Below are 169,424 nucleotides of genomic sequence, written 5' to 3'. Positions count from 1 at the left end.
GCAATTAATTGATCCAATCCCCTCAGCACTCGTTCAGCTGGCAAAGAAAAATCAATCAATATATCCAGTGACTCACGGTTATAATCATCAATAACATTGTGAATTCGGTAACTGCGACCATCACTCAGTTGGTCATGCATAAAGTCCATTGACCACGATGCATTTGGTGTTGATGGTACTGTAAGCGGTTCAGGCTTTATTCGCTGAATGCGTTTGTTGGGTTTAATTCGTAGGTTAAGCTCAAGCTCCTTATAAATTCGATAAACACGTTTGTGGTTCCATGAGTAGCCTTTGACATTACGTAGGTACAAGAAGCAAAGCTGAAAGACCCAAGTCTTATTCTCGTTGGTGAGCTTCAGTAGCCAGTCTGCAATCATCTTATTTTGCTCATTTAATTGAGCTTTATAACGATAACAGGTTTGATTAAGTTGAAAGATGAAGCAAGATTTACTCACTGAAATCTTAAATTGTTCAACGGCTCGCTGAGCAAGAGATTTACGTTGTACAGGCTTTATAACTTCTTTGACAGTGCATCCTGAAGAATATCTGCTTTAAGACGTTCGTCAGCATACATACGTTTCAGACGAGCATTTTCAGCTTCTAATTCTTTAAGTCGTGTCATCATTGAAATATCCATACCTCCATATTTCGCTTTCCATTTATAAAATGTAGCGGAACTCATACCATGTTCACGGCATAAGTTAGGCACAGGTGTTCCTGATTCAGCTTGTTTTAAAATACTCATGATTAAGCTATCTGAATATTTAGATGTTTTCATAAAAAATCTCCTTGAACAGGATTATTCGATTTTCTACTTTTGAGTTCAATTATTTTGAGGGGGGATTACCAATCAATTAGATACGAGTTTAAATGTCATCACATGAACTTATAAACTTCACTTAAAAGGTTGAACATTTGGATGATACTGGTAGATAATCAATAAAATGACTAAACTACCAGTCATAAAATAATAATCTTATAAATTTTATCGAGTATTCAATAGTTTGTATTAAATGGATAGTTTTTTACTCTATTAAGACGATTTTTTAAAAAGTTTGGAAGGTGTGAATAGATGTGTCTTAATTTGATCTGCTTGAATTTTTCTAAAAATTGTTTGATAAGTATTAAATCTTGAAACACGTTTATCATCTGTATTTGAATAATCCATAACATTGTCTGTAAAACCTTGATGAAATCTCATTTCATTATCGTGAAATGTATGCAATAAGCCTAAGGTATGACTTAATTCATGTGCTATCACATCCATGTAGGGTGGGGCATCGGCAAATATAACGACAGATTTCCCCCATTCTGCATCTTTATTTTTATATACAGGATATAAGTCTGGTTCTCGTTTAAAAAGTCGAGTATCAGCCTCAAAACTCGCAGAACCTTCAATGACTGATCCTAGTTTAACTATTCTCATAACATTTTTCTTTAGAACAGGATCATAAACCATCTGATAAATAGGCTCATATCTCATTGCGATCGGTGCAAAAAAGACATATCTATGAGATTCATACAATGAATCTATGGGGAATAATTTAAAGTTTTTTCTCTCATATAATTTCAATAATTCTGCTTTAAATTTCTCACTATTATCCTCAACTAAATAAGTGACTTCTCCCTCTGCTGTATCTGTTTTATGATATTCATTCACTGGAACGTATAGCTGGTTTGGATCTCCAATTTTAGTTTCATCTTCAATTTTGATTTTATCTGACCACCATTTTTGTACAAATGCTTGAACTTCTGAATCATTTTCAGCAAGGAGATCTAAATCAAATACTTCTTTTCTATCCACATCTGAGATCATTAAACACTGGTTAAATATTCTATTTTTTAATTCCCACTCATAATTTTTCGGCTTTTCTAAAATTTTTCCATTTACTTTGACATCGACCATAACTAATTTAATCACATAGATTTCTTTATTCTTAGCGACTAAAAGCATCCCCACATTTTGTATTTTTCCAGACTTTTTTGCTTGTACCAGAATATATTCATTTTGGCTCAATGTGTCTCCTGAACAAATAATATTAATGGCTTTTTTCTTTTTATAAGAAAAACGTCTTTGTGTTGCTAACTGTTCTGCAATTCGACCAGAGTTGATAAAATTTGCCAGTGGTTCTTCAACCATTTGAGCTTGTTGATTTCTTCCAAAGGTTGAAATTTTTAGACATGGATTTGAAGATTTAAAAATTAGGATAGTGCCATCATCGGTTAAAGGACTTTTATCATCATCTGGACTTTGATGAATCTCTAAATCAAGATTGGCGCCTTGACTATTGATTTGATCGCTGCCTAATGTTCCAGGACAGTTTGTTGCAAAAATGGATAGCCAAGCGGGTAGATAAAGACCTTTATTAATAAATACGCCCCTACCACCATCAAATTGATGGTTAAGCATACGTCGTACAACATTATCATAATCTTTAATTACGGTATCTTTTTTATTTTCATCAGTATCGATAATTGTTAATGGATATATGTATTCATCACGAACCCAATCAAAACCAAATTCACCATTATAATCTGCTGCAACAGGCTCCCCAATTTTATAAGGACGTCTAAAGTGTACAAAGAAATTTCTTAAGCACGTTTGGCATACACTACCTTTTTCTGGACTTGATTCGATGCGCATCATTTTTATTATGACTCCGATGATGTAAGGCTTTTTATATTCATGTTAAACAAGATAGTAATTTAAAAAAAATTAAGTGAATAAGGTGTAAAAATTGTTTGTCATTTTGTTTTTAAGACAAACTTTAATGACCGCATTGATTCATATTTTATTCTGATATTCTCAATGGCATGGGCATTTGCTATTCTTCCAGTTTTTTATTCTATTATGGATGTTCTCATACATACATTGAACTTTAAGCTAGGTGATAAAAGGTGAGAGAATGTTCATTAAACATCTGACTTAGGAGAATCGGCGGTTGAGAATAACGATCTACAAAAAGAATCGAATAAACTTAATTTGCCAAAACCTTATCATGCTAAGATATTGAAAATACATAGCAATCTAAGCTTATGCGCGCTTTTCCTATCCAATACAGACTGAGTGGATTTTATTTTTGGTATTATTCAATTGTCGGAACTTTTTTACCGTATTGGAGTTTATATCTTCAAGATCAAGGATTTAACTATAAAGAAATAGGCTTGTTATCTTCCATTGCGATATTAACACGAATATTTGCGCCTTTTATCTGGGGATTTATTGCAGATAAAACAGGGAAGCGAATGCTTCTAGTCCGCATTGCAACATGGATGGAAGCGACAATTTGGTTTCTGATTTTTATTATTCCCAATAATATGCAATCAATTGCGTTGCTTATGCTGATCTTTAGCTTTTTTCAAAATGCAATTCTCGCACAATTCGAAGGAGTGACTTTATTTTGGCTTGGAAATAAACATACAACAGAATATGGGAAAATAAGAAAGTGGGGGTCTATTGGATTTATTGTAGGTGTATTTAGTATAGGGGCTATACTTGACGTTATTGATGTTAAATATTTACCTATCATGCTGTTATGTATCGCATTTAGTGCTTTTATTTGGTCATTTTCAATTAAAGAACCGAGTTCTGCTCCAAGTGCCCAAAAAATACTAGAACCTTTATTGCCGATCATTAAAAGACCTGTTGTGCTCGCATTCTTTACAATTGAATTTATTATGCTTTTTGCACAAGCACCATTTTACAGCTTTTATAGTAATTACTTAAAACTCGCTGGATTTAATACCACACAAATTGGCTTTTTGTGGGCTGTTGGCGTCATTGCTGAAATTATGATGTTTAATTATGCCAATTTTTTTCTTAGTCGCTTTTCATGGCGAAGTTTAGTGGCTTTATGTTTGGTCATGACCAGTATTCGTTTTATATTAGCTGGTCTATTCTCCGAAAGTTTCTTGCTTCAATTCATTTCGCAGAGCTTTCATGCCTTCAGCTTTGGGCTATTTCATATCATAGCAATGCGAGTCATTCTACAAAACTTTGCTGCACAGCAACAAGGCAGAGGGCAAGCTTTATATAGCACAATGTGGGGACTTGGTGTTGCTTCAGGAAGTATTCTGGCTGGGCATTATTGGGAACAATTAACAGGAGCATATATTTTTATTATTGCAGGGCTGTCAGCCTTGTTTGGATTATTGTTGATTCAATTCTTACCTAAAACTTTGCAAGCGACATCAAAGTGAATGAATCTCTTTTATAATAAAGAGAACCATTCACTTAAAATGTTAGCCAAGTAAATGTACAATGATGTTAGCCATAAAAGGTCCAACCAATACCATAAAAATACCTGCTAAAACCATAGTTAAACTTGCGATAACACCTTCATCTTTGTGACGCATATATGCTTTACTGGCACCAAATCCATGCGCTGCATTGCCTAAAGAAGCGCCTTGAGCGAAACTTGATTTAAGCTTTAAGCAACCTAAAACCAAATCTCCAATCAGCATACCTGTAACCCCAGTGATCATGGTAAATAAAATCACCAGTTCAACTGAACCTCCGATATGAGTACTCAGTTCCATGGCAAATGGTGTGGAAATTGACCGCGCCATTAAACTATAGGTGGTCGTTTGATCGAAGTTAAATAACTTGGCTAGATAAAAAGCACTGATCATTCCTGCAAGCATTCCTATGACAACACCCATCGAAATCGAAATAAGATGTGCCTTGATAATCTGGCGATATTCAAAAATTGGAATCGCAAAAGCCACAGTTGCAGGTCCAAGCATCCAGATAATCCATTGACTATCCAGCATATAGGCATCATAAGAAATATGAGTAGTCAGTAAAATCGTAATTAAAACAATGGGAACAAGTATTGCGGGTGATAAAACAAGATATGGAAACTTTTGATAAAGTCTTTTAACCAATATATAAGCAACCAATGTTAGTACAACACAAAAAATTGAAATAATGGACATTATTTATCTCCATGAACCAGTTGTGTTGTTTTAACTGTGGCTCGCTGGCTTAGTTTTTTCTCTAACTTAAAGCCAAGATGAACACTATATGCAGTGAAGATCATCACGCAAATTGTGCCTAATACAACGACGACAATAAGTTGCCATCCTTCAGTCATAAATAAGTCTTTGTATCGCATCAAACCGATAAAACATGGGATAAAAAATAGGACCAATTCACCTAATATAAAATCTGAACCTGATTTGATCCAATTCAATTTAAATATACCTGTCATTAATCCAAATAAAACCATAAACAAACCAATAACAGCCGCAGAGATTGGCAAATTAAATTGTTTTTGAATTATTGAACCCATCCACCAAATCAAGATTAAAAGCCCAATTTGTAAGATGACTTTGTAAATTGATGAGAATGAATGGTGTTGAGTATGTGTAGACATTTACAGGCAGATATTTTCAAGAGATGTGTTATTTTAGTTGCAAATATTGCAGCATATTATGAATAATTAAACCATAATTATGCGTATTTGGAATAATTAATGGATATCAAAAACCTTAAAATTTTTGTGGAAATCGTTCATTGTGAAAGCTTTACGCTTGCTGCTGACCGACTGTTTATGACTCAACCAACAATTAGTAAATCAATCAAACATTTAGAAGAAGAACTTGGCACGGCATTATTTAAAAAGGGAGAAGCTGGCAGAAAAAGGGAAGTCGTACTTACCTATATTGGTGAATTAATTTATCAACATGCTTTAAATATTTTAAGTGAACAAAAACTAATTTTTGATAATATTGATCAGGTTCAAGATTTAAAAAAAGGTAAATTAACCATAGGCTTGCCACCATTAGGTTCAGTTTTACTCAGCCCATTGATTGCCTTATTTCATCAAAATTATCCAGATATTCAACTGAAATTTCTTGAGGTTGGAGCCAATGCAATTGAAGAAGCAATTGCAGCAAAAAGCATTGATGTAGGCATTTTATTGGGAAATTTAAGACCAAGTTTTGCTGCAATTCCTGTTATAGATTCGCCAATGTGTCTATTGGCTAAGAAAAGTTCACACTGGAGTCAAAAAAATACTGTGAATCTAAATGAACTTAAAGAAGAAAAATTTTTACTTTATGCTGATTCATTTACTTTAAACAAAATGATTATTCAGGCTGCGAACTCCGTAGGTTTTGAACCCAAAGTTGTTTGTAAAAGCAGTCAATGGGACTTTATTACCAAAATGGTAGAATTCAATATGGGGATTGCAATTTTACCTAAAATTTACTGTGACCAGTTAGATCCGCAAAAGTTTTGCTCAGCCATACTCAATGAACCTAAATTACATTGGACACTGAGTATGGCTTGGAATATTACAGTAGCGATGAGTCCTGCAACCAAAGCATGGTTGAATATCGTTGAAATGAACCGGGAGAAAATTCATTTTTAATGGGGCATATTTTACGTTAGGTTATACGACGTATTGATTTTCAATGGTTCAAACAAATTTTAGGTGTGGTATGCAATTTACATTAAAAGAATTAAATCAAATTTATTTATTTTTACTTAATCGTCCTGAAGATTCGGCTGTTAAGTTGATGAAGAAGATCGAGTCCAAATATAAGTTTTGTTGGATGTGTAAGGAGTTGGTGTTGCCAGAAAAATTTGAAGCTCATGAACAAGCACATTTAAAGCGTTTTAGTAAATAAATAAGAACCATGTATATCAAATCTTTAATACATGTAATTTCGCATAATGTATATTATGTTAAATAAAATATCTAAGACTGTAGCCTACACAACACTGTTGTTGCCGAATATCCTAGCAAATCTGCTTAGCTGGTTTTAATGAAATAGAATATTGTTAAACTTTTAAGATGAATAATTCAGTAAAAATCTCTCTATATCATCAATCATTCGCTCTACATCTTCTTTCGTGAATTGATCATAATCTCCATGGGCTGCATTATTTCTTATATCAGCTAAGGCTGTAATTTGTTTTTGTTGGAGTTTGTTATAAACTCCTGCTTTGGCTAGATCATCGTTTAACTGAGTCAATTTTCTTCTTTGAATATCTATATTATTGTTCAAACACAGCTCTTTTACAGCTGTTTCCAAAACCACACCTGCAATTACAGCAGCAGCATTCTTATATCCGCTATCTAAAAGCGATTTAGCTTGCTCAAGCTCACTATCAAAAACTTCAGCTTGAATTATCTGTTTAAAGGAAACTAAAAAACCATTTTTAAAATCATCATAAGTAGCTACCAAAATAGGAAGTAACCGTTTAATTACTCTAGGGTTTGTATCAAAATTTTGAACCTCTTCTGCTAAAGAAAACTCTTTGCAATAGACAGAATTTTCACCGCAAGATAAAGTGAGTAGGCTTTTTACTTTTACTTTCCATTGTAGGTATTGTGCATTCCCATCTTCCCCAAGATCTTCATAATCTCCTGAATATTCAGAATATTTTTTTCTTATTAAAGATTTTATTGACTCAGCTTCTTCAATCAATTGCTCATAACGGTTTAATATCTTTTGACTCATATTTACTCAAGTATTAGTATTTTAAATAAAATTAATAGTTATTATACTATTTACTAACATTTTTTATAGAGATAAGATTTGATCATTTCATTTGCTTGTATGTCTAATAATTCATCAGCTACCCAAAATACAAAAGACTGATCTTGGACAAACACTTTTTTCTTTATATATGTTGTCACCAAGTTAGATGAAGCATTCTTCACTTTAAAAGATTTTTTATAATTTACTTTTCCAAGCAGCTTACTGCCATTCCAAGGTCCACCGATACAAAAGTTCATAGTATTTTTTATCAATTATTCACGTAATAAATGTAAGGTATTTTGTTTAATTTTCAACTAATACTTTGGTCTAAGTATCCAATAAACCTCTGAAAAGAGGTTTATTTATTTCATATTTTAAGGAATAGAAAATTTAAGCGGCTGTTCCTTTTGCTGTAAAGGTATATTATTTTGCTTTAAAATTTGCTTTTGGTAGTCTTGCTCTGAAATCACTCCCCTATTTCTTGCCTGTTGAATAGATTTTAATTGTTGCTCATAAGTATGTGCGTTCAAAGCCTGAGTATCATTGTTTTTAAGTAGATATTGAGATCTTTCAAATGGACTCATATTTGAAGTATTGGCACGATTTTCATTTATTCGGAGTACATTTACATCACGTTGATTGATCTGATCTTTTTCTTGCTGTCTTGAAAGCTCAAAAAAATCAACTTGGTTATGATTGTTATTTTCATGTTGCGTTTCATTTTGCAGAAACACATAAGACTGAGGCTTCTTAAAGATATCTTCAGCACTATACACTGAACATGCAATTATTGATGTTATTAAGGTAGTTAAGAGTTTGTTCATCATAAATGTAAAATTTCAAATAAAAAAAGCAATTTTTATATTTTATAATGGCGTTATCATATTTTCAAAGCTTAAAAAAATTAATTTGAATAACAATTATTTGTCTAAATTTATCACAGATTTAGACTGCATAAAAACTCACACTGAGTGAGTTTTTATTTGTTGAATTTTCATTAATCATAGAAAATTATCATGGATACTGATTAAAAATAATCTAAAGCTAACACCAAAAATAATAGAATAATGGATAAAATTAAATATGTATTGATGTTATGAAAGCTCTTAAGATAGTCTAACATTCGTTATCTCCCATAAGAATTTAATAAAATGCTACACGGGTGATCATTTTTTAAAAGTTCAGGAAAACAAAACTAGACAAAAAAATACTCAATGAAATTCACTAATCGACTGATGAAACATTCATATAGATGTGATTGATAACTATGCTAACTTACAGCACTTTATTTTTACTGAAAAAACAACAACTTGATCAAATGTTTATTCTAGAGTGCATTAACTAATCACCATTAAACGATAAATTTAAATTCAAATTTTCCTTGATAATCAATTTGATCCAAATAATCTTTAATTTCATGAGCGATATTTCTAAATACTTCTAAAACATCGCTGGGTGGATCTATTAGTACTTCAATCTTAAAATTTTCATCATCTTTTTTTGTATGGTGTATATAAGTACCATCACAACTCATTTTTAACGTCAGATAATTTTCAATTGTGTCAGTAAACTGTTGTGTGACTAACTCAATTTTTGAAAACTTGTGCATTTGTGTTCTTTCCTCAATCTTATTTCGCGATCTGATAAAGAATCTCGTCTAGAGTCCTTTTGGGTTATAAGATCGATCTGTTATAGAGACGATGGCGCTTAAGCTACGAGTCTCTATATCGTATTTTTTAGATATATTAATTTAAAATTAGCTAAATAATCAAATTAAAATTTTAAAAGAATTATACTAATTTGAGATTTTGTATGACTTAATCAGCATTTTGTTCGTTTTTTTCTATTTAATTCTTATTTTTAATCTATATTGATGAAACCAAATTAACTGATTGAAAGCTGTAATTATTATTAAATTTAACCATCTGAGTAACAATCAAGTATTCGATGATTTAAAAATTTTTTCAACAATATGCTCATGCGTAGGGATGAGCCCAGCTTTTAATCCAAGGGGTTTAAACACTTTATCAACAACAGATTGAGTAAGTTTTCCTTTATCTTGCTCGATATCGCTCAGTGTACGTCGACTAATACCGACCAGTGTTGCATATTGTTCTTGTGACATACTTAATAGATTTTTCCGAAGATAAGCCAACAATTGCCCCATGCTTATTTCATTCATTAAGTACTTTGTATACAAATCAATCAGAACTTGCTGGCGATCTTGTGGTTGTTTTTTAATATTCATAAAAGTTCCCATCGCTTTAATTTAGCTTCAATGTAGTCGAATGAGAGTACAGGCATTTCAATGATCTGTTTGGGTATGCCCTTGTCTATTAATCTTTGTTTGAGTCCAAGCAATTTATTCGCCAATGATTTCAGCGTCTCTAAAGATATATTAGGATCACACCACGGCGCCAATTTCTGTGAAATTTGAATCCATTGGTATTCACCACCTTCTTCATAAGGACTTCCCCATGTTGTTGATCTAATCACATGCTCTGGGTCTGCTTTCATAGGAGCAAAATCATAAATCGGAGAAAGAAAAACATTTCCAGTCTTTTTTAAAAATGAAGTATTACGCCCATGATTATCTGAATTACCAAAAATGATATTAAGTAAATCTCGTTGTAGCCATTCGCAAACAAATTGAGTCGAATTAAACTTAGTATCTATGGTTTTAAGTAAAATACAAAGACTGTCAATCACTTCAAAATGATTAAGATGACTCCCTGCTGACTTATTTAAAATTGAATACACTGATTCGAGTCCATATCGATGCCATCGTTGATCACACCATTCAGTATCAAATCTTGGCAACCACAATGAAGGATACCTTTCACCTTCAATAAGCCGCATATTGGCAGTATCAATTGTACTAAAACCCAGTTCATTCAATTCACGGTAATAATAATATTCAGCTCTTAGAATGTTACAGTCAATTTCACTGCGATTATTTCTCGGAAATTTAACCAAGTAATGCTGATCAGGAGTATCAAAGCTTTGTTGATAAGTATCAATCCAGACTTTTTGATCCGCTGTGTAACGCACAAGCAGTTTTGGTGCTTCACCACCTGCACCGGTTGCTCCCCCGCTGATAGCTCCCATTTGCTGTGCATACTCTAAAAAATCTGCATTACGATCAGCAACATCTGCCGTACTAAATTTGCGTAAATGTAAAGTAGACTCAGGATTTATGGGAGGAATTGATTCTTTAATTCGTAGATTTCCAACAGGTGCAATCACTCCTTTTTCTAATAAAATACTGTCTTGTTCTGCATGTGAGAATTTTTGTAAGTTGAGATAGTTAATCCAATAACGTCGTGCAGCACCTGAAGGAATAATATCATCTAAAAAGCCAAACCATGTTTTGGCTTCATGTTTAATAATCAGTTGCACTGGAAGCGATAAACTACAAGCATGTTCATCCCTTTTGTCTAAATATGAAATGGCGTATTCAATTTGGTACTCTAGTTCACAGGGACTCGCCGATCCCTTTTCAGGATCTAATATTTTAAGTTCTGCTATATCTAACCAGTGCGTATCAAATAATGCCTGTATTGTAAATTTCTTCATAAATAGAAATGAGCAGTTATTTGCTCAAAATTAGCATGAAAAATAATAAATGTGAATATATTTGCTCATTTCTGCGAATTTAAAATATTTTTGTGCAAATTTTTGCTCAAAGCTACGCTTAAATACCACTATTATTTTTTGAACTTAGCCCCATAATTTCAAACTAATCTTGTGGGTGAAGTACATCCAAAGACACTTTAATTCGATCTAATACCACAGTTGTTTTAAACCATTCAACATTCGAGTTGCAATGAAATAGCTCATCACACAGTGCTTGAAATCGACTCATACTAGGAACAAGAAGGATTAAGATAAAATCAGCGTCACCTGTCACATAGTAGCATTGTTGTACTTCTGGTCTAGAAAAGCTTTGTTTTAATAGATCAAGATCAGCTATATGGGTTTTATTGACACGAACCTCGACCATAATCGTGATCACTTGATTGAGCTTATCGGGATCTAAAATTGCGGTATGTCCAGTAATATAGCCATGCTCTCGTAATTTCTGAATACGGCGCTGTACAGATGCAGTGGATAAATGTACAGCATCTGCCAACTCACGTAAGGGCGTTAAGCAGTCCTTTTGCAAGTGCATGAGTAATGCATAATCAAACTTGTCTAAGATCATATCAATTGATTGAATATCGTGAGAAATTTTCTCATTTATAATAAAAATTTTCAGCAAATTTATCAATCAAGCTGCAATAAAATATCGTTTTCCTTTCAAATCGCTCACTCAGATGTCACATCAATCCAATACCGCTTTAGGTATCATCCTCAATGTCATCGCTTCAATACTGTTTGCAATTATGTTTGCCTACACCGCATTATTGGGTGCATTAGAGGGAAATGAAATATATGGTTGGCGAATTTTACTTACCTTACCCTGTTTGACACTTTTCATCATTGCTCAGGGAAATTGGTCACAGGTCAGACAGATTTATGAGCGCTTATATAAAGAACGTTTTTTTATATTCACTCGTCTGATTTCTTCATTTCTAATTGGATTACAACTTTGGTTATTTATGTGGGCACCACGTAATGGTTACGGATTAGATGTTTCCCTCGGTTACTTTATGATGCCCATCATAATGGTTATTTTGGGAAGAGTTGCGTTTAAAGATAAAATATCAGCTTGGCAAAAATTATCCTGTCTTTTTGCAATATTCGGCGTGATTCATATGTTGTTTGTATCAACAACCCTTACATGGCCAACACTACTGATTTGTTTGGGCTACCCAATTTATTTTTGGCTAAGGCAGAAAACCAATACCAATAATATTGGCGGCGTTTGGTTCGATATGATACTCAGTCTGCCTTTGAGTATTTTCTTTATTCTCAAAGGTGGTGTTTTAACAGGTACTTTAGGCTCGCCTTCTTATACACTGTCATTAATTTTAGGGCTAGGTTTAATCAGCGCACTCGCATTAGGATTTCAGTCTCTTTCAGCACCACACTTGAATTTGAGTTTATTTGGACTTTTGGTCTATGTTGAACCTGTTTTGCTATTTATTGTTGCAATCATATTCGGTGAGACAATTCATGCAACTGAATTGCCAACCTATATCGCGGTTTGGATGGCAGTCTGTGTATTGGTTATTGAAGGTCTCATAAGTCTAAAGAAAAAAAGCAGTACTCAAGTATAATTTATATATTCGTCATTTTGCTATTGAGATTGTTAAGTTCGTTCAGGCTCATTTTTTATAGTAGAACCCATCTGCTGAATCTACAGGATTCAGCAAATGCTTAGCTGTATAAGTCTATCTTTACAAGTTGTTGATTACAGCATCCAATCAATTAAATTGGGGCTTTCTTTTTTCCATAAAAGCAGCCACACCTTCTTTATAATTGTCTGAATGTCCGGCAATACGCTGAAATTGACGTTCTAGTTGCAATTGATCCGCTAAAGTATTCTGTGGTGCATGATTCAATGCTTGTTTAATCAGTGAAATTGAACTGCTGGGTTGGTTTGCTAATCTTTCGGCAAGTTCAATGACATTCTGCTCGAAAGCTTCATCCTCATAAACCTCCCAAATCAAGCCCCAATTTAAAGCCTGCTGTGCAGATAATTGATCGCCTAACATCGCCAAACCTTTGGCTCTGGCTAATCCGACTAGATGGGGTAAATGCCAAGTTCCCCCTGCATCAGGAACCAACCCAACTTTGCAAAATGACTGTATGAACTTCGCTGACTGCTTGGCCACCACCATATCGCAGGACAAAGCCAGATTTGCGCCTGCTCCAGCAGCTACCCCATTTACCGCAGCAATGACAGGTTTGGACATCTGAGTAATTTTTAAGATCAGAGGATTATAAAATTTTTCCAAGGCTGCGCCTGCATCATAGTCTGGGGCACTAATCACCTCATTATTTCTTGTTGTTAAATCCTGTCCTGCACAAAATCCTTTACCTGCTCCTGAAATCACGATGGTGTGGATATCTTGACTAAAGGACCATTGGTCTAACATTAAAATAATTTCTTGATGCATCTGTTCGTTAAAACTATTTAGTACTTCTGGTCGGTTTAAAGTTAAGTAACCTACTTTATTGTGCTGACGAACTAAAATATGTTGGAAATTCATTGATCTCTACCCATTCAAATATATATGACGTAATTTTGCTTAAAATGCAAAATCATCAGGATCGAGTTGCATAACGGCTTTCGCACCTGATTGGATCGAAGCAGCATGGCTTTTGGTACGATGAAGTAGTTTTTCAAAGAAAAATTGAGCAGTGGCTAATTTGGCACGATAAAATTTTTCTTCTTGTGTTCCATCATTTAACTTTTGCTCTGCAACTTGCGCCATACGAGCCCAAAGGTAAGCAAATACGACATAGCTTGAAAAGTACAGATAATCGACTGAGGCAGCACCAATTTCTTCTGGATTTTGCTGGGCTTGAATCGAGATATGCTGGGTGATGGACAACCATTGTTGTTTCAATTCAGTCAAAGTTGTTATATAGGTTACAAGTGCAGGATTTGATTGATGGGTTGCAATAAAATGATCAATCAGATCAATCATATTGTTTAACAGTTTTCCTTCAGACTTTAATACTTTGCGTGCCAATAAGTCTAAAGATTGAATCTCTGTTGTACCTTCATACAAAGTAGAAATACGTGCATCACGAGCAATTTGTTCCATGCCATGTTCGACAATAAATCCATGTCCACCAAAGATCTGTACACCATGTTTAGCAGACTCATTACCAGACTCGGTTAAAAAAGCTTTGGCAATAGGCGTCAATAAAGCCAGTAATTCATCTGAGTGTATCTTTTGCTCTGGATTGTGAGTGTTTTCAACAATATCGACATGTTGCGCTAAGAAATATGCCAGTGCACGCCCTCCTTCAGAAAATGCTTTTTGAGTCATTAACATTGAACGTACTGCAGGATGTACGATGATCGGATCCGCATTTTTTTCTGGGTATCTTGCACCAGTCAAAGCACGCATGGCTAAACGTTCCTGGGCGTAGTTCAAGGCACCTTGAAATGAAATTTCAGAGGCTGCAAGTCCTTGTACTGCCGTACCAATACGTGCGGTATTCATAAAGGTGAACATGCAATTTAAACCTCGGTTTTCAGGTCCAATTAAAAAACCTTTTGCACCATCAAAATTCAACACACAGGTTGCATTACCATGAATTCCCATTTTATGTTCAATCGCACTACAAACGACTTTATTTCGATCTTGAAGATTGCCAGAATCATCTATATTAAATTTGGGTACGATAAATAGTGAAATTCCCTTCGTTCCAGCGGGTGCTTGAGGAAGGCGAGCGAGGACGATATGGACAATGTTTTCTGCCAAATCATGTTCCCCAGCAGATATAAAGATTTTCTCGCCAGTAATGGCATAACTTCCATCCGCATTCTGTTCAGCTTTTGTGCGAATCAATCCCAAATCTGAGCCAGCATGTGACTCGGTTAGGCACATGGTTCCAGTCCAAATTCCACTGATCAATTTGGATAAGTAGATTTGCTTCTGTTGTTCTGTTCCATGATGCTCAATCGTACGCATTGCGCCATGCGATAAGCCTGGATACATTGCCCAAGCCCAATTCGCACCACATAACATTTCTGAAATTGCAATCCTTAATAACGTAGGTAAACCTTGTCCACCGTATTCAGGATCAGCTGTAAGTGAGGTAAATCCTAACGCTGTATATTTTTGATAAGCCTCTTTAAAGCCTTTCGGTGTTGTTACTTTGCCATGATCAAATTGGCAACCTTGCTGATCGCCATTTTGATTGATAGGTGCAAGTTCATTTTCACAAAAGTCTGCACCAGCCTGTAAATATTGGTTGATCAATTCACGACTCAGTTCATTCTGATCATTCAAAAATTGCTGATAAGTTTCTTCTGTATTCAACATTTCATGAAGTACAAACTGCATATCACGTAATGGTGCTTTATATAAAGGCATACGTTATTCCTTTTTCAATTGCGCTTCCTATGCTATAGGGAAAAGCGGTTTCCTTTGAATGAACTTTATTCTCGAATGAATTAAAAATATCAAATAAATTCCATATTGAAAAATTTATTTTCATTATTTTGGTGTTAAATCAACTTTTTAACTAGCTGTATATTTTTAGACATCCATTAATTCATTGTATATAAATAGTTTATTTAAATTTTAAATTAAAATTGCTTTAATAATATTATAAATTTAATTTTGTATTGCAAAATAATATTCCGTAAATTTGAAATTTATAGTATGTTAATGCTATCGCTTAACATTGCAAGGAAGATTTATGGATAGCCCTCAATACACTGGTCTTGAGTTCCTAACTGCTTTAAAGAATGGAGAAATTTCAGCATCTCCGATGGCACATATCATTCCGATGCAGTTAGTTGAAGTTGCCAAAGGAAAAGCAACGTATAAGGTTACGCCAAGTCAAGCTCATCGAAATATACAAGGGACAATCCATGGTGGCTTTTGTGCAACCGCATTAGATACAGCAACAGGAAGTGCCGCCCATACCTTACTTGAACATGGCGTTGGTTATGGCACGATAGACCTGAACGTAAAAATGATTCGCCCCATGCAAATAGATACAACCTATTATGCACAAGCAGAATTGATTAATGCAGGACGTAATATCATCACCACTGAAGGAAAAATTATCGATGACCATGGCAAAATTTATGCATTTGCAACAGCAACATTGATGGTCATACGTAAGTAAGGCTTTAAATAAATAACTTAAGTAGCATTTGCTTTAAGCTCCTGGTGGAGCTTAATTTTTGATCTGTTGTTTTTTCATCGTGTAAAAGTCAATCCGGTCTATCGTCAAGCTCACTAATGCCATAGTAAAGCCCAATATCACACATGCCACCCATCCCCAATGTTTCCAAGCATAAACCGCGACAAAAGAACCTAATGCAGCACCGCCAAAATACAAGGTCATATAGATAGAATTAATCCGAGAACGTGCCTGTGCCGAAATGCGATAGACCAAATTCTGATTGAGAACATGAAATGCAGATAAGCCAAAATAAGCTAAAACGACGCCAAATGCATAAGCAAATAAAGAGCGTTGTGCAAAAAATAGAGGAATCCATGCAATCAACAGCAACGACATACAAATGATAGCAACTTTATTCTCTAAGCCTTTGGCGATTTGTTTTCCAGCCCAAGGTGTCGCGAAAACTCCTGCTAAACCCACTATGCCAAATAAACCAATTTGAAAATCGTTAAAATGATAAGGTGCATTGGCAAGAATAAACGTCATGGTGGTAAAGATCAGCGCTAAAATACCAAAACCAATCCCACCCGCTATGCCACGGCGAATTAAATGCGGTTGGTCAACAGCCAAAGTAAATAATGAGCGATAAATCTGTGAAACAGTGAGTTGATGTGACTTTCGAGCAACAGGTAACTTGATCCACATTACCATAGCAAAAGCTAAAATGACGATGCCACTTAGTAAATATACGGCATGCCAAGACCACATAGTGGATAGTAGACCTGCGATTGATCGTGCCAATAGAATACCGAGAAACAATCCACTCATTAGTGTTCCAACCACCTGAGGGCTTTTTTTCGGACTAGCTAGACCTGCTGCAAAGGGAACCAACACTTGTGTGGTGATTGAGAAAAAGGTCGCCAAAAAGGTAAAGCTATACAATGTGTGTAAGGATTGACTGAAAGAGAGTCCAATTTGTGCAAAACCTGTGCAACACATTAGCAAACAAATGTAGCTCCGTTTTTCAAAGAAATCACCAAGTGGTACTAAAACGAATAGACCAACTGCATAAGAGAGTTGACCGATAACAATAGTGAATGCGACTTGTTCAACATGAACCTGCAAGGCATTGGCAATGGAATAAATCAAAGGCTGATTATAATAGTTTGAACCTGCACAAATTCCACAAGCAATAGCCATGATGAAAATAAAGCTTTTTGACAAGATTTGTGTTGTTTCAGGTCGAACTACACTTTGCATTGCCTTAACCTCACCTGTAGTTAAAATTTATACATCGACACAAAATTAATGCGAGACACATCCGCTGTTCTTCCATCAAACACTTCCCGTTTGCCTTGGTGATATTCCATGCCAATATCAATTTGTTCCGCAGGCGAATAGAACAGGTTTGCTGCATAATCTGTCAGACGTTTGTTTGCATCAGGGTTAAGTTTTGCATAGGCTGAATCATCATCAAAAGCAAAAATAGAGGCTGACAAATTGGCACGCCATTGTGGATTAAATTTATAGGAATAGCCGACATTTAAACTATTGAGCTTATTCATCAGTAATTCATTTTTTTCTGTATTTAACGAAAAATCACCTGCTGCACTCAAGTTAGTCGCATTTGTCAAACCACTCTGGGTGGTGTAAGGCATGAATTTTTGATCACCTACAATATATTGATAATTGGCTTGGAGGGATTGTTGTGGTGTCAGTTGGTATTTTAATCCAGCACCGAGTCCCCAACTTAGTTTCTTGACCGTATCTTTTGCGACATCGACAGACTTTTCATTGATAAAACCTTGAGCTAAAGCAGTCAAAGCTCCTTGTTTAACCGTATAGCGACTGGTCAATGTCGGGAATGCTGAAACTCGAGATCCTGTATATTCCAATGCAACTTTTAAATCACTATTTCCATTTACTTTCCAATCGTAACGCACTTGAGGCGTACGGGTATAGGATGTTCCCATAAACTGAGTATAGTCCACGGATTCTGTTCGAGTTTCCATATTTGACATCAATGACCAAGTTTGACCAAAGGTCCAGTCTTTATACGTAAAGAAGGCATGACGAATACGGAACTTACCATCACCTGTCCCCATATTTGAACTGTCAAAAAAATCTGCTTCAATATTTCCTGTAACAGCTTTATCTGGACTATTGAAGTACACGCCTATTCGACTGGCATTGATCATGGCATCCGAACGAGCATGATCAGAACGTTTGTCACTTTCAAATGGGGTGCGGTTCAAACTATTTGTGGTTCTTCCCCCAGTGTCGGGTGAAGACTTGAAATCAACTGCTGCATCCAGTCGAGCAATCCCATAGACTTTGACATTATCTGTCCATGTCACCCACGAAGGTGCGATGGGTTTTGAGCTTTCACTGGTCTTATTTTTTTCTACATTTTCTTCAATTTTTGCTTGTTGGACCTGCAAATTATTTTGCGCACTTTTTTGGACTTCCAGTTCTGCTTTCAGTTTTTGCAACTCAGCTTCTAATACATTAATTCGTTGTTCTGCTGTGTTCGGAGAATTTGCAAAAATAGTCCCTGAAGCCACAGCACAAGCTGTAGCCAAAATTAATTTTTTCATCTTTTAATCCTTAAAGAAGCGTTTTTCCATATGGGTCAATTAATTGACACGGGCATCTATCAGTGGGCAACCCGTTAGTGCTTGTAATTCATCAAAACTCAGCCCTTGAACAACTTCTGTGACATAAGCCTTGTGATCTTTCAGTTCGATAATGCATAAATCGGTGTATATACGATTGACACATTGTTCTCCAGTCATTGGATAGCTGAGTGTATTGACGATTTTTGCTTCGCCATGTTTGGTCACATGTTCCATATAGACATAAATTGATTTTGCACCCACCGCCAAATCCATCGCACCACCGACTGCTGGTACATCATCAACTTTTCCTGTATGCCAATTGGCAAGATCGCCATTCACCGCAACCTGAAATGCACCAATCACACAAATATCAAGATGACCACCACGCATAATGTCAAAGGAATCACCATGATGCATGAAACAGCCACCATCCAATAATGTGACTAACTCCTTTCCTGCATTGACTAAGTCTTGATCTTCTTCGCCTGCTTTTGGCGGAGACCCAAAAGCCAAAACCCCATTTTCTGAATGTAGGAAGATTTCTTTATCTTGAGGTAAATACTTGGCCACGTTGGTCGGTAAGCCAATACCTAAATTGACATAAGAACCTTCGGGAATATCCAAAGCAATCAATTGAGCGATATCTTCACGTGAACGTTTTTGAATTGACATTAGATATCTCCTACTTTAACGACATGCTGTACAAAAATTCCGGGGGTAATAATGCATTCAGGATCAAGACTACCTAACTCAACAGTATGATTGACTTGAACAATTGTCGTTTTTGCAGCCTTTGCCATGATCGGACCAAAGTTTCGTGCAGCTTTACGATAAGTTAAATTGCCCCAACGATCTGCTTGGTCTGCATAAATCAAAGCAAAATCAGCTTCTAGTGGATACTCAAGTACATAGTTTCGACCACGAATCGTTCTGGTTTCTTTACCTTCAGCGACTTTTGTGCCATAGCCTGTAGGCGTGAATATTGCACCAAGACCTGCACCTGCCGCCTGTATCCGACATGCTAAATTACCTTGAGGCACCAGTTCCAATTCAATTTTTCCTGCACGATATAAATCTTGAAAAACGCTAGAACCGGCTGACTTTGGAAAAGAGCAGATCATTTTTCTGACACAACCTGCAATGATAAGTTGGGTTAAACCACGATCACCAGAAGCAGCATTGTTATTCACGATGGTTAGCTCTTTTTTACCTAAATCAATCAAGGCTTCAATGAGTTCTGCTGGCTGACCTGTGACACCAAAACCACTGGTCATGATGGTTGCACCATCGGGAATTGCCTTTAAAATGGGTTCAATATCACTGGTGATTTTATTGATCATTTCCCTTGTCCCTGTATATGCTTGAATTCAACTGGCAGCTTAAACATCACTCTGCCTTCTGTGGATTAAATAGTCTGTCTTTGATAAATAACAATGGAATTACCCCACAGATAAAGTAAGCGCCTGCCATGACTAACAGTCCTAAGCCAATCGAACCATTTTGTGACAGAAAACCAATCGTGAGTGGTGAAAAAATCGAAAGCACTTTACCAATGTTATATGCACCGCCAACAGCAGAACCGCGGATGGAGGTAGGAAAGCTTTCCGTCATATAAGTGGCATTAATGGCATACGGTATGCCGTATAAGAAACCAAAGAACAACATGAGCCATAGAATATTTGCTGGCGTATTCAGATAAACAATCACGGGAATAAACAGCGCAGTACCAATTGTCCCAAAGGCAAATACAGCACGGCGACCCAATTTATCGGCAATAATTCCTGCAATGATCTTAGCGAACATCATGATCAAGAAAGTACCTACCATATACATGGCCATTTCTTTGAACTTGATTCCTAGATCCGACTCTAAATAGGCAGGCAACCAATTACTTACGCCGTAGTAGCCAAATTGCAAAGCACCTGTACTGAGAATCCACAATACAAACATAGTGCCATGTTTTTTATCACGCAAGATTTCCCAATATGGATTTTGACGTTTAACCGTTTGTGTACTTTGAGGCGTAGCCAGCATTTTTAATTGGCGTGCTTTTTTCCATGACTCTGGCTCAGGAACAATAAAATGCATCAGTACAGATAATATAATCGGTGTAATAGCGAGCCAGTAAAGAAAGCGCCAACCATGTTCTGGAATAATATGACCTGCCAATAATGTGGCAAGTAAAGAACCGAGGGTATAACCCGTCATCAGGGTTGCTAAAACAGTTGAACGGTGTTTAGTTGGCACCATCTCAGACATTAAAATATTGCAGGCAATATAGAGTGCCCCCAAGCCCATTGCTCCAACTGTTCTCAAGATGGCAAATTGCATATAAGAATGGGTAAAACCCAATGCACAGGTGAGTACTGAAGAAAAAGCGATAAAAAATACAATAATTCTGACTCGACCAAACCGATCACAAGCCCAACCGCCAATTAAACCGCCTACGGCTGAACCGAGTAGTGTTAAACTCCCTAATGTACCAGCTTGTACACCGGTCAGATGAAATTCAGTTTTTAAACTGGTCAAACTCAAGGCTAAAAAGCCTAAATCTGCGCCGTCGCATAACAATGTAAAAAATGCAAATATAAATGCAGTAATCCAAATCTTCTTAGGCGTTTGAATGGCTTCCCCAGCATCCAATTGACCACCATTATTTTGTGTAACAGTTTCCGTTGTCATGTCCATATCCTCAGAAAGAATATGAGGCATCCCCTGCCTCAAGCGATGTATGCTTTATTAAGTTGTTGCTTCCCGAATCATATTTTTTGCAATAATCAGTTGTTGAACCTGCGTAGTTCCTTCATATAAACGGAATAAACGTACATCACGATAAAAACGTTCAATTGCGTATTCACTGATATAGCCCGCACCACCATGAATTTGTACACAGCGGTCTGCAACTCGACCACACATTTCAGTGGCAAACATTTTGCTACAAGAGGCTTCTGTACTAATATTTTCACCACGATCACGGCGACGTGCAGCATCAAGGACCATGCATTTCGCTGCATAAATTTCTGCTTTTGAATCTGCAAGCATGGCTTGAATCAATTGAAAGTTGGCAATGGGTTGACCAAATTGTTTACGCTCAATGGCATAGTGCAATGCATCATTTAACATCCGTTCAGCGATGCCCACACTATAAGCACCAATATGTAAGCGCCCTTTGTCTAGGACTTTCATTGCAGTTTTAAAGCCTATACCTTCCACTCCACCGATTAAAGCAGATGCAGGAACCCGACAATTTTCAAAAATCACATCACAAGTATGAGAACCTTTTTGTCCCATCTTTTGATCAATTTTTCCTAAACTTATCCCCGGGGTATTGGCTTCGACTAAAAAAGCAGAAATACCATTTGCACCTTTGATTTCGGGGTTTGTCCGCGCCATAACTGTAAAAGTTGAAGCATGAGGAGCATTGGTAATAAAGCGTTTTGTGCCATTGAGAATATAAAAATCCCCTTCTTTAACTGCACTGGTTTTTAAAGAGGCTGCATCTGAACCTGCTTCAGGTTCGGTCAAACAAAACGAACCAATAATTTCTCCACTGGCGTAGCGAGGAAGATATTTTTGTTTTTGCTCTTCTGTACCATCGATTAAAATAGCACTTGAACCGATGCCATTATTGGTACCAATGAGTGAGCGAAAAGCTGGAGAGGTTTGTCCAAGTGCAAATGCAACATTAACTTCTTCTTCCATGGTAATCCCTAAACCACCATATTGCTCTGGAATGGTGAGTCCAAATAAACCAAGCTCACGCATTTGTTGCACAATATCTTCTGGTATTTTGTCTTGCTCAGCCACTTCATGTTCACGTGGAATCAATTCATTTTTTACAAAATCACCAATTGTCGTCAGTAATTGCTGCAACATCCCTTCATCACGAATCATCTATGATCTCCCTTCTTGTATCTATTTTCTGTGTACTGCCCAACAACGATGTCCTGCATTGGGGGCTAGATTTTTAATCTTATTGACTATGAATGTGTTTCATAATAAGAGATTAAAAATGAAAAATTCAAGCTTTTTTGAAAATTAATTTCGTTTAACGAAATTTTAAAAATAGCCATCATTAATTATCAATTACTTAGATAAATACTTAGCCACTTAAATATTCATAGAGACAAAAAATGCTTGAAATAAATTTCAAAATAAGCATTATTAAAGAAATATAGTTTTGATATGCGAAACAAGGAATTCATAAATGAGTGAAATCACAGGGAACAATTTCATCGAAGTTGATTATGCTTTTCAAAATATAGCAATCGTTAAGATCAATCGTCCAGAAGCCAAAAATGCGCTGAATACTGAAGTACGTAAACAACTGGCTCAAGTATTTACTGAATTAAGTTTTGACGAGCAAATCCATGCCATTGTATTAACAGGCGGTGATGAGGTATTTGCAGCGGGCGCTGACTTAAAAGAAATGGCAACGGCAACATCGACAGAAATGCTTTTGCGGCATACAGAGCGCTATTGGAACGCCATTGCCCAATGCCCTAAACCTGTGATTGCTGCAGTAAATGGCTATGCATTAGGTGGTGGTTGTGAACTGGCAATGCATAGCGACATCATTATTGCCGGCAAAGGTGCAATTTTCGGGCAACCCGAAATTAAGGTGGGTTTGATGCCAGGCGCTGGTGGTACACAACGCTTATTCCGTGCTGTAGGTAAGTTTCATGCCATGCGAATGATTATGACAGGTGCAATGGTAAAGGCGGAAGAAGCTTATATTATTGGATTGGTTTCTCAAGTGACTGAAGATGATCAAACCATTCCCACTGCGATTCAAATGGCTCAAAGTCTCGCAAAAATGCCACCAATTGCCCTGCAGCAAATTAAAGAAGTTGCATTGATGAGCGAAGATGTTCCTTTAAATGCGGGGCTAAGCTTAGAGCGCAAGTCATTCCAATTACTGTTTTCGACTGAAGATAAAAATGAAGGTATTCAAGCTTTTATTGAAAAGCGTAAACCATCATACCAAGGAAAATAACCTTCACCGATCAACAACGTGGAATAAAAATGGCAAGAAAAGTATTGATTAGTGCTGGCGGTGCTGGAATTGGACGTCATATTGCAGAAGCTTTTTTAAATCAACAAGATGATGTCTATGTTTGTGATATGAATGTAGACAGCTTAACTCAATTTCAGCAAGCGTATCCTAGCCTTCATATTTATCAGTGTGATCTATCGAAACATGATCAAATCAAAAACATGTTCAATGATGCGACAGAAAAACTGGGACATATCGACATATTGGTTAACAATACTGGGATTTCAGGTCCAACTGTAGCAGCAGAAGAACTGAGTTTTCATGATTGGAATACTGTATTGAACCTAAATTTAACCAGTACTTTTCTGCTTACCCAATTTGCTATCCCACTTTTAAAATGTTCTGAATCTGGTGTCATTATTAATATGTCTTCCATCGCTGGACGTTTAGGCTATCCCTATCGGTTAGCCTATTCAACATCAAAATGGGGACTGATTGGTTTTACCAAGACATTGTCAATGGAACTTGGTCCAGACAATATTCGGGTAAATGCCATACTTCCTGGTGCCGTAGATGGTGAGCGTGTACAACGCGTGCTGCAAGCACGTGCGGATCTGACCAATAGCACCTTAGATGCTGTCACTCAAAACGCACTCAAAAACCAATCACTCAAATATTTTGTCAATCCTAAACACATTGCTGATTTATGCCTATTTTTAGCTTCAGAGAGTGGTCGTTCGATTTCAGGACAAATTTTACCCATAGATGGTGACAAGCAATGTCTGAGTTAAAAACTCAAATTTTACGCGTTTTATTTTTGAATATAGATCAGTTATCAGGATGATCACATGACTTATGATATTAAAAGTTTGGCTGTAATCGGTGTGGGCATTATGGGCAGTGGTATTGCTCAGATCGCGGTACAATCAGGTCATATAACATATTTATATGACACAAAAGATGGCGCTGCGCTACAGGCTAAAGAAAAGCTTGCAGCAACATTTCAAAAATTAGTCGAAAAAAATAAAATCACTGTTGAACAAGCTGAAAGTGCCAACCAACATTTAATTGTTGCGCAACAACTTGAAGACTTAAAATCTTGCGATCTTGTTATAGAAGCGATCGTTGAACGTCTAGACATTAAACAAGGTTTAATGCAGCAACTTGAACAAATCGTTTCAGATACCACCATATTAGCTTCAAATACCTCATCGCTGTCTATCACGGCAATTGCTGCAAACTGTAAACTGCCTGAACGTGTTGTCGGCTTTCATTTCTTTAATCCTGTTCCACTGATGAAAGTTGTCGAAGTTATCCAAGGGTTAAAAACAGATCCACAGATCATTGAAGCACTTTGTCAGTTGTCTCATGCATTTGGTCATCGCCCTGTAATTGCCAAAGATACTCCAGGATTTATCATTAACCATGCTGGGCGAGCATATGGAACAGAAGCATTAAAAATTTTAAATGAAAATGTCTCAGATATTAGTGAAATTGACCGCATTTTACGAGATGGTGTAGGTTTCAGAATGGGTCCCTTCGAGCTCATGGATTTAACTGGGCTTGATGTATCACATCCAGTAATGGAATCGATTTACCATCAATATTATGAAGAAGCACGCTATAAACCCAATCCTTTAACCAAACAAATGCTCGAAGCTAAACAACTTGGGCGAAAAGTCAAACAAGGTTTTTATGGGTATGCAACAGGTAGCAAAAGCGGTGAAAAACCAGCACAGTATGTCGAAGCTTTAACAAAGTATCCGAGCGTATGGATTGCAGCAGACTTTGCTGAGGATAAACAGCGCATCGAGGATTATCTCATCCAGCACAATATTTCTTTGGATATGGGCGAACATCCACAGACGGAAAGTTTATGTCTAGTGGCTTGTTATGGTGAAGATACCACACAAACAATCAAACGGCTTCACTTAAACCCTGAGCATACCGTGGCAATCGACCTGCTATATGGTATCGAAAAACATCGAACACTGATGCCATCGCTACGAACAACATCTGAGTACCGTCAGGCTGCCCATTCCATCTTTAACTTAGATGGCGCAATGGTCAGTATGATCAATGAAAGTATTGGTTTTGTTGCACAACGTGTTTTAGCCATGGTGATCAATCTGGGTTGTGATATTGCCCAGCAAAATATCGCATCAGTTGATGATATTAATGCTGCTGTTCGTTTAGGGCTCGGGTATCCATTTGGTCCAATTGAATGGGGTGATCAGATCGGAAGCGATAAAATCTTACTGATCCTCAACCGTATATCTGCCTTGACCTATGACCCACGTTATCGTCCTAGCCCATGGCTACAACGTCGTGTCGCATTAAACTTACCACTAACTTTTAATTCTGAATATTGAAAAGGAAATTCTCTATGTTAAATGCTTATATTTATGACGGTCTACGTAGTCCAATTGGTCGACATGCAGGCGAACTTGCATCGGTGCGCCCCGATGATCTTGTTGCGATGGTTATGCAAAAACTTCTAGAAAAAACAGGTGTGCCTGGTGCAGACATAGAAGATGTCATTTTAGGAGATACCAATCAAGGTGGTGAAGACAGCCGCAATGTTGCCCGGAATGCTCTATTGCTTGCAGGTTTACCTGTAACGGTTGCTGGACAAACAGTCAACCGCTTATGTGCCAGTGGTTTAGGTGCTGTGATTGATTCAGCACGTGCGATTACCTGTGGTGAAGGTGATTTATATATTGCTGGAGGCGTAGAAAGTATGTCTCGTGCGCCTTTTGTGATGGCAAAAGCTGAAAGTGCTTATAGTCGTGATGTAAATATCTACGACACTACTATTGGTTCACGGTTCCCCAATAAAAAGCTGATTGCACAATATGGCGGACATTCTATGCCTGAAACGGGCGATAATGTTGCAGTTGAATTTGGCATTACTCGAGAACAGGCAGATCTATTTGCTGCTCAATCACAGGCAAAATATCAACAAGCCAAGCAAGATGGCTTTTTCAATGACGAAATTACTCCCATCGAAGTTTTTCAAGGAAAAAAATTACCTCCAAAATTGGTCACAGAGGATGAACACCCACGCCCGAGTTCTACAGTAGAAGCTTTAAGCAAGTTAAAACCGCTATTTGAAGGTGGTGTAGTCACAGCGGGTAATGCCTCGGGCATCAATGATGGTGCAGCAGCACTTCTTATAGGTTCAGAACTCGCTGGTCAAAAATATGGCTTAAAACCAATGGCTAAAATTTTATCCGCGGCAGCGGCAGGCATTGAGCCACGTATTATGGGCGCTGGTCCAATTGAAGCCATCAAAAAAGCTGTAGCACGTGCAGGTCTTCGTTTAGATGATATGGATATTATTGAAATCAATGAAGCTTTTGCTTCTCAAGTCTTATCTTGCTTAAAAGGTTTAGATATTGATTTTAATGACCCACGTGTGAACCCAAATGGCGGTGCAATTGCGATTGGTCATCCTTTGGGTGCTTCTGGTGCACGTCTCGCACTGACAGTGTCACGAGAACTGATTCGCCGTAATAAAAAATATGCGGTGGTGAGTCTATGTATTGGAGTGGGACAAGGCTTAGCAATGGTTATTGAAAACGTTGCTTAAGCATTAACGATTATCCATTCATCACAACAGCGCAGTGATGAATGGATTTATTTTGCATAGCGAAATATAATGGATAAACTGTTGTTTATTATATTTGAGTATCGAATGTCTCAGAATTCAGAACCTGAACAAACTATAAATTTTGATGAGATACGTCTAGATCCTATTTCTCATATTCATCGTGAAAATAACCCACAATTTATTGCATCTTTGGCACGCGGTTTAGAGTTGTTACGTTGTTTTTCGGCTAACCATCAAGTGTTAGGTAACCAAGAGTTGGCAAAAATGACCGGTTTACCCAAACCGACGATTGCACGGATTACCAATACGCTTGTGTCTCTAGGTTATTTAAAACAACTGCCCAACTCAACTAAATACACTTTAGACATTGGTGTCTTGTCTTTGGGTTATGCTGCCTTGTCCAATATTTCGATTCGTAATATTGCGCATCGTTATATGGAAGAGTTGAGTCAATACGTTCAAGCACCTGTTGCAATGGCGACACGTGATCGTTTAAACATGGTTTATATTGATGTGGTACAAATTGAAACAGCGTTAAATATGCGCCGTCCGATTGGTTCAACCTTGCCCCTCCACAGCAGTTCTATGGGAAGAGCCTGTTTAGCGGCAACACCTGAACGTGAACGTAATTTCTTACTCGATGCGCTGAAACAAAAAAATCCTGAAAACTGGCCTGCAATTAAACGCTCTCTTGAACGTGCTTTTCGAGATTACCAAGATTATGGATATTGTCTTTCTTTAGGTGAATGGCATAAAGAAGTCAATTCTGTTGCTGTGCCTTTAGTGAGTTCTCAACATGGTCTTTATGTCTTTAACTGTGGCGCACCTAGTTTTCATTTAAATCCGGAAAAACTTGAAGGTGAAATTGGACCTCATTTAATTCATATGGTGCATAACATTCAAGATGCATTGAATGAAACACACTGATCAGCTGATTTGAAAGAAGTTCAGAGATCATATGAATAAATGATTCAATTTCATGCTAGCAAACAAAAGGCATGATGAAAAACACACTCTATACCCCGACCATTATTTTAATGGCAATTGCAGCAGGCATCTGTACGGGCGGGAATTACTTTAGCCAACCACTGATTCACTCAATGAGTTTGAGTTTAAATATATCGGATACCACAACAGCGTGGGTGCCAACTTTGGCGCAAATTACTTATGCTTGTGGCTTGCTGTTTTTGATGCCTTTAGGTGATATTCTTGAAAAGCGTAAGCTGCTTTTTATCTTTATGTTACTGGCTGCATTCGGACTGATTATCAGTGGCTTTTCTCACAATATTTATCTGTTGATGTTTGGCACAATCATTACAGGGCTATTCTCGAGTTCAGCTCAACTACTGTTACCGCTTGCAGCGAGTCTAGTTCCTGTTCAACAAAGCGGGCGTGTTGTGGGATTTTTACTCAGTGGTTTGATGATGGGCGTGTTATTGGCACGTTCAATTTCTGGACTGATCTCAACACTCTTTGCATGGCATGTGATCTATTTGATCAGTGGATTTTTACTCTTAATTATTGCGATTATTTTATATCGCAATATTGGTCGATTCCCTCCAACCCAATCTGAAAACTATTTAAAAACCATTCATTCCTTGCCAAAGATCTTTTTTCAGAATCGTCGACTAAGAATAAGAACCTATATTGGTGGATTAACTTTTGCCTGTGTCAGTTTGACCTTTACCACAATGTCACTATTGCTGGCTCCAGCACCATATTTTTTGAGTGATTTCACGATTGGATTATTTGGTTTTGTTGGTATTTTAGGCACATTTGTGGCGAATTTCTCAGGTAAATTCATTGATCAAGGCTACATTCATAAAATATCAATCACTTGTGGTTTCGGGCTAATCCTCAGTTGGTTATTATTTTTATTATTGGATTATCATTTCATCTTTTATATTTTTGCCCTACTCATCCTTTATGCATCACTTTCTGCTGTTCATGTCACCAATCAAAGCATTGTGTTTAAGCTTAACCAAGAGTTACGATCACGTTTTAATGCAATCTATATGACGGGATATTTTGCAGGTGGTGCATTAGGCACGACGACAGGCAGTTATGCTTGGAAACATTTTGGATGGATAGGTGTGTGTAGCTTAGGCTTGGTATTCGCCATATTATGTTTGTATTGTTGTATTTCAGATGCAAAAAAACCAGCATAATTTATGCTGGTTTTTTTAAATTTGTCTCAATCAAGAAATCAACTATACACGCTGTATTTAACTAATCTCAGTACGAATATTATTCACCATATGTAATAAACGTGGCGCAATATCTTCTTCCAGTTTTTCACGATTCATTATAAAGCTTGGACCACCACAGTTAAATACCAATAAGCCATGTTGTTCATGAATCAATGGAACAGCTACAGAGTTGACATCTTTATGCCACTCCCCAATGGAAAAGCAATAACCAAAATCTTGATAATCTTTAAATGCTTTGTCTAAATCACGATTGATTTTAATCCAGTCTTCTTTATGTTTACGACGGATTGCATCCAGCAAAAATTCTCTTTCATCTTCAGGCATTGCTGCAAGACACGCACGCCCCATCGAGCTTAAATGAATCGGCAAATAGGTTCCAACCTGACGTCGCATGGTCATATTACCTTTACCTTGAACCACATCCAAATAAATCATATTCAAACGATCACGTGTCGCCATTGCAACAGCAGCACCTGCGTAATCTGCTAAATTCTTCATATAAGGATGTGCAATATTACGGATGGACACATTGGAAAGCATTGAATATCCGAATGCCAAAACACCAACAGAGAGTTGGAATTTACTCGAATTTGGCACTTGTTTGATATAGCCCAAGCGTGACAAGGTATGGGTTAAGCGAGTAATTGTCGGTTTAGGTAAACCTGTCATTTGTGAGAGTTCTTGATTACCTAAATGTTGATGTTTTGGCGTAAAACAACGCAATAACTCTAAACCACGTCCTAAGGCAGTGATAAATTGACGATCATTTTCATCCTGCATATCTTCTATAGGATGCAATAGCTCATGGCGCAAAGGCGCTAATAATTTTTCTGTATGTTCTGCATCAAAGGCATCAGTCATGGTTATAACACTTCATCTATTTGTTTCGCACTGCGAAAATTATAATCTATTTTTTCTATAAATACACTTTAAAATAAATAATGCATAAAGGTGGATGTGAAAAGTCTAATTTTTCTGATGATTGCGAAACTTAATCATCATAGCCCTTTCACATCAATGGATTAAAATCCTTAGCCAATCACACCTTGAGCTTTTAATTCTGCAAATTTCTCATCAGAAATAATACGACCTAAGATTGTTTGTGTATGCTCTCCCAATAAAGGTGGTGCATTTCGATACTCTACAGGTGTCCGAGAAAGTTTGATGGGAGAACCAACGACTGTCATTTTTTCACGAAGTGGATGTGGCATTTCTACCAACATTTCTCGTGCAATCACTTGAGGTTCATTAAAAGCTTGTTCGAGATTGTTAATCACCCCCACAGGCACTTTGGCTGCATAAATTGCATTTACCCATTCATCAGCAGTCTTGGTTAAAAAATGCTTGGATAAAATATCAATCACTTCCTCACGATGTTTGATTCGATCCGCATTACGGCTAAAGCGAGGATCGTTGGGTAAATCAGCTAAACCAATACTGTTACATAGTTGAATAAATTGGCTGTCATTACCACAAGCAATAATGAATTCTCGATCTGAAGCTTTAAATAACTGGTAAGGCACAATATTGGCATGTGCATTGCCATAACGCACAGGAATTTTTCCTGAGGAAAAATAGTTCATTCCTTGGTTTGCCATCGTAGCGATTTGCACATCAAGTAAAGCCATATCTATATATTGACCTAAACCTGTTATATGACGGTTGAGTAAGGCTGCTTGTATGGCAATGGTTGAATATAATCCAGTGGATAAATCAGAAAAAGCTACCCCCACTTTTTGCGGACCACCACCGGGTAAATCATCCTTTTCACCTGTGATGGACATCAGACCGCCCATACCTTGGATGATAAAATCATAACCCGGTTCTTCTGCTCTTGGTCCATTTTGTCCAAAACCAGTGATTGAGCAATAGACCAGTCTTGGGTTGATTTCAGATAAAGTGGCATAATCTAAGCCATACTTTTTTAAAGAGCCTGTTTTATAGTTTTCAATGACCACATCCGTATCTTGGATGAGTGTTTTGATAAGTGCTTGCCCTTCTGGATTTGCAATATCAATCGCAACAGAAAGCTTATTTCGATTGGTCGACTGATAATAAGCAGCTTCACGTGTGTCGTGCCCTGCATCATCTTTCATCCAAGGTGGTCCCCAAGAACGGGTATCATCACCTAACTTTGGTCTTTCAACCTTAATAACCTCTGCACCTAGATCAGCAAGAATCTGTCCACACCACGGTCCAGCCAGTACTCGACTTAAATCAAGTACACGAATTCCATTTAAAGCGCCCATGTCCATTCCACGTTCGATTTGTTTAATTTCCTACAGGAAAACTTGTTTAGCATAAGTTTCGCATAGCGATATGTATTTTTAATATACATGCAAGTATGCAAAAATCAATCAAAATATTTTCCACAGTTGATAATAATCTATTTTTTAAATGAACTTAGACAATAAAATCAAATAATTATGATCACTTAGATAAAATACATTATATCGCATTGCGAAATTAATTTTCAAAATATATTGTTTTATGCAATTCCATTGATTAATATCGAAACGAAATGCAGGGTTTAACCCGCATTAGATTGATGTTTTAAGTAAGTTGTATAAAGGACAAGACTATGATTCGAGATCAGGAAACACTTAACCAACTGGTAGATATGATTCGACAGTTTGTAGATGGTGTATTGATTCCTCATGAGAATGAAGTCGCAGAAACAGATCAGATTCCTCAAAAAATTATTGAGCAAATGCAAACTTTAGGTTTATTTGGACTCACAATTCCTGAGCAATATGATGGTCTTGGACTGACTATGGAAGAGGAAGTGACGATTGCATTTGAACTTGGTCGTACTTCCCCTGCTTTCCGTTCATTGATCGGTACCAATAACGGCATCGGTTCAAGCGGTTTAATCATTGACGGAACCGACACACAAAAATCATTTTTCTTACCTCGTCTAGCACGTGGAGAGCTAATCAGCTCATTTTGTCTCACAGAACCAGATGCAGGTTCAGATGCAGCTTCGCTCAAGACGACTGCCATTAAGGATGGTGATTTCTATATTTTAAATGGTACTAAACGCTTTATTACCAACGCACCACATGCAGGTGTATTCACAGTCATGGCGCGTACTAACCCTGAGATAAAAGGTTCTGGTGGAATCTCAGCGTTTATTGTGGATAGCACAACAGCAGGAATCTCTTTGGGTAAACAGGATCAAAAAATGGGACAAAAAGGTGCGCACACTTGTGATGTCATTTTTGAAAACTGTCGGATTCCTGCCTCTACACTGATCGGTGGTGTCGAAGGCGTCGGCTTTAAAACAGCAATGAAAGTTCTAGATAAAGGGCGCTTACATATTGCTGCAATTAGTGTAGGTGCCGCTATCCGTATGTTGGATGATGCGCTCAAGTTTGCGATTGAACGTAAACAGTTTGGTCAAGCGATTGCAGAATTTCAATTGATTCAAGCCATGCTTGCTGACTCTAAAGCTGAAATTTATGCCGCCAAATGTATGGTCATAGATGCAGCTAGACAACGTGATGCTGGACAAAATGTCAGTACAGAAGCTTCATGCGCCAAAATGTTTGCGACTGAAATGTGTGGTCGTGTCGCAGATCGATGTGTACAGATTCACGGGGGTTCAGGTTATATCAGCGAATATGCGATTGAACGTTTTTATCGAGATGTGCGTTTATTCCGTCTCTATGAAGGAACAACTCAGATTCAGCAAATGATTATTGCCCGAAACATGATTCGTGCTGTGTCTTAATTAATTCTTCGGCACTTTAAAACGAATTAAAGTGCCATAAATCAAATGTAGGTAATGGATTATGGCTACAAACTACACCACCTCTATCTCCCCAATACAACCCCACACTTGGAAAATTGCATTTATTTTTGCATTCTTGGCTTTGTTGGTCGATGGCGCTGATCTCATGCTGCTGTCTTATAGCCTAAACAGTATTAAGGCAGATTTTGGCTTAAGCTCAGTTCTAGCAGGTATGCTCGGTAGTTTTACGTTGGCGGGTATGGCTGTAGGGGGAATATTTGGAGGATGGGCATGTGATAAATATGGTCGAGTGCGTATTGTAGTACTTTCGATCCTAACTTTTTCACTCCTGACATGCGGATTAGGCTTTACCCAAAGTTTCCTAGAGTTTGGCTTACTGCGCTTTTTTGCTTCACTGGGTTTGGGTTCACTTTATATTGCCTGTAATACTTTAATGGCTGAATATGTACCGACGCGTTACCGTACAACCGTCTTAGGTACATTACAGGCAGGTTGGACAGTCGGTTATATCGTTGCAACCTTGCTTGCTGGTTGGATTATCCCAGATCATGGTTGGCGCATGTTGTTTTACGTTGCCATTGTCCCTGTATTGATTGCAATTTTGATGCCCCTACTTGTGCCAGAACCTTTAGCTTGGCAAGAATCTCGCCTTAAACAGCCAGTCGTGACTCAAGATGTTGAAAAAACTTCTGCTTTCCAATTGATTTTTAAAGATAAGCGTAATCGTAATATGTTTATTTTATGGGCATTAACAGCAGGTTTCTTGCAGTTTGGTTATTATGGGGTCAATAACTGGATGCCTTCCTATTTAGAAACTGAATTAGGAATGAAGTTCAAGGAAATGACCGCATATATGGTCGGTACTTATACTGCCATGATTCTTGGTAAAGTCCTTGCAGGGATGATGGCTGACAAATTGGGGCGCCGTTTTACCTATGCATTTGGTGCAATTGGTACTGCAATTTTTCTTCCTTTGATTGTTTTTTACAATTCACCAAGCAATATTTTGTATCTTTTGATCGCTTTTGGATTCTTATATGGTATTCCATATGGTGTAAATGCCACATATATGACTGAAAGTTTCCCTACAGCGATTCGTGGTACAGCAATTGGTGGCGCTTATAATGTGGGTCGACTTGGTGCTGCACTTGCGCCTGCAACGATCGGATTCTTGGCATCTGGTGGTTCTATTGGTTTAGGTTTTGTGGTTATGGGAGCTGCGTATTTAATTTGTGGTGTTATTCCTGCGCTGTTTATCAAAGAAAAATTATATGATCCACAAAAATCCTAAATTTTAAAATTTAACGACCGTGAAGCCAGCTTAATTTTGCTGGCTTTTTGTTGCTATCTTTTTGGATTTATTTATAAAATTGAGTTTTTTGTCGAGCTCTTTCATTTGATATTTTTATTAAAATAATTTAAAATACCGCCAAGCGAAATGGAATTTCTTTTATGAATAATATACAACGCGAATCAATGGAGTTTGACGTCGTGATCGTAGGCGCAGGTCCTGCGGGTCTTTCTGCTGCGATTAAAATTCGTCAATTGGCTATTGAAAACAACCTTTCAGACCTTTCTGTCTGTGTGGTTGAAAAAGGCTCTGAAGTTGGTGCGCATATCCTTTCTGGTGCTGTACTTGAACCTCGTGCAATCAATGAACTTTTCCCTGACTGGAAAGAACAAGGCGCACCTTTAAATGTGCCTGTGACTGAGGACAAGACTTATTTCCTCATGTCTGCTGAAAAGTCTCAAGAAGCACCGCATTGGATGGTTCCTAAAACCATGCACAACGATGGCAACTATGTCATTTCATTGGGTAATGTTGTTCGTTGGTTGGGTCAAAAGGCTGAGGAATTAGAAGTTTCTATTTTCCCAGGCTTTGCTGCTTCAGAAATTCTTTATCATGAAGATGGTTCTGTAAAAGGGATTCAAACCGGTGATATGGGCGTTGGTAAAGATGGCGAACCGACGCATAACTTCACGCCTGGTTATGAACTTCATGCCAAATATACGATTTTTGCAGAAGGTTGCCGTGGACATCTCGGTAAACGTTTAATTGCAAAATACAACTTAGATCAAGATGCCGATCCACAACATTACGGTATCGGGATTAAAGAACTTTGGGAAATCGACCCTGCAAAACATAAACCAGGTTTGGTGATGCATGGTTCAGGTTGGCCTCTTGCTGAAACAGGTTCTTCAGGTGGATGGTGGTTATATCACGCTGAAAACAACCAAGTGACTTTGGGTATGATTGTCGATTTATCTTATGAAAATCCACATATGTATCCATTTGCTGAAATGCAACGTTGGAAAACACATCCACTGATCAAGCAATATCTTGAAGGTGGTAAGCGTATTTCTTATGGCGCACGTGCAGTTGTAAAAGGTGGTCTAAACTCACTGCCAAAATTGACTTTCCCGGGTGGATGCCTGATTGGTGATGATGCGGGTTTCTTAAACTTTGCTAAAATCAAAGGCTCTCATACCGCAATGAAATCAGGTATGTTGTGTGGTGAGGCTGTATTTGAAGCAATCCAAGCAGGTCATGCAAAAGGTGGTGATTTAGCAATTGCTCGTGTGACTGAGGGTGAAGATTTCTTTGCGAAAGAGTTGACGGCATATACAGAAAAATTCAACAACAGTTGGTTAAAAGAAGAGTTGCATCGTTCACGCAACTTTGGTCCTGCAATGCATAAATTCGGTTTATGGATGGGTGGCGCATTTAACTTTATCGACCAAAATATCTTTAAAGTTCCATTTACTTTACACGATCTTGTGCCTGACTTTAGTGCATTGAAAACTGTAGATGCGTCTACTTTTAAACCGAACTATCCAAAACCAGATGGTAAATTGACTTTTGACCGTTTGTCTTCTGTATTCTTTTCTAACACGGTACATGAAGAGAATCAGCCAGCGCATTTAAAACTGACTGACCCAACGATTCCTGTGAATGTCAACTTACCAAAATGGGATGAACCTTCTCAGCGTTACTGCCCTGCTGGCGTCTATGAAATCATGGAAAATGATGATGGTTCTAAGCGCTTCCAGATTAATGCAGCAAACTGCGTTCACTGTAAGACGTGTGATATTAAAGACCCTTCTCAGAACATCACATGGGTAACACCGGAAGGTGGTGGTGGACCAAACTATCCAAATATGTAATTGGGATGGCTGGTCTAGAGCTTTAGGGTTCTTTTACCCCAATTTGTTGAGTGCATAAGCGCTTCATTTTTAATTATTTAGGTAAGCTTAGTTCCCAAGGGAGCTAAGCTTGAAATGAATCTAATTCGAATTGAGTCCTCGTTTTTTAAAAATTATAGAACAATAAAATATTTAACAAACCTCTCCATCCGAGATCATCTCCTTGAGCAAAAGAATTTGCATTGCCACCAATAAATGGATCATTTTTACTTAATAAATATTCAGCTGCTACAGAAAAATGACCTTTATCTGCTTGGATACCAAAGATATTTCTGTACGATCTTTCAAATTCACGAGGTTGTTTTTGCAGTGCACTATAAGTGAGATAAGGTGTGAGTGACCAACCATAAAGCACATCTTTCATCAGATAATTTACATCAAAAGTATAGAAACTTGCTTCATTGGCTAAATTGTAGGAACTATCAAAAGACCCGACCACTGCATAATCTCTCCCTAAACTGTCCAGATGAGTCACTTTGTTTCTACCGAGAGTTAATGTGACATTGGCATTTTTATAATTGATTTTACTAAACGCAGACCATGCATTGCGGTGTCCAGTCTGTGAATCATTTTTATTTTCAATGTTAGAATACCAATACGAAGATCCTAATTTTAAATTTAGATCAGGTTGATTCGATAAAGGAATTTCTTTTATCAAACGTGCAAGAAGCATGTTTTTTTCTTTTACATAGGGCTGATTTTTCTGATCTGGTTTAACATAATTCGCTGAATAATGGGCTGAATCTAAACTTTTACCTGTATAATTCCCTGCATCACGGGTAAAAAATGCCCCGTCAAATTTGGTTGTCGAATTGATATTTGAAGAATAGCGAATACCAAGATTATGCACATCTTCTAAGCCTGCATTAATGACCATTCCTCCAAACCAACTGGTTGACCAGCCCCGACCTGGACCAAATGGAATTTCCTGAATACCAAAGGTTATCGTATTGTCTTCACTTAACTTATAGCCGAGATTTGCATCTACTAGAGAAGAGAAATCACATAATCTGTCGAATTGATAACAACGATATTCTAGCGCGCCGAAAATATTTTTAGCCTCATATTTGATGGCTAATTTTGCGGCATCAAATTTCAAATTATGTTCACGATCATCTGTGTAATCTTTATCCATGATGTTTGCTCTCAGCCATCCTGAAATAGTCACTTCGCCCAAATCCGAATGTGCATCGCCAAAACGTAAATTCTCAGCGAAAAGGTCGGGTGAAAATGTAGATAAAGCACCACCAAGAAAAATATAAATTTTCCATTTTAACATTCTAAAAATCCTTTAATATCAGTGCTAGGCTCTAAATATATTGCTTTTAAATGAACGTAGCGTTTGATTGAAACTATTTTTGTTTTTCGCCTATGCAATGCATCGCGACTTTTTTATTGCTTTTGATTTGTAGCCAAAGATGTAGCCTGAGCTTTTTTCAAATCTGCGTATTCTTCCCAATAGGTCGCATTTTTAATGTCGACTTTTCTTGGGTCAAAGACAGGGTCTTTGCCTGACTTACGTTGAATATCATAGTCTTTTAATACTTTAAGCAATGGCTTAGTTAATAAGATCAAAGCAATTAGATTTACATATGCCATACTTCCAAAAGTAATATCGCCCAACGCCCACATCGTTTCAGTGCTTGCAATACTGCCCATAAATAGAGCCGCTAAACTTGCAATTTTAGCAATGGTTTTAAAGATCGGATATTTATTCTGACGATCAAAATATGCAATTCCAGACTCAGCGACATAGTAATATGTCATCAGTGTCGTAAAGGCAAAAACTAAAATCGCTAAAGAAATTAACCACGCTCCCCCTTGCTGAAAGACTGTCTGTAATGCCAGAGAAGTCCATTCTGCACCGGCAGGAATCCCTGGAACATATTCGACTAAGGGGGCGCTACTGCCTGGAGGGGAAACGTTATACATTCCTGTAATGAGGATCATTAAACCTGAACTGGTTAAAATCAATGCTGTCTCGAAGAAAATTGAAAATGCCTGAATTAGACCTTGTTTGACTGGATGAGAGGTCATGGCAGCAGCAGATGCAAAAGTAGATTCACCCGCGCCAGCTGCACTTGCAAAGACAGCGCGACGAACTCCCCAATTTACAGCTTGTCCAATAATGGCGCCAAATACAGCATCCATACCCAGTGCGCTTTTTACGATTAAAACAAAAGTTTCAGGAATTTTGTCATAGTGAAAAATCAAAAGAATAACGGTTGCCAGTACATACATTGCAGACATTGTTGGGACAATCTTCTCAGCAGCGCGAGCTATGCGTTTGACACCACCCCAAATGATTAAGCCAATGCCTAAAGTGACAACAATTCCTGAAACATAAGGTGGTATTTGAAAGGTAGCTTTAAATGTCGTCGCAATGGTATTCATTTGAATACCAGGCATCATCACTGTATAAGAGATAATAAGTACCCCAGCTGCAACAGCTGCGAATGGTTTAAGCTTTAAGCCACGATCTATATAAAAATGCACACCACCATAGTATTGATCACCTTCTTTGAATTTGTAGAGCTGGGCAATGGTCGATTCACAAAATGCTAATGCACCAGCAAGAAAGCCCATCACAATCATCCAAAAGATTGCACCAGGACCGCCCATGCCAACTGCTAAGGCAACGCCTGCAATATTACCAACACCAATACGACCGGCTAATGCCATAAAAAGTGCTTGTCGTGGGGAAATTCCTGAATGATCTTCTTTCTTCTCACGAATCACATGAAACATTTCACGAAAATATCGGAATTGCACTCCTCGTGTGATCAGCGTGAAATATAGCCCTACGCTGAGTGCGAGATATACCAATGTATTACTCCATAGATAGCCTACTATGGTATTTATCAGTTGTTCCATAACTGTTACCTCATCCTTTCTATTTTTTATAAATTAAATAGGTTTTGTTTTTTCAAGATGCAGAAATCCCTACATAATTTATGTATATTGATTTGATTTACAGGTCGTGATATTGATGTTTTTTGAATATCTGACGTGTAAATCGCTAAATGTTTATAATCAGTGTTCTATTGCGAATTAATTTATTGTATTGCGTGTTTTTTAATTCTGTTTGCAAAATGAATATTCAAATCAGCGTATGTTAGGCTTTCATATCCTTACATTCAGAATTTCCTTTGTTACGACCATCTAAATACAATAAATTCTGTTTCATAGTTATTCCTTTCAAGATTGATACAAGCATTCAATAAACACATTATTTGGACTAAATCCGTGGCTTGAAACTCAGCATAGATTTAGCGGCTTTAGATGCTTATACACAGTTATTTTATAGTCAAAATAAATATTGTGTACAATATTGCATACATTAAAAATATATTCATATCTCTAAATTGTCAACTATAAAAGTCACAAAACGACCAATAAATATTTTAAATAAGATGATGATTTAAAAATAAAAAAAGCCCAAAAAATCATAAAAATGACTTTCTAAGGCTTATTAAAAAATAAACTCAAAATTGTATTTTGTTTAATTTGATACACTAATTTGATCGATTAAATTTTCTTTCATATGCTCAATAAAACGATCTCTAAATAATAAAGTATGGTGATGTGCTTCCTGTTCTGCTTTGTCCATATCTTTATTGGTAATTGCTGCAATTAGCTCTATATGATCTCTTTCCAAATGACTGTAATTTTCTGATTTGGCTAAATGATCAAAGTGTAGATAAAACAGCCTTTGTCCTTCTTCCAATAAACGCTCATAATATTCTATTAAAAATGGATTTCTCCCCGCACGAGCAATGTCCATATGAAGTTGCTTATTTTGTTCAAGCATGAGGCGATAGTCGCCATCACGAGCAGCCTGAACATAAATTGCGTCAGCTTGTTTAATTTTTTCAATATCTTCGATCGTACAATTTGCTGCTGCCAATCGAGATACTGCGCGTTGTAATAAATCTAAGGCGCTGATGTATTTAGAAAAGTCCTGAAGGTTGAATGGTCGAACTATGGTGGTTCGATTCGCCAACGTCATGGCTAAACCTTCAGCAACTAAACGCGCCAGCGCATCACGTACAGGTGAACGGGAAACTGCAAAGCGTTCAGCCAAAGAAATTTCATCCAACTGAGTATTTGGTTTCAACTGTAAAGTTAAAATCTCCTCGCGGAGTTGATCATAAACATATTTCCCGTTGTGCCTTTTTTTCGATCCATCCGTTTCTTTTTTTACTACACTATTCATAGGCTCGGTCTTACCCAATTTTAAATTCAACCTATTATATAATACCTTGCCCCCATGTATCACTTACCATAAAACCTTCTGCTAAAGGATCTGTTGGATCAACAGCCAATTGATGAAAGCCAAATAGCCATGCGCGACCTGTAACGTTTGGAATAATGGCTGGATATTCACCAATTGTAGTATTTCTGACATATTTCACTTTAAACTGTCCGCCAATAATGGATTGAGAAATTAATTCATCCCCCAGTTGCACAAGCCCTCTTTTCACCATCGTTGCTAAATTAGCGGAGCTACCTGTACCACAGGGTGAACGATCAACTCTTCCTGGAGGTAAAGTTGTACAGGTCTGAACAGTTTTCTCATCTAAGCGATTTCGGAACATCACATAGGTAATTTCCTTGATATCCGGATATATAGGATGTTGCACTTTAAAATTGTTATTCATCAACTTTCTCAGTGTTATGCCCAATAGCGCAAGTTTGTGCGCATTTTCAGGAGAAATCGTCAAATTGACTTGATCAACATCAATGAGCGCATAATAAACACCACCAAAAGCAATATCGAATTGAATTTTTCCCAACCCATCAACCTCGATTTCTGCATCCAATTGTTCAACAAACGCTGGCATCATCTCTAAGCTAACGCTTTCACAGCGCCCATTTTTACAAGAAGCCTTTGCAGTCACAAGTCCAGCAGCAGTATCTAAAACAACAGAGGTAATCGGTTCTTGCATACTGATGATACCCATTTCCAATAATGCGGTCGTGACACAAATACAATTACTTCCAGACATAGGATGTGTTTTGTCTGCTTGAAAAATCGCAAAAGCAGCATCTGCATGAGCGACTGTGGGTGGGAGTAATAAATTGACTGAAATCTGTAAACATCCACGCGGTTCTTGAATGACAAAACGTCTTAAGCTGTCATCCACTTCATTGAGATAGTTTACTTTTTCTGCCATTGTTAGACCCGGAATATTGAGTACACCACCCGTAATCACTTTCCCTACTTCGCCTTCACAATGCACATCGACAAGTTGTATCATTTTTTGCCAACGCATAATTCATTTCCTTATTCAATATACCAAGCCCACGGTTCAGTGCTGTCATAGCGTGTAATTTGTTTCACTTCTAAATAGTTTTCTAATCCCCAGACACCAAGTTCACGTCCGATCCCACTTTGTTTATAGCCACCCCAAGGTGCTTCGCTAAATGTGGGTTGAGAACAGTTGATCCAAACGATGCCAGCTCTGAGTTTTCGTGCGACACGATCACAACGAAGCAAATCTTTCGACATGACGGCGCCAGCTAAGCCAAATATCGAATCATTTGCAGATCGAATCGCTTCGTCCTCAGTAAGAAATGAACGAATGCAAACCACTGGACCAAAAATCTCTTGTGTCCATAAAGCATGATTTTCAGGTACATCAATAAAAATAGTAGGTTCGATGAAATAACCGCTTGAATGTGAATCAGGTCTTTTCCCTCCAGTTAAGAGATGAATGTTATCGTCTACTCCTTGCTGAATGGCATCTATAACATGTTGATATTGCTTCTTATTGACCAATGGTCCTAGTTTGATTCCTGTTTCAAAGCCATTGCCAATCTTTATCTTTTTAGTTTCCTCTACTAAACGTTTTAATAATTTTGGATAAATTTCATCTTGAACTAAAACACGAGAGGTCGCTGAACAGACTTGTCCTTGATTCCAAAAAATACCAAACATGATCCATTCTACAGCTGCCTCTATATCACTATCATCAAAAACAATAAATGCAGATTTTCCGCCCAGTTCTAAACTTATATTTTTAATATTTGTAGCAGCAGCACGCATAATTTGCTTGCCCACTGGCACGCTTCCAGTAAAGGCAATCTTATCAATTTTAGGGTGTTCCGCGAGGTAAGGACCAATTTCATGCCCATAGCCCGTTAATATATTGAGAACTCCTTTCGGTAATCCTACTTTTTCAACAATACGACCAAGTTCAATTGCTGTGAGTGATGTCACTTCAGAGGGTTTTAAAATCACAGTACAGCCTGCTGCCAATGCTGGAGCAATTTTCCACGCTGCCATCAATAATGGATAATTCCATGGAATAATTGCGCACACTACACCTACAGGTTCTTTGACCGTTACACAACTAAAACGCTCATCACTCAGCGCTATTTCTTCTTCAGCATGTTCATCAAGTTGTTCTGCTAAATTTGCATAAAACTCAAAACAGCCTGCTGCATCAGCGATGTCCCACTCTGCTTCTGGATAAGGTTTACCATTATCTCTGACTTCAAGTGTCGCGATTCTTTTTAAATCTTGGTGTATTTCTTGGGCGATTAATCTCAGATATTGTGCTCTTTGTTTGCCAGATAATTGTGACCAATCAGTGTGATCAAATGCTTCTCTTGCAGCTTTTACAGCCAGTTCAGCGTCACTTATTGAAGCACGAGCAATCCGTGCAATTTCCTCTTCAGTACTTGGATCTATACTGCTAAAAGTTTCGCCCTTGAGCGGTTTAACCCATTGCCCATTGATAAAAAGTTGATCGTAATACATATCTTTTTTCCTAAAGTTCAATTATGAAAATCGGGTTGCTTTAAATGGTTCTAAGTTAAAGGTTGATGACTGTTGTAATAATAAGTCTGTCACTAAACGCCCTGTTGTTGCCGCTAATGTTAAACCCAATTGACCATGACCAAAAGCCAAAGCAACATTTGAAAAACGTGGACTGATATCAATGATGGGTTTGGTGTCAGGCAAAAAAGGTCGATAGCCAACACCATATTCAACACCCTCTAAACCTAATTCAGGGACAAGCTGTTTTGCCTTATTTAAAATAATCTCAGCACGTTTCATATTTGGTTTAGATCCACTCGCTGCAAATTCAATGGTTCCACCAATTTGTAAACCTCTGGTCATTGGAGAAAAGCAAAAACCACCAGAGGCATAAATAATCGAGTGCTTAATTTCTATTTTTGGTTGTGGTAATACCACTTGATAACCAGCAATACCGAGCAGTGGCGGATTTATCCCCAATTGTCTGGAAAACAAGCGAGAATCAACTCCAGCAGCGATGACAACATAGTCAGTCTCTAAAATTTGTGTATTACTGAGCTTAACTTGCTTGATTAGATGATTATTTTCTTTTAATTCAATCGCTTTAGCTTGAATTCTTTGACCTCCTTTGGCAATAAAGCAATTGCTTAGCGCAACAATAAATCCTTTGGTATCATTAACAGCAGTCCAGTCATTAAACAAAAGCCCATGTTTAAACTTTCCAGCAAAAGTTGGCTCCAAATCTGTAATTTCTTTTTCGTTTAAAATTTGATGTTTAAAACCAAAATGTTGTCTCAGTTCCAAATATTCTTTTTCATGTTCAATGTCTTGTACATCATCAAAAAACTCAAGCACTGGTCGACGACCTAATAGATTTTGATCAGCACAATCCTTTAAAAGCACAGCATAATCGTCATAAACATGCTGAGTCAATGTTGCGAGTGAACTGGCAATTTCTTCAATTCTAGATGTTTTAGCACAGCTTAAAAATTGTAAAAACCAAGGGATAATTTGTGGAAACGCAGATGGGCGAAGTGCAAGAGGACCTTGTTGGTCAAGTAACCAGTACGGAATTTTTTTCAAAATACCTTTTTTTGAAAGTGGAATAATTTCACTAACCGCCATTTGCCCACAGCTCCATTTGGCTGTACTTTCGCCTGCCTCAGATGGATCGATAACCGTCACATTAAGCCCTTTCTTTTGTAAAAAAAGTGCGCAGCATATGCCTACGATTCCACCACCAATCACCACTGCTGTTTTGGTATTTTCTTTCATAGATCACATTCCATTGATGAGTATGAAACTTCTTATATATCCAGAAGCTATAAGCATTTCATTTTTTATTTGAAGTACATTCCAATACTATTTTGATTGAAGCTATTCGATTTGACCTAGAGATTTATTTCATCTGATCAAATGCGTGTTTAAATTCCGCCTTTTCAGTATCTGTTAATGGTAATAAAGGCATTCGGGCATTTCCCACTTCAAATCCAGCCAGCTGACAACCATATTTTACTTTTTGAATAAATTTTCCTGATTCCATGAGGGACATAATCGGGAACAATTGTCGCATAACATCTTGAGCTCCACGAATATCACCAGTGTTGTATTTATTCATCATTGTCGTGACTTTATCAGGAAAACAATTTGCTGGACCACAAATCCAACTCGAAGCACCCCACAAGAAAAAGTCTAAAGCTTGGTCATCAGAACCACATGAAAGTTGATAGTGATCTTTATATTTTTCACCAATTTCAATCGCACGTAGCAAATTACCACTACTCTCTTTAATACCTATAACACGTGGATGGTCTTTAAATGCCTCGAGTACCAGATAACCAATCTCTACATTGGTACGTATCGGATAGTTATATAAAATCAAATTAATTTGAGGGAAAGTCTCTAAAATTGTATTGTAATGGGCAATCAATTCTTCTTGTGATGGTAAAGCATAATATGGCGGTGCAATCAGTAAGTTGGTGTATCCCATCTCCACTGCCTGTTGAACCTGTTCTAATACTTCACGTGTACATGACCCATTCGCGCCTGCGATCAGAACACCTTTATCTTTTACGGTTTCTTTGACAACTTTTAAGATTTGACGACGTTCATGATTAGTCAGTGCATAATACTCACCTGTTGAGCCTAGTATGACAAAACCTTGCACCCCTGCATCTAATTGATATTCGAGCATATCAACCAAGATTTTATAATTGACTTGGTTGGTGTCATCAAATGGGGTGATCAGTGCAGGAAGGATACCTTGTAGCATATTAAAATTCTCCAATAAAAATATTTTCGTCCCATTCATTCAAATTTTCACTGAACAATAATTCTATATATCAATAGTTAAGTTGAAATTATTGCTGAATGATTTTAAATTACAATTAATTGTGTACAATATTGCATACATTAAACATTATATTTAATTATTTGAGATGTCAATGCTTAGAAAAAACTCAAAGACAAAGAGAATATTTAATATTTTTCAAATATTTAAGATTGTTTTTATTATCATTTTAGAAAATATCTTTTTTTATTTTTTCTAATTTTTTTAGCATGACTAAAAATTCAGATGGATTGACAGTTGATTAAAGTCAATATAAATTGCATACAATAATGTATACAGAATTAGAATTACTAGCTTATATCAAGGAAAAAAGAAATGACCCAGTTTAATCATAAGACAGTGCTTGTGACTGGCGCAGGTGGAGGTATAGGCTCTGCGACTGCACAGCGTTTCGCACAAATGGGCGCAACAGTGATTGTGGCAGATATTATTAATACTGCTGCTGAGAAAACTGCTCAAGCGATCAATCTTCAAGGAGGAAAAGCTGAAGTTGTAGCTTTTGATTTAACCTCAAAAGATGCTTGCCAACAAGCCATTGAAAAAATTGAAAAAAGTTACCAGCATATTGATATATTGGTGAATAATGCTGGTGTCATGCGTAGAGGTGAATTACTTCATCTCAGCGAAAAGGATTGGCTTTTAAGTCTGGATGTTAATCTCAACGCCTTATTTTATTTATGCCAAGCAGCATTACCTAAAATGATCGCATCTGGTGGGGGATCTATTGTAAATACTGCATCCCAATGGGGAGTCACCCCTGCTTCTGGTCATATTGCTTATAATGTCAGTAAAGCTGCGGTAGTTGCTTTTACCAAAAGTCTTGCACGAGATTATGCGCCACAAAAAATACGTGTTAATGCGGTTTGTCCTGGTGAAATACATACACCTATGCTGGAAAAAGGGATTGCAGAGAAAGGTAAAACGATTAGCGATTTGGAAAAGTTAATCCCATTCGGTCGTATAGGTCGACCAGAAGAAGTCGCTGCATTAATCACCTTTCTCGCATCTTCTGATGCCGAATTCATTTGTGGTGCATGTGTTGAAATCACTGGTGCTCAAGCTGTGACATAGGATAAAACCATGAACAAGAATTTAGGATTAATTCAAGATTTGCAAGATAAGGTCATTTTTGTCACTGGAAGTTCACGCGGGATTGGTTTGGAGACTGCACGACTTTTATTACAAAGAGGTGCAAAAGTTATTATGCATGCACGTAGTTCTGTGATGTTTTTTAACGATATGGCAAATCAATTTGGCAATAATGTGTCTTGGGTTATTGGAGATTTGAGTAATTTGAATTGTATAGAACAAATTTGGCAAAACGTTCTTGAATGTTATGGACATGTTGACGTATTAGTCAACAATGCAGGAGCTTGGCTAGCCTCAGAGATTACGACGACAGAAACATGGCAAGAAGGTTGGGAAAATAATATTGCTATCAATCTTACAGCGCCAGCAGCGTTATGCAGGTTGGCATTGCTGCATTTTAAGCTACGTCATGGAGGGATCATTATAAATATAACCAGTCGTTCAGCCCATCGTGGAGATGATGCAAATCATTTAGCTTATGGTGCGGCAAAAGGTGGTTTACTGGCTTTAACAAAAGGAATTGCGCGTGGCTACGGGCATCACAATATTCTTGCTTATGCGATTGCTCCTGGATGGGTTGCAACGGATTTAGCTAAAGGGGAAATTGAAGATACTGTGCTAAAAAAATTGCCCTTAGGTGAAATTACGCCTGCGAGTGATGTTGCCGAAATGATTGCTTTTCTTGCAACAGGACGATCCCGCCATAGTACTGGTGCGACAATTGACATTACAGGTGCAGATTATGTCCGTTAAAAAATTAATAGAATAAGCGAGCATAAATTCAATAAAATGAATTGTGTATCTAATTCGTAGATGAGACTAATCAGCCTTATAAACTTATTGATAAGGTTGAACTAAGATCATCAACATGAATTAAACTGATCGAGTAATACCATGTTTGTGCTAAAACCTTATTACAGTTCATCATTGGCTCTTTACACGATATGAACAGACCAAATCACCTAATTAAATCCATGTTAAAAATAAGACTGTGTAGGGATATTACAATATTTTCAATCATTTAGTGTTCATTTTTTAACAAAAATTCTGCTTTTCATTTATAAATATAAAAAAATAAATTCGTTATTTGCCCCATTCAAGACAGAATGAAACAAACTGAATATCTTTGATAAAAGCGTGACTTATCAATGAATAACTGACTTTATAATTCACATATAAATAATAAGGATAATGATTCATATAATTTAATGAGAATCATTATTGATAATTAATATTTCACATGTTAACTTTTGTAACGCTTTAATCTGAGTCATAGAGCTTGAAGCAAAAGGAAGACAGAAAATCTGATCGCGCGCATTTTTTATTATGGAATTTATCTTATGTACAACCCCTCTCCCTTGCGACATTCATTCAAAGTACATCCTCTTGTACTTTCTATGGCTTTAACTATTCCTACGCTTGTTTATGCTGAAGAAAATACCGAAACAGTCGCTTTACCGACCATCAAGGTAGAAGCGGAAAGCCAACAACCTGCGATCACTGAAGGCACTCAAAGTTACACTACCAAAAGTACAAGTACAGCCACTAAATTAAATTTGTCGCTTCGTGAAACACCTCAATCAGTCAAAGTCTTAACACGAGAATATTTGGATGACCGGAATATTGATTCATTTCAGGATTTAATGAATACAATTACAGGTGTCTCCACTTCTCGTACCGATGAACGTCAATCTGTTTATGCACGTGGCTTTCAGGTGGATTACTACTTAATCGACGGTATGCCGAGTACCACTAACTTAGGGGCTGGTGATCTTGATTTGGATATTTACGATCGCGTTGAAGTGATTAAAGGTGCAAATGGACTGACTACAGGTGCTGGTAACCCTGCAATGGGACTCAATATGGTACGTAAACATGCCAATGCCAAAGAGTTGACAGGTAATCTGAGTACATCATTTGGATCTTGGGATTCATGGAGTAGTTCTGCGGACATTTCAACTCCGCTCAATGAAGATGGCTCACTGCGTGGACGTATGTTTGTCAAACATTCAGATGAAAAGTCCTTTATGGATGATTATGAAAAAGAACGTAATGTATTTTACGGTGCGATTGATTATGACTTAACTGATAAAACCAGTATGTCACTGGGAGCAACCTATCAAGAGTTGCAACGCGATGGGATTCGCTGGGGAGGTACTCCAGCATTTTATACGAATGGAAGTCGCACTAACTTTGACCGAAGCTTAACGGTAAGTGCACCTTGGACTTTCTGGGATGTTAATACCACGGCTGTTTTTGCCAATTTAAAGCAAAATTTATTCAACGATGTCAATTTAAATGTGGCGTATACCTTCCGTAAAGAAGATGCAAATACCCAACTGCTTTATACGGGTGGAAAAGTCGATAAAGCAACCAATACCAGCCCTTTGAAAAACAAACCAGATCCTAAGACTGGTAAAATAACTGATAATGTTTCAGTCTACGGCTCTGAAGCGACAAATGAAGAAAACAATATTGATCTTTTCATCAATGCACCTTTTACATTGTTCAATCGTCCACAAGAAATTATTATCGGTGGCTCATGGAACAAAAATGAAAAAACCAAGGATATTTTTGGCGGCTCAAATGCAAATAATGAAATTGAAAAATATTTAGGTGGACCACTTAATTATAATAATATGACACAGCCCCTACTCCGATCAGTAGTATTAAATGGGGTCAATGTACTGAATGAAACCACCCAAAGCTCAGCATATATTTCTGGTAAATTTCAAATTCTTGATCCTTTAAAAGTGATTGCAGGGACGCGTTTATCAAATTGGAAATATGAATCTGCAAATGGTGTAGGCAACCGTGAATTTAACAATGAGATAACACCTTATATTGGTGCTATTTATGATTTTGCCAAAGATCACTCTGTTTATGTCAGCTATACAGATATTTTTAAACCACAAAGCCGTAAAGATGTGAATGATCAATACCTAGACCCAGCACAAGGTAAGAACTACGAAGCTGGTTTAAAAAGTGAATGGTTTGGGGGGCGTCTAAATACTGCTTTATCACTATTTCGAATTCAACAATCGAATTTTGCTGAAGCAATAACAGGACAATTTATTGTACGTAATGGTCAGCTTACAAATGAACAAGCTTATCGTGGTGTAGATGGCGTTGAAAGCAAAGGTTTTGAGTTCGAAGCAGATGGTGAAATTAATGATCATTGGGGAATAAACTTTGGTATTGCTAATTTTGAAGCAAAAGATGCTAAAGGCGTCAAAGTAAACCCTACAAATTCACGTACAACATCTAATCTATTTGTAAAATATAAATTAGATCAGTGGAGCGCTGGACTTGGCTTAAATTACAAAAGCAAATACTACACTGGCACTGGAAGCACACGTATAGATCAAGATGCTTTTGTACTTGCGGGGGCAATGCTGGGCTATCAAGTCGATAAAAATATTAAACTTCAGTTGAATGTTGAAAATATTTTTGACAAAAAATATTATGAAGGTATTGGTGCTAATTCTATGAACTGGGGAACACCAAGAAATGCAACGCTAAGTGTTCGTTATAATTTCTAATCCCACTCATATTTAATTTTCTTTTTAAAAACCTTCTAATCGTTTAGAGGGTTTTTATCATTTTAAATGACTTAATAGTTATGTATAGACTCTTTAAAAGCCACTATATAGTCAATTTGTTGAAAACCCCATTCAGTAAATCATCTGATCTATACTTTAGAGTAATTGAAAAAGTTGTTGTAGTGTTTGGATAAACCAAGTTCGTGCATCCAAATCATCTCGATGATTGTACCAATTTACGCTGACATTAAAGGGTTTGACTGAAAATGGTAATTCAAAACTATTTATATCACTATTTCGCTCATACACTTTTGCAGCACGTGAAGGCAAAGTCACCAATAACTCAGAACTGTTCACCACATCTTGTAATACACTAAAATGAGGGAGTTCTAGCATAATTTTTCTCTTTAACCCCAATTCTTTAAGCTTCTGATCAATTTCAATATGCCCTGTCGAAGATTTAATAGCCGCATGTTTTTCTTGTAAATACTGCTCTAAACTCAGTTGCTCTCTAACCCGTGGATGGTTTTTGTCAGCAATGCACATATAGCGTTCTTCAAATAAGTTGCGAGATTCTATTTTCGGCATGACGGTATAGCTGCTATTAAATACAGCCGCATCTAAAAAACCCTCAACTAGCCACTCCTCGACTTTATCAGATTGGATTTCTTCAATTTCTATTTTAATAAATGGTGCTTCTTGTGCCAGATGTTGAATTAATGATGGTAATAAACAAATTTCGCCCAAGTCTGATAATCCTAAACGAAAGACTCGCATGGATGTTTTGGGATCAAATCGTTGTGAAGCGATAATTGCCATTTCAATATCAGAAATCGCCTGCCTAAAACTGGGATATAAACTTTGCGCAAGTTTGGTGGGTTTTACTCCAAATTTATCTCGCTCAAAGAGTGGATCATTTAAAGATTTTCGTAAACGGTTTAAATTATAGGTGACTGAAGGCTGACTCAAATTCAGTCGTTCAGCCGCATGACTAATATTTTTGGTTTCAAAAATAATGACAAACACTTTGATAAGACTTAGATCAATCAATTTTAATCTCTCGATTCAATGAGGAAGGTTTTGCCTTCCTCAATCTAGCTTTAGACTTGTACCGTTTTAACCGCCAATTTTGTGTTTTTCAAACGTAGATGAATCATTGAAATACTCAGCACAGCAATCATACATGGGATTGAAAGCGCGATGAAATTATAATGAATCGGTAAATTTAAGCTTAATAACCAACCACATAAGATGGGTCCTAAAATCGCCCCCAAACGCCCTACACCCAATGCCATTCCTAAGCCCGTTGCACGGATATTTGATGAATAAAATTGTGACATATAAGCCAATAATAATATTTGCCCACCAATGGAAGCCGCACCAGCAACAGCAATACAAAAATAAAGAATAATCGTTGGTAAGTTAAAACTGAGTAATATAAATGCAGCAGCCCCACTTAAAAATAGCGTACATAATACTTTGACCAAATTAAACCGATCCGCTAAATAGCCTCCACAGATTGCACCAAGCATTCCGCCGATGTTCAAGGCGAGCAGAAAAACCAAACTAGTCGACAGATCATAGCCTGCTTCTAGCATTAATTTCGGTAACCAGTTGCCTAAGGCATAGACCAAAACCAATGCCATAAATACACTCAACCAAAATAAAAGTGTAATCATTGCTCGATTGTCTGCAAATAAATCCTTGATTGGAGATTGAGAGGAAGATTGATTGTCTTGATCGAGACAAATTTTTGTCTGAGCTGTGTAATTAATATCGCTATTAATTTGTTTAAGAATGTCTGCTGCTTTTTCAGTTTTGTTTCTGCGAACCAAATAATCAATTGACTCAGGTAATAACAGCCAAATGATAGGTATCAATAACAGCGGTATCCCCCCAAGAATAAACATAATTTTCCAGCCAAATTGTGGAACTAACCACATTCCCAATAAAGCTGAACACATTCCACCAACTGCATAACCACTAAACATGAGCGATACTAAAGTTGAGCGTAATTTTTTTGGTGCATATTCTGTCATGAGTGCAATGATGTTCGGCATCACACCACCCAAGCCCAAACCTGCCAAAAATCGAAAGATTCCAAAACTTTGCGGATCACTTGCATAGCCACAAAGTAAAGTAAAACCACTGAATAAACAAATGCATAAAATGATTAATTTTTTGCGACTAAAGCCATAGCGCTCTAATTTATCACTCAAACTTCCAAAAAGAATCGCTCCAAACATCATGCCAAATAAGGCAACACTACCTAAAAATCCTGCTGTGATACTGTCAATTTTCCATTCTGCCATCAGCTTAGGCAGTGCCACCCCATAAATTACTAAATCATAACCATCAAAAATAATGATCAATGCGCTGAGTAAAATCACTCGCCAATGAATCGCCTTTAATTTGGCATGATCAATGACTTCATTTGCATTTATGGTTTGCATAATAGACCTCCCTGGTCAGATTATTCTGTTTTATCTCTTTTTTTATTTAGCTATATATTTCACTTTGCTGTAATTGATTGGTCAACGCAGCTTGGGCTTGCTGAATATCTTGCTCAAGAGAATGCTGCCATAACCAATCAAAACGATGTGTTAAATGCTGTCCGATAGATTCAAAATCTGAATATTTTGATGAACAAAGCTCGTATATTTCACCTGATTCACGTGATGTGTTTTGAACTTTGACTGCTCGTTCTAAGCGTATTTGCTGATATATTTCAGAAACTAACTGAATAGATTCACGTGTTAGTTCAGGGTTTTCTAATAATTTTGCTAGAATTAAAGCATCTTCAAGACCTTGACCAGCTCCTGCACCTTGATGTGGTAACATTGCATGTGCAGCATCACCTATCAAAATCACATTATTGGTATTGTTTTTATAAGTCTCTAAAGGCTGAATTTCATGTAAAGCCCAGATTGTTGGCGAGTCAATCAGTTCCAATAAGGCTTTACAGCTCTCACTCCAGTCTGAAAAATCAGCCAACATTTGCTGTTTTGAAACAGCCATTGTCCAAGGTATATTTTCAGACAATACCGTTTGTGTACGATCTGACTTAAATGCCACAATATTGATTTCCTCCCCCTGTCGAATTGGGAAGGTCAAAATGTGTTTATCTTTACCTAAAAACATTTGCGGAACATCTGCGATTTCCACATCGCGCCCTAATTTTTCAATCGCTTGTTTATAGTCTTGATACTTAATGATCCCCCGATATGCCCAAGTTCCAGAAAATTGAGGTTCACTGCGCGGCAATTGATGTGAATCCAGCACATGATTTCGGACAACGGAACGAATACCATCACAACCAATTACATAATCAAAGGTTGCATCTTGTCCATCAATGAAGCACACCGTCACTTGATCTTCATCTGCTTCAATATTTTGTACACGTTTGTTGAAGTGTACATTTGATAACGGAACTAAAGGAATTAAGCTATCAAGAAAATCTGCACGATGTACTGAAGACTGTCCAACAGATGGAGCAAGAGATGCTGATAGATATTCGTCGGTATAGCCATTCCGCCATTGGAACCAAATATCGGTATAGGGCGCTTTGACCTGATCTGCAATAGATTGATATTCTTGGCTTAAACCTAACAATTGGATTGCTTTTACCGCATTTGCACCAAAAGAGATTCCTGCACCAATTTCTGAAAATTCAGCAGCAGACTCAAATAAATGTACATCTAAGTTTGTATTTTTAACCAATTGGGTCATGAGTGCTAGTCCAGCAATACCTCCACCAATGACTGCAACTCTAATTTTTTTGTCCATTTTAGCATTCCTTACTAAATTACTTAGAATTCTATAATTGGTTATTTTTTAAGATAAATCCAATTTATATTTTTTGGTTTATACTATCTATTTTTTTGATATTTAGTTCACGCTCTGCTTTTAAATCTGCTTTTGTTTTTTATTAATTGTTAATAAAATCAACTTTCTAATAAACTTCATTGGATCGTGATGAAAGGCTAATAATTTTGAAAAATTGCCGAATAATTTAATTTAAGCGCATAACGCGAAGCAATAAGATTTTGCATTTCTGACCTGTATCACTCATTTTGAGTGATATAGGTCAATCTGATGATCAGTTTAAATAAATACAAATTAGCAAAAGACACATCCTAGAAATTTACAGTCCAAGCAAGTTGCGCTGTCCGTGGTGCGCCAAGAAATAAATAATCATCGCCTAAGAAATTTCCTGCATCTCTCCAATACTGTTTATTGAACAGATTGTCGATATTGAATCGAAGTGTATTGTCATAGCCATAAGCTCTGAAATTATAAGCTGTACCTAAATTAAATACAGTATAACTCGGCACTTTGACTGTACCCGTTTTATTGGCATATTTACTGCTGCTGTATTGCATACCTGCCAATAAGCGTAACCCATCTATTTGAGCCACTTGATAAGAGAGATAGTTTGCAAAACGAGCTGATGGCACATTTTGTGTCTGATGCCCTTGATATTCAGCAACTTGGATGTCCTTTAAGCGTGAACGTGTCAGTGCCAAAGTCGAGACCAAATCCAGATTTTGACTTAAACGCCCTTGCAAACCTAACTCTAATCCAAGGTTATGCTGTTGACCTTCAGCAATGAAATCTCGTTCAGTATTGGTATATTGATTGTCCTGTTTTAAATCAAACACTGCTGCCGTAAACAATAAATCTTGCCACTCATGCTTAACGCCTAATTCATACTGAGTGGAATGTACAGGAGCTAAAGTTTGACTTGGATTGTTGGCAAACCACGGCGCTTGTCCACCATCACTTATGCCTTTGGCATAAGAAGCATAAATGTTGGTATGTTCCCAAGGTTGATACATCAGCGCAAATTGGGGTAAGAAACGATTAAAATTGGTGTCTCGAATCTTATTTGACTCGACATTGTAGGCTCCCTCATTGAGATGAATCAGTTTGCCCCCCAAAGAGACTGACCATTCTGGATTAAAAGCAATTAAATCAATGAAATTCAATGCTGTTTGTTGACTATCTAATGATTTATAGTGTTTACCCAAATGCTTATCTGTGGGGATATAGCTTTGCGGGTCCTCACCTATATTTCCTGTAGACTCAGCCCCTTCAACTACAGGTAAATTAATTGCATCATATTGTGTATGACGTTTAGCAGTTTGAGATAATTCTAAACTTAACTGATGCTGCAAAAAACCAGTGCTGAATGCCCCATTCAATCCGATTTTAAATTGGTTGGTTAAGTAGCTATCATCTGGACTGCGAAAATCATAAATATCGTAGTTGCCATTTTGATCAAAGCTATTCCCTAAGCCCGTCGTTTGACAAATACTGCTATAACATCCCCAAGGAAATGCAGCGTAATCATCTATCACCACACGACTTTGTGATGCTGTAAAATTTGCTTTCCAGTGATCATTGAACTGAAATAAATATTTTAAACTGGCATTTAAACTGTCGTTGGTTACGGGTTTACTCCAGCTTTGATAAGCAAGTAAACGATCCCATTTCACATTTTGGGGAAGTGTCGTTCCATCCAATAACTGATATCCTGCCACTGAACGTTGACGTTGTCGCTGTGATTCTAGATCAAATTCTAACTTTGAACGTTCAGAAATATTCCAATCCAGCGCCATAGAACCAAACAAGCGCTTACCATCGGCATGTTCAACGTAGGAATGAATATCTTCTGTCGCAAGATTGATGCGATAACCAAACTGTTGCGTGTCTCCAAACAATCCACCTAAATCCGTTGCCACGCGAAAACCACCATAACGGTCGGTTTCTAATGTCATTGAACGAATATCTTCAGGTCGTTTGGTGACATAATTGATTACACCACCTGGTGTTGACATTCCACTTTGAACGGCACTGATGCCCTTTAAAATCTCGACCTGAGCTTTATTCTCAAGCGCAATATTTTGTTCGCCACGGACTAAGTTGCCATTCAGTAGATAGCTTGATTCAAGATTTAGCCCAAAACCACGCATCATAAAATTAGAATAATAACCAATAGGCGCATAACCATCGCCAATAGCTGCATCGTTCTTAACCACATCAGACAGTGTTTTAGCATGCTGATCTGCTAAACGATCTGCAGTAATGGTATGGATTGAAGCCGGAATTTCAGCAATATTAGACTGACTAAAACCTGATAAATTGACCTTGGGTTGATAATAAACCGTTTGTGCTGCTTCGGTTTGAACGTCGACTTTAATGGTTTTAAGCTGATGTGTATTTTTTTCCGCTTCTGCATGTAGCAGTACTGGACTCAATGCCAAACATGAAAATGAACCAACTGCCAGCAACGCTTTTTGTAAACGAGAAAATGGATACCTTTTCACTGTAATTGCCTAACCCCAAGATAATTTTACAAGCTAAATTTTAGCGCATGAGTATTCACAATTTTTTCTCAATGAACAAGCATTTCTATGCCATATTTAAGAATAATTCATGCTTTTATTGTGCAAGAAATCCATAATTTATTTATGTATATTACGATAAGCCATCTTTCTGTTTGCGTTATTTTTCAGCTGTTTTTTATTAAGTACTTTAGACCTTTTACGAAAGACATTTTAGAAATAAGGGACATGTCACTGCGCGACTAGACGCTTGAAGTCAATATCATTGAATTTTATTATTTTTTATATTTCATAAAACTATTAGAGCTCTTGCATTAGTCAAAATTTGAGCAGCTGTGATCTTTGTTATATAGTTAATCTGTTGAAAAATTCATACAGTAGAATATCATTTCTCTTGATCAATAAAATTAAAGCGATCAATATATTGTTTGATGATATAAGCCTTGTACTGCCACGCTTTAGCTCTAAAGTTTAAATTGTTTTGCGTAGGCGATACTCTACTTTTCAGAGATGAAAAGTAACAAAAATCTTCCGTTGAGCGAGGGGGTACATCCTAATACCCCCGCTCAACATGGCGATATCCATGTCACCTCGTGATAGCAAGACTGTTTATGATTCAAAAGTACAAAATAAATGAATCATCCAAATCGCTTGTATGAATAATCAGGCGGTTTGACTATATAAGGTATTGCATATAGCTAAATGACCCAAAAACCTACTTTCGCAAGAGGTCTATTATAAAATAGTTTATACTTTCGCAAGAAATATAGTGTTTTTAATTTGATTTTAATTTATGTTAAACAGCAATTAAATTTATATTTTTAGAGTAAATTAATGATAAACTATATTCGAACGTTTTATATTGAGTCTAAAATTAAAAAAACAGTAGATTTGGAGCTAAATAAATACAATTACTTTAATTTAATAAAAAAATTTAAAAATGAAAATTTTATTAGCGCAAAAGAGTTACTAAGATTAGATATTTTATTGGATTCATATACATATTCAGTAAAATTAAGACCTCTAGATGGCAATCTTACAAACAGTAGAACAGAACTAGAAAAATATCTGAAACTTCTTATAAAAAAAGATGTTGAAAGAAAATATATTAATTTAAGAGATGTCGGCTTTTTATCATGCTCACGAGATGAAGGCCTTTTTTCAGACTATACTAATATTTCTAGTTGGTGGCTTGCAACATTGTTTAAAGGAAAGAAAAGCTTATCAGATGAAAAACGAGAAAAATATCTAAAATTTAATCAAGAACAGATATCAGAAACTATTATAGACAAGGAAAACCCATCACCTGATAGTTTTACAGATAATCATCAGGATTTTTATAAATTTCAATGGCATAATAAGATTATGGCTAATAATGGTGGTGGCTCTCACCGTTTAGGACGCGTTATAACTCTATGTAATGAGTTTGATCATAATGAATTTTATGAGACTAATCTTCATAGCTTTTATATAGATAATTTAATTTTAGATACATTATTTGAAAAATATTGCCTTTTTATAGTTTTTAAAGATGAATCAATTATTCATTTTATAAACTTTATTTACTCAAAAAAAATTGAAGCATATACGCTTGATTTAGAAAATTTTAAAATTTTAATAATTAAAAAGGATAATACTTCTTCAAGCATATGTTCGATTTTAAATAATCAGCAGAATATTAAAGAATTTCTGGAGGAATTTATGATCTGAATAGTCATTAAAAAAAGCGAGATATACCTAATTTTTTATTTAAGCTGATTGATGCAAAAGTTTGTGTAATCACTTCATTATGGATTTTCGAATTTCTCGTGGTGTCATTCCAAATAAAACTTTGAATTGTTCTGTAAATCTTGATTGGGATTGATAACCACATTGATTAGCAATGTGACCAATATTCAATTGAGTCGTTTGCAACAAATGTAATCCATGACTTAAACGTGTTCTACTCCGAATATCTTGAATATTCTCACCTTCATTTTTTAATTTACGTCTCAAGGTCGAACTACTCATAAAAAGATCTGCTGCAATTATCTCAGCAGTCCAATCCAAAGTTAGATTATTTGCAATCATGCGATGTATTTTTTCACTGAACCGATGGGTTTGATTGATATTGGAAACATCGCGATATCCAAGATAATAAAGAATGCTCAACAGTTCTTTTTTTCTATATTTCATCACTCCTGCTGAGGACATTATTGCGAGTTGCATATATTGTAAAAGTGCAGTTTTAAGGATTGTATTGATATCCCCCTGTAGATATTCAACAGGCTGCTGAGGGTTCATTGGCAAGTCAGTAAAATCCTCTTGCTCAAAATCGATCAGCACAGCAAGATATTCCTCTTGATGAGGTATATTTCTCATATCTATACGTGAGCTATTCGATAAAAATACAAAAGTTCCTGATTGGCATGTGACCAATTCCGATGTACCTAATTGTTTCTCACCATTTAAAATAAAGATAAGTAATGGCTTTATAATTGGTACGTTACTAATCATTTGTTCTTTATGGGAACAATAAATTGAAAAGGGTAAATATTGCTGTTGATTGATCGCTGTTTTAGCTATAGCAATGAGGTCATTCATGATTGAATATTTGGAATGTAATCATGATTTTAATTACATTCCACTCCGTTCAAATTAGATTATTTAATAGCCCCTATCTTTGATAAAGAGCTTCGATTGTACTTGATGCAAGACTATGCGCTTTAACCATGTAGCCTGTTAATGCACCTGATGCACCTTTGGGTAGATCTAGCTTCTCAGAAAGTGCGTAGATCGTAAATTGATAACGATGAATCCCATGACCTTTTGGTGGGCAAGCTCCACCAAATCCAGTTTGTCCAAAATCATTTGTTAAATTTATGACTCCTTTAGATTCTAATTTTCCATGACCTGATGGAATCGAAGTGACTTCGGTGGGTATATTGACTGCTTGCCAGTGCCACCATCCACTGCCTGAGGGAGCATCTGGATCATAAACCATAATCGCATAAGCTTTGGTTGCTTTTGGCGCCCCACTCCAAGACAGCTGTGGAGATTTGTTTTCACCTGAACACCCAAAGCCTTGTTGGTATTCATGTTTCTTTTTCATGATTTCTCCCTGCGTGATGTCTGTACTTTTGAGCTTGAACTCATCCGCATAGGTAAAGCCTGAAAAAATACTGAGCAACGGAAATATAAATTTCACAATGTTTTTATTCATTAAGTTTATCCTGTCTAAATACAGCATCTTAATGTTTTTAATAAAATTTAATTCTCTCTAAGTTGCCATTTTTTCGCCTAAATCAATCATTCTTAATTATATTGGAAAATATATTGAAAAATATGTCGATAAGTAACTGATATGAAATTGATTACAATCAAAAATGTACTCATCGATGATGCTCTAAATGACTGCTAATCTAGCAATACTATAGAACCCATCTTTATACTGATACCATGATGGTTTTAAAATATTAATTTAAAACTTCATTTTTAAATGATTTATTGTAATACAAGATATTGATTTAAATTTTGTAGGGCAAAATTGGTGACGGATAAGTTGCCGCAACTATTTTTGCGTGTGAATATGATCCAGTCAGAGATGATGCTGAGCGTTATGCCGAAAGATTAAAAAATGCAGGTATTAATGTGAAATTACATCTGTTAACTGGAATGATTCATGGAGCAATTCATATGACCGCAATCACCTTAGAAGCCAGAAAATTTATCAAAAAATTGAGTTAGCTATCAATTAAGGCTGAACCAATACGACAACGACTTAAGCAAATTGTAAAGATTCAGTCTCTCAATATTTTTTGTTTTAAATGTTTGATACAACCCAAACAGCCTGTTATTCATCGAACAGGCTGTTTTGAACGATATAGCTATATCAATTTAAGGTGTTGTTGCTTTACTTGCGTCTTCAGCAAACTCTCTAAAATCAGCTTTTCGAATTTTAGCGTGAATACCTTTGGTTTTATCGACGACTTGAGACACTTCAAAATCAGTTGCAGCACTTAAGTAAGCATAAGCAATTGCTTCATCGATGCCATATTCTTTATTTAAGAAACGAATTGCTTCTCGTGTAGACTTTTTCATCGCTTCGTCAAGGTCAGGGTCTAAACCGGGTGTGATCCAAAACTCAGCATTTTCTGCTAAGGGTTGTACAATCTCTTGCCCCGGAATCTTATCTTTACCTGCTTTTAACAAAGTAAACTTTAAAGTCGCACGAGCAGAAGCCTCTAAAGCAGTTAAAGCGACTTCACCATCACCTTGCGCAAAATGACTATCGCCTGTGTAAAACAAAGCCCCTGCAACCTGAACAGGATAGTAAGCTATAGACCCAGCGCCTAATTCATTAATATCAATATTACCACCATACATTGCAGGTGGGACTGAATGAACGGGTTCTGAAGTATTCGGTGCTACACCCATGATGCCCATGAACGGGCTCAACGGGAATCGAATTGACTTACCTGATTCAGTTTTTAATACACCTTCATATTCACCTTTGGCATTTTTTTCGATGGGGGTAAATACTGAAACATTGCCATAGCGTTCAGGATGTTCGGCTGAAGCATCCACCTGTTGCGGTTTTTTAGGAAATTCACCAACCAAAGCGCCTTTGCCATGACGATTTGAAATCACCCCATAAGGCACACGAGGTTCAACTTTAATCACTTCGACTTTTAAAATATCACCGGGTTGTGCGCCTTGAATTGCAATTGGACCAGTCACGATGTGTGGTCCGTCTTTATGAAAATCATGCTTTAGATGAGATTTAGTAATAGTTTTTGCTTCATCTAAAATATATTCATCTGGAACACCCTTAGACTTAAAGAATTTTTCTGCATCTCTTCCTTGATCTTCAAGCAAGCCTTCATGTGAAACCGTATCGAATGTCACGGTACTTCCTGATGGCACCGAAAGTACAGGTTTAGCATCTTTATTTGGTAGGTATCCCCACGTTATCGTATTCAAGGTCGAAGGAACATAATAGTTACCTTTATATTCACCTTCTTGAAGCTGAACGGGTTTAGTAGAAAGCTGTTTAAGAACATTAAAATTATCCGCTTTAGCGACTGAAGAACCGAGAGTGGCAAAAATAAATAAAGACAAAACCGTGTGCTTAAACATATAACAGCCCCTTAATCATTGAAAAATAAAAATATTGTGCATGTGAAGTACAGCAAGTTTCATGCCATAGCAAAAAATCACAGGATTTAGAGGTTTTCAATTGAAAATGTGCTGTTTAAAGCCATAGTTATGAACCAATAACGGGCATTTTTTAATTATTGGTAAAAAAACAGCAACATGAATTTAGCATAAGCTGTCCATGTTGCTGAGGATTTTAAATTTTATGAGGATTTAATTTCTTTTTGTGCAAAAGACTTTGCTTTGTTTGGAAATACATCAGGCTTTAAGAATGATGATGCAATGATGGCAATCACAGCAAAACTGACGATATAAGTGATAACCAAATGTGTGCTACCACCACCGATACTTAAAAGTTTTGTCGCAATCAAAGGAGCTAAACCTCCACCTAATACACCCGCAAACTGTACAGAGATCGAAATACCACTATAACGAATTTCAGCAGGGAATTGACGTGCAAAAAGCTGAGATTGTGGTGCATACATAATTGGGAATACAACGCCAATTGCCAATACAATCGCAGTCCAAACCAGCACAGGATCTTTGGTATTCAACATGGCAAAGAATGGATAGCTATACAGTGCTAAGACGCATAGACCAAACCTAAACATATTCCGTTGACCAACCTTGTCTGATAAATGTCCACACAGTGGGGTCATGACCATAATCACCCCTGCACCACAAATCGTCGCAAATAATATTTCTTGTCGTGCGATACCTAACTGTGTCGTGGTATATGCCAAGGTAAAGGTTGAAGCAAGATAGAACCACGCATTTTCAGCCGCACGTGACAATATAATAGTCACTAATTCCTTAGGATGATTTTTAAATACTTGCAATGCAGGAACTTTAATTTCTTCAGCCTGTTGTTTAACCTGCTCGAAATCTGGAGATTCTGGAACTTTAACTCGGATATACCAACCTACGCCCAATAACACAATACTGGCTAAAAACGGTATTCTCCAACCCCAGCTAAATAGTGCTTCTTCGGGTAACATCGAAACCAGACCTAAAGCAATTGAAGCCAGCATTAGACCACCACCAGTACTGGCTTGTGGTAAGCTCCCCCAAAAACCCTTATTACCTTCAGGTGCATGCTCGACAGCCATCAGCACTGCTCCGCCCCATTCTCCACCCATTGCCATGCCTTGGATAAAGCGCAAGATAATTAAGCAAATGGTTGCCCAATATCCAATCGACTCGAATGTAGGTAACAGCCCAATCATGACGGTAGGAATACCCATTAACATTAAGGTCACCAACAACATTGATTTACGACCAATTTTGTCACCAAAATGTCCAAATACGATCCCACCCAATGGTCGTCCAATAAAACCAACAGCGTAGGTTGCAAATGCCGCAAGAACACCTGTCAAAGGGTCTAAGTTGGGAAAGAATAACTTATTAAAAATCAGCGCTGCTGCTGCACCATAGATAAAAAAGTCATACCATTCAATGGTCGTCCCCACCATACTTGAAATACCTGCTAAGCGGTGTGATGACTTTTTATTATTCGGATTTGTTCCTTGTACATCCTTCATTGCTCTATTCCTTCTTAACCGTTTTTTACATCCATTGAGATATATTCCATATATCTTGTATGATCCTTGGATTCACTTAAAAAATTTCTCTGATTCTCCCTTCATTTATTTGAATGAACATATTGTTTTAGCATCAGTGTGCTTTATGGCTAACCCAGTTCAGCCAATATTTTTTCTAAAGCAGGATTGCTTTTTTGCCACTTTGGTTGCTTATCTTTATCAATGATTAGGGCACGAACGCCTTCTAAAATATCACCATGCTCAAACCAAATATCCTGCAAATCTCGTTCAAGTTGCATGCATTGCTGTAAAGAAAGCCCTCGACCTAAATATTGCAGTCTTAAACTGGTCTGCTTGGCCAATAAAGAACGTTGCTGCAAAGTATTTAAAACTTGAGTTGCCCATGCTTGATGTTGCTGATCTGACTCATTGGCAAGGCTTTGTTCAATTTCATCTAAGTTCTCAAAACCAAAATGTTTACGAATATTGTCCACCCATCCACTGAGTTCACTTTCTACAGGTCGAGTGATAAATTTTGAAATGATCTGATCAATATGATCTTTGCTTAAATGATCTGTTTGGCTTAAAGCTTCTTCTAGTGCAGGAAACTGTTGACTGGGAACATGGTAATCTATCAAATCTAGATATAAGGCATCACTACTCGTGATCTGGTCACCTGTAGTCGCCAGATAAACGCCAATATCATCCAGCCGTGATAAGAAATGTGTGGCTGCGACATCTGGAAAGAAGCCAATCGCTGTTTCAGGCATCGCAAAACGTGACTTTTCACTGCTGACAATAATATGGCATGCCTGAGCCAAGCCAAAACCACCACCCAAAACATAGCCATCAAGTAATACCACAACCGTTTTTTGTGAGGCACGTATACAGTTCAGCATGGCATATTCAGCAATGAAGTACCCCTTATGACCCGCTGTGCCATTTTTAAAATGATCATAGAGGTAACGAATATCACCACCTGCACAAAAAGCTTTTGGACTGTTGGATTTAATCAATATCGCCTGAATAGTTGTATCGTCTTGCCAAGTTTCGATTTGCTGATGAATACCATTGATCATATCCAAGGTCAGCGCATTCAGACTCGATACACGATTTAATACAATGATGCCTAGAGCACCTTTTTGTTCAATGATTAAATGATTTTCGTGGTCCATGATTTAATCCTTTTATTATTGATTTTTAAATTGCGCTTGGCGCTTTTCTACAAAGGCTTGCATACCTTCTTTTTGATCCAAAGTCGCAAATATTGAATGGAAACTACGACGCTCAAAGCGTAAACCTTCTGCTAAACTTACTTCAAAAGCACGGTTAATCGACTCTTTGATCATCATTGTCGCCACTAAAGATTTTTCAGCGATCTTTTCAGCTGCTTGTAAGGTTTCAGCTAAAAGTTGATCTTTAGGGAAAACACGGGCGACTAAACCACTGTGTTCAGCTTCAATTGCCTCCATATGTCGAGCAGTCAGACACATTTCCATCGCTTTGGCTTTACCCACAGCCAAAGTTAAGCGCTGTGTTCCGCCTATACCGGGAATAACCCCAAGCGTTACTTCAGGTAAACCAAACTTGGCATTGTCAGCACAGTAGATAAAATCACACATCAACGCCAATTCACATCCACCACCTAATGCGTAGCCACTGACTGCGGCAATTAAAGGTTTACGGCGCTGAGCAATTCGATCGGCAAGGTTAAAGAAATCATCAAAATAGATATTGGGAAAGTTTAATCCTGCCATTTCTTTAATATCAGCACCTGCTGCAAAGGCTTTTTCTGAGCCAGCCAGCACCATACAGCCAATATTTTGATCTTTTTCTAAATCGTCCAAAGCTAAATTTAATTCATCAATCAACATAGAATTCAATGCATTTAATGCCTTGGGACGGTTAAGCGTAATCAAACCTACGCCGTTTTGCTTTTCCAATAAAATCGTTTCAAATTGCATATTTCAATTCCTAATCTGTAGCTACGCAGTGTCTTGTGGTACGACTTATAAACTTCGTGCAATGACCAAACGTTGGATGTCACTGGTGCCTTCATAAATTTGACAAATACGAGCATCACGATAAATACGCTCAATAGGAAAGTCTTTTAAATAACCATAACCACCAAATACTTGTAGCGCTGAAGAACAAACACGTTCAGCCATTTCTGACGAAAATAGTTTTGCCATAGATGCTTCGTTCAAACAGGGTTTACCAGCCTCTTTCAACCGTGCAGCATGGTGAACCAACTGTCGTGCAGCTTCGATTTCTGTTGCCATACTGGCTAAACGAAATGCAATCGCTTGATGTTCAAAAATAGGTTTCCCAAAAGTAATACGTTCTTTGGCATACTTGCTCGCTTCTTCTAATGCTGCACGGGCTAAACCTACTGCTTGGGCTGCGATCCCAATACGTCCACCTTCAAGATTAGACAAGGCAATCTTTAAGCCTTCGCCCTCTTTACCCAACATCAAGCTTTGGTGTACACGAACATCTGTCAATGCAATTTGGCAAGTATCTGAGGCATGTAAACCCAGTTTTTCTTCAGTACGAATGACTTCATAACCGGGTGTTTCACGCGGTACAATAAAGGCACTGATCCCTTTTTTACCTGCTTGAGGATCAGTTACTGCAAAGACAATAATGACACCTGCATTATGACCAGACGTAATGAACTGTTTAGCACCGTTAATTACCCAATCATCACCATCTTTCACTGCGCGTGTTTTCAGTGCTGCGGCATCAGACCCAGTATGCGGTTCAGTCAAAGCAAATGCGCCAATCATTTCCCCTTGCGCTAAGGGCATTAAGTATTTTTGTTTTTGTTCATCCGTACCAAATTTAGCGATCGGCACACAACCCACAGAATTATGTACACTCATGATGGTTGAAGTTGCACCATCTGCTGCTGCAATTTCTTCTAATGCAAGCACATAAGCCAAATTTCCTGTATCAGAACCACCCCATTGTTCAGAAATTAACATCCCCATAAAACCCAATTGTCCCATTTGAGACAATGCTGTTTTTGGAAATACACTGTGTTTATCCCATTCTGCTGCATACGGTTTAATTTGTTCTTGAGCGAAATTTTTCGCCATATCCTGAATCAATAATTGTTCTTCAGTAAATTGCATTTTTCATTCCTTGATCTGTTACATCACCTGCATAAAGCCTGCTCAGCTTATGCAGGATTTATACTAACCTGCATTCTTTTCTAATTGTTGTTTGGCAATCTCTTGATTACGCAATAAAAACCGTTGGATTTTGCCACTAGGTGTTTTTGGAAGCTCTGTCACAAACTCCACTTGTCTTGGATAAGCATGTGCCGATAAGCGCTTTTTAACAAATTGCCCCAGTTGTTCTGCCAAACTGTCAGAAGCAATTTGATGCTCTGCTAAAATCACAAAAGCTTTGACGATTTCAGTTCTTTCCGCATCAGGAACACCGATCACAGCTGCTTCAATGACCGCATCGTGTTCAAGTAAAGCACTTTCTACATCAAAAGGACCAATTCGATAGCCTGAGGTGGTAATCACATCATCACTACGCCCAACAAAACTCATGCTGCCATCTGCATGCAGTTCAGCAGTATCACCGGTTAAATAGTAATGTTTTACAAAAGGTGATTTACGGCTTTCTTGATAGCCACCGAACCACATCATCGGTGATTGCTGGATATCCACTGCTAAAATTCCAGGTGTATCTGCTGGGAGCTCGTTGCCTTGTTCATCAAGCACAGCAACACGGTATCCTGGACTTGCAAAACCAGCAGCACCAGCACGCACCTCATGCTCCAGACCATGATGGTTACACACCACCATGCCAACCTCAGTTTGTCCATAATGATCAAAAATAGGTGCATCGAGTGCCTGTTTAAACCAGCGGAAAACTTCAGGATTTAGAGGTTCACCAGCACTACTGACTACACGAAATTTACCTTTCAGTTGCGCCATTTGGGCAGGATCTGCAGCCATCATCATACGATAAGCGGTCGGTGCGCCTGCCAAATTGGTAATTTTATAATCCTCAATAATTTGACATAAACTTTCGATGCTAAAACCGCCTTCATAAAATAAAGTTGCATGCCCCAACAATAATGGTCCCGTAATACCATAGTACAGACCATATGCCCAACCCGGATCAGCAATATTCCAAAAGTTATCTTCTTCACGTAAGCCAATAGCATCTTTCATGTAATTACCGAAAGCAATTAAGGCTTTCAGTGGTACTTCTAAGGGTTTCGCAGGTCCAGTGGTTCCCGAGGTAAACATCAACAAAAATGGAGCTTGAATATTTTGCATGACCAAATCACAGTGTTCAGACTGTTGTTCGACCTTTTGCCAAAAATCTAAATCGCCATCCATAACACCATGATCATGCTGATCAGCAACCGTCATTATTTGTGGACATTGTGCGATTTCATCCAATTTGCTTCGATTCGCTGTATCAGTTACGACCAATTTACTTTTTGCCAATTGAAGACGATGTTCAATGGCTTTGGGACCAAATGCAGTAAAAAGTGGCTGATAAACTGCACCAATACGCCAAGCTCCCAAAATCACAACCAGCAATTCTGGTGTTCTTGGTAATAAACCTGAAATACGATCACCTGTTTCGACACCTTGTGATTTTAAAAAGTTAGCAAACTGACTCGACCACTTTTTCAGTTGGCTAAAGGTATATTGTTGTTTGCGTCCATCTTTACCTTGCCAATACAAGGCAATTTTTTCGCTATCAGCATCTGCATGTCGATCGCAGCACTCATAACATGCGTTCAGTTGCTCGACTGAACCCGATAACATTGCTTTTACTGCACCGTCTAAATTAAATGAATTAGCAACTTGATGATAATTCGACATATTATTTACTCCAGTCTGGATTTATTGTTATTCATGACACGAGTGAATCTATAGCTTTCACCATCCTTTGATGGTGAAATGGCTGATATTTGGATTAAGCTTCTTTCGCTAAGTATTGTTGGATAATGCTAGAAAAATCGAGCTGGGCATTTCCTTGCATACACAGTTGCTGATACAACTGCTGAACCAAACCACCTAAAAGAACAGGTTGTTTGACTTGCCCTGCTGCTTCAATGGCTAGACCAAGATCTTTCAACATCAATTGTGTGGCAAAACCATCACTATAGCCACGCCCAGCAGGTGCATTTGCAGAAATACCCGGCCAAGGGTTACAGACTTCAGAACTCCAGCAACGACCACTTGAGCTATTGATCACCCCTGCTAAAGCTTGTGGATCAATACCGAGTTTTGCGCCAAGTGCCATGCCTTCAGCAACGGCTGCCATCGAAATGCCTAAAATAAGATTATTGCAAATTTTCGCAATTTGACCTGCACCCACTTCGCCACAGTGCACGATATTTTTGCCCATTGGTTTGAGTACAGATTGAACTTGTTCAAAGGTATTTAAGTCTGTACCGACCATAAATGTCAGTGTTCCTGCTTGTGCACCAATCGTACCGCCTGATACTGGTGCATCGCATACTTGAATCCCTTGCTCTGCGCCTACGACTGCAATGTCTTTGATGCTTTGTGGATCAATGGTACTGCTGTCTATACATAAACTACCTTTTTTGAGTACTGCAAGTACGCCATTTTCACCCAAATAAACCTCTTTGACATGTTTTGCAGCTGGGAGCATAGTAATCACTACATCGGCTTGTTCAGCAGCAGCTTGTGGGTTGGCATGTGCAATGCCTCCTGCTTCAGTAAAATGAGCAATGGCAACTTCACTCAAATCAAAGCCATGTACCTTTAAACCAGCTTTGAGGAGATTATGAGCCATCTTACCGCCCATATTGCCTAGACCAATAAATGCAATATTCATCCTTGAACTCCTCGATTAACGTAAGCTAATGGTGGTATTCACTTCACCTTTTTCTTGTGTATCTTCAAACCAACGGCTAGTAATGGTTTTGGTTTGCGTATAGAACTGCACGGCTTGCTTGCCATAAGGTCCTAAGTCTCCGAGTTTCGAACCTCGTGAACCTGTAAAGCTAAAGAACGGAACAGGTACAGGAATTGGAATATTAATACCGACTTGTCCTATATCAATGTTGTTTTGGAAAGTGCGGGCAATCGCACCGCTTTGAGTGAACAAACCTACGCCATTTCCAAATGGATTTGCATTGACCAACTCCATAGCTTGTTCAAGCGTATCAACATGAATAATAGCAAGCACAGGTCCAAAAATTTCTTCTGTATAAATGCGCATATCGGTTGTGACTTGGTTGAAAATAGTTGCTCCCACAAAATTACCATGTTCATAGCCAGCCACTTTCACATCGCGACCATCAAGCAATAATTGAGCGCCTTGTTCAACACCACTATTGATTAAATCTATAACACGGGCTTTGGCACGTGGAGAAATAACAGGACCAATATCGGTTTGAGGTTCATGCCCTGCATTGACTTTTAAGGTCTTGGCTTTTTCGACTAATTCATCAACCCAGTTTTTGGTTTCACCCACCATCACCGCAACAGAAAGCGCCATGCATCGTTGTCCAGCAGCACCAAAAGCAGCACCCACCAAGGCATTTAAGGTTTGTTCTTTATTGGCATCTGGCATTACCACAACATGGTTTTTTGCCCCCATCATAGATTGCACACGTTTAGCATGTTGACCTGCTAAGTTATAGACATGTGTGCCCACAGCAGTTGAACCGACAAAAGAAATTGCTTTAATGTCTTGATGTGTACATAGACGATCCACTACTTCTTTACCGCCATGAACAACATTCAATACACCTGCTGGAACGCCTGCTTGCACAGCCAATTCAACCAACATCATGGTCGATAATGGATCTTGCTCAGAAGGTTTAAGAACAAAGGTGTTGCCGCACACGATTGCCATTGGAAACATCCATAAAGGAATCATGGCAGGAAAGTTGAATGGAGTGATACCTGCACATACGCCCAGTGGTTGTTGCAAGGTATAGGTGTCTACACCACGTGCCACACCTTCGATATATTCGCCCATTTGTAAAGTGCCAATTGAACAAGCATGTTCAACCACTTCTAAACCACGTTGAATATCACCTTCTGCGTCTGCCAAAGTTTTGCCTTGTTCAGCAGTCAACACACGGGCAATATCTTTCATGTTGTCACGGATTAAATCCTGTAACTTGAGCATAATGCGCATGCGTGTTTGGATTGGTGTTAAACGCCAAGTTTTAAAAGCTTCATGTGCAGCCGCAATTGCCGCATCCACTTCTTCCAAAGTCGCCATAGGTACACGACCCAGAACTTCCTGTGTTGCAGGATTTAAAATATCTTGCCATTCGGTTGTATTGGATTCGGTAAATTTTCCATTAATTAATAATTTAGCCGTCGTCGAATGAATATTTGACATCGTGTTCATAACCTCTCCATAGGCACTATTTTTTGTTGTTACTTTCTTTGAAAATAGCCAAAAGCAGTATTTTCATCAGCTCTGTTTCAATTCAAACTAACAAAGAAAATATAGATGACCAATAGAAATTAACGCACAATGAATGTGCAAATATGCACAAGGACGTCATAAACAATGAAAGTAGATTGGGATCACTTACAGTTTTTTTTGGTGCTGGCTCGCGCAAAAACGCTTACCAATACTGCACGGATCATTGGGGTTGAACACAGCACAGTATCTCGACGAATACAGGCTTTAGAGCTTGCTTTAGGTACACCATTATTTAGACGAGAAGCAACGGGCTATGAACTTACACAGGAAGGTTTAGCACTTGTACCTCGTGTCGAACAGATGGAACAAGCCTTTTTGCAAATTGAAAAACCGAACTTACCTTTGCAGGGACATGTGCGAATTGGCACACCAGAGGGCTTTGGTACTGCTTTTTTAGCTCAGTTATTGGCAGAATTATCCAAGCAATATCCACTGCTCACTATTGATCTCATTCCTGTGCCTAAAATGATTAAACTTTCGCATCGTGAAGCTGATATTGTAATTTCAATTGATCGTCCTAAATCTGGTCCTTATATTATTACCCGCTTAACGGATTATTGCCTTAAAATTTATGGCAGTAAAACCTATTTAGAATGCACCCAACCCATTAAAAAACTTGAAGATTTAAAAAATCATAAATTTGTGAATTATATTGATGATTTAATTTACAGTCCTGAACTGTATTGTTTAGAACGTTTACCTTTACAACTGAATGCTAATTTTCGAAGTAGCAGTATTTTAGCCCAACAGATCGCTGTCAGTGCTGGTGCTGGATTGGCAATTTTGCCCAAATTTTTAGCGGACAATAAACCTGAACTTGAACAGGTTTTAGCAGAAGAAGTTCGCTTTATTCATACCTTTTGGATGCTGACTTTGGTTGATTTACAGCACGAACCCCGTATTAAATTGGTCTGGGATTTTTTAAGAGCGCAGGCGGACAAATATCAGAATTTATTGATGGATTAACGCTGTAAGTTTGGGTTATTTAAAATCTAAACTCTGAATATTGTTGCTTACATCTGCTTCAATTTCCCTCGTTGGGCAAAGCACTGTTGTACGCTTATTATCTAACTATTAAGTAGATTGACGCTTCATAGTTTTATAAAAAAATGTGCCCTATTTAAACCAATATAAATAGGTTTATTTACTCTCAGTCTTCGATTCACACGCCTCTGCTAATGAGGCTTTGTGAATAATGTCAACGATATTGGCGATACAATATAGAGTATTTAACTGTACATCCGCATTGTCAAAACTACTGGCATGTTCATAACCATTAATTATAAAAGTTCCTTTCAGTGCCTGCTCATTTGTTCGGACATCCTCTCCAGATTGATAACACACTGTACCATCACCTTTTGAAGTGGGTTTTAGATCTAAATAAAATGTCGCTTTATTGGTTTTAGAAATTTTAAATTTTTCATCCAATAAAACTTGTCTTACGCCGTCTTTTTTATACGCATTATTATGTAAGTTGTGTGTTTTTGAACCCTCTATGATTAAATCAGCATCGTCTTCTTGAAGATTGCCTTGATCTTCCACTTTGACGCTACTTCGATCTTGTATATTTGGAAACTCAATATGCTCTTGCTTACCATATAAATCCATTAATTCAATCAGTTCCTGTTCACTGCTGATATTTAATTCTTCCTTGCAACGCCATACGACTTGACCGAATGCTTTAAAACTTTCATCAGCACCATAGTTTGCATATGTATTGGTATGATAAGTATCCATAATATGCTCATGTAATTTTTTTACTATATCAATATTATCTACATATACATCAAAAACACTTTCATAGCCTTTTTCATTGGCTTCTTGTTTCATTAACTGAGCAGGATCAATAAAATCTGGATTCATCATCGCCCACCAACTGTCTTTTCTTTGGTAAATTTCAGTATACGGATTAGCCGTTCGAGGTAATGACGCGGTAATTTCACCGTTGGGAGTTTTAGCCTTGATGAATATCCATGCTTTAGGATTTTTTGGAAAATCTTTAGCATTTACATAATTTGTAAAGGGTAATAACTCCAAGCCTCCGGGCGCGCTTGCTAAAGTCGCTGTTAAGCGTTCAGAGGTATCTCCAAACATAAATTTGGTGATCCAAGCTTTTAAGCTATTCAGCAACCCTGTAGATGCTTTCCAACCATCCCAACCAACAGTGAGGCGTTGATAGACTGCAGGCGCTCCCGTGGCAGGCATCGCACCATGCACCACACCCGCGATCTTATCTTTAACTTTATCGTTTTGAATCAAGGCACGTGTTACCAAACCGCCCATAGAATGGCTAACGATAATAAATTTTTTAAATTCTGATGTCGGGAATTCTTTTTTAACTTGTTTTAAAACTTCATGATTAAGTCTATCCGCAATTTTGTCCGCGGACTGCATATTGCTCTCTAGCCAATTATAGCCACAGGCAAATACTGGAAATTCGTAATCAGCCAGTGTTTCATGTTGTTCCAAACTTAATAATTCGATGACTTTGGCGCTTGACCAGTTGTTGAGTATTTTTTCTGTTGTCGCATTTCCAGGTTTTACAATTTTCTCCCATTCCACAGTACCTTTAAACTGGTCTTTTTGTTGATCTTTCAATTTCTTAAATGCTCGATTTAAATGACTTTCTAAATAAATCAATACATTTGCATAACCAAGATTGATTACCGAACCCCAGCCTCGTGCCAGTGCGATTTCTTTGGTAATGTGAGGAATGAGTTTTTTACTTAATTTGACCTCACCATCAAACCCCACTTCAGTCGTTTTAGGATTCAGTGCTATTTGCCGTTCCTTGGCATCTCTTTTACTGTATTCGATGATCGTGGAAAGTGAGACTTTGGGATACCAAACTTTATTCTTCTTTGTATCTTTGATATTTGACCCCATAATGCCTGGGATAAAAATAATTGGTACTACATATTTTGCAGGTACAATTATTTCACACTCCGTTTTCACACTGCTTGGGGTGGTCTGTGAAACATAAGAAATGCTGCCTGATTCATAAAGAATTTCATAGGCTTCATGTGTATACACATTATTTGACATGATTATTCTCCGAATTTACGGATTGTTTTTAAAATTGATTCATATAGTTTTAATGCATCAAATTGTTCTAAACTGCTAGTTTCACTATACGGAGTTGAATATCCAGTATCTACTTCAAAACCAATCAAAGGGTCTTTATTATCTCTTGCAGTTCCAGTATGTTCCCATAAAGCACTGATTCCATTCTTGCCTTTCATTTTCTCTATAGAAATCCATTCTTGACCTATTAAATACGGCGTATTTTTTTCACCTTTTCGAATATTATCTTTATCTATTTGGCGTTGGCTTTGTCCAACCTGTCTTAATTTATTCTCAATTCTTGGAATCAGTGGTGCTGTATCTCTTGAGTTTGTTTCTGCATCAAATCTTAAAACGACAGTCGGATAGTCTTTAAAATCAAAAGCCAATGTTTATTTACTATGTCTAAATTTTTTATCATTGTCTTGAATAAAACCCTGATAAATACATTGACCGTTTTCTTGTGGAATTTCATGTTCGGGACGATAACGTAAATTTTTAATCAAATGCTGCATTGCTTCATTACTTTTTTCAGTCCACATCGGTAAGTCACTATGTCCACCTTCAATTAAAAACAAGGTTCTTCGGTCAAGTACAAAGCCAAAGACTGTAAAAGGGCGCCCTTCGTTTTTTGACTTTTTACCCTTGAAGATTTTGGTAAGTCGTCCTGCTATTTTCTGTATTGGAGGATCTTCAGTAAGAAACCAGTCTCCTTCAGAATATTCTTTTTTTACTTTTTCAATGGCAACATTCAAGTCTTGAGGAGTGGCATTTTCCTGTACCTTAATAATAAAAGAATCATATTGGTCGTATCGTTGCAGTGGATTTGCTTCATCAGGAATATCAACTACATAACGCCCAATACAATACGTTTTGGTTTTTTCTAAATTAATCATATTATTTCCAGTATTTTTTAATTCTGATTTTGCAAAGGTAAAATTTATAGCAAGCATACAAAACGTAAACATGACATAACAACGTAACTTACTCATGGATGCTCCCTTTTTAGCTAAACGCGCTCCTGTGTAAGCTTGACAATTCGACATAGTAAAAAGATGATTTAACTATTATTATGAAGCGCTTATTTTTAATTTAGGAAAACTTAACACAAAATATATATTTTCTCAAATATAAATGATCATTATTTTCATTTAAACTTTGACTATATAGAAAAATTAAAATAATACATTGATTTAAAATAAAAAACCCAAGTCAAATCTTGGGTTTTTTAAAATGTTTAGACTCACATAATTTAATATGTATGAGCAACTGCTTTAGCACGTGCCTTATGCAATTTTTTATAACTGTCAATCAAACGTAAATGACGGTCTAAACCCTCTAGCTTCATGCTGGTTTCTGTCAAACCATAAAAACGAATGCTTCCCTCTAGAGAGCCAATCACTGCATCCATACGCTCATCACCAAACATACGGCGGAAATTCGCTTCATAGTCATCCAGATCCATCTCGTCATCCAGTTCGACTTCGAGCATGACATTCATACACTGATAGAACAAACCACGTTCAACGGTATTGGTGTTGTATTGAAGGAACTGTTCCACCAAATCTTTGGCTTCTTCAAACTGCTGTAAAGCAAGATAAATTAACAGTTTTAACTCAAGAATAGTGAGTTGTCCCCACACTGTATTATCATCAAACTCAATACCAATTAACGTCACGATATCGGTATAGTCATCAACCTCAACTTCTTCAAGACGCTCAACCAAAGCTTCAAGCTGTTCATCATCCAAACGATGTAAATTTAAGATATCTTCACGGAACAACAAGGCTTTATTGGTATTGTCCCAAATTAAGTCTTCAACCAAATAAATTTCAGAATAATCTGGCACGATAATACGGCATGCAGTTGCACCTAAATGCTCATAGACCGCCATATAAACTTCTTTACCCATTTGTTCAAGAATGCCCATCATGGTTGCAACTTCATCAGCATTGGCATTTTCACCTGCACTGCTAAAATCCCACTCAACAAAGTCATGGTCAGCTTGAGCACTAAAGAAACGCCAAGACACCACACCACTTGAATCAATAAAATGTTCAACAAAGTTATTCGGTTCAGTCACGGCATTACTGCTAAAGGTCGGCTTAGGTAAATCATTTAAACCTTCAAAGCTTCGACCTTGTAATAACTCAGTCAAGCTACGCTCCAAAGCCACTTCAAGCTTAGGATGCGCACCAAACGATGCAAATACGCCACCTGTACGCGGATTCATTAAGGTGACACACATCACTGGAAATTCACCACCCAACGATGCATCTTTAACTAAGACCGGGAAGCCCTGTTCTTCTAGACCTTTAATACCCTCAACAATACGTGGATACTTGGCTAAAACATCTTCAGGTACATCAGGAAGAGTAATTTCACCTTCCAGAATTTCTCGTTTAACTGCACGTTCAAAAATTTCAGATAAACATTGGACTTGCGCTTCGGCTAAAGTATTTCCAGCACTCATTCCATTACTTAAATATAAGTTTTCAATCAAATTTGAAGGAAAATAAACCACTTCCTGATCAGACTGACGTACAAAAGGCAACGAGCAAATCCCGCGTGCTGTATTGCCTGAGTTGGTGTCATAGAGATGCGTACCTAACAATTCATTGTCTGGGTTATAGATCTCTAAAGTATATTCATCCAGAATTTCTTTAGGGAGTTCACCATTTGGACCTGGTTGAAACCATTTTTCATCTGGATAATGCACAAACTCAGCATTGGCAATCTCTTCCCCCCAAAACTGATCGTTGTAGAAGAAATTACAGTTTAAACGTTCAATAAATTCGCCCAAAGCAGATGCCAAAGCGCTTTCTTTGGTTGCACCTTTACCATTGGTAAAACACATAGGTGACTGTGCATCACGAATGTGTAATGACCAAACATTGGGAACAATATTTCGCCAAGAGGAAATTTCTATTTTCATGCCCAAACCTGCCAGAATCTCTGACATATTGGCAATGGTTTCCTCTAAAGGTAAATCTTTACCTTCAATATAAGTTGAACTTTCTTTTGCTAAATTTGGCATCAGCAAAGCTTGCGCATCAGCATCAATGCTTTCAACTTCTTCAATGACAAATTCAGGACCTGTTTGAATGACTTTTTTAACTGTACAACGGTCAATCGAACGTAAAATCCCTTGGCGATCTTTGTCTGAAATATCAGCAGGAAGTTCGATTTGGATTTTAAAAATTTGTTTATAACGATTTTCTGGATCAACAATATTGTTTTGAGATAAACGAATGTTATCAGTCGGGATATTTCGTGCAGCACAATAAACTTTAACAAAATAAGCTGCACATAACGCAGATGATGCCAGAAAATAATCAAAAGGACCCGGTGCAGAACCATCACCCTTATAGCGAATTGGCTGATCAGCAATAACGGTAAAATCATCGAACTTCGCTTCTTGTCGAAGATTATCGAGATAATTAACCTTGATTTCCATGTGGGCACCTAAAGAATCTTATGTGTGAACACGGACACATAAATTTAAATATTGAAAATAAGTCAAATAACACACAACAAATTGACTTAAAAAGAAACTAACATCAACGAATATTAGTCAGAATGGGCGCTATTATAGAATTATTTTATTAAATTGATAATGCTTGTCTGGCGTTAATCGAAAATCTATCTAAATCATCCTGTGTGAGCATCAAATATTTATCTGCTCAATACTGCATAGATCAGTTGAATTTTTTATTGAATAAGAAACCAATAAGTGATTTTTTCCAAAAATATTTTTTGTAATTTCCATCTGAAAGCTAGACCTAGTGTGCCTTTTCATCGAATGTTTAAGTTATAATTACTTACATTATTTTACCTTTCATAAAATTCTGTATTAATAAGGGTCTGTTGAGTAATCGTCTATGTTTGTGACTACGCCTGTTGTTTAGGTGATATTCACACTGAATACGGAATCTAGTCATGCTATATGCTGAGGTGCATTGTTTAGCAAGCTAACAACGTTGTGACAAAAATACCACTCTCCCCGCTGTGGCTTGCGTTGTAAATAAACAACGAAAGCCTTTTATGAAAAATCAACAGCCCCTAAAATCTGAAGTTTGCTATGTCAAAAAATCTCGCTACACTGATTGGTTTCAGTGCAATTTTGCAGTGGTCATCCATCGTAGGTTTACTGAAAAAAATCAGTTTTAGTATGGGCGCAGATTTAGCAGTACTACTTATGTATAGCTTAAGCACATGTATTTTATTGCTCTTCTTTAAAATTCCAAATTTAAAACTTATTTCAAAGAAATATTTAATCTTTTCAACTTTGCTCTTTGTGATTTATGAGTTGTGTTTTTCTTATGCAATCGCTCTAGCACAAACGGCTCAACAAGCGATCGAAGTCAGTTTAGTAAATTATCTTTGGCCTGGCTTAACGGTTGCCATGTTGATTCTATTTAAAGAAATCAAATTTAATATTTTTGTTGTGTTTGGTTTAGCTATTAGTTTAAGTGGCATTGTCATGATTCAAGCTGGACAAGGCGCATTAAACTGGACAAATATTTTATCCAATATTCAAGCCAATCCAACCAGCTATATTCTTGCTTTCCTTGGTGCATCGTTGTGGTCGTTATATTGTGTTATTACCAAAAAATACAGTGATGGACACAATCCGATTTCATTCTTTTTTGTGGCGATCAGTTGTGTACTATGGGCAAAATATTTATGGTCACATGAATTTAGCTTTAATGTAATCCAGCATTTTGAACTGTCTACCTTTGCGCTGTTAGCGATGGTGTCTTTTGTGATGGCAATGGGTTATGCCGCATGGAATATTGGAATTATCAAAGGCAATATTACCATTTTGGTGACCTTGTCTTATTTTAGTCCAGTCATTTCAACCGTGATTTCCATGACGATTTTACAAACCCGTTTACCTACAGAATTTTGGTATGGTGTGATTTTAGTGACAGCAGGTTCGTTGGTATGCTGGGTTTCAACCAACTGGCAACAACTTAAAGATAAATTCCTCGCAGTCCTTAATTAAAATATTTTTAAATTTTTTGATTTAATAATGCATACCAATTTGGCATAACCAAATGGTTTATAAGATTATTTCTATAATTTGAAGAAAGTTCAATAAACTGACACCTAAGCTGAAAAGTTTTATAAAAGATACTTAAAAGATTTATAACGCATTAAAAAAGCACCCGAAGGTGCAAAGCACAAAACATTAAAAATTAAATAATATAGCGTTTACTTAAGCCCCACTCAGCGAGAATCCGACGGTACATGGTAGAAGAGCGGTCTGCTTCAAAGTGGGCTTCCATTGAAATATCTAATGGAAGTTCTTCAGGTTTTTGACTTTCGATCATGTCCTGATCTTCTGCAAAAATCTGAGCGTTGAAATCATAAACCGCCTGTAAATCTCCTGTTGTATCGAAGTTACGTGTGAGTGGGACAAATAAACGGGTTTTGTTAGATGAAACAGGACAACATGCATTTAAAATTTTTAATACACCTTGTCGTGGAAATTCAACTTTTAACACCGCCGAAAATGGTGGATAAACATCAAAAATACGTTTCCACAAAAATCCTTCTGGTGCTAAATGTTGTAAGCCATGCGGATAATTACTCACACCGCTGACATATTCAGTATGTAAACCATAAAATGTTCGTTCAGTGGTGTATTTAGGAACGATCGGATTATTTGCATCTGCAAAAGATTGGTGATGCACCCATGCAAAATGTGCAACATCAATAAAACCTTCCAGTTGACGACCACTAGAGCCTGCAATATCAACAAATGGAGGCAATATTGCCTGATGCTCTGGATCATCCCATGTATCTAAAACAGGAAAATTTGCTAGCTGTTCATCACGGCTAAATAAACTGGTCCAGACCAAACCATACTTTAAAACCACAGGAAATTTTGTCAGGCTAAAACGCTCAGAAATTTTACTGAGTTCGGGCTGTGCTGGAATCTTGGTACATTGTCCTTTGGTGTTGTAATGCAAGCCATGATATGGGCAAATAATCTCCTCACCCTCTACCCAGCCTTTGGTTAACGGTACGCCACGGTGCGGACAAATATCTCGAACCAATTGAATTGCACCACTTTCTGTTTGGTAGAGTGCCATTTTCACATCTAACAGCTGGACTTGTTGCGGTTGCATTGTGACGTCTTGAATACGTGCCACTGGATACCAGTGTTGAGCAAGTATCTCCCAGTCTTTAGGTTCAAATGTACTACATTGCGGTTGGCTAAATAGTTGAAGAACTGGAATTGCATTCATACTAAACTCACAAATTTTATATTTAACTTCATTAACCTATGCCATGATGCAGTACTGAATTTCAGTTAAGTGCTTAAGGCATACTTTAAAATTACGAATTTAGTTAAATTCTGTCTATTAGAAAGTTTAATATTGATCATTCTAAAAATTAGAACACATTCGAAGAACATTATTTTTATTTTAGAACGATAAATTGGCATAGAAATCGCTTAGCTTTTCACTGACCTTGTTATTTGTTTAACTGAAAGAATAAGCAAAATGTCTCCCGTATCACCATGGACAGCGTTATATGCCAATAAATATGACTTTTTCACGATTCTCTGATTATTTTATCGCTGTTGCAAAAACAGGGAGTTTAAGAAAAGCTGCGGATCAGTTGTATATTTCTGTTTCGGCAATACACCGTCAAATTGCTTTAGCTGAAGAAGAATTTGGAATCGATCTATTTGAACGTTTACCCAATGGCTTAAAGCTCACCCTTGCTGGAGAATTACTCTATGCAGATTTAATCAAATGGCAGAAAGAATTCCAACTTACCCGTAATCGTTTTGATGAAATACAAGGGCTTTCACGCGGAACCATTGACTGTGGGCTGATTACTGCGCTCAGTGATGGTTTTGTTCTCGATTCTATTCAATATATGTATGAGAACTATCCTTGGATCAATTTTAACTTTCATATTCAGGACAGTGAAAAAGTTTCAAATATGATTATGGACGCTGAGATTGATTTTGGCATTTTGTTGAATCCTAAAGGACACCACCAACTTGAGGTTTTAGCATTTGTTGAAATTCCAATCGGGTTTGTTTTACCTAAAGATCATCCACTCACTAAAACTGAAAAAATCCATTTATCAGATACCTTAAATGATCAACATTTAATTCCAAGTGCACCATTAATCATTCAGGATTATGTGCAAACACTGTATAAACATTATCAAATTGCACCACATCACCAGTTAGAGTGTAATGACATCCGAATGATAATGTCATTAATTCAGAAAAATTTAGGTATAGGTCTACTTTCTTATATCGATGTCTATCCTTATTTAGAACGAGATGAACTTTGCTTTAAACCGATTCGTGAAAAAGGTTTGTACCCACTAACACTAGCCTTATGTGTTGCACCAAAGCGACAGCTTTCTCGTGTTTCACAAGTCATGATTAAGCATTTGATTGAACAAATAGAGCGATTTAAGCTCAAATTGATTGATTATCAATAAGCGCTGTAGGGGATGAATCTGATATACATTTTCTTATAAGATACGCAGCAGTCTGAAGCACATCTTGTCGCATATTGAAGTTAACGTCCTTGTCAGCACTCAATAAAAGTTGATAAACATCTAAGATGTCATTAACCCAAATCAACTTTGAATTAAACCGATATAACCATATATCAATCCAAAGGATTACCAACAATATTATTAATAATGCCACGCATGATATGAGGACCTTGTTCGCGACGCAAATCTGCATACCATTCTTTGGTTACAGTCTCATCTTTCATATGCGTGACATCACAACGTTTTCGCGCGCGCAATACCAATTCATTGGCACGCTCATTGCGTTTATTTTGATAACGTTTTAATGCATCTTCTAAACCTAAAGTATTGATCTGCAATGCTCTTGCCAAATAGATCGCATCCTCCATGGCTTGACAACCTCCTTGACCAATATCAGGAGTGGTACTGTGTGCAGCATCGCCCATGATCACTACACGCCCTTTATAAAATTGGGTAAAAGGTTCAATATCATGAATTTCTACACGATTGGTGGTTTCTACATCTATTGCCTCAATTAGGTTTTGTACAGGGGCACACCAATGCTGAAAATATTGCTTAAATAAAGTTTTATATTGGCTTTTGTTATTGTCTAAACCTACAGGCAATGGAACATCAAAGAAAAAGTAAAAGCGATTTTCAGCAATCGGCATCAACGAAACTCGTTTTCCATCACCAACAAATGTTGTCCATTGATCTGCTTGTGCCAATTGATCAGAAATTTCAACCAAACCATTCCAGTTGACATATCCCGCATAGCGTCGTTCAACCTGCTCACCCAAAACATACTGGCGTGTCAAGGAATGTGTGCCATCAGCACCAATCACCAGTGCTGTAGTAATTTCAGTTCCATCTGCAAATGTAACCTGAACATGTTGATCGATTTGTTTTAACGCCACCATTTTTTTTCCAAGGTGAATATCGTCTCGACCAAATTCATCCATCAACATATTTTGTAAATCTGCACGCGAGACTGGATACGGACGTTGTCCAACCTCTTCAATTAATGGCAATAAACTAAATTGCGTCATTTTATCGCCAGTTAAACCATCGAAATAGGCTAAATGATCCATTTGACCACCAAGTTTGGCAATTTGTTCCGTTAAGCCCAAGTAATTTAAGCACTTCACACCATTTGACCATAACGAAATTGCTGCACCTACAGCCCTGATCTGCTCAGTTTGTTCGTAGATGGTGACCGTATGACCGAATTTTTTTAGTGCAATACCAGCGGTTAGTCCTCCCATACCTGCACCAATAATTGTAATCTCCATCTATTTCTCCTCTGATTGTTTTCTCGCACTGTTGCCTAAAATGCTAAAAACGTGCCATTTATATAAAAATCCATACATTTTCAGAGAAGAATTGGCATAGGCTGTGCATGATAAGTGCCATAAGATATTGTTTTTATGAGTGCTTATAAAATATTTGTCACTGATAAGAACGCTTCTATTAATGTGAATAGTAATATGAATGGTAAATAAATATGGCAACTTTACTTGCACCAAATTTTGAACTTCCTGCACATTTACAGCGATATACAAATTTGGCAGATCCCCGAATTGGGGCAAAAGTACTTGAATGTTCAGATGAATTTTTTGCTGAGGCTTCACGAATGTTGCAATTCGATGCGCCTGTTTTTGTCGAAGATAAATTTGATGACCACGGTAAGTGGATGGATGGTTGGGAAACCCGCCGTAAGCGTCATTCAGGTTATGATTGGGCAATTATTGAATTGGGAGTTGCAGGTAAAATCAGTGCCTTTGACATAGATACTACTTTTTTTACCGGCAACTACCCTGCATCGGCTGCTATAGAGGCATGTTATGCACCAAATGGGAACCTGAATAATGCACTGTGGCACCCCATTTTAGCCAACTCTATACTTGGACCTAGCCAACATCATCTCTTCAATGTGAAAAGTGAAGATATTTTTACACATGTTCGATTAAATATTTTCCCAGATGGCGGCATTGCACGTTTTAGAGTTTATGGTGAAGTGAGTATTCAGATTCAAGACCAAACACAAACTTTAGATTTATTGGCATTGGAAAATGGTGGGCGGGTAATAGCTTATAGTGATGCCCATTTTGGACATCCTCGTAATTTGATCAATCCAGGACGTGGAATCAATATGGGAGATGGCTGGGAAACAAAACGCCGTCGAACCCCTGGCTTTGATTGGTGTGTTTTAGCACTCGGCAAAAATGGTTTGATTGAAAAAATTGAAATCGATACTGCACATTTTAAAGGCAATTACCCTGCTCAAGTCTCCATTCAAGCCACTTATATTGAAAATGCGACAGACCCGCAATTAATTCCACAAAGTATGTTTTGGTCGTATTTATTACATCCCCAAGATATGCAAATGGATCATATCCATCTATACATCGATGAAATTTTAAAACATGAAAAAATTTCTCATATCCGCGTCAACATGATTCCAGATGGGGGCATCAGTCGGATTCGTCTATGGGGGAAAATCATTGATTGATCTCATGAACTATATCCAAATTCAGCCACTCAGCAAAGATGCTTTTGCACCTTTTGGTGACGTGATTTCCTGTGAAGGCAATGATTTTTTTCCGATCAATAATGCGCTAACCGAACGTTATCACGCCTTAGCTTTAGCACAAACCAATACAGGACAAGTCGGTTTAAGTATTTTTCGGAATACTCAAAAAACAACTGTTCCCTGTACAATCAAAATGCTTGAACGCCATCCTCAAGGTTCACAAGCCTTTATTCCGATGCATGGTCAATCTTTTTTAATTGTCGTTGCAGCACAACTTGACCAAAATACGCCTGATCTAGCGCACATTTATGCATTTATCAGTAATGGAAAACAAGCCATTAATTATCATAAAGGAACTTGGCATCATCCATTATTGACGCTCGAAGCACCGAGTGATTTTGTCGTGGTCGATCGTATTGGAGAGGGTCATAATTGTGATATCTTTCCATTCGAAGAAAATATTGTGTTAACTTTTTAATCATCGGCTTATTGCTAAACCATTGGGTTCAGTAATAAGCCAAAGTAACATAGATTTATGCGACACAAACGCTATAAAACCATAATTTAATTATCATAAAGACCAGTATCATCGATTCCTTTTCTCAGGCTTCAATGCATTTAAATCATTAAAAATGATACTTAATCAATGCACTGACATTATTTTCATCTTTGCCTGAGATACCATATTTATTATTCCAAACCGAATATTCAACACCTAAATATAACTTTGTGTTGGGTGAAATATGTTTGCCCGCATTCCATTTCCATTGTGTGGTCCAGTTTAACTCACTGGCATGGTCATCTTCAGCAGTTGACCAATCCAGAAAACCATCAATCAAGAAATCTTCAGATGCAATTGTAAATGGCACACCAAAAACGAAAGTCAATTGATAGTCATCATCTGTATTTTTATAATTATCCGCCTTATAAAAATTTAATTGGGCATATTGAAAATATGGAATCGCCAAATCTACACCGATCCCATATAAGTAATTATTAAAACCTTCTCCACCTTCCCAAGTAGTTGCAATCAAAACATCTTTAATAGGACCAACCTCTAACTTTCGCCCTGAAATCGCCCCTAAGCTCAAGCGTGGTGAAACTTCAAAATAAGTTTCATTACCTGAAACGTCATTATTGGTGCGGTCAGCAAATGCAAAAAAATCACCATATTTCAATTTTGCCGCATATTCAAAAGTAATCGTAGACTGGTCATCTTCTCGAGCTATCAATTCATAGTTTTTACCATATAGCCCTGTAATACTAAAATCTTGCCAGATTGGAGCAGCTTGAGTGCCAAGTGCGGTACATAGCAAAGTTGTGAACGCAGCAAACTGTGTCAATTTCATTTTATAAATTCCCCATAAGAAACAAAGATAAACACCGCAATAGATAAGCAAAAACAAAGCCAATATTTTTATAATTGGTAAAAAATATATAAAAAAAGCTCAAATAAATGAGCTTTAAGTCCTTGATAAAATGTATTTTATACTTTAGCTTCCCCGATAAGTGGAGTACGCAAAAGGACTGATTAATAAAGGAATATGATAATGCTGGTTAATGTCATTTACAGAAAAGTAAATCACGACTTTAGGAAAAAAAGTATCTAAATCAAAGCGATTAAAATAATCAGCAGTATAAAATACTAAATGATATTGCCCCGTTTGTATCTCACTTAGATTGAAATCTGCAACACGCCCATCATTGTTCGTTTTAGACTCAGCAATCAGTTGCTCCTGTGCATCAAATAATTTGATCACAACATCTGTTGCAGGTTTTCCCAAATGTGTATCTAAAATATGGCTACTAATCATCGGATTTCCTTTATGACTCAAATTCTAATGTTCAGACAATGCCTGCGTTAAACGTAAAATTGCGATTTCACTCAACTGTTGTTTCACGATACGTTGTTCTGTTTCAACATCATTCAATAAACGATATTTCAATGCCTGTAAGATTTCACTGTGATCCAAACCTAATGCACGAATCAAAAACAGAAATCCAAACTTTTTTTCATAGGACAAATTGCCTTTTAATAAAGCATCTTCTATTTCGCTGCTTTGTTTTATTGCAGATTGTTCACGATTGGAAAATTCACGTTCTTGTTCAGTCAGATTCGCTTTAGCCTTTTTTTCACCAATTCGAGGATGATTGTTTAACGCTGTTAAAATCTCATCCCAAGTCCAAGTTAATGCCTGTTTTTTGGCATAATCCAAAAGGTCATCTAAACTTGTAAATGGACGTGTAGAAACAATATCTTGTGTCCAACGTGGAATCTGTACACAATGATTAAGCATTGCTTGAGCTTGTTGTTTTGAAATTTGATTAAATTCATTTAAATTCACAAGTTATACCTATCATTCAAAATGACTAAAGACTGAAGCGCTTTTTTAAAGCTTTTCTGCTCATTTTTAACATTGCGTTGATGCCTCTTGCGCTGGATGATATTTAAACCAATGTTCTGCAATATCTCCACGCCGACATACCCAAACATTGTCATGTGACTGAACATAATCCAAAAAACGTTGGAGTGCTTTAAAACGTCCCGGGCGCCCTAATATACGACAGTGCATGCCAATCGAAAGCATTTTTGGCGCTGTTTCGCCTTCCGTATAAAGCACATCAAAAGCATCTTTAAGATATTGATAAAACTGTTCTCCGCTATTAAAACCTGCTGGTGCACAGAATTTCATATCATTACTTTCTAAGGTATAAGGAATAATTAAATGAGGTCGGCTTTCACCATGTGCATTGGTTAAATTTGTCCAAAATGGCAAATCATCACCATAGTAATCACAATCATATTTAATCTGAGGAAATTCTGCCAATAATTGCCGTGTGTTGGGGCTATCTCGACCTGTATACCAACCGATTGGGGCTTGTCCAAATAATGCTTCAAGCACACTGATCGCTTGATCCATATGTTGACGTTCTGTGTCTATATCGACATTTTGGTAGTTGAGCCATCGTTGACCATGTGAAACCACATCATAATTGGCATTTTTAATTGCATTGACGATATAGGGATTGCGCGCCAATGCCATCCCGACTCCAAATATGGTCATGGGTAACTTTCGTTTTTGAAATTCATGATGAATGCGCCAAAAACCTGCCCGAGAACCATACTCGTACATTGAATCCATAGACATATGTTTATCTGGGAAGCTTGCAGCACCGACAATATCGGATAAAAATTGCTCAGAACCAATATCACCGTGTTCAATATGATTCTCAGCGCCTTCTTCGTAGTTCAGGACAAACTGTACTGCCAGTCGAGCTTGGTTGGGCCATTCCACTTTAGGAACTGAACCGTGATAACCAATCAAATCCCGTGAATAAGAAGCATTTTGAATTTGATCAATAAGTGCTTGACCACGTAAATAAGTTTTACTCACTCAAACCGCCTTTAAACTTTTCAATCACCATTTTTTAGTGTGAATGATTAAGCAGTTTTTATGCCAATTTCCGTGATGCGCTATTGCATGGGTTGAGAACTTAACTGCAAATGCTTTTTATCTCCACTAAAAATATATTGGTGTTTCCCAATTTGAAAACTGTGATGGGTCTGCTGATTTTTATCCAATTGATTCGGTACAATTTTTGAGTTATTTTCAGTGAATTCTTTGACTAAAAATTGATAAATTTTCTCAGCCATTTGTGGATCTAATAATTTATTCACGATTCTATTTTGAAGATATTGATCTAAGCGCTGAGTAAATATTTCAATTAAATCTTTATCACCTGAATTAAAAATAGTTTTAAATTCATTCAATGTAGCAACATGCTTATCGAGTATTTTTAATCCTGTTGTTTGTATGGCATTCACTTCAAATTGATCTGTACGCTCAAAAACTGCATTTAGGCTTTTTTTAGCATCTGTAAAATTTGGATCCTGATCAGAATATTGCTGATAAATCTCATCAAAAAGCTGCTGATATTTATATGAAATCGAAGCATAATCAGACAATCTAAAATATTGCTTTTGATTTAAATACACTAAATCATCTGAACATTTCTTGCCACATTGTGCTTTCTGTTGTTTGCTTATTGCACTTGTTTGGAGATACTGCTTATAAAGATGATCGGCATCATCAAGGTATTGTGGATTGTACGTCCATTTGTATTTCACCAAACTTGCATCACCTGCGGTAAGATAAGTTTCATATCTCACCACTTTTCTATCCTTAGCTAAGTCTTTCTCCCATAAATCACGATATTGGTTCAAGATCTTAACGCCAGCAATGGTAAAGTCAGAAGCAGCTAAGGCACAATTTTTATTGTCTAGATAACCTAAAAAATCAGAAACAAAAATAACATCCATCTGATAAACATCTATTTTTTCTGAGTTATCACTTTTTAAAAATTCATCCAACACTTTAAGAGGCAAATAATCAATTCCCTTACATTGTGTTTGCAGTGGTTGGGCAAGTTGAGTTAAATCTGCCTTTAAGGTCACAATATCTGCATATGTGGACAGCGATATACCACCCAGTAATCCCAATAAAGCTATTTTTCTCATCATAGGTTTCATGATGTTCTTCTCATATTTTATTTGTAAATAAAAAACTCGGCATTGCCTAATTGATTATTGAGTAAATCATAGCGAAATTCACGCATCAATGTTGAGCTCAATGCTTGCTTCTGTGCCATCATGATTTTTAACAGTTGTAAAAACTGACCATGACTAAAGACCAACAAATGTTGATCGGTGTAATGCGATTTAAGTGCGTCTAAATGTTGCATAAAATCTGTAACGCGGTAATAAAAATTGGCAAAAGATTCAGCATCATCACTTGTGATTAGATTGACATCGGCACGACTCCAATAGTCATCTACCCAAGGTTTACGTTCTTCTAAAGTGGTGTTTCTACAACGTCGATCTGATAAATATGAAAATTCTTGAATATTCAAAACTTCAGGCGTAATTTGATCCCGAAGTAAAACAGGTTCGGCAGTCAGTCGTGTTCGCAAAAAAGGTGAAATATAGATTTGCTTGGCTTTTGGCAGAGTATTCGCCAGATTTTGAGCTTGTTGATGTCCATATTCTGTCAAAGGAATACTGGCATGCGATTCTACTCTTCCATTAACGTTTCCTAAGCTTTGCGCATGGCGAATTAAATAAATACTCATTTAAACTTTGCTCTACTTTGTTTTATTATAAAAAGTACTTCATATTTTTTTGATGTTCAGCATTTAAGCAAAAACATGCAATCAATGTTTTAAAAATAACGCTTTCTCGACTGCTCTACGGTTGACTAAACCTTGTACAGTTTTTCCACTCGCTTTAATCCATACATCGAATTGCTGACCTGCAGCAATATAATCCAATGTATTTAGTCGCTTCAATAAGGTCGAATTTTGAAAAGGATTGATTCCAATGTTATACGCCAATGATACCAATGCATCAAATTGATTTTGACTCAATGGCACTTGAACAGCACGACTCACGGCTTGTTCAAAACGTTTCAGGTCAAATTGCATATAGCTTTTAGCTTGTTCAATGGTACATTGATCAGCATATTGAACAGCTTTTCCATTCGGATAACGGGTTGTGCCATAACCAATTGTAATTACACCGACTCCATCATCATAAGCTTTCAACTTTAAGCCCTCAAAGCTACAAATCAGATCAACACCTTTGGAACTGATCCGAGTGATTTTATCTTGGGCAAAACCAATGATATTGTTATCAGAGTCAATAGCAATACCGATATTTGAATTAGAGTAATCGGGCTTAGGTTTATTCAATTTATGCTGCGTTTTGTTAAATAAGACTTGAAACCATTTGGACCAAAAGTGAGACATGGAGAAGACTCTGAAAATTGATGAGATATAGCTTTGGTCAACATTCTATACAGAGCTTTGTGCTGAAATATAGTGGTGTTTCGTTGTCATGTTTTTTTAAAACTCCTTTTTGACTAAAAAGGAGTTTTAAGCTTTTTACCCATAATGATTAAAACAGAAAATAACGCTGTGCCATCGGTAAAACTTCCGCAGGTTCACAAGTCAAATGAACTCCGTCTGCACGTACTTCATAAGTTTCAGGGTGTACATCCATGACGGGACAATAACAATTATGTTTCATGTCATTTTTACTGATATTTCGGGTATTTTTACAGGGAGAAATAAGCTTTTTCAGTTGCAACTTTTCTGCAACACCCTGATCAATCGCAACCTGAGATAGGAAAGTAATACAGGTATTATGAACACCTCTTGGATATGCGCCAAACATCGGACGATAATGAACGGGCTGTGGCGTAGGAATTGAAGCATTAATATCGCCCATTGGTGCAGCAGCAATCATTCCACCTTTAATAATCATGGATGGTTTGACCCCAAAAAATGCAGGTTTCCATAACACCAAATCTGCCAACTTTCCTTCTTCAACTGAACCTACCTCATGGCTTAAACCATGAGTAATCGCAGGGTTGATGGTATATTTTGCAATATAACGCTTTACACGATTGTTATCGTGATATTGATTATCACCCTCCAATGGTCCACGTTGTACTTTCATTTTATGCGCGGTTTGCCATGTTCTTAAAATCACTTCCCCCACACGTCCCATCGCCTGTGAATCCGATGACATCATCGAAATAGCACCGAGATCTTGCAAAATATCTTCAGCGGCAATTGTTTCCCGACGAATACGGCTTTCTGCAAAAGCGACATCTTCAGCAATTGCTGGATCTAAATGATGACAGACCATCAGCATATCTAAATGCTCATCAATGGTATTGATTGTATAAGGTCGTGTTGGGTTAGTAGAAGATGGCAAAACATTCGCTTGCCCAATGGCTTTTAAAATATCAGGTGCATGTCCACCACCTGCACCTTCTGTATGATACGTGTGGATTGTACGATTTTTAAAAGCGGCTAATGTTTCTTCAAGAAAACCACCTTCATTTAAAGTATCGGTATGAATCGCAACTTGTACATCATACTCGTCTGCGACAGTCAGGCAATTATCAATTGCAGCTGGGGTAGAACCCCAGTCTTCATGAAGTTTCAGCCCAACCACACCGGCTTGAATCTGTTCTGCAATGGGTGCAGGCTGGCTCAAATTCCCCTTGCCCAATAAACCGATATTCATAGGTAAATCATCTATCGCTTGTAACATCGTCGCAATATGCCACGGACCTGGGGTTACAGTTGTGGCTGAAGTTCCTGCTGCGGGACCTGTACCACCGCCAATCATTGTAGTCGTTCCCGACATCAATGCCGTTTCGACTTGCTGCGGACAAATCCAGTGAATATGTGTATCTATTCCCCCTGCTGTTAATATTTGCCCTTCACCCGCAATAACTTCCGTTGCCGCACCTAGTGGAATGGTAATATCTGGCTGAATATCAGGATTACCTGCTTTGCCTATCTTCCAGATTCGACCATTTTTTAAGCCAACATCTGCTTTGATAATTCCCCACCAATCGACAATCAAAGCATTGGTAATCACCGTATCAGCAACCTGATCTGCCAACAGTTGTGACTGCCCCATACCATCACGAATGACTTTACCACCACCAAATTTAACCTCTTCACCATAGGTGGTTAGGTCCTGTTCAACTTCAATAAATAGCTCAGTATCTGCTAATCGAACACGATCTCCTACTGTAGGACCAAACATTTCAGCATATGCGCGACGTGACATTTTCATTATTCATTATCCTGTTGGTCTAATTTGCCCATGACGCGACCTGCAAAGCCATATACTTCACGTTTACCTGCAAGTGCAACGATTTCAACATCACGACTTTGCCCCGGTTCAAAGCGTACTGCCGTGCCTGCGGCAATATTCAAACGAAAGCCTTTGGCACGCTCTCGATCAAATTGCAAAGCATCATTGGCTTCATAAAAATGAAAATGCGAACCGACTTGAATCGGGCGATCGCCTAGATTTGCTACGCTTATTTTTAAGACTTCTCGTCCAACATTCATTTCAATATCACTATCAGGCGTGATCATTTCACCGGGTATCATCGTCTTGCTCCCAAATTTAGAATTTTATTTTATTCAATCGGTTGATGAACGGTGACTAACTTTGAACCATCTGGAAAAGTTGCCTCAACCTGCACCTCAGCAATCATCTCTGCCACACCATCCATCACGTCTTCGCGACTGAGTAATGTCGTACCATAATGCATCAATTCGCTGACCGTCATGCCATCACGTGCCCCTTCAAGCAATGCTGCGGAAATAAAAGCAATCGATTCTGGGTAGTTCAGTTTTAATCCACGTGCTTTACGTCTTTCTGCAACTAAACCAGCGGTAAAAATCAGAAGTTTGTCTTTTTCTGTAGGGTTGAGTTCCATGATTTATTCCTAGCTAATTCATTTGTTGTACATGCAATATCTATGCAACAATATTGAGTATGATTGAAAATTTTCACGTTCGCCAAATTCTTGGAAATTCCTCATCTAAATCAAACCAAAAACGTCTTAATTTGGCACGAATTGCAGCAAAAGCATCATGACAATGTCGAACATCATCACCGAGATAACGAGCACAGACCACATCACCCAGTAAGGTTAAAGTGACGGGCAGATTCATTCTCATGATCAATTCTCGGATTAAGTCGATGTGTTGATCCAAATAAAAACTCGAACGAAACTTTTCAGGGGCTACCGCCCAAAAACTCCCCATCACTGCATAATGATTCATTCCTAGACTAGAACTTAACCAACGATCATCGCCTCTAAAATGCAATGTATCTGCGACCAATAATTGTTCATTGCGTTTCAGTTTAAATTGATTTTTATAAGCGCCTGTTTGAAATTTTTCTTCACGTGCCTGTCGCCCAATCACCAACATATCCCAACCAATGAAACTCGCCCGTGAATCAAGTTGAATAATGGTTTCTGAGCGCGCATTCGCACCATCAAACAACATGGTTTCTTGTGGCAACCATTCAAAAACTGCGTCATTTTCTACGTGGATAAAAATATGTTGGAATGCCTGTTTGGCATTGGTTCGGTACCATTTTCCTGCGCCCGGCGTAGTGACCAATGCATGTGCGGAAGCACCCACATGAATATCAAAGGTTAAATGATCTCCGCCTGCAATACCCGCAGGCGGATGAACAATAATGGCATGACAAATTCCTGTTCTTTCTGGCCAAAGCATTTTTTGAACACGTACAGGACCATAATGCTTGCGATGACTTAGTACAGTTCGATCAGCCTGTACCTTAAAGACCAATTCTAATTTGGCATACCACAAAGAATCATGGCATGGTTGGGTAATTAAATTTGTCATGACCATTTATACATTTTATACATCAAAGGCTTTTAAAGGTTTATTGAACATCAAGCCAATCCAATCACAGCGACTAATGCTGCCAATGTGCCAATGATCTGCTTGCCATAAGGTACATATTTTTTAATCAATGCACCAATGCCTAATCCACCTGCATAAATCAGTGCCATTGCTGTGACCATCCCCAAAACTAAAAGACTGGCGTGACCAGATTGACCTAATTCTGTGCCATGTGCGACTCCGTGAAAACTTGCCAATAACACAGCTACAATAGGCAAGGCTTGATTGGATTTGGTCCACAATGCGATCGCCAATAAAACCAAAGAAGCGATAATGCCATATTCAGCAACTGATGACGGAATTAGATCTAGACTGCCAATCATAAAGCCTGCGATCATTGCGATGGCAAGACCAATCAAACCAAATAATTTCCAACGCTGGTTCGCTGTCCACATCAACACGCCAAAAGCGATTGCCATCATCAAATGATCCAAACCTGTAAATGGGTGAATAAAACCAGCCCAAAAGCCTGTGTGATGATCATGCCCAGGATGAGCCAAAGCCAAAACAGGGATATATGCGATCAGTGTAATCAAACTTTTCTGAATTAAACGCATGTTAATTCTCCTTCAATTTTTATTAACTTTTTACAATATTTAATCTATGAATTAAGCTTTAAATAAGCCCTGTTTTTCAATAAACTCAATGATTTGATTTAAGCCATCTTGCGTTTTCATATTCGAAAATAAGAATGGTTTTTCACCCCGCATACGCTTTGCATCTTGATCCATGACGTCAAGATTTGCCCCAACCATCGGTGCTAAATCTGTTTTATTAATAATCAATAAGTCTGATTTGGTTATTCCTGGTCCGCCTTTGCGCGGAATTTTCTCACCACCTGCAACATCAATTACATACAAGGTTAAATCTGATAATTCTGGGCTAAATGTAGCTGCTAAATTATCACCGCCACTTTCAATAATAATCAGTTCCAGCCCCTCAAACTTTTCACATAGATCATCGATTGCCGCAAGATTAATGGAAGCATCTTCACGGATTGCAGTATGTGGGCAGCCCCCAGTTTCAACACCTACGATTCGGTCAGGCGACATAGCTTCATGATGTGTTAAAAAGTTGGAGTCTTCTTTGGTGTAGATATCATTGGTCACCACAGCCATATTGTATTTGTTACGCAATGCTAAACAGAGATTTAAAGTTAAGGCTGTTTTTCCCGAGCCTACAGGTCCACCTATTCCGACACGCAAAGGGCTACGTTCTGTCATGATTTTTCCTTTTTTTGTGCATGATACTGAGTTATCAAAAAGATACTTTAATCAGTATGTGTTTAACTATGATCTAAATAATCGTGAATATTGCGTTTCATGCGACATACTTAACATCGCATAGTTAGGTAAAGCACTGCTCAATTCATCATCTTCAAGTTGTAATGCTCGTTCTATTGCTTGAGGAATTAAACTGTGTAGATGCCATAAAATTCTTTGTCCACTCATTTGTCCAAGTGGAACAGTCTTTACCGTTGCAAGAACTTGGTTTTCTAAAACGGTGAAGGTGTAAGCGGTCAGCACATCATGCAAATTCAGTTTTAGACTGCCACATAAATGTGCATAGACAGGGACAAAACCAAATTGCTTTTTCACTTCAACTTTTTGCAAAAGCACATCTCGAATCCATGCATTTAAGGAAAATGCCAATTGCTGTGATTCAGCCAACAATTCTTTGGATTCACGGCTGGCTCGATAAAAATTTGCCCAGACTAAAAACTGTTCATCATTCGAATAGTGTTGCATCAAGCGTTTTAAAATTGGCAATTCAAAACGTACCAACAACATCTCTAACACTTCATTAAAATAAGCAATACTTGACACTTCATCATGAATTAAGCCTTGCTCAATTGCACTTTCTACACCTTGCGAATAGCAATAGGTACCAATAGGCAAAGCTGTAGATGACAGCGTGAGTAAGCTGAGTAATTGCGTTGCATTAGTGATGGACATGGTGCAAAGCCTTAATTGGGCTTAAACGATGATCATGCTGATGTTGTGCATAAGCCCCACTTTCAGGCTCAAACGGATGTTCAACTTCATTAACAGTCAGCCCTAGCCCTATAATCATTTCAGCGAGCACATGATCTGGTTCAAAGTAAAGTGCCGTTGGGGTCAGCATTAAAGGCACATGGCGATTACCTAGATGATAAGCCGCTTTTAATAAATCAAAACTATTCGCCGCAATAACTTGCATCAACTTTTCAGGTTTTGCATCTATTCTCAGCACTTCTCCTTGTTCAGTTGCGATATAAGAGCCACTACGCAAAATACCTGTTCTTGGTAAATCTGCACCAATATCGTGCCCATTATTCAAAGTTGCACGAAAACGGCTCTTTTGCCGAGTATCAAAAGTGAGCGCTACACTTTCTACTGTCTTATCTGAGTGTATGCTTTCTAAACGTTGTGTATAAATTTTCATGCTCATCCACTTTGATTAGACATCACATTTAAAATGTTCCAAATTGATGCCAAAAATTTATTCATTCATATTGCTTTGCATTAAATTAATGCATTTATCATGCCAATTTTTGTTTTGTTTAGATCAATGACAGCATATTTAAAACTTTAACGATAAAATGAAATTCATATTTTTTATAAAATTATCCAGTATTTTGAAATGAAAAGTTAAGATTACAAAATAAAACCATAAAAAAAATATGTGTATTTCACAAAATATTGAAATAACAGATATTTAATCAAATTTAAATGCAATTATCGAATTGCGACAATGGCTACAATGTGTTATCAATGAATCAAGAATCAGATAAAAAGGAGACACTTATAATGGCTTATCAACATATCCTTCTTGCTGTAGATGACTCTCCTATTTCTTATGCTGCAGTTGAACATGCTGAGAAACTTGCACTTGCTTTTAACTGTAAAATTACCGTAACCAGCGTGATTGCTGTCGACCCATTTAAGGGAGTCGACTTCTATAAAGTTGCGCCGGCAGTGACACAATATCTACTCGAAGCTGAGAAAAATGCGCTTGCACGTTTAAAAGATATTCAAGAAACATTACTGCACCATGGCGTGAGTGCTGTAGATACCAAAGTTGTTCGTGAAGTTCCTCCAGCAACCGGTATTTTGAATGCTGCTGATGAATTGAATGTAGATCTTATTGTTATGGGATCACATGGGCGTACAGGTTTCAAAAAATTCTTTTTAGGTAGCGTTGCTCAGGAAGTTTTATCGATTTGTCCACTGCCTGTACTGATTATTAAATCGACACTCAGTGAAGATTAGTATTTTCAAGCTCAATAATTAAAAGGTGAAATTATGTCTTATCAAAATATTCTTGTTCCAGTTGACGGTTCAGACATTTCTTTCTCAGCAATCAAGCATGCTGCATCTATTGCCAAAGCATTTGGCAGTAAACTTACTGCGATCAGTGTTGTTGCAGATGATCCATTTGCAGCAGCGGACTTCTATTATTCTCCTGATATGCTGAAAGAATATATTCAAGAAGCAATCAAAAATGCTGAGGAAGCTTTAAGCAAAGCGAGACAGCTGGCAGAACAACAAGGTGCACAAATCGAAACTCAAGTGGTAAGAAATTCGGTGTCTGCAGAAACGTTCATTAAGACAGCGGAGTCTTTAAACACTGATCTTATTGTTATGGGATCACATGGACGAAAAGGCTTCCAAAAGTTTTTATTGGGAAGCTTCGCTCAAGACGTACTTGGACAAACTCAGTTGCCAGTATTAATCATTAAACAATAAATTTAATTTGTTCAATATTAAAGCCCACGATATCGTGGGCTTTAATAATTAAAACGAATAGAAAATTATGTGATTGCAATCACTTTGACTAAAATGGTTTGCGACTCTTCGAAATCATCAAAAATTTGTTTTCGATTTAGCTCTTTTGACTTGACCTTGAATTCGTGATTTTGATAATGAATTACATCGGGTATTTGATCAAAATAATCACCTTCAGCTTCAATACTTTCTTCAAATAGAGGTGTGCCAAGCTGATATTCTCTGCTCTTTAAGACAACATATTTAACTGTTGTTTTCATTATTCACACTCCTTTTTCATATGCACTTTATTTTTATTTATATCACTTTTTTAGCTGTTTGAAAGATAAAATTTGATAATATTGAATAGTAATTCTCCAAATGGCATAAAAAGGAAAACCCACTGATTAAAAGTGGGTCGGCTGTAGATACAGACGTTTACGCTAATTATATTTTTAACTGATTTTGTAATTATCTTTTGTTTTTATTTTGTCTGAATACAGTATCGCAAAGAAATATGACAGTGTTATTTCAAAATCACGGAGGCACATTCAGACTGATTATTTTTTACTCACAACAGTACACTATTCAGCAGGTTGATAAAATTTGCTATTATTTCTGCATTCAACTGATTGAATACAATATAATTCATCAAGAGTTCAGAACCAATGTCTTTAGTACAGTGTTGTAACCTTCTCGAACAAAAAGGTTTAAAAGTCGCCTTTATTGAAAGTGCCAGTTCTGGCTATTTATGTAGTCAATTTTCAATTTATAAACATAGTGGTGCTGATATTTTATTGGGTGGATTAGTCAGCTATGATCCGTCTATTAAAGTTTCTGTGCTGAAAATCGCTCCTTCTCTTATCGAACAGTATACAGCTGAATCAGCTCAAGTAACTGAGGCAATGGCGGTTCATGGCAAGCAACTGTTTCCTTTGGCAGATATCATGGTGAGTTGTACTGGTTTGCTTAAACCAGGAGGTAGTGCAACGGCTGAAAAACCGGAAGGTACATTTTTTATTAGTATCCTTTATCAGCAACGAAAATACAGTTACCAATATTTCATCGATGCAACGCCTGTTGCCCGCTTGGAGCAATTAACCGCCAATGTTGCCAGAGAAATTTTGAATATTTTAACAACTGATTAACATAACTGCTTCAAATATAGGCGCTGTACAATTTACTGAAATATTTTAATTCACTTTTTTACTAAAAAGCGGTAAATTTTATATACATTATGAACAATCAATAACACGAATGAACTTATTAGGAAGCGTTATGAAACTTCAATTTGCTTTAATTTCTTCTTTAGCATGCTTAACTTTGGCAGGTTGTGCTGGTTCTTATCCAGAAAGAGTCGTGACCAAAGGACCTTTAATCTGTGAAGCAAATGAAGTTTGCCCTGAGCTTTCGATGCGTTGGAAAGATGAAATCCGTGATGGTTTTAAGATTACTGCAGAAATCGATAATCCAACCAAATATGATATTACTCAGTTCGTTTTCCTTGTTGATGGTCAACCTTATACATACTCAACCATCAATAGCACACAATACGCAGGTACAGTGTCTTCAAACTCAATCAATGTTCCAGTAAGTTTCCTAAACTCGTTCCGTAACGGTAAAGAAATTTCGCTTAAATTGGTTACTAATCAAGGTGATGTAGAACGTTCAATTTTAAAAGCTGATGGACAACAGTCTTCTGCTTACTTGACTTTCTTAAAAGGTTATACAGGTCAGATCGTTGAAAAATAATTAAATTTTTAATACTTTGAATAAAAAACCAGACATCAAGTCTGGTTTTTTATGTATAGAAGTTACCATTTTTATGCAACTTCTCATTCTTTTTAAAATCATCGGGGGTATGTTTAATTAAAAATACTCCCGAATATTGAAATCATTTAGGCTCAATTGGCGTAAAAGGTGCAACAACATCCGCATTCTGTGCGCGATGACGCATAAAGTGATCCATCAACACGATTGCCAACATTGCTTCAGCAATAGGCGTTGCACGTACCCCCACACAAGGATCATGGCGACCTTTGGTTAATACATCCGTATCTTCACGATTCAAATTAATGGTTTTGCCAGGAGTGGTAATACTTGCAGTAGGTTTGAGTGCAATCGCGACACGAATGGTCTGACCAGAAGAAATTCCACCCAATATGCCCCCTGCATGATTGGCAAGAAAGCCATCTGTGGTCAACTCATCACGCGTTTCATGACCGAACTGTTCTGCAACAGCAAAACCATCACCAATTTCTACGCCTTTGACTGCATTGATTGACATCATCGCATGTGCAATATCTGCATCTAAACGATCAAATACAGGTTCGCCCCAACCTACAGGTACTTTTTCAGCCAGAATTTCAAGTTTTGCGCCACAACTTGTACCTTGTTCTCTTAAAGAAGTCACTAAGGCTTCAAAACGAGGCACTGCATTGATGTCACCACAAAAGAAAGGATTATTAGGTACTTCATTCCAATCTAATGTTTCTGTTTTTTCAGTGCCGATCTGCGTCACATGCCCACGAATCACAATCCCAAACTTTTCAGCAAGGAATTTTTTAGCGATTGCACCTGCTGCAACACGCATTGCTGTTTCACGTGCGCTTGAGCGCCCCCCACCTCGATAATCACGGAAACCATACTTTTGGGTATAGGTATAATCTGCATGCCCTGGGCGGAATGTTTGTGCGATATTGCCATAATCTTTGGATTTTTGATCTGTATTGCGAATCAATAAGCCAATTGACGTACCTGTCGTTTTACCTTCAAAAATACCTGAAATGATTTCTACTTCATCTGGTTCTTTACGTTGTGTAGAAAACTTGGAAGTCCCCGGCTTACGTCGATCCAGATCAATTTGTAAATCTTCAGCAGATAATTCCAATCCGGGCGGTACGCCATCCACAATTGCCATCAATCCTACGCCATGAGATTCACCACAAGTCGTTACACGGAAGAGCTGTCCAATACTATTACCTGCCATGCTTACAACTCCTTATGCTTGAATCGATTGAATAAATAAATCACGGAAATTGCGACACTGTTGTGCAGTAAGCGCAAATATGCCTGAACCACCTTTTTGGAACTGTAACCAATAGAAATCAATCGTATTAAAATTCTGTTTCATTGCCCATTCAGAATTACCCACCTCAATGACAATCAAACCATCTTCAGTTAAATAGTCAGCGGCTTGAGCCAGCATTTTACGGACTAAATCGAGACCATCTTGACCTGCCGCCAATGCTAATTCTGGCTCATGATGGAATTCTTCTGGTAAGTCAGCCATATCTTCAGCATCCACATATGGTGGATTAGAAACGATTAAATCATATTGATTTTCAGCAGGAATTTTTGCAAACAAGTCTGATTCAAGTAATGCAACTTGATACTGCTTGTTATGATGTTCGGTATTGATAGAAGCAACTTCTAAAGCTTCTTTAGAAATATCAGTGGCATCAACCTCTGAATCTGGGAATGCATATGCCAATGCAATCGCGATACAGCCCGAACCTGTGCACATATCTAAAATGCGTTGAGGCGTTTTTGGATTTGGATTTTCTGGCAAATTATTTTTAGCTTCAAGAAGCTGTCCATTTTCATCCAAACAATAGGGTGCAAAACGATTTTCAATCAATTCAGCAATCGGTGAACGTGGAATCAATACACGTTCATCGACATAAAAAGGTTTACCAAAGAAATAAGACAAGTTTAATAAATAAGAGGTCGGAATTTTTTCATTGATACGACGTTCTAATAAACTCAAAAACTCTGCTTTTTCACTAGGTAATAATTTTGAATCTAAAATTTCAGCATCGGCATTCCACTCTAGAGAAAGTGTTTGTAAGACCAGTGCAGAGCTTTCAGCAAAATAATCTTCTGTACCTTGACCTAAATGTGCATCGTATTGACGTAAAGCTGTAACCCCAAAACGAATAAAATCACGAATTGTTGAAAGGTTTTCAGCAGCTTCCTGTAAATGTTCAGGGCTAATAGTCGGTCGATCCACTTAGGGTTTCTCCAAGGTCATAATTTCAAACGCCTTATGATACCTTGTTTTCAACCAGATTTATAATCCTTTACTACAATTTACTTGCCAATTATTTATCCACTTTGTCAAAATTTACAGGCGATAGGTGAGTTTTTCTAGACTATTCGCGCGGTTTACAGTTTGTTTCAGGGCGCAATTGTAATATTTCATTTTATAATCGTCTGAAACAGATTTTTGAGCTTTATCACACTGTTGACTACGTTGTTTTAACCATTGTTTTTGATATTTTTTTTGCGCTTTCTTTTCTTTATCCGAATACAGATCAAGGGTCTGTTTAAAAAGTGATTTTAAACGATCATCTTGTTTGCTAAATTCACTTTGCATACAATTTGCTAGGCTTGCGGAATGTGTACCAGCAGCATTCATACAACTTATATAATCTGTACTATAACCCATTGCCTGTGCCTGAATCGGCAAAGCCAAAACCAATCCCAATGCCCAATATTTTAAATACATCAAATTCCCCATAAACAAGTTATTCTAATTTAAGTGCTTAAAATAGCAGTTTAAAAGATTTCAAATAAAATACAATCTCCTCATGTTTGTCTAGATTTTCAGTATTGAAATCGTTAAGCAATCGACTGCAAGTAAGGCTTCGCTTGAAATTATATGGATTCGCCTTTATATATAGAAATGCCCTCAAATTTATTCTGAATTTAGTTAATTTATGAGTTACAAACACAACAATCTCATGGCCATGCGGCAATCTTGGTGGAATGATGAATCTACAGCAACTGTAAAAGCTGAAAAGCAATTTTTTCAACAAACACTCAGTGAAAAAGGTGTTTATGAAACCCCTTCACTTGAAGATGTAAAATATTTTTTCTTTAGTCTGCCGAGTATCATTATTGTCAAAGGTTATGCACTTGGATTTACAAGCCAACCAGTTAAAGACATGATTAGTCAACATATTGAAGTCAATCGACTAAGCTTATCTGCTCGGAATGAGATTAAAATTCAGTTCAGAATGTAATCATTTATTTTGCTGACGGTCTATTGAATCAATTTAATTCCCCCATTCAGCGAATTGAACTATTTAAATACAGCCATTCCATGTAATATTCCTTACACTTAGTTCTTATTTATCTTTTCGAATCGCTTATAAAGGATTTTATCTTCATGTCAGATCAGAACGAAAAGCTCAAACAGTTAAAAACCTCGTCAATGGATCGCCGTTTATCAATTGCAAAAGCATCCTTATTGGCTGGTACACGCTGGGCAGCTTCAAGTGCGAGTTCAATCTTTTCAAGTGAAGAAGAAAAAGAGAAAAAACGTAAACAAGCGATGAAAGAACAAGCCAATTATCTGGTTCAGGAAATTGGCAAGTTAAAAGGCTCGATCGTCAAAATTGGTCAAATGATGGCACTCTATGGCGAACACTTTTTACCTGAAGAAATTACTCAAGCGCTCAATACATTAAACAATCAAACCGTTGCACTTGCTTGGCCAGCAATTAAACAACAATTGGTCAGCCAGTTAGGCTCCAAACTGAATGATTTAACCATCGACCACGAACCCATCGGTACAGCTTCCCTTGCCCAAGTTCACCGTGCAACGCGTAAATCTGATGGTTTAGAACTGGTTTTAAAAATTCAATATCCAGGCGTTGCGGATGCCATCGACTCAGACATGAGCCTATTTAAAAATATGCTCAAGTTAACGCGTATGGTTCCGCAAACACGTGAATTTGATCAATGGTTTGATGAAGTTCGCGAAATGATGCATCGTGAAGTAAATTACGAGGTCGAAGCAGCAACAACTCGACGTTTCGCACAACGACTCAAAGAAGATCCTCGCTATGGCGTTCCACAAATTATAGATGATTATTGTACCAACCAAGTGTTGTGTATGACATTTGAACGTGGTGTGCCGATTAATAGCCCTGTTATGCTGTCATTACCTCAAGAAAGACGTAATCTTTTGGGTGAAGCTTCACTCGAAATTGCAGTGCGTGAACTCTTTGAATGGGGTGAAATGCAGACAGACCCGAACTTTGGTAATTATTTGGTTCGTTTAGGCAATGGAGAAGACATCAAAGATAAAATCATCTTGTTAGATTTTGGCGCGATTCGTCAGTTTGATAACCAACTTCTTAAAGTTGCTTGTAATTTGATTAAAGCAGGTTATCACCATGATGCTGAAGCGATGGTGAATGCAATGTCTGGCTATGAGTTTTTTGATGCAATGCCGCTCAGTATTAAACCCGATATGGCAAAAGTTTTCTTATTGGCAACAGAAGCATTCAGCACACCACTAAATAACCCAGATCTACCTGCTGGTGTGATGGATCAAAATAACCGTTATGACTGGAAAAAAAGCCAATTACATAGTCGTGTGATGCAGCGTGCTTCCAAATCAATGGCATCACGTTATTTCAGTGTGCCACCGAAAGAGTTTATGTTTATTAGCCGTAAATTTATTGGTGCCTATACCTTTATGACTGTAATTGAAGCCAAAACCAATGTACGTAAAATGATTACTCCGTTTCTGTAGGTCAATCTTAAAGTTCTTTAAAGTGACTTTGCAAAAATGTCACTTTTACCAATACCCAACATTTGTTGGGTATTTTTATTTAAAAATAATTAAATAAATACAACATATTAAATCTGATAAATCAACTTTAACAACCATTCATCTACGGTCAATCAGTTTGTCATCTATGACATAGTTTTTTCTTTTTTTGCATGTCAGGATGATCGCATACCAACACTAGAATACAGGGTATTTCGGAATGACCAATATGGTAAATAAAGCTCAGGGGTTGGGCTTAAATCTAATTACAAAAATTGCAGGCAGCGATTTACTTGATCAATTTAAATTGCGCAAATTTATTGAAAGATCACTTTATCAAGGATCAAAAGCAGGTTTTAAAACGCTCAGTGCCACGCAAAAAGCCTTTAAATCAGATACAAATGTGTCTAAACAAAGACTGCCCAACCAACAAAAATCGCTTTTTGATCTAAGCTTGACTGAAGAACAGCAAATGACTGTTGATGCAATGGATCAATTTGCCGCAGAAGTACTTTATCCATTGGCACATCAAGCCGACCATCATGAAAAATTTCCTGTAGAACTCTGGCAACACAGCATCGACTTAGGTTTGAATTATTATGCACTGCCTGAAGCCTTAGGTGGAGTTGCTTCTGAGAAGAATATTGTCAGTAATATTTTGATTGCCGAGCGCTTAGCAAAAGGTGACTTTTCTCTTGCAGCGGGATTGCTCTCAACATTTAGTGTGATTAATGCAATTACGCAATGGGGTTCTGAGAAATCACAATCGCTTTATTTACCTAGTTTTGCCAATGATACTGAAATTCAAGCCACTTTTGCGGTACAAGAAGCAACCCCTGCCTTTAATCCAATGCGTTTAAAAACCAAAGCAACATCACAACATGGTCAGTTTAGCTTAACGGGTGAAAAAACGTTGGTTTTGCTTGGTGAAACGGCTGATCTAATATTGGTTAGTGCTGAGTTTAATGGCAAACCTGATGTATTTATTGTCAATCGTGACTCCAGTATTACGGTGAAAAAAACACCGGCAATGGGTCTAAAAGCGACGGAAACAGTGACCCTCAAGTTTGATCAAACGCCTGCACAACGATTGGGTGACGAGGACTTTAACTACCCTGCCTTTTTAGATTTAGGTAATTTAATGTGGTGTGCGCTGGCTGTAGGAACTTGTGAAGCAGTCAAAGAATACAGTATCAAATATGCCAATGAACGCACTGCATTTGGTGAACCTATTTCACATCGTCAAAGTGTAGCTTTTATGATTGCCGATATGGCAATAGAAATTGATGCAATGCGTATGCTGATCCTCAACGCTGCAAGTTTGGCAGAATCAGGGCAACCTTTCCATCGTGAAGCATATTTAGCACGCTTACTTTGTGCTGAAAAGTCGATGAAAATCGCCACAGATGGCGTACAAATTTTAGGCGGACATGGTTTTACCAAAGAGCATCCTGCTGAACGTTGGTACCGTGATCTGCGTGCTACAGCTGTATTACATTCTGGTTTACATGCTTAAAACGAATAAAAAAGGATATTACTCATGAATTTACAAAATCCAAAAAAATTCAAAATGCTTTTAGACCAAGCACATGAAACAGCTGTTAATGTATTACGTCCAATTTCACGTAAATACGATAAAGCAGAACATGCCTACCCAAAAGAGTTGGATATGCTTGCCTCTTTACTCGATGGTATGAATGATGGGGGCGATGGCTTAAATGCTGGTGCTGCAATCAACAAACGTGGTGACCATGACAACAGCAATAAAAATGGGACCAATATGTCAACCGCCTTAGGCATTATCGAAATGTGCTATGGCGATACTGGTTTACTTCTGTCTATGCCACGTCAAGGTTTAGGAAACTCTGCGATTGCTGCGGTTGCCAATGATGAACAACTAGAACGCTTTAAAGGTACATGGGCAGCAATGGCGATTACTGAACCGGGATGCGGTTCAGACTCCGCTGCTATTCGTACCACTGCGACACAAGACGGTGACGAATATATTCTCAATGGTGAGAAAATCTTTGTAACTTCAGGTGAGCGTGCAGATTCTGTGGTGGTCTGGGCAACATTAGATAAAAAATTAGGTCGAGCTGCGATCAAATCTTTTGTTGTGCCTAAAGGTACACCGGGGATGAAAGTTGAACGCTTAGAACATAAACTCGGAATTAAAGCATCAGATACGGCTGCAATCAGTTTTATTGATTGTCGAGTACCTGCCGCAAATTTACTAGGCAATGCTGAAATTGATGTCGCAAAAGGCTTTGCAGGGGTAATGGAAACCTTTGATAATACTCGCCCTCTGGTCGCAGCAATGGCTGTAGGTTGTGCCAAAGCATCTTTAGAGCGAATCAAGGAAATTTTTAAAGATGAACTTGATGCTGACTATGCCACACCATATTTACAGAGCTCCAATTTAGCAGCGCAAATTTATCGAATGGAAGCAGAATGGGAAGCTGCTCGTTTACTCACCATTAAAGCCACTTGGATGGCGGATAATAAAAAACCCAACTCACGCGAAGCCTCAATTGCCAAAGCTAAAGCTGGACGTATTGGCAATGAAATTACATTGAAATGTGTAGAACTCGCCGCAAGTGTGGGCTATAACGAAGATGAACTGCTTGAAAAATGGGCACGTGACTCAAAAATTCTCGACATTTTTGAAGGTACACAACAAATTCAACAGTTGATTATTGCCCGTCGTGAATTAGGAAAATCATCCAGTGAACTGAAATAGTTTCGAATGGTTGATCAAACCTCAACTGCTATAGTTTTGATCAATTAAATTATCAACTGATCACAAAAGGTAGAATTTTTGCTATAAAAATTCTACCTTTTTATTTTCATATTCTTATGTATCAAATTCGAACTATATACATACAAGATAATGCTGCGATTGCACAAGTCATTCGGGAGGTATCTAAAGAATTTGGTCTTGCACCTGAGTCTGGCTTTGCTGTTGCCGACCCTATTCTGGATGATTTATATCAAGTATACGCACAAGACAATGCACAATATTGGGTGATTGAGGATGGCAATGGTCGAATCGTTGGCGGTGGCGGTATTTCACCGTTACAGGGCGATTCCTCTATTTTAGAAATTCAAAAAATGTATTTTTTACCCGAACTTCGTGGTCTTGGATTTGCAAAAAAGATCCTTGAACAATGTTTTGAGTTTGCTCAACATCATGGTTTTCAAGCCTGTTATTTAGAAACCACTGAAAACCTGTGGCAAGCGGTAAAACTCTATGAAAAATTAGGCTTTGAGCATTTGCCCGCGCCTAAAGGCAACACAGGTCATAGTCATGCTTGTGAAGTTTGGATGCTTAAAACATTTGGACCTAGCACTTAATTCACTTTAGTCGTATTTTCATTGCTTTAAAGTCATTGGACAATGCCAAGATTATAATCGTTTAAAAACTGAAATGTATTTTTTAATGCGACTTAAAAAAATGAATCCTTGGCAAAACAGTCATTGAAATTGCATAACGGTAATTTACAATGAAAATGTTTAGATAATTTAATTTTTATACTTAGAAATTCATGATTTATAAGTATCTTGTGAAATTAAGGGAATGTATAAACAATGTTGTATTTGGAAGATTTAAACGTAGGTGATCATTTTAAAAGTCGTGAATACGAAATGACTTTGGATGAAGTTTTAGAGTTTGCACATAAGTATGATCCGCAAGTATTCCATACCGATGCAGAAAAAGCCAAAGATCATCCTATTTTTAAAGGATTAGCCGCAAGTGGCTGGCATACATCGGCGGTCACCATGCGACTCTGGACTGAATGCTTCCCTGTTGCATATGGACTGATCGGTTCAGAGTCCAGCTTACGATGGCCCAGACCTACACGAGTTGGCGATCGAATTCATGTCGATGTTGAAATTGTTTCGATTACCCCTTCTAAAACTAAAAATGATCGTGCTATTGTGACCTATATCACACAAGCTAAAAACCAAAATGATGATGTATTACTTATTTCAACCACCAAAATCGTGGTATTTAAACGTAATTTTGATGCGCATTTATCCTAAATTTGTCTTACAATATTTAAGGGTTTTTCCATATCATGACAATATGATGAAACAAGTAAAAGCAATGTTCAGAGCAATGGAAAGCACATGAAAACAGTCTCAGCTCGCCAAGATCAGGGAATTCCTGGTGTTTATGGACTATTATTATTAGATATCGTTTCACGTTGGGGATATAGTGCAGAAACATTATTTGCACCGTTTAACTTTACCAGTGAACAGCTCGCAGAACCAGAGTGTCGAATACCTACACCACTTGCCAATGAGCTCATTAAACATGCGCTGAAACTGACAGGCGAAAGCACATTAGGCTTTCATCTCGGAACACAGATGCGTATTTCGATTCATGGCTTTATTGGCTATGCCATCATGACTGCCAATGACATTACTGATGCATTGGTACTGGCAAACCGATTTATTCAATTGCGTATGCCCTTTTTGCAATTGTACTTCTCTACATTCGGTGAAAAAGCCACTTTACAGTTGCAATGTGATATTGAAATCGAACCTTTGCGTACTGAAATTGTGATGGGTCTGACTTTTGGGATCATGACCATGGCAAAGGCATTAACTGGAATTAATGACCTGCATGGTGATATTGATTTTGACTTTCCAAAGCCAGAAGGTTTTGACAAATACATTGAAAAACTGTCAAAGCAATATACTATGCGTTTCGAACAGCCACACTTAATTGCCAGTTTTGACAAAGCCTATTTGGGTTTAAAGATGGTCAATGCTGACCCGATTGCCAGTCAAATTGCCATTAACCAATGTGAAGCAGAACTTTCCGCTTTAGGCGAAAGACGCCGTTTGGCAATGCGTGTGCGTGATATTTTAACTCATTCAGAACAGCATTATCTCAGTATCGAAAATGTTGCAGACCGTCTGCATATGTCTGATCGCACCTTAAAACGTCAATTGGCAGCTGAAGGAACTTCTTTTTCAACATTGGTTGACGAAGTTCGTTACCGTCACGCAACTTCGTTACTTTCACGTACCGACTATACCCTTGAGCAAATTGCTGATGAACTTGGCTACAGTGATGTAGCAAATTTTAGTCGTGCATTTAAACGTTGGAGTGGACGCAGTCCTAGCAGTTGGCGTAAAGATCCGTACTTATAATATGCTTTGCACTGATTATTGATTTATATGAATAAGTTTATCAGTATCTCTGCTTTTTGTTTTGTTTAAAAAAACGGTATAACTCGTGGCAAAAATAAATGGATTAATGGAGTCATTATGAATCATCCTTCTGATTTGAAGTATGCAGCAACACATGAATGGGTAAAAATTGAGGGTGATCTCGTGATTACCGGTATTTCAGATCATGCTCAAGATGCTTTGGGTGACCTTGTTTATGTTGAAGCTCCAGAAGTAGGTAGCCGTGTAACTGCTGGCGCTCAGGCAGGTGTTGTTGAATCAGTGAAAACTGCTTCTGATATTCATGCTCCTGTCTCAGGTGAAGTGGTCGAAGTAAATACCGCGCTTGAAGATGATCCAGATTTTGTCAATGATGACCCATATAGCAAAGGTTGGATTTATAAGATTAAACCAGACAATATCGCTGATGTTGAAAAGTTACTCAGTAACACTGAATATGAAGCTGGGCTTTAATTTTCAAATTTTAACTGTACCAATAAAAAGATCAGAATATTCTGGTCTTTTATTTTTCTTAAATTAGGTGACATAATTTGTTATTTTCTTAGGTCTAATCTGGTTAATACTGGATATTCTCTAAAACAACCATCAGATATAATTAACTTTTTTCTAATTTTCGCCATATATTTCATTTTAAGCATATTTACTTTTTAAAAAAATCTATATATAAATACAACAATATTAATACAATTAACTCATATTTTCATAAAGGAAATAAAATGCTAAAGCAAATCAGCCTATTTTTTGTATTTTTTCTTGTATTTAACTCTTTATCCCTTGCTTCAGAAGATATATTTGAGAGAAAAATTCTTAGTATTGGATGCCATAATGTTGATAGTATTTGCTATGTTACAGTGAATGGTGAAAGTTTTGGTTCTACACTTGGCTGTAATTACACCACCACAAACCAATTTCGGTTTGATGCCTCCACGCCAATTGGTAAAAGAACCTATGCTTAATTATATGGAGCTTTTTTAACAAAAAAAATTATATCTGCTCATTTAGCTGGATGTTCATCAGATGGCAGACCCTCTATTGTTTGGTACGAGATTTACTAAAAATGAAAAGAATAATTTCTTTAATCGTTACAATATGTATATGTAATTTATCATTTGCGCAAGTCGATTGCGGACCTTACAGAGTTATGCAAATTCAGACCCAAGATACTGATTTGTTAGTATTACTAAAATCTCAAAATGGCCAAGAGTCTTGGAAACAAATTGGACCTTGGTCAAAACCATCTACAAAACCATATTTAGCAATTCTCATGCAAGCTTATGCATTGAAAAAGAATATCAATTTGCGCTATATAGCTGACAATTATAATTGCGATGAAACTGATTATATAACTGTTCCATGGATGGTTAGGATGTCATAATTTATTGAAATTGTAGAAGTGTATATAGATCGTTGTTATAAAGTTTGTAGCTCATCAGTAGCTATTATCATGTAAAATAAGGTGATAAAAATGAAAAAAATTATCTTTTTACTGCTCATTCTGCTTAACCAATCTGTTTTTGCTGCAAGTTGTACTGGGAAAGTAAGTGGTGTATCTGTAAATCCTCGTACAGGTGGACTTTTAGCCAACACTGTAGGTGGTCTAAGTAGTCCTGTATTATGTAGTACGTCAGTGACTTGGAATGAAATTCCACCATCTAATTGCAGTAAACTATTTGCTGTATTACTTACTGCTCAAGTTACTAATAAAACTGTAACATTAATTTTTTCTGGTCCACAAAGCTGTTCAGACTTTCAACCCTGGGCTTTAGCAGAAGGGTTTTATCACTATATTTTAAATGATTAATTAAATACGAATTGAATTTAAACTCAATCAATAGCGTTAAAAACATAGGTAAATCAATGAAGAAAATATTATTACTAACAATTTTAGTTACCCAGCAAATTTTTGCAGAAGAAACATATGTTTCTGGAAGAATTTCTGATATTACAAGTATAACTGAAGGATTACTGATACGCTTAGAAACTAGAGAGGTTCCTAGAATTTGCGAAAATAGAAATCCTTGGGGTTACTTGATCATCCCACAAGCAAGAAAAACAATCCTAGCAACAACCTTAATGAACTGGGGCAGAAATAAACAACAGGTAACTCTATATGTCGATGAAAATCAAGGTAGTGCATCTTTTTGCACAATTAAACAAATTGATCATAAAGATTAACTATAATTGATATTACTTAAAACTCACTATTTATCCCACCATAAAAATATGGCGGGATTTTAAAAGAACATTTTGTTTAGACATACAATTTAATTTATATCTACGCCGAACACGCCAAAGTCTTTTCAGAAAGTTGTTCAGCCACATCTAAAAGCAACTGCTCAGTTTTGCTCCAACCTAAACAGCCATCCGTAACAGATTGACCATAGGTCATATCACAAGAAATTTTTTGATTGCCATCAACCAAATGACTTTCCAACATCACACCACGAACATGAGTTAAATGTCTTTCTTCAATAATTTGCTGTAAAACCAACGGTTGCTTTAAAGGATCTTTACTGCTGTTACCATGACTACAGTCAATCACCAGCGCAGGTAATTTTCCTTGATGCTGATGGCGGATCTGCTGAATCGATGCAGCATCATAATTGGTTCCCTTGTTAGAACCACGCAAGATGATATGCGCCAAAGGATTGCCCTGACTATGTACAATACACGGTGTACCTTTTTGACTCATGGCAAGGAATTGATGGGCATGGCTTGCAGATTGGATTGCATCTAAAGCAATTTGAATCGAACCATCTGTACCATTTTTGAAGCCGATACTGAAAGGCATGTGACTTGAAATTTCACGGTGAATTTGTGACTCACTGGTACGAGCACCAATCGCACCCCAAGCCAACAAATCATCAAAATAAGCTGTTGCCATCGGGCTTAAAATTTCGCTGGCAATCGGTAAACCTTTTTCAATAATTTGCAAATAAAGTTGGCGTGACTTCTCTAAACCCAGTTGCATATTGGCAGACCCGTCTAAGTGAGGATCATATAAAAAACCTTTCCAGCCCACTGTTGTACGTGGCTTTTCAATATATGCACGCATCACTAAAAAAATATGATCTGAAACTTTTTCTTGGAGTTGAATTAAACGATCTGCATATTCAAGTGCAGATTTTTCATCATGAATTGAGCATGGACCTGTGATCACAAGTAAACGATGATCTAAACCATTGAGAATGTTTTGAATTGTTTGACGTTGTTCAGCAACTTGAAAAGCAAGTTTATGTTGTAATGGGAATTTTTCTTTTAACTCATAAGGCAAAGCTAACTGAGTTTCTATCGTTTGATTTTGTTGTAAAGCGATATTTAGAGCATTCATAATGTATTCCTTTGGACTCTCACTCAGTCCTAACTTTTATTTGAGCGTATGGGATCTATTCAAATGGGCAATCAAATTGTTCATTTGACCAAAGTAAAACCAATAAAAGTTGCTAAAATATACAGCGTTAAATTTCATCATGACATTCTCCAAAACTTTAAATTCAATCTATCTTAAAAGGTTAATATATAGGCATAAAAAAACCTGATCAGGGTTGCCGATCAGGTATTAACTTTGATGGGCAACCATTTCAGTGCCCGAACGACTTCAGGCAACTATCTAAAGAATTGCCAAAAATAATAAGAAGTAGCGATTACAGGTTGCTTTAACATCTTTATGTCGTTCATAAAAATCTATCTTGAATTCACAATACTCGCTGTGCCATGACTTTTCAAGCTCTTTTTAAAAATATTTTGATTTTATATAAATGCGCTGAATAAACTAAATTAAATATGCATTTAATGATACATGTCCGGCGAAACGAGAATCTGTTTGCCTAACATTTTTTGTACTTGATCTGCGTTGATCGCTTGGCTAAATAAGAAACCTTGCCCGAATTTGCATCCTATCGCGATTAAACTGTCCAATTGTTGTGTGGTTTCAATTCCTTCAGCGACAATATCTAGTGATAAAATTGGACCAAGCTTGGCAATTCCTTCAACGATCGCTTTGATCGAATCTTCCTCATGCATACGATTGACAAAATTATAGTCAATCTTCAGGCTATCTACTGGATAATCGCGGATATGTGACATTGAGGAATGCCCTGTCCCAAAATCATCTAAAGCAATACGAACCCCTGCATGTTTAAGTTTTTTTAATGCCCGAACCACATATTCATAACCACGATCTGCAAGTACATGCTCCGTTATTTCAATTTCAATCAAATGTGCCGGAATTGCATAGTTCGTCAGTCGTTTTAATAAAGTTTCGGCATAATTATCTCGCATAAACTCTACAGGCGATGCATTAATCGAAATGGGAACAACCTTTAAATCTAGGTTCATCCAATGCGACATATCGGTAAAAATACGATCATGCATAATTTCACTGATTTTGGTGGCCAATTCAAAATCATTAAACGCCTCTGCTACTGTAGAGGGGAAATAGACCTCTCCTTCTACATCTCGCCACCGCAATAATGCTTCAAAGCCAATAATTGAACAATCATCCAGTTTTACTTTAGGCTGGTAAAATGCCTCAACCTGATTACTTCGTATCATGTATCGTGCAGTATGTAATTGTTTAGCTTTACGTTGTGCAGTCTCCAACATATCAGCCCCAAACATACGCACACCACCACGCCCACGCTCTTTTAAGTCATTCAATGCTGTATCGGCACATTTTAAAAGACCAGATCCATCTTTAGCATCATCAGGGTAGATTGCTCCACCAATACTCATACCGCCGTTTAATAACTTACCAGTATAAGTAATTGGCGCTTCTAATTGTTTTAATAATTTTTTTGAGACTGTTTCAATTTGCTGATTGTTTTCTACATTTTCAATCACCACAGCAAACTCATCCCCACCCAGTCTCGCAATATAGGCATGTTCATCAAGACAATTGGCTAGTCGTTTCGATAAAACTTTGAGTAAATGATCCCCTGCTGAATGCCCTAAAGTATCATTAATGTGTTTAAAATGATCGAGGTCAAGTAACAATAATCCAATTTTGCCACGGGAATCTCGAGCTTTGCTGATCGAAGATTTTAGCCTTTTTTTGAATACACGACGGTTCATCAAACTCGTCATTTCATCAAATTCACTGTTTAATCGTAGCTTTTCTTCAGCAATGCGTTGTTTCGTAATATCTCTTGATACACACAAAATACTGGTCGTTTGCCCTTGTGCATTGACAATAGGCGTCAATATATTGTCCCAATACATGGTGACATTATTTAAAATACTCTTTCCAGCAAATCGGGCATTTTTTCCTTTAGCCGCTTCTTTGATTGCTTTTTTACCTTGCTCACGCACTTCAGGGGGCAACAATCCCAACCATTCCATACCAAAACTTGTGACTTTTTCTTGTCCGAGTAGTGCGAGACTGCCCGATTTATTCATGTGTGAAACATAACCATCTGGGCTAATGATTTTGATACAATCAACACTCGCATCGAGCATGTCAGTATTGGCTTTTAATAATTGTTGAGTTTCCTTTAACTTTGAAAGGCGCTCATGAATATTGCTACATGTGATTGTCCAATCAAAATATTTCTTTTGATATAACGCACTTTGTGCATTCAATAAAAACCATTGATATACACCATCATGGCGTCGGATACGGCATTCTTGTTCAAAACGCAGACCTGTTTTGTGTGCTTTCATCCAAATGTTTTGCATCAGCGCTCTATCTTCTGGATGTAAAAACTCCATCCATTGATAAGCGTCAATGTCATTATGATCAATTCCGAAATATTGTTTTAAAGCGGTATTACAATAGCCTTCACCAAATTTAGTCATCCAAATTAAATGTGGAACTTGGTCTAAGGCAAACTTAACTTCATTTGAAATTTGCACACACTGCGGCTTTATAGAATTCCGAGACGACCCCACCTGATTTATATTTCGATCATAAGGTAAATATGCGCCAGCCATAGATTAATCCTATAATATCAGTGCAAATTCAATATAAACTCTTTTTCTAGATGATATATTTTAGCCACATGTTTATTTTGCAATCATTAACAGAAATGTTAACCCTTTCATTTATCAGAAAATAAATTGAATCAAGTCACATTTATAATAAAAGAGTGCAAAATTATAGACAAATTTATCAATAAAATCTATGTTTAAATTATTGTCTACTATTTTTCTAATTTATCTTCATCAGATTAACACTGACATGTTTATTCACAATAATCAATTGAAGTTTGTCGGATAATATTTGGGACAATTGACTATTGTTTAAAATCACTTTTTTTATTATTTAAAATAATTTAGCGGCAACTTCAAGTATCGAACCCCGTTACTTTCAGCTTCAGGAAATTTCCCTGCATCCATATTGATTTGGATCGCAGGAAGAATCAATTTAGGCATGGATAAGCTAGCATCACGCTGTTCACGCATATGAATAAATGCCAGTTTTGTGACACCGCTATGGATATGAATATTTTCTTGGCGTTGAGTTTTAAGATCCGTTTGGCAAGCATAGTCTGTACGTGACTCAGAAAGATAGTCATGGCATAAAAAAATGCGAGTATCATCAGCTAATTTAAAAATCTGCATGACAGAATCATAAAGTTGTGCCGCACTACCTTTTGGAAAGTCACAACGAGCAGTACCATAATCTGGCATAAACAATGTATCACCAACAAATGCCGCATCTCCGATCACATAGGTTAAACATGCAGGAGTATGACCAGGTGTCGGAATATTATAAGCCTCTAATTGACCTATTTTAAAAACTTCATGATCTTTAAATAAATAGTCAAATGACTGATGAGAGTTTAATGCCTTTATATCCAGATGATAAATTTGGCTAAAAGTATCCTGTACGATAGCAATCTTTTCACTCATTGCAATTCGTCCACCAAGCTTTTGCTTTAAGTATTGTGAAGCCGTTAAATGATCAGCATGTACATGTGTTTCCAAAATCCACTCAACACAAAGTTGATGTTGTTGAATATATTCAATGATTTGATCTGCATGCGTGGTGCTGGTGGTCGCTGATGCTGCATCATAATCCAATACACTGTCAATAATTGCACAACATTTGCTTATTGGATCAGTCACAACATAACTGAACGTATTGCTGTTTTCATCAAAAAAATCTTGAACAATTGGATTCATCACCCACTACACTCCTACAACCTTACGGTGAATAAGGACACCAGCCAACATTGCGATAATAAAGTACAGTGCGGGATAAACACCTGCGCCGATCAAAGTAAATGCAGGAGCTGGACATATACCTGCGATTCCCCATCCTATTCCAAAAAGCACAGCGCCGAGGATCAACTTTGTATCGATTTTCGTATTGATCGGTAAGTCAATTTTTTCATTAAATAAAGTGACTGGCTGACGTTTCACCTTCTGAAATGGTAAAAATGCGACCATGATCGCGCCAATCATGACAAAAGCCAAACTTGGATCCCAATGACCAAATATATCTAAAAAACCAATCACTTTTGCAGGATTCGACATGCCTGAAAGCATGAGACCAATTGCAAATAAACCACCAAAAACAAAAGCAAATATATTTTTCATGTTCATGCTCCCAACACATGACGCATCACATAAACAGTCATGAACCCTGCCAGCATAAAAGTACAGGTTGCAACGAATGAGCGTTTAGATAAGCGACTAATCCCACAAATACCGTGTCCACTGGTACAGCCTGAACCCAGTCGCGTACCAAATCCAACCAAAAGACCTGCAATGATCAATAAAATTGGATCTGTAGTCATCATTTCAATTTGTGGATGAACCATAGAATTATAAAAAAATGGCGTAATCAACAAACCTAATAAAAACCATAATGCAGGCGTTTTTAACAGGGTTTTAGGATCTAATACTTGTGCAACTAAACCACTAATACCCGCAATACGACCATTCACCAATAAATAGCCGACAACAGCCAGCCCAAGTAAAGTGCCACCAATGAAAGCAAGGATAAAGTCATGCATCATTTTAAACCCAAACAATATATGTTTTTATAATATATGTTTTTCTAATTTATTCAATATCATTGTTGTATATCGATATAAAATTTTCTGCAAACCCATGAATAATATAAATTTTAAAAATTAAGCGCTATGAGTTTGACTAGACCAACTCATAACTCGCTGATACATTGACAGATCTTTGAATGAAAAATTGAATACAGAATCATTCTTCATTAAATTCATTCAATACTTTATCAACAAACCATTTGGGAAAATAATGGACAGCTGGATTTAATTTTAATTCTTCGGCATTCTCAATTTCAGCAATAAAAGAAGCTTTTTCACCATCACTTGAATTATCAAAAATATATGCGCGATCAGAAACCTCAATAGCAGGCATCAATAAATCTAAACTGCGATAGTATCGTTCATAGATCTTGTGTTCTGGAACATCATGTCCACCGGCATAAACACGATACTTAACACGTGCAATATTTATTTTAGGATCTACTGTCGCAACATAATATAAATATGTTTTGAACCCTTGACGTTTTGCTTCACCTAAGAATTCGACTTTACTGGCATGTGACATCACTGTTTCAAATGTAAAGCTTATTTTGAGCTTTAAAAACTCCATTCGAATAAAATCAATGATGCGCGCACAAAGATATGAATCTATTTCATCTAATTCAAAAACAATCACTTGATCATGTATGATTTTAGGTTGAGTGAATAATAGAGGTACTAATGTTTCATTTCTTTTACGTTTATTTTGTTTTAAAAACGTCAATAAGGCAGGAGCTGATAAAGCTGCATGGTAATCACTTAAACAGAGTTGCTGAGTAGCAAGCAACTGTTTTTCCAATTCATCAGCATTTAAATACGCTCCAATTTGATTCGGAGCCAAATAGTCTTTGATGGTACTTTTACCTGATCCATTCGGACCAGCAAACATTCTTATTCGTGGTGGTCGCATGTAAAAATTATGCCAAGACCTCTTGTTTCTTTTTACGCTTTAAAACACTACGTTTTAATTTAGGTAATATATATGCTGTAGATAAATCTTGAATAACGGTGACTTCACCATGCAATTGTTGAACAAGTTGTCGATCTTTAACATAGGTGACACCCGCATCAGACAAACTCGCCTGCCTAAATGCATCATGAAATGCATCAATAGCAAGCATTGGAATTGTTGCTTCTTCCCGTAATGAAGTTTTCATGACTGTAAATTGACTCATGGAAAAATCCCCAGTCTGTTTGCGTTGTTTTCGTTATCATAACATAAGACGTATTTTTGTCTATTTATTCAACATCTTTCATACATGTCAAAATGCGGCTAAATATTGTATAAATATCAACATGTATATATTTATAAAATTGATTTAGAAATTCACGAAAAAACATATGTTCGAACCCATGCGACATGCTTGGACACAGTTATACTAAGCCAAACCATGATGGAAATGTTTTATGCCCAACGATCTTAAAATTGATGTCATGCGTGACTCTGCCTCATCAGTTGTTACAATCCTAAAATCTTTGGCGAATACTGATCGTTTACTCATTTTGTGTCATTTGGCTCAACAAGAGTTGAATGTTTCACAAATTGAAGAACATACTCAAATTAATCAACCAACACTCTCACAACAATTAATGATGTTACGTAAAAGTGATGTGGTTGCGACACGTAGAGATGGAAAACAGATTTATTATTCGATTAAAGATGACAAACTCACCACTGTTTTAAAAATGCTGTATGACCTTTACTGTCCTAAAATTTAAACTTTTTCTATAATTTTAAAAATAAAAACAGAAACTTATCTCTTAAGCACTTATTGTCGCTATTTTTCTTAGCATTTTTTCTGCATAATATATATGAAAATGTGATATTGAAAATCCAATGGCTACTCCTAGATTGCAATTTAGTAAAATGCTTCCTGCTTGGCAATGGTTACAAGACTATACTGTTCCTAAATTTCGAGCCGATTTACTCGCCGCTTTAATCGTTATTGCCATGCTGGTTCCCCAAGGAATGGCATATGCAATGGTTGCAGGCTTGCCTCCAGTCACGGGGTTATATGCCAGTATTTTACCGATGATCATCTACGCCATCGTTGGCGGAAGCCCAACTTTGTCCATTGGTCCTGTTGCACTGATTTCGATGATGACCTTTGCAACGCTTGAACCTTTGTATGAGGTTGGATCACCTGTTTATATTCAAGCCGCATGCTTATTGGCAATTTTAGTCGGCATACTTTCGACATTACTTGGCATTTTTAGGTTTGGTTTTTTAATTCGTTTAATCAGCCATCCTGTAATTAAAAGTTTTATTATCGCCTCTGCTGTGTTGATTGCACTTAGCCAAGTGAAGTTTATGTTGGATATTCCACTAAAATCAGGAAATATCGTTGAGTTTATCCAAAGTGCTTGGCAATATCTTCGATTTACCAGTATTGAAACTTTAGTTTTTGGTATCGCTGCAACACTGTTTTTGCTCTATATGCCAAACCTTTTGAAGTCAAAAATCTGCCATACCTTTTCAACTTCTGTACAATTTTGGATCAAGGCACTCCCTCTTATACTGGTATTTATTTCAATTGCATTGATTCATTTTTTACATATAGATCAATATGGAATTAAAACTGTAGGTGAAATTCCTTCAGGATTTCCACCGTTTGCCATGCCTTACTGGAACTGGGATTTAGTGATTCAGCTTCTGCCTGGTGCAGCCATGATTACAATGGTCAGTTTTGTAGAATCTATATCCATAGCTCAGACAACTGCCTTTCAACAACGTAGTGAATTAAATAGCAATCAAGAGCTTATAGCCTTAGGTCTTGCCAATTTTAGTGCTGGTGTTACCTCGGCATTTCCTGTGACGGGTAGCTTATCCCGTACTGTAGTCAATGCAGATGCTGGTGCAAAAACACCGATGGCTGGAGTTTTATCATCTATTTTTATTGTTATTGTCAGTTTATATCTTACAGGATTATTTAAAGAGTTGCCTCTAGCAATTCTTGCAGCAACCATTATGGTGTCGATTTGGAAGTTAGTCGATTTTAAGCCGTTTATTGAAACTTGGCGCTATTCAAAAGCAGATGGTCTTGCAATGTGGGTGACCTTTTTTGGCGTATTGTGTATCGACATTTCTACAGGTCTAATCATCGGCATTATTTCGACATTCATTTTGTTATTGTGGCGAATCAGTCGCCCACATATCGCTGTGATTGGTCTAGTTGAAGGTACTCAACACTTTCGTAATATTTCCCGCCATGAAGTGCTGACCAGTACCAATATTGTCTCAATCCGTATAGATGAGAATTTAACTTTTTTAAATGCTAATACTTTAAAAGAATTTGTGATTTTTGAAGTCAGTCAACATCCTGAACTGCATCATGTTGTGATTAATTGTTCAAGTATCAGCAATATTGATGCAAGTGCTTTAGAAACATTGGAAGAAATCAATAATGAATTAAAGAATTTAAAAATTCAGATGCATTTTACTGAGATTAAAGGTCCAGTTATGGATCGTTTAAAACAGTCGAATTTAATCAATGAACTGAGTGGGACAGTCTATTTAACGCATTACCAAGCAATGCATGCCTTAGATGCTCAAACTTTCAGATAAAAAATCATTTAATTTGTCAACAATTTTTAATATGATTGCTGAAAAAGCTATATATTTTTTAATATCTTAATTTTTATGGTGAAAATGTGGTATTTAAGTTTTCGCGTTTAGGTATAGAATAGCCGGCTTGTTCATTGATTTTAGACCAGTTTAGGCAAAAAGGTTCAATATGTTTGCTGCCCTAGCACGTTTAAGTTTAGTTACACGTATTCTTATTGCCATCATTCTTGGTTTTTTAGTTGCGTATTTATTTCCAAATTCAGCCGGATATTTCAATATTTTAGGCGAGCTTTTTATTAAAGCATTAAAATCTATTGCACCGATTCTGGTATTTGTATTGGTTCTCGCTTCAATTGCTAATTTTAAAGTGGGTGGCGGTGCAAGCAATTTAAGACCTATTCTGATTTTATATGCCATCGGAATGTTATTGGCTGCGATCAGCGCAATAATTATTAGTACCTTATTCCCAAGTACACTCATTTTCACGCATGCCAGTGAAGCAGCTTTACAACCACCAGGAAGTGTGGCTGAAGTATTAAAAAATTTACTGCTGAGTTTTATTACCAACCCAATCACAGCACTACATGAAGCCAATTTTATTGGTATTCTCGCTTGGGCTGTTGGTCTAGGTGCTGCACTTCGTCATGGTTCGGAAACCACAAAACAAGTGATTACAGATGTAGCAGATGCAGTTAACAGTATTATTCGTATTGTGATTTCATTTGCGCCAGTCGGTATTTTTGGTTTAGTGGTCGCTACTTTTGCACAAGCTGGTTTGGAAACGCTAAAAAACTATGCACATTTGATTGCAGTCCTTGTGGGAACAATGTTGTTTGTTGCGTTAGTGATCAATCCATTGATCGTGGGTATTGTGATGCGTAAAAACCCATACCCTTTGGTACTCAAATGCTTAAGAGAAAGTGGAATTACTGCATTCTTTACGCGTAGTTCTGCTGCCAATATTCCAGTCAATCTTGATTTGGCGAAGCGTTTGGGTGTAAATGATACCACTGCCAACGTTGCGATTCCTTTAGGTGCGACAATCAACATGGCTGGCGCAGCAGTAACGATTACGGTACTCTCTCTAGCAGCAGTACATACCCTTAATATTCATGTTGATATTGTCACCATGGTTATCTTATGTATTGTATCTGTTTTATCAGCATGTGGTGCTTCAGGTGTTGCCAGTGGTTCTTTGCTACTGATTCCAATTGCATGCGGTTTGTTTGGGATTCCTTCAGAAATCGCAATGCAAGTGGTGGCTATTGGGATGGTCATCAGTGTATTGCAAGATTCAACAGAAACTGCATTAAATTCATCTACTGACGTTATATTTACCGCAGCAATTGACCTCTCAAAAAGGTAATTTGCCAAAAGTATGAAGAAAAGAAGGAATTATGCCTCTTCAATATTTACCAGCCTGGATTCAGCTTGGTGCTTTTATGCTTGCAGTCAATGCAGGCATAATTAATGTATTGGGCTTAATCACGGTTCTACACCAATCGATCTCTCATATGACAGGTAATGCCAGTTTGTTTGCTCAAGCACTGGTACATCAGCAATATAGTCATGTTGTTTATCTGCTGTTGATTATCATCAGTTATGTGCTGGGTTCAAGCTATAGTGGCTATATTTTAGGTAATAGTCATTTTCAACTTGGTCGTAGATACGGCATACCGCTGAGTCTAGTCAGTATTTTTATTTTTTTGTGTTGGGTATTTATTCCCTATCATCCGCAATACGCCTTACTTTGGGCAAGTGCCGCCATGGGTATACAAAATGCCATGGTGAGCCATTACAAAGGTACAATTATTCGTACCACGCATCTTTCAGGTGTATTAACAGATTTAGGATTAGCATTAGGCTATTTTTTCAGAGGGCTTGTGGTTGAAAAACGCCGCATAACTTTGCATTTATTGATTCTTTTTGGATTTATTCTGGGTGGAATCATTGCCAGTATTGTCCATCCTTATTTACAATTGAATGCATTCCTTATCCCTGCTGGATTAAGTTTAGTATTAAGCTTAGTGTATTGGTTTATTTATTTTCGGCATGGCTCGAAACACAGTTAATCGTTGGTTATTATTATGGTTAAAAACGCATTACAAGCGCAATTACTCAAAGCTGGCTTAGTTGATAATAAAAAAGCAAAGAAGCTTTCTAAGCAAGCACAACATGAACAGCGTACTGGTCAAAGTAATGAGGCTGAACTCAAAGCAAAAATTGAACAAGACAAACAAGAAAAAATCTCTAAAGACCAGGCACTGAATCAAGAAAAACAAAGAATTTTAGATGAAAAAGCATTGAAAGCATCAATCATCCAAATGATCAAGCAACATAAAATCAAAGATACAGATGGTGATGTTACCTATCAGTTTATTGATGGTTCAATTAAGAAAATTTATCTTAATCAACAAGTCTACAATGCTCTGGTTGCAGGTAGCTTAGTGATTGCACATGATCATGATGCTTATGCCATATTACCTAAAGCTTTAGCAGATCGTATCAATGAGAAAATGACTGGCTTTATTATTGTCAATAATTCTGAAAAGAATGAACAGGTCACAGATGAAGAAGATCCTTATGCAGCTTACGTCATTCCAGATGATTTAATGTGGTAATTTTGGGTCAAATCTGAACCAGTACAGATTAAAAATATCTGTCTTTACTTACAAAATGGATTGTGTTCTAAAATGCATTTCTTAGGCACAATCACCAATCGATATAAACACACCAGTGCAATATAAAGATATTTTGCCTGAAATCGCGATCATAAGTTACAACGCACTTTTTGAGTTAGACAGAAAAATAAGAATTCAACTTTGATTTACTTTTGCAAAATCAAATAAATATATAAGTGCGCAATACTATTTAGCGCTGTTGAATATACTTCTTGCTTAAACTGCTGCACAACTTTTGCAATATCATAATGTCCGTAGCTGACTTGCCAAATCCAGCTAAATTGCTCCACACAATACTGAGCCTTATAACCACGAATAAAATCAACCATTATTTGTGTGGGCAGTCTAACTCTTCCTGCGCGACAAAAGTAGCAGCTTTAGGAAGAGTTTCATTAACGCGTTGTAGCGCTTTGTTTTCAATTTATTATGCCAAGCACGCAAAGTTTCAGAGGTACAACCGATTTTAGATGTAATTGCTGTAATTACAGTCCAAGTAGAAGTATAGTCTTTTTTAGAGTCAGACACTAAGCTTACTGCCCGTTATTTGATTTTTGGGGTGTATTTTAATTTTGTCATTATAATACTCTCTTAATAAAGTTTGTCTCCAACAATCTCGGTACCGTTCAGCTTTGGTATTAACCTTGCTATTACTGGAAAGTAAAGCGTAAAATATTTAAAGTTTTTTGATAGGAATGTTGAGATTGAAGCCGAAATGAATTTAAAAAGTGATCAAATCGAATTAACTCAAGAAGAAGTTCATAAACTTGCAGATACTTTTAAGTTATTAGGCGATGCATCCCGACTCAAAATACTTTTGTTTTGTATGCGTGGACCGAGTTCTGTTGGAGAGATTTCTACAGCTCTTGATCTTTCACAATCATTGGTCAGTCATAACCTTAGACTTTTACGTTCAGCACGTTTAGTAAAGGGCAACCGACAGGCAAAACAAGTTATTTATCAAATAGCAGATACTCATGTGAGTCATGTAATTTCTGATATGGCTATACATATTGTTGAAGAGGCATGTGAAGACTTTTAATACAATTACGACAGCTAATTAAAAGCACAACCAATATATCCAATAGGGCAAATATGACGTATATAGATGCCAATATTAACTAAATTGGATGTGCTTATAACATTTTACAAGCATCATAAGATTTTTAAAATGTTATGAGTTTGAACAACAAGCATCTTTTTCAAATGCACTCAGGCGACAAAAGCATGATGCTTCAATTGGAATATCTGCTGAAGCAACAGCAATATCACGTTGTAAGGAAATTTCTTCAGCTTCCTTATCTCTCCCTAGTTTAGTTAAGCATTCATATAATCCATGCAAACTCCATACATTATTCGGACGGATGCGACGCCTACCTAACTTTTTATCCAAGCCTAATTCGATCCGATACTCTGTAGCAGCCACTTCATAATTGCCTTGTTCCATATTAAGTGCACAATATGCATGACGTACAGGTTGTAACCAAGCAGGAGGATCACTGTATGGAAGAGCATCTTCCAACTCAATACCTTCTCTTAATATCATAAATGCTTTTTCAATATTTCCTTTACGATATTCAAGCTCACCATGAATCATTTTTGTGGCAATATTAAGTGCATATATTTCTTTAACAGGAATTGAATTATATCGTTCTTCAGGCACAGCTGCTGCTGCTGCTTCGAATTCAATATGCGCTTGTTCAGCTTCAGGAATCCGTCTGAGTGCAGAGAACGCAATCCCACGAGCATAACTGATCATTGCTACAGTCGAACTATATAACTCTTTATCTTCAGGAAGTTCGAGTTCTAAAATTTCTTCCCATAGACCGAAACGGATCATTACATGGGGTAAAGTTGTACAATAACTCTCACATAAATTAGCCATAGGCGGTGAAGAAATACTAAGTACTTCAGGTGTGAGGATTTTGTTAATGCGATGAGCCATATCTAAAGCTTCTCGAGATTTACCTGCCATCATCGCACCATATGCTCCAACTATTAAATTGTGTGCCCTATAGGCGACGTACCAAGCATCTGGATTCATTTCTTTCGCAAAATATTTGTCATCTGCTCTAGCCGCATCTAAATTCGAGTAAACAACTCGTCGCCAATCTCCACAAGCGTTATCTATATGAGTAGACATATGCGCCAAATGTGAACCATCGGGAGATAAGCTACGAAGATTATCAGCAGCCGTCAAAGCAACCTCTGGGTAAGGTGACATTTCCATTAGGTGAATATATAAGTGGTTTAATACGGGGTGACGATTACTACCAGAGCGTGATAATGCATCTTCAAGAACTTTTCGCGCTTCCAATGTACCTGAACCAATAGCTTCCCCAGTATCTATATCCCAAAGTTGACGTGGACTAAGACACATTAGTGAGTCAGCGAATAGTGCAGCAGCATCAAGATCATCCGAATATTTTTGATAAAATGGTCTCATTGATTCAGCATAAGCTAGATTGAGCTTTTTAAAGTCATCTTCGTTAGTCGTCATAATTTTAGGAAATCGAGATGCTAAAGCATTAATCATATCTTTTTCAAAAGAAGTCGCATTTTTAACAGCGTTTTCTTTTGCCTTTTCCATAACTCTTTGAATAAATGGAATCTTAATTTCAAGATCTGCTTTATCAAATAATCGCCATGCTTTGTTGTAATTTGGACCTGACGCAAATGCAATTCCCCAGTATGCCATAGCGCAGTCGGGATCATATTCTGTAGCTTTTTTAAAACAATTGACAGCTTCTCCAGGGTTGAAACAATAGGTCCATTGTAAACCACGGTCAAACCATATTTGGGCATCAGATGATGTTGTTGTAATTTTACGGTGATAATCACCGAGATCATAATAAGTATCAGTCATTCTTGACTCCTTAATTCAAAATCCTTTAACAAAAGAATTTAATGGTTATGACCAGTATAAGGATTAATTTTTATAGCTTTCTCAAGCCTACAAATACGATCTCCTAACCAGTCAATGGCAACAGTTAAATCCATAAATATGATTATCTATACATATGAATATATATTCATATGTATAGGATGTCAAATCAATATAATTTCATATCAATCTACTGAAAAACTCATACAGTAAAATAGAATTTGTCTTGATCAATAAAATTAATGTAATGAATATATTGTTAAATGATTTAAAGCTTTTATTGCCACGCTTTATATCAAAAGTTTAAATAGATCTGCGTAGGCGATGCTTCACTCTTGCGCTGCAAACAAAGCAGTGCTTTGTTCTTGCTCAGATGAAAGATGACAAAAATTTTTCGTTGAGCGAGTGGATATATCCTACTCCCCCACTCAACATAACGACATCCATGTCGCCTTACGATATAAAGACCATCTATAATTTAAAAATGCAAAAATAAATAAATCTATAAAAACTTCTAATAATTTGTATAAAAGCATAAAGTTTATTGGATATGAATGATAGAAATTGAATCACTTGTATGAATAATCAGGCGGTTTAGGTATAGATATAAGGCATAGTTTTTGCTTTTGAGTCATTTTAGTCAGAAGATATCTTGATCATTTTTTACTATGGGCTTGACTCAAAATACTCACAGATAATAGCCCAAAATCACAAAACTGAGTAAACAGACTGTCTCTGCGATTTCTATACTCGCACCAATCGTATCTCCTGTAATGCCATCAATTCTTTGAATAAATTTATGTCGGAGATAAATGAGCGTTAAAATAAAAATGATTGCTGTCGCTAATCCAACCCAAACAAAGTATCCGACAGCCAATAGACTGATACTAAAAATGATGATCGACCATGTTTTAGGGATGTATTGTGCAATGGTAGAACCTAAACCTCTTTCACGAACATATTCTGTGGTCAGAAATAAAAAAAGTGGCGTTAAACGTCCAAAAACCGGAAATAACACCAAAGCAGTGTAGAGTTGTTCTTGAAGTAAAACATACAATGCAGACCATTTAATGATACAAACAATGATCAGACTTAATACGCCGATTGGTCCACAGGCAGGGTCTTTCATTATTCTAAGGGTATTTTCTTTATCGCCAAAACCACCTACCCATGCATCGGCAGTATCTGCCAAACCATCCAGATGAAGTCCACCTGTTAACCAAATCCAGATCACCAGAATAAAAGTGCTTAATAAAACAACAGGTAAAACATGCAATAGGCTGGCTACTGCATAAAGCACTAAGCCAATTAATAAACCAACAACTGGATAGAATAATAATGAACAGCCATTCTGCTGCGGTGAAGGCATTTTTCTTAAATGAACAGGAACAATCGTTAGAAACTGCAATGCAATAAAAAATGGAGTCATCTACCATCCTCCAAAAGTTCCAGTTGCATGGTTTCACTGTCTAAAATAAAGCGATTTAATTGCCCTAAATCAGCAGTCATTTTTAAAATATCATCTAAGGATTGTTGCAGCGCCATACATTTTAATAACTTAATCACACCGCCATGTGTGACCACTAAAGCAGTTCGACTGTTTGATGCCAGCATATGTTGTTGAATCGAATACAATGCCTGATTGATTCGAGATTGAAAATCTAAATATTTTTCAGCATTGGGTGGGGTAAAACGAGTTGGGTACTGCCAAAAATTTGCCAAAAGCTCAGGAGAATCTATATAAATCTGTTGAACAGAAATACCCTCCCAGTCCCCAAAATGTATTTCTTGAAGCCGTTGATCCTGCATCAACGGAATCCTGACTTGTTGTGAAAAAGACTGAGCAAATTGTGCACAGCGTTTTAAAGGAGAGCTGAACACATAATCCCACTGTGTTTGAACTGAGTTTTGATCTAAGAATATGCTCTGGTGCATTTGCTGCCAGCCCAATTCTGTTAAATCATCATCAGTCGAGCCGCGCAAAGTATGACTTAACGTGGTTTCGCCGTGACGTAATAGATCAACCCTCAGTTTCATTTATCTGCTCTTGTTTTGAATATTTTAAACTTTTTCACCAATCACAGCAGCTTCAGCAAATGTTGCCATATTGTTATGTAAGCTACATGCGAGTTTAATGACCCCTAGTGAGGCTCCTGCTCCACTTCCTTCCCCCAAACGCAAATTCAATTTTAATAATGGATCAGCATTGAGTTCTTGTAATATACGCAAGTGACCATATTCAGCAGATTGGTGCCCAAACAACATCCACTGACGAACTGCAGGATTCAACTGAACTGCTACCAAAGCTGCAACAGAACTGATAAATCCATCCACAATCACAGCTAAACCGACTTGAGCACAACGAATATATGCACCCGTCATTGCTGCAATTTCTAAGCCACCGACTGCACAAAGCGCCTTAAATACATCACTTTTAACATAATTTTTATGCATTTCAACAGCATTTTTAATTATATTTTTCTTATGTATCAATTGCTCTTCTCGAATCCCTGTACCTACACCTGTTAATTGCTCTGCTGGTTCATTTAATAAAAAGCTTGCAACGGCTGAAGCAGCACAGGTATTTCCTATTCCCATTTCTCCAGCAATATAAATCGAAGCATGATTGGCAAAGGCTTTTTCAACACTTTTACGTCCTAAATCCATAGCTTGAGCACATTGTTCTTCAGTCATCGCCACTTGTTTTGCAAAGTTTGCTGTTCCTGGTGCAATACAGTGACGTTCAACACCTTGATATTCGTAAGCGTCTCCGACCGTACCACAATCAATCACTTGCAATGTCGCTGCATATTCTTTGGCAATCACACTGATACATGCGCCGCCAGTTGCAAAATTTTGCAGCATTTGTCGTGTTACCGCTTGCGGATAGGCAGACACATTTTCTGCCATTACCCCATGATCACCTGCAAATATTGTAATCCAAGGATGTTCAAGCTGTGGTTTAGGATTATTTTGTAGACTTGCCAATTGCACAGCGACATTTTCTAGAGCAGCAAGTGAACCCGTCGGCTTGGTCAATTGCGATTGACGTTCTTCAGCCTGTTGTTTCATCTCTGCACTTGGAACTTTGCATGCTTCTAACCACCAATTCATTGTTTTCTCCATTTCAATCATTTTTAAACATATAAATATCAATTAAATCTATGCTTTCGACCGCTAGAAATCATAGAGCTTCGTTTTTTAAAACCATTGGGAAACCAGCAACACAAAATACAACTTTATCAGCAATTTGCCCCAACTGCTGATGCAAACGTCCAGACTCATCAACGAATTTACGGGTGATTTCTCCCATAGGAACAACACCAAGTCCAGTTTCATTACTCACCAAGATCACTTGAGACTCTAATTTAGGCAGGATTTGCAGTAGTTTTTGACATTCCTGAATCTGTAGATTTTGATCATCATGTATTAACAAATTACTCATCCACAAAGTTAAACAATCGACTAGAATCAAATGCCCTTTTTGATCATTTTTTTCCAATATATCCGCAAGATAATGTGTTTCTTCAATCAATTCCCATTCACTTGGGCGTTGCGACTGATGGTGAGCTATGCGTACTTGCATTTCCTGATCCCAAGCTTGGGCAGTCGCAATATAGATCACTTTTAAATCTGAATCTTTTGCAATCTGTTCTGCAAGTTTACTTTTTCCAGAACGTGCGCCCCCCAAAATTAGTTGCAGCATGGATTCTGCTCCAAAGATACTTTTTTAGTATTTGAGTTGAGTGAATAGTATTCTAAATCAAATAATTTGCCTTGTAGATCGTTTGCTTTATAAAAACCAAAATGCAGTTGATCTATCGTGATTTCAAACTGTTGTTGCTGTGTCATTTCAATTTCTTCTAAAATTTGTTGTGATGGAAACTCTGCTTTATAAAGCCCTAGAGTAATATGTGGACAATATTGTGTAGGTGCTATTTCTTGGGTTGAGTAAGATAAAATTTTTTTAATATTGCTTAGGCTATTTTGATCATCATGAATATCAACAAAAAGTGCACTGCTAAAACTATTTATCTTACCCGTCTTGAGTTTAAAAGGTTGAAGATTACTTTTCTTTAAATCTTGCAGATGCTGTTGTAATTGTTTGAATTGGAAATCATCATCGAATTGTGGAGATAAATCTGTTAAAAACCCACAAATATATATCGTGATATGAAATTGTCGTGTGTTGGGATGAAATAAAAAATTTGAAAACTTTTGTCTCAATTGATTTAGATAATCAACTAAGGCTGGATGCTTAATTTCAATGTACCATAAAGCGTAGTTTTCCCTCCCTTTGTGCCACTCAGGATAATCATATGCTTGTGTTGCTACAGTGGTACTTTGGGAATGTAAAAACATGTTAAAATTCACATTCGTTTGAATGACTCTATTAAAGCATGGAATCCACTGATTTAATTGCTAAATTGCATGAGTGTTGTTCAATCAAAAGAGAATTTTATTCAATTTAATTGTTCAAGCTTACTTTTAAAATCTTTCATTGACTCAAAATAATCATCTGCCATGTCCAACATGCGCTGATTTGGCGCTTTAATATCTCGAATCAAAATAGCTACACCACTTGCATCATGTGCTGAACGAAGCCCATTTTCTGAATCTTCAATCATAAAGCAGTTTTTTGGTGCTAAATTGAATTTTTCACACGCAGTTTTAAAAATTTCTGGATGAGGTTTTCCTTGTAATACCTCATCACCACACACTAAAAATTTAAAATAATGCTCAATATTGGCGATTTGAAGGTATTTCTCCGCAATCTCCCGCGCACTTGATGTAGCGACTGCCATGGGAATCTGACGTGAATACAAATACTTCAATGTTTCGAGTACACCCTCTTTTAATGGCACGCCATTTGACTCAATCATTGCCAATTCAATTTGAGCTGCACGTTTACGAATCTGCTGATAAGGAATATTTGCGCCATAAAATTGCTGTGCTAAAAGTTCAGAGCTTGACTCATTAAGCCCTAAGCATTGCATTAAATAATCCAGTGAGAATTCAAGCTGCATAATGTCTAAAGAGGATTGTTGTAAAGCTTTAAATCTAAGCCGTTCTGTATCCAGTAAAGTGCCATCCATGTCAAAGATCGCAGCTTGAATAATATGTTGATGAAACTTCACACTTGACCTATAGAAAATAAATAAAAGGGAGACGTATATCTCCCACACATTAAAATAGCAAACTATTGAATATTATAGCATTGCTTAAGCTTTAAATAATCATAATAATAACTCTTGGTTTTATAACGCGCATAATCACATTCTTGTTTAAAACTGATTTCTTTTTCGTTATACAACATTTTCAACAAAGTTTGACCTTGTGAATTTTGATAAATATCCCACTGCACATTTGCAGCCATTGGAGAGATATCTTCACCACGCCATGTGCTGTTGTTGTAATTAAAAGTCTGTGAAAAAGGCACAGATTGCATCATGCCTTTCAGTTCCAAACTGGTGGCTAAAGGAATAATGATTTCAGCGTGGGCAAAACGAAGTACAGCAATATTCTTTTGACGCTTATTGATCACATCATCTACTTGTTTAAATAAATCTTGCTTGAGCGACTGCGCAATTTCAGTTGTGATGGCTTTGCCCGCATCAAAACTCGGTCCTTTACTATAGAAATCATTGGCATCATTATATTGTGCATAAAACTTGGCAGCATCAATTGGCATATATTTGCTAAAATCTGTAGCGCCTAGTTCGTCTTGCATTCCACCCGTAATAGAATATAACTCATATAAATACGCCGCCGCATCTACTGCACTTGTAATGGTATTTTTACCTTTGCCTTTTTCAGTAATTTGTTCACCTTGAGGACTGGTGACAGTAAACGATCCTGTATTACTAAAGGTATAGCCAGCTTGCCCCAGTTTTTGAATAAACGTTGCTTTAAAAATAGGTGTTAACACCGCTGTTGCGATTTTTTGTGCATTATTGTCTGCGCTTAATTCTTTAAGCTTTTGTTTTAAACTTAAATCATTTTCTTCATAATCTTGGTATTTCAGGCTTGCATCATAGACTTGCTTTTCTAAATCCGTTTTGATGTTGGCAAGATCATCCTGTGCATTCAAACTGTGAAAATATAAGTTAAAGCGACTTACACCACCATCTGCGATACTCGGTACAGATCCACTGTTTAAACTTTGATAACTCGCAGGTTTAATCGAACTCTTTAAATTCGGTTGCTGTTTTAACAATTCATTGCTAAAGAATTTTGCACTGTCTACGGCGCGATCTACGCCCGAACTTACGATTTGAATGGTTTTGCCCTGCTGACTGGCTTGATTAAATAAGTCAGGTAAACGCTGCAACAGTCGATCTGCAATTCCACGATGTTCTTTAATCCCGATCGATGATTCATTGCCATAACCATATTGGCGGATGCCTTCTACACCATAACCCAATAGAATATTGGCTTTCATCATTGCTTCTAGATCAGCACCAAGTTTTTCGCCCAATGGCGTTAAAGCATTTTCTTGTTTGGCTTTTAGCCACATGTTGTAAAGTGCTAGATCATATTTAATACTCGATAAACCACGTGAGCCATGTCGTGCAACAAGTTCAGTAAAAACTGCCTGATAGCCAGCAGGTTGAGCTTCATAAGTGCTTAATTTCTGTTGCGGTAAATAAGGTTGTTTGGTCTGCAAATATAAAGATGTAGTTGTCTGTGGTGGCGTTGTAGTTGAGTTCCTATTATCCGTATCATCATTACAGGCAGTAAGAAATAAACCAGAGCTCAAACATATAAATAAAGAATGTTTAAATTTTAAATTTTTCATCAGCAAAGTGTCATATTGGACTAAATGCCGAAGAAACTAGTCCAATAATATGACACTGATATGACTTTATCGATATTATTTTTCTCTATTCCATTTAAAAACAATGAAATAAACATAAAATACGGCAAAAATACCAATCAATAAATAATATGGAAAAATTATGTTGAATTGATACAGTGCTGTACTCAACAAAGGTGCAACCACTAAACTCAACGCTTGTACCATCGTACATAAGGCTGCTATTTTCGTTTGATCATGGATAGAGACCGACTGTGATGCACCTGTGGTAAATGCAGGCATTAAACACGCTACGGCGATCCCATAAAAAATATAAGCAAACTGAAAGATGATGATCTGTTGGCTATATATCGACATCAACAACCCTATCAACATTGCCGATAATCCAGCCACCAATAAGGTTTGCAATGACCATTTTAACCATTTTGAAATTGCCACTTGCATAGCAACCAATGCAATACCAACCATTAATGAACATTGCGAAAAATACAATGCACTTTGTTCAATACTGAACTTAAATTTATCTTGGATATAAAAGCCAGCCGTTAAATTCAGGGTAACAATGGCGATGTACAAACTGAATCCTAAGATTAGCCAGATAAAAGCTTTGTTTAACGTATGTTTATTTTGATTCTTTGCTTGATACTGCTCATCAATATCTAGTGGTTGATTGGCTAAATCTGTAGGGTTTTGATGCAAATTTTCTGGAAATTCGACCGAATTTTGATTATTTTTTTGGTAAAAGCTTACGATCAATATACTCAAGGTTGCGAGAATCACCACAGCCAACCACATGGGAATTAAGATCCCATAAACGATCAATAATGTCGTTAGAAATGGTCCTAAAATTAATCCTAAACTGTTGAATGCACCAAACTTTGCCATCATTTGGCTACGTTGTTTTTCTTCTTCATATCGTGTCATCACATAACTTTGTAAAGCAATCTGTGGCATTGCCATAAAAATACCTGTACTGCTACGACTTAATAACAGTAAAACAAATAACAGCCCTGCTGGTACACTATAATGCAATCCATAACTGAGTACACCTGAGAACAGTCCCCATGTGATGGTCATACCAATAAAACCTAAACTGAGTAAATAATATTGATTTTGTAATTTAGTTTTTTTTGAGATCCAGATTGCCGTTAAACTCATCAACAAAGCACTTGCAGAAACCAATAAGCCTGCTTGAAGTTCTGACATTTTAAGCTGCCGAATCAAGGGGGCAAGCAAAGGCAAAATCATGGAAAAACTCATTCCATTTGCTAGACTTGCAGCTAATAAAATCGTATTGTTTTTATTCATTTAGACCTTATTCAAATATCACAGTGAGCAGATAACCAAATACATTATGCAATTGAGACGCATTTCCATATTGATCAAATTAAAAAGCCCCTTTTACGTGATTGACTGGCAAAAGGGGCTAGAGGTTTAATTAATATTTCACGCTATAGCTTAGACCATAGGTACGACCTTGTGCTGGTAAGCTTGAGATTGCACCATAAACAGTTGAAACAGCTTGGCTATATACTGATTTATAATCTGTATTCCAGACATTATACACACCAAATCCAAGTGTCCCAGGTCCAACTTTGGCATTAGTAATCACATCCATCGTTGTAAATCCTTTAATCTCAGCGGGTGGACGAGTTGAGCCACTGTCGATCGCATCTTGACGCGCTTTGTCTGTCCCACCTATGGCTAAGGCTTGTACTCGCACACCAATGCCATCATCAAACTGCCAATCTGAATAAACCGTTCCTTTTAACGGTGCTATCCGTATAGCATCCAATTCTTGCCATTTACCTTGAGTATTCTTATATTGCCCAGTGGTATATGCTGCTGTTCCACCGATAGTCCAATTCGATGAAATTGGATAAGAGAGATTGGCTTCTGCACCATACACACGTTCATCCGTGTCAATAACCTCTATAGCATAATTCGGTGGTCCAAATTTCAGACTTTTGTCTGAATCATTATAAAATGCAGTAATACCTGCATTTAAACCTTTGGTACCTTGAATTCTCCAACCCAATTCATAGTTATTAACTTTAATTGGATCAATTGTCTGACTACTTACTACAAAGTTTGCAGGTACATCACGCAGCATACGTTGTATGTCTGGTAAATTTGAACCTTGTGAGAAATTGGCAAAAACTTGTTGTGCATCGGTCAGATGATAGACAGCACCAATATTAAATAAAGTTGCATCATGTTTAACCGTTCCACCATTTAAGGTTTTTGCTTGATAAGTTGGCACTATCTCAGCGACGACTGCTTCTGTATAAGGTGTTGACGAATCAACATCACTTTCAACGCGCTCATATCTTATGCCCGCTTGTAAATCAATACGGTCGGTAATATCCAATTGGCTTTGCGCAAAAAAACCCAGCTTACTGGTTTCTACATCTGGACCGAATTGATAGCGCTTAAGCGGTTTAAAGGCTAAACCATTACTTCCCATAAATGTGGCTAAATCATAACGTTGCATATCCTGACGGTCTTGCTCATTTTCATAATCTACCCCATAGGTCAGACCTAACTTACGACCTTGTAAATTAAAATCCTTTTGTAAAGCCAGTCGAGCCCCCCAAACATCAATATCTGTATCAGATTGATAGACTAAATAAGTGCTACCTGGCGTTGGCAATGCATTATGAGCAATTGGATTCGCTGCTGGATACCAACGAGCTTGCTCATTACGATAATAGGCTTCAGCATTTAAAATCTGCGTAAAGAAGTCATCATTTTGGTATTGGGTATTAAAACTATAGCGTTTGGTTCTTGGCTGATCATCAAGCTGTAATCCTTTAACGGCTTTTTGGCTCGGTTGTGCGCCAAATAAGACCGCAAGTCCTGGACCATAGTCTGGTCCATAATCACTGTCTTGTTCATCGTTGTAATATTGACCACCAAAACTGAGACTTTGACCATCGGCAATTTTCCAAGTCAAACGTCCATTCACATCTATGGTTTCAGTATCTTGACGATCCGTCTGCGCAACTTCAGGTCCGACTCGATCGCCATGACTGTCTTGGATTTCACCACGTTTAGCATAGCCAATACCCAGTGTTCCTTTTAGAGCGTCCTGATTGAATGAAATGCTTTGTGATGCTTCATAAGCCATTGCATCACTTTTAAAATTGTTGCCAGACGTGACACCGACTTTAGTTTCAAAACTTAAAGGTTCTTCGCCACCATTTTTTGTGATGATATTGATGATTCCACCTGTTGCGCCAGAGCCATAAATACTACTTGCGCCAGAAACCACCTCAATTCGCTCAATCATAGATGGGCTAATGCTATTGAGTTGTCGTGAACCATCGCGATAACCTGTTTGAGGTACACCATCAATCATGTATTGGACCACACGCCCACGCATCGTCATACCATAGTTTGATGTTGTACCCGTATTCGGCGTTAAAGACGGTACCAACAAGCCTAAAATATCTGCAGTGCTTTTACCCGCATTTGCTTGCTTTTCGATTTCAGCATGATCAATGCTATACACTGTTCCAGCGATTTCGGAAATACTTTTTGCAGAGCGTGTGGCGGTTACAACGATGGGTGCCAAGCTTTTCACTTCTGATACAGTATTGTCATTATTATTCGCAGGCTCTTGCGCATAAAGTTGAGTACATACAGCTAAACTTAAACAGGTCAGTTGTATATGTATTGATTTTTTTCTCATGAGTTATCCTTCCATAATCTTTGATTTTGGATTTATTTGCGTTTTTGAAATAATGAGATGCGATAAAATTACACTCACTACAGATGCTACGGCCAGTACAATATAAAAATTGCCATAACCTAATGATTTGGCCAGAAAACCTGAGCCTGCCCCACCAATGAAATAGACCAACAATTCAAAACACACCAGAATTGTAAAATCAGTTCCTGCTTGTTCTTTTGAGCTATTTTGCATAAAGTATGCATAGAGCGAAGTCATTGCAATATAACGAATTGCCAAAAATGCAATGACAAAAATTCCCAATAATAAATGCCACTGGTTTAACCAACCGAGCAAAATAGCAAGTCCCAATAATCCGTAGATTAAAGTTCGTAGCCAGCCCGCCCAAACCAGTAACTGTGTTGCCTTTATTTTTTTCAATAAGAGTGCTGCTGAAACCGCAGCCAACAACCCCACACCTGCACCCACTACAGACATCAATACTCCAATCTGTGACAGTGACCAGTGTTGATCAATGAGCATTGGGTTAAGCATTGCCATTGCAGGTGCTTCGACAAAGCGATAGCAGACAATTAATAATAAAGCCCAACGAATTTCTGGTCGTTTAAATGCGCGAATCAGGCTTGGAGGATTTTGCGCAATATGTTGTTCTTTGGGTTTTTCTTTGATTTGAAACACAGCCAGCATGGTTAAAGCTGTCATCACCGCTAAACACGTTAATGCTGTTTGCCAACCATAATATTGATAGAGCCACAATGTCGCCGCACCACCAATCATACTCCCGATGGCAACACCAATACTCTGCGCCATACTGCCAAAGCGATAATCTTGTTCAGAGAAAGCTTCAACGGTATAGCCGTCTATGGCAATATCTTGCGTTGCCGCAAATGTTGAAATCCATAGTCCAATCACGACAAACACAGCCAAACCATATGAAAACTGGGTAAATGCCAGTGCCAATACACCCAGGACCAAAGCAATTTGCGTGAACAGCAACCAGGTTTTTCGTTTTCCTAATTTTTTAACATATATTCGATCAATCAACGGCGCCCAAAAAAACTTAAACGCCCATGGAATATATAACAGTGACAACATTCCAATCCAGCGTAAATCAACCCCTTGATGCCTTAAAATTGCAGGCAGTGCCACATTGTAAAAATACAAAGGCAAAGCATGTGCTAAATACAGAACAATCACAACACTCAAGCTTAATATTGAAATCTGCTGTGTCATTGATGTATTTTTTGAATTATCTATGTTCTGCATATCCACCTCTGCACAGCCCACTGCAGTGCATCACAACGATCCAACGTGACGTAATAAGGAACACGCCAAGCCACATGTAAAGCTGGTGAATTCAGGCGTTGTTGATCTGCATCATCAAGCGCAATCCGCACCAATCCCACACAATATTTAAAAAATTTGACTTTATTTTTTTTATACCAAGCGGCTTGAACTTGGCGATATTCCTCTGGGAAAGTCGTACCATCTAGACTTTGCATCACCAGTGCAAAATTTTGTTGATGATGCAAAAAGTTTTCAACTTCTGCGAGCCACTGCTCAAATTCAGCAATTGATACATCTTTTGAAAACGTCATATCCATAATTTGAATATGTGTAGACTGGTAACTCATATGGAGGGTTCAACTCGCTCTGTTTGGTTGGGAAATTTCTTTTGCGCAAGATATTGCTGGGACTGCGTAAGAAAATCACCAAATTTTTGATAAAAGGTCTCTCTAAAACAATAATACAGCATGGCATCTTTTTCAGGCATTGGAATTATACCCTGAGCTTCATAGCACATGTCTTCTACCACTGCTGCATAAGGTTTGACTTTAGAGTCAGGTTCACCCACGATTTTCAGAGATGCTGCATTTTCAAAAATATAAAAGCTTAATAAACGCATGACCGCTCTTAAATAACCTTTACCAAATGCTGATTTTTCACCAAAAAGTAGATGCCAACCTAAATCTAATTCATGTCCCGAATAATAACGCCCCAATCTATCACGTTTTCCTTCATAAATTTCGGTATAACCTACATCTTGCCCGTCTACACCGACAATTAACAAACGATGGTGGTCGTCAGCCAATTGTTTTTCAAAATATACTTTGAGCTCAACTTCAGACTTATTCAATTGCCACTGCGGAATTACATGCGGTTCATGCATCCACTTATGTAACAGTGCCATATCATCAGGATATTTCACTTGGCGCAGATAAAATTGTGTACCATTTTCATAGTATTCATAAAAATCAGGTAATTGGCGTGATAGTGTTTTCATTAATGTCACCTTGATAAAATTCATTAATTCAATATTTAAGATTCATTTTCAATGCTATACAGACAGACTTGCTGAATGCTTTTGTGTTAAATGCTGTTGTTGCGATTGTTGCTCTGCCCACTGTTGTAATGTGGTTGGACTGACAGGATTGGCAATTAAATCTAAAAAGACAGGAACAGGACGCTCAGCTTCATCGTTATAACTGGTGGTAAATAAACGCACCCGATTTAAGCAGATCTTGTCATATTGGCTTCTAAACATTGCAAATTTTTCAATACGTGCTGAAAGCTCAGGGTGCTGTTGATGAAATTCAGCAATCACATCCGAAATTGTTTGCCAGAACTCTACTTCGTTATGTGTTGGAAAGTCCTGTAGAAATACATTACAGATATAACGGTAATGCACCATGAACAAACCTGTAAAAATAAAGTGACTAAGTTCCAGAGCCGAATGGCGAAGTAAAATTTTTCCTTCTTCTGGAAGTTCTGAAAGCTCAGGGAAGTCTTCATCTACCAGATTAATATCATCAATAAAGTCTTTCAGTACCATGGCTTTGGGTACACCATTTTCGTGAATTAGCATGGTATTTTCACCATGTGGAGAAAATGCAAGACCATATTTATACAAGCAGATCAGTAAGGGTTTTAAACTGACTGTTGCGAATTGTTTTAACCATGCCAAAGGTGTTAGACCAGATGCTTGAACAAGCACATCTAGAACAGATCTGCCTTGAATATCACGATGTAATAACGCAGCTTGGGAGAGTACTTGCTGATGATCTGCGACATAAGGATCGATACTTTCACGCCACAAACAGCCAAATAACTCCTTGAATTGATAAGGCGCACCTTCGATTTGGTCATAACAAGGCTGCTGAATGGTTAGCGTCGCAACTTCACCTAGAAAAACCACGCCAGATTTTTGTAAATCTGCATCTTGTTTGAGTAAATTTTTTAGCCAAGCCGTCACAGCTGGCGCAGCTAAATTTCGTTTTGATGGTAATCCTCGATAAACTGCTGTATTAAAAATACTTACTGGTAGTTTAATGTAATGACGTTGTGTGTTTGATGTATTGCATAATGTACGAATAGATTGCATTGGTACATAATCATCTTGACCAATATCAAGCTCTACAATTCGCTGATGGACAATTTCGTTGCTATAAGTCGGTACAATCCATTGGTGCCATTGCCAAGCATGTACAGGGATTAAATAATAATCCTCTGCATTCAAAGCATGGCTTTGCATTGTTTCACGAAATTTATTCAGTTCCTCAGCATCAAACTCATACAGATAAAGGTCACCTGCTTGCCATTCAGGTGTTGAACGAAATTCAGCCAAATCACGATGTACAGCTAGCCAGAGTAATTTGACTTTAGGTGAGACTTCGGGTGCAGCACTGAGGTAGTCGTCATAACCAAATCCCATACGCCCTTTGCTCATAATAAGCCATGGATGTCCACGTAACATCCCTTCAATCTTATGGTGTGATTCTGTGAGTACCGCTGTACTATTTAAGCGATTTTCATCAAAGACATGCGCTTCTGCCAACCACGTATTATTCATTTCTTTGATCAAATAAGCTTTGGTAAAGGGCTTTACTTCGGCTTGATTAGAAAATGCTGCAATAAATTGATGCAGATTCCAAGCCGCTTGGGTGGAATCTGCATTCAAATCACGTACTGAGCCTTCTTCAATCAACCAATGTCCTAACAAATATTGTTTGGCATTAAACTGATAACGGCGGTCATCCAGCGTCAACTGAAATAAATCACCGCCTAAGTTTTCAGCCTGAATAATTTCCTCATATAAAAATTCAGCAATTGCCATTTCGATTAGGCGTTGTCCTGCACTCCGCCACTGCTTTTGATTAATTTGTAACTGTGCAAAACTCATATGCTTTTCTCAATATTTGAATATCTTTGTGGGTTTTGTTTATGCTGAGAACTTTGTGGTAAAGTTGCTGATGTCATTTTCAGATTTTTTGCCGAATGCTCAATCTCATTAGACGGTCTATATGACTGTACTGCTGGATTATTCTGAATCGCTTGTACTTGTGGATTTTGCAAAGGATCAAAATGCTGGAAACATTGCGACTGTTCAGGTAGGTCATATAAGGCATAACCCAATAACTGATTAGCAATCGTTGCCGCACGATATGCACCCAAGCCCAAATCAGGTGTGCCTACACCATGACTGTGCATTTCCATATTTTGTACATAGATTTCGCCAATACCTGTATATGCAGTACGATAATCAACTGTAATATCCCAATGTCCCTGTGCATTGGTTTGAATATGTGGTTTAACATGCTTGAGAAATTCAAACTCTGGACTTATATAGCCTGTCGCGCAGACAACATAATCACTGTCAATACTGAACTGATTTAAGCTGACACGATCCTGAAAAATCAGTTTGATTTTCCCTTTATCTGTCAGCGCAGCATCAATTAAATTCGATTGACTATGCAAATGTGTCGCAAGTTGTTGATTGGCAATATTTCGATGGTACAACTTTTTATAAATTTCTCGAATGGTCTGAGCACTAATACCTTTATAAAGATAGGCTTGCTTCGCTAACTGCACATCCTTACTTAAATCATCAAATTTATAAAAATGCTGAATATAATCTGGACTAAAGTGTTCCAATCCTAAAGGCGTATATTCCATCGGGAAAAAGCCATTGGCACGTGTCAACCAGTTTAAGTTAAACTGTGGTTTAGACACTTGATCAAATTGATACTGTCGATCAAATAAATCTAAAAAGATTTCAGCTGCTGACTGACCCGAGCCTAAAACCACCACATTGCCTTGCAAATCTTGCGTTGAATGTTTCAGATAGTCTGCTGAATGCTTGCAACGTTCAGGATACGCTTGCATAAACTTACGCACACATTGTGGTACATAAGGAACATTCCCAGCACCCAATACAAGATTTCGACAATTGTAGCGTTGCTGAATACCATCTTGGTGCACAGACACTTCAAAACCATAGCTTTTCGGGATGATATCCGTCACTGTAGACAGATACTGAATACATTCAAGCTGATCAGCAACCCATTGACAATAATGGTTATATTCCTTACGCGGAATATGTGGCTGCTCAAGAAAATAAAACTTATATAACCTTTGCTGATCTTTTAAATAATTGAGAAAACTAAACGGACTGGTTGGATCTACCATTGAGACCAAATCTGCCATAAATGGAACTTGCAATAAGGTATTCGGCAACTGCATACCTGCATGCCAATCAAACTGTTCCTTTTTTTCAAAAAAGAGATATTGCAAATCAGATTTTTTGTGTAACAGACTGGCTAAACTTAAATTAAATGGACCTAAACCAACAGCAATAAAATCAAGCATAGATCGCATCCTTCTGTTTAAGACACAAAGGATTCGGCAATTGAACATAAACTGATTGCTGTTCAACAGGTGCAATCAACTCAACTAATTCATATAAACGCGTCAGCAAGTTACCTTTATACGGCAACGTAGGCTGATATAACAAAGCATGTAATAAAGTGCTTTGAGGATACTGTTGCAGCAAATCAGATAACTTATCCTGCAAGACATGTATGAGTCTTTGCTCTGAAATACTGCCAGTCGCGCCAATTGCATTAATAATGCCGAAAATAGTATTGCCAAAGAAATAGTAGCTAAATCTTTCATCTACAAAAGATTTAGGTCCAACAGCATGTGCTTTTTCATCAAGTTCAGGAAACTCTTTTAATATTTCAGTTGCATATTCTTCGATATAGTAAAAACCTTGATTATCCCTCAACCATAAATTTTTAGGATAGGCATTTTCTAACTCAACCAAGACATTCTGTTGATGGGATTCAAATGCCATGCCGTAACGATGATAGAGATACATCATCGGCACTAAACTGATTTCCAAGAATTGCTTAAACCAATTCAAAGCGATCTGTTCAATATTGTGCTGTGGTTCAGCTTGGGCAATGTTTTCAAATAAATGATCAAAACGATTTAAATCCTTCTCAGGATGATCCTGACACAAGGATGCAATACAGGTAACCTGCTGCTTTTTATCAAAAGGTTGATCTCTAAAAATACAAATGGTTTCATTGACAATATTGCCATCTAGCTTTAAAGCAGTCCAAGCGGGATCATTTACGGCTTTGAGTGTAGGACAATGTTGAACAATTGACTGCCCCATCTGCCCATGCCACAAACGATGCGTCATTTCACCACGATGACATTCTTTGGCTAAATTAATTCGAATTGAGTTGGTGATCATCACCGATAATGAAGGCTTAACCATCCACGGCGCAGCATAACTTGCTAAGGTTCTTACTGAAGTGGTTGCTGAAAATTGCCAAGCTTTTTCGCCAAAATCGATTAACTTATGTTTAGCTTTTAATTCTTTATACCAGTCTTTACTTTGTAAATATCGTGCTTGCCAAGGATGCAAAGGCAATAACTTATAATTTGAATAGGTATTTAGCAAAGTGATTTCAGCTTCATTTAAATACCAATGTATCTCTTGCCTAAGTTGTGAAGTGATATCCTCTGCACACGAAGCATTACTCTCAGCGACATATTCTGGTGCAACCAACCAGTAATACAACTGAGTTTTACCTTGATGTTCAGGAGAAAATTTCAACCAGTCTTCATGGATAAATCCCAACCTACTTTTTGGCGCAGGATGCATACTATGTCCAAGAATTAATGCTTGTTCTGATTGAATGAAGTCCTGTTTTGCCTGAATTAAACGATCAAAATCAGGCTGTCGATGTGTTAAAAACTGAAGCAATGCATCTCGACTTTGAATCCACTTTTCGACCAGTGATGCGCAATCCAGTGTTTGTGAAGCATTTTGTACCAACTCTTCTAACAGCAAGCTGACCATCGCAATTGCGCTAAACTGTTGTATTTGTCCTTTAGTGAAGACTTGTGGAAGTCTGGCAATTCTGTGTCTGCCAACAAAACTACTATATGACAATGGAACAAATAATTGAGACTGAATTGATTCCAAAGGAATTATTAACAACGTCAAGCCTTGGCTAAACGTGAGTTGAGTAGAATTTTGTTGATATTTTTCAAGTAAAATTCCACTGCCTGTTTCTTGTGAGTATGCATTGATTAGGTGCTGCATCGCCAATCGGCTGGCAAGCTCTTTCATCTGACCATATCCTCTGTACAAGACTTTTTACTGCACTAAAAAGTTCTAAATTTAATTTATGTTTTTTTTTGGATCATGCTGTCATGCTCAGCACAAATCGATCTTAATGTTAATAATTCTCATTTAAGAATGCAATTTTGTATTTTTCATGTATTAGGATAGTTAATTTGATGATTTTATGCATTTTTATCATACATCGTATTTTTTTCGATCATTAATATCTTAAAATTTTCAATTGTAATAAATGATAATATTCTCATTTAGGATTGAGAGATTTCATGAAAATTTTCATTAAATTGCATTATTTGTATAGTTTGTTGTTCAATATCAAAAATTAATTTAAAAAGTAGAAAGAAGAAATGAATCGAAATGGAAAATGTGTATTGGGTTTAAAATTATAAGTCATCTTGGCTTTTTTTGCGGCACTCAATATTTCTTCAGTTTTAAAATCAGCTAGATTGGCATTCAAGATTTGAGCATCAATAACATCACCTTTCTCATTGACCCAAAATTCAAGCTCCACAAAATAATTTGTTTGTTTCGCTGTTTGGTGAACATATTCAGCATCCTCAGGACTAAATTGAGGGCTGACAGGTACAATCCATTCGGGCTGAATTCTCGGAGTAAAGAATTCATCTTTATCTACGACCATACCATTTTTCCCCATAATGAGTCGATTGATGAAGTTATATGCATAAGCGGACTGTAAGGACAAAATTACCGTAAAAAAAACCAAAACTGTTATTTTATTTTCCATAAGATTGACCTTGTATTTTTATTTTGAAATCATACAGTTAATAATTAATATTATCTGAACTATCTTTCACGGAAATGATGATATAAAAATATGGACCATTTTGAAAAAGATATGATTGATTAAAATTTAAAGAAAACCTGATTTCACAAAATCCTATAACTTCATCTATCATTTTGTTCAATCTTAGCGATATCATTTACAAGCTACATCCAGAATAAATAATACGGCAGGATTGTTGGTTAGCTAAAGAACAAAACATTAGTGCAGCTTCTTTCGCCTTATCCTCTGAAACATTATATTTAATTTCAGATTTTTGACCGCCATTGATTGGATCAGCCACAGCAACACAACCATTTTTATAAGTATGGGATACCTCACACTTCTGTACAGCATGTTGCCGACATGCTGTTAATGCATCAGCTTGTGCTGCATCTTTCGATGTATGGTTTTTTGAGAAACCAACTGAACGTCCCTTTAATTCTCTGCCTTTTTCTTCTGCAATCGCTCCCCATAAGTTTTCAGCCATAGGATACAATGTTGGATTTTGATTATAATTTCCACCACCTCCGTTAGGAATCGGCGCGCAACCTTGAACACCTTGCCCACCAATTGGATAATATCCTGATGGACAATTGCCTTCTGAATAAACATTGGTAATTGCTAAAAAAATAATAAGACCAGCAAAAATAGGAAATTTAAAAATCTGATGACTAGTCATGATCACTTTATCTATTCCTTTATGAAAATAATCTCTAGTAAAAAATTATTCATCTTTAATTTTATCAATTTGTCATTGATTCATCATAAATCAAAAAAATATTAGCAGCACATCAAGCTACAAGAATCATGTAATTTTTTATATTTATTCATGTTAGTTCTATTTTAACGATGAATATAAATCGACCTAAAAAACTTGCTTTTCCTTTAGATAGGAGAAAGTTTGAACTGATGGCTATTCTGCTTGTTCAAAAAGGAGATTTTAAAAAATAATTAAAAATATCATGAATAACATTTTTTTAATTCTTCGCTAAAGAAAGCTTAGATATCCAAAACATCTACAAAATTTGCACCCAAAACCTGTGCCAAATCTTGTGGCTTCACGCCAATATCCAGACCTCGTTTTCCACCACTGACATAAATTTTTACTAATGACGCTGCACTTGCATCTATGACGGTTTTTAAGCGTTTTTTCTGACCAACAGGGCTAATGCCACCGACTAAATAGCCAGTTAAGCGCTCAGCATCTTTAGGATCTGCCATATGCAATTTTTTACAGCCAAAAGCACTTGCCACTTTCTTCAAATTCAGTTGATGATTCACTGGAACAACAGCGACAAAATAATTTTTATCATCAGTCACCATTAGTGTTTTAAACACTTCTTCAACGTTTAAGCCTAGTTTTTCCGCCGCTTCTAAGCCAAAACTCTTGGCGTTCACATCATGTTCATATTCATGGATAGAAAATTCAATTTTATTTGATTTTAAAACTTTACAAGCAGGTGTCATATGATCAACAAGATATGGAAATTAAAAAGATATTGAAATTATAGGACGATTGTTAAAATTTTTAAATTCGTTTTCAACATTCGTCGCTTAAAATTATCGCTTGTAAAATCTTGAACAACCTGATTAAAATTACCACAAAGACTTTATTTTAATAGAACAATGCCATCTATCTATCAATTAAAACCAGCCTTTCAAAACTTACTCCGCCCCTTAGTACAATGGCTTTTTAAGCGAGGTGTAACTGCCAATCAAGTGACACTTTTTGCGATGTTTATTTCATTGGCTTTAAGCATTTTTTTATACTTATATTATTTGAATCATCCTGTGAATTGGTGGTTGTTATTGTTTCCGTTGTGGATGCTGATTCGAATGGCTTTTAATGCAATTGATGGCATGTTGGCACGAGAATTTAATCAACAATCCAATTTAGGTGCTTTTTACAATGAATTAAGTGATGTCATTGCAGATACAGCACTCTATGTCTGTCTAATTGCTTTTGCTTTTATCCATGCAAAATTACTGTTATTAGTGGCTTTCCTTGCTATTTTAAGTGAGTATACAGGTGTCATGGCACCTCTGATCGGTCAACAACGTCGTTATGATGGTCCTATGGGAAAAAGTGACCGTGCATTTTGGTTTAGCTTAATAACTGTGGTCATTGTATTTTTCCCACTGTTTAATACAAATTTACAACTACTCAGTTTAATCTGTAATGGCATACTCAGCCTAATGGGTGTGTTACTCGCTTTAACAATCTATAACCGAATTAAAAATAGTTTAAAAACAGCTTCATAAAATAGTTTCATCTTTCAGGGTAAATTGCTATGTATAACAATAGTCACCACACCTTCACCAGTCACGATGGCACAGCATTGTTCTACCAACATTGGGCAACACAATCACCATCGGAAACAAAAAAAGCCATTATCTTATTTCATCGTGGTCATGAACATTCTGGACGTATGGCACATTTAGTTGAGGAACTTAATCTTCCAGATTTTGATTTTTTTGCATGGGATGCCCGAGGTCATGGTGACTCTCCAGGCGAACGTGGAGATGCCCCAAGCTTTTCTGCTTGTGTTAAAGATATTCAATACTTTGTCCAACACATTCAGCAAAACTATGCCATTGACCCAGAGAATATTGCAGTTGTTGCACAAAGTGTGGGCGCGGTACTTGCAGCTACATGGGTGCACGACTATGCTCCTAAAATTCGTGCTTTGTGCTTAGCATCGCCAGCATTTGACATTAAGCTGTATGTCCCCTTTGCTGAACCAAGTTTAAGGGTCATGGCAAAGCTACGTGGCAACTTCTTTATTCAAAGCTATGTCAAAGCCAAAATGCTGACTCATGACGAAGATCGAGCGCAAAGCTACGATACTGATCCGAAGATTGCCAAAGCGATTTCGGTAAGAATGTTACTCGGGCTTTATGATGCCTCAAAACGCATTGTTGCTGACTCACAAAATATTTTTGTGCCGACCCAAGTATTATGTTCAGGCTCAGATTTTGTCGTTTTCCAAAAACCACAACGTGAATTTTATCAAAAACTTTCGCATCCGAAAAAAGAATTACACATTTTAGATGGTTTCTTTCACGACACTTTAGGTGAAAAAGACCGACATATTGCAACGGAGAAAATACGTCGCTTTATTCAACAATGTTTTGCGACTGCTTATCAGGCACCTGATGTTTTAAATGCCGATAAAATTGGTCCAAGCTGCGCAATTGCAGAAGATCTCAGCTCACCATTACCGGCTAAATCAATCAAAAATGCATTTTGGGAAGTCACCAAAAAGAACCTAAAAATAGGTAGTCATTTCTCTCAAGGTTTAAAAATTGGTGAAGATACGGGTTATGACTCAGGCAGTACTTTAGATTTTGTTTATCGTAATCAAACCGAAAGTAGCAACCCGATTGGTAAAATTATTGATCGTCAATATCTCAATGCAATTGGTTGGCGTGGTATCCGAGTACGCAAACAAAATATCGAATCTTTACTGCAAAAGTACGCTGATATTCTGATTAAAAAGCGTAAACCACTTCGAATTATGGATATTGCATCAGGTCATGGGCGCTATATTTTAGATGCAGTTGCTCAATTGCCTAAACAGCCTGAGTCAATTCTGCTCCGTGACTATAGTGACATTAATGTAGCTGCTGGACAGAAAATGATTGCTGAACGTGGCTTAACGGATATTGCAGAATTTGTTCAAGCAGATGCTTTTGATACTCAATCTCTGGCATCAGTAAAACCAAAACCATCACTCGCTGTGGTATCTGGTTTATATGAGTTATTTAGTGATAATGATTTGTTACGCCAGTCACTCGATGGATTAAGCAAAGCTGTTCTAAAAGATGGTTACTTGATTTATACAGGTCAAATCTGGCACCCACAACAAGAGTTTATTGCTCGTGCGCTCACTTCACATCGTCAAGGTGATGCATGGGTGATGCGTTTACGTTCACAAGCTGAAATGGATGCACTTGTTGAAGCTGCTGGCTTTAAAAAAGTCGATCAGTGCATTGATGAGTTTGGAATATTTACCGTTTCAGTGGCGCAAAAGCTATAAAAAACTGTCATTAAAATTCATGGCTGGATATTAATTTTATTCAGCCATCACGAATAAAATAATAATGGATGTTATATGCCAACACTCATCAAAGAAACAGGAACATGGAAATGGGGCTTACTCTGCTTGGTTTTCCTGGCACCATTCTTTTTTCTGACCTATGGTTTTGCGAATCAGTATGCTTCTGGACTCGCCTATGTTCCAAGTATTGTATTTGACTGGGAAAAGCATATTCCACTTTGGGCTTGGACTATTGTCCCTTACTGGTCAATTGACCTGTTTTATGGTCTGTCTCTGTTACTGTGCTGGAACAAATATGAACTGAAACAACAGGCGCTCAGATTGTTTTTAGCACAAGTGATTTCGATCAGTTGCTTTTTATTGTTCCCGTTAAAATTTAGTTTTGAACGCCCTGCCTTAGATGGTTTTTTTGGACTATGGTTTGATGTGCTGATGGGTTTTGACAAGCCTTTTAACCAAGCACCTTCTTTGCATATTGTTCTTTTAGTGATTCTTTGGGATTTTTATCGTAGACATGTACAAGGTTCATGGAAATACTTGGTGGACTTTTGGAGTGCGTTGATCGGACTGTCCATCCTTACGACATGGCAACATCACTTTATTGACCTTCCTACAGGAATTTTAGTCGGTGCTTTGTGTTTGTGGTTATTCCCAATAACCGTTAAATCACCATTTAGAAAAGATGGCTTACAACAGTTAACAGCAAAACATTTAAAACTAGGCAGTTACTACCTGTGTGGTGCTGTAATTTTCTTGATCTTAGCCTATGAGTTAAACCCTTGGGGATTATGGCTAATCTATCCAGCGGTCAGCTTATTTATCGTTGCACATAGTTATAGTTTTGTACGTCCTCATTTTTTCCAAAAGCAAACCAATGGAAAGATGACCATCGCTGCACAGATTTTACTTGCACCGTACCTTATTTTTGCTTGGCTCAATAGCCGAATTTGGACTAAAAAACATCCTGAAGATTCATTGGTCATTGATTCAGAGCATAGAAAAATCTTTATTGGGCGTATCCCCACTCAAAAAGACAGCGAAAAATATACCGCAGTATTTGACTGTGTTGCAGAATTACCCTTAAACAGTGGATCTGAATATCAACAGTACCCAAGTCTTGATTTGATTCCTTTGCAAGCCAATCAACTTGAGTATGCGGTAAATCAATTCAATCTCTTACTCACCAAAATTGATGGCACGCCATCGCAAAACATTCTCATCTGTTGTGCCCTTGGATATTCAAGAAGCAGCGCACTACTCAGTGCTTGGTTAATGCAACAAAACCAAGACAGCACTGTTGAAGAAGTCGTTGAAATCATCCGCAAGGCACGTCCGTGGGTGGTATTAAAAGCACCACAAATTGAAGAGCTTGAAATTTATCAACTCAAATTAAAAGGCTTGGCGCCATGAAAATGAAATTTTTCATTGTTGCCAAGCTTTTATCTGCAACTGGTGGTTTGCTACTTTCTGGCTATGTTGCTTTTGCTTTATCTATTTTTGCGATCCTATTTAAAGGTTGGCAGACCATAGAGCTTTGGATATTCATTGTCATTACATTATTGCTCATGGCTGTTCATCATTACCTTTCATTCCGTGTCAATTTTGATGCGGAATTGATTGAAATGCTGGCGATCCAATCTAGAGCTGATAGCATTGAACATCTTACTCAGCAATTCGATCAAAGCTTACTTGAAATGAAACTTCTTCCGCAAAATAAAGTCGGTCGAGATTGGACACTGCGTTTTGCTGGCTGTTTTCGCTTAATTAAGTTGCAAATTGCCTTAGTATTGATACAGTATCTGGTTTTAATTATTTTAATTTATCGAATCATTTAAGTGAACATTTGAGTCAGAATATAGACGGTAGTTAGTTTTTCTTTCTTTAACTTCGACCAAAGCAAAGTCATGAAAATCGCTGTATTTGAAGGACTAAGATAATGAAATTGCTTCAAGTTAGGCTATGATTTAAAAAGTAAAAATGATAAATTAATATTGTGATATAAATGATTTTTACTATTTATTCAAAAGCGTTAATTTAAAATCGATCATGTGGGGCTGTTGAATTGAATATTATTCTGCTCTTTTTAAAGCAGAAATTTAAGTTTTCATCATTTCAATATCATATGAACAGTACAAAAAAGATTAAATATCAATTGGCTTAAACAATGAATCAGTTACCCGAACAGCGTCCTGAACAAGATCAAAAAATAGAAAATAATATGCCTGCACTCAACAAAATGCAGAGTTTAGAGACACCTCGCGGAAATTTTGCTTCAAGCTCAGTTGCTCGTTTTATTGCATTTCTGACCCGACGTGGCGCACGACTGATCACAGGCGCACGTAGTTTGTGGATTGGTTGTCAGCCTGAAATGAAACAAAGAATCTACTACGCCAATCATAACAGTCATATCGACTTTATTTTATTGTGGTCTTCACTGCCAAAATTAATGCGTCGCAAGACCAAACCCGTTGCAGCATCAGATTATTGGCTGAAAGATGGTTTTCGCCAATTTTTGATTAAAGATACTTTTAATGGGGTCACTATCCAACGTAACCGTGAGGATGGTTCTGATCCATTACAGCCTGTAAAAGATGCACTTGCACAAGGATACTCAATTATCTTCTTTCCTGAAGGCACACGTAATTTAGATGATGATGTTGAGTTACTGCCATTTAAAAGTGGTCTTTATAACCTGCATAAGCAATTTCCAGAAATCGAAATCGTTCCAGTTTGGATTTCAAACTTAAGACGTGTCATGCCTAAAGGTTCATTTATTCCTTTACCTTTGTTATCTACAGTATGTTTTGGTTGCCCTTTAGAACAACATTTAGAGATGGATAAAACGACTTTTATCGACTATGCCCAAAAACAACTATTGCAATTAAAAGAGGTTGAAAATCAATGATTGTTGATAATCTACATAAAACCTATCTTTTATTTGGTATTTTTGCTGGTATTTTGGTTTTTGCATCCTCAGTCGGATTTATTCTTAAACAAAAAGCTGGACATCAGCCTGCACCAGTCATTGATAATTTAAATGCGAGAATTAATGCTTGGTGGGTGATGTTAATTGTCATTGGTGCAGCAATTCTGCTTGGTCAAACTGCATTTATTATCTTATTTGGCATTATTTCACTTTTTGCATTGCGTGAATTTACCAGTCTATTGCCGACACGGCGTGGTGATTACTTTCCGCTGTTGATTGCGTTTTATTTTGTAATTCCATATCAATACTATTTAATCGCTATCGACTGGTATGGCTTATATTCTATTTTTATTCCATTGTATGTGTTTTTACTGATTCCGATTGCCAGTTTAAAACAAGAAGACACCAAACATTTTCTTGAACGTAGTTCAAAAATTCAATGGGGTTTGATGGTCTGTGTTTTCTGTATTTCTCATGTTCCTGCACTACTCAATTTAAAATTACACGGTTTTAAGGGTGAACCGATTTGGCTGGCAATCTGGTTAATTATGGTTGTGCAGGCTTCAGATGTTTTGCAATATGTGTGCGGAAAGCTTTTTGGCAAACACAAGGTTGCCCCTGTTTTATCTCCGTCTAAAACTGTCGAGGGTTTACTTGGTGGTATCGTCCTAGCCACAGCTTTAGGTGTTGCTATGGCATGGTTAACTCCATTTAGTTATTTACAGGCAGCATTTATTGGTCTTGTGGTGTGTATTTTTGGTTTCTTTGGCGGTTTGGTTATGTCTGCAATCAAACGTGATCGTGGTGTTAAAGATTGGGGACAATTGATTCACGGTCATGGTGGTATGCTAGATCGTATTGATTCTATTTGTTTCTCAGCACCGATATTTTTCCATATTTTAAGATATTGGTGGAGTTAATCTGCCATTATCGGCTAATCTGTAACAAGTGAAGAGTAAAAGTTCAAATATTTTATATTAGGTCTTTTGCGAAAGTAGGTTTTTGCTCATTTGTGCTTGATGCGACAGCTTCTAAATCAAAAGCCATCCCTACTCGAATCTCAAACAATGCCAGAGGTCTATTACGTTTAAAATATTTGATCAAAAACTCTGAATCTGCTCTGGTTTGATATATATTTTATAAGTGTATTGGAAAAATCATCAAATGAATCAAAGATGACATCGACTTCTTCATATTCAGGTTCATAACCATACACAACCTTATTTTTATTTTTGCCTTCTAAACAAATTGCCAAATATGAGTAACCATTTTTAACTGACATCAAAAAGCAAAAATGATGATCCCAAAAATTATTAATTCGGTTAATTTCTACATCATTCATTGCTGCATCTAAGCTTTGTTGTCTAAGTTCTTCCCAATCGAACTCAGATTCTGTTTCACCTCTAATTTCGGCAATTGTAAAAAACCAAGCAACATCACTTGGATTGCTTATTGTTTTATAATTCATAAGAATTTCTTGTAACTCAATAGGTAAATGATCAAACCCAGGGATATTTTCATCTCCTTTGTAAGATCTCTCTTCAATATTCCAGTTATTCTTAGTCAATACTTCTAATAATTTAATTCTCAAGACTAAATCCTTATTCATCTAAGACACTGTTAATTACTACTCTTTGTATCTTTTAAATTGTGTTAAATTTTTACAAACTTCTAGTTGGTTTAAAGTGGATTGGCTTATTTCTGGGAAGTCACTTTGTTCTCCCGTCTTTAAATTAATTTCAGTATTCGTAGTTGCTGAATTTAAAATTGATTTATCTTCAGTTTTATAAAAATCAACATCGAATATGGCATGACTTGTCTTAACAACTCTCTGCTTTTAATTATACAAATTATAAAAAACAACTTCATTATTTTGAGGGGAACTATTTTTGAATTTCTTAGGAATTCCCCAAACTACTAAATAACTATTATTACAATTAGTTTTATATCCGTTAATTTCACCTAAATTTATTTTTTTATGATCTTATCTTTCCGTACAATCAATGTGCTTGTATTTTCCAGTTTTACATTCAAACTTGTAGAAGCATAAGATACACAACTATAAAGGCATAGGCAGAATGTAGAAATATATTTAATCATGGTAACATTTTCCAGCCAAGGCATTTAATCTTTCTATATCAATTGAATTATCTGAACCACCTACATCAGAAATTCTCTCAATTAATGTCCAATTTACTTCAGCATACAAGGTTTCATATGTATCAGGATCATGACCAACAGCAACAACACTCGCAACGCCATTATCTTCCTCTTCGCTTGCTGCCATAAATTCAATCCTTCCCTTTATCTCATGGCACAAGTAAATACCTGTTGTTTCTAATTTTTCATTTGATTTAACCATAATTTCTGGATTTATACGATAAATTGGATAACTGTTTGGCAAATCAAGAATAATATTATTAAATATATTTATTTTTTTAAAATCATAAATTAGAGTATTCATATCCCATGAGGTTGGGTAGGTACTCTCTATTACTGATGCGTAACTTGTTGCAATAGAATAATAATCCCAACATTGTTTAACTTTATCATAGGGCAATTCGTCCATCCAATCTGATGAAAATTCACTTAAACCTTTATGATTGGAGCGAATTTCTCCCACACAATCTAAATAAGTATAATCTCCAGATTTTATTTTTTTATGAGCAAAATCTATACGATCCATAGTATTTCTTAAATTCGGTAATACAATCTCCCCCCAATTTATATCTGCTTGTTTAGGTAAAGGTAAATCTCTAAGATTATACATATATATTTCAAATAACTCTTCTAAACTTTCTAAAAAAAGAGAATAGTTATTCCGCATAATTTCAAAAAATTCTATCGAACTGAATTGTTCTAATAAATAAGCAACTTTAGGATTAATTTTATAACTCATATTATTCTCAATATATCATCAATAATTTTATTTTGATTTATTTTCCAAACTAGAAGATAAAGCCCCCTATTTGTGTTTTTATAGCAATAACATGTAAGATAGATGGAAAATCTTATCATATCTTTTTCTAACATCTGCAAGTTACTGCCCAATAATATTTAACATCCATTAATACCTTATCTCGATTGCTGGTGCAGTTTGTTCATGAATCAATACCTTCATCACTGGCAGCAAAACTGGCTAAAGCAGCATTCCCAATTTGTCCAACTAGTGCTGAACCTACTGCTATTGCACCTGTAGCTGTTTGCATGCTGGCATTTAAGTTTTGCATGGTTTCATTGGTTAGCAAATCGGTTATTTCACCTTCAACAATAAACAGTCTATCTGCGAATTCATCAATCATTCGGTCTGTCTTTTTAAAGCTCATTTTTTTCCATATTTTTCTTCATCATATTGTTTTGCTAGGTCTAAACGATAAGTATATTGCTCCCAACGATCAGGATATTCATTCATTTTTATCTTATTCTTTCTATTAACTGAAAAAACTGAGAAATCATTTAAACTTGCCATACTGGGTTTATTAAAATCCAATTTTTTTAATATTGCTTCTAACTCGATACTTTGACTATCAAAACTTGCACCTACTCTCCAACCAATAAATAAACAAACAAGTAAACAAGTGAACAGAGTACCTACTATAGTCGGATTAAGTATAAGTGAAATTCCATATTTACCAAATGCTGCAAATAAAATAAAAACCATTATTGAAAACACTCCCCCCCCCACTCCCAACTTCATTCCAAAAATCCTATATCGAAGTCGTCCATTAAATACTTGTTGAGCAGTCCATATATAATTGTTTTTTTGATCAATAATAGCTGATGCATAAGCATATTTATTTTGTCCCGAAAGCGGTTCTGCAATCACTTTAACCAGATCTCCTTTTTTAAATATGACTACGGGGAAACAGCCTTTAAAGTAATGCTTTTGATTACTTTTTTCAGTAACTTCGATGGCAAAATCACTCACTTCTATACCTTCATCACTGGCAGCGAAACTGGCTAAAGCGGCACTCCCAATTTGTCCAACAAGCGCTGAACCCACCGCTATTGCACCTGTAGCCGTTTGCATATTCACATTTAAGTTTTGCATGGTTTCACTGGTCAGTAAGTCTGTGACTTCACCTTCAACAATAAACAGTCTTTCTGCTAATTCATCAATGATTCGATCTGTTTTTTTTAGACTCATATTAAAACTACTCTATTGTGCAAATAAGGTTTGAAAATCTTCTTCTTCTTGCTTTTCCGACATCAGTTGATTTGTTTTTAATGTTCTAAAAGTAGAATACTCACACCAACGGCGAAGTTTGGTAGCCTCCATATATATAAAGAATGTAACTTCGATTACTGTTAAAATTAATCCTACACCACTTGCCCATGCTACTCCACGTAATAATGCAATCCGAGCAGCTTCTTCAGTTAATTTAGTCGCAATTAAACGCCCTCCTAAGCGTTGAATTACAGGACTTTTACCAATTTTTTTTAAATAATTCATTAATGGTGCAATATAAGTTAATGCTGCTAATATTCCAAAACCTGCAGAAAGAACGCCTGTAACTGTGCGAGCAGAATACATTATCATTAAAGATCTAGGTATTCCCTCCTTCTCATTCAAATTTTCGAACTTTTTATAGTCTAACCATGCTGTAATGCCACCTGCAAAAGCACTCAAACTCCCTGCCGCCCATTTAATACCCGCTCTTTGAATATTTGCTGCGCCTCGTGTGGCTGCTGCGCCTGCACCACCATAGCTAGTTTGAGTTGCAACTTCACGCACGCCTTTTGCCAAACCATAGAATATATCCAAAGCAAAAGCCATCAATGCGGATACAGATGCCACCAAAGCTGCAATTTGCACATTATCCTTATATTTTCCAGAGCTAAGCATATGCGTTAAATTAATCGCCTCTAAAAATACAAGAATGCCTGATGCGCGTACCTGATGATAATTGTTGGTATGGTTCGCCATACCTTTACTACCCGTTTTTTCAATTTCTTCTAAAGTTAATGCCACTTGTTGCTTTTTTGCCATCGCATCATCGATCAATAGATCCAAAGAACGCATTGTTGCTTCCTTTGCATTTTTTGAAAGCTGACCACCGACTCTTTCACCAAATTCAGGACTGAGTTTAATATTTCCAGAGTTTAATTTCTCAGGGTTTATATTATATACAACTTGATCAAATCTTAATTTTCCAGCCAACTCACCCATCTGAGCAAACAACAGTTTTTGCGAAATCGCAGTGACAAATCGACTTTCAGCAGTTGACCCCATGCCTGCCCGAAATACAACACGGGCAAAGTTAGAAACATACAGCATGACCTTTTTTTCGACTTTAGAAAATGCAATATTGCCTTTATTTTTGTCGATTCCCTGATTTCTTGCCCATTCATCCCATGCAGAATCGGTTTTCTTTAAAAAGTCGATTGTGCCTTTCATGGCTTTTATACCCACAGCGGTAAAATCTGTTGCAGCTTTTTTCAGTTCTTCATGCTTGGCTTTGGCTTCTAACTGATTACTATACAAACCACGTATAAATAAATTTTTACGCTCATAATCTGGCTTTTTAACCCAGTCATCCAACTGTCTTGCACCTGCTTCAGCACCTTCCATTCCAAATAGCATGGTCGCTACATGCGCTTTAAATGCACATCCACTCTGTAAATCCTTTTGATCATAGGCATCTAAAGCATCCAATAAACTTTCAGAAACCACCCAATTTAAATGTTCTTGAGCACGTTGATTGGCAACCTTTAAAGCCGTGTTATATTTTTGAGCTGCTTCCTGCTTAAACGCTTCAATTTCTTTATAATTTAAATGATCGAGTAGAACTTTGCGGTCAGTTTGGTAATTGGCTTCCCCAACTTCTTCACCGTGACCCGCCCGTTTTTTCATGGTACGTTCATGTTCTTCGATCAACAATTTTTTGCTTTGTTCAAGTTGCTCAATTTCTGCTGTATTATTCCATTTCCTCGCATAGATAAGTCGTTGCTCAATCGCATTTAAATTGCTTTTATATCTTATTTCAATGGCGGGTGCTGTTTGTTCATGAATTTCATTTTCGCGCTGTACGATTTTTTCCTTATTTTTAAGCAATGAACCTTCTATGCTTTTCACGCGTTGTACGGAGTCCAGTTTACGCTGATTGGTGACACCATATTTATCTTTTGCTTCTAAATAGTCATCTACAGGGACATAAGCTTCATTTCGATATTCATTTAATTTTATCGTGATTCCAACGGGATCATATAACACAACAGCTGAAAAAGCTTTCGGTTTTTCGGTGAATTTCTTCACGAGCTGCTTCCAACGATCAGTACCAAATGAAAAAGGCTGGCTGATCCCACCCTTTAAGGTCGTGTTGTTTAAACAATGTTGCTGTTGAGACGTTCCTTTCGCCCATGCTGCAACATCCACAGACTGCCATTTACCTGAACTGACATATTCATCCGCTTTGGCTTGATATTCCTCTCTTTTTTTATCAGTCATGGGCGCATGGGTATAAATCAAATACGCTTTTTCTGCCAAATTTGTTGCAATATATTCAACTGTGACAAATGAAGCGAATACCGCATGTTCATTTCCCTGACAGGCAAACTCAAGTACAGATACGGGTGCAGGTTTGTCCAATGGGAAGGATGACAAATATCCCTTTGGCGTCACGATGTAGCCACTCCATTCATAACCTTTTTTTCTTTTGATCATGGCGTACACATAACCAGAATCGATCATTTCAGTTGTATATTGTGAATACGACAAGGCAACGTTTTTTACATTTTTTCCAAGCTGAGAATTAAGTTGAGGTGCTTTATCTCGAGTAACGGTGTAACGTAAAGGCAAAATCTGTAATCCTAATTTACGGCAAAAATTACATTGATCTTTACTGCCTTTTGCATCAGAAGTCTGTTGATTGACTTGTATTGCAGCATTCGCTGCTTTGGTAATCGCATTTGGTGCAGCCAAAATCTCTTCTTGCTGTCTACGTTGTTCTGCTTTTTTATTTTCTTTTCTTGCAAAAGCTTCTTTATCACCACCCATATTATTCTCCTTATTCAAGTATTTCTGTTTTAATCAATGCCCAATCGTCTTCAGCGATAAAATTCATCGCTTCGGTAAAATTATAATTTTTAGGTTCAATATTCCAATACTGTTTAAGCACATTTACAACATGAGGATGTTGTATAAAGCCTTGCCCTAATAGCTCCGCATATAAACCATAACTTACCAAATCAATATATTTTTTAATATGATATTGCTCATGAGCTTGATATAAGTTTTTAAGAATCTTTTGAGGATCTAAATCATGACTGTCGATCTGTTCTAATTCATGTGCTTTCCTAAAAACAGTATTACTGATTTCAATTAAATCCAGTTGTAGAGATTGTTGCACATTAATTTTGTTGATCGCTTTAAGTTGTAATTTTTTCTGATCTATATTTTCCCAATGGTAGTACCCCGTCGGGTGAATAAAATGCCACTGGATAAAATTTGCCAATAAACTATTTAACTGCAATTCGTTGAATATTTGATCTAAATAAATCATCACACGAGGGTCGTACCAACGAAATAAAATTTTGGACTCTATATCTTGCAATACCAATGTCGTTTTAAATCTTCGATTTAATTCATCATTTTCATATTGAGAAGCCCCAAAACCGTGAACCAAGTACCGATCATTTGCAATATCAAAATGCTTGAGTAAGTGTTCAGCCAGCTCAAATCCAATGTCTTTCAATATCTTTTCATCTGATATTTCAATAAAAAACAGACTGGTATCTTTATATCCATTCCCCTTAGCTAGCGGAATATAAATAATCTGATCTACTCTCAAGTTATTTTTTAGATCATCAAAGATATCTGGTGCTAAAGTCTCATCAAGCAATACCAGTAATCGACCATGCTGAAAGAACACTGTCTGCATTTTTTGATAAATCGTTTCCACTGAATTATTTTCAGGCAAAATGCTTGTCTGTTCTAGGTAATGCTCAGCCATCATAAGATCACCTTTGCTGATCCATTTTGAGCGGCATGCCCTTGTTTTGCTGAGCAATCAGGCAAATCTAAACTAGGTGGATTTATCGAAGCGGACGATGTAAGTTTCTGCTGTCCAGACTTTACTTCAAACAAACCACCTGTGGTTGCAAACACCCCCGAACCATTGAGCTTTAATTCAGTGCCATCACTGATCAATTTAATTTCTTTTGGACTAATGATATAAATCGTGTCTTCAGTCGAAATAATTTGAATGCCTTTACGTGCGATCAGATCTGCTGCATCACCTTGTGCCTGAATCTCAATTTTACCTTTTCCTGCAAATAGCCTTGCACCTTCCTGTGCCGCAAAAAGACTGATTTTAGCACTTGCATGTGCAATCAAAGATTTCTGCGTACTGAGATTCATGCTTTCGCCTGCTTGCTGGCTGATTTGCCCATCTGCTGAAAGATGAACGTCGCTATTGGTCGACATAGCTATAGAATTCGGTGAAGTTAACATCATCACTGCGGATTTAAATGCATCTGCCTTTTTCGGATATTGTTCAGTCAAAGTTTCGATAAAACCTTTGATATTTTCTAAAACCTCTAAAGGATCAGTTTGTTGATGTTTGGCAACTTCACTTAAAGCTTTTGAATTGTTGAGACTATTTTCTAACTGACTTTTGGCTTCGGTTGTATCTAGATGATTACCTGATGCCCCATCTTGTGCATGGGTACTCAGCAGTAAGCCTTGTCCTGAACGTACCGCGCCCCATTGATCAGTTCTTAACTCAAAGCCTTCTCCTCGCCCTTCACTGGTCTCTGTTTCTTTTGGGTGACTGAGGTTGCCAAGATTCAGTTGGCTTGCCCCGTGACTGCTGTGTAACTGACTACTGATCTGGTTGGTGGTATCATCAAATCTCAGTTGGTTATAGCCACTCCCCTGATATTCCTTACTTTTAATCCCTGCCAACTTCTTGGTATCGGGTAACTTGCCTTTGTCATCAAACTTGGTTGGATAACGGTATCCTTCATGAATACGCCCCACCACAAAAGGTCTATCAATATCCCCCGCAAAGAAGTCAACCACGACCAACTCTCCAATACGCGGTAAGAAGCGTGCTCCATAGTCTTCACCTGCCCACGGCGTGAGTACATCGACCCAAGCTGAGTCGGTATCATTGTCGTTCGCGCCTGCACCACCATCATGGCTGTGGTCTTCATTGCGGGTAAAGAGGAAGCGAACCTTGATACGTCCCCATTCATCCACATGGATTTCTTCTCCACTTGGACCAACCACTCTCGCTCGCATTGGATGGGCTGCGGGTCTTTGGGTTAAGGGATTATACTCAGGAACAACCGTAATATTACGTCGTTGTAGCACCAACTGATTCGCTTGGCGTTCTTCGCTGTTGTTTATGGAAAGATGGGCGACTTGCCATTGGCTTTGTCGGATGAGTGCTTCGACTTGATGGCTCAAGTCTTTGGGTAAATTATTTTGGTGATAAAAGGTTTTGGATAAAATCAGAAATTGCCGATCGGCAACATCTTTTAGCTCTAGACTTGGATGTTGGTCAAGCTCAAAGTGATAACCCACCTGCGCATCTCGTACCGTCGATATTGCGGTGAATTGTTTGGCTTGGGCATCGTAGTAGTTGCTGAGGTTTTGGTTAAAGCGTTCAACCTGATCGTTACCCGATGGTGTTACTCCATCTTCTCCATTTAAGTCTTGAGTCCATGCAGGGCTAAAGTGCCATACTTGTTCTAAGCCTAGACTGGCGTTATCGTACTGGTCACTGTGCTGATGTTTGCTTTGTACATTGCCTGCACCTTCTTCGGTTTCAAGAATATCGGCTTGCCAACGGTGGATATGTACCGATGTCGGTTGAAGTGAACGTTGTCCTGTAAAATTGATAATCGAATCGCGAGTCTCTACAGCCGAACTTCGATGAAAGCGGATCGTGCGTCGTTCTAAACTTTTATATTGAGTATTGTCATCAATTAATCTAAGCTTTTGAGGCTGGATGGGTTCATTAAAATGAGACACTTTAAGCTGTGCTTCATCAATTAAACTCGTCACGCCTTCCGATGCTAGAAGCCTTTGAATAAGGTCTATATCTCGTTCATTATTCTGCATAATGAATGGTCTGACATCGTAGTCTTTGGTTAGACCACTTTTATCCAAAGTTAAACTTGAAGCAAACAGTGGAGATCTGTCTCGCCATTCATTAAATATAACTTCGACTACCTGTAAAGCAGACATATTCATAAATACGCGTGAGTTTCTACGTTGTTTCCATAGTGAGGTTGGATCTTCAACCGTGAGGCGATAAATCGTCAAAGCTCCATCAGAGGCGCCCACCTCAGCTTTGGTCACAATTCCTGAAATACGATTGAGTTCGGAGCGATCATTGACCACATCAATGGCTACACGACAGCCAATAAAGCGTTTTAATGCAATATCGTTCAGCGTAGATAGACAAATCAGTTGTAAGTTCACCCCATCATTGATGGCATGTATCCCATCAACGCGTTGTAAAAATACCACTTGATTAAGTTCAGTATTTGAAAAAGACACATGGATAGCACGCTTTTGAGCAGTAAGACCCAATTTTTCCAAAGCAAAATAAATATTATTAAACATGAGTTATTGTGTAGTTGTTCTAAATTAAAAGACACTCTACAAAAAAGATCATATTTTGTCCATATTTAATTTTATCTACATACTTCATTATGTTTCATTTCGTTTCGATAGTTTTCTCCGATACATTACCGCTCCCATAGTTAAATTAAATTTTTCGCATAATTCTTTTATAGAAAGTGTATTTAATTCCTGTTTGGCGTTCTTACCCAATTTAGAAGAGGAACTCGTTTTTTTTCACCTAATAATTCTTTTAAATAAGAACGAGCAGTTAAAATTTCCTGTTCAGTTTTATTGAGTCCTATCGCAATCTCTTTGATTGAATACTGTGTACTCATATTTTTTTGAAGATCCAATGCACATCTAAATCTAGTGATTATTTTAATTAGCAATCCGAGTAATTTCATTGATTTAGCCCAACCATATTTCTTTAAAAACTCAGCCAAATCATCGGTCAAAATGAAAATATATTGACTCTTTGCAATTCGCTCATACATCGAACCTTTGTAGATCATAATCCCAGCTTGTGTATTTTGCTCTTCATACACATCCCAGTCTCCATCTTGTCAATCTTTAATTGTCTTTATTGGATAAATTTTATATCGTTTAGCCATAAGCAGAAATATTTTTATCAATTTTTTCTAAACACTTGAAGGGATTTATTTAATTTCAATCACAAATAAAAAACTATATTTATTAAACTAATTTAAATAAAATATTTCCAAAGCTGTAATTGCTCAATAACAAGTCGTTCAAAGCTAAAGATACAAATCGTGAATAAATCTACTGATATAGTGAGATTGACAGGTATAAATTGGACACTTACCATCATGACCAATCTTAGATCAGCAGTATTGGTTTTGTTTTGAATCTTCAGTATCAATTAAAAATAATTTCTATCATTTGTGTGACTCTTGCAATTACGGCGTGTTCGTCTTTAGGCGGTGGTTCTGTGCAAAAGCGTGCAGCTAAACTTTCTACAGGTATACAAAAGGCTTATTCAGTTTCTCCTGATATTGCAAATCGAGTCTCACCTTTTATTGTACAAAGTGCAGATCAATATGATGTTGATCCTTTACTGATCGCAGCTACAATTCGCCAAGAATCCAGTTATCGTAGTTATGTGACTTCTCCTTCTGGAGCGGTTGGCTTAACTCAGGTCATGCCACGTTATTGGCAACAAGCTTGCCCGGGCGATCTATTTGATGAATATACCAATGTACGCTGCGGAACCATGATCTTAGCGAAATATAACCAATCTGCAGGTAGTTGGAAAAAAGCATTAGGTTATTACAATGTTGGTCCTACAAATTATGAATCAAATCGTAAAATGAAACGCCAAGGTAAGAGATATGCCAAACAAGTGAAACAGCACGAAAAACAGTTAAAATCTTCGTTATAAAATTTAGCACTAAAATCTAATTTCAATCCCCAGAATAAAGTTAAAATTAATTCAACTTAACTTTGCAAACAAAGCACTGCTTTGTTTGCAGCGCAAGATTTGGCAATATCTCTAAAAAGTTGAGCATCGCCTACATCTAAATATCAAAAAACCCTCTCAGAATTATGTATGAGAGGGTTTATTTTTTTGTCGACTTCACCATTAAGTGTATTGTCGATCAGATACAGTTACTGGCTATTGGCGTTTAATCCGCTGAAATATCTTCAAATAAAACTGAAGATAAATAGCGTTCACCGGCATCTGGTAATATTACGACAATGGTTTTTCCTGCATTTTCAGGACGAGCTGCCAATTGTGCCGCTGCTGCTAATGCTGCACCACTTGAAATCCCCACAAAAATACCTTCCTGAGTTGCACTTTGGCGTGCAAAATCAATAGCAACTTGGTTTTCAATCGCAATCACTTCATCGACCAAATCTAAGTTTAAATTCTTAGGAATAAAGTTTGCACCAATCCCCTGAATCTTATGTGGACTAGGTGTTAACGTTTCGCCACGCTTGGTTTGACCTATGATTGGAGAGTCTGCTGGCTCGACAGCAACTGAATGGATCGCCTGTTTTTTAACATTTTCAAAATAACTAGAGATCCCCGAAATTGTTCCCCCAGTGCCCACACCAGCCACAAGAATATCAACTTTACCACCTGTTGCAGCCCAAATCTCTGGACCCGTTGTCGTCTCATGGATTTTTGGATTGGCTGGATTTTCAAATTGTTGCGGTAAGTAATATTTTTCAGGTTGCTCTGTGGCTAAACGTACAGCTTCCTCTACCGCACCTTTCATCCCTTTTGCTGGTTCAGTTAAGATTAAGTTTGCACCTAAAGCTTTTAATACTTTACGACGTTCAAGGCTCATACTGGCAGGCATTGTCAAAGTAATTTCATAACCTTTTGCTGCTGCTACAAATGCCAATGCAATTCCTGTATTGCCACTGGTTGGCTCAACAATATGCATCCCTTGCTTTAAAAGCCCTTTGGCTTCTGCGTCAGCAATAAGTGCAGCACCAATACGGTCTTTCACTGAAAATGCAGGATTACGGCTTTCTGTCTTTGCTAATACAGTCGCACCACCCGTAATCAAACGGTTAATACGAATCAGTGGTGTATTACCAATCGATTCAGCATTATTGGCATATACAGCGATACCTAGATTTTCTGTGCTTGGGAAATTTGGATCTGTAGACATGGTCTTTCCTTGAATTTAAAATTAATTTATATCAATCTATCATAATGCTTTTTTATGTAGCTTTGACATTCAGTAACTGAATTTAATTATAGCAACAAAAAAATAGTTTATTCATATAAATCATAAGTTTAGTTTTTGCGCAATGTGTTTGACTGAATTGTCAGCAAATCAAAGTATATATTTGTATATTATTTCAAGCATAATAACGCCATAACTCATCTGAAGAGAAGATTATGGCAAGCAGTGCTTATCAAAAATTTTACCGTCAATTTACAAAAAAAATCTTAGATAAAATTGTCAGCCCACAAGTTTTAGGTGACACACAAACACTTGAAAATACAATTAACGATCCAAATACACCTCATTTTCCGATTTGTTATGTCATCCAAGACGACTCTACATCCAATAAAGTCTTGATCGATAATGAAACTGAAAAGAGAAAACTCAGCCCAGCTTTTGCACCACTTCAGCTTTCTTCTGACTATCAAGAAGATGATTCATTTATTACTTTAGAGCCAACAAAAAGTAATGCTTCAGCTTATTACCCAGATAAAATCATTCGTCTGGTTGAATTTTTGTTGAAGCACCCAGAACAAGATGTATTGCTGATCCCGACCACAATTTTATGGGGACGTGCGCCTGAAAATGAAGACAGTTGGTATAAGGCATTGATGGCAGATGCTTGGGCAAAACCGACAGGTATCAAACAAGCACTTAATATCACGCTGTATGGTCGTGACAATTATATCGAGTTCCATCAAGCGATTTCTCTACGTCAATTGATCAATTCAGCAATCGAGCTTACACCGAATTTCTCACCTGCTCACTATGTGGTTACCGAGCTGAATAAACAATTTAATGGTTATAAAGAAGCCATTCTCGGTCCTGATATTTCAGATCGACGCAATGTCATCAATAAATTGATGACCACTGAAGCCATTAAAGAAGCTATTTTAAATGAAAGTATTCACAAGAAAATCAGCATCAATGAAGCTGAAAACTTAGCACACAAATATTTAGATGAAATCGTTTCTGATTTTTCCTACTCAACTTTACGCTTTGCTGAGATTGCATTAACCAAGCTTTGGACGCAATTGTATGATGGAATCGAAGTACATAACTTTGATACGGTGCGCGAACTTGCCAAAGATTATGAGATTGTCTACACCCCTTGTCATCGTAGCCATATCGACTACTTGCTGCTGTCCTATGTGATTTATAACCGTGGATTGATGGTTCCGCATATTGCGGCAGGTATTAATCTAAATATGCCTATCGTTGGACAGTTAATGCGTGGCGCAGGTGCGTACTTTATTCGCCGTAGCTTCAATGGAAATGCGTTATATACCGCTGTTTTTAAAGAATATATCTACAGTATGTTAAATCGCAATACACCGATGGAATACTTTATAGAAGGTGGACGCTCACGAACTGGATTATTATTGCCGCCTAAAAAAGGGATGTTGGCAATGACGATTCAAAGTTATCTACGTGGAAACAGTAAACCAATTGCCTTTATTCCTACATATTTTGGTTATGAAAAGCTGATTGAAGGAAGTTCATACATCAAAGAATTGGGCGGTCAAAAGAAACAAGCTGAATCTTTATTTGGTTTATTAAAATCTATTCAAAAAATCGAAAAAGTATTTGGTGTGGTACATGTCAATCTAGGTGAGCCTGTTTTTCTTGAAGATATTTTGCAAAAGAATCAAGCACCGCAACATGTCGGATTGCATGATGAGATTCCTGACAGTGTCAAAGCCACAGTGAATGATGTTGCAATCGATATTTTGGAAAATATCAACAAAGCGGTTGTGATCAATCCAATCAGTTTGATTTCTTTGGTGTTGTTAAACGCACCAACGCATAGTTTGGCTGAACGAGAAGTTTTGGTTCGTTTAGAACAATTCCGCAATTTATTGAAACATCATCGCTATGATGATCGTATGCAAATCACTGAACTCTCCAACAAAGAAATCATTCAATATGCCATGAAACTCAAACAAGTTGAGTTGATTGAACATGACAATGAACGTTGGGTAAAAGTCAGTGATATACAAGTCGGCTTACTCAAATATTTTAGTAATAACATCCTACACACCTTTATTCTGCCTGCTTTAATCGCAAAAGTATTTAAACAGCACACTGAAGAACAGATGTTTAAAATTGAAAAATCTACCTTATGCTCACAAGTGATTGAACAATATCCGTTGATCCATAAAGCATTTTTCTTAAAATGGGATGAAACTGAAGTTGATACTCAAATTGAATATGTTCTTGATTATTTCAGGGCTGAAAAACTGATTGATATTAATGCAGATCAAATCATCAGCATTTCAAACGCAGATCCTAAAATTCGCCTACTTTCAGCCCTTGCACATTTATACGATGTCAATGTGGTGAAAGAGCCTGAAAAAGATTCAAAGGATAAATAACTGCATCGTAAATTTGAATAAATCTATACTGGGATTAAATCGAAACCAATCGTTTTGATAAAATACCCAGTATAGATATTAGAATTAGACACAGCGAAGATCACTAAAATTCGATGATAAAAGTTTTATCTGCCTATCGAATACTTTAACCCAATAAAACCATAGTAATTGAGCACTTGTGCAAAACTTTTTACTAAAGCAAAACCAGCCTGTTTGTATAAATCAATGATCTCTTCTTCACTAATTAATGCAAAATCTTGGGTAATACGATCTGCCATAACCTCTACTTGCTTTTCATGTAATCCTAAATCCAATGTCAAAGTTTTTAGACTGTCTAACTGTTGCTCATTTTCAAATTGAGTGAGCTCTACACTTAAACATAAGCCTGTATTGCTTAGGCTATTTGAAATATCTTTAAAAAAGTCTAATTTGCTTTCTACAGGCACAAAATGTGATACCAAAATCGCCAATGCGGCATCAAAAGTTGTGTCGATATTGTGCAATATAGAAGTATCACCAACGATACATTCAATTCGAGAAGATAGTTCTAAATTATCAATATGTTGTTTAGCTTTTTCAATCATGTTGGGCGCAGGATCAATTGCTGTAAAATTCCATTGCGGAAATTGCTCTGCCAAGTATTGCAACTCATAGCCTGTACCACATCCCACCACCAAAATATGGGCTTGTTGAGGCAAATAAGTTTTCAGTAAAGCATGAACTTGTAAGTGAATCAGTTCGTAACCAGGAATCAACTTGCGGATATGTTCATCATAACTTTCTACAACCACGGGATGATTAAAGTCCTTTGCCATGATTTACCCCCTCTAAGTTTTAATTTTTAAGTAACTGATTGATAATTAATAGATGAATAATTAAGACTCTGACACGATCGTATGTTTAACTTTAACGGCTTGCAGACAAAAATCAGCAATTTGTTTAACAAAATATTCTTTATAGGTTTTATCAAAGCGCTTGGTTTTCGCAATACTGAGCGGTTCGATCACCACAAATGTCATTGCACCTACAATACACAATGCGGTGGTATTTAAATCTTCAAAAATAAACTCACCTGAGTGTCTTCCCTCAGTTAAAATTTTAATAATACTTTCTTTAATCAACTGCTTACTCTGGAAACGTTCAAGCTCAAATTGTGGATCAACAGGTTCAAACAACAGAGAATAAGACAGTCGCGGGCTATTCATTGCACGTTTAACAAAAGTTGTGACTGCACGATGCAATTTTTCAACAGCCGTTAATTCAGTATGGGCAATATCATTCAGAATATTCACTTCGATATGAATAGCGGCATTTAAAACTTCAATCAACACTTGATTTTTATTTTCAAAATAGCGGTAAACTAAACCACTTGAAACACCAGCACGATCTGCAATTGCTTGAATTTGCGCATCTTTAAATCCCCCTTGTGCCACCAGTTCACGAGCTGACAATAAAATCATCTCTCGATTCTGCTGCATTTTTTCTTCCATGACAGAGGATCTTTTATAATTCATAGTAATGTGCAAATCCTATTCAGGCTTAAATCGTTCAAGCTAAATATTAATAAATTTTAAATCAATATGCTATCAATCTCAGCAATTTCATACTGATATATAAACTTCACCAATATCTTTTCATGATCTGTTGAGTGTGGATTTTTGCCAAATACAACCAGATGCACAGCCAGCATTAAACTTTGATTAAGCACAAAATGCCACATCAAACTGTTTATCTTAGATGCAGAACAATCTCACTTTGTCCGTTAATCCCCCCTTTATTTGGTCACTCATCCCCTTTTTTCACATGATCAAAAATGCTTCACTCATCTTATAAAGTGCTTAGGGGCTGTGGACAATTCGTCTATGTTTGCGACTAGGTGTGTTTTTTAGGCAATTCTAGGCACGAAATACGAAATTTAGTCATTCTAAATGAGTAGTTCGTAACGACGAAGCGACACAAAACACGCTAGTCCCGAAGGGTTATGGTTAAAATTATCTCAGGCTGCGTTATGAAATTTAATAATAGTCTCGCTATTCTCTTCATTTCATGCCTTGCCTGCTCAATTTTAACCCACAACGCAAGCCATTTATGAAAT

Annotated in this window: 152 protein-coding genes and 5 pseudogenes; 54 read left to right on the top strand and 103 right to left on the bottom strand. The window is 37.2% G+C overall.

The window, feature by feature from the left end; translation table 11 throughout:
• Positions 1-778, bottom strand: a pseudogene (locus AAV97_RS20920) (transposase); the annotation flags it as partial.
• Between the two features lie 255 nt (positions 779-1,033).
• Positions 1,034-2,647, bottom strand: coding sequence for a hypothetical protein (locus AAV97_RS12610; protein ID WP_042086758.1), 1,614 nt, complete (start codon positions 2,645-2,647; stop codon positions 1,034-1,036).
• Between the two features lie 389 nt (positions 2,648-3,036).
• On the opposite strand from AAV97_RS12610, the gene AAV97_RS12605 reads away from it, so the two are divergent.
• A complete protein-coding gene (locus tag AAV97_RS12605; protein WP_042086757.1) occupies positions 3,037-4,200 on the top strand; it encodes an MFS transporter in 1,164 nt (387 codons plus the stop codon).
• Between the two features lie 42 nt (positions 4,201-4,242).
• Here the strand turns inward: AAV97_RS12605 and AAV97_RS12600 are convergent, their stop codons facing one another.
• Positions 4,243-4,938, bottom strand: a complete 696-nt coding sequence (locus AAV97_RS12600; protein ID WP_009586300.1) for an LrgB family protein — start codon at positions 4,936-4,938, stop codon at positions 4,243-4,245.
• A complete protein-coding gene (locus tag AAV97_RS12595) occupies positions 4,938-5,378 on the bottom strand; it encodes a CidA/LrgA family protein (RefSeq protein ID WP_004830792.1) in 441 nt (146 codons plus the stop codon). Before AAV97_RS12595 ends, AAV97_RS12600 begins: the two co-directional genes overlap by 1 nt.
• Before the next feature lie 99 nt (positions 5,379-5,477).
• On the opposite strand from AAV97_RS12595, the gene AAV97_RS12590 reads away from it, so the two are divergent.
• Both AAV97_RS12590 and AAV97_RS12585 read left to right on the top strand, forming a co-directional pair.
• A complete protein-coding gene (locus AAV97_RS12590; RefSeq protein ID WP_046760754.1) occupies positions 5,478-6,377 on the top strand; it encodes a LysR family transcriptional regulator in 900 nt (299 codons plus the stop codon).
• A 70-nt stretch (positions 6,378-6,447) separates the two neighbouring features.
• Positions 6,448-6,636 carry a hypothetical protein gene (locus tag AAV97_RS12585; RefSeq protein ID WP_046760753.1) on the top strand — a complete coding sequence of 63 codons (189 nt, stop codon included), beginning with the start codon at positions 6,448-6,450 and terminating at the stop codon, positions 6,634-6,636.
• A 162-nt stretch (positions 6,637-6,798) separates the two neighbouring features.
• Here the strand turns inward: AAV97_RS12585 and AAV97_RS12580 are convergent, their stop codons facing one another.
• From AAV97_RS12580 to AAV97_RS12550, 6 genes are all read right to left on the bottom strand, one after another.
• Positions 6,799-7,473: a HEPN domain-containing protein gene (locus tag AAV97_RS12580; protein ID WP_046760752.1), complete on the bottom strand. Its 675-nt coding sequence runs from the start codon at positions 7,471-7,473 to the stop codon at positions 6,799-6,801.
• Between the two features lie 395 nt (positions 7,474-7,868).
• Positions 7,869-8,321: a hypothetical protein gene (locus tag AAV97_RS12570; RefSeq protein ID WP_046760751.1), complete on the bottom strand. Its 453-nt coding sequence runs from the start codon at positions 8,319-8,321 to the stop codon at positions 7,869-7,871.
• 524 nt (positions 8,322-8,845) lie between these two features.
• Positions 8,846-9,103, bottom strand: a complete 258-nt coding sequence (locus AAV97_RS12565; protein WP_046760750.1) for a hypothetical protein — start codon at positions 9,101-9,103, stop codon at positions 8,846-8,848.
• Positions 9,104-9,430: 327 nt separating this feature from the next.
• Entirely contained in the window at positions 9,431-9,742 is a 312-nt protein-coding gene (locus AAV97_RS12560) for a helix-turn-helix transcriptional regulator (protein ID WP_004830773.1), read from the bottom strand.
• Positions 9,739-11,070, bottom strand: a complete 1,332-nt coding sequence (locus AAV97_RS12555) for a type II toxin-antitoxin system HipA family toxin (protein ID WP_046760749.1) — start codon at positions 11,068-11,070, stop codon at positions 9,739-9,741. Before AAV97_RS12555 ends, AAV97_RS12560 begins: the two co-directional genes overlap by 4 nt.
• A gap of 163 nt (positions 11,071-11,233) precedes the next feature.
• Positions 11,234-11,698 (bottom strand): Lrp/AsnC family transcriptional regulator, encoded by a 465-nt coding sequence (locus AAV97_RS12550; protein ID WP_035301392.1) that lies wholly within the window; start codon positions 11,696-11,698, stop codon positions 11,234-11,236.
• A gap of 112 nt (positions 11,699-11,810) precedes the next feature.
• Between AAV97_RS12550 and rarD the strand changes: the two genes are divergently transcribed.
• Positions 11,811-12,716, top strand: coding sequence for an EamA family transporter RarD (gene rarD, locus AAV97_RS12545; RefSeq protein ID WP_046760748.1), 906 nt, complete (start codon positions 11,811-11,813; stop codon positions 12,714-12,716).
• 147 nt (positions 12,717-12,863) lie between these two features.
• Here the strand turns inward: rarD and paaG are convergent, their stop codons facing one another.
• Together paaG and AAV97_RS12535 are read right to left on the bottom strand one after the other, a co-directional pair.
• Positions 12,864-13,652: a 2-(1,2-epoxy-1,2-dihydrophenyl)acetyl-CoA isomerase PaaG gene (gene paaG, locus AAV97_RS12540; protein WP_046760747.1), complete on the bottom strand. Its 789-nt coding sequence runs from the start codon at positions 13,650-13,652 to the stop codon at positions 12,864-12,866.
• A gap of 39 nt (positions 13,653-13,691) precedes the next feature.
• On the bottom strand, positions 13,692-15,494 hold the full coding sequence (locus AAV97_RS12535; RefSeq protein ID WP_046760746.1) for an acyl-CoA dehydrogenase C-terminal domain-containing protein: 1,803 nt from the start codon (positions 15,492-15,494) through the stop codon (positions 13,692-13,694).
• A 313-nt stretch (positions 15,495-15,807) separates the two neighbouring features.
• Here AAV97_RS12535 and AAV97_RS12530 point away from each other — a divergent pair, with 313 nt between their 5' ends.
• Positions 15,808-16,257: a PaaI family thioesterase gene (locus AAV97_RS12530; RefSeq protein ID WP_155769254.1), complete on the top strand. Its 450-nt coding sequence runs from the start codon at positions 15,808-15,810 to the stop codon at positions 16,255-16,257.
• 51 nt (positions 16,258-16,308) lie between these two features.
• On the opposite strand, the gene AAV97_RS12525 is transcribed toward AAV97_RS12530, so the two are convergent.
• The 6 genes from AAV97_RS12525 to AAV97_RS12500 are packed head-to-tail and all read right to left on the bottom strand — an operon-like array spanning position 16,309 to position 22,769.
• Positions 16,309-17,517 carry an MFS transporter gene (locus AAV97_RS12525; RefSeq protein WP_046760744.1) on the bottom strand — a complete coding sequence of 403 codons (1,209 nt, stop codon included), beginning with the start codon at positions 17,515-17,517 and terminating at the stop codon, positions 16,309-16,311.
• Positions 17,518-17,537: 20 nt separating this feature from the next.
• Positions 17,538-18,854, bottom strand: a complete 1,317-nt coding sequence (gene dcaP, locus AAV97_RS12520; protein ID WP_046760743.1) for an outer membrane trimeric porin-like protein DcaP — start codon at positions 18,852-18,854, stop codon at positions 17,538-17,540.
• A gap of 39 nt (positions 18,855-18,893) precedes the next feature.
• Positions 18,894-19,547, bottom strand: a complete 654-nt coding sequence (locus AAV97_RS12515; protein WP_046760742.1) for a 3-oxoacid CoA-transferase subunit B — start codon at positions 19,545-19,547, stop codon at positions 18,894-18,896.
• On the bottom strand, positions 19,547-20,215 hold the full coding sequence (locus tag AAV97_RS12510) for a 3-oxoacid CoA-transferase subunit A (RefSeq protein ID WP_042088107.1): 669 nt from the start codon (positions 20,213-20,215) through the stop codon (positions 19,547-19,549). The genes AAV97_RS12515 and AAV97_RS12510 overlap by 1 nt, the downstream gene beginning before the upstream one ends.
• A gap of 46 nt (positions 20,216-20,261) precedes the next feature.
• A complete protein-coding gene (locus AAV97_RS12505; RefSeq protein ID WP_199953835.1) occupies positions 20,262-21,557 on the bottom strand; it encodes an MFS transporter in 1,296 nt (431 codons plus the stop codon).
• Between the two features lie 57 nt (positions 21,558-21,614).
• On the bottom strand, positions 21,615-22,769 hold the full coding sequence (locus tag AAV97_RS12500) for an acyl-CoA dehydrogenase family protein (protein ID WP_009586424.1): 1,155 nt from the start codon (positions 22,767-22,769) through the stop codon (positions 21,615-21,617).
• 313 nt (positions 22,770-23,082) lie between these two features.
• Between AAV97_RS12500 and AAV97_RS12495 the strand changes: the two genes are divergently transcribed.
• From AAV97_RS12495 to AAV97_RS12470, 6 genes and pseudogenes are all read left to right on the top strand, one after another.
• Complete coding sequence (locus tag AAV97_RS12495) at positions 23,083-23,871, top strand: enoyl-CoA hydratase (RefSeq protein WP_046760741.1); 789 nt, start codon at positions 23,083-23,085, stop codon at positions 23,869-23,871.
• A gap of 29 nt (positions 23,872-23,900) precedes the next feature.
• On the top strand, positions 23,901-24,662 hold the full coding sequence (locus tag AAV97_RS12490) for an SDR family oxidoreductase (RefSeq protein WP_046760740.1): 762 nt from the start codon (positions 23,901-23,903) through the stop codon (positions 24,660-24,662).
• A 57-nt stretch (positions 24,663-24,719) separates the two neighbouring features.
• The gene (locus AAV97_RS12485; protein WP_046760739.1) at positions 24,720-26,243 is read left to right on the top strand and encodes a 3-hydroxyacyl-CoA dehydrogenase; all 1,524 of its coding nucleotides are present in this window, start codon (positions 24,720-24,722) and stop codon (positions 26,241-26,243) included.
• 14 nt (positions 26,244-26,257) lie between these two features.
• On the top strand, positions 26,258-27,463 hold the full coding sequence (locus AAV97_RS12480) for a 3-oxoadipyl-CoA thiolase (RefSeq protein WP_046760738.1): 1,206 nt from the start codon (positions 26,258-26,260) through the stop codon (positions 27,461-27,463).
• Between the two features lie 105 nt (positions 27,464-27,568).
• On the top strand, positions 27,569-28,411 hold the full coding sequence (locus AAV97_RS12475; protein ID WP_004830752.1) for an IclR family transcriptional regulator: 843 nt from the start codon (positions 27,569-27,571) through the stop codon (positions 28,409-28,411).
• 71 nt (positions 28,412-28,482) lie between these two features.
• Positions 28,483-29,671 (top strand): annotated as a pseudogene (locus AAV97_RS12470) (MFS transporter).
• A gap of 38 nt (positions 29,672-29,709) precedes the next feature.
• Here AAV97_RS12470 and AAV97_RS12465 read toward each other — a convergent pair.
• Both AAV97_RS12465 and AAV97_RS12460 read right to left on the bottom strand, forming a co-directional pair.
• Positions 29,710-30,555: an IclR family transcriptional regulator gene (locus AAV97_RS12465; RefSeq protein WP_005031573.1), complete on the bottom strand. Its 846-nt coding sequence runs from the start codon at positions 30,553-30,555 to the stop codon at positions 29,710-29,712.
• Between the two features lie 170 nt (positions 30,556-30,725).
• Positions 30,726-31,943: a CaiB/BaiF CoA transferase family protein gene (locus AAV97_RS12460; protein ID WP_046760736.1), complete on the bottom strand. Its 1,218-nt coding sequence runs from the start codon at positions 31,941-31,943 to the stop codon at positions 30,726-30,728.
• Positions 31,944-32,275: 332 nt separating this feature from the next.
• Here AAV97_RS12460 and AAV97_RS12455 point away from each other — a divergent pair, with 332 nt between their 5' ends.
• The 3 genes from AAV97_RS12455 (at position 32,276) to AAV97_RS12445 (ending at position 36,613) form a co-directional block, all read left to right on the top strand.
• A complete protein-coding gene (locus AAV97_RS12455) occupies positions 32,276-33,427 on the top strand; it encodes an acyl-CoA dehydrogenase family protein (protein WP_046760735.1) in 1,152 nt (383 codons plus the stop codon).
• Positions 33,428-33,488: 61 nt separating this feature from the next.
• Positions 33,489-34,739, top strand: coding sequence for an MFS transporter (locus tag AAV97_RS12450; protein WP_046760734.1), 1,251 nt, complete (start codon positions 33,489-33,491; stop codon positions 34,737-34,739).
• A 161-nt stretch (positions 34,740-34,900) separates the two neighbouring features.
• Positions 34,901-36,613, top strand: coding sequence for an electron transfer flavoprotein-ubiquinone oxidoreductase (locus tag AAV97_RS12445; RefSeq protein ID WP_046760733.1), 1,713 nt, complete (start codon positions 34,901-34,903; stop codon positions 36,611-36,613).
• A gap of 145 nt (positions 36,614-36,758) precedes the next feature.
• On the opposite strand, the gene AAV97_RS12440 is transcribed toward AAV97_RS12445, so the two are convergent.
• The 7 genes from AAV97_RS12440 to AAV97_RS12410 form a co-directional block, all read right to left on the bottom strand.
• Positions 36,759-37,931: a hypothetical protein gene (locus AAV97_RS12440; protein ID WP_005031585.1), complete on the bottom strand. Its 1,173-nt coding sequence runs from the start codon at positions 37,929-37,931 to the stop codon at positions 36,759-36,761.
• Between the two features lie 113 nt (positions 37,932-38,044).
• The gene (locus tag AAV97_RS12435; protein ID WP_046760732.1) at positions 38,045-39,526 is read right to left on the bottom strand and encodes an alanine/glycine:cation symporter family protein; all 1,482 of its coding nucleotides are present in this window, start codon (positions 39,524-39,526) and stop codon (positions 38,045-38,047) included.
• A 628-nt stretch (positions 39,527-40,154) separates the two neighbouring features.
• Positions 40,155-40,868 (bottom strand): GntR family transcriptional regulator, encoded by a 714-nt coding sequence (locus AAV97_RS12430; protein ID WP_046760731.1) that lies wholly within the window; start codon positions 40,866-40,868, stop codon positions 40,155-40,157.
• A gap of 34 nt (positions 40,869-40,902) precedes the next feature.
• Positions 40,903-41,928, bottom strand: a complete 1,026-nt coding sequence (locus AAV97_RS12425; RefSeq protein WP_046760730.1) for a proline racemase family protein — start codon at positions 41,926-41,928, stop codon at positions 40,903-40,905.
• Positions 41,929-41,939: 11 nt separating this feature from the next.
• Entirely contained in the window at positions 41,940-43,418 is a 1,479-nt protein-coding gene (locus tag AAV97_RS12420; protein ID WP_046760729.1) for an aldehyde dehydrogenase family protein, read from the bottom strand.
• A gap of 21 nt (positions 43,419-43,439) precedes the next feature.
• A complete protein-coding gene (locus AAV97_RS12415) occupies positions 43,440-44,693 on the bottom strand; it encodes an NAD(P)/FAD-dependent oxidoreductase (protein ID WP_046760728.1) in 1,254 nt (417 codons plus the stop codon).
• Positions 44,694-44,817: 124 nt separating this feature from the next.
• Complete coding sequence (locus AAV97_RS12410; protein WP_005031599.1) at positions 44,818-45,690, bottom strand: dihydrodipicolinate synthase family protein; 873 nt, start codon at positions 45,688-45,690, stop codon at positions 44,818-44,820.
• Between the two features lie 393 nt (positions 45,691-46,083).
• On the opposite strand from AAV97_RS12410, the gene AAV97_RS12405 reads away from it, so the two are divergent.
• The 3 genes from AAV97_RS12405 to AAV97_RS12395 all read left to right on the top strand — a co-directional run bounded on the left by AAV97_RS12405 (position 46,084) and on the right by AAV97_RS12395 (position 50,399).
• Entirely contained in the window at positions 46,084-46,839 is a 756-nt protein-coding gene (locus AAV97_RS12405; RefSeq protein ID WP_046760727.1) for an SDR family NAD(P)-dependent oxidoreductase, read from the top strand.
• A gap of 9 nt (positions 46,840-46,848) precedes the next feature.
• Complete coding sequence (locus tag AAV97_RS12400; protein WP_046760726.1) at positions 46,849-47,610, top strand: SDR family NAD(P)-dependent oxidoreductase; 762 nt, start codon at positions 46,849-46,851, stop codon at positions 47,608-47,610.
• Positions 47,611-48,197: 587 nt separating this feature from the next.
• Complete coding sequence (locus AAV97_RS12395) at positions 48,198-50,399, top strand: TonB-dependent siderophore receptor (protein WP_046760725.1); 2,202 nt, start codon at positions 48,198-48,200, stop codon at positions 50,397-50,399.
• Between the two features lie 156 nt (positions 50,400-50,555).
• Here the strand turns inward: AAV97_RS12395 and AAV97_RS12390 are convergent, their stop codons facing one another.
• The 4 genes from AAV97_RS12390 to AAV97_RS12375 all read right to left on the bottom strand — a co-directional run bounded on the left by AAV97_RS12390 (position 50,556) and on the right by AAV97_RS12375 (position 56,728).
• Positions 50,556-51,446 (bottom strand): LysR family transcriptional regulator, encoded by an 891-nt coding sequence (locus tag AAV97_RS12390; protein ID WP_046760761.1) that lies wholly within the window; start codon positions 51,444-51,446, stop codon positions 50,556-50,558.
• Between the two features lie 53 nt (positions 51,447-51,499).
• The gene (locus AAV97_RS12385; RefSeq protein WP_046760724.1) at positions 51,500-52,852 is read right to left on the bottom strand and encodes an MFS transporter; all 1,353 of its coding nucleotides are present in this window, start codon (positions 52,850-52,852) and stop codon (positions 51,500-51,502) included.
• 46 nt (positions 52,853-52,898) lie between these two features.
• Entirely contained in the window at positions 52,899-54,185 is a 1,287-nt protein-coding gene (salA, locus tag AAV97_RS12380) for a salicylate 1-monooxygenase (RefSeq protein ID WP_046760723.1), read from the bottom strand.
• 350 nt (positions 54,186-54,535) lie between these two features.
• Positions 54,536-56,728, bottom strand: coding sequence for a TonB-dependent siderophore receptor (locus AAV97_RS12375; RefSeq protein ID WP_046760722.1), 2,193 nt, complete (start codon positions 56,726-56,728; stop codon positions 54,536-54,538).
• 852 nt (positions 56,729-57,580) lie between these two features.
• On the opposite strand from AAV97_RS12375, the gene AAV97_RS12370 reads away from it, so the two are divergent.
• On the top strand, positions 57,581-58,456 hold the full coding sequence (locus tag AAV97_RS12370; protein ID WP_227562345.1) for a DUF6685 family protein: 876 nt from the start codon (positions 57,581-57,583) through the stop codon (positions 58,454-58,456).
• 69 nt (positions 58,457-58,525) lie between these two features.
• Here AAV97_RS12370 and AAV97_RS12365 read toward each other — a convergent pair whose 3' ends face one another.
• The gene (locus AAV97_RS12365; protein WP_046760721.1) at positions 58,526-59,329 is read right to left on the bottom strand and encodes a helix-turn-helix transcriptional regulator; all 804 of its coding nucleotides are present in this window, start codon (positions 59,327-59,329) and stop codon (positions 58,526-58,528) included.
• A 73-nt stretch (positions 59,330-59,402) separates the two neighbouring features.
• Positions 59,403-59,948, bottom strand: coding sequence for a YbhB/YbcL family Raf kinase inhibitor-like protein (locus AAV97_RS12360; RefSeq protein ID WP_046760720.1), 546 nt, complete (start codon positions 59,946-59,948; stop codon positions 59,403-59,405).
• 344 nt (positions 59,949-60,292) lie between these two features.
• Between AAV97_RS12360 and AAV97_RS20915 the strand changes: the two are divergent.
• Positions 60,293-60,472, top strand: a pseudogene (locus tag AAV97_RS20915) (alpha/beta hydrolase); the annotation flags it as partial.
• A 150-nt stretch (positions 60,473-60,622) separates the two neighbouring features.
• Here the strand turns inward: AAV97_RS20915 and AAV97_RS12355 are convergent.
• The 8 genes from AAV97_RS12355 to AAV97_RS12320 all read right to left on the bottom strand — a co-directional run bounded on the left by AAV97_RS12355 (position 60,623) and on the right by AAV97_RS12320 (position 70,803).
• A complete protein-coding gene (locus AAV97_RS12355) occupies positions 60,623-61,864 on the bottom strand; it encodes an acetamidase/formamidase family protein (protein ID WP_046760719.1) in 1,242 nt (413 codons plus the stop codon).
• A 221-nt stretch (positions 61,865-62,085) separates the two neighbouring features.
• Complete coding sequence (locus AAV97_RS12350; RefSeq protein ID WP_046760718.1) at positions 62,086-63,423, bottom strand: MFS transporter; 1,338 nt, start codon at positions 63,421-63,423, stop codon at positions 62,086-62,088.
• Positions 63,424-63,572: 149 nt separating this feature from the next.
• Positions 63,573-64,598, bottom strand: coding sequence for an enoyl-CoA hydratase/isomerase family protein (locus AAV97_RS12345; RefSeq protein WP_046760717.1), 1,026 nt, complete (start codon positions 64,596-64,598; stop codon positions 63,573-63,575).
• A gap of 15 nt (positions 64,599-64,613) precedes the next feature.
• On the bottom strand, positions 64,614-65,387 hold the full coding sequence (locus AAV97_RS12340; RefSeq protein WP_042088768.1) for an enoyl-CoA hydratase: 774 nt from the start codon (positions 65,385-65,387) through the stop codon (positions 64,614-64,616).
• Between the two features lie 45 nt (positions 65,388-65,432).
• The gene (locus tag AAV97_RS12335) at positions 65,433-66,560 is read right to left on the bottom strand and encodes an acyl-CoA dehydrogenase family protein (protein WP_046760716.1); all 1,128 of its coding nucleotides are present in this window, start codon (positions 66,558-66,560) and stop codon (positions 65,433-65,435) included.
• A 63-nt stretch (positions 66,561-66,623) separates the two neighbouring features.
• Positions 66,624-68,285 carry an AMP-binding protein gene (locus AAV97_RS12330; protein WP_046760715.1) on the bottom strand — a complete coding sequence of 554 codons (1,662 nt, stop codon included), beginning with the start codon at positions 68,283-68,285 and terminating at the stop codon, positions 66,624-66,626.
• A gap of 94 nt (positions 68,286-68,379) precedes the next feature.
• On the bottom strand, positions 68,380-69,270 hold the full coding sequence (mmsB, locus tag AAV97_RS12325; RefSeq protein ID WP_042088764.1) for a 3-hydroxyisobutyrate dehydrogenase: 891 nt from the start codon (positions 69,268-69,270) through the stop codon (positions 68,380-68,382).
• A 15-nt stretch (positions 69,271-69,285) separates the two neighbouring features.
• The gene (locus AAV97_RS12320; protein ID WP_046760714.1) at positions 69,286-70,803 is read right to left on the bottom strand and encodes a CoA-acylating methylmalonate-semialdehyde dehydrogenase; all 1,518 of its coding nucleotides are present in this window, start codon (positions 70,801-70,803) and stop codon (positions 69,286-69,288) included.
• A 165-nt stretch (positions 70,804-70,968) separates the two neighbouring features.
• Between AAV97_RS12320 and AAV97_RS12315 the strand changes: the two genes are divergently transcribed.
• Positions 70,969-71,850, top strand: a complete 882-nt coding sequence (locus AAV97_RS12315; protein WP_005031638.1) for a LysR family transcriptional regulator — start codon at positions 70,969-70,971, stop codon at positions 71,848-71,850.
• A gap of 174 nt (positions 71,851-72,024) precedes the next feature.
• Here the strand turns inward: AAV97_RS12315 and AAV97_RS12310 are convergent, their stop codons facing one another.
• The 3 genes and pseudogenes from AAV97_RS12310 to AAV97_RS12300 form a co-directional block, all read right to left on the bottom strand.
• The gene (locus AAV97_RS12310) at positions 72,025-73,929 is read right to left on the bottom strand and encodes a lipase family alpha/beta hydrolase (protein WP_046760713.1); all 1,905 of its coding nucleotides are present in this window, start codon (positions 73,927-73,929) and stop codon (positions 72,025-72,027) included.
• 2 nt (positions 73,930-73,931) lie between these two features.
• Positions 73,932-74,939: pseudogene (locus AAV97_RS12305) on the bottom strand (T6SS immunity protein Tli4 family protein).
• 260 nt (positions 74,940-75,199) lie between these two features.
• Positions 75,200-77,404: an OsmC domain/YcaO domain-containing protein gene (locus tag AAV97_RS12300; RefSeq protein ID WP_046760712.1), complete on the bottom strand. Its 2,205-nt coding sequence runs from the start codon at positions 77,402-77,404 to the stop codon at positions 75,200-75,202.
• Between the two features lie 624 nt (positions 77,405-78,028).
• Between AAV97_RS12300 and yddG the strand changes: the two genes are divergently transcribed.
• Complete coding sequence (yddG, locus tag AAV97_RS12295) at positions 78,029-78,955, top strand: aromatic amino acid DMT transporter YddG (protein WP_046760711.1); 927 nt, start codon at positions 78,029-78,031, stop codon at positions 78,953-78,955.
• A 193-nt stretch (positions 78,956-79,148) separates the two neighbouring features.
• On the opposite strand, the gene AAV97_RS12290 is transcribed toward yddG, so the two are convergent.
• Positions 79,149-80,204: an aromatic ring-hydroxylating oxygenase subunit alpha gene (locus AAV97_RS12290; protein ID WP_046760710.1), complete on the bottom strand. Its 1,056-nt coding sequence runs from the start codon at positions 80,202-80,204 to the stop codon at positions 79,149-79,151.
• Positions 80,205-80,493: 289 nt separating this feature from the next.
• Between AAV97_RS12290 and AAV97_RS12285 the strand changes: the two genes are divergently transcribed.
• Positions 80,494-81,426 carry a LysR family transcriptional regulator gene (locus tag AAV97_RS12285; RefSeq protein WP_046760709.1) on the top strand — a complete coding sequence of 311 codons (933 nt, stop codon included), beginning with the start codon at positions 80,494-80,496 and terminating at the stop codon, positions 81,424-81,426.
• Positions 81,427-81,599: 173 nt separating this feature from the next.
• Here AAV97_RS12285 and hpxO read toward each other — a convergent pair whose 3' ends face one another.
• Positions 81,600-82,757 (bottom strand): FAD-dependent urate hydroxylase HpxO, encoded by a 1,158-nt coding sequence (hpxO, locus tag AAV97_RS12280; RefSeq protein ID WP_009586874.1) that lies wholly within the window; start codon positions 82,755-82,757, stop codon positions 81,600-81,602.
• Between the two features lie 212 nt (positions 82,758-82,969).
• Here hpxO and alc point away from each other — a divergent pair, with 212 nt between their 5' ends.
• Both alc and AAV97_RS12270 read left to right on the top strand, forming a co-directional pair.
• Positions 82,970-83,977, top strand: a complete 1,008-nt coding sequence (gene alc, locus AAV97_RS12275) for an allantoicase (RefSeq protein WP_046760708.1) — start codon at positions 82,970-82,972, stop codon at positions 83,975-83,977.
• A gap of 4 nt (positions 83,978-83,981) precedes the next feature.
• Positions 83,982-84,476 carry an ureidoglycolate lyase gene (locus AAV97_RS12270; protein ID WP_046760707.1) on the top strand — a complete coding sequence of 165 codons (495 nt, stop codon included), beginning with the start codon at positions 83,982-83,984 and terminating at the stop codon, positions 84,474-84,476.
• A 148-nt stretch (positions 84,477-84,624) separates the two neighbouring features.
• Here AAV97_RS12270 and AAV97_RS12265 read toward each other — a convergent pair whose 3' ends face one another.
• From AAV97_RS12265 to ureE, 15 genes are all read right to left on the bottom strand, one after another.
• The gene (locus AAV97_RS12265; protein ID WP_009586877.1) at positions 84,625-85,347 is read right to left on the bottom strand and encodes an outer membrane protein OmpK; all 723 of its coding nucleotides are present in this window, start codon (positions 85,345-85,347) and stop codon (positions 84,625-84,627) included.
• 144 nt (positions 85,348-85,491) lie between these two features.
• Positions 85,492-85,812: a hydroxyisourate hydrolase gene (gene uraH, locus AAV97_RS12260; RefSeq protein WP_004830697.1), complete on the bottom strand. Its 321-nt coding sequence runs from the start codon at positions 85,810-85,812 to the stop codon at positions 85,492-85,494.
• 24 nt (positions 85,813-85,836) lie between these two features.
• Positions 85,837-86,343, bottom strand: a complete 507-nt coding sequence (gene uraD, locus AAV97_RS12255) for a 2-oxo-4-hydroxy-4-carboxy-5-ureidoimidazoline decarboxylase (RefSeq protein ID WP_046760706.1) — start codon at positions 86,341-86,343, stop codon at positions 85,837-85,839.
• A gap of 66 nt (positions 86,344-86,409) precedes the next feature.
• Positions 86,410-87,393: an allantoinase PuuE gene (puuE, locus tag AAV97_RS12250; RefSeq protein WP_005031660.1), complete on the bottom strand. Its 984-nt coding sequence runs from the start codon at positions 87,391-87,393 to the stop codon at positions 86,410-86,412.
• Positions 87,394-87,473: 80 nt separating this feature from the next.
• On the bottom strand, positions 87,474-88,520 hold the full coding sequence (locus AAV97_RS12245) for a hypothetical protein (protein WP_228136548.1): 1,047 nt from the start codon (positions 88,518-88,520) through the stop codon (positions 87,474-87,476).
• Between the two features lie 26 nt (positions 88,521-88,546).
• Positions 88,547-89,128 (bottom strand): histidine phosphatase family protein, encoded by a 582-nt coding sequence (locus AAV97_RS12240; protein ID WP_046760704.1) that lies wholly within the window; start codon positions 89,126-89,128, stop codon positions 88,547-88,549.
• An 81-nt stretch (positions 89,129-89,209) separates the two neighbouring features.
• A complete protein-coding gene (locus AAV97_RS12235) occupies positions 89,210-89,803 on the bottom strand; it encodes a lysozyme (protein ID WP_046760703.1) in 594 nt (197 codons plus the stop codon).
• A gap of 148 nt (positions 89,804-89,951) precedes the next feature.
• On the bottom strand, positions 89,952-91,652 hold the full coding sequence (ureC, locus tag AAV97_RS12230) for an urease subunit alpha (RefSeq protein ID WP_042088740.1): 1,701 nt from the start codon (positions 91,650-91,652) through the stop codon (positions 89,952-89,954).
• A complete protein-coding gene (locus AAV97_RS12225) occupies positions 91,652-91,975 on the bottom strand; it encodes an urease subunit beta (RefSeq protein WP_004830685.1) in 324 nt (107 codons plus the stop codon). The genes ureC and AAV97_RS12225 overlap by 1 nt, the downstream gene beginning before the upstream one ends.
• A gap of 29 nt (positions 91,976-92,004) precedes the next feature.
• A complete protein-coding gene (gene ureA, locus AAV97_RS12220; protein ID WP_004830684.1) occupies positions 92,005-92,307 on the bottom strand; it encodes an urease subunit gamma in 303 nt (100 codons plus the stop codon).
• Between the two features lie 73 nt (positions 92,308-92,380).
• Positions 92,381-93,250 carry an urease accessory protein UreD gene (locus tag AAV97_RS12215; protein WP_046760759.1) on the bottom strand — a complete coding sequence of 290 codons (870 nt, stop codon included), beginning with the start codon at positions 93,248-93,250 and terminating at the stop codon, positions 92,381-92,383.
• A 50-nt stretch (positions 93,251-93,300) separates the two neighbouring features.
• Positions 93,301-93,867: a HupE/UreJ family protein gene (locus tag AAV97_RS12210; protein ID WP_046760702.1), complete on the bottom strand. Its 567-nt coding sequence runs from the start codon at positions 93,865-93,867 to the stop codon at positions 93,301-93,303.
• A 51-nt stretch (positions 93,868-93,918) separates the two neighbouring features.
• A complete protein-coding gene (gene ureG, locus AAV97_RS12205) occupies positions 93,919-94,533 on the bottom strand; it encodes an urease accessory protein UreG (protein WP_046760701.1) in 615 nt (204 codons plus the stop codon).
• Positions 94,534-94,599: 66 nt separating this feature from the next.
• Positions 94,600-95,265 carry an urease accessory protein UreF gene (locus tag AAV97_RS12200; RefSeq protein ID WP_005031668.1) on the bottom strand — a complete coding sequence of 222 codons (666 nt, stop codon included), beginning with the start codon at positions 95,263-95,265 and terminating at the stop codon, positions 94,600-94,602.
• Complete coding sequence (gene ureE, locus AAV97_RS12195) at positions 95,252-95,734, bottom strand: urease accessory protein UreE (RefSeq protein WP_046760700.1); 483 nt, start codon at positions 95,732-95,734, stop codon at positions 95,252-95,254. Before ureE ends, AAV97_RS12200 begins: the two co-directional genes overlap by 14 nt.
• Before the next feature lie 365 nt (positions 95,735-96,099).
• Here ureE and AAV97_RS12190 point away from each other — a divergent pair, with 365 nt between their 5' ends.
• Both AAV97_RS12190 and AAV97_RS12185 read left to right on the top strand, forming a co-directional pair.
• Positions 96,100-96,561 (top strand): universal stress protein, encoded by a 462-nt coding sequence (locus AAV97_RS12190; protein ID WP_004830675.1) that lies wholly within the window; start codon positions 96,100-96,102, stop codon positions 96,559-96,561.
• A gap of 33 nt (positions 96,562-96,594) precedes the next feature.
• Positions 96,595-97,038 carry a universal stress protein gene (locus AAV97_RS12185; protein WP_004830674.1) on the top strand — a complete coding sequence of 148 codons (444 nt, stop codon included), beginning with the start codon at positions 96,595-96,597 and terminating at the stop codon, positions 97,036-97,038.
• Positions 97,039-97,103: 65 nt separating this feature from the next.
• Here AAV97_RS12185 and AAV97_RS12180 read toward each other — a convergent pair whose 3' ends face one another.
• Positions 97,104-97,337: a hypothetical protein gene (locus AAV97_RS12180; protein WP_004830673.1), complete on the bottom strand. Its 234-nt coding sequence runs from the start codon at positions 97,335-97,337 to the stop codon at positions 97,104-97,106.
• Positions 97,338-97,724: 387 nt separating this feature from the next.
• On the opposite strand from AAV97_RS12180, the gene AAV97_RS12175 reads away from it, so the two are divergent.
• Both AAV97_RS12175 and AAV97_RS12170 read left to right on the top strand, forming a co-directional pair.
• Positions 97,725-98,204, top strand: a complete 480-nt coding sequence (locus AAV97_RS12175; protein ID WP_005031670.1) for a CinA family protein — start codon at positions 97,725-97,727, stop codon at positions 98,202-98,204.
• A 130-nt stretch (positions 98,205-98,334) separates the two neighbouring features.
• The gene (locus AAV97_RS12170) at positions 98,335-98,808 is read left to right on the top strand and encodes a hypothetical protein (RefSeq protein ID WP_005031671.1); all 474 of its coding nucleotides are present in this window, start codon (positions 98,335-98,337) and stop codon (positions 98,806-98,808) included.
• 142 nt (positions 98,809-98,950) lie between these two features.
• On the opposite strand, the gene aroC is transcribed toward AAV97_RS12170, so the two are convergent.
• From aroC to AAV97_RS12155, 3 genes are all read right to left on the bottom strand, one after another.
• Positions 98,951-100,045 (bottom strand): chorismate synthase, encoded by a 1,095-nt coding sequence (gene aroC / locus AAV97_RS12165; RefSeq protein ID WP_046760699.1) that lies wholly within the window; start codon positions 100,043-100,045, stop codon positions 98,951-98,953.
• Between the two features lie 12 nt (positions 100,046-100,057).
• Complete coding sequence (gene prmB / locus AAV97_RS12160) at positions 100,058-101,068, bottom strand: 50S ribosomal protein L3 N(5)-glutamine methyltransferase (protein ID WP_042088730.1); 1,011 nt, start codon at positions 101,066-101,068, stop codon at positions 100,058-100,060.
• A 114-nt stretch (positions 101,069-101,182) separates the two neighbouring features.
• On the bottom strand, positions 101,183-101,566 hold the full coding sequence (locus AAV97_RS12155; RefSeq protein WP_004830668.1) for a lysozyme inhibitor LprI family protein: 384 nt from the start codon (positions 101,564-101,566) through the stop codon (positions 101,183-101,185).
• Between the two features lie 211 nt (positions 101,567-101,777).
• Here AAV97_RS12155 and AAV97_RS12150 point away from each other — a divergent pair, with 211 nt between their 5' ends.
• The 12 genes from AAV97_RS12150 (at position 101,778) to AAV97_RS12100 (ending at position 110,998) form a co-directional block, all read left to right on the top strand.
• Entirely contained in the window at positions 101,778-102,083 is a 306-nt protein-coding gene (locus AAV97_RS12150) for a hypothetical protein (protein WP_034708648.1), read from the top strand.
• A gap of 146 nt (positions 102,084-102,229) precedes the next feature.
• Positions 102,230-103,603 carry an ABC1 kinase family protein gene (locus AAV97_RS12145; RefSeq protein ID WP_046760698.1) on the top strand — a complete coding sequence of 458 codons (1,374 nt, stop codon included), beginning with the start codon at positions 102,230-102,232 and terminating at the stop codon, positions 103,601-103,603.
• A gap of 247 nt (positions 103,604-103,850) precedes the next feature.
• Positions 103,851-105,137 (top strand): acyl-CoA dehydrogenase family protein, encoded by a 1,287-nt coding sequence (locus AAV97_RS12140; protein ID WP_171249377.1) that lies wholly within the window; start codon positions 103,851-103,853, stop codon positions 105,135-105,137.
• A 24-nt stretch (positions 105,138-105,161) separates the two neighbouring features.
• Positions 105,162-106,361, top strand: coding sequence for an acyl-CoA dehydrogenase family protein (locus tag AAV97_RS12135; protein ID WP_005031685.1), 1,200 nt, complete (start codon positions 105,162-105,164; stop codon positions 106,359-106,361).
• A 116-nt stretch (positions 106,362-106,477) separates the two neighbouring features.
• Positions 106,478-106,975, top strand: a complete 498-nt coding sequence (locus AAV97_RS12130) for a GNAT family N-acetyltransferase (RefSeq protein ID WP_046760696.1) — start codon at positions 106,478-106,480, stop codon at positions 106,973-106,975.
• A gap of 234 nt (positions 106,976-107,209) precedes the next feature.
• Positions 107,210-107,665, top strand: a complete 456-nt coding sequence (locus AAV97_RS12125) for a MaoC family dehydratase (RefSeq protein ID WP_046760695.1) — start codon at positions 107,210-107,212, stop codon at positions 107,663-107,665.
• An 87-nt stretch (positions 107,666-107,752) separates the two neighbouring features.
• On the top strand, positions 107,753-108,784 hold the full coding sequence (locus tag AAV97_RS12120) for an AraC family transcriptional regulator (RefSeq protein WP_004830660.1): 1,032 nt from the start codon (positions 107,753-107,755) through the stop codon (positions 108,782-108,784).
• A 117-nt stretch (positions 108,785-108,901) separates the two neighbouring features.
• Positions 108,902-109,276 carry a glycine cleavage system protein GcvH gene (gcvH, locus tag AAV97_RS12115; RefSeq protein ID WP_046760694.1) on the top strand — a complete coding sequence of 125 codons (375 nt, stop codon included), beginning with the start codon at positions 108,902-108,904 and terminating at the stop codon, positions 109,274-109,276.
• A gap of 263 nt (positions 109,277-109,539) precedes the next feature.
• Positions 109,540-109,779: a hypothetical protein gene (locus tag AAV97_RS20910; RefSeq protein ID WP_228136547.1), complete on the top strand. Its 240-nt coding sequence runs from the start codon at positions 109,540-109,542 to the stop codon at positions 109,777-109,779.
• Between the two features lie 101 nt (positions 109,780-109,880).
• Entirely contained in the window at positions 109,881-110,198 is a 318-nt protein-coding gene (locus AAV97_RS12110; RefSeq protein ID WP_046760693.1) for a hypothetical protein, read from the top strand.
• A 90-nt stretch (positions 110,199-110,288) separates the two neighbouring features.
• Complete coding sequence (locus AAV97_RS12105) at positions 110,289-110,624, top strand: hypothetical protein (protein ID WP_046760692.1); 336 nt, start codon at positions 110,289-110,291, stop codon at positions 110,622-110,624.
• A gap of 56 nt (positions 110,625-110,680) precedes the next feature.
• The gene (locus AAV97_RS12100; RefSeq protein ID WP_046760691.1) at positions 110,681-110,998 is read left to right on the top strand and encodes a hypothetical protein; all 318 of its coding nucleotides are present in this window, start codon (positions 110,681-110,683) and stop codon (positions 110,996-110,998) included.
• Positions 110,999-111,098: 100 nt separating this feature from the next.
• Here AAV97_RS12100 and AAV97_RS12095 read toward each other — a convergent pair whose 3' ends face one another.
• The 7 genes from AAV97_RS12095 to AAV97_RS12065 form a co-directional block, all read right to left on the bottom strand.
• Entirely contained in the window at positions 111,099-112,154 is a 1,056-nt protein-coding gene (locus AAV97_RS12095) for a 3-deoxy-7-phosphoheptulonate synthase (protein ID WP_046760690.1), read from the bottom strand.
• Between the two features lie 458 nt (positions 112,155-112,612).
• Positions 112,613-114,754 carry an EAL and GGDEF domain-containing protein gene (locus AAV97_RS12090; RefSeq protein WP_046760689.1) on the bottom strand — a complete coding sequence of 714 codons (2,142 nt, stop codon included), beginning with the start codon at positions 114,752-114,754 and terminating at the stop codon, positions 112,613-112,615.
• A 327-nt stretch (positions 114,755-115,081) separates the two neighbouring features.
• Positions 115,082-115,948, bottom strand: coding sequence for an MBL fold metallo-hydrolase (locus AAV97_RS12085; protein ID WP_009586875.1), 867 nt, complete (start codon positions 115,946-115,948; stop codon positions 115,082-115,084).
• 6 nt (positions 115,949-115,954) lie between these two features.
• Positions 115,955-116,365: a DUF6691 family protein gene (locus AAV97_RS12080; RefSeq protein ID WP_005031691.1), complete on the bottom strand. Its 411-nt coding sequence runs from the start codon at positions 116,363-116,365 to the stop codon at positions 115,955-115,957.
• A 2-nt stretch (positions 116,366-116,367) separates the two neighbouring features.
• The gene (locus AAV97_RS12075) at positions 116,368-116,784 is read right to left on the bottom strand and encodes a YeeE/YedE family protein (RefSeq protein WP_034708834.1); all 417 of its coding nucleotides are present in this window, start codon (positions 116,782-116,784) and stop codon (positions 116,368-116,370) included.
• Positions 116,785-116,986: 202 nt separating this feature from the next.
• Positions 116,987-117,739, bottom strand: coding sequence for a zeta toxin (locus AAV97_RS12070; protein WP_081409746.1), 753 nt, complete (start codon positions 117,737-117,739; stop codon positions 116,987-116,989).
• Positions 117,740-117,746: 7 nt separating this feature from the next.
• Positions 117,747-118,004, bottom strand: coding sequence for a hypothetical protein (locus AAV97_RS12065; RefSeq protein WP_009586913.1), 258 nt, complete (start codon positions 118,002-118,004; stop codon positions 117,747-117,749).
• A 232-nt stretch (positions 118,005-118,236) separates the two neighbouring features.
• On the opposite strand from AAV97_RS12065, the gene AAV97_RS12060 reads away from it, so the two are divergent.
• The 5 genes from AAV97_RS12060 (at position 118,237) to AAV97_RS12040 (ending at position 123,015) form a co-directional block, all read left to right on the top strand.
• The gene (locus tag AAV97_RS12060) at positions 118,237-118,548 is read left to right on the top strand and encodes an ArsR/SmtB family transcription factor (protein WP_004830638.1); all 312 of its coding nucleotides are present in this window, start codon (positions 118,237-118,239) and stop codon (positions 118,546-118,548) included.
• A 118-nt stretch (positions 118,549-118,666) separates the two neighbouring features.
• On the top strand, positions 118,667-120,394 hold the full coding sequence (locus tag AAV97_RS12055) for a SulP family inorganic anion transporter (protein ID WP_005031695.1): 1,728 nt from the start codon (positions 118,667-118,669) through the stop codon (positions 120,392-120,394).
• A 169-nt stretch (positions 120,395-120,563) separates the two neighbouring features.
• Positions 120,564-121,760 (top strand): serine/threonine transporter SstT, encoded by a 1,197-nt coding sequence (sstT, locus tag AAV97_RS12050; RefSeq protein ID WP_005031697.1) that lies wholly within the window; start codon positions 120,564-120,566, stop codon positions 121,758-121,760.
• A gap of 31 nt (positions 121,761-121,791) precedes the next feature.
• A complete protein-coding gene (locus tag AAV97_RS12045) occupies positions 121,792-122,466 on the top strand; it encodes a YoaK family protein (RefSeq protein ID WP_005031699.1) in 675 nt (224 codons plus the stop codon).
• Between the two features lie 15 nt (positions 122,467-122,481).
• On the top strand, positions 122,482-123,015 hold the full coding sequence (locus AAV97_RS12040; protein ID WP_009586922.1) for a DUF2058 domain-containing protein: 534 nt from the start codon (positions 122,482-122,484) through the stop codon (positions 123,013-123,015).
• Between the two features lie 206 nt (positions 123,016-123,221).
• On the opposite strand, the gene AAV97_RS12035 is transcribed toward AAV97_RS12040, so the two are convergent.
• Positions 123,222-123,404 (bottom strand): hypothetical protein, encoded by a 183-nt coding sequence (locus AAV97_RS12035; RefSeq protein ID WP_035301542.1) that lies wholly within the window; start codon positions 123,402-123,404, stop codon positions 123,222-123,224.
• Positions 123,405-123,787: 383 nt separating this feature from the next.
• Between AAV97_RS12035 and AAV97_RS12030 the strand changes: the two genes are divergently transcribed.
• Positions 123,788-124,114, top strand: a complete 327-nt coding sequence (locus AAV97_RS12030; RefSeq protein WP_009586893.1) for an ArsR/SmtB family transcription factor — start codon at positions 123,788-123,790, stop codon at positions 124,112-124,114.
• Between the two features lie 132 nt (positions 124,115-124,246).
• Here the strand turns inward: AAV97_RS12030 and AAV97_RS12025 are convergent, their stop codons facing one another.
• From AAV97_RS12025 to ybaK, 19 genes are all read right to left on the bottom strand, one after another.
• Positions 124,247-125,938 carry a tetratricopeptide repeat protein gene (locus AAV97_RS12025; protein ID WP_046760687.1) on the bottom strand — a complete coding sequence of 564 codons (1,692 nt, stop codon included), beginning with the start codon at positions 125,936-125,938 and terminating at the stop codon, positions 124,247-124,249.
• 706 nt (positions 125,939-126,644) lie between these two features.
• Positions 126,645-127,385 (bottom strand): adenosylcobinamide-GDP ribazoletransferase, encoded by a 741-nt coding sequence (locus tag AAV97_RS12020; protein WP_009586897.1) that lies wholly within the window; start codon positions 127,383-127,385, stop codon positions 126,645-126,647.
• On the bottom strand, positions 127,382-127,993 hold the full coding sequence (locus AAV97_RS12015) for a histidine phosphatase family protein (RefSeq protein WP_046760686.1): 612 nt from the start codon (positions 127,991-127,993) through the stop codon (positions 127,382-127,384). Before AAV97_RS12015 ends, AAV97_RS12020 begins: the two co-directional genes overlap by 4 nt.
• Before the next feature lie 24 nt (positions 127,994-128,017).
• A complete protein-coding gene (gene cobT, locus AAV97_RS12010; RefSeq protein ID WP_046760685.1) occupies positions 128,018-129,070 on the bottom strand; it encodes a nicotinate-nucleotide--dimethylbenzimidazole phosphoribosyltransferase in 1,053 nt (350 codons plus the stop codon).
• A gap of 70 nt (positions 129,071-129,140) precedes the next feature.
• Positions 129,141-129,662, bottom strand: a complete 522-nt coding sequence (gene cobU, locus AAV97_RS12005; RefSeq protein WP_004830628.1) for a bifunctional adenosylcobinamide kinase/adenosylcobinamide-phosphate guanylyltransferase — start codon at positions 129,660-129,662, stop codon at positions 129,141-129,143.
• The gene (locus AAV97_RS12000) at positions 129,650-130,318 is read right to left on the bottom strand and encodes a 2'-5' RNA ligase family protein (protein WP_046760684.1); all 669 of its coding nucleotides are present in this window, start codon (positions 130,316-130,318) and stop codon (positions 129,650-129,652) included. Before AAV97_RS12000 ends, cobU begins: the two co-directional genes overlap by 13 nt.
• A 101-nt stretch (positions 130,319-130,419) precedes the next feature.
• Positions 130,420-131,094, bottom strand: a complete 675-nt coding sequence (locus AAV97_RS11995; RefSeq protein WP_046760683.1) for an HAD family hydrolase — start codon at positions 131,092-131,094, stop codon at positions 130,420-130,422.
• Between the two features lie 62 nt (positions 131,095-131,156).
• On the bottom strand, positions 131,157-132,755 hold the full coding sequence (locus AAV97_RS11990; RefSeq protein ID WP_046760682.1) for a histidine-type phosphatase: 1,599 nt from the start codon (positions 132,753-132,755) through the stop codon (positions 131,157-131,159).
• Positions 132,756-132,830: 75 nt separating this feature from the next.
• Positions 132,831-134,081: an MFS transporter gene (locus tag AAV97_RS11985; RefSeq protein WP_046760681.1), complete on the bottom strand. Its 1,251-nt coding sequence runs from the start codon at positions 134,079-134,081 to the stop codon at positions 132,831-132,833.
• Positions 134,082-134,211: 130 nt separating this feature from the next.
• Positions 134,212-136,467: a TonB-dependent receptor gene (locus AAV97_RS11980; protein WP_046760680.1), complete on the bottom strand. Its 2,256-nt coding sequence runs from the start codon at positions 136,465-136,467 to the stop codon at positions 134,212-134,214.
• A 3-nt stretch (positions 136,468-136,470) separates the two neighbouring features.
• Positions 136,471-137,733: an MFS transporter gene (locus AAV97_RS11975; RefSeq protein ID WP_046760679.1), complete on the bottom strand. Its 1,263-nt coding sequence runs from the start codon at positions 137,731-137,733 to the stop codon at positions 136,471-136,473.
• A complete protein-coding gene (locus tag AAV97_RS11970; protein WP_004830621.1) occupies positions 137,721-138,101 on the bottom strand; it encodes a hypothetical protein in 381 nt (126 codons plus the stop codon). The genes AAV97_RS11975 and AAV97_RS11970 overlap by 13 nt, the downstream gene beginning before the upstream one ends.
• Positions 138,098-138,751: a GNAT family N-acetyltransferase gene (locus AAV97_RS11965; RefSeq protein WP_004830620.1), complete on the bottom strand. Its 654-nt coding sequence runs from the start codon at positions 138,749-138,751 to the stop codon at positions 138,098-138,100. The genes AAV97_RS11970 and AAV97_RS11965 overlap by 4 nt, the downstream gene beginning before the upstream one ends.
• A 54-nt stretch (positions 138,752-138,805) precedes the next feature.
• Positions 138,806-140,647 (bottom strand): IucA/IucC family protein, encoded by a 1,842-nt coding sequence (locus AAV97_RS11960; protein ID WP_046760678.1) that lies wholly within the window; start codon positions 140,645-140,647, stop codon positions 138,806-138,808.
• Positions 140,644-142,113 (bottom strand): lysine N(6)-hydroxylase/L-ornithine N(5)-oxygenase family protein, encoded by a 1,470-nt coding sequence (locus tag AAV97_RS11955; protein WP_046760677.1) that lies wholly within the window; start codon positions 142,111-142,113, stop codon positions 140,644-140,646. Before AAV97_RS11955 ends, AAV97_RS11960 begins: the two co-directional genes overlap by 4 nt.
• Positions 142,106-143,893 (bottom strand): IucA/IucC family protein, encoded by a 1,788-nt coding sequence (locus tag AAV97_RS11950; protein WP_046760676.1) that lies wholly within the window; start codon positions 143,891-143,893, stop codon positions 142,106-142,108. The genes AAV97_RS11955 and AAV97_RS11950 overlap by 8 nt, the downstream gene beginning before the upstream one ends.
• Positions 143,894-144,227: 334 nt before the next feature.
• Entirely contained in the window at positions 144,228-144,650 is a 423-nt protein-coding gene (locus AAV97_RS11945; protein ID WP_042088704.1) for an energy transducer TonB family protein, read from the bottom strand.
• A 196-nt stretch (positions 144,651-144,846) separates the two neighbouring features.
• Positions 144,847-145,368: a DUF4189 domain-containing protein gene (locus tag AAV97_RS21435; protein WP_416202227.1), complete on the bottom strand. Its 522-nt coding sequence runs from the start codon at positions 145,366-145,368 to the stop codon at positions 144,847-144,849.
• A 320-nt stretch (positions 145,369-145,688) separates the two neighbouring features.
• Positions 145,689-146,156, bottom strand: coding sequence for a Cys-tRNA(Pro) deacylase (gene ybaK / locus AAV97_RS11935; protein ID WP_004830613.1), 468 nt, complete (start codon positions 146,154-146,156; stop codon positions 145,689-145,691).
• Positions 146,157-146,315: 159 nt separating this feature from the next.
• Between ybaK and AAV97_RS11930 the strand changes: the two genes are divergently transcribed.
• The 6 genes from AAV97_RS11930 (at position 146,316) to AAV97_RS11905 (ending at position 152,596) form a co-directional block, all read left to right on the top strand.
• On the top strand, positions 146,316-146,951 hold the full coding sequence (locus AAV97_RS11930) for a CDP-alcohol phosphatidyltransferase family protein (protein ID WP_009584918.1): 636 nt from the start codon (positions 146,316-146,318) through the stop codon (positions 146,949-146,951).
• A 29-nt stretch (positions 146,952-146,980) separates the two neighbouring features.
• A complete protein-coding gene (locus AAV97_RS11925; protein WP_046760675.1) occupies positions 146,981-148,729 on the top strand; it encodes a bifunctional alpha/beta hydrolase/class I SAM-dependent methyltransferase in 1,749 nt (582 codons plus the stop codon).
• Positions 148,730-148,804: 75 nt separating this feature from the next.
• Positions 148,805-150,160 (top strand): phosphatase PAP2/dual specificity phosphatase family protein, encoded by a 1,356-nt coding sequence (locus tag AAV97_RS11920; protein ID WP_046760674.1) that lies wholly within the window; start codon positions 148,805-148,807, stop codon positions 150,158-150,160.
• Positions 150,157-150,585: a hypothetical protein gene (locus AAV97_RS11915; protein ID WP_046760673.1), complete on the top strand. Its 429-nt coding sequence runs from the start codon at positions 150,157-150,159 to the stop codon at positions 150,583-150,585. The genes AAV97_RS11920 and AAV97_RS11915 overlap by 4 nt, the downstream gene beginning before the upstream one ends.
• A gap of 383 nt (positions 150,586-150,968) precedes the next feature.
• A complete protein-coding gene (locus AAV97_RS11910) occupies positions 150,969-151,655 on the top strand; it encodes a lysophospholipid acyltransferase family protein (protein WP_046760757.1) in 687 nt (228 codons plus the stop codon).
• On the top strand, positions 151,652-152,596 hold the full coding sequence (locus tag AAV97_RS11905; protein ID WP_004830605.1) for a phosphatidate cytidylyltransferase: 945 nt from the start codon (positions 151,652-151,654) through the stop codon (positions 152,594-152,596). Before AAV97_RS11910 ends, AAV97_RS11905 begins: the two co-directional genes overlap by 4 nt.
• Positions 152,597-152,763: 167 nt before the next feature.
• On the opposite strand, the gene AAV97_RS11900 is transcribed toward AAV97_RS11905, so the two are convergent.
• The 8 genes and pseudogenes from AAV97_RS11900 to AAV97_RS11865 all read right to left on the bottom strand — a co-directional run bounded on the left by AAV97_RS11900 (position 152,764) and on the right by AAV97_RS11865 (position 162,797).
• Positions 152,764-153,267, bottom strand: a complete 504-nt coding sequence (locus AAV97_RS11900) for an SMI1/KNR4 family protein (RefSeq protein WP_052945864.1) — start codon at positions 153,265-153,267, stop codon at positions 152,764-152,766.
• 501 nt (positions 153,268-153,768) lie between these two features.
• On the bottom strand, positions 153,769-154,575 hold the full coding sequence (locus tag AAV97_RS11895) for a hypothetical protein (protein ID WP_212771920.1): 807 nt from the start codon (positions 154,573-154,575) through the stop codon (positions 153,769-153,771).
• A 208-nt stretch (positions 154,576-154,783) separates the two neighbouring features.
• Positions 154,784-155,002: pseudogene (locus AAV97_RS11890) on the bottom strand (hypothetical protein); the annotation flags it as partial.
• Entirely contained in the window at positions 154,999-155,823 is an 825-nt protein-coding gene (locus AAV97_RS11885; RefSeq protein WP_046760671.1) for a putative type VI secretion system effector, read from the bottom strand. The pseudogene AAV97_RS11890 and the gene AAV97_RS11885, both read right to left, overlap by 4 nt.
• A gap of 12 nt (positions 155,824-155,835) precedes the next feature.
• Entirely contained in the window at positions 155,836-158,673 is a 2,838-nt protein-coding gene (locus AAV97_RS11880) for a T6SS effector BTH_I2691 family protein (RefSeq protein ID WP_046760670.1), read from the bottom strand.
• A 10-nt stretch (positions 158,674-158,683) separates the two neighbouring features.
• Entirely contained in the window at positions 158,684-159,631 is a 948-nt protein-coding gene (locus AAV97_RS11875) for a DUF4123 domain-containing protein (RefSeq protein ID WP_046760669.1), read from the bottom strand.
• Positions 159,628-162,252 (bottom strand): type VI secretion system Vgr family protein, encoded by a 2,625-nt coding sequence (locus AAV97_RS11870; RefSeq protein ID WP_046760668.1) that lies wholly within the window; start codon positions 162,250-162,252, stop codon positions 159,628-159,630. The genes AAV97_RS11875 and AAV97_RS11870 overlap by 4 nt, the downstream gene beginning before the upstream one ends.
• A gap of 182 nt (positions 162,253-162,434) precedes the next feature.
• Entirely contained in the window at positions 162,435-162,797 is a 363-nt protein-coding gene (locus AAV97_RS11865) for a hypothetical protein (RefSeq protein WP_228136545.1), read from the bottom strand.
• Between the two features lie 317 nt (positions 162,798-163,114).
• Here AAV97_RS11865 and AAV97_RS11860 point away from each other — a divergent pair, with 317 nt between their 5' ends.
• Positions 163,115-163,651 carry a lytic transglycosylase domain-containing protein gene (locus AAV97_RS11860; protein ID WP_046760667.1) on the top strand — a complete coding sequence of 179 codons (537 nt, stop codon included), beginning with the start codon at positions 163,115-163,117 and terminating at the stop codon, positions 163,649-163,651.
• A 244-nt stretch (positions 163,652-163,895) separates the two neighbouring features.
• Here the strand turns inward: AAV97_RS11860 and cysK are convergent, their stop codons facing one another.
• The gene (gene cysK, locus AAV97_RS11855; protein WP_046760666.1) at positions 163,896-164,894 is read right to left on the bottom strand and encodes a cysteine synthase A; all 999 of its coding nucleotides are present in this window, start codon (positions 164,892-164,894) and stop codon (positions 163,896-163,898) included.
• Between the two features lie 233 nt (positions 164,895-165,127).
• Between cysK and plsB the strand changes: the two genes are divergently transcribed.
• On the top strand, positions 165,128-167,329 hold the full coding sequence (gene plsB, locus AAV97_RS11850) for a glycerol-3-phosphate 1-O-acyltransferase PlsB (RefSeq protein ID WP_046760665.1): 2,202 nt from the start codon (positions 165,128-165,130) through the stop codon (positions 167,327-167,329).
• Positions 167,330-167,454: 125 nt separating this feature from the next.
• Here the strand turns inward: plsB and AAV97_RS11845 are convergent, their stop codons facing one another.
• Complete coding sequence (locus AAV97_RS11845) at positions 167,455-168,144, bottom strand: class I SAM-dependent methyltransferase (protein ID WP_046760664.1); 690 nt, start codon at positions 168,142-168,144, stop codon at positions 167,455-167,457.
• 60 nt (positions 168,145-168,204) lie between these two features.
• Complete coding sequence (locus AAV97_RS11840; protein ID WP_046760663.1) at positions 168,205-168,843, bottom strand: TetR/AcrR family transcriptional regulator; 639 nt, start codon at positions 168,841-168,843, stop codon at positions 168,205-168,207.
• Between the last annotated feature and the right edge of the window lie 581 nt (positions 168,844-169,424).

This window comes from Acinetobacter sp. Ag2 (genome assembly GCF_001005515.1).
Taxonomy (GTDB): domain Bacteria; phylum Pseudomonadota; class Gammaproteobacteria; order Pseudomonadales; family Moraxellaceae; genus Acinetobacter; species Acinetobacter bereziniae.
The sequence above is the reverse complement of the archived record's forward strand: the minus strand, read 5'-3'. Positions and strand labels throughout refer to the sequence as shown.

Excerpts from the sequence above, each read along its gene's own strand:
- ureG (WP_046760701.1), bottom strand. The coding sequence starts at position 94,533 with ATGACAGAACGTAGCCCTTTGCGTGTCGGAATAGGTGGACCTGTAGGC.
- rarD (WP_046760748.1), top strand. The coding sequence starts at position 11,811 with ATGTCACATCAATCCAATACCGCTTTAGGTATCATCCTCAATGTCATC.
- AAV97_RS12215 (WP_046760759.1), bottom strand. The coding sequence starts at position 93,250 with ATGACAAATTTAATTACCCAACCATGCCATGATTCTTTGTGGTATGCC.
- AAV97_RS12035 (WP_035301542.1), bottom strand. The coding sequence starts at position 123,404 with ATGGTTGATTTTATTCGTGGTTATAAGGCTCAGTATTGTGTGGAGCAA.
- AAV97_RS11840 (WP_046760663.1), bottom strand. The coding sequence starts at position 168,843 with ATGAATTATAAAAGATCCTCTGTCATGGAAGAAAAAATGCAGCAGAAT.
- AAV97_RS12320 (WP_046760714.1), bottom strand. The coding sequence starts at position 70,803 with ATGAACACGATGTCAAATATTCATTCGACGACGGCTAAATTATTAATT.
- AAV97_RS12585 (WP_046760753.1), top strand. The coding sequence starts at position 6,448 with ATGCAATTTACATTAAAAGAATTAAATCAAATTTATTTATTTTTACTT.
- AAV97_RS12425 (WP_046760730.1), bottom strand. The coding sequence starts at position 41,928 with ATGCGTTGGCAAAAAATGATACAACTTGTCGATGTGCATTGTGAAGGC.
- AAV97_RS11845 (WP_046760664.1), bottom strand. The coding sequence starts at position 168,144 with ATGGCAAAGGACTTTAATCATCCCGTGGTTGTAGAAAGTTATGATGAA.
- AAV97_RS11905 (WP_004830605.1), top strand. The coding sequence starts at position 151,652 with ATGATTGTTGATAATCTACATAAAACCTATCTTTTATTTGGTATTTTT.
- AAV97_RS11880 (WP_046760670.1), bottom strand. The coding sequence starts at position 158,673 with ATGGGTGGTGATAAAGAAGCTTTTGCAAGAAAAGAAAATAAAAAAGCA.
- AAV97_RS12095 (WP_046760690.1), bottom strand. The coding sequence starts at position 112,154 with ATGAATGCTCTAAATATCGCTTTACAACAAAATCAAACGATAGAAACT.
- AAV97_RS11970 (WP_004830621.1), bottom strand. The coding sequence starts at position 138,101 with ATGAGTTACCAGTCTACACATATTCAAATTATGGATATGACGTTTTCA.
- AAV97_RS11955 (WP_046760677.1), bottom strand. The coding sequence starts at position 142,113 with ATGCTTGATTTTATTGCTGTTGGTTTAGGTCCATTTAATTTAAGTTTA.
- AAV97_RS12385 (WP_046760724.1), bottom strand. The coding sequence starts at position 52,852 with ATGCAAACCATAAATGCAAATGAAGTCATTGATCATGCCAAATTAAAG.
- mmsB (WP_042088764.1), bottom strand. The coding sequence starts at position 69,270 with ATGAATATTGCATTTATTGGTCTAGGCAATATGGGCGGTAAGATGGCT.
- AAV97_RS12510 (WP_042088107.1), bottom strand. The coding sequence starts at position 20,215 with ATGATCAATAAAATCACCAGTGATATTGAACCCATTTTAAAGGCAATT.
- AAV97_RS12410 (WP_005031599.1), bottom strand. The coding sequence starts at position 45,690 with ATGCTACAAGGTATCCTTCCTGCACTGATCACCCCATTTGATGACACC.
- AAV97_RS12020 (WP_009586897.1), bottom strand. The coding sequence starts at position 127,385 with ATGACTCCATTTTTTATTGCATTGCAGTTTCTAACGATTGTTCCTGTT.
- AAV97_RS12170 (WP_005031671.1), top strand. The coding sequence starts at position 98,335 with ATGAAACTTCAATTTGCTTTAATTTCTTCTTTAGCATGCTTAACTTTG.
- gcvH (WP_046760694.1), top strand. The coding sequence starts at position 108,902 with ATGAATCATCCTTCTGATTTGAAGTATGCAGCAACACATGAATGGGTA.
- AAV97_RS12505 (WP_199953835.1), bottom strand. The coding sequence starts at position 21,557 with ATGACAACGGAAACTGTTACACAAAATAATGGTGGTCAATTGGATGCT.
- AAV97_RS12605 (WP_042086757.1), top strand. The coding sequence starts at position 3,037 with ATGCGCGCTTTTCCTATCCAATACAGACTGAGTGGATTTTATTTTTGG.
- AAV97_RS12500 (WP_009586424.1), bottom strand. The coding sequence starts at position 22,769 with ATGATTCGTGATGAAGGGATGTTGCAGCAATTACTGACGACAATTGGT.
- AAV97_RS12525 (WP_046760744.1), bottom strand. The coding sequence starts at position 17,517 with ATGCAAAGTGTAGTTCGACCTGAAACAACACAAATCTTGTCAAAAAGC.
- AAV97_RS12340 (WP_042088768.1), bottom strand. The coding sequence starts at position 65,387 with ATGCAATTTGAAACGATTTTATTGGAAAAGCAAAACGGCGTAGGTTTG.
- ureA (WP_004830684.1), bottom strand. The coding sequence starts at position 92,307 with ATGGAACTCAACCCTACAGAAAAAGACAAACTTCTGATTTTTACCGCT.
- cobT (WP_046760685.1), bottom strand. The coding sequence starts at position 129,070 with ATGAATTGGTGGTTAGAAGCATGCAAAGTTCCAAGTGCAGAGATGAAA.
- AAV97_RS12045 (WP_005031699.1), top strand. The coding sequence starts at position 121,792 with ATGCCTCTTCAATATTTACCAGCCTGGATTCAGCTTGGTGCTTTTATG.
- yddG (WP_046760711.1), top strand. The coding sequence starts at position 78,029 with ATGTCAAAAAATCTCGCTACACTGATTGGTTTCAGTGCAATTTTGCAG.
- AAV97_RS12355 (WP_046760719.1), bottom strand. The coding sequence starts at position 61,864 with ATGTTTAAGCACACGGTTTTGTCTTTATTTATTTTTGCCACTCTCGGT.
- AAV97_RS11875 (WP_046760669.1), bottom strand. The coding sequence starts at position 159,631 with ATGATGGCTGAGCATTACCTAGAACAGACAAGCATTTTGCCTGAAAAT.
- AAV97_RS12590 (WP_046760754.1), top strand. The coding sequence starts at position 5,478 with ATGGATATCAAAAACCTTAAAATTTTTGTGGAAATCGTTCATTGTGAA.
- AAV97_RS11870 (WP_046760668.1), bottom strand. The coding sequence starts at position 162,252 with ATGTTTAATAATATTTATTTTGCTTTGGAAAAATTGGGTCTTACTGCT.
- AAV97_RS12140 (WP_171249377.1), top strand. The coding sequence starts at position 103,851 with ATGGTAAATAAAGCTCAGGGGTTGGGCTTAAATCTAATTACAAAAATT.
- AAV97_RS12065 (WP_009586913.1), bottom strand. The coding sequence starts at position 118,004 with ATGAGTCAATTTACAGTCATGAAAACTTCATTACGGGAAGAAGCAACA.
- AAV97_RS11945 (WP_042088704.1), bottom strand. The coding sequence starts at position 144,650 with ATGGAAAATAAAATAACAGTTTTGGTTTTTTTTACGGTAATTTTGTCC.
- AAV97_RS12015 (WP_046760686.1), bottom strand. The coding sequence starts at position 127,993 with ATGAAACTGAGGGTTGATCTATTACGTCACGGCGAAACCACGTTAAGT.
- AAV97_RS12075 (WP_034708834.1), bottom strand. The coding sequence starts at position 116,784 with ATGCATGACTTTATCCTTGCTTTCATTGGTGGCACTTTACTTGGGCTG.
- ybaK (WP_004830613.1), bottom strand. The coding sequence starts at position 146,156 with ATGACACCTGCTTGTAAAGTTTTAAAATCAAATAAAATTGAATTTTCT.
- salA (WP_046760723.1), bottom strand. The coding sequence starts at position 54,185 with ATGGACAAAAAAATTAGAGTTGCAGTCATTGGTGGAGGTATTGCTGGA.
- AAV97_RS12400 (WP_046760726.1), top strand. The coding sequence starts at position 46,849 with ATGAACAAGAATTTAGGATTAATTCAAGATTTGCAAGATAAGGTCATT.
- AAV97_RS12395 (WP_046760725.1), top strand. The coding sequence starts at position 48,198 with ATGTACAACCCCTCTCCCTTGCGACATTCATTCAAAGTACATCCTCTT.
- AAV97_RS12285 (WP_046760709.1), top strand. The coding sequence starts at position 80,494 with ATGCCAATAAATATGACTTTTTCACGATTCTCTGATTATTTTATCGCT.
- uraH (WP_004830697.1), bottom strand. The coding sequence starts at position 85,812 with ATGATTAGTAGCCATATTTTAGATACACATTTGGGAAAACCTGCAACA.
- AAV97_RS11960 (WP_046760678.1), bottom strand. The coding sequence starts at position 140,647 with ATGAGTTTTGCACAGTTACAAATTAATCAAAAGCAGTGGCGGAGTGCA.
- AAV97_RS12055 (WP_005031695.1), top strand. The coding sequence starts at position 118,667 with ATGGCTACTCCTAGATTGCAATTTAGTAAAATGCTTCCTGCTTGGCAA.
- AAV97_RS12435 (WP_046760732.1), bottom strand. The coding sequence starts at position 39,526 with ATGGAACAACTGATAAATACCATAGTAGGCTATCTATGGAGTAATACA.
- AAV97_RS12350 (WP_046760718.1), bottom strand. The coding sequence starts at position 63,423 with ATGAAGGATGTACAAGGAACAAATCCGAATAATAAAAAGTCATCACAC.
- AAV97_RS12550 (WP_035301392.1), bottom strand. The coding sequence starts at position 11,698 with ATGATCTTAGACAAGTTTGATTATGCATTACTCATGCACTTGCAAAAG.
- AAV97_RS12030 (WP_009586893.1), top strand. The coding sequence starts at position 123,788 with ATGAATTTAAAAAGTGATCAAATCGAATTAACTCAAGAAGAAGTTCAT.
- AAV97_RS11925 (WP_046760675.1), top strand. The coding sequence starts at position 146,981 with ATGTATAACAATAGTCACCACACCTTCACCAGTCACGATGGCACAGCA.
- AAV97_RS12300 (WP_046760712.1), bottom strand. The coding sequence starts at position 77,404 with ATGGAAATCAAGGTTAATTATCTCGATAATCTTCGACAAGAAGCGAAG.
- AAV97_RS12100 (WP_046760691.1), top strand. The coding sequence starts at position 110,681 with ATGAAGAAAATATTATTACTAACAATTTTAGTTACCCAGCAAATTTTT.
- aroC (WP_046760699.1), bottom strand. The coding sequence starts at position 100,045 with ATGGCAGGTAATAGTATTGGACAGCTCTTCCGTGTAACGACTTGTGGT.
- AAV97_RS11990 (WP_046760682.1), bottom strand. The coding sequence starts at position 132,755 with ATGAAAAATTTAAAATTTAAACATTCTTTATTTATATGTTTGAGCTCT.
- AAV97_RS12610 (WP_042086758.1), bottom strand. The coding sequence starts at position 2,647 with ATGATGCGCATCGAATCAAGTCCAGAAAAAGGTAGTGTATGCCAAACG.
- AAV97_RS11965 (WP_004830620.1), bottom strand. The coding sequence starts at position 138,751 with ATGAAAACACTATCACGCCAATTACCTGATTTTTATGAATACTATGAA.
- AAV97_RS12080 (WP_005031691.1), bottom strand. The coding sequence starts at position 116,365 with ATGAAAAATATATTTGCTTTTGTTTTTGGTGGTTTATTTGCAATTGGT.
- sstT (WP_005031697.1), top strand. The coding sequence starts at position 120,564 with ATGTTTGCTGCCCTAGCACGTTTAAGTTTAGTTACACGTATTCTTATT.
- AAV97_RS12490 (WP_046760740.1), top strand. The coding sequence starts at position 23,901 with ATGGCAAGAAAAGTATTGATTAGTGCTGGCGGTGCTGGAATTGGACGT.
- AAV97_RS12180 (WP_004830673.1), bottom strand. The coding sequence starts at position 97,337 with ATGAAAACAACAGTTAAATATGTTGTCTTAAAGAGCAGAGAATATCAG.
- AAV97_RS12235 (WP_046760703.1), bottom strand. The coding sequence starts at position 89,803 with ATGTCTCACTTTTGGTCCAAATGGTTTCAAGTCTTATTTAACAAAACG.
- AAV97_RS12345 (WP_046760717.1), bottom strand. The coding sequence starts at position 64,598 with ATGGACCACGAAAATCATTTAATCATTGAACAAAAAGGTGCTCTAGGC.
- AAV97_RS12105 (WP_046760692.1), top strand. The coding sequence starts at position 110,289 with ATGAAAAAAATTATCTTTTTACTGCTCATTCTGCTTAACCAATCTGTT.
- AAV97_RS12365 (WP_046760721.1), bottom strand. The coding sequence starts at position 59,329 with ATGAATGACCTCATTGCTATAGCTAAAACAGCGATCAATCAACAGCAA.
- AAV97_RS12070 (WP_081409746.1), bottom strand. The coding sequence starts at position 117,739 with ATGCGACCACCACGAATAAGAATGTTTGCTGGTCCGAATGGATCAGGT.
- AAV97_RS12200 (WP_005031668.1), bottom strand. The coding sequence starts at position 95,265 with ATGTCCATCACTAATGCAACGCAATTACTCAGCTTACTCACGCTGTCA.
- AAV97_RS12190 (WP_004830675.1), top strand. The coding sequence starts at position 96,100 with ATGGCTTATCAACATATCCTTCTTGCTGTAGATGACTCTCCTATTTCT.
- AAV97_RS12150 (WP_034708648.1), top strand. The coding sequence starts at position 101,778 with ATGAGTTACAAACACAACAATCTCATGGCCATGCGGCAATCTTGGTGG.
- AAV97_RS12485 (WP_046760739.1), top strand. The coding sequence starts at position 24,720 with ATGACTTATGATATTAAAAGTTTGGCTGTAATCGGTGTGGGCATTATG.
- AAV97_RS12565 (WP_046760750.1), bottom strand. The coding sequence starts at position 9,103 with ATGCACAAGTTTTCAAAAATTGAGTTAGTCACACAACAGTTTACTGAC.
- ureC (WP_042088740.1), bottom strand. The coding sequence starts at position 91,652 with ATGAAAATGTCACGTCGCGCATATGCTGAAATGTTTGGTCCTACAGTA.
- AAV97_RS12245 (WP_228136548.1), bottom strand. The coding sequence starts at position 88,520 with ATGATGAGAAAAATAGCTTTATTGGGATTACTGGGTGGTATATCGCTG.
- AAV97_RS12085 (WP_009586875.1), bottom strand. The coding sequence starts at position 115,948 with ATGAATCCAATTGTTCAAGATTTTTTTGATGAAAACAGCAATACGTTC.
- AAV97_RS12240 (WP_046760704.1), bottom strand. The coding sequence starts at position 89,128 with ATGAGTATTTATTTAATTCGCCATGCGCAAAGCTTAGGAAACGTTAAT.
- paaG (WP_046760747.1), bottom strand. The coding sequence starts at position 13,652 with ATGAATTTCCAACATATTTTAGTTCGTCAGCACAATAAAGTAGGTTAC.
- ureE (WP_046760700.1), bottom strand. The coding sequence starts at position 95,734 with ATGAAAATTTATACACAACGTTTAGAAAGCATACACTCAGATAAGACA.
- AAV97_RS12600 (WP_009586300.1), bottom strand. The coding sequence starts at position 4,938 with ATGTCCATTATTTCAATTTTTTGTGTTGTACTAACATTGGTTGCTTAT.
- dcaP (WP_046760743.1), bottom strand. The coding sequence starts at position 18,854 with ATGAAAAAATTAATTTTGGCTACAGCTTGTGCTGTGGCTTCAGGGACT.
- AAV97_RS12405 (WP_046760727.1), top strand. The coding sequence starts at position 46,084 with ATGACCCAGTTTAATCATAAGACAGTGCTTGTGACTGGCGCAGGTGGA.
- AAV97_RS12175 (WP_005031670.1), top strand. The coding sequence starts at position 97,725 with ATGTCTTTAGTACAGTGTTGTAACCTTCTCGAACAAAAAGGTTTAAAA.
- AAV97_RS12515 (WP_046760742.1), bottom strand. The coding sequence starts at position 19,547 with ATGTCAATTCAAAAACGTTCACGTGAAGATATCGCTCAATTGATTGCT.
- AAV97_RS12290 (WP_046760710.1), bottom strand. The coding sequence starts at position 80,204 with ATGAATGCAATTCCAGTTCTTCAACTATTTAGCCAACCGCAATGTAGT.
- AAV97_RS12130 (WP_046760696.1), top strand. The coding sequence starts at position 106,478 with ATGTATCAAATTCGAACTATATACATACAAGATAATGCTGCGATTGCA.
- plsB (WP_046760665.1), top strand. The coding sequence starts at position 165,128 with ATGGCAAGCAGTGCTTATCAAAAATTTTACCGTCAATTTACAAAAAAA.
- AAV97_RS12135 (WP_005031685.1), top strand. The coding sequence starts at position 105,162 with ATGAATTTACAAAATCCAAAAAAATTCAAAATGCTTTTAGACCAAGCA.
- AAV97_RS12420 (WP_046760729.1), bottom strand. The coding sequence starts at position 43,418 with ATGTATTACGATCAACTTTTTATCAATGGGCAATGGGTTAAACCGCTC.
- AAV97_RS12495 (WP_046760741.1), top strand. The coding sequence starts at position 23,083 with ATGAGTGAAATCACAGGGAACAATTTCATCGAAGTTGATTATGCTTTT.
- AAV97_RS12110 (WP_046760693.1), top strand. The coding sequence starts at position 109,881 with ATGAAAAGAATAATTTCTTTAATCGTTACAATATGTATATGTAATTTA.
- AAV97_RS12000 (WP_046760684.1), bottom strand. The coding sequence starts at position 130,318 with ATGTTTTTACATTCCCAAAGTACCACTGTAGCAACACAAGCATATGAT.
- AAV97_RS12430 (WP_046760731.1), bottom strand. The coding sequence starts at position 40,868 with ATGAATAGTGTAGTAAAAAAAGAAACGGATGGATCGAAAAAAAGGCAC.
- AAV97_RS11985 (WP_046760681.1), bottom strand. The coding sequence starts at position 134,081 with ATGAATAAAAACAATACGATTTTATTAGCTGCAAGTCTAGCAAATGGA.
- AAV97_RS12210 (WP_046760702.1), bottom strand. The coding sequence starts at position 93,867 with ATGCGTTTAATTCAGAAAAGTTTGATTACACTGATCGCATATATCCCT.
- AAV97_RS12460 (WP_046760736.1), bottom strand. The coding sequence starts at position 31,943 with ATGGGCGCTTTAAATGGAATTCGTGTACTTGATTTAAGTCGAGTACTG.
- AAV97_RS12265 (WP_009586877.1), bottom strand. The coding sequence starts at position 85,347 with ATGAAATTGACACAGTTTGCTGCGTTCACAACTTTGCTATGTACCGCA.
- AAV97_RS12445 (WP_046760733.1), top strand. The coding sequence starts at position 34,901 with ATGAATAATATACAACGCGAATCAATGGAGTTTGACGTCGTGATCGTA.
- AAV97_RS12415 (WP_046760728.1), bottom strand. The coding sequence starts at position 44,693 with ATGAAAGAAAATACCAAAACAGCAGTGGTGATTGGTGGTGGAATCGTA.
- AAV97_RS12480 (WP_046760738.1), top strand. The coding sequence starts at position 26,258 with ATGTTAAATGCTTATATTTATGACGGTCTACGTAGTCCAATTGGTCGA.
- cobU (WP_004830628.1), bottom strand. The coding sequence starts at position 129,662 with ATGCTGCAACTAATTTTGGGGGGCGCACGTTCTGGAAAAAGTAAACTT.
- AAV97_RS12155 (WP_004830668.1), bottom strand. The coding sequence starts at position 101,566 with ATGTATTTAAAATATTGGGCATTGGGATTGGTTTTGGCTTTGCCGATT.
- AAV97_RS12025 (WP_046760687.1), bottom strand. The coding sequence starts at position 125,938 with ATGACTGATACTTATTATGATCTCGGTGATTATCACCGTAAAATTACA.
- AAV97_RS11975 (WP_046760679.1), bottom strand. The coding sequence starts at position 137,733 with ATGCAGAACATAGATAATTCAAAAAATACATCAATGACACAGCAGATT.
- AAV97_RS12315 (WP_005031638.1), top strand. The coding sequence starts at position 70,969 with ATGAAAGTAGATTGGGATCACTTACAGTTTTTTTTGGTGCTGGCTCGC.
- AAV97_RS12330 (WP_046760715.1), bottom strand. The coding sequence starts at position 68,285 with ATGTCGAATTATCATCAAGTTGCTAATTCATTTAATTTAGACGGTGCA.
- cysK (WP_046760666.1), bottom strand. The coding sequence starts at position 164,894 with ATGTCTACAGATCCAAATTTCCCAAGCACAGAAAATCTAGGTATCGCT.
- AAV97_RS11930 (WP_009584918.1), top strand. The coding sequence starts at position 146,316 with ATGCCATCTATCTATCAATTAAAACCAGCCTTTCAAAACTTACTCCGC.
- AAV97_RS12225 (WP_004830685.1), bottom strand. The coding sequence starts at position 91,975 with ATGATACCCGGTGAAATGATCACGCCTGATAGTGATATTGAAATGAAT.
- AAV97_RS11950 (WP_046760676.1), bottom strand. The coding sequence starts at position 143,893 with ATGAAAGAGCTTGCCAGCCGATTGGCGATGCAGCACCTAATCAATGCA.
- AAV97_RS12125 (WP_046760695.1), top strand. The coding sequence starts at position 107,210 with ATGTTGTATTTGGAAGATTTAAACGTAGGTGATCATTTTAAAAGTCGT.
- AAV97_RS12595 (WP_004830792.1), bottom strand. The coding sequence starts at position 5,378 with ATGTCTACACATACTCAACACCATTCATTCTCATCAATTTACAAAGTC.
- AAV97_RS12555 (WP_046760749.1), bottom strand. The coding sequence starts at position 11,070 with ATGAAGAAATTTACAATACAGGCATTATTTGATACGCACTGGTTAGAT.
- AAV97_RS11885 (WP_046760671.1), bottom strand. The coding sequence starts at position 155,823 with ATGAGTCTAAAAAAAACAGATCGAATCATTGATGAATTAGCAGAAAGA.
- AAV97_RS12040 (WP_009586922.1), top strand. The coding sequence starts at position 122,482 with ATGGTTAAAAACGCATTACAAGCGCAATTACTCAAAGCTGGCTTAGTT.
- AAV97_RS11910 (WP_046760757.1), top strand. The coding sequence starts at position 150,969 with ATGCCTGCACTCAACAAAATGCAGAGTTTAGAGACACCTCGCGGAAAT.
- AAV97_RS12475 (WP_004830752.1), top strand. The coding sequence starts at position 27,569 with ATGTCTCAGAATTCAGAACCTGAACAAACTATAAATTTTGATGAGATA.
- AAV97_RS12450 (WP_046760734.1), top strand. The coding sequence starts at position 33,489 with ATGGCTACAAACTACACCACCTCTATCTCCCCAATACAACCCCACACT.
- AAV97_RS12570 (WP_046760751.1), bottom strand. The coding sequence starts at position 8,321 with ATGATGAACAAACTCTTAACTACCTTAATAACATCAATAATTGCATGT.
- AAV97_RS11895 (WP_212771920.1), bottom strand. The coding sequence starts at position 154,575 with ATGAGTTATAAAATTAATCCTAAAGTTGCTTATTTATTAGAACAATTC.
- AAV97_RS12335 (WP_046760716.1), bottom strand. The coding sequence starts at position 66,560 with ATGCAATTTACTGAAGAACAATTATTGATTCAGGATATGGCGAAAAAT.
- AAV97_RS12090 (WP_046760689.1), bottom strand. The coding sequence starts at position 114,754 with ATGGCTGGCGCATATTTACCTTATGATCGAAATATAAATCAGGTGGGG.
- AAV97_RS12370 (WP_227562345.1), top strand. The coding sequence starts at position 57,581 with ATGATAAACTATATTCGAACGTTTTATATTGAGTCTAAAATTAAAAAA.
- AAV97_RS12455 (WP_046760735.1), top strand. The coding sequence starts at position 32,276 with ATGATTCGAGATCAGGAAACACTTAACCAACTGGTAGATATGATTCGA.
- alc (WP_046760708.1), top strand. The coding sequence starts at position 82,970 with ATGGCAACTTTACTTGCACCAAATTTTGAACTTCCTGCACATTTACAG.
- AAV97_RS12440 (WP_005031585.1), bottom strand. The coding sequence starts at position 37,931 with ATGTTAAAATGGAAAATTTATATTTTTCTTGGTGGTGCTTTATCTACA.
- AAV97_RS12360 (WP_046760720.1), bottom strand. The coding sequence starts at position 59,948 with ATGAATAAAAACATTGTGAAATTTATATTTCCGTTGCTCAGTATTTTT.
- AAV97_RS12560 (WP_004830773.1), bottom strand. The coding sequence starts at position 9,742 with ATGAATATTAAAAAACAACCACAAGATCGCCAGCAAGTTCTGATTGAT.
- AAV97_RS21435 (WP_416202227.1), bottom strand. The coding sequence starts at position 145,368 with ATGACTAGTCATCAGATTTTTAAATTTCCTATTTTTGCTGGTCTTATT.
- AAV97_RS12060 (WP_004830638.1), top strand. The coding sequence starts at position 118,237 with ATGCCCAACGATCTTAAAATTGATGTCATGCGTGACTCTGCCTCATCA.
- AAV97_RS11915 (WP_046760673.1), top strand. The coding sequence starts at position 150,157 with ATGAAAATGAAATTTTTCATTGTTGCCAAGCTTTTATCTGCAACTGGT.
- AAV97_RS11980 (WP_046760680.1), bottom strand. The coding sequence starts at position 136,467 with ATGAGAAAAAAATCAATACATATACAACTGACCTGTTTAAGTTTAGCT.
- AAV97_RS12465 (WP_005031573.1), bottom strand. The coding sequence starts at position 30,555 with ATGACTGATGCCTTTGATGCAGAACATACAGAAAAATTATTAGCGCCT.
- AAV97_RS12185 (WP_004830674.1), top strand. The coding sequence starts at position 96,595 with ATGTCTTATCAAAATATTCTTGTTCCAGTTGACGGTTCAGACATTTCT.
- AAV97_RS12535 (WP_046760746.1), bottom strand. The coding sequence starts at position 15,494 with ATGCCTTTATATAAAGCACCATTACGTGATATGCAGTTTGTACTTCAT.
- AAV97_RS12310 (WP_046760713.1), bottom strand. The coding sequence starts at position 73,929 with ATGTCAAATAATGTGTATACACATGAAGCCTATGAAATTCTTTATGAA.
- AAV97_RS20910 (WP_228136547.1), top strand. The coding sequence starts at position 109,540 with ATGCTAAAGCAAATCAGCCTATTTTTTGTATTTTTTCTTGTATTTAAC.
- hpxO (WP_009586874.1), bottom strand. The coding sequence starts at position 82,757 with ATGGAGATTACAATTATTGGTGCAGGTATGGGAGGACTAACCGCTGGT.
- AAV97_RS12580 (WP_046760752.1), bottom strand. The coding sequence starts at position 7,473 with ATGAGTCAAAAGATATTAAACCGTTATGAGCAATTGATTGAAGAAGCT.
- AAV97_RS12270 (WP_046760707.1), top strand. The coding sequence starts at position 83,982 with ATGAACTATATCCAAATTCAGCCACTCAGCAAAGATGCTTTTGCACCT.
- AAV97_RS12120 (WP_004830660.1), top strand. The coding sequence starts at position 107,753 with ATGAAAACAGTCTCAGCTCGCCAAGATCAGGGAATTCCTGGTGTTTAT.
- AAV97_RS11920 (WP_046760674.1), top strand. The coding sequence starts at position 148,805 with ATGCCAACACTCATCAAAGAAACAGGAACATGGAAATGGGGCTTACTC.
- AAV97_RS12145 (WP_046760698.1), top strand. The coding sequence starts at position 102,230 with ATGTCAGATCAGAACGAAAAGCTCAAACAGTTAAAAACCTCGTCAATG.